This is a genomic window from Singulisphaera sp. GP187 (assembly GCF_900129635.1).
GTDB lineage: Bacteria > Planctomycetota > Planctomycetia > Isosphaerales > Isosphaeraceae > Singulisphaera.
This window is the reverse complement of the sequence record NZ_FSRB01000001.1, coordinates 1,058,484-1,289,169: the sequence shown is the minus strand read 5'-3', so window position 1 is coordinate 1,289,169 and position 230,686 is coordinate 1,058,484. Positions and strand designations below refer to the sequence as shown.

Here is a 230,686-nt window from a genome sequence, read left to right as displayed (position 1 = left end):
GCGGCTCTTATTACCGATCTCAAGCGTCGTGGGCTACTCGATGACACCATCGTCGTCTGGGGCGGCGAATTCGGCCGGACCGTTTACGGTCAGGGTGGGCAAGTGGACGACTACGGCCGAGACCATCACGGGCGCTGCTTTTCGATGTGGATGGCGGGCGGCGGCATCAAGCCGGGCATCGTCCATGGCGAGACGGATGATTACGGCTACAACATTGTTTCCGACCCAGTCCACATCCATGACCTGCACGCCACACTCCTCCACTGCCTGGGCATCGACCATGAACGATTGACCTACCGCTACCAAGGTCGCGACTTCCGACTCACTGACGTACATGGCACCGTCATTAAGGCCTTGGTCTCATGATCAAGGAACAGCATCTTGAATTGCAGCCAGGTGTTGCTTGACGGTGAGACTGATCGGTTGGTGGTCATCGCTTCGATGGAGGCGGCGACGTGGACCAGCTCGAGGGCGGGCAGGGCGAGGCAGTGGAATTGGCACAAGGTGAAGAAATCGCGGACGGCCGGCCTAGGCTTGGCGGGTGTTGGCGTTGCGGATGGTGGCGGTGAACAGTTCGACGAAGCGGCGGGCGGCCTGGTCGCCGGCATCGGCGACGATCGCCGGGACGATCAGGCTGCCGCTGTGGCGGGCGATGGCGTGAGACGGCGTGCTCACCAGACCCATGGAGAAATTTGGCTTCGACCCTTCAATTGTGGCGGGCGATGGCGTGAGACGGCGTGCTCACCAGATCGGTGCTCATGAGTTGCTTTCCGCGTCGAGCGGCTGCGGCCGATCCGCCAAGGCGTCTTCGTAAGCCTCGCGGGCGACGGACGCATCGAATTCATCCTCGATATCGGCAAGCCTAATGTTCAGTTCGGCCCGGATAGCCTCGTGGCTGACACCGGCGGCGACTTGCTTGCGGGCCGCATCGTAGTAGATGGGATACATGGCCTGTCGCATCAATCGCCGGTCCAGCTCCCGGCCCAGAGCCTCGACCGCTTCCCGGTCCCGCACCGCGTTTAGTCGCTCGTCCTCGGAGAGTAAGTGGTCAGTGGTGGTGGGGGGTACAACCTGGTCACTGGTGGTGCGTTGGATGCCGCGGTTCACTGGTAGCATGGATGGGATCGCTCCTTTGGATTGGCGTTGCAAACGAAGAGGATTGTATCCAAAGTGCAGCCAACAGGGCTTCGACGTCATGACGAGCCGTCGCGGCACTTTGGATACAATCCTCTTCGTTAGGGATCAAATCACCCGGGGTGAAACCATGATTGCAAGTAATCGCGTGAGTACGCGAAGCAAAAAACGCGGACCCGCAGATACCCCCAACAACATCCGCACTACCTGCAATATCATAAGACGCCTTGATGATTACACACGTCATGACCGTGGCTCCGATAACCTGTGATCCAGCCGTGGATTATCGCCAGTTGACCAGCGTGAGTCGATAGCCGAGCTGGTGAAGACGCTGGTAATGGGCTGTATTGCCTGTGACCAGCTCCAGGCCGTGCGTGATGGCGACGGCCGCGATCATGGGGTCACAGCGGCCGATCGGCCGCCCGATGCGATCCAGATCACCGGCGATCTGGCCAGCAAGATCGGCGGCATCCTGATCGAACAGCAGGATCTCCTCTGGGGCAATGGCGTTTCGGAAGGTTTGAATGCGATTCGAGCCGCCAACCCTTTGCAAGCCCTGGATCACCTCCATGACGGTGATGACCGAAAACGTCAGGTGTCCGTGGGCCTTCCGGTAGGCGGCGGCCTTCCTGGCGACATTCTGGTCTACGGCTTTCAGCACTTCGGAGTAGATGTCGGTGTCAAGCAGGGCCTTATTCACCAGGCGACAGCCTCCAAGGCCGCTCTTCCCTTACTTTCATGGCATGGGCAACGGCCGCGTCGAGCAAGTCGGCGTCGTCACGCATCGCCCCAATCGAGCCGAGATCGTCACAGGCAGGCTGTTTTTGCTCCACCGTGGCCAGCTTGCCGTCTAATTCGCGACGAAGCTGACGCATTTGCTCCGGCGATAAGCCGCCGAGGCTTTCGACGATATGGTTGAAATCGGTTTGTGTCATGGTTCCCTCCTCGCTGGCTACGTTTGCCGTAACCGGCTTTTCCCAAGCTGGTTATGACGATTAGTCTAGACTATTCTAGAGGAATTGGCAACCTCAGACAACTGCGGGAAGGTAAGCAGGATGCTGGAACTGAGCGAGTACAAGGGTTCTCCCGCACTGTTGATGATCACGGCCCTGCTCCGGCCCGGAACAACTTGGCGAACCCCTGTAAAACAAGGAATATCGTTCCAGTTGGTTGCGTTCGATCTTCAAGAGTGCGGGAGACCCCGTTTGACACGTTCCGTTCCAATCCCGTGGGTGGTGCCAAAACCGAGGTTCAGGCCAACCGTTACGCTCCTCGAAGTGGGATTGTTCGACGCACATATCGATATTGGTTCGGTTGCAAGACTGACTGACCCTGCTTCCGCCGCCAGCCCTGTCACCCATCCGCGGGAAAGGTGTGCGCCGATGATTACCGCAAAGGTGAAGAATGACTCCTTCGCCGATCGGAAATTTCAGTCCGTCCCCTGGGAGAAGATAAGGAAGCTGTACGGCGCAATCGAGAACTCGCCGAAGTTCGGGTATCCGTCCTGGTCGCCTGCGTGTGCGTTGATATCGAAGCTCTGAAAGTCTTGAAAATCGGGCGAATAGCCTTTCCAGTCGCTGTTCATCCGCAACGACCAGAGGCCGGGATGGGGCAATCCGATCCGGTAATGATGGTGGGGTTGCGCGGAGAAATTCGCGACGACGATCACCTCATCGCCCGGCCCGCCCTTTTCCCAACGGTGGAAGGCGATTAGCTTGTCTTGGTCGTTGATGTGGTGAACGTTGACGTAATGGCCGCAGAGGCCGGCGGTCGTCCCGGACTTGTTGAGGCAGAGGCTGATGAGGTCGCGGTAAAGGTCGACGACGCCTTCGTGCTTGCGTGTCAGTTTCCAATCCAGCGGGACGGTATCCCGGAACCAGCCGGATTCGAGGAATTCCTGACCCTGGAAGAGCATGGGAATGCCTGGTGCCGTGAAGACCAAGGCCGCCGCCAACGTCGACCGCTTCTTGGCGAACCAGTTTTCGGCCGAGTTGACGTCAACTTCCGAGGTCACGCGTGCCTTGCCGTTGGCAACCTCATCGTGCGACTCGCTGTAGATGACCCGCTGGAAAGCATCGCCGTTGTAGCCGTGAGTAATCGCGTTGCGGACCGCCCCCATGTTGCGATGCGAGTCGTCGGGCGTGGTGACCGCGGCTCGAACCGGATGGACAAAGGCCGCGTCCTACTGCGAACCGAACCCGGCACCGCCGGCCCCGACGTCCTTGGTGATCCAGCTTTTGTTCTGCAAGTCCTCGGCGATGGTGATCTTGCCGGGAAATTGGCTGGCAATCTCGCCGTTGATCCATTGGCCCAGACCCCAGCCGTCGGGAAGGTCGCACCCCGGATCGCCATCGGCACGCACCTGGCGGATGTAGAGCGTCATGTCATAGCGAAGGCTATCGACATAGAAATACTCGATCCACATCATGGCCTTGTCGCGGATGTACTGGCGGACTTCTCCGCGTCCGTAATCCGGCCGGCGATTCCCCCAGGGCGTCTCACAGCGCCAATCGTTATAGAAGTCGATGCCGCCCAGGCCGTTCTCGCTCCAACTGTCGAACTGCCAGAGGTGGAGGTCGCCGGGACCGAAATGGTTGTAGACGACGTCGAAGATCACCGCGATCCCAAGCTTGTGGGCCTGCTTGACAAACTTCTTGAACGCTCGTGGGCCGTCGTAAGAACTCTCGACGGCGAACATGTGGGCCGGGTTGTAGCCCCAGGAAAAATCGCCCGCAAATTCAGATGCCGGCATGATTTCGATAGCGTTCACGCCGATCGATTGCAAGTGCTCGAGCTTCTTCTCGGCGTCGGCAAACGTCCCCGGTGCTCCCCCCGGCTTGTCGTTGAATGTGCCGATGGGAAGCTCGTAAATCACCAACTGATTCCAGCCAGGCATGACGAAGTGATCATCATCCCACGCGAAATCGGGGTCGTAGATGACCGTATTGCCGACCGAATTCGTGACCTCGCGCGCGTAGGGATCGATTCGAGAAAGCTTCGTCGTGCCATTGTGATTGTGAATGAGGTAGCGGTACTCGTCGCCGATTTTGGCTTGGGCGAGGTCCGCGTACCAGCAACCGCCGTCCTCAGCGACCATCGGGGCGGCGGACTCCGACCATTTGTTGAATGAGCCGGTAAGAAACACCTTGTCGGCGTGAGGTGCCCAGACACGGAAGGCCGTTCAACCCTCGTGGAAAATCGCACCCATTCCGGCATGAACCTGCGGGCTGGGCTTCGATGCCGAACTCTTCGGGTGGCTCGTGAGGGCTTTGGCCATTGGACCTCCAGGATGGAACCGACACCGGATCACGTTCGAGGGTGGGTGGGGCTCGGGAAGTCACAACCGAGCAATCCGTGTGCCAGGCCGGAAGTGTCCCATGGATCGCCATCAGCGGTGGATAAAACGCCACGACGACCCAGGGATCTCGGGCATGATGATTTCCGACATAAACATGCCCGAATTTTCAAAGAAATTTTTCATTTTCCAGCGTCTTGGCCAAAGATTCGCATCTGTGGAACGAGGATACGATCACGTTGCAAAGTCACACGCGGTTTCGGAAGGCAGACGCCGACCGGCCTTAGGTGTGGCCGAGCGGCAAGAAATGACTTACACCGGGGAGTCGATGAAATGGCGAGCGAGATCAGTACCCCCAGGGCCAGCGACCTTCTGGCGGTGAAGAGCCGTGTGAGTTGGGGAGCCATTGCCGCGGGTGCGATGGTGGCACTGTCGATCTACCTCATGCTCACGATGCTGGGCATTGCCCTGGGAATCGAGGTGGCGGTGCGACACGCCGACGCAACTCCCGGAACCGGGGCCGCGATCTATGCGATCGTCACCTTGCTGTTGACGATGTTCTTCGGGGGCTGGGCGACCAGTCGGCTTGCGGTCGGCGAGAGCAAGCTTGAGGCCGTCCTTTATGGGATGATCCTTTGGGGCGTCCTCTTCATGGGCATGGCCTGGCTGCTGAGCGTCGGAATCCGGGCCGGATTTGGTGCGATGGTTGGGGCCTCCTCGGGGGCGTATACCATCACCCGCGATGCCGCGGAGCATGGACCACCCGCGGCCGGTTTGATGGACGCACTTCGTCAACGTTACGACGCCGAACTTGGGGGCGATCAGTTCATTGAGGATCTGAAGAAAGCCGGAGTCAGCGAGGATCAAGCCAAGAAGGCCCAGGCGGAATTCAAGGAACGGGTGAACCGGCTGCGTAACGATCCGACCTCGATCAAGGACCAGGCACGAGAACTCGCCGACAGGCCCGAGATTCGCGAGGCCGCCAGACGCGCAGCGGATAGCACCCGGCGGGCAACGTGGTGGACCTTGCTCGGTATGGTCGTGTCGATGGCCACCGTAATTGCCGGCTCTTTGATCGGTGCGGGGGAGCTCCTCCAACCCGTCCCGATTCTGGGGGTACGCCGCGTTTCAACCCTGCGCAACTGATCGCACCCCATACCGCCACGGACGTTGAACGGCCGAGCCATTCCCGGCACCTCCGCGAAATTCGCGAAACCAACGACTCCGGCTGTCCTGCAACCGTTTCCCTATACAGGATGAATCATGACAATCCAATCCGCGAAGACATTTGCCTTGGCTCTCGCCCTCGTCCCTGCCCTCATCATCGGGACCGGATGCGAGTCCAAGGGCCCCGCCGAGCGTGCCGGCGAGAATCTCGATCAGGGGGTCCAAAACGTGAAGGACGCCGTGAATCCGGCCGGTCCGGGCGAGAAGGCGGGGCAGGCCGTCGACAAGGCACTGGACCGGTGAATTCGACCCATCTCAAGTCGGTAAGGACGCCAGGTTGATCCAGGAGGCCATCCCAACCGGATGGCCTTTTTAACTCTGAAGGGAGCGGCCCGGGCGCCGTCGTCAAACGGGTAGGCGACCAGCCAGCCGAGGGGGCGGTCAGCAACGGCCGCAGGTTGTCTCCAAGAACGAGACACCTCGACCATGCTCTGCCCCCTTTTCCCCATCGCCAGATCGCCCAAATCAACCGAAAGGAGGAAGGATGGGCGACTAAAATAGAGTAAGCCCGTTTGGTCGAGCCAAACGGGCTTACGCCGGATAACGTTTTGTTCCAAAACCCTGCGATTAACGCTTGGAGAACTGGAAGCTCTTACGGGCCTTCTTATGGCCATACTTCTTACGCTCGACCATACGGGCGTCGCGCGTCAGGAAGCCGTGGTCGCGGAGGACGGGTTCGAGGTCGCTGCGGTGCTCTTTGAGAGCACGGGCCAGCCCCAGAACCACCGCGCCTGCCTGGCCATGCTTGCCGCTGCCCTTGACGTTGACGAAAACGTCGATCCGGTCCGACATCTCGGTGCGGACGAGGGGAGCGCGGACGTCGTTCCGCTGGACTTCCAGAACGAAGTAGGCGTCGACCTCGAGGTCGTTCACCAGGAACTTGCCGGTCCCTTCACGGATCCGGACGCGGGCCACCGCCGTCTTGCGTCGGCCGGTGCCCCAGATGAAGGGTTGTGCCGCAGTGGCCATCGCTGTTTCGGTCCTCTCAATAGCGTCTGGAACCTCTCGCTCAGTCCGTCGAGAGGCGCCACGAGCCGATCGTTAATTCAACCAATGTTCAGGAGTCGCGTTGACGTCTCGGTTCACTCAGCCGCCGGAGTCGCGTCCGGGGTCGTCGTGGAAACCTGCTCGGCGGCTGCCGTTGCCGGCGTGTCCTCAACCTTCGGGGCCTCGACTTTGACTCGAGGGGCCTGAGGGATCGCCTTGGGGACGAACAGACCACCCGCGGGCGCCGGACGGCCGAAGATGCCATCCAGGGGTAGCGGAGCCTGCGCCTGATGCGGGTGCTGGGAGCCGGCGTAAAGCTTGAGCTTCCCGAGCATGTGGCGGCCGATTTTGTTCTTGGGCATCATCCGCTGAACGGCGAGCTGCAGAATTCGCTCGGGTCGACGCTGGAACAGCTTCCACGCGACCTCGTCCTTCTGACCGCCGGGATGTCCCGAGTAGCGTTGATAGGACTTCTGCTGCCACTTCTTGCCGGTGAACACCACCTTGTCAACGTTAGTCACGATGACAAAGTCGCCGGTGTCGATGTGGGGCGTGTACGTGGGGCGGTGCTTGCCCATCAAGATCGGCGCAATTTGCGCGGCGAGTCGGCCCACGACCAGATCGGTCGCGTCGATCACGTACCAGCTCTTTGTAAGCTCACCCGCCTTCGCCTGATAACAATTCATGAACGTGGGCTACCTAACAGACGTCGAGCTCGAAAAGCGCCCTAACTTGGTGCGAAACGACTATCTTATCGGCGCTTTTGCGCACGTCAAGGCCGAATCGTAGGGTCGCCCAATCGATCGTGGATGTCAAGCGGCTCGCCCACGCTGGTCCTGTGCGACGGGTGTTCCCAACGGGGGAATCGTTAAACCCACCCCGCAAGAACCGCAGAGATCGCATTTGTCGACAGGATCGTCGTTGGCGAGCGAACAGGGGTTTAAGTTACTCGACTCCGGGTCCGCAGTAAATACCCCTCCACCCCGATGAACCGGACTGGCCGGTTTCTCGACTAGAGAATGGTGACCAGGCCAAGGGGGAAACCGGCAGTGCCCACGACCCGACAAGCTCATGAACTCGAGTTCCTCGTCCTGCGCTGCCAACGTGGGGAGCCCGCGGCTTTCGAGGAATTGGTTCGCGACTGGGAACGCAAGCTCTTCTTCTATGTCCGACGGCTGGTGGCGAACGAAGAGGACGTCTGGCAGATCCTCCAGGAGGTCTGGCTCCAAGTCCTGCGGGGAATCCGCTCATTGCGCGACCCGCGCCGACTGCCGGTCTGGCTCTATGCCGTCACCCGCAACACGGTGATGAGCCACCACCGTGAGGAGTATGCCCGCGACCGCATCCTCGACGCCGCCGAGCGCGTCGAGTCGACCCAAGAGCCTGAGTGCGATTCCGTCGATGACGCCGAGCTGGTCTATCACGGGCTCGCCCAGCTCCCGCGCGTCGACCGAGAGGTCCTCACCCTGTTCTTCCTCCGGGACCTGAGCATCGACGAGGTGGCGGAAGTGCTCGGCATTCCACCAGGCACGGTCAAGTCCCGGCTCTTCAAGGCCAAGAAATCCCTCCGTGAAATTCTCGAACGACAAGGAGAACGGTCATGACCGACCCGAACGACGCACTGGGCGAGCGCTTGCTTGGTCTCGACTCGCCCGACCCGGCCATCCAACAGCGCCATGAGGCCGAGCTCCATTCGCAGTGGGAGACTCAACTGTCCGGGTCACGACTGGTCCCGTTCGTGGCCGTGGGCGTCGCCGGCCTCATCGCCTGCCTGGTCTGTGGGTCACTCGCCTTCACCGAGCCGGCGACAACGCCCGTCGCCGTCAGACGGCTGCTCGCCCTCTTCGCGTGCTTCGGCCTCAGTTGGACGTTATTGGCCACCTGGATTCTCACCCGAGGGAGAGGAAGCTTTATTTCTCAGCGGACCTTGGCCGCGCGCATGGCGTTTGGATTTACCCTCACCACGGTGATGGCCTTGTCCCTGGTCTCCTTGAGCCTCGGGCGGGAGGCGGCCGGGATGCCAATCTTGGCCACGGGCCTCGCCTTGCTGATCCTCGCCGCGGTCCTCTTGACCGACGTCCGGATCGAGCGTGCCGAGTTGACGATCCGGGAGCAGATCCTCCGCGTCGAGTCCCGGCTGATCGAACGGATCGAGGCGAGCCAGCGACCAGCCGGAAAAAAAGAGCCGTGAGTGGTCAATCGCTTCGTGCGGAACCGATCCCCAACGCATGCCATTTGGCACGGCCCCGCAGCCTGACGTCGTGAGGCTGCGGGGCCAAGTTCAGTCTCCATCCAACCCAAAGAGGCTGCAACGACCTCCTATGGGTTGGAGCACGTTCCCGCTGGAGTGGGCTTGGCGGTGTCCGGAACCGGGCGGAGCTCGACCGAACGGAGGTCGAACAAGGCCCCTTTGACAGGCCCCGCGGAGTGAAGTTCGAGCCGATGGACGCCTGGGGCGAGCGTCAACTCGCCGATGTTGGCCGACTGATAGGTGTCCCAGTCGCCAGTCCCCTCGACGGGCTGCTCGATCCGTTGCGTGCCGAGTTCGAGCAAGAGCTTGTTGCCTGCCGAGCCATTCTCGCACGCCCAGTCGATCCAGACGCGGTAGCGGCCAGGTCGCTCGGTCACGAACTGCCAGGCCGCGCGATCGCTAGGACGTCCCCAATAACCGAGGTTCTTGTGCTTGGCCTCGAACGTGAGGGTGTCGCCATAAAGCTCGGCCGACTCGGCCCGGAGGGCGATCGTTCCGTCGGGTCCAGGCGCCACCCGTTCCGGCCGGTTGCCTTCGACTTGCTTCGGCGGGGGACCGGTCGTCCCCAGGAACGCGAGCAAGTCGGCAACATCCTGCGGCTTGAGGTCCTTCTCCAAGCCTTCGGGCATCAGCGATTGTCCGGAGGCCGCGATCTCCTCGATCTCCGCACGCAGCAGGATATCCTCCTTGCCTTCCTGGCGTCGGAGCGTCACGGCCGTCGCGGTCTCGCTGGCGATCAGACCGGTCAAGACGCGGCCGTCGGTCGTCTGGACCGTGAAGTTGGCGTACTTCGCTTCCAAAGCCCGGTTGGGGTCAAGGATCGCCACCAGGAGAGCTCCGGGCGATTTGTCGGTCAAGGCCGCGAGGTCAGGGCCAACCTCGGCTCCCTCCTGGCCGAGCCGATGGCAGGTCACGCAGACTTTCTTGAACAAGGCGGCACCGGAAGCCACGTTGCCTGGCAAGGTCGTGGCCGTCTGGTATGCGGCAATAACCTCCTGCCGGGTACTCGTCTCACGCGAGAAAAGGGCCTCTGCGCGGGCCTTGATCGCGGGATCACGATGGCTCAGGAGCCTGCGACGGTGCGTGGGTCCGATCTCGGCGGGGGGCAAGCAGCTGTCCTCGAGCGAGAAGAGCAGGGTTTTGGTCCAAGGGTCACGGCTCAGGAGCGTGTCGAGGATCGCGGTTCGAAGTTGCGGTGAATGTCCTTTCCAGCCGTCGATCAGGATCGTGGGCACTTTCGGGTCGTCGCCTCGGCTGAGGGCGGCCACGGCAGCCTGCTGAAGTCCTCCGGAGACTTGCGGACGAAGCAGGCCGACCAGGCAGGCGCGATCGAGGGCTTCTGACTCCTTGTCACGGCCGAGCAACCGAACCGCCGCCAGTCGATCCTCTTCACCGGCCTTGTCATCGCCGGCGCGACCGCGAGCCGCCTCCCGGATCGGCCCGAATCGCTTCAGGTCGGCCTCGGCAATGGGCTTTCGGGCACGGGCCGAGGCATCGAGCAAGCTTGCCAGGGCCGAGAACTGCCAGGAGGCGAACTCGCCCCCCTGCCCCGCGGGCGTGCTCAAGGTCTCCACCAGGGGCGCGAGACCTTCGCGGTCCTTTGCGGTCGCGGCCAGGGCGAAGAGCGGGTCGAGGATCGCCGTGGGGGGAGCCTCGGCCTTCGCGTTCTCAAAGAGTGCGGTGATGATCGAACCGACATGAGGCGCAGCCGAACTGAGCACGGCCGCGCGGAGCCAGCGATCGCCGGGGTCGCGCTGGATCAAGGTGGCGAGGGCCCGCCCCGCGCGCGGGTCAGGCCAATCACCCAGGCTCAAGGCAAGCTGGAACCGGACCTGGGGATCAGGATCGCCGGTCAGGCGAAGCATCGCCTCTCCGAGTTCGGGAGCGGTTTTCAGCAGCCCCGCGCCCGCCTTGATCGCATTGCGGCGCACCTGGGGATGAGGGTCGGACAGGGCACCGATCACGGTCGAGGCGGTCAGTTCCTCGAGCGTTTGCAAGGTCCAGAGCGCTTGCAAGCGGGTTTTCGGCCGGGTGCTCTTGGCCGCGAGCGTGCGCAACGGCTCGGCCGCCGCTCGGTCGCGTTTGTGGAGCAGGAGTCGCTGCGCGGTGTCGCGCTGCCAGCCGCTCGGGCTGTCGAGTGCGGCGACCAGCCCCGCGGTATCGAGCCGATCGAGCCGGGCGATCGGTCGAGGCTTCTGATCCACCGGGTGAACACGATAGATTCGCCCCTGCTCGCTGCCGGCGCGGAGGTCGAGCTTGGCTTCCCAATCATCGGGAATCCATTCGGGATGCTCGATCACCGCGCGGTACATATCGGCGATCCAGAGCGCTCCGTCCGGCCCAGTCTTGAGCATCGTCGGCCGGGTCCAGTTGTCGGTCGAGGCGAGAAATTCGCGTTCGGCCTCGTCGGGTCCGCGTTTCCCGACGAACGTCGCCCCATCCGGTTCGAGGATCATCCGGTGAACGAGGTTGTGAACCGGATCGCTGGCAAAGAGACTGCTCTCGAAATGGCGGCCGAACAGGTCGTCGCGATACGGGGTGGGGCTGTTGGCCGAAGTCACCCGGTTGGCCGAATGCGGCTCGTTGAACCGGGCCAAGGTCCGGCTCACGGGGTAAAGTTTATTATCCGCCTCGAGCATCTGCTTCGGGTCAGGCGCGGCGAACTGAGGGTTGCGGCGCAGGTCGGAGTCGGCGAGGACGAAGTGCCAGGCCCAGTTCGGGTTGTTGTTGCCGAACCAGTTTCCCCAGTCATCGCGATGCCGGCCGTACTGGGTCGGGCCGCTCTCGGCCTCGAACCGGCCGTCGTCGGGCTGGAACCGGAAGTCACGGCCGTTGATGTTGACCGTGGCCCCCGTCTTGATCGAGCGGACCTCGCCACCGCTATCCCCGTTGGCCCCGTAGACCCAGCCGTCGAGGCCAAGCTCGAACCCGTTGAGCCGGTGCTGCGGATTCCCCTCCCGAAAGCCGGTGAAGAGAACCTCGCGGTGATCGGCCTTGCCGTCACCGTCACGGTCTTCGACATAGAAGATGTCCGGAGCGGCGGCGACCAAAACCCCGTTGCGCCAGGGAAGTAGACCGCTCGGATAGGCGAGATCATCCAGAAAGAGGGTCGCCTTGTCGTACCGGCCGTCGCCGTTGGTGTCCTCGAGCGTGCGGATCACTCCGCCGGCTTTTCCCTTGCCGTCGCGGCCTAGGGGATAGTCGCCCATCTCGAGAACCCAGAGCCGGCCGTCGGCCCCCCAATCGAACGCGATCGGGTCTTCCACCAACGGTTCGCTGGCGACGAGCTCGACGGCAAATCCGGGATTGACCCGGATCGAGCGCCGCGAGGCCTCGGGGGATTTCGCCTTCGACTCCACCCCTTGGAGAAGGTCGTTGAACGCGCGACGATCGACGAGGTTGGGAAGCTTGGCGGTCGCCTCGTTCTGCCACCAGAGGTGGCGCGAGTGGACCCAGGCCCCGAGATTTTTCCCCCCGGACACAATCTTGGGCATGGCGCCGGCCGCCTGGGCTGGGCCGTTCATGACGTTACGGATCCAGCCCGAATTCTTCCAGTTGGAGCCAAAAAAGGCGCCAACCTCCGGTTGGTCCCGGTAGAGTTGAATCGTGAACCCATCGTCATTCGAGGCAATCACATCCACATCACCATCTTCATCAATATCAACAAATCGGAGCCCCGCGTCGCGTCCCGAACCATCGACGATCCGTGCGAAATCAGGCAACGCAAAGGGAAGGCGTTCCCACTGCATCCCGGCGAAATCCCAGGAAAGAACCACATTCTCTGTTGGGTTCGAGACGATCACCTCCGTCGTCCCATCATGGTTCAGATCCCGAAGCCTCACTCCGCGATCGACACCGGCCCGGCTTGTGAAGACGGGACGATTCTCCACGGCCAGGCGACTCAGGTCGGGGAGCGTCCCCCCCTTCTTGGTTTCGGTCCATTGCCCGTCGTGAAACAGGCTGACCGTTTCTTCCGTCGCTCTCGGACCCACGATCGACAGCAAGGTTCGGCGTACGGCTTGGAAGACAACACTGAGGGGCTGGGGTTCCGCTCTCGCCACCATGAACGTCAGGGCGTGGGGGCCAAAGGTGCCAAATCTCACGCCGGCGTCATGATGAGACAGCACAAATTGCACATACTTTAATTGAACGAGGCCCCAATTCACGAAGAACTTGTTAAAAACCCCAAAATGGCTCGTGGTGTTGGCCACTGACATGGGGAAACGGCCAACCTTCCAGCGCTGCTCACTCGGGATCCAGAGCCTGGTTTCCCGTGTTTTATGGTTGCCGATCACGACATCAAGGAACCCGTCATTATCGAGGTCGAGCACGCGCACGCCATTGTCTTGCCCATTGGGTGCGCGGAGCGACTCGCCCCCGAGCAAGTTCTTGTCGAGCCGCTCCTGGGCCTCGCGGAAATTGAGGAACTTGACCTTCTTGCCGTGCTTGGCCACCACGTAGTCGATCAACTCGACGACCTGCTCCGACTTGATCCAGCCGTGGGGATGAAAGACCAGGTTGAAGACCCCTTGCTTCAAAACTACGGCATCAAGGGCCGCCTTCATATCCTCAACCGTCTTGGGGTTGTTCGGTTTTTGAAGATTTTGAGCTTCCCAGTCGCTCGGAACGCTGCACGGGAACTCCCAGCAGAGTTTGTCGATCACGTAGGGATAAGGATAGTTTTCGACGTAGTTCGTGAACGAAGGGAACGGGATGTACTTGCGGAACCGCTCCCGGCCGTCGGGATCCTGCACCAGTTCGCGCGGCAGCGAGGGGTCATCGGGCGTGAAGAGTTGAAAGACCGACGAGTCGATCGTCAGGAAGTGCCGGCCCGGACTCGTCTTATTGAAGATCTCGGCATAGAACCGAGGGCTCGGGGTATTCTGCGAGTCGCAGCAAGGCATCCGAAACGCCACGGGCTTGTTGCCGCGAATTCCGTTCAAGAGGTCGACGCCGCCATGGACTGTGTCCTGGGCTGCGGCGAAGTCGTCCTTCTGGAGCAACGGGCAAGGGTGGGTCAGGGTGTGGACGTCGAGGTTGACCCCTTCCGCGAGCCAGGCCTGGACCCTCGGGTCTGCGCCGTCGGCCTTGCAGGTCATGATGCTCAGGCCGGCGCGGCCGTCGATCTGCTTGAGTCGGTCGAGGATCGGCCGGAGATAGGCTTCGTAGACCGGCACGTTATCCTTGAGGTCGTCGATCGCCAGGACCACGACCGCCTCAACTCCGGCTTCGCCCACCCATTGCGGAGTGATGAGCTTGGGGAACTTGAGACCGACGTAATAGGGGTTGCGCTCCTCGAGGTAGGTCAAGCGATTCCCATCGCCCGAGTCGCCATGGGACGATGAGGCGATCAGGACGAAAAGGAAGCAACAGAGGCAGGATCGAAGGCACATCGCGAATCTCCTCAGCCGGCGAACACGAACTGACTTCAGAAAGTCGTCTCTTTCTCGCTTGTTGGCAAGGGTCCACCGGCGATACGATCGCCAACCCCCAACCGTAGGTCCTCCGAGTCGCCGCGCATGCCCACAACCGTTCCCTTGATCCTGGCCAGTGCGTCACCCCGGCGAAAGCAACTTCTCACGGAAGCCGGCTTTGCCATCGAGGTCGACCCGTCCGACTTCGACGAACCCGATCCCGCGCCCGGCACCCTTGCGGTCGACTACGTGGCGATGCTCGCCTGGCGGAAAGCAGCGGCGGTGGCGCGACGGCGAGGTCAGGGGCTCGTACTGGCGGCCGATACCGCCTGCGCGGTCGAGGGCGAGATACTCAACAAGCCGCTGGACCGGGCCGACGCCGAGCGGATGATCCGGCTCCAGGAAGGGCGCGATACCGAAGTCCTCACCGGGGTCTGCCTCTACCGCGCCGAGCGCCATGAGTGGGTGGGCGCGGTCGAGGTCAGCGTGGTCCGGTTCCGGGTACTCGACGATGCCGAGCGCCGCGCGTTCCTCGACTCGAACCGATGGGCGGGCAAGGCGGGAGCGTACGGCGTTCAGGACCGCGACCCATTCGTCTCGGTTGCCCGGGGAAGCTTCACGAACGTGGTCGGCTTGCCGATGGAGCGGCTCGCCGCCCTGCTCCGCGAGTTTCCGAGCCTGACACGCTAAGACCGCCCCCGTATGATGGGGGCAGCCACCCGTTTCCTTTCCAGGAGTCGAGCCGATGCGGCGCCCCCCTCAGTTCCTTCGATGGCTTCCCATGCCGATCCTTACCGCACCCCTTGCGATCCTGGTTCTGATCGGGCTGGTTTTCGCCGTGGCCTTGCCGTTTTCGCAACGGATCCGCCCGACCTCAGCCGAAGCCGCGCCGACGCCGGTCCCCGCGCCGATCGACGGCGACCGGGCGTACCAATACCTCACCCAAATCTGCGCGATCGGCCCGCGTCCGGCGGGCTCGGCCGCGAACACCAAGCAGCGGGCCCTGGTCTCAGCCCACTTCCAGAAGATGGGTGCCAAGGTCGTCGAGCAGCCGTTCACCGGCGTCGATCCGAAGAGCGGAAAGCGAGTCGCCATGGCCAACCTGGTGGGCTCGTGGCATCCCGAGCGGAAAGAGCGGGTGGTCATCGGGGTCCATTACGATACCCGCCCCTTCCCCGACGAGGAGCCGAACCCGGCCTTGCGGTCGGTTCCGTTCATCGGCGCCAACGACGGCGCCTCGGGAGTCGCACTCCTGATGGAGATCGCCCACCATTTGAAGACCTTGCCCACGTCCTGGGGGATCGACCTCGTCCTCTTCGACGGTGAGGAGCTGGTCTACGGCCGGGACGGCGAATACTTCCTCGGTTCCAAGGAGTTCGCGCGGGTCTATGTCGAAGGCGTGGAGGGCCGTCATCCCGACTTCGAGTACGAAGCCGGACTCGTGCTCGACATGGTCGGCGGCAAGAACTTGAAGATCCAGCAGGAGCCGCACAGCCTCAACCTCGCCCCGAAGCTCGTCAAGGAGGTCTGGGCCGTGGCGCGGCAGTTGAAGGCCACCGCGTTCCGCAATCGGGTCGGCCGCGCGGTGATGGACGATCACCTGCCGCTCAACAACGGTGGAATCCCCACGATCGACGTGATCGACTTCGACTATCCGTACTGGCACACCGCGCAAGACCTCCCGGAAAATTGCTCGGGGGCCAGCATGGTGGAAGTGGGCCGGGTTGTCACCGCCTGGCTCGCGTTGCCCCGCACCCGCGGGCGCTAATGTCGAGTACGGTTCCACCGCGGTTCCGTGGATCGGCGACCGCGGGCAACCTGTCTGCATTCTTGGGGGGACTGAGGAGTCCCAACGCTCGGCCGTCCCTGGCCGCGTCGAATGGAGTTGACGTGAGGGTTCAGTTCCGATCGCCGAGCAATTCGCGAAGCGCTTCGCGTTCGCGGCGGGTGGCGTCGAGATCGAACAGGGCCATGTCGAGGTCGAGCCTCAGACGCTCCAGGGCGTCACGGGCGACCGAAAGGATCCGGCCGCGAAACAGGGCGTGTTCCAGGACATCGTCCAGGAGCGGCTCCAACTCAGCGCGGACGCCTGCCGGCTGGGTTTGAACCAGATCCCGCAACTGCAAAAGTTCACTCGGCAGAAGGTCGCTCGACGGCTGAGCGGACCTCGTCGATAGGTCGATCATCGATGTTCCTCATCAAAGGTGCTACCCTTAACTTACCACGTCGTTTTGGCTAAAGCGTACCGATCGTCGGAATTTGGCAATTTAAGCGAGGTTTAACAATTACGAAGACCTGGGCAGCGGAATGACGGGTTAACGCATTGATCTTCCCGGCTTTGGACGATCCCGCTAGGATCAGGCGTCCAACTCTAGGATAGGTTTTGGCGTCCAAGTCTAGGAACGGACTGGTTTGCGCCGGTTGGAAGCTGAGACATGGAGGTCACGGCGATGAGTTTCCGTCGAACGAGGGTCGTCCTGCTGGTATCGACCGCCTTGATCTCGGTCTCGGCGGCCTGGCTTCGGGGCGCGGATGAGCCGGGCGAGATCCTCCGGGACGGATTCGAGACGCCGAGGCCGGTCTGGCGTCAGGAGCAGACCGACGCCACGATCAATCTCCAGGAGCACGAGCGCTCGAGTCGCGCGGCGCACACCGGCCAGACCTCGGAGCGGTTCCACTTCACCGCCGGGGTCGGTAGCTCCTTCTACTATAGCTATCCCCTCCCCAAGGTCGTCGTCAGCGAGAATCTGAAGGTCGAACTGTTCGTCCGCTCCAACCGGGTCGGCGTCCGAATCTACGGCCGGGTGGTCCTGCCCAAGGACATCGACCCGAACACGGGTCAACCGTCCTTCGTGATGATCTCCGGGACCGGTTACGAGAATAGCGATCGCTGGCAGCGGATCGAGTTGACGAACCTGCGCCCGTCGATCGAGCGCCAGGCGCGGGTGCTCCGGGCGTCCACCAGTCGTTTGGTGGACATCGAGGGGGCCTATCTCGAACGGGTGGCGGTGAACCTCTTCGGGGGCGCCGGGGAAACCGAGGTCTTCCTCGACGATCTGGCGATCTCCCCCGTCCCCCCGGACACGGTGGCCGCGCACAACAAACCAGCGCCCCCGAGCCCGACCTTGCCCGAGTCGGAATCGAATCCCGAAACTCCAAAGTCCGAGGCACCGAGCGCAGCGCGCGTCAAACTCGATAACATGAACAAGCTCCTGCGTCGCGGGAGTGACAATCGGGATTACGACTGGCTCATCACGGCCATCGACGCGCCTGAAGCCGACGTCGCTCAACTCAGCCATCATGGATTCGACGTGCTCGCCGTGAAGGTCGACACCGATCCGGTGCGGATCAAAGAGGCGGTGAAGTGGGGCTTCCTGCTGATGCCCGGCCTCGACGCCACGCTCGAAGGGAAACCGATCGAATCCGAGCGAATGGTCGCCGCCGCCAAGGATTTTCCGTTCCGCGACAGCGTCGCGTTCTGGAACCTGGGGAGCCACCTGGGCAGCGCCATCGATCTCGAGGCGCGTAAGCTGGAACTCGAGCGGATCCGGGCCACGGTGGCCGGCATCCGGAAGCTTCCCCAGAACATCTCTCATCTGACAACCGCCGAGGTCGACGGTGAGCATCGGCTGTTTGCCAGAGATCATAAGCGGCTCTCGATCATGGCGATCAGCCCCAATGCCTGGGGCTCCGCGCAGGAGCCGACGGACACCTACAACTTCTTAAAGCAACGGCGCGACCTCACGGCCCTGGATAATCAGGAAGGGCTCTACTTCGCGTGGCTTCCGGCCACCGCCCCGCTTTCGGTCCAGACCTCGATCTGGGGCCAAGACCAACCGCCGTCCTGGGGCAGGCCACGCGTTCAGCCGGAACAACTCCGACTCAACACGTACCTCGCCTTGGCCGCCGGTTACCGAGGCATCGGTTATCGGGGAGATGCGGGGCTAACAACCGACGAAGGACGAGCGCTCCTGATCGAAATGGCCTTTCTCAACGAAGAGATCGACCTCTGCGAGTCGATCCTGGCCAACGGCAAGGGTGTGATTCCGCTCTACAACACCTACGATCCCGATCCCCCCGTGCTCCCTCCCTTGGGAAGCTCGCCCACCTTGCAGGTCGCCAAAACCAAAGAGATGAGGCCACACCCGAGTATCAAGGCGGCCGGGATCGGTACGCTCGACCACAAGGCGATGCTGCTCCTGGTCACCGACTTCGCCGGTGGGGCGCAGTTTCAACCCTCCCAGATGGCCAAGCACAACCTCAATATCACCATCCAGGCCCCCGAATCGGCCCAGGCGTTCGAGATCAGCCCGGGGGACGTCAAGGCGATCGAACAGCGTGTGCGCGTGCCGGGCGGGATCCGAATCACCCTGCCCGATTTCAGCTGCACCAGCCTGATCCTGGTGACGACCGACCACGGCATGGCCGATCGACTCCTCGACGCGATCAGTGGCGTCCGCCCTCGCGCCTGCCAACTCGCGATCGAGCAAGCCCGAATTCAACTGAAAATGGTCGAGGAGACCACCAACCGCCTGGTTGCCGATGGCCACTCCCTCTACGACCCGAACGACCCGAAAATTCCCCGACTGGCGGTGGGAGCCCGCCCCCCCAACGAAGAAGAAAAGCTTCTGAAGCTGGCTGACTCGATGATCAAAACGGCCCAGGAAAACTTCGAGCGGATGGAATACCCCCTGGCCTGGTCCGAAGCCAGACGGGCGGGCCGAACGCTTCGCCACCTGATGTTTGCGCAGTGGTCGAAGGGCTATGCCGATATGGCCAAGTTGGTCAATCCCGAACCGCCCAAGCCCGCTCCGACCCGCCGCGGGCGGATGAGTGTTGATGAGCTCAAGGCGGAACAAGAGGTCGCCAGGAATCGGACGCCCATGTACCTGATGCCCTTGGCCAGCCCGCCGCTGGTGAGCTATTACACCCTGCCCCAACACTATATCTGGCTCGACTGGATGGCCCGATCGTTCGGCGCCAACCTCGTGAAGGGGGGGTCGTTCGACAACCACTCCGCGCTTGAGTCGTCGGGCTGGATCAACCAGAGCTACCAGCTCGACGGGATCACCTCACACGTCTCGACGGTCCCCAGCGACGACGATCCGGACCAGCGGTTCCTGAAGATGACGGTCAAACCGGCCGAGAATCGGTCGATCGACTCATTCGCGCCGTTCTTCGATTTCCCGGCCGCGGCCATCCGAACCCCACCGATCCGAGTCACGGCCGGACAGTTCCTGCGGATCTCAGTGCTCGTCCAGAAGTCGAACCCCTCGACCCCGGGCCAGGGCGGGATCATCATCACCGACTCGATCGGTGGCGAAACCTTGCAATTCCGCAATCATGGCTCGATCCCCAAGTTCTCCAAGGTGGTCCTCTTCCGCCGGGTACCGGCCGATGGCGTGATGACCGTGACCCTGGGCCTGGCCGGATTCGGCGATGCCTATTTCGACGACCTCAAGATCGAGACGGTCGAGGGATCGGCCCCCGGTCGACCCGACCAGTACGCCGATCATCCGGTCAAACGGACCGTCCCCGGCTCGAAGCCGGCTGCGCCCGCGGGCGGCCGAGCCCCCGCTCCCGCCACGGCCACCGGCAAGCGCAGCCGCGCACGACGATAAGCGTTCCCCCCCTTCCCGATTTGCGTGGCCGGTTCTCACGAACGGCTCGGGCGGATTGGCGAGAAATCGCACGCCCGGGCTGAACCGACGGCCGAATGGGCGCGAACCGCGCCGCGCGCCCCATCGTATGTTAAACTACAGCGATCCGAGCGGAAGAAGCGAACCGGTCAAGGTTCCGGCCCCCGGTCAATTTCCAAGCCTCGGGAACTATCCGCCACGGTGGGCGTCCAATTTCCATGGAGCCGCCACCTGACGGATGCCCCGCCGATCCCGGTCGACCTTCAGACCTTACGCCGTTCCATGAACCGGAGCGGCGGGTTTTTTGCATTGCGTTGACGCTGGGTTCGCCCCTGTGCTAGCGTGAGGCATTTTTCTGAAGGAAGCGGGCTCGACGTACATGGCACAGCCGCTCCCGGCCTTTTCTGGTCGGGATTCTGAGTTTGCACCACAACCGATCAAAACAACTTGCGATAGGGCCCCCCGGGGGCGCGACAGGAGACTGACCGCATGGCGAAGATCCAGGCCGTCTGGGCGCTCGACGTTGGCCAGGCCGCACTGAAAGCGCTAAAGCTGGTGCCGGGCGAAACGCCCGATCATGTGGTGGCCGAAGCCTTCGATTACGTGGAATATCCCAAGATCCTCAGCCAACCGGACGCGGATCCCGATCAACTGGTTCGCGAGGCCCTTGAGACCTTCCTCGAACGCAACGATCTGAAAGGTTGCAAGGTCGCCATCTCCGTGCCGGGTCAGGCCGGATTGGTCAAATTCATCAAACTTCCGCCGGTCGAGAAGAAGCGGATCCCCGACATCGTCAAGTTCGAGGCGCGGCAGCAGATTCCGTTCGCGCTGGAGGAGGTCGTCTGGGCCTACCAGCAGATCGGCGACGAGGACGCGGATGCCGACGAAGACTTCACGATGGCCGAGGTCGGTCTCTTCGCCATGAAGCGCGACCAGATCAATCGGGCGATTCTGCCGTTCCGCGTCTGCGGAATCGAGGTGGACATCGTCCAGATGGGTCCGATCGCGCTGTACAACTACATCACGTTCGACCAGATCAAGGAGGGGCCTCCCCCCGCCTTCCCGGGGGCGGAACCGGCGGCCGAGGGCGCCGAGGGCGAAGCGGGCGAGGCCAAGCCGCCGGCCAAGTCGGGGGGTGAGAAGGGGTCGATCGTCCTGATCGACATTGGCGCGGATAACACCGACCTGATCATCACCGACGGCATCCGAATCTGGCAGCGGAACGTGCCGATCGGCGGCAACCACTTCACCCGCGCTCTGACCAAGGAATTGAAGCTCACCTTCGCCAAGGCCGAGCACCTGAAGCGGAACGCCACCAAGGCCCCCGACCCGCGGTCGATCTTCACCGCGATGCGTGGCGTGTTCAACGACTTCGCCAGCGAGATCAACCGCTCGATCGGCTTCTACGGCAGCGTCAACCGAAACGCCAAGATCGCCAAGGTGGTCGGCCTGGGCAACGGGTTCAAGCTCCCCGGGCTTCAGAAGTTCCTGCAGCAGAACCTGAGCCATGAGGTTGAGAAGCTGGAGTCGTTCATCCGCCTGGCCGGCGACGACGTCAAGACTTCCCCTCAGTTCCAGGAAAACCTCCCGTCGTTCGGCGTCGTCTACGGCCTGGCACTCCAGGGGTTGAGCAAGAGCCCACTCCGCACGAACCTGCTCCCCCCGAGATCGAGCAGATCCGGATCATCCGGGCCAAGAAGCCGTGGGCGCTGGCGGCGTCGGCGCTGCTGATGCTTGGCTTCTCGGCCTTGTTCCTGGGCGACTACCGGGTCCTGGCCAAGGTCAACACTCAGCCGTTCACTGACGCGGTCGCTCAAGCCAAGAGCACGACTACCAAGGGAGCCGGCTTCGCTTCCGAGTTCGACGCGGCCAAGGCCGAGTGGAAGGCCAAGTTCGACGAGGGTGACAAGTTGGTCGCCGGCACGACCGATCGCGCCAAGTGGCCCGACTTTCTCAAGATCGTCAACGACCACCTGCCCGACCCGGTTCGGGACTATAAGCTCGATCCCAACAAGCCGTCCGACGAGAGCCGGCTCGATCGGCTCCGCGTCCATATCGACGCCATCAAGCCGGCCTGGCGTGAAGACCTCGATACCGAGTGGTTCAACGCTCCGGCTCCGACGGGGCTGACCAAAGTCGGCAAGGACATGATGCACCAGCTCGATCGCGCCAAGCCCCCCACCGGCCCGGGCTGGGTGATCCAGGTCATCGGCCACCACTACAATCCCTACCCTGACGCCAAAGAACTGAAGATCCCTGAAAACAGCCTGCTCCGCACCGACCACGGTCCGGTCCTGTTCATCATCAAGAAGATCCTTCCCAAGCTGAACGCTGCCGACCTGCGGCTCTATGGGATCCATCACCCGACCGTCGCCTGGGCCCTTCCCGACCCGGAATGGACCAACGAAAAGGCGAGCATGACCAACGGTCTGGCGAGCACGACCATCCCGATTCTCGACCGTGCGAAGCCGGCCGTCACCGCCACCGCGGGGGGCGAAGGCGGCATGATGCCCGGAATGGGCGGGATGCCCGGCATGATGCCCGGTATGGAAGGGGGAATGAGCAGTGGCCGCGGCATGATGGGCGGCGAAGGGATGATGCCCGGGATGATGCCCGGGATGATGCCTGGGATGATGCCCGGGATGGGAAGCGGTTATGGCGGGATGGCGGGGCAAGAGGCCAAGAAGCTGGTCAAGCACACGCGAACCGACTTCCTGCTCCAGTTCGTCTGGCAAGAACCGAAACCCGAGGATAAGCCGAAAACCCCGGAAGAGCGGGTGACCAAGCTTCAAGAGATCAACAAGTCGCTCCTTGAAGCCGAGACGAACAAAACGATGATCACCGCCGATCGGGAAAAGGAGATCGCGAAGGAGTCACTCAAGCAGTCCCAGGAAGTCCAGAAGGCGATGATCCAGGGAGCGGCGGCCACGCCTGCCACGCCGGCCACGGCAGCCCCAACGGCTCCCGCGGCCGCGCCGGCGACACCCAAGTGACCTGACCCGTCCGATCGCGGCGGTCTTTCCCCGCCGCCTTCCGATCGACTTCAACGTCTCGAGCCGGCACGTCGCGGGTGATCGATCGCCCGCGGGCCGAGACGTCTCCGATCCAATCAACCCCGAAGGTCGCCGCAACCATGGACCAGATCAAAGAAATCTTGCGACAAGCGATCAAGTATCGCTTTTGGATCGCCGTGGGCATCTCGGCCCTGCTGCCGATGATCGCGTATGCCGTCGGCTCCGACCCGATCAAGAAGAAAGCGGCCGAACAGACCGAGCTCATCAAAGGCGCCGAGTCGGGGGTCAAGAAGTACTCCAGCGGCGTGATCCCGAACGACCAGTACAAACCGATCGTCAATGAACAGACGTCCGTGCTCAGTAAGGACGTCAACGTCTCCTGGGCCAAACTCTACGAACGGCAGGCTCCGCTCCTGAGCTGGCCGGCGACCGTGGAGAAGGAATTCCGCGAGTGGGGCAACAAGTGGCCCGAGAATGTTGATGCCAGCACCGTCCAGGTCGCCATCATCAACTACTCCACCGCCTACCCCAAGTACGTCACCGAAGTCTACAACACCTTCCGGCCGTTCAACGTCATGGAGGGGACCGGGGTCGTCTCCGCCCCCCTTGAAGCGGTCTTGCTCAAGCCGGCCCCGTTCGAGGTCAAGGGATCGTCAGTTCCCACCCTGGGCAATGTTTGGGCCGCCCAAGAACGACTCTGGATCCAGCGGTCGCTGCTCGAGGTCGTCAACGAGGTCAACAAATCCGCCAAGGACTGGGACACGGCGAAGATCAAGCAGATCAACATCCTCGACGTGGGCACGACCAGCTCACAAGACCAGATCTCGATGGCCAAAGGGGTCCAGCTTGTCGAAGCGCCTCCCCTCGACCCGCCCGGTACCGATTCCACGGCCGCGGCGGCACCGTCGGGTGAGGCGGGCGCCGAGGCCGGGATGATGCCCGGCATGATGGGCGGGGGTGGTCCCCAGCAAAATCGCGACGCGGTCTTCTACATCCAGACCGAGAGCGTCCAATACAAGATCATGCCGTTCCAAATCTCGGTTCTCCTCGACCAGAACTACATCCAGGACTTTCTCGTCGCCCTCGAAAACTCGCCGATGGCGATCCAGGTCTCCGAGTTCTCGATCGCCAAGCCGGCCACGCGTGTCGTCAAGCCGGTGAAGGGGGCCAACATGATGTGGGGCGGTGACGCCATGTACGGCTCAATGATGCCCGGAATGTCGTCTGGAATGGGCGGCATGACCGGATTCGGAGGCATGCCGGGAATGATGCCCGGGATGATGCCCGGGATGTCGTCTGGAATGGGCGGCATGGGATACGGCATGGGGGGAATGGGCGGCGCCGCCAAGAAGGGGACCGACGTACGCACCGTCGACCGCCAGAAGACCCGGAAGGAAGAGTTGGATAAGGCCAAAAAGACCGCGGCGGTGACGATCCACGACCCCTACTACAACATCATCGAGGTCACCGTCTACGGCCAGGCTCGGTTCTACACGGCCCCGCCGCCTCCGGAACCGGTCGCCGAACCCAGCCAGTCGACTGATGCCGCGGCCATGCCAACCGATCCGAATGCCCCCCCCAGCGGTGAGGCCCCCAAGGCCGACGACGACGCCAAGAAGGATGAAGCTCCCAAGGCTGACGACGCCGCCAAGAAGGATGAAGCCCCCAAGGCCGACGACGCCGCCAAGAAGGATGAAGCCCCCAAGGCTGACGACGCCGCCAAGAAGGACGAAGCCCCCAAGGCTGACGACGCCGCCAAGAAGGACGAAGCTCCCAAGGCCGACGCCGCCAAGAAGGACGAAGCCGAAGCCTCCAAGGCTGGCGAGACGCCCAAAACGCAATGACGGGACAACGATCGAGTGGAAGCACCGCCGGTCGGGATCGGCCCGCATCCGACCGGTTTTGCCGATAGGTTCCGAGAGGAGTTGCCACCATGGCTAACGCGTCGGTTGAAAAAATCAAAGCCTTGGGGTTACGTCATGGCGAGAAGGCCGTGATGGGCGTCACGGCCGCCATCTGCCTCATGTTCCTGTACATGGCGGCAACCCGACCCACAATCGAGACGACCCCCGAGCAAGTCAGAAAAGCCGCCAGCGATGCGGAATCCAACATCAGCCGCAGGCAGAGCAACGAGGATATTCTCAATCTTCTTGAAAACGAGAATATCAAGAACCCCAACTTCGAGAAAATGGTCGACGAGCAGTCGAGCAACAAGATCGATGCCATCGCCTTCCGCGTCTCCAGCCCTTGGGCTTCGCCCGAGCCCGGTGCCGGCCTGATTCGAGACACGCCCGAATTGATCGCGCCGACGGAGCTCGTCGCGTACCCGGGACGGGGTGGGGTCTTGATTTACGAGACCAAGGATGGGGAGCGGATTCCTCTGCCCCCCGATGATCCCAATGCGCCCCAGAATGGGCTTCCCCAGGCTCGCCTCAACCGACGTGCGGGCATGGCGAGCAGTGGTCCGGGAATGGCGGGGGGGATGACCAAGAAGCAGCAGGAAGAGGCGAACAAGAAGTTCGAACTGGAAAAGCAGCGCGTCAAGCGGATTCTTGCGGGCTCGGACAAGTCGAAGACCAAGGAAGTCGAGAAGAAGGTCGATGTGGCCGCCGGCCCGTTCAAGGAAATCACCAAGGGACTTCGCTGGGTCTCGATCACGGGCGTGCTCGACTACAAAACGTTGCGCGAGAACTATCTCACCGCGCTCAAACGTAAAGAAGTGGCTTACCCCCACTTCAAGCAGGTCGACATCGAGCGCCAGATCCTCCAGGAAGACGGCACCTGGTCGGAATGGGAGCAGGTCGACGCGGACAAGAATCACGAGATTCTCGACAACCTTCCCGAGCACGACGAGGAATGGGCGCCGGACCCGGTCCGCCTCGAACACCTGGTGGACCCCCTGCCGTTCCTGAAGGCGGGTTACTGGGAGAAGGTCCATGTCGCAAGCCTCGTCCCCAAGGAGAAAAAGGAAGTCGCCAAGCCTCAGATGGGTGGGGGAATGATGCCCGGCATGATGGAAGGGGGCATGATGGGCCCGGGCATGATGCCGCAGGAAGGCATGATGAACTCACGGATGGGGATGATGGAAGGCGGGATGATGCCCGGCATGATGGACGGGATGATGGGCGGGATGGGAGGAACGGCTTCCGATGACATGAGCTTCGTTCACAACGAGGAAGAGACGCTCATGGTCCGGTCGCTCGACTTCACCGTCGAACCCGACACGTCCTATCGTTTTCGGCTGCGGATCGTGGTCTTCAACCCGAATCTGAAGCGTGAGGACGTCGCGGCGGGGGTCGATAAGAACGCGATCGAGCTGTTCGGTCCGTGGAGTGAACCGACCGAACTGGTGTCGGTTCCGGCCGACGTGGCGACCTATGCGCTTCAGAAAGTGGCCAGCGTCGGTACCACCGATCAGGTTCAGTTCGAGGTGACCAAGTGGGATCCCGGCAACGGCGTCATGGTCACGCGCAAATTCGACGCCGGGCCCGGAGACATCATCGGCAGCCTCTTCAGCGTGCAGATCCCAACCTCCGATGGAACGGGGTCAAAGTCGGAGAAGATCGACTTCAACAGTCGCCAGGTCGTGCTCGACGCGATGGGAGGGGCCAAGCCCGTTCCCAAGGAGATCGACAACTTTCGATTCGAGGTTCCCGCGCTTTCACTGGTGGTTCGACCCGACGGGTCGGTCGCAATGAAGAACCAGTCGTTCGACGAGCCCAACGAAGTGCGGAAAAACGTGGTGGAGACCTATAAACGCGAGGTGGCGAACTCCAATAAGGTACGTGAGAGTTCGTCGTTCTTCGGCGAGATGCCCGGGATGGGCGGCCCCTGAAACGGGCCAGTCGCACGACGCGGACACGCTTGAACCAAGGCCCCCGACGGTGATCCGTCGGGGGCCTCTTTTGTTTCGAGTCACCGTGCGGTGAGGTCGATTTCTTGCCCGGGGGACCGCCGAGAATCGCGCGGGAAATCGTAAAAATCCAAAAAGGCAGCTTGACCCCTATTCTCGTTCAGGGTAAGACACCGCCTCGTCTTCTCCCCGTTCTGGGTCGCATCGTCTTGATCTCGCACCTCTGACTCTCAGAAGCCCCACGACAGCCGGGTGAAGAGCCGCCGTCCTTCGGGGTGGTGGCGCTAGCGAAGACAGCGGATTCACGTCTCCCACAACGGAGTCAAGTCAGAGACCGTCGCCAGGGAAGTCGGCGGTCGTCTCCGCGTGTGGCGAAAGGAGGTCGCGTTGGGAAGGCTTAGAACGCTCGCAATCCTCTTGACCCTCGGCGCGTGGGGTGGGGCCACGGATGGCGCTCCCCCTGAGGACGCGGCCCACCCGGTATCCTCGCCGCGGCCCACAGCGCCCGTGCCCCCTGTAAGGTATCTCGAGGCTGGGGCTCGATTGTTTAACAGTGGCCAGTATGCTCTGGCCTCCCAGTATCTCACGGCCGCTCAATCCTATCGCGACCAGCTCTCGGTAAGCGAAAAAACCGTCCTCGATGCGTACTTGAAAGAGCTCTCACGCGTGCCGGCAGACGCTGCGGTCGCTCCTGCCGGTGCAACGGCGGCCCGACCCGGTGCCAGCCCGGCCACGGAGGCCACGGCCTCGGCCAGCCAGCCGGCCTCAGCGCCTGGAGCTAACCCCTCCGACGCCAAGCAGGGGGCACGCTGGAAACTCCAGTCGGCCCGCGAACAGATTCGCCTTGGAGACTACGACGCGGCCAGCCGGCTCGTCACCGAAGTCCAGGCTATGAACGTTCGCTGGGGCCTGTTCGACGACACCCCGGCCAAGGTGGCTGACGCCATCGACAAGGCCCGGCCCAAGGTGGCGGCGGGCACGGCGACCAACCAACCCCGAAGCCTCGATCTGGCCCGCGCCAAGGTGAAGCAGGCTCGCGCCCTGCTGGCCAGCAACCAGTTCGAGCAGGCGGAAGCCCTGGCCCTCGACGTCAAGGCCTGGAAAATGTCGTTCGGCGTCTTCGAGGACAATCCCGACAAGGTCGCCTCGGCGGCTCGCGCTCTGCGCCGTCGTGACCAACTCCGCACCGGTCCGCTCAAAGAGCAGCCCAGCCTGGGTGTCTATGACGTCCTGGTGCAGGAAGCTCGGCACCTAATGTCGACCGGCCAGTTGGACCAGGCCGCCGAGAAGGCGCAGCAGGCCCAACGCATGAACGTGGTCCCGCCGCTGACCTCCGACCGTGCCGAGACCGTGCTCCACGACGTCGAAATGGCGCGTGCACGGCAGACGCCTGGCGGAGCTCCCTCCGCGGTTGCCACCGCCACGAAGCCCGCGGCCGAGGCCCCCAGCTCGATCGTCGAGCATGAGGCGAACGACCTGCTGGTCCGCGGTGACAATGCGGCGGCCTCGGCCAAGTTCTCCGAAGCCGAACGCCTGCGAACGCGAGAAAGTGGTGCCTTGCCCGCAGTCGATGCCGCGGTCAAGAAGGTGGAAGCCGTCGTTGAGGAAACCCTGCCCGGGCTTCCCGATCCGGCCGAGTCGAACGTGGCTCAGCCCACCTCGCCCGTCCCGCCGACGGCCGAACCCGCCCCGCTCGGTCGGGGAGATCAGCTGCTTTCCGAAGCTCGAGCCCTCTACGGCCAGGGCAACTATGCCGCGGCCCGACAGATCGCTGAAGACGCCAAGACGGGCAAGCACGGAGTCGACCCCCAGGCCGACGACCTGATCGCCCAGATTGCCCTGGCCGAACAGGGCGGTGCCCTCAGTCTTTACGAGTCGGCCCTCGACGCCCTCCGCAAGGGAGAACAGGGACGCGCCCGGGCCCTCTTGTCCGAAGTCGCAGCCTCAGGTGGCGCCCTCGACAGCGGCCTGATGCAGAAGGTGCAGGACCTGCTCGCCAAGCTCCCCGGCGACGACGCGGGGAAGGCCACGGCCTCCGACCTGCCCCAGCCCGCTCATGACGCCGAAGCGTTGGCCGCCCAGAAGCTCAACGCCGAAGTCGGCACCAAATCCGCCGAGGCACGACGGTACCAGGAGACCGATCCCGACAAGGCGATCGCGATCTACGAGTCGACCCTCAAGGCGGTCAAAGCCAAATCCTCGGAACTCCCCGAAGCCGTCACCCGGACGATGGTCCGACGTCTCGAGGTCGCGATCGAACTTGCCAAGAAGGACAAGGCGGTCTTCGACGTCAAGATGCTCGACAAGAACGCCAAAGCCGAGATCGAAGCCAAACGGCTCCGGATCTTTGAGGCCGACAAAGCCAAGAAGACCCGCATGGAAGAGCTGATGAACAAGGCGACGACGGCCATGGCCGAGGGTCGCTACCAGGAAGCCAACAAGTTCGCCACGATGGCCCAGGAAATCGATCCCAACGAGGTGTCCGCAACCATCCTCGCCTGGAAAGCCAACGTTCAGCGCCACTACAAGAAAGACCTTGAGAACAAGGCCGCCAAGGAAGATGCCGCCCTCGACACCTTCCAGATGGTCGACACCGCCGCCATCGCCGACCCCGTGGTTCAGTTGAACGGCATCAAGTATGCCGAGAACTTCAAGGACCTGACGGCCGATCGTCTGCGGATGAACGCCCGGCTCGAGATCAAGAAGGACGCGAAGACCGTCGCCATCGAGTCCAAGCTCAAGGAACGTGTTTCCTTGAACATGGAAGCTCAACCTCTCGCCGAGGCCGTGGCCTTCCTCGCGAACTACACGGGCCTGAACATCGTTCTCGATCAAAAGGCGCTTGCGGACGTGGACATCACCACGGCGACTCCCATCTCCCTGGTGGTCTCCGACGTCCAGCTCAAGAACGCCCTGAAATTGATGCTCAGCCCGCTGGGCCTGAACTACAAAGTCGAGAACGAGGTGCTCATGATTACGAGCCCTCAAACCTCGATGTCTTCGACCTATCCGAAGACCTACTACGTGGGTGACCTGGTCATCTCCCCCACCCGGGGACCGACCAACCCCCTGAACCCGATGGGCCTGCTCGATAACCCGACGGCCCCAGGAGCCAACGGGGCGGGAGGACAGCAAGTTTCCTTGCCCAACGGGGCGAGCACCGCGACGAACAGCGGACCGAATTACACCCAGGGCGATCGTCCCAAGGCCGACTTCGCTCCGTTGATCCAGCTCATTACCGGCACGATCGCGCCGAACACCTGGAAGATCAACGACTCCCAGGGGGCCGAGTCCCCTTCCGGCTACGGCATGGGCGGCGGTTTCGGCGCCGGGGACGGGGGCGGACTGGATACGGCCACGCCGATCGGCTCGATCACGCCGTTCTTCCTGAGCATCAGCCTGATTATCCGCCACACCGCCGAGATCCACGACCAGGTTGCCGACCTGCTCAAGCAGCTTCGCCGGCTCCAGGATCTCCAGGTCTCGATCGAGGTGCGGTTCATCACGCTGAGCGACAGCTTCTTCGAGCAGATCGGTGTCGACTTCGACTTCGATATTCACTCGAAGACGGTGGGTAAGAAGAGCACCTTCGCGATCCCGAACCCCGCGTCCTCCATCTTCCCGACGAACGGCAGCACCGGCACCATCGCGGGTGGCGGCACCACGATCGGTGGTGGCGGCGGCGGAACGGTCGGCGGCGGAGGAACGGTCGGTGGCGGTGCTGGTGGCGGCGGTGCCGGCGGAATTGCCGGTGCTGGCGGCTCACTCGGCGGTGGTGGCAGTGCCGGCGGCCTCGGCGGCCAGAACGGTGGCGGCCTCGGCGGCGGTGGCGGTGCCACAATCGGCGGTGGCGGTGGCGGTGGCGGTACCACGACACCGGGTGCTTACATCGTGAACCCGTTCCGCGACTATTCGCTCGGCAATAAGACGCCACTGACAGTCGGCCTCGGAAGCGGCGGCATCGGTAATTTCTCGTCCGACCTGGCGATTCCGTTCCAGCAGGGTAGTGCTTCCCAGAGTGCTCCGACGATCGGTGGCGCCTCGTCGACGGCGGGTGCGACCTTCGGGATCTCGTTCCTGAGCGACCTGGAAGTCTACCTCTTCCTGACGGCCGCCCAGGGCGACACCCGATCGAACATCCTCCAGGCTCCGAAGATCACGACCTTCAACGGTGCCCCGGCGTTCATCAACAACACCCAGACGATCTACTACATCTCGTCGCTGACCCCGATCGTCGGTCCTGGCTCGGTGGCGTTCTTGCCCACCCCGACTCCGTTCCCCAACGGCGTCACGCTGACGGTGACCCCGGTGGTCTCCGCCGACCGACGCTATGTGCGAATGACCCTGTCCCCGGTCTTCACCGTCATCGAAGGTTTCGACACCATCGCGGTCCCCGCGGCGGTCGGTGGCAGCGGCCTGGGTGGTGGCTCGGCGGCGATCAACGCCCAGATCCAGCTCCCTCGGTTCAACCTCACCACCGTGAATACGACCGTCACGGTGCCCGACGGCGGAACCGTCCTCCTCGGCGGTGTGAAGCGGCTCAATGAGGAGCGAAAAGAGTTCGGCGTTCCCGTTCTCTCCAAGACCCCCATGCTCAACCGTCTCTTCCGCAACATCGGCATCGGCCGAACCACCTCCAGCCTCATGCTGATGGTGACACCGCGGATCATCATCCTCGAGGAGGAAGAGGAGCGGCTCGGTATCCCGGCGATTACGAACTGATTTCCTGTCGGTTACTTCCCAATGCGACCGGCCTCCGGGGGAATTCCCTTCCCCCGGAGGCCTTTTTCGGTTTTGCTGGAAAGGAGAATCGCGCTTCGCCAACCGAACCGCCTCACCTTGAATGGGGACGAGGCCCTCCAGGTCAAGCTCGGCCGCCGACTCGACCCTCCCCTCCAGGAGATGATTCCCTTGTCATCCACCGTCCTGGCGCTCGCCACGGCCTTGCTCGTCCTCGGCGCACCGCCTTCGGAATCGCCCCAGCCGACGACCACCGACTCGTTTCGTCCCGACCCGACCTGGAAGCCGATCGGCCGCAGCCTCTGGTTCGATCCCGGCGCAAAACAGCTGGTCCTCCGCGCTCGGGTCGCGCTCCGCGAAGGCCCCCTGGAGCACCTGCTCTGCCTCAAAGGCACGAAGGAACACGAGGCGGTCCTCGCGACCGACGCCGTGCCTCGAATGATCCACGCCGGTCTCATCCTCACCGGCGCCAAACAGGGGCACCCGGTCCGCTTCCTGCCGAAATTCGAACCGCCCACCGGTTCGGCGATCGAAATCCAGATTCAATGGCAGGAAGACAACAAGCTGCGCACCGCCGACGCCCGAAGCTGGGTCAGAGAGGACCAAAGCAAGCGCCCTCTGACCAAGGATTGGGTCTTCGCCGGCAGCGAAATCTTCGAGGACCCCGATACCAAAAAGCCGATCTACGCCGCCGACGACGGCGACCTCTTCACCGTGGCGAACTTCGCTAACGCGATCCTCGACCTTCCCTTCGCCAGCACCGCCAACGACGCCGAGCGCTCGTTCGTCGCCAACACCGAGAAGATCCCCCCGCGCGGCACGCTGGTCACCCTGTTCCTCCGTCCTCGCCCCGCGCCCGACGCCGCCAAGCGCTAACCGAAGTCGAACGGCCCCACCCCCGGCGCGGCCCTTGTGAACGCGGACGGAGCGCGCCCGTTTTCCGCTTTCCTCGCTCCCAAGCGATGGCCTCGTGGGCGGTGCGTGCCGACGGATCTCCTTTGTCATCAGTGAGTTGATGCTCGCCTGGTGGCAAGATTCGCGACGAACGGAGCACGGTAACGTCCCGATCCCGCTCAATCATCCTCGACTTCGATCGCGGCGGGGCGTGGAATGTTGACTTTGATTACTAGGTACTGTAAGATTCGATTTAGAACAGGCTTGATGGGAGGCGAAAGAGCTGTATGCCCGCCGAAACGCTGACACGTGCCGATTGGACAGAAACGAATCGAAGGCTGAAAGAGGCCCAACCCGACGAGATTCTTCGTTGGGCCGTCGAGACGTTTTACCCCAAGTTGACGATGGCCACCGCGTTCGGTCCTGAAGGGTGTATTATCCTGCACATGTTGGCCGAGATCGAGCCAAAGGTGCGGGTCTTCAACCTCGATACCGGCTATCAATTCGCCGAGACGCTGGAGTTGAGGACGCGGATTGCCGAACGTTACGGTATCGAGGTCGAGTTAGTCCGAGCAGACACGACGGTGGCCGAGTATGAAGCCCTTCACTCGGGACCGCTCTACGTCGAACGGCCTGACCAGTGCTGCTTCGACCGCAAGATCGTGCCGCTTCGCCGCGCCGTGAATGGTTATGACGCCTGGATCTCGTCGATCAGAGCCGATCAGTCCGCCCATCGGGCCAAGGCCGACGTGGTGGGCTGGGACGCCAAGTTCGGGCTGGTCAAAATCAATCCGTTGCTGAATTGGACCTATCGCGACGTCTGGGCCTACGTCGTTGCGAATCAGGTGCCCTACAACCCCTTGCACGATCAGGGCTATCCGTCGATCGGATGCTGGCCCTGCACCCGAGCGGTCGCGCCCGGGGAGTCGGATGAGCGTGCGGGGCGGTGGGTGGGCCAGGCCAAGACCGAGTGCGGTCTGCACTCGCTCGACAGCAGCCAACTGTAGAGAGAGAGTGAGAGAAAGGAGCCGGCTCGCCACCGCCGGGCGAGCCGTTGCCGGTTTCTTTGAAAAAAATGCCGGGGTCTGTTGTCGGCGAGGAGTTTGGCCGAGGGCCGGACTGTCGGGCCGTGGACCGGGGCGAGTGCTGTCATGAAGATTTCCGCCAAGGCGGAGTATGCCTGTTTGGCGATCCTGGCTCTCGCGCGTCGGCGCCCCGTTGACCCACCGATCCGGATCCGCGAAATCTCCGAAGGCCATGGGATTCCTGAACGCTACCTTGTTCAGATCTTGCTCCAATTGAAGGGAGCCGGTCTGGTGGCAAGCACGCGAGGGGCCTCCGGTGGCTACCGCCTGGCCCGTTCGCCGGCCTCGATCTCGCTGGGCGAGGTCCTGACCGCGATCGACGGGCCGGATTCTCCCCCCCGCGAGTCGTCCCGACCCGCGAACCAGGTGCTCGCCTCGGTCTGGGAGGATGTCCGCATTGCCGAGCGTGCGGTTCTCGATAAAACCACCATTGCCCAACTCGCCGAGCGCACGTTACCGCACGAATGGGTGATCTGACTCGCTGGGATTGATCGTTGGGTTGTGGCAGGATTTGCCCAACTTCAATTGAAACCAGGGCCATCCCGCGCCTACTTCCCGGCCACGAAAGGGGTCCCACGATTTCCGCAACGACTCATCCCGCCCAGAATGGTTTGATCTCCCCCTACGGTGGTGCCCTCGTTGACTTGATGGTGGACGACGCCCGCGCCGCCGAGATGAAGGCGACCGCCAAGGATTACGCCAGCCAGACCCTCGACGAACGAGCGCTCTGCGACCTTGAGCTCCTGGCCGTCGGCGGCTTCTCTCCGCTCCGTGGGTTTCTGGGCAAAGCGGACTACGAACGCGTCGTCAGCGAAATGCGCCTGGCCGACGGCACCCTTTGGCCCTTGGCGGTCACCTTGCCCGTGACCCCGGGCAACGGTGTCGAAGTGGGTAAGCCGCTGGCACTTCGAGACGTCTACGGCAACCTGCTCGCCTTCCTACACGTCGACGAAATCTACGCCTACGACAAAGCGGCGGAAGCCCGAGGCGCCTACGGCTCGACCGACGCGAAACACCCCTCGGTCGCCTATCTCAATCGCCAGCCGGGGCATTATGCCGCAGGCCGGCTCGAAGTGATCCGGACGCCACCGCACCACGACTTCGTTGACCTCAGGCGCACCCCCAGCGAACTTCGCGCGCACTTCAAGACGCTCGGCTGGAGCAAGGTCGTCGCCTTCCAGACGCGAAACCCGATCCACCGCGCTCACGAAGAACTGACCAAGCACGCCGCCGAGCAAATCGGTGGCGGCCTGCTGATCCACCCGGTGGTCGGTATGACCAAGCCGGGCGACGTCGACCACTTCACCCGGGTCCGTTGCTATCGTGCCCTGGTCGATAACTACTACGACAAAGGCTCGGTCGTCCTCAGCCTGCTGCCCCTCGCGATGCGGATGGCCGGTCCGCGCGAGGTCCTGCTGCACGCGATCATCCGCCGCAACCACGGCTGCACCCACTTCATCGTCGGCCGCGACCACGCCGGACCGGGCAACGATAGCACCGGCACGCCGTTCTACGCGCCGTACGCTGCCCAAGAATCGATGGCCACTCACAAAGCCGAAATCGGCATCGAGATGGTCGATTTCAAGCCGATGGTCTACTTGCCCGAAGAGTCGCGTTACTCCCCGGTCGACGAAGTCCCCGCGGGCGTCAAGACGGCCGACATCTCGGAGACGCAGGTCCGCGACAACTACCTGGCCAAGGGGCTCCAACTGCCCGATTGGTTCAGCCGGCCCGCCGTCGCGGAGATCCTCAACGAGACGAATCCTCCGAAGTTCCGCCAGGGACTGACGATTTGGTTCACCGGTCTCTCAGGCTCGGGCAAGAGCACCGTGGCGCACGCCCTGGTCGAGCGCCTGGCCGAGTTCGGCCGGAACGTTTCGATGCTCGATGGCGACGAGATCCGCACCCACCTCTCGAAGGGGCTCGGGTTCAGCAAGGAAGACCGCGACGCCAACATCAATCGTGTGGGTTACGTCGCCGGCCTGGTCGCCCAGCATGGCGGGACCACGCTCTGTGCGGTGATCAGCCCTTACCGCGCGACCCGCGACAACGCCCGGAAGTACTCCAAGGGCAACTTCGTCGAGGTCTTCTGCGATACCCCCATCGGGGTCTGCGAACAGCGCGACGTCAAGGGGCTCTACGCCAAGGCCCGCGCCGGCGAAATCCAAGGCTTCACCGGGGTCGATGATCCCTACGAGGCTCCCTTGAACCCCGAGATCACCCTCGATACGAGCAAGCTCGGAGCCCAGGAGTGTGCCAATGCGATCATCGAGAAGCTGACCGAACTGGGCTATATCCTGCCCCACGGGCACGTCGTCGAATAAGCCCTCACCCACTCGTTCATCGGTGCTGAAAATGAGACGGCCCGAGCCACCTCCTGGGTGGCTCGGGCGGCTTGATTATCGCGGCCTGAAATCGGGACTCACGACCGGATCCGTTGAATGCATGGTTCGAGATATTAGGCTGACTCGACTTCCGAATCAAAGATCCGCACCTTGGCCCAGTTCTCGCGGTTCTCCGCGATGAAGGTCAGGTGGAGCGGAGCCTCCTGGTAGAGGTCATGGGACGCCTTCGAGTCGAACACGACGTGCAGCGCCACGTCGAAATCACGGTCGTTGACCGGACGGTCGAGCTCCTCCTGAAGCGTCCCGCAGGCGAAGAAGACGACGCCCGGATGCGTGACCAGGTACTTCTTGCAGGCTGCGACCAGATTGCTCCGGCTCGACGCGGAATTGTCCTTCAAAGTGAAGTAGACGTTATGGGCCAGCATGATGGCGACTCGATCAGGGATTGAGGCTGGTGAACTGCAAACTCGATGTCATCATACAAGCTGTAAGTGATTCTTGCGCTCGGGTGGCGCGGGGAATCATCCCATCAGCGACCCACGATCCATTCCGCTCTCGCTCGCCTTGTACGAATGCCGTGGAGTCGTTCTCGGGGCTTTATTGCGGGCTAGGTCGGGGGGGCAGAGGTACGCCAAGCGTCTTCCGGATCGTCTTGGCATCGACGGGCCGGACGATTCCCCGCTCGGTGATGATCGCGTCAATCAACTGGGCGGGCGTGACGTCGAAGGCCGGGTTGTAAACCGCGACGCCCTCGGGGGCCGTCTGCCGCCCAAAGCTCTGGGTGATCTCACGAGGATCGCGCTGCTCGATCGGGATCGATGAGCCATCCGCAAGCGAGAGGTCGAAGGTACTGGAAGGAGCGGCGACGTAGAACGGGATGCCGTGCGCCTTGGCCAAGAGGGCGACCCCGTAGGTGCCGATCTTGTTGGCGGTGTCGCCATTGGCGGCAATTCGATCGGCGCCGACGACCACCAACTGGACCTTGCCTTCTTTCATGACCTGGGCGGCCATGTTGTCGCAGATCAGGGTCACGGGGACCCCGCGTCTTTGGAGTTCCCAGGCGGTCAGCCGGGCCCCTTGGAGGAGGGGGCGCGTCTCATCGGCGAAAACGTGAACCGATTTCCCCGCGCTGTGGGCGGTGAAGATCACGGCCAGGGCGGTCCCATAGTCGGCCGTGGCCAGGCCACCGGCATTGCAATGGGTGAGGATCCCCTGCCCCGTCTCGACGAGTTCCGCGCCGTGGCGGCCAATCGCGCGGCACATCTGCTGATCTTCGTCGGCGATCGCCCGCGCCTCGGTGAGGATCCGCTCCAGGAGCGTCGGCCCGTCGAGTCCGCGATTTTCTTCGATCGTCCGCTCGATTCGATCGAGCGCCCAGAACAGGTTGACGGCCGTCGGCCGGCTGGTCCGCAGATAGGCACTGGCGTCCAGAAGGCCGCGGCGGAGCGATTCGAGATCGCCCGTCCCGGCCTTCTGTCCTCCCAGCACCGCGCCGAACGCCGCGGCGATGCCGATCGCGGGAGCCCCACGGACTCGGAGCGATCGAATCGCCTCCCAAACAGTCGAGACGTCACGGCAGTCGATTCGCAAGAATTCGGTGGGCAGCCGGGTCTGATCGATCAGCCGGACATGCCCATCGGATGCGTTGCCAACCCAGCCGATGGTCTCGAGCGTCGGTTCCGCGGTGTCAAGGCTCACAGATCGTCTTCCTCGTCATCTTCTTCGTCGTCCGACTCTTCCGGGTCGATCCAGACGTAAAGTTCGGAATAGACGTCCCAGATGCTCTTCATGGCCGACTTGAGGTCGCCCGGCTTGAGCGGCGCATGCGCTCCGGTGTAGCCGGCCACTTCGGCCGCGATCTTCAACAGGTCGACGTTCTGCCGTCGCATCTCGAGGAAGATCTGGGTCTGGGTATCGAGTTCAAGCGCTTCTTCAAGCGCTTCTTCGACCTCGTGCTCGTGACCTTCGTGCTCTTCGTCGTGTCCGTTCTCGAATTCATTCTCGCTCATCGTCGTCGTTCTCCGTGGGAAATATGGGGTGTCGGGATGGGATGCTGACGGGGCGTCAGCCGTTGAGTGAGGCCCACCCTACAACGTGCTCGAAGAATCGGCCAGGGCATTCCAGGGGGAATAGGGAATCCCAAATGTTTCGGCCACGGCCAGGTTGGTGACCCGCCCTTGATCGATATTAATCCCCTCGGCGACCCCGGCGTTCGCGGCGGCGACTTGCCGCCAGCCCTTGTTGGCCAGTTGCAGGAGGTACGGCAAGGTCACATTGCAGAGGGCGTAGGTGCTGGTGCGTCCGACCGCCCCCGGCATGTTGGTCACGCAGTAGTGGACCACGTCGTCGATGACGTAGGTTGGTTCGCGGTGCGTCGTCGGCCGGCTCGTCTCGATGCAGCCCCCTTGGTCGATCGCGACGTCGACGATGACGGCCCCTTGCTTCATGCGGGCCAAGTCCGCGCGACGGACGAGCCGAGGAGCGCGGGCCCCGGTGACCAGGACAGCGCCGATGACCAGGTCGGCCCGCGTAATGGAATCCAGAATCATGTGGCGGTCGGAGTAAAGCGTCGTCACGTTCGGCGGCATGATGTCGTCGAGGTAGCGGAGTCGGTCGACATTGACGTCAAGAATCTTGACATTAGCCCCGAGTCCCGCGGCCACCTTGGCGGCGTTCGAGCCCACCACTCCCCCACCCAAGATCGCCACCTCGGCAGGTGCCACGCCGGGGACGCCCGCCAACAAGATGCCACGCCCCTCCTGGGGGCGTTCGAGGTACTTAGCCCCTTCCTGAATGCTCATCCGGCCGGCGACTTCACTCATCGGGGTCAAAAGGGGGAGGTTGTTTCGGCTATCGCGCAACGTTTCGTAGGCAATGGCGGTGATCCCGCTCTGCATGATCGCGCGGGTCAACGCCTCGTCGGCGGCAAAATGGAAGTAGGTGAAAACCGTCTGTCCCCTGCGGAGATGGGGCCACTCCGCAAGCTGGGGTTCCTTGACCTTCACGATCAGGTCCGCCCGCGCCCAGACCTCGGCCGCAGTCCCGACAATTGTCGCGCCCGCGGCCAGATACTCGGCGTCGGCGATCCCGCTCCCCTGCCCTGCGCCCGCCTCGATGAGCACCGTGTGTCCGGCCGCCGTCAGTTCCTCGGCCCCGACGGGCAAAAGAGCGACCCGGTACTCGTCGGACTTAATCTCTTTGGGCAACCCGACATTCATTCGATCGTTCCCTTTACAGTGGTCCGGCGAACCCGCGTCCAACGAACGGACCCCGGTCTCACTTTGAGCCGGGGTCGTCGAGATTTACCGAGAGAACGGTCGACGGATTCGCGAGGGCCGCCTGGTCAGGCCTTGGGCAATCGCGGGGGCTTGGCACGGGTGCCTTTCCAATCCTCAAGCACCGCCTTGATTTCTTCGAGGGTCACATTGCCATGGTCGGGACCCGAGTTCCAACGCTCCATGATCGCCTTGAAGCGCTCGCGCAAGATGCCTTTGGGCAGGAACTTGCCGTGAAACTTCTTCAGAAGCCTGGCCCTGAGGTCGGCCGGCACTCTGACTTCGGCCGCTTCCTTGACTTCCGCCGGCGCCTCGGGGGTGGTGGCCGTTGCCGCGTTCTTCGCCATCGAAATCTCCCTGACCTTCCTCGAGAAGCGCGTGCGAAAAAAATGAAAAACCAGCGAGGGGCGGTCCCTCCGACTCATCGCCAAGGGAAACGCCGCGCACCTCGTGAGATGCGGCCAGTTTAATCGATCATACGCCGGGATGACAAGCAGAGGAAGTCAAGCCGACGGACAAATGCGAGCTCGCTTGTCAGATCGAGGGTAGTCTAGTCAAGTTGGGCAGGTTTCCTCAAGCCAAAAGTTTTTCGATCACCTGGCCTTCTACGTCGGTCAACCGGAAGTCTCGGCCCTGGAATCGGTAGGTCAGGTTGGTGTGCTTCAGGCCGAGCAGGTGCAAGACCGTCGCCTGGATATCGTGGATGTGGACGCGGTCCTCCACCGGCGCGAACCCGAAATCATCGGTCCGCCCGAGGCTGAGCCCAGGCCTGGTCCCCCCGCCGGCCATCCACATCGTCGCCGCGTCGATATGATGGTTGCGGCCCACGAATTCGCGGACCTCCCCCATCGGGGTTCTTCCGAACTCGCCCCCCCACATGACCAGCGTGTCGTCGAGCAGGCCGCGCCGCTTCAGGTCGGAGACCAAGGCCGCGCAAGGGCGATCGACCTCGCGGCAAACGGTGTCGAGCTCCTTGCCCAAGGTCTGGCCGGGGGCGCCGTGATGGTCCCAATCGGTGTGGTAGAGCTGAACGAATCGGACCCCGCGCTCGACCAAGCGGCGTGCCAGCAAACAATTGTTCGCGAACGACGCCTTACCCGGTTCGGCCCCATAAAGGGCGAGGGTTTCGGCCGACTCTCCCGAGGTGTCGATCAACTCCGGGGCACTCGACTGCATCCGATAGGCCATCTCGTACGACGCGATCCGGGTTGCGATCTCCGAGTCGCCCGTCTCCTCCAACCGCACCTGGTTGAGGTCCCGGATCGCGGAAATCGTCCGCCGCTGGCTCCGTTCGGAAACGGTCCCGGGCCGAGCCAGGTCGAGGATCGGATCCCCTCCCGACCGTAAGGGCACCCCTTGATGGATCGTCGGCAAGAACCCGCTTCCCCAGTTGACCGCTCCGCCTCGTGGCCCCCTCGGCCCCGACTGAAGGACCACGAAGCCGGGCAAGTCGCGGGACTCGCTGCCGACCCCGTAGGTCACCCACGACCCCATGCTCGGGCGGCCGAACTGCGTTGTCCCCGTGTTCGCGAACAACTTCGCCGGGGCGTGATTGAACACGTCGGTCGCCACCGAGCGAATGATCGTGAGGTCATCGACCACCCCGGCCAGATGCGGCAAGCACTCCGAGACCCACTCCCCCGACGCTCCATGGCGGGCAAACTGGCGCGTAGTGCCAAGCAGCTTGGGAGGGTTCTTGGTGAACGTGTCCATGAACGCGAACCGCCGCCCCTTGATGAACGACTCGGGGATCGGCTGGTTGGAATACTCTTGCAGCTTCGGCTTGGGCTCAAAGAGCTCGAACTGGCTCGGCCCCCCCGCCATGAACAGGTAGATGACGCTCTTGGCACGCGCGGGGAAATGACCAGGACGAGCCACGGCAGGATCAGCCAAGGACGAATCGGCCGCGGCCGCCGATCGCCCCTCGCCGATCAGCGAAGCGAGGGCCATCGTGCCCAGGCCGAGTCCGCACTGGCCGAAAAAGTGTCTGCGCGTCCGCTGGAGCAGCGCCTGACGATCATCCATGGGCGGTCATTCCCTCGTGATGAATTCATCCAGATTCAACAGGACTCGGGAAAGCGTCGTCCAGGCCGACAACTCGGTGCCCGACATCCGCTCATCGCGCTCGTCCGCCAGCAGGGATTGGAGCCGCTGTTGCTCGCCGGCCGTCGGCTGACGACTCAGGCAGAGCCGGAACGCCAGTCCGATCCGCTCGGCGTCGTTCAAGGGTGCGTCACGGAGCAGACGTGCCGCCAATGCCTGGGCAAACTCGAAGGAGGCCTGGTCGTTGAGTAACATCAAAGCCTGGAGCGGCGTATTCGACCGAATCCGGCGGGTACACGCCTGGACGGCGTTGGGAGCGTCGAAAACAATCAGCGAAGGGTGCGGCGTCGCCCTCCAGAAGTAAATATAGAGGCCGCGACGATAGCGATCCGGACCGTTGCTCGGCGTCCAGGTACGGTTCATCTGCCCCTGAGTCATCACCCCGTCGGGCTGGGGCGGAAAGACGCTCGGGCCGCCGACTCGCCGCGTGAGCAGACCGGTCGCCGCGAGTGCGGCATCGCGAATGACCTCGGCGTCGAGCCGAAGCCGCGTCTGCCGGGCGATCAGCCGGTGCCCCGGGTCGACCGCATCGACGTCGGCCCGCGCTTTCGACGACTGGCGGTAGGCCATCGACGTGACGATCCGGCGATGCATCGCCTTGAGGCTCCAGCCGCCGTCGACGAACTCGATCGCCAGCCAGTCGAGTAGTTCCGGATGGGTGGGCGCGGTCCCTTGGGTCCCGAAATCGTTCTCGGTCTCAACCAGGCCGACGCCGAAATAAGCCTGCCAGAGCCGATTCATCGTGACCCGCGCCGTCAGCGGGTTCGCCGGGTCGACCAGCCAGCGCGCCAGATCCATCCGGTTCCGAGACGCTGAGCTCGGGAGTGCGGGGAGCACCTTCGGCACGTCGGCCGCGACCCGATCTCCCTTCCGAGTGAAGTCACCCGCCAGATGGATGTACGTTTCACGAGGCTGAGCACGCTCACGGACGACCAGGGTGGTCTCGAATTTCGGCTCCGATCCACGGAGTGCGGCAAGCTCACCGTAAAGGGCTTTCGACGACGCGTCCTGGGCGAGGAAAAGTTCCGTGATCGCTCGTTTCTGGGTCTCGGTCCGCTTCGCAAACGGTTTGTCGAAGGCCGCCTTGATCTCATCAGGCTGTGCCGTCTTGAACGCCTGATCCAAGGTCAGTTCCCAGGCGTTGACCTTGGGAGGAAGCTCGGGATGCGACCCGACGAGCTTCTTGTGGAACGCGGCGATCCGGGAGCGAACCGACTTGCGTTTGGCCACCTGCTGGGGCGTGGCAAACTCCAACTGCGGTTCATCGACGTTATTGAAGAAGGCAAAGAATTGATAATATTCGCGTTGACTGATCGGATCGAACTTATGGTCGTGACACTGGGCGCAGCCCATTGTCAGCCCGAGGAAGGCGGTCGCCGTGGTGGCGACTCGATCGACGACCGACTCGATGCGGAACTGCTCGAGGTCGATTCCCCCCTCCTGGTTGATCGGAGTATTGCGGTGGAACCCGGTGGCGACTTGCTGCTCGAGCGTAGCCTCCGGATGCAAGTCGCCGGCAATCTGATCGATCGTGAACTGATCGAAGGGCAGGTCCCGATTGAGGGCATTGATGACCCAATCGCGATACTTCCAGATCGTCCGCGGAGCATCGATGCTGTAGCCATTGGAATCGGCGTACCGCGCCAGGTCGAGCCAAGGGCGTGCCCAGCGCTCGCCGAAATGCGGCGAAGCGAGCAGCCGGTCGACCAGCCGCTCATAGGCATCGGGGCGGACGTCGGCGACGAACGAATCGACCTCCTCGGGCGTGGGGAGTAGGCCGGTGAGGTCGAGACTGACCCGGCGAATCAAGGTGATCCGATCGGCTTCCGGCGAAGGGAGCAGCCGCTCCCGCTCGAGCCTCGAGAGAATCAGGCGATCGATCGGGCTCTGCCCCCAGTCGCTCCGCGAAACCAGGGGAAGCTGAGGCCTCACGGAAGCCGCGAACGCCCAATGCTTGGCGGCGGCCGGATCGGGCCGTTCTCCCTCGGGAGCGTGTGCCCCTTGGTCGATCCAGGCTTTCAGCGTGGCAATCTGCGGGTCGGTCAGCGGCGGTCGCTTGAGCGGCATCCGTTCGAGCTCGCCCCCGCCGACGACCGCCAAAATGAGCGGGCTCTCCGCCCCTTGTCCCGGAACGACCGATGGCCCACCGTCGCCCCCCCGGATCGCGGCCGCCGCGGTATCGAGCCGAAGATTCGCCCGCGGCTTGGTTGCGCCGTGGCACGACACGCAATGCTTGGTCAGGATCGGCTTGACATCCTGAACGTAATCCACCGGCTCGGAGGCGAACATGAGTCGCGAGCAGACGATCAGGCCCACGAGGCTCGCGAGCGTCGGTTTCATGGGGCGGGCTCGCTCTCTGGCACGGGCCCCGCGACATCCTGCGGAAACCGTTGGCAGGTCTTCAAAGCGGCAAGATCCGATAGAATCTTGGAGGTTTTAGGTTACTCTGAGCGGCCCCTCTTACGCTAGTCATTTTTCCGGTTGCCAAGATCCCAACCCAGGTGTCATCGGTTCCCCGTCGGTCGACTCCACCCGCAATCTCGAGGATCGAGCTCGGACGGCCACGAGTCCTCGTGGGTCACCGCACAGAATCGCAGTGAGGTGAGAAGCTGATCGCAATTTCGGCTCCTCACACTTTTTTTGCGCATGACTCAACCATTCAAAGAAAATATCTATTCAGTTCAAATCGCAACACATCCAAAAGCACACGGGCTTCCCCTCGGCAATCTCTGCCAGCAATTCGCGTCGGATCAAGGGTATTGGAACTCTCAAAGGCATGGCAACATTCCCCTGACAACCGGGCGATTTGTCATGACAACTCACGAGACAATTGCCTCAATATTGTCCACACAGCCCATGAGCGTCTGTCTATAATTCGAGCGGAAGCGGCCGGTTCGTCGCTTCGGGGCTGCAATGAACCCGCGAACCAGTGAGGACCTCACACGCATTCCTTTTCTGACCCCCAATCAACGCATGAGGAACTTGGAGTTCCTCCGCGAATCTCCACCCATCGCGTCAGAGAGGAACCTGCCTCTGACATTCCTTTGCATCGCTGATCTCTGCCTTTGAGGAGGAACCAAGATGAAAGCTGCCCTCGTATTCGCGTTACTCGGGGCCGCGGGAACCGCAGTGGCGCAGGAGCCCCCGTCGCCCTTGCTGCTCGTTGTGAACAAGTTCGACTCCAATTTGGCGATCGTCGACCCGGCGAGCCACCGTATCCTGGGCAAGGTCGCCGTCGGCCACATCCCGCACGAGGTTGCGGCCTCGGCCGACGGGAAGTTCGCCTACGTCACCAATTACGGCACCGACGAAAACCCCAGCCATTCGCTCTCCGTCATTGACGTGACCGCGAAGAAGGAGATCCACCGCGTCGAGCTGAGCCCGCTCTTCCGCCCTCACGGCATCGCGGTCGCGAGTGGGAAAGTCTACTTCACGGCCGAGTCGAACAAGGTCATCGGCCGCTACGACCCGGCGAGCAATCGGGTCGACTGGGTCCAGGGCACCGGCCAGGACCAGACGCACATGGTCGCCCTGAGTCGGGACGACAAGACGCTCTTTACCACGAATATCCTGTCCGACACCATCAGCATCTGGCAACGCTCGGAGTCGCGAGGTGGCTGGAAGCAAGATGTGATTCATGTCGGCGCGGGGCCGGAGGGATTCGACCTCAGCCCGGATGGCAAGCAACTCTGGGCGGCCAACTCGCGGGACGGTCATGTCGCAATCGTCGACCTCGCGACCAAGAAGCTCGAGCAGACATTCGACGTAGGGACCAAGCGCTCGAACCGCTTGAAGTTCACGCCCGACGGCAAAACTGCCCTGGTCTCCGACATGGGGACCGGCGAGCTGATCGTCGTGGACGTTTCCTCTCGCACCGTGACGAAGCGGCTCCCCTTGGGCCAGGCCGCCGAGGGCATCCTACTTCCCCCCGACGGCCGGCACGCCTACGTGGCATTGACCGACGACAACGCGATCGCCATCGTCGACCTCAAGTCTTACTCCGTCGTCGGACGCATCGAGACCGGCAAAGGACCTGATGGCATGGCCTGGCTCGAAGGGAATTGATTCCGATCACCCGACCGGGTGACTTGCAACCCCAGGTGGCCAGGATCCATCAACCCCATGTCCTCGCTCCCGTGTCGAAACAAATCCCGGAGGCAGCCGGGAGACTCGGAATCACCCGGCGGCTCCCGAATCAACGACCGCGCCTCCCACCAACTCCCGTGCGGTTGCTCGTTGGGAGGAGCGATTCATCTGTCGACGGCGGAACCCCGGCCACCACATGATCAGCCCCGTCACCCACAACAAGACCAGGATCAGACAGGCGACCAAGTAGAGGATACGGGTCGGCCACCCGAAGATGTCCCCGGTGTGAAGCGACCGCTTCAGGTTGTTGAGTCGGGTGCCGAACCCGGCCTTGTGAGTATCCTCCACCAAGAGGACTTTGCCGTCGTACGGATTGAGGAAAACCCGGCTGCGGCCAGTCGGTGTGCGATCCTCGGGATACTTCATCTGGGCCACCATCGGCCGCGCTCCATCGGGGATCGTGAGCAACGCTAGCACGGCTCCAGGGAGTGTCTTCCGGGCAATCCGCAAGGCTTCGTCGAGGCTGATCGGGCGGCCGTTCGGCATTGAGGCGACTCGGGTGGGACGCGCCGGGGGCGGTTCCGCATTCAGGCGAGCGATCCACGGACCGACAAAATCGCCATACGCGATGATCACGCCCGTGATGGCCATCACCAGCACGATCGGCGCGGTGTAAAAGCCGAGTGCGTAATGGGCATCGGAGTTCCATCGCTTCCAGGACCCGCGCCGTCGGATCGTGAGAATGCAGGCGGGCCACCACAAGATCAGGCCTGTCACGACCAGGAACGCCGTCAAGAGACTGATCAGGCCGACGACCCATTCGCCGGTCTGGCCCGCCATCAGTCGGGTGTGGAGCAAATGGAGGCGGCGGGACAGCCCGACTTCCCATTCGGCCATGCTCCGAGTCCCGAGGATCCGACCCGTGGAGGGGTCGACGTAGACCGTGACTCGCTTGCTGAGCTGGAACTGATCCGACAGCCCCGCCTGCTCCGCAACGCGAACCGAGGTCACGCGATCTTTGGGATAGGTGGCGCGGACCTGTTCCAGGAGTCCTTGCAAAGGTAGTCGCTCGCCCTGGGGCCGGACATGGAAAAGGTTCGAATTGAGCGCGCGGTCAATCTGATTTTCGAAGACCAAAGTTGCGCCATTCAGGCTCACGAGAACGATAAAGAGGCCGACCGCCAGGGCGACCCAGCGATGCACGACCAGGAGGATTTTGCGAATGACCGTGATCTCCCAGAAAACAACAACGCACGACTAATCAATTAATCTTTATATTTCAATTCGTATTCATCCTTGGAATGGCGGCGGAATTGCGATTTCACGACAGGTCTCCGAGCGCCTCAGCGCTTGCGATTCATCCGAAGCACAAACGGTGGGAGTTCGACGGCCTTGTCCTCGACAAGTGCGACGAAGCCAGATTCCTCCGGTTCGGCGAAGGCATTGGCCAGTCGGTCTCTGCCCCCCACCGCGGCTGGCCAGAGGAAGGTCGCAACGTACTGGCCGGCCGGAGCGCCCGGCTCACCCGCCTCCGTCTTCAGTTGAAATCGTCCCGAGGAATCCGTCCTGGCGGACGGCGGAGGCACATCGGGATCGCGGTATTGGTTAAGCAAGTGGAACCGGACCACAACCCCCTGTGCGGGCTTTCCATCCACGACGACCTGCCCCGAGACCGGATACACTGCCGCATCGCGGGGAGCACCATTCCCGCACGAGCAAGTGAACAGTGGTAACAAGAGCGCTCCGGCAAAGGCAGGGTATCGTCTCATCTTGATCCTCGAAGTCATGCGACCGGCCCCGCGTCCCTCATGGGCCGTCCGTCCACGCCGATCCATTGACATCAAAGTTGCTCAGCGGAGATCACCTCTCCTCCATTGCGCGTGGCGATGGCCCGCCAGGTTCCGAGATTGATCGAATCCTTGGCAAACTGGACATGACCGTCGGCGAACAGGAGGTTGACCCCACCCGAATGGAAACTTCGGGCGGCGAAGCGTCCGATGACGGCCCCCGAGGTGCAGTCGTTCTTTTTGCTGTTCGGGGTCAGAAAGTGGTTGAAGGTCGCGAAGCAGAAGCTACCGCGGGCCCACTCGCGCACCCGCTGGCCGCTCCAGACCGTCACGGCCTCGCAGAAACCATCCGTCAACGGCGTATTCGCCGCGCCTTGGGCGTACTGCCGAAGCCGATCGGCCGGCTTGGCTCCCGACGTGTCGGTCCCAGTTCCCCGGATCGTCTCGCTGTAGGCGGCGGTCGAGCTCAGGCCATCGCTGATCTCGGCAAATCGGACGCACGACCGGTCAAAGAACAGGCCGTCCACCATCTCCGGGCCATCCTGCGGTCGGAAACTCCCCCCATTGGCCAGGCCGGTGCCGGCGTTGGCAACGTAACTGTTGGGTCCGAAATCCGCATGAATCCGATCCAAGGAATCACTGGGACAAAGAAACGTCGAGATTGTGGTTCGTACCCCCGTCAGATTGCTCGCATCCAAGGGAGACGTGGAGAAATTCATCGCATTGAAGACACTGTTCCCCTCGAGAAACGGCTGGAACATCGCGAGTGACGACCAGACGAGCGGCGAACTCGCACGGCCCGCGGGGAGCATGTTGTGCGTGCTCTCGTAATTGTGCATGGCGAGGCCGAGCTGCTTGAAGTTGTTGCTACACTGCGCTCGCCTCGCGGCCTCTCGCGCGGCTTGAACGGCCGGCAGCAGCAGGGCGATCAGCACGGCAATGATCGCGATCACCACCAGCAATTCGATCAACGTGAACGCGAGACGTCGATCCCGGGAGTCGTGGGGTTTCATGTGAATAATCATCCGGCCAAGGATTCCCCACCAAGCCGAACCAATGAGCTCGATCGGTCGTGAAACCTTGCGTTCTTCGAGATTCAACCTGTCGCCACCAGAGAGCCAGTCGCGGCAACTTGCAGGGGAGGAAACGAGACTGAGACCCAATCTCATTTGAGTGACTTTATGCCGTCATGGTATCAGAGTCAAGAGGCTGCCAGAGGACGGGAGTACAAATTGCAACGTTCTTGATTGCTGATTGCTTCCGCGCCAATCACATTAACATACACAAATGCACATGTGGCTGAGACTGTCGCGTAGTGGGGAAAGTAGCGAAGCGTCCTTGCGACCAGCACACGACAAGTCGGCCGCGATTTCGTCTTCCCGACAACCACTGCGCCCTCCATTGCTGCCTTCGCCGAGCGGGACGGTAAAACAGTCATCGCAGGAAAAATCCTGAAAGTCCGCGGTGGCTGACGTCGACCTTGACTATGGGCGACGGCCGGTCGATTTCGAGAATCGGTCGTGCCGCAAATGCGCGGCGAGGTTTCGGTGCCCATCCTATTCGTTGGGGTCCGGATGGGTTCGCCTGATCGTCGGTTGAGACTTCTGACAACAGCCGTCCTCCTGGGGGGGATGTTCCTCAGTGGGTCCACGTTCGGCCAAGAGGTTGAGCCCGATGCAGTCGTGGCGCCTTCTCTCCTCGATCGACCGGCCGGATCCGGCGTTTCCTCGAACTTCGACGTCGGCCAGGAAACGCCCAGGCCGCCGATCACTCCCCCGCCGGTCCCTGATCCCTATCCCGATGGCCCGCGATCAAGCCGGTTCCTGCTGGGAGACGCGTTTGGCCTCCGTTCCTCCTGGGAGGAGCGCGGGGTTTCCTTCTATGTGTCATCCACCCAGTTCGAGCAGGGTGTGACGACCGGCGGGTTTCGGCAAGCGTTCCGTTGGGGCAGCAAGTTCGACATGCTGGCGCATCTCGACAGCGGCAAGCTCGGACTCTGGGAAGGGGGAGCGTTCGACCTGTTCGTCGAGTCGCGGCTCGGGCAGTCGGTCGACGGCTTCGCCGGGGCCTTCTCTCCGACGAACCTGGCGATGTTCTTCCCCGTATCCGACGCCCAGATCACGGCGATCACGGGGCTCAAGTTCACCCAGGCGATCACCGAACGGTCCGGCATCTTCTTCGGTAAGCTCAACGCCCTGAACGGCGACCGGGAGAAGTTCCTGAGTTACCCGCTGACCTCGCGGTTCTGGAACGCCGCGTTCAACTTCAATCTGACACTCGATCGCTATCCTTACTCTGCGCCGGGCGCGGGCTTTTACGTGGTTCCGGAGCGGGGCCCCGCGCTGGCGTTTCTGGCCCTGGATTCGTACGACTCGCCCCGGACCAGCGGCTTCGAGAACCTGGGCCGCAACGGCCTGTTCCTTTACGCCGAGGCGACGCAATCGACCGCGTTCTTCGGCCTGCCGGGCCGGCAGATCCTCGCGGGCCTGTACGGCACGGGATCGTTCGCCGACCTGGCCCCGGCGTCCTTCATCGAGCTGCCCCACGGAGCAGCCAGTGCACCGGAGAAGGCCGGAACCTGGACACTGCTCTGGAATATCGAGCAGCGGCTCTGGGTCAACCCCGACGCCCCGGACCGAGGCCTCGGCCTGTACGTCCAGACGGGCCTGGGCGACGGGAACCCGAACCCAATCCGATGGTTCCTGAGCGTTGCCCTCTGCGGCAACAGCCCACTGCCGGGTCGCGAGGGCGATCTCTTTGGCGTTGGGTTCTACGACCTCGGGCTCAGCGAGCAGGCGAAACGGCAGATGCCGGGGCTCCGAGACGAGCCGGGGGTCGAGCTCTTCTACAACATGCGGCTTGCCCCCGGATGCCACCTCACACCCGACCTCCAAGTGATCCAACCGGGCCTCGCCCCTGTCGACCCCGCGCTGCTGCTCGGCGTCCGCTTGAAGCTCGATTTTTGACGTCAGCAAGTGAGACAGCAACGCCCCGATCCGTGAAAATTGCAGCGTCTCGTCCCCGTGTTGACGGCACTGCGCCAAGGCCCGATTGGATGTCATTCGACATTCGTAGAGGCCCTTCCTAAAAAAGCGTTCTGATCTCGGCTTTTTTGCTTGACTGACTCCCCCGCCTAAGCGATTCTTACCCATGTACCTCCTCGAATCACACAAATATCAAACACACAGGAGTTGCAGAGAATTTGCGCATGCAGTCGTGCTGACTCGCTGATCCCAGGCGTTCGATGGGGCCTGCAAGCCTTACTGTTCGCTCAGCCACTCATGCTCCTCTGTCGCTTTGCCCGTGAACTGGGTCACTCCTCACACCCCAAAACCACGATCAAATCCATGGGGATCTGATTGTCGGGTTCGTGCTTTGCGCTAAACTGCCGGTCACGGTTCTTCTTGATGATCTGATGGGTGGTCGTAACCCCCGTTCCAGGCAAGACCGGGTTCTCCTGCTGAGTTCGCGGATGGCCGATTGGCAAGCAAACGGCGCACGATACGTCACAGTGAGAGATCGAGATACTGGGATCGGTTTGACCGCTTGAAAGATGGAAGGAGGCGACGTGCAAGAAGCACGCTCAGGCCCCGCGTGTTGAGCGCCGGGGCTTGTCGTTGAAGGGACAACAATCCGACGGCACCTGATTTTCCATCAATCAATCCCAATCACCGCAAAGACTCGCGACGCAATCCTTCGTGCGCCAAAAAGGAGCAGCGGAATTCGGCGGAGGGGTGTCAATCCCTCGGCGAATTTCCCTGGCTTCACATCGGGCAAGTCACTGCAAAAGTGCCAGGTTCGAGAACGAGCCGACCGGAATTGCCCAGGAGGACGAACCGTTCGCTGCAGAGCCGACTGCCCCCGGTAGAGAGTCACCGCTCGCGGAGGGAAATCTCTCAGTCAAAAGGTCATTCCACACCCCCCTGCGAACCCACGCAACACGATGCACCTTGCCGACTGTTCCGAGACATACGATCGGAGAGAAACCTCATGTCCACGCGACGTCAAGCCTTCACGCTCATCGAGCTCCTTGTCGTCATTGCGATTATCGCGGTGCTGATCGCCTTGCTCCTGCCGGCCGTCCAGGCGGCGCGGGAGGCAGCGCGGCGGGCCCAATGCGGCAACAACATGAAACAGATGGCCCTCGGCGCCATGAATTACGAGTCGACCAACGGCAGCCTCATGGCGGCCAGTAGCGGCTACATGCTCGGCCAACAACTTTATGGGGTCGAGCCCGGCTCCGGCGTCGACTGGAAAGATCCGGGGGCGACCGGCGCGGGGGCGTGCTGCCCGTGGGGACATCGTGGCTGGCCGCTCGCCATCCTCCCCTTTATGGAGCAGGCGCCCCTCTACAATGCCTTCAACATGGTCTTCCCCGCCTATGCGTTTTCCATCCTCGAGAGCTCGAATCAGAACGCGACGCAGGGGCAATACATCCAGCGCGGTTCCGAGGTCAAGTACCCGCAGAACTCGACCGTTTCGTTGGCGACTCCGAATTCGTTCCTCTGCCCGTCCGCTCCCCGGTCAGCACTCTCCACGAAACCGATCGAACAGAAGGACTACGCCATGAACGGCGGCAGCGGCAAGGAATGCTGCGTCGAGCGTGCCAACGACCCTGGAACCACCGGTGGGAAGAACGACGGCCTTGGCTCCGTGAACTACTATCCGCAACTCCGGGACATCACCGACGGAACCAGCAACACGTTCCTGTTCCTGGAAAAAGCCAATCACACCGGCCAAAGTTGGCTGTTCAAGAACACCGGCTCAAACCACTTCATCTTCGTCCATCACCCGGCGCAGGGATACGTCATCGCCTGGCTTTCCTCCACCGGCGTGCCGACCCCGCCGAACACCACGTATTGGAACACGCGTGCGGCGGGCAGTTCCCACCCCGGAGGGGTCAACGTGACAATGACCGACGGCAGCATGAAGTTCATCAAGAATAGCATTAACTTTAGCGTCTACACCGCACTCTTCACTCGGGCGAAAGGCGAAGTGATCTCGAGCGACGCCTACTGAGCCGGAAACCCCACCGCGGAGACAAAGCAGCCCAAAGGCCAAGCGTCGAGAATCGAACGCGAAGGTCCGGTGGAATCCTCCGTCCGCGACACCGCGACTTGCCGGACCTTCGATCGTGCCCGCCCCCCCATCGACTTGCGCCCGGTCGATCTCCCAAGGAATTACCAGGTCATAACATGCCCATCATAACAAAGCCAAGCTCGATCCCGCTTGCGACGCTCCTCGCGGGAATCGCCCTTGCGGGCTGCCAAGACAGCGGACCAGCCATTGCGCCGGTCTCCGGAACCGTAACGCATCATGGAAAGGCGGTCCCCAACCTGACCATCAACTTCATCCCCAACAACGGCCGGCCGAGTTGGGGGATGACCGATTCCAGCGGCTACTACTGGCTCCACTGGGACGAGGACCATGACGGCGCAGAGGTCGGCACCCACCAGGTGAGCGTCGCATTCGTCCCCGGCTCTCAGGGGGCCGAGAGCGGCCGAACCAAGACCCCGCCGGCCACTCCTGCGGAGCAGACCGCAATCAGCAGCAAATACGGGATCGAGAAGTCGCCGCTGATCCTCGAGGTCAAGCCCGGCAGCCAAACGATCGACCTGAAGCTCGACTGAGACTCCTGGGAGATTGCAGCGGTTTACCGTCGAGTGGCGCCGAGCCTGTCATGTGCTCATGCCGCCTGGGTCGGCTCTCGCACGGCTGACCACGGCGGCATGTCCTCGCAGGTGAACTTTCCCGCACGCGGGTTGGCGACGCAATCCTGAAGCGGTCGCGTGCGCAGCCGATTGGAGAAACGGCTACGCCATTGCGGCTGCGGAAGCTATTTCTTGAGGACCAGCGTGCCGCCGTAGATGACCTTGTCTCTGGTCGTTGAATTCCAGGAATAATTGAGCGTCGTGTTTTTCTTTCCGGAACTCCCCAATCGGCCCCAGTAGGCCGTCGGGTATTTGCCATTGGCGAGGGGGCCAGGAACGACGACGACGACATGCCCGTTCGGTTCGGCCTCCAAGCCCGCGACGACAAGGTAGCCGGCTTCCGCCCAACTTTGCGCCTCGGCCCCCGAAGCGATCGGCCACCAGTTCGCCACGATCGACTTGACGATGTCGTTCGCTTGACCTGAGAGGCCCACGCCGAGCTCCGCGGCAACGGCCTTAACGAAACCACTACAATTGCCTTTATGCTCCTCCCAGTGGAGTTCGCAGGCTTTAACGATGATCTCGGCGTCCACGCTGCACCCGGCCGGAATCGGTCGCTTCGCAAGTGCCATTTTCCTCTTCTCCTTATTATTGATTCTGAATCACCAATCGCAAGTCCAGAGCCCACGGAGCGAATCCGCTTTGTTAAGCCGGCTCGATCGTCCCTCGGTTCGCACGAATTTGAAGGCTACGGCTCTTCGGCTCTGTAGGCCCGAAACTGCTCGAGCGTCTTATCCAAGGTCACGCCCGCTTGTTGCTGGCTCCCACCGGGGAGCGAGGACCATCGCTTGTTCAGCTTCTTGAGGGCGTCTTCGACCTTCCCCTCGCGGATCAGGTCATACGCTTTCACCTGCTTGATGATCGCGATCGCCACCCGATCCTGTGAGTCCGCGCTAAAATCGGTCAGGCCGAGTTTTTTCTGATATTCCACCCAGGTTTCCTTGGTGATCATGTAGGCGCCTGACGCGGACGATTTCTTTCCCCACCGTTCGGTCTGGTCCATCGGGTGATCCTTCAAATCCTTGAGCTCACTCCCCCCGTACCTCCGCCGGTAGTCGCTCCCCAAGTTGCCGTGCGGATAGAACTCCGCCCAACGGATCACCTTGAGGAATGCCCGCACGTTTTTTTCTCCCTCGGCAAACGTAGCCATCTCTGCGACCCGGTCGGGCATCATCGGTCGGGGTTCCTTGTTGCGAGGCAAGAAAAGTCAAAAAAAAGGGGCGGACGGGGGCCGAAACAGGACGCCGTCCGCTCACGCCGCGACCCAGCGTAATCCTCATCTGCCGGGGAATAAAAGGCTCGAAAATCCCCGGGCTTCCGCACCCAATCAGGGGAGCCAGACAACCCGCGTCGGTTCGCCACCTGAAGCTTCCCAGAGCAAATTCATCTATTATTGCAAATTTACAATCATAATCATTTTGCAATACATTTTAGTCACGATCCAATCCTTCTCACCGAGACGAAATGAAACCAATTCGTGTCCTGTCGCGCGTGGCTCCGGCCTCCGCGACTCGGGTCTGACGACCTGTTTCAAGCCGACGCCCTGGTCACTCGACTCTCATTCGTAAAGCGAGCGACACCGACGCCAGCGTCGAGCGGAAATCGCGTTCTGATCCGCCGCGACCGTTCGTTGGGCTTGGAGATGTGACTCCGTGAGACAGCCGGCCCGCGGAACCTGGCAGCGAGCCTCAGCGGGCGAGGACGGCCGCGACGCCAGGTAAACGTCGACTCCCTCGATTTGTGACACTCCATCGTACCCAAGTCGCGGTATTATGGATCAATCTCGCTTGAGCTTTCAGAAACGAAGGAATCCCGCAATGCCAAAGTTGGGTCCAATGGGGAGACATGGGCCTGTCCTCGGTCGTTCGTTCATAAAAAAGTCGGTTCAATTCTCCAGGCAACGACCACCGAGGCTGTCCCCAAAAATGCACGAGTCGAGCTAAGTTCGTCTCTTCCCTCCGAACGCAACGACGGGCAAGGGATCCTCGCGAACTTCGGGAGGCCTTCAATATCAAGACCCCTCGCGACGAATAATGACTGCCGTGTCGATCTCACCGAACATGCCCCGTAGGCGGTCGGTTCGCCCTCACCAAGTGGCTTGTCGTGGTCGGTCGATGATTCCCTGGCCCGCAAACGAGGATCAACTCCGATGTCCCATGTTCCTGGCAACCATTCCATGAGTCCCGAGCGGTTCAACGAAGCCGCCGAGCCGCCGAAGGCGGGGCATGGCTGTTTCTTCTACGGCTGCATCACCGCAATCGTACTGGCCGTCCTGCTGATGGCGGGCATCGCGATCAGCGGCTATTTCGGATATCAGGCCTACCTCAAGATCGTGAAGCAATACACCTCCCCGACACCAACACCGTTGCCCAAAGTGGAGATGTCGAAGGAGAATCGCGAAGCCCTACGCGGGCGGATCGACGCGTTCAAGCATGCCTTGGAACAAGGCGAAGACACGGAGCCGCTCGTCCTCAGCGGAGACGAGTTGAACGTCATGCTCGCCGATAAACCCGACTTGGCAGACCGAGTCTACTTCGTCCTCGAGGGAGACAAGCTGAAGGGGCAAGTCAGCCTTCCGCTCGGCGAGCTCGCTCTCCCCGGCCTCAAGGGCCGCTACCTGAATGGCAAGGCTGAATTCGTCGCTTCGCTGCAAAACGGGCAACTCAACGTCAGGGCCGACTCCATCGAGGTCAATGGTCAGCCCCTCTCCCAGCAAATCATGACCGGCCTCGGGAACACGAACCTGGCCGAGGATGTCGCCAAAAAGCCCGAGAATGCAACGCTCCTGAACCGGCTGGAGAGCCTCCAGATCAAGGATGGGAAGCTCACGATCAAAGCCAAGCCGGCGAAGGAGCGGAGCCTCGAGACCAAGAAGCAGGAAGAACCGGGCGACGTGCCAACCACGAAGCCGGACGACATGCCAGCCACGAAGCCGGGCGACGTGCCACAGCCGCTCGATACGACGCGAGACAACAAGCCAATCGGCGAGAATCCTGTGGAGAAGCCATCGCCCGAACCCGTCGAGAAACTCGAGAAACCCGCGGCGAAGACCGTGAACCCATAGCCGACGAACGCCCGTGTAATCCCGGGGCGAGCCCCTCATCGAGAGAGGGGCTCGCAAGACAAATGGCTCGCGTGGTGACGCCCGGACGAGGACTCAAACCCCCATTATCATCAAACAATTTCCACACATAAAAACAACAAGTTGTGTCAATCAGAAATTTATACTCAGTGAGACCACGACTCGCTTCAAGGCCGAAACGCTGGCTATCCCTCCAGCGCCGACCGAATCGCGGCCATCGTGATTTCCCGGTCGCAGAGTTCACGAAACTCGCTCCGATCGAGCAATCGTTTGGTGCGACAGGTCATCGTCACGGGTCGAGCCAACGGGTAGATGGCGTCCGACCATTGGATCTCGAGTTCGACCATACGTCCCTGACCGTCGCGCACGGTCACGTCGGGGCGTTCGACGAAGCCGACCTTGAGGTTTCGTTGCTCGTAGCCGACCACGGCGAGAACGTGGAACTCCTCCCGCTCAATATCTTTGAAGAGCGGCACCATCATCCTGACGTCTTCGCGAAGGTCGGGATCGTCGCGGTGCGATGCGATCCAAGAGCGGGCCTTCGCCTTGGCGGCGGTGAGCCATCTGCGGTCGCCGGTCTCGGTTGCGGGCTCCGGGTCGATGCCGAGTTCGTCCTGCACGATGGCCGCGGCCCCGGCAAATAATTGCTCCATCAAATGGATCTCGTCGAGCAACGGAACACCGGTCTCTCCGCCCGGTGTCGCCCGGTTCCAGGAGAGCAGCGCGTTTTCTCCGAGCAGGGCCACCAACCGCTCACGCACAAAACGGTAGGACTCCGCGCGGCGGCGGTAGTGATCCGCCAGGGGTTCCAAGGTCAGGTGGGGTGAAATCACAAACGGGCATGCCCCGGCGGCGGCCATCTCCCACTGTTTGACGTGGCTTTCTCGGGCCGTCCCCAGAAGCGATCGGAACAACTGCTGAAGGTCAATTCGATAGTCTTCGGCAAGCTCGAGCCTGCTCGCCTCGGGAACATGGTCGGGAACGAGCAGAGGCTCGAGGGCGTTGAGAATGTAGTCGTACCAGCCGCTCTCCTCCGTGACCGCGAGGCTGAGACGACCGTCTGTCACGCGGGCGATGAGTTCGCCGATCAGATCAAAGTCAGGCGGCACCGGTTGGTCGCCTACAAGCAGTTTCACCAACTGCCCTTCACGTGACTTCGAGGCGGGAAAGAAGGCAGGGGCGGGTTGCGATTCGTCCGGGGATCGGGACCAGGAAAGGAGATCTGGCCTGACCAGCGGGTTCGTCAGTGCCAGGAGGGCGAGGTGGATCTCATAGGCAGCACGCACGGAGTCGTCCGCTTCCAAAGCATGCTTCAAGAGGCCGGCAACGTCGTTCGAAAGCGGCTCCTGGAGCGACTTGCTTTGTCGGTAAAGGCCGGCAAGCCGTTGGCTCCACGAGTACACGCCGAGCGGGACATCCACCTCCTCCATCCTCCGGAAGTCCCGGAGATATTGGTTCCTCCGGAGCCGCAAGGGGGTGGGCCAGGTGGTCGAATCGGCGGGATCGTTATCCCCCGCGAGCGAACGAACCGCCGAGAGGAGCCCGAGGGTCTCAGCCAACCGGGAGTCGTCGGGCGACCGATCCCACTCGCCCTGGAGTTGGTTTTGCAAGCCGGCGAGCAGGGCGGATCGCCCTCGGACCGTCATCGTTCCTTCGTCGAGCAGGAACTCCAAGGTCGCCACGATGCCGTCATCGACCGCTTTCGCTTTCTGGGCGAGCACGGCGGCGGAGACGAACGGAAGGTCGTCAGGGAGGTTGGCAATGCTTGGGTAGAGCGGAGCCTCGAATCGCTCCTCGACGTCAAGCCCGATGACTTCGACCTCGCTCTCACCCTCGCTCTCGCCCTTGCGACGTCGCCCCCCTCCCGCTCCGCTCCGGATTTCATGCCAAGATGCCCGCGACTCCATCTCCAGTCGCAAGACTTGCCGGCTGCGTTCGACGCCGACTTGCAGACCCTTCCAGCAGAAGAATCGGGTGGACATGTCTCACCTCGACAGAATGGTGGATTCCGAAGCTTCAGCTTCACCCCATCGTCTGGTCAGCGTCAGCCCCCTCCCCTCCCTTTCTCATCGAGAACGACGTCACTTCTTGGCTTCGCCCTCGCCCTCGTCCTTGAGACCTCGCGAGCTTTCGACCCGCTTGAGGTCGCGGCTCAGGTCGCGGCCAATATCGGTGGCGTTGAACTCCTTGGATTCCGTCAGCTTGAGCAGCCAGTCTCCGCAGATGTCATAGCGGACTTGCCCGTCACGGACCCGACAATCGAGGAGGTGTCCACCGATCTTGTGATCTTCGCTGAGAAAATGCCAGTGGTAGCCCGGGACGTTGAGCCCATCGACCCAGGTCGGGCTGCGAATACCCACGAGCGTCCCGCTCTGGTTCTCGTGGGTCCAAACCGACTGGCTCTTCGCCACCTCGGCCAACGGTTTGTAAGGAGGTTCCTGACGGTGAACGCTCCGTAGCGTGAGTGCGGCGAAACGGGCCTCGACCCGGACCGCCACGAAGTTGTTCTTCTGGGGGAGCGCCTTGTTCAGGTGGGCTTCCAACTCGGTGAGGCTGCCGACTGGCGGACACGGGAACGCGCCGTCCTGGTCGAACGAGGTCACGACCACGAACGGAGTCGAGCGGTCAGAGCCGACCTTGAGAACCTTGCCGTCGCCACGGACCTGATAGGCCGTTCCATCCAAGACGATCAACTCGCCGTCGAGATGGTCGAGTGTGCCGACGCCGAAGTTGCCGTAACGGAGCATCTCGGGGATCCCCATCTGGCCATCGTACTGGCCGAGCATGAGGGCGTTGATCACGGAAACTTGCGTGATCTGATCGGTGTCGAGCGTCGCAGTGGACGGAGTGGCAGAGGAGGTTGGAACCGCAGGGGCGGCCGGCGCGGCGGGACCGCAGCCCGACACCCAGAGAAGGGGGAGTGAGCCGAGAACCCAAAGGTGAAATTTCATTGGAAACGAATCTCTCGACGGCCAGAATGGTGCTTGATTGGGAGCGATTTTCGGAGGCCTGGACACAACAGCGTCTCCGAAGAAACCCGAATGCGGGCAGGACGCCCGCAATGCCAGGGGCGGCAAACTGAGAAGGCAGAAACACTATGGGGAGTGAGGCACGCGCAATTGACCGGCCTCGACAACCGACCGGAACTGGGCTTGGTCGAAGAGGGCCAGGAGGCGAATTCCGACACGAGCGGGGGCGACTTCAAAGAGCGCGGGGGAATCGGCAAGGCGCGCGAACAAGTCGGGGTCACCTGACTGGCGTGGTTGAAAGAGTCCCTGCCTCATCTGAAAGATGATGTAACAAGGAGCCGACCCGTACATCAGGGCCAATCGCTCGTTGAAGTCGGGAGCATCGAGATTGAGGACAGTCAGGTCGTTTCGCAGGCGTCCCCAACGCTGCTCCCAGTCGAAGGTATGGATGTTCGGCGGCGGAAAGATGAGGACTGTGGCCTTCGGTGGCAAATGAACGTTCATCCAGGCCAGGACATCGTCGGTCGCGGCATCCCAAAAATAAGTGGACTCCATCCCGGCGGCCTTCGCCCCCTTCGGCCCGCCAATGAACGCATTGTAGTACGACAGCTCATAGGGGTGGATCAACAAAGTCGACCAGACCGAGGTCGCGATGCAAACAAACAATCCGGCCTGGATGAGGTGGCGACGGATCCCGACCGCGGATCGAAGCAGAATCCAAGCGCCGTAAGCGGCCAGGATCGGGAAGAAGAAGAACGCGGGGACGAGTTGCCTGAGACCGTCGTGTGCCGGCATGAAATGGAGGATCCGCATCCCCATCATCGTCAGGAAGTTGATCGCCGCCCAGGCGGCGACCGTCGAATCGGGCAAGACGTGCGGGGGGCGACTCGCGTCCGGAGCGTCCGAACGCGTACGGCCCCTCCGGATGGTTTCCCATCCGGCCGCGACGAGCCCAAACCCAGCCAGGACGAGCAGGCCGATGGGGACCATCACCGCGGTGAGCACCAGCGTGTTGTGCCAGGGGAGAAACGTCCTGACCGAGTCATAAACCTGACCCAGGTAATAGACGGGGACTTTCTGAGGGTAGGCCAAGAACGCGCGAACCCAACGCGTCATGCCGAACAAGGGCCCCGGCCACCACGCCGGATTGACCGCGATCATGGTCGCCGGCAAGACGGGCACCGCCCAGACGATCGGCCGCCACCATCCTTTGGGTCGAAAGAGAATCACCCAGAAGAGCATCGCGGGAAGCACGAGAACCCCGGTGGCCTTGCACATGATCGCCAGACCAGCAAAAAGACCGGACAGCCAGGGCAAGCGACCGGTCTCGCAGGACCGCAAGAAAGTCACGGCGGCCAGAAACCAGAAAGCGCCGAGGTCTACGTCGGCGGTAATTTGCTGGGAGTCGGCGAAGAGCCGCGGATTGAAGATCAAGGTACCAAGCGCCACGAGAGCCGGTGCCAGACCCCAGCGGCCCCGCACCAACCGAAAGAGGACTCCGGCCGCGATCCCCGTCACGATCACGGTCGAGAGCCGATAGGCCCGGAGCGGCCCCAGAAGCCATTCGAATGCCAGGCCGGTCCCCAAACTCAGCAGCGGAGGAACCGGCGGATGCTGATCGGGGACTTCGCGACAGACGCGCCAGCTTCGTTCCAGCCCCGGAGCGCTGAACGCCTGGGCGCGTTGAGCGGGTGAGCCCGCCACCTGGGCAAACCAGCGTCGCATATCATGCTGACGTTCGAAGAAGTAGGGCTCGTCCCAGGTCATCCCCAACTCGCCGCGCGCGAGCCAGAGCAGAAGCATGAACCCGATGAAACCGAGCGCCACCGCGAGAACCTCGCGCCAAGCTCGAGTCCCGGGGCCCTGGTTGAGTTCACCCCGATCGGTTGGTTGCGATTCTCTGACGTCGGTCAACATCGTGGCCGAAACTTCCGATGCGTGTCGAGACAATCGAGCCCCTCTGCGTCGTGGGGTCACATCCCCTAGACGACCCGTCGAGCGGTTGGATCCGCGCAAACGAGCCAGGTCGAAGGGTGAGGTTTCTCCCCACTTCCCACGACTCTAACCCCGAGAGGGAACCCTTTTCCAGCCCCGAGCGACTTCGAGGTCCTCCCTACGAGGCGCTCACTCCTGGGATTCGGAGTCGGACTGAGCCCGGACAACCACCAGGTCACGGTTCGGATTTCCATGGCTGGCCACTTTGTGCCATGAGTGCCAGGCGCGATCGAGTTCGCGAACGTCGGTCAGTCCGTAATGGGTGCGGGTCGCCAGGTCCCATCCCGAAGTCAGGCCATCCTTGACGAACTTGAGAAACCGGGGGCGGCCCCCCATCTCGATCAGGAACCGCGAGATCGAATAGCCCTGGCCGTAGAAGCCCATGAGGTCGGAGGGGTATTCTTCCATCCGGAAGAGGCGTGCCAGGGGAAAATCGCCGCGACGATTGAGCAGGTCGATCGCGATCTGGTCGTGCCGCTGCCGCTCGCGAAGGTCTTCGCTCAAGAGCGAGGCCCCCTCGTCGGCCCAGCGCGGCATCGGCCCGCCGAAGTAGGCGGCGAAGATCGTGTGGGTCACCTCATGAGGCAACGCCGAGGCAAGGATGCGATCGAGCCGCCCTTCGACCGCCATGTCCTGGTCGGACACTTTCCCCCGACTGAAGCCGAAGGAGGTCACTCCCCCAGCCTCCCCCCCGGTGAGTTTGACCTTGATCGGGCAAGGGGTGGCCCAGGCAGGCAGATCGTGGCCGAGCCATTGCCGCGCGATGGTCGAGCGGCAGATTTCCGCGTGCTCGGCGACCTTTTTGGCAACATCCAGTGTGGGTGCCTCGACCACGAAGTTCGCCGTGCGATGATGCGAAGCCCCGGTGAGAACGGGTATCACGGCCAACGCAATTCCAGCCAGCCCCCATCGCCTCAGCGCGTCGCGAACGCAGCGAGCATCCATGCTCAAAGACCCTCTCTGCAAGTCGTTTCAGAGGTCCGCCCTCCGGGCGAACTTCGGGATCCGCTCTCGACTTCCCAACGCCCAAGACGCCATCGTCGGCAGGCATGGAGGCGAACTTTAGCAAATCGGGGACAATCCGTCGCCCCCGATTCTTCGGCGAAATCGGAAAGGTCAAACTAGCGGATTGATCGCGACCTCGGGAAGGACGCCGATCCGCTCCATCACCTCGATCACCCGGTTCGCCGTCGTTTCATCGGTCGACCGCAGGGGAGCCGGGAGCATCCGGTTAAGCAGGCCACGATGGCGGCACATCACTTCGAGACAGGCGAGCATCGGACCGAACGCCGTCGCCTGGGCGAGCCGACAGAACTGGGCCTGGAGCCGGAACGCTCGCGCGGCATCGTCGCCCCGAGCGGCGTCCCAGATCGCGACCGCCAATTCGGGAAGCGCATTGGAGAGGCTGGTCACAAAGCCGTCAGATCCGAGCTCGGTCGAGAACGCGAGCTGGTCGGTGCCGTGAAGATAGCTGAACCCCTGCTGCCTGCGCTCGGCGGCCGTCCAGTCGAGGGTACGTGTCAGGCCAGGACAGACGTCCTTGGAGCCCACAATTCTCGGGTGTTCGGCCAGGGTCCGAAGCTGGGCGAAATTGAGCTGGTTGCAGACCCAAGGGGCATTGTAGATGACGAGCGGTCGTGAGAGCCGGTCGGCGAGCCCGCGGAAGTAGTCAACCACCTCGGTGCCGCTCATCGGCTGATACCAAGGCGGCAGGGCCGCGTAATAGTCGTAGGCGAGGTCGTCGAACATCCGGGCGCGTTCCAGGGTGCGCTCGGTGCCCTGGTCGGAGACGTTCAAGACCATGGGAACCCGGCCGGCCGCGGTTTCGATGGCCGACTCGGCGACGATCCGCTGGCGAGAGTCCGGGATCATGTCGAAGCGGGCCGTCGTGCCGAGGATCCAGAGACCATGGACCCCCGCCTCGATCTGAAACTCGATGAGGCGAACGAGCGAGTCGAGGTCGATCGACTCATCGTCCTTGAGCGGGGTCGGCAAGGGGGGAACGATGCCGTGCAGATGCGGAAGATCCATCGAGTGCTGGCTCCAAAATGGGCAGCGGGAACGGGAGCGGCTCTTCCTTGGCGATCTCGTCCTCTGCCCATGGGGTGAATGACGGCTGACGAACGAAGTCCGGGGGGTTAAGCACCGCCGAAACGAAACCGAACGCAGGGCGCCGGTAACTGAAGCGAAAAGGGCGGCGATCGTTCCTGTTTGAGTGCCTTCACAGTATGACGGAGCGGAAACCGGACGCCAACTCGCACGCGAGTTTTTCTCCGGCTTCGGAGCCGTTCTGGGCGGGGCGCACCCCACTACACGGACTGACCTTAATAATCGGCGAGGTTAGGTTGATGAAACGCTTGGTCCCGACCGATTCCTATCCCTGGAGACTGAAGTCAGGCCGGCTGAGTCCGGAAACCAAGGATGGATTCCGGCCGAAACTTCACTCGCCCAGGGGCCGTAGCGCGCCCTCAAGCAGTGGTGAGCGAGCCCGGCCTGGGCCGATCCGAATCACGGAGGAGGAAATCCGAATGGCGACCGCACGACTTCGCGTGTTCCCCTACACCGATGACGAGACCCACGACGAGCCGCACGCCCCCTCGATGCCCGTTCGGCTGGCCGACCTCTATCCTCTGCTCGCTCAAGCCTATCGTGACAACTACGTCTGGCTCCGCGACTTCGAGGATGACCAGATCCTCGTGAACCGCGACCTCTACGAGGTCGTTCGCGCCTTCTCGAACTGCCGCCCGTCCGCCTGAACCGAGTGCCATCGCCAACGCGGCGTTTCGAGGTCAGATTCGCCGTCTCCAGCCATTCCCACGAGATTGATCTTGTGGACGGCGTGGCGAGGTTCTAAGTTACACGGGTTCGCTATCGCCGCGCTCCATCGCGTGGCGAAGCACCCTCTCGGGCCGGCATTGATGAACAAGCCGAATAGCCAGGACGCGTTCACAATTGAACGCCACGGTGATCTCACTCTGATCTCGGCCACCCCGGCACTCGAGTCACTCGAGTTCGGGCTCGAGGAACAGGCGGCGGGGATGATCATCGAGCAATTTCGCCATCAGGAGAACCCCCTCGTGGTGTTCGACCTGAGTCTGGTCGATTATTTCGGCTCGATGTTCTTGGCCATGCTCCTCCGATGCTGGAAGCTGGTCCAAGCCCGCGGGGGCATGATGGCTTTGGCCGGGGTCTCGACGCGGGCCAAGGAGCTACTCAGGCTCACCTCGCTCGATATGGTGTGGCCGATCTACGCCAGCCGACAGGAGGCGATGGAGGCGCTCCTGGCCGACTGATTCACCGAATTGAATCGGCCTCGCCTCTCATTCTCGCGTTCCCAGGCGTAAAATCTCCGTTGCCCCCACTTCACTCCCTCTCAAAGTCTCGCCGCGACCCGTTGACAGGTATGATAAGTCGTCCGATGATGAAAGAATCAGGTGGTCGAGGGCGCGGCCGCCGCCGGCTCGCTAAGGGCGATGTTCGCCGGAGCGATCATGGGTATCTATGACCGCGAATATTATCGAGGCGAAACGCACGGATCGGGCTGGCTCACCGGGCTAGCGCCGGCGACCAAGGCGATCATCGTCATCAACGTCGTCGTCTTCTTCCTCGAGCCGATGCTCCAGCAGCGCAACCTCTGGACTTATTTCATCGCCAGCAGCGATGGGATCTTCCGCCATGGGTACGTCTGGCAACTGCTGACGGCCACGTTCCTGCACGAGGGGGTCTACCACCTCCTCTGGAACATGGTTTTCCTCTGGATCGTCGGCCGCGAGATGGAGTCGTTCTACGGAACACGCGACTTTGTGGCGCTCTATTTATGCGCCGCGGTCCTCAGTACCCTCGGCTGGGCGGCGATGGATACCTTCCTCGGGCACCACGGCGCCAGCATGCTGGGGGCCTCAGGGGCGATCATGGCGGTGGTGGTGGTCTACGCGATGTATTATCCCCATCGCGAGATCCTCTTGTTCTTCGTGCTGCCGGTCCAGATGTGGCTGCTCGTGGTGATCTACCTCGCCCACGACGCCTACCAACTGCTGGCCCAGCCCTCGAGCGGGATCGCGGTGGCCTCGCACCTCTCAGGGGCGGCGTTCGGCTATCTCTTCAAACACTTCGACCTGCGCTGGTCGCGGTTTTCCTGGCGACGGGTCACTCGTCCTCGGCTTCGTCTGATCACTCCCGAACCGCGTGAGAAGCCAACGACTCGGTCTACAGGGCCCACCTGGTCACCGAATCCCGCAGCCACGCTGAAACCGTCGACCACGGCCGTGCTCCCCGAAGAGCAGCTCGACGCCAGGCTCGACGAGGTGCTCGCCAAGATCGCACGCGAGGGACGGGGCGGACTGACCGAGGAAGAGAACCGGGTCCTGCAAGAAGCCAGCCGACGGGCACGGAATCGACGGAGCGACCGGATCTAATGTCAGTGAATGCACCTTCCCTGCTCATTCGCGCGGGGGTTCCCGCCGATCGCGACACGATCGTCGATTTCAACCAGCGACTCGCGGGCGAGACCGAGGGGAAAGCGCTCGACCTTACCGTGCTAAGCGCGGGAATCCGCTCCGCCCTCGCCGACCCGGAGCGGCTCCGCTACTGGGTCGCGCAACCGAGCGCGGCGGCACCGCTCGTCGGCCAGGCGGCGATCACGCGCGAGTGGAGCGACTGGCGAAACGGCTGGATCTGGTGGTTCCAGAGCGTCTACGTCATCCCCGAGGCCCGTGGCCAGGGGGTCTTCCGCGCCTTGTACCAACAGATCCGTGCCGAGGCGTTGGCCTTACCCGATGTAATCGGCCTGCGACTTTACGTCGAACAGGAAAACCATCGGGCAAAGCAAACGTATCTCGCCATGGGCATGGAGGCGAGCGGCTATCACGTGTTCGAAGAGATCTGGACCGACCGCTTCGCCGCGTCATCCTTAACGCCCGGTTGATTGACCTCGGTCCATCGGCCGTCGACACAGGTCCGGATCAGCTTGAAGGCTGGCTCCACGCCACGGGCATCATGCTCGAAAACGACGAGGTTCGCGGCCTGTCCCGCGGTCAGTGTCGGCAATGGCCGCCCCAAGAGCCGGGCGGGCTGGGTCGTGGCGGTTGCGATCGCCTCGGCCAGGGAAAGGCCCGCAGTCTCCATCAACTGGTTGAGGCCGACCTCGATCCCCTGGTTCGACCCGGCGAGGTACGGGGTGCCGGCGACGACAATTTTCCCGGACGGGTCAACGGCCCATTCTCCGTACCGCCCCGGCGGGAGTGCGGCCAACGGGCTGGCGTCGCTGACCAGAATCACGCGCCCCGCCGTTTTGGCACGGACCAAAACCCGAAGTGTGGCCGGGTCGAGGTGGTGACCGTCCGCGATCAACGAGGCGTCGAGCGAGTCGATCGCCGCCTGCTCCCAGATCGGGTTGGGGTGACGGGCCAGCGGTGACGCGATCCCGTTGCCCAGGTGCGTGCTCAATCGGGCGCCTGCCGCGGCCGCCGCGCGGAGCGTCGGCCCGTCGGCCGCGGTATGCCCGAGCGCGATGACGACCCCCGAGGCCACCGCCTTCCGAATGAACTCGAGGGCTCCCGGCCGCTCGGGGGCCAGAGTCATCAGAACGATCCGCCCCCCGGACGCCTCCTGAAGTTCTTGAAACAGATCCCAGTCGGGGTCGCGGACCGCCGAAAGCGGGTGAGCGCCACGGTATCCGTCGAGTTCCGAGATGAACGGACCTTCCAGGTGAATTCCGACGACGCCGGAGGCCACCCTCGGGTCGGACTCGCAGGCCGCCGCAATCGTTTGCACGCCATGCCGAAAATTCTCGGCCGACGCGGTAATGAAGGTCGGGCAGATCCGTGCCGCCCCCCATTCCGCCTGCGCCAGAACGATCTCGACAACTTGGTCCACAGTCAGCGCCGGGTCGGAGAACGAGATCCCCCAGCGGCCGTTGGTCTGAATGTCCCAGAACGCGGGGGCGACCCATGGGTCCGAGCCGCTGACGGGCTCGGGTCCCTCGGCGGGATCGACCGATTCGATCGTCCCGCCCCGGATCGTCAGTCGCGTCCAGCGGCCCGTCTCAAAGTGCCGCGTCGTGATCGCGCTCACCACCTCGGTCTCCGATTTCATCCGCGGGATTCCTGGTCGCCTCGGCCCGCTTCGCGACGCGCCAGAGCCGCCGCGACGAAATCGCGGAATAACGGATGCGCCTTGGTGGGCTTCGACTTGAACTCAGGATGGAACTGAACGGCCAGGAACCAAGGATGATTGGCCCACTCGATGATCTCGACGAGCGACCCGTCGGGGCTCATTCCGGTCATGACCAGCCCCTTCTCCTTCAGCGCCTCGCGATAGTCGTTGTTGAATTCGTAGCGATGCCGGTGTCGTTCTTGGACGACGTCGAGACCGTACGCCTTCCGGGCGAGGCTGTCCTCACCCAAGGTGCAGGGCCATGCGCCCAACCGCATCGTGCCGCCGCGCTGGCGGACGTACGACTGATCGTCCATCAGGGAGATCACCGGGTGCTGGGTGGCCTTGTCGAACTCGGTGCTGTTGGCATCTTCCAGGCCAAGCACGTTGCGGGCGAGCTCAACCACCGCGCATTGCATCCCCAGGCAGATTCCAAAGAAGGGAATACCCTTGGTTCGCGCGTAGCGAATCGCCTCGATCTTGCCCTCGACCCCGCGCATCCCGAATCCGCCCGGCACGAGGATACCGTCGACACCCGCCAGGACCGCGTCGGCCCCGCCTCCGCTGACGTCCTCGGCCTCGACCCGGAGCACGATCACCCGGCTTCGGTTGGCGATCCCCGCGTGGTCGAGTGACTCGTACACCGACTTATAAGCATCGCGATGCTTCATGTACTTGCCCACGACCGCGATCCGGACCTCATGGTCGGGTTGCAGCACGCGGTCGACCAGCTCACGCCAGTCGCTGATATCGAGCGGGTTCGCCTTCAGGCCGAGCCGCTTGACCAGGATCTCGTCGAGGCCGTTGTTGACCAGGCTCAGCGGGACTTCATAGATCGTGTATTCCTTGTCGCGCTCCTCGATCACGGCCTTGCGATCGATGTTGCAGAAGAGGGCGATCTTGTCCTTGTCCTCAGAGCTGATCGAGTGCTCGGTCCGGCAAATCAGGACGTCGGGCTGAATGCCGATCTGCCGCAAGGCGCCGACCGAATGCTGGGTTGGCTTGGTCTTCAGCTCCGCGGCCGCCTTGAGGTAAGGGACCAAGGTCAAGTGAATATAGAGGCAGTTCTCACGACCGACGTCGAGCGCGAACTGGCGGATCGCCTCCAGAAACGGCAGGCTTTCGATGTCGCCAACCGTGCCGCCGATCTCGGTGATGACCAGGTCGACGTCGTCGCCGGCCAGGCGAAGAATCGCCGCCTTGATCTCGTCCGTCACGTGGGGAATGACCTGAACGGTCTTTCCCTCGTAATGCTTCCCTTCACGCTCTTTCTGAATCACCGACTGGTAGATTTTCCCGGTCGTGTAGTTGCAGTCCCGAGTCAAAGGCGCATTGGTGAACCGCTCGTAGTGCCCAAGATCGAGGTCGGTCTCCGAGCCATCATCAAGGACGTAAACCTCGCCGTGCTGGTACGGACTCATCGTGCCCGGATCGACGTTGAGGTACGGGTCGAACTTCTGAAGCCGAACCCGCAAGCCGCGGTGCTCGAGCAACATGCCAATCGACGCCGACGTCAACCCCTTTCCGAGCGAACTGACGACCCCCCCTGTCACAAAAATATGCTTCGACATCGTGAGTCCCAACCGCCTTCTGTTCATCCGTACGCCATGCGCTCCGATCGATTCAGTATAACATGGAGGGGAAGGATCGACCGAATCCCAGGTTCCATAAGTTCATTCGGAAGCAAGCACTCGAGGCGGGCTCGGTTGGCCTCATGGGACCCAAACTCGATCCGGAAGCGAGCCCGACAAAAGTCGGATTCGCCTCGGGCGGCCCCTGAATCCCACGCGATTTCCACTTGTGACACAACCGGCTCCGCTTGCTCCTGTCACGCGAAAGGGCTTAGAATGGGGCGAAGGTCACGCGGATCCGTTTGCCTTTTTCCTTTTGAGCTTTGTGGGAGCCGGTGCCGATGCCCCCGATCCGTTTGAACCGTCGGCGCTTTCTCGGTTGCTCGGCCGCCGCGGGCCTCGCCCTGTCCCAGGGCCGGGTCTCCGAAGGGGGCGTTGAGTCCGCGCCGGTCCGCCTGGGGTTGATCGGGCTCGGGACGCGCGGGACCACGCTGCTCCGGACCTTGCTGGAGCTGCCCGCCACCCAGGTCGTGGCCGTTTGCGACCAGGAGCCGAGACACAGGCTCCGCGGCCTCGGGATTGTCGAGAAAGCCAAAGGGGTCCGGCCCGAAGGATACGAACGGGCGGCCCAGTTGCTCGAGCGCACCGACATCGACGCGGTCGCCGTTGCCCTCCCCTGCGACCTCCACGCCGCGATCAACCTGGAAGTGATGAAGGCCGGCAAGCATCTCTACGCCGAAAAGCCACTCGCACTCACGCTCGCCGAGTGTGACTCGCTGCTTGCCGAATCCACAAAGTCGCCGGATCTGGTCGTCCACGTCGGCTACCAGCGCCGCTCAAACCCACGCTATCGCGCGGGCGTGGATTTGATCCACCAAGGCGAGATCGGCAACCCGCTCACCGGCCATTCGGTCTGGCTCAGCAGTAACGGCCCGATGAACGGTCATGATGACTGGCTCGCGAGTCGCGCTCGATCTGGCGACTGGATGGTCGAACAGGCCGTCCATGTCTGGGATGTCTTCAACTGGCTCGCGTCCGGCCCTCCGGTCCGCGCCTCGGGCCGAGGCCGCCGCGACCTGTTTCGCGCGGACCAGCCACGGCGCGACGTCACGGACCACTACGCGGCCGAGTTGGAGTGGGCCGACGGCTTCCACGTCTCCTTCATGCACACCTGGGTTGCTCCCCCGGATGATCGCTTCACCGGCGTGACGCTCCAAGTCATGGGCGACGCCGGCGGAATCGACTTCAGCTCCGGCGCCGTGACTTTCCGCGACCGGAGCCGCCCGCGCCAGACGATTCACCCGGGCAACCAACCCGATACCAGGCTCGCCCTTCAGGCGTTCCTCGATGCGGTGCAAGCCGAGAGCCCCTCGGCCCCTCCCCTCTCGCTGGCCGAGGCCCGAGACGCCACGTTGACGGGCCTGCTCGTCCGTCAGGCCGTGGATGAGCGGCGGAGCGTCACGATGGCAGAGATCCGGGGCGAGCTTGGCTCCGCGCAGGCGATCGTCTAAGAGACTGTCCCATAAGGGGAACAAACGAGCACTGAGCGACGTAGAAGTGGTATGCGAACCCACCATTACCCCAGCGACGTCACCGACGAGCAGTGGGCCTTGATCGAGCCGCATCTCCCGCCTGCGCCTCTCGGCGGACGGCCTCGTAAGACCGACCTGCGGGACGTCGTCGATGCCCATCTTCTCCATCCTCCGCACCGGTTGCCAGTGGCGATACCTCCCTGTGGACTTCCCGCCCAAGACCACCGTCTGGCGGGATTTCAATGAGTGGCGGCACGAGGGAACTTTCGACAAAATCCACGACCTACTTCGTCGTAAAGTCCTCACGGGAGAGAAGCCTTACCACCCCCGCACCTCGGCGAGTGTCGACAGCCAGTCGTCGACACCACCTCCGGTGGCGAGGAGCGGGGCCGCGACAACGCCAAGAACGTTCGATGGTCGGAAACGCCACATTGTGGTGGACAGCCTGGGTTCGCTGCTGGCCGTTCTGGTGACGGCCGCCGATGTCGACGACGCCAAGGGGGCGACCGAACTGTTCACTCGGCTGGACGGCCAACCGATGAGCAAAGTCGTACGGATGTACGCCGACTCGAAGTATCATAACTTCGATCTCTACGCTTGGGTCCAGGAGCACGAGCAATGGGAACTGACCATCGTGCGACGCCCCAAGGACGCCAAGGGCTGGGTGCTCCTGCCGATTCGCTGGACGGTCGAGCGGACGTTCGCGTGGCTGGGCCGATGTCGACGCTTGAGCAAGGACCGGGAAAAGAGCGTCCTGTCGTCGGAGTCGTTTGTCAAATTGGCCATGATCCAATTGATGCTCAATCGACTCAAGCCCTCGAAAGCGGACGCCGAGTTCCACTACCGAAAATCGGCCTAACCCTGCTTATGGGACAGTCTCTAACGCGATCGCTTCGTAGCGAGACTCGAATCCCTCTCGGGGGTGGGGACAGCCCACCATCCCGATCTTCTTGCCAAAAAAAGCGGTCACGCGACGCCCAAAAATCGCGGAATTTAACCACGAATGACGTGAATCATTAAAAACTCAAACCATGATTCAAGCCTCCATGATTTGTTTTCATTCGTGTGATTCGTGGTTAAATTCTTAAATGGTGGGCCGTGCCCACTCCCCGATGCCGCCAAGGCCGATCATGCCGAACTCGTGGCCCCAAAGTCACAACGAAAGCGTTCGGTGGCTTCGGGGCGAGTTGCCCGGCGAATGACAACGAAGCGGAAACCGCTCGAACGATGAGCCTGGGATCGAACCAATTTGGCTTGACCCACGTTCGTTGGATGAGGATGATCCGGATTGCTCCCGATGAGGGCCGGTCTTGAGAGTGAGCGCGCCCGCGATTGGCCGCGCCGGTCCGCGAAAAAACGGACCCAACCCTCGGTGTTCAAGGAGGATTCCGATGACGTTTGATGAGTGCCATTCGACGCTCCCGGTGATTCGCCAGAAGCAAGGGACTCGTAACCCGCTGGTACGAGTCGACTACGCTGGCCAGGTCATCCGCGGCCGAGTGGCCCGCGCGGACAGCGACCCCGAGCATGGGTCCGAACACGAGCAGTCCTCCCCCTATGGGGTGATCGTGCTCGAGAACCTCGGCTTGTGTCAGGCTCCGGAAACGATCCTGCAGATCGCCAATATTCCCGCAGGCGCCCTCAAGGAACTGAACGCCCCCTGATCGCGTCACGATTCCGAGTCGGAGGCGGGCTCCCGAGTCACCGAAGTTCGGTCATCCCGGAGTTCCCGCCTCGCCTCCTCTGGAATTCAGACTTCGCCCAGGTTGGGGGGCAACATCGGTAAGTCGTAGACGACGACGCTCCGGGGCTCCCCTTCTCCCTCGCTCTGGCAGAGGAGTTCGGTTCCCGCCTCGGCATGAGCCGCCCTGACGAAGCCAAGGGCGATCGGCCGGCCCCATCCCGGCGAGAACACCTTCGAGGTGACTTTCCCGATCGGCTTGCCCTCGCGCGTCAGCACGGCATTCTCCGCCGTAACGCCCTCGGGAGTCAGGAACTTGAGGCCTTTCAACAGCTTGTTGACGTGCCCCAGCGCATCGATCCGGGCCACGGTCTCCTGCCCGAGATAGCACCCTTTGACGAAGCTGATGGCGCGGTTGTCGCGGCCAATCTCCTGGGGCAAATTCTCCTCGGTGACCTCGCGCCCGAACACCGGCGTGCCCGCCTCGATGCGCAAAAGGTCGAACATCGCGGGATCGATCTCGACCAACCCCAGCCCCGCTCCCAACGCACGAATCTGGGCGGCGACCCGCGGTGCGTCGGCCAGACTCCCGACTAGCGTCAGGCCGGGCTGACCGGTCGGCGCCTCGCGGATCACCTGGACGGCGCACCCATCAATCGCAGTGGAACCGTGATTCAAGTCGCCCTCGGGAGGCAACTCGGCTCCGGCCGAGCGGAGCAAGTCGGCGGCGGTCGACCCGGTCAGGTGGTATTCGAAGGTCTGGGCGCTCAGGTCGTCGATCGAAACTTCGTCAAACACCCCATATTTCCGAAGATGGGGCAGCAGCAGGCCGGCTCCCCCCGGATCGGTCCGGAGCAGGATCCGATCCTCGGACGCCACCAGCGTGATGTAGCCAAGGGTCTTTCCTTGCAGGCTCGTCACGAACGCCTCGTGCCCACGGCCCACGGCCAGGCGCTTCACGTCGTTAGTCGTCAGGTTATGCAAAAACTTGGCGCGGTCAGTCCCGCCGACCTCGACGCGCACGCGATCGCTACGGTCGATGAATCCAGGCTGGGTCTTGAGCGCACGGTAGAGGTCATTCGGTTCGACCATCGGTCCTCGAATCCCCTCGCTGTTGGTCGGAATCATGCTTCGGTCGAATCGTTCAATTCGTCGAGGACTTCCGTGGAGGTCAACTCCGCCTGGCTCAGGAACAGGCAAGAACGGCTGGCGGAAACCAGTCGGCGAGCCTCCTCAGCCCGTTCCAGTGGAACCATCGCGAGGTCCTCGACGTCGTCAGGCTTCAATCCGCTGAGCAAGTAGACGTCGGCCCAGGCGAGAGCGCTGGCCAGGGAGCGCGCGGCCGAGTAATCGAGATCGGCCTCGTGGCCTCGCAGTGCCTTCAGCGCCACCCGCGGATTGTCGACGCCCACCAGCTTCTGGAACGCAGGCCCGAGTCCCCCCGCGGCCCGGGAGAGGATCACGATTTTTCCACCGCGCTCCACCAACCGCGCGGCGGTGCTCAAGCCGTCGGCGAGTTCCTCCAAGGTCGTCGGAATCCCGGGCCGGCCGATCCCCGCCACAACGAGTTCCGCCCGCGTCTCGACGCGGAACTTCCAGAACCGATCAATGGCCTCGGCGCCTTGCTCACGGACGGCCGAGTCCAGCCCCGCGACCACCTCGGCCGGGCCGACGATACCGGGCACGATGCCGAGATGGAACTGGCTGCCGAGCAGCCAGCTCGCTTCCGTGACTTCGGTGAGCGCCTTCGAGGGGGCATCGCGATTGAGTTGGGCCTCGCTCGCCCACCCTCGGAACGCCTGCAAGGTCTCGAGATCGCTCAAGCAAGGATAGAGCGTGCGCCAAGGGCCGCGATAGCCCAGAACGTCGTCGGGACCGAGCCGGCCGATCGGTAAAACAAAGTCCGCGTCGGTGACCAGCTTGTTCAGATAGACGCGACGGCCGCTCTGCGTGCTCGCCAAATACGCCAGTTCTGACCGGTCCGCCGGGTCGTGGACGACCAGTGACACTTGCTCCGGCAACTCGAGCGGGGCGATCCCGGGAGCCGGCCCGAGGGTGGAAAGGACGGTCATCGAGGCGGGGTCGACCCCGGCATTCCGGAGCGTTTCGCAGACCCCCCTGAGAACGGCGGAGGCGTGGGGCTCGAGGGCATCGAGCGCAATCACGACATGATCGCCTGGGACAACGGCCTGGCGCAGCGGCGGATATTGCCGCGGTTGCTCCAGCGCATCAATGACGAGACGCTCGACGTCCTGAAGCCCGACACCGGCCGGCCCATGCCATTCGCCGACCAGCCGGTCCTCGGGAACGTCCAACTCCAGCCGCTCATCCTGAAAAGTGACACCGACCTGCATAACCCTCCCCAACACAAATGACGGGCCCGAATCCCCCGCGCCCCAACCGTTTCAGTCTTCCAACTCATGATAGGGTCTCTGTTTCGGGGCGACAAGTTGACCGAACGATTCGAGTGGCTCCGGGCGAGTGGTTGACCCCAGCCAAGGATTGGCCGATAATCAGGATAATTGTCACTTCAGATACAGAAAAAGGCGATGGCTTTCCGTCCCGCCGATCAGCCCCTTGCGACTCGAATTCCCAGGTCACGGCGAAGGGTGAGGACCGTTGAACCTCCTCGAACGTACGCGGCGGCTGCTGCGAGGATTAACGCCGGCCTCGCCTGCCAAGGTCCAGTACTACAGCGTCGCCTGTCCCGAAGGACATCGGCTCCGCGGCGAACGGACCGAAGGATACCAGGCGCTCCGCTGCCCCACCTGCGGCGAGGGGATATTCGTCCTCCCGCGGAGCCCCTTGCCCGAACCGGTCGCGGCCGAATCCGCACGCGAGGCTCAAGCGGCACGCTCCGCGGTCGATCCTGAACGCGAAGACGAACCGGTCCGCCTCTCCGACCCGATCCAGGCGCCGCGGCCGCCCGAGGCGACGGACGTCGACGGAGAGATCGAGTGGGTGGATTCCGATTCCACCCCGACCGAAGAAGGATCAGAATCCGGCAAGGACTCCGATTTTTTTGACAGTTTGTCCGTGTCTGAGCAGGAAGCCCAGCGTCAGGCCGGCGCCGAGCGGCGGACCACGGGATCGCAAAAGACACCGGGAAGCCTCAAAGACCGACACCCCGCGGGGGCACCCCGCACTCCTCAACAGAATCGCGAAGGCCCGCGCATCGCGGTGGCTCCGCGCCAATCGGTGGGCGATTGGGCGCGTCGACGGCGCAACCCGTTGCTTTTTTTGGCTGTGGCCCTGATTGTCACGGCGACCGTGGGGTTCCGCGTCTGGCGCTCGAAGTTCCAGGACCTGCCCCGGGTCGTCGAGATCGCTCGTGAACAAGGGCTCGCCGCGCTCGACGCCGGCGACTTCGACACGGCTCATCAACTCCTGTCCGAAGGCAAGCGCGCCGTCGACGCGCTCGGGGGGGCGGTCGAGGGAGCGGCGGAAGTGCGCCACGGGGCCGAGGAAGCGGCCATCTTCACGACGCTCGCGCCGGAACCCTTGGAACAGATCCTCGTCGAAGCCTCGGCCGACGCTAACGCGACGGAATGGTCGTCGCGGTTTTCGACGTTCTACAAAGGGCGGTCCTTCTTCCTGGATTCCACCGTGCGGGCCGTCCCCGACGCGACCGGCACCGGCTCGTACGACCTCGACTATCGGATCGTTCCGAACGGCGAAGGCAGCTACCCGAATCTCCGCGTCGGGCGGATTGACTTGACCGGGTTTCAACTCTTCGAACTGACCCACCCCAAAGTAGGCGACCGCGTTCAGTTCGGCGCCCGCCTGGCGTCGCTCACCCGTGTCAATAAGGAATGGCTGGTGGGCCTCGAGCCGGAGAGCGGCGTGTTCCTGACCCATCCCCGGGCGCTCGAAGCGATCGGCCGACCCGCCCCCGAGGAGGCCTCGGGAGAGGCATTGCCATGACCAGGCGCCTGGTTCTCGTGGCCCTGTTGCTCGGCCTGGCCCCATTCACAACGCGCGCCCGGGCCGCGGCGACCACGGTCGACCCCGCGGAACTGACCAAGCGTCCCGAGTTGATCGGACGTGAAGTCAGTGTCGACGACCGAGTGGCGCTCTTCCTGTTCCATCAGGGACGCGACTTCGATGAAATCACCCTGAAACGGACCCCGGTCCTGTTTCGCCTCCCTCCGCGGCTCCGTTACCGCCAGTCTCCAGGGGTCCCCGCGGTCCGCCTGACCGGAATTCTCAAACGGGAGGGCGACCAATGGGTCTGCGACGTCACCACGATCGAACTCTTTCCCAAAGACCTAGTGCGGTTGAACCGAGGCGTATCGATCCTCCCGCCCGGTGAATTCGAGAAACGAGCCGCCTGGGCGGCCTGGGCCGATCGACGAGCCAGAGAGTTTCAGGACGATGCCCTGTTGCAACGGGCGCGGGAGATCGAGCTCGAGGCGATCCGGTTCGAGGCCGAGAGCCGGACGACCGATCCGGCCAAGCTCTGGCTCAAGCTCGCTGAACGCGCCCGCGCTCACGGCCTTCCCGAGCCGGAGCCCTCGGCGCTGGCCCATCGCAGCTTCCGCGCCCGACTGGAGAGCGCGAAGGAGCCCGAGGCGTTGGCCCGCCTGCTCGCCGACCTGACGGCCTTCTTCGCCGATTCAGCTGCGCCCGTGACCACCGAGGCAACCGAACTGGCCACCTGGGAAGGCCCTTACGCGAAAGATCCCGCCGACGCGTACCGAACGGCTCCCGTAACGGTCCGCAAAGCACTCGACCACCGCCTCTGGGCCGATGCCACGCAACGCCTGCTGGAACGAACCGCGGAGTTAGCGCCCCAAGAGTCGCTGACACTGGCCGAACGGGCCACCCGCCAACTCCCGGACCGGCCGAAAGTGGCCGAACGACTGTACGAGCAAGGCTTGAAAACCAAAACGGGCCAGCTGGCAACCCTGCGGCTGAGCGAGGTAAAATCCCTTGCCAAGCTCTACAGTGAACAACTGCACCAGGCCGATCGGGCCCGCGACCTATTGCGTGGTTGGCTCGACGAACAACGCAACCACCAGATGAGCCCGACCGATGCCGAAGGTCGACTCGGTCTGGCCACACTGTACGAAAACCTGATCGAGGATCAAGCGACCGCGATCGAGCTACTCCAGAGCGCCTGGAAGATCGACCCCCAATCCAAGGAGGTGGCCGACGCCTTCCGACGACGAGGATTCCGCAAGGTCAACGACGAGTGGGTCGAGTCGACAAAGTCGAATTCAAGCACCGGGGTCACCGCCACCGCCAAACTCGAGACCGTTCCCGCCCCCCAAAATCGAAAGCTGACGAACCTGACCCCGACCCAGGTCCGGTCGCTCCTGGGGGGGAAACCGAATCGGGTCATCTTCTCGGGCACGCAAAGCCAGCTCATGGAGCAATGGATCTACTTCGGGACCAAGCAGGACCAATATATTAATTTCTTGAGAACGCCGGGGTCCGACGCTCCTCGCGTCGTGGCCTACTACTCACTCCCCCGCGCCGCCAACTCCTCCCACCCCTGAACCCACCATTACCCCTAACCTTCCCAATCCCAACAAGTCGATCATCCCTTCAGGCCAGGCGGAACGACACGGCCATTCGGCGAGCATTTTCGGAGCCGGAATTGAAGGAGATTGTCCAAATTGCCTCGGAGAAGCGGTCACAGGGAACTCATAAAGGCGTAGAACGTCAAAGAGTTCAGATCGAAATCCAGGGGGGCGTGGACGCCCCAACCGCCGAACATTTCCGAAGAATTTGTAACGAAGAAGTGACGTCCGCTAGGCAAGTTCTCGATATGAGGGAGGTGAGCGACGATGCACGACGTGTCGGGAGCCCCAAAGCCAGGGCAGAATGTCCGCCCGAGCCCGGTTTGAATTCCTCGGATTCGTTGAACGTGGAAAAAAAACAACGCGTGATGTCGGCCGGAACTGACGTCTGACTAAGGTATTGTCGCATGCGAAACGCTGACCGAACCTGCTTCCGCAAAAAAAGTCGAATTATGGCAAACCATTGTGTCTGAGCGACGTATTAGTTCTGAGACTCGACAAAAAAGGTCCCCGTCTCTTGCCTATGGCGCATAATGTGCTCGGCTGATACGACGCGAGACCTTCTCCTTGAGGGTCGTTCCGCCCAGATCGGTGCGATCGGGTTCTAGACTGTTGGACACAACCCGGTCCGACTTTTTTTGATCTCGGATCCGTCGGATGGTTTTTTTCGTGACCGGGTTTTTTGGTTCGAGTGAATAGCGCGGGTCCGTCGGTCCGATCTCGGCAACCGTTGATCCGCTTCGACGTACACCAGGAGGTGTAACATGGCCCGCAAAGATGCCTTGCTTCGACTTCACTCACGGTTGGTCGCGCGACGTGACGCCTTGCGGAAAGCGTTGAACGGTGACTTGGAGAGCTTCCGTCAATTCGCCGCTCTCAACGTTGTGGGGGATAACGTCGACGCCGCGGTGGACACCGCCAACGATGAGATTTGCTCGCAGTTGGTGGAAATTGAAAGTCGTGAACTCGGCCAGATCGAGCATGCCCTGCAACGGATCGTTGATGGCGCGTACGGTCGTTGCGAGTTCTGCAATGCCAAGATCGCCGAAGCCCGGCTGAACGCACTGCCGTACACGAATACCTGCATTGACTGCCAGCGCGAGAACGAGCGGCAGGGTCAGGCCTTCGGTGCGGGCGCGGATGACCCGCGTTGGGCGAAAATCTACGACAAGCCGAGCGACGACAACGACGGCGACTCCGATATCCGACTCAGCGATTTCGAGATGGATATGAGCGAAACAGGCCGCTAACATCCGGCGGATGGTTCGATCGAATTCAGGCTTCGACCGTGAGATGGCCGCCGGGAGCTCCGGCGGCCTCCTTTTTTTTTATCCAAACCACTTCGGACTCGAGTCGGGCCTTGAGGACGCCAACGGGCGAAATCGAGGAACCTGGTCGACGCCGGGTCCTGGCGATTGACACGATTCTTTTTTTGGCGGAATGAGCGGCTTCCCGACTCCCCCTCGGTCCTCGTCCCCGTCGCGCCGACCGGCTCTTTGACTTGCACCTAGACACAGGGATATATTAGTGGTGGAAAGCCTGCTCGCCGGCCTGGTTGGTAGGTTGGAGATGTCGTTCCCTAACATCCTCTGCTCCGCCCTCCTGTCGGCCCTGGCGTGGAGATCGGTCAATCATGGCTCGCCCCTCTTCCCCGTATCTGCTCCTGGCGACCTTGGCCAGCGGCGTCATCCTCGGTGTGGCCTTCAGTCGAGGGGGGCCATTGGTCTCAGCGCAGGCGACCGGGCTGGCTCGGTCTGAGTCCGCGTCCGGGTCCGCCTCGACACGCCCCGTGAACGCGAATGCGAAGTCCGAGGCCGATCTCTACGAAAAGCTCGCGCGCCAGTATGAACTCTTTGCGCACGTCAACCGCACGTTCGAGCTCGTGGCCGAGGCCGTCTCGCCGGCCGTGGTCCATATCGTGGCCCAAAAGACGAGCCGGGGGGACGACTCCGCGCACGTCCGCCGGTTCGAGGAGACCGGCTCGGGCGTGATCGTCCGGGCCGATCGTGGGAAAGAACTTTATGTTCTGACCAACAACCACGTTGTGGAGGGTGCCCGGCCCGAGAAGATCAACATCTTCCTCAAGGATGGCACTGCGATTCACCCGAACCGAACTTGGCTCGATGCCAAGGCCGATATCGCCGTGCTCGGCCTGGGCCGCGAAGACCTGCCGGCGGCTCGCCTCGGCGATAGCGACGCCACCCCCGTCGGAACCTGGGTCCTCGCCCTGGGGAGCCCCTTTGGCCTCACGCATTCGGTCAGCCAGGGGATCATCAGCGCCCGAGGGCGGCACATGGACGAGCTCGAGGATGTCGAGAACCAGGACTTCCTCCAGACCGACGCGGCCATCAATCCCGGAAACTCGGGAGGTCCGCTGGTCAACATGAAGGGCGAGGTGATCGGGATCAATAACTCGATCGCCTCCAACGGCGGCGGCAACGAAGGAGTCGGGTTCAGCATTCCGATGAACCTGGCCCACTGGATCATGAACCAGTTGATCGCCAACGGCCGGGTCACTCGCGGAGCGCTCGGGATCGACCTTCATCGCGAGACCGAGTACCGAACCGAGGATGCCCTGTCCCACGGTCTCGACCGCACCAAGGGGGCCTGGGTCTCGGTCGTCCACCAATTCTCGCCCGCCGCCGATGCGGGACTCAGGGACGATGATATCATCCTTCGCTTCCGCGGGGTCGAGGTCCAAGACCTCAACCACCTGATCAACATGGTCTCGATGGCCCCCATCGGCCAGCCCGCCGAACTGGTCGTGCTCCGGGAACACAAACAAATTCGTTTGACCGTCAAGGTGGGTGAACGCGATCGCACCGTGATTCAGTCCGGTCCCGTGCCGGAACGGTCGCTCCCCCGCGGTCCGCTCCGACGCCCCGGCCGTCCCGAGCCGACCTCGAACTACGCGTTGGGCCTAGAACTCTCCACCCTCGATGAAGTGACGGCTCGTCGGCTCGGCCTGCCGGGAACCCCCCAAGGCGCCGTGGTGGCCAAGGTCGCGCCCGATAGTCCGCTGGCCAGCGTGTTCAAGACCAACGACATCATCTCGAAGGTGGATGGCGAGGCGATCGCGACCGCCGACCAGGCGGTCAAAGCGCTCAACCGATCGACCGAACAAAAGGCCCTCGAATTGGAGATCGACCGCTTGGTGGAAGGTACGATTGAACGCCACTCGGTCAGCCTCCCATGACATTCGGGCTGAGCGAATCGCTCAAAGTCCTTGGCCTGGGACGCGACCTCTCCGCGCAGGAGACCTCGGCCGCAGTCGCCGAGATCATGGCCGGCGAAGCCCCCGAGGCCCTCATCAGCGCCTTTCTGACGGCCCTGCACGTCAAGGGAGAATCGACCGACGAGCTGACGGGAGCCGTCCAGGCCATCCGTGACCGAATGTCGGGCTGGGACCTGACGGGGCTCCCCAGCCCGCTCATGGACACCTGTGGGACTGGCGGCGACGGTGCCAACACGGTCAACATCTCAACCGCGGCCGCGATCGTCGTGGCCGCGTGCGGAGTGCCGATCGCCAAGCACGGCAATCGGTCTGCGTCGGGCAATTCGGGGAGCGCCGAGGTGCTCGCCGAGCTTGGGGTCGACGTTGATGCCGAGGAGACGGTCGTCCGCCGTTGCCTCATCGATGCGGGCATTACCTTTCTCTTTGCCCCCAAGTATCACCCGGCCTTGAGGTTTGCCGGCCCGGTGCGCCGCCAACTGCCGTTTCGCACCTTGTTCAACCTGATCGGCCCCCTGGCCAACCCGGCGCGCCCCGACTTTCAGCTCGTCGGCGTTCCTGGAGAACGGCAAGCCGAATTGGTCGCCTCGGCCCTGGCCCGACTGGGTTCCCGCCGGGCGGCGGTTGTGACCGGTACCGACGGCCTTGATGAGGTGACCCTGGGAGGCCTGACGCGGGTCCGCTGGGTCGAGTCGGGCGTCGTGACCTTCAAGACCTGGCAAGCCGACGACTTTGGACTTGCGGCCACCGACGCCGGCGCCCTCCGCGTCTCGGGTCCTCCCGAAAGCGCGGCGTTGATCACCCGGTTCCTTGCCGGCGAGCCGGGCCCGGTTCGCGCCATGGTTCTGGCCAATAGCGCCGCGGCTCTGTTGGTGGCCGGGGTGGCCGACACCGTTCGCAACGGCGTCGAGCGTGCCTCCAAGATCGTCGACAGTGGCGCGGCGGCCCAGTTGCTCGAGCGCTGGCGGAGGATCAGCCGGTCCGCCCCCTGACGCCGTTGATCGGTCGGTCGCACAGGGGCAGTCCCCATCGTTGGGCCTCCGCTTCCTAACCCGCGTACGCAATGGAGCGGAGTCAACGGCCACTTTTTAAACAACGCCCCGCCATCGAGCGAGGAATCCTCCTCGTTTCCACGGTCCTCCGTGGGAATGCCGTCCCCGATGCTCCGCGTCGTCTGGCCCTCGCAAGCCGAGGACACAGGACGTCCCAGACTTCATTCCCACGGGGACCGTGGAAACGAGTCGCGAGAGGCTTCCTCGCCCTGGATCGGGTCGTTGTTTTTAGACCGAGCCGCGGACGCAGCGCAGTCGTGGAGTAAGAGTCTGTCCCGGAAGGCGAATCCCACCGAAGCTTTTGGATCTTCTCCGGGTGCCATGCGGTTCCGTACTCGGAACCCATGCGGGAATGCCTTGGCCTGGGGGGCACGGGTTCCGAGTACGGAACCGCGTGGCACCCAAACATCCCTGATTTCCCGGTTCAGACGGACCTTCCGACACAGACTCTCAGCGATCTGGCTGCGCTCGGCATCTCGGAACGTCAATCGGTGACCGCTTACTCCGCTGCGCTGCGTCCGCGGCTCGGTTCAAGCGAGGATCAATGCCGAAGTCAACCTAAGCGGCCGGACGGAATCTTTTTGGAGTTTTTGATGGAAGGTGCTCGCCGTAGTTGGAGAACCCAGTCTCCACGGCGTTCCGCAATTCACAGCGTGTCGGAAAGCTCCGTTGAGGGATCTCCTGATGCTTCACCTGTCGGAACACCGACTCGATCAGGTTCAACTCCGGACTATACGGCGGCAGGTAGTAGAGATAGATTCCCGATGCCGCCAACTCCTGACGGGCCTGTCGGATCACCGCGCTCGTGTGGAAGCTGGCATTGTCCAGTACCACGACACGCGGGCGACTCGACCATGGCAACGCCTTCAAGAATCCCAGCAGGTCATACGAATCCCAGGTCCGCTCGGCCGTGAACACCTCCAGCCGTGGCGTGCGGCCATAGGGCCGATAGGCGGCCATCGCGTTGACCCGGCGCCGTTGCGAAGCCTCGTAGCGGATGAACTTGCGCTGCTTGGGCAACGACCAGCTATAGCCGACCGGCAGCGTGGGAGCGAAGCCGCACTCGTCGAGGAAGTAGAGCGTCAAATCCCCGTTGTCCGCCTTCGCCTTGAGGTTGTCCAGGATGTGGCCGGCTCGCTCCACTTTGACCGGATCCTGCTTATGCTTCAGGGTCCAGGCCGTGCGGTGGTAACTGGCCTGGATTCGCTTGAGGTGGCGGCGGACCTGCTTGGAACCCAGGACGATCCCCTGCTCGGCGAGAGCTTGACTGAGTTGCCGACTGGTCCAGGTTCGCTCCTCGGCAAGCAACCGCCTCAACTCGTCGGCCACACGGTCGCGATTGGCGAGGTTGGGGGCGGGTCCCGAGCGGAAGGGATACAGCGCCTCGAGGCCGCGGGCGAGGAACGCCCGGAGGACGTCGCGAACGGTCTGGCCACAGACCCCCAGGTGGATGGCAATGCGAGGGGCCGACCAGCCCGCGTCGGAGAGGAGGATCATTTCGACACGATCACGGACCCGCGGCGGAATCGGGTTCCGGCGCAAGGCTTGGAGTTCATCACGGGTTGCGTCGTCAATTGGTGTGCGAATCATACTGAATTATAGGGGGACCGAGTCCACCCGCTTAGACCCATCATGCAACCAGTATGCACATTGTAGATTAAAAATAAAATATATTACCCGTGATCACCTCAATGACTTATTTAGAAATCATATCATGATTCCTAACGCGACCAGCTAAGACTGTGGCGGGCCGTGGCGACCCGAGCTGGCGGAAAAGTTGAGGCGCTCGCTCGCGGCAACGATTTAAAGGGCGAACGCGTTATCGACCGCCCTGGTCCGTGGGGGCGCCAGGTTCTCGGGTCGTGGCGATTCCCCCCCCCAAGAATGCGAACGGCCGCTCCCGGAACGGATGTTCCGGGAACGGCCGTGAGTCAGTCGCAAGCGGTCGGAATCACGCCTTGGCGGCGGGATCCTGGCCGTCGATCCAATCCCCTTCGAGCTTCTGGTACTCGGGGGGTGCAGCAGCGAGCCTTCGTCGCCGGCCTTCCAGCCGATGACGTGGTTCGGCTTGCCGCGGAGCTTGCTCCGCTCTTCCCAGCGAGCGGCCCAAGAGCGGTCCGCCTCGGTGACAGCGCCGGTCCCCTTGTCGAGGAAGAGCGCCTTGCCTTCGCGGTACGACTGAACGCCCATGTTGACCGTCGCGATCGCGGCATAGCCGAGGTCGGCCGGGCAGTGGGTCTCGGGGTTCCGCGAGCGGATGCACTCGATGAAGTGATCCCAGAGCGCCCGGGTGTCTTTGTCTCCGCCGGCGTCGAACTTGGAGTTGTGGTGCGTGCCGCCGCCCTTGTTGGCGTTGCGGGTCGGCGGTGCGGGGGCCCCACTGGGCGACTGCGGAACCACGTCGAAGCCGTCGGCCGTGAACACGATCGAGCCGGTGTGGCCGCGGATGACCTCTTCGATGGTCGTGTTGTTGGTCATCGTCGCGGTGATGAGGACCTGGCAGCCCTCGTCGTAGTCGGCCACCACGGTCGCCACGTCAGGCACGTCGCGGCCGTCGTACTCGAGGTAGAGACCACCGCCGCCGACCACTCGGCTCGGGAGCCGAACACCCATGGCCGTGATCAGGTGGGTGAGCTGATGGACGAAGAGGTCGGTGTACATCCCACCGCCGAAGTCCCAATAACAGCGCCACTGGGCGTAGCGGGCGCGGTTGAAGGGCTGCTCGGGGGCCAGGCCGAATTCGGTGCCGAGGAACATCTTCCAGTCAACCGTCTTCGGGTTCATGTCCTCGGTCAGCTTGTAGTACCGCCACTGCCCGACGTCGCTATTGCGGTAGTACTGAGTCTGCCCCTGGACGATCTTGCCGATCTTGCCCTGGGTGACCAGCTCGTTGGCCTGCTTCCACTGGGGATGCGCAGTCGACTGCACGCCGACGGTGAAGATCTGCCGGGTCCGCTTGACCGTCTCGGCCACCTTGCGGGCCTCGTCGATCGTGTGGGTCATCGGCTTTTCGCAATAGACGTCCTTGCCGGCGTCCATGGCGTCGATCGACATCTTGGCGTGCCAGTGGTCGGGCGTGCCGATGACGACCGCGTCGATGTCCTTGGATTCGAGCAGCTTGCGGTAATCCTTGGTGACATGATCCTTGTCATTCGGATTCAGGCCGCACCGCTCGGCCGAGGGATAAAGACCGCGTCCGACGGCCTTGTTGCCATCCCACACGTCGCAGACCGCGACGATGTCGACCGGTTTTTCTTCCTTCTTCATCGCCAGCAAGTGGCCGATGTGCGCCTGGGCGCGTCCACCGGGACCAAGGATCGCGAAGTTGAGCCGGTCGTTGGCCCCCTTCACATTCTTGCCGATGGCAGGGTGGGCGAAAGTGCCGGCGGCCACCACGGCCCCCGTCGCCACACCAGCCGTCTCCATGAAGCTTCGACGGGTTAGCTCTGGTTTCTCAGTCATCGCGTACGCTCCGGGGATGGGAGTCTGCGGGGATTGGGCGGCGCAACCCGGCAGTCACGTTCCGCCACAATCGGTGACCCGTCCTCAACGTGTCTGGCTGACCAACGTCGAGGAGGTTCCAGGCATGATCTCTCGAGATCGCGGCCGCGGCCGAAATCGAAAATCTAGCCGTCACGATAACTCCCCTCCGGGTTTCGGTCAAGGACGTGCGACCCGTCGATTCGCAAGTCCCAAACCTTTGCCCGCGATTCCTCGTACAATCTCCAAGAACGACGACGAATGACCGGGCCAACACTACATCCACCCACTCACGCAATTGGAGGCATTATTGACAAACGTCATGGAATGCCTCACACTGATCTAAGGAAACGGTGAGTGTGCCGTATTCAAGGTAACGATGGGTTTTCGAGATGAGTGACCGCGACCCCCAGTGACCGAGGCCCGTTCCCTTTCTGGCGTGAGGTGAGGATGCGTTTCGTCAAAGAATCGCACATCGCTGCGTCCCCCTCGACGGTCTTCGCGTTTCATGAGAGCCGCGGCGCCCTGGAACGTTTATCACCCCCGTGGGAGCACCTCGAACGGCTCGAGGGAGGCAATTCACTTCGCCCGGGGAGCCGTGTGGTCTTGAGAGTGAGGCTTGGACCGATCCCGATCCGGTGGATCGCCGAGCATACCGAATACGAACCGGGCCGACTCTTCGCCGATCGCCAAGTCAGCGGCCCATTTGCAAGCTGGTATCATCGTCACCTCTTTCTCGATGACGAGGCAGGAGGAACGATCTTGAGAGACGAAGTGGAATACACCCCCCGTTGGGCTGGCTCGGGCAACGGTTGGGGAGAAAATTCGTTGAAGCACGGTTAAAGCGAATGTTCGACTACCGTCATGACGTCACCCGCCGAAGCCTTGAGGAGGGGGACTACTCCCAGTCATCCCCCGCTTAAACGCGATCGACGCAACGTCTGGTGTCATCTAGGTTCAAGCGTGGGACCGCAATCGCCGGATTGTCTGCTTGAGTGGAGTCCATGAGCTAGAATTCGCCGGGCTTTTGACGAAAAGACGACGAATGCTCGAAACTCGATAACTGTTTCGGGGTATAACTTTGAGTACGCTTGGTCACTCAGGCCCTCAAAGTTTCGACAATATTCCGGCGTCGCCATCGAACACTCGCTTACTCAATACTTGTAGACAGCGCTGGGACTACGGATAAATAAATATGCCTCGCACCATTCAATGCAATCAATGTGGGATCATCCTCAACCTCCCCGAAAGTTCGGGCGGGAAGCGGCTGAAATGCCCCAAGTGCGGGACCAAGTTCGTGGTCGGTCCCGACTCGTCGCAGTATCCGGCGACGGAGCGGAGCGATGTCGATGCCCGGGCCGCCTCCTCCTCGGTTCTCGAGTCGGGCGGGCATGGCGACTTTTCGTTGCCGACGTCCTCAGGAGACTTGCGCGACACATTCGACTTACCGTCAATGACCGAGGCGGCCTCGGGGCCGGCCAGCGCGGCCAAACCCGCCGACACCGCCGCCGATGCGTTGATGCTCTTCGATGAGCGAAAAACCGCGCCCCGACGGAAGTTGGCCGCGGAGGCAAGGTCAACGGCAAGGCGCTGTCCCACCTGCGGTGGCGTCGTTCCGATCGGGATGTCGATCTGCTCGTCGTGCGGCCTGGACCTCGAGTCCGGCGCCCGCGTTCAACTCGACGATGACCTGCTCCCCTCGGCGCCGCTGAGAGCCTCGGGCCCCCCCCTGCCGGTCACCATTATTGCGCTCGTGTCGCTCCTCGGCAGCTTGATCCTAGCGCTTTACTCCACGGTGCAGTGGCTCAAAGGGGTCGATGGCTGCCAGTACTTCATTCCGATCTGCCTCTTCGGTTGCTTCGCGGCCGTGCATCTGCTCCGCGGTCGGACGGCGAAGCTGCTCATGGTCGCACTCGCGCTGGGGGCAATGATCGACGTCGCCGCCCTGATCGCGATGCCCGTCTTTGAGGCAAACCAGGCCACTCGGTCCGTGGAGATCAAGCCCAACGCCGATGACCCGGATGCCGCCAACGTGGCGATCGAACCGATCACCGACCACCTCGACTCCCAGAAGCTGGGACTCGGGATCGCGATTCTCCTGGTCTACGCGGCGGTCTCCGCCTACCTGGCATCGCCGTCGGTCAAAAACCACTACGCCCGCAATTGAGACAAGTGCGGCGGATCCCACTTCCTCATCCCTCGGGCTCGTTGAACCGAACGAGCGGCCCAGTCGGCCGCTCTTCGTTTATTTTTTGGGTTTGACCTGCGCGACCCCAAAGTCATCAAGCGTCAGGGAGCGAACCGCTCCCCGCTCGCCTGAAATGGAAAGACAACCTCAGGGACCGGCCGGTCGCGAGTCCCCTACGCGGTGGCGCTATCCAGAGGGCTCCGCCAGATCGGCCGGACCGGGAAGAGGACCCGCGCGGCGTCAAGAGCCGTGCCCGTGGACGACTCGAATCCTTCCTCGGTGGCCGCGCCATCGATCCCGCAATGCCCCATCAAGAGCCGGACCAACGTCGAGGGCGAGAGCGTCAAGTGCCGTCGGCTGAGCTTGTCCGGTTCGACTCGGGACTTCTTCCCTTCGATGTGAATCAACCAGCGCCGGTCGCCCACGGTCATGCCCAGTTCCAGGGGCACCGCGGCGCCCGCGTGCTCGGCGCGACGCCCAAGCTCGGGGAGGATCAACTCGAGGAACAGATCGATGTTGGGGATGTGGTACATCGAACACGTCCCTTCATAATCCTCCTGGTCGATCACCTTGCCGGAGGCGGCGCGGAAGGCTTCAAGCACCGGATGATCGACCGGCGCGTGGACGATCACCTCGGGGTAGGCACGCTCCAACGCCTCGGCGCGCACCCGTCCGAGCAAGGCCTTGAGCGCTTGCGGATGCGCCGGGTGCGACGCGATCTCGAGGATCTTGTGATCCTTGACGAACGCGTAGCCACGGACCGTCTCGCCCTGGCAGGCAACCCAAATCACATGGGCGTATTTACGTCCAATAATCCATCGCCAGTAATCCTCGGACCGGACGACGGCTCCCGTGGTATCGGCGTACTGGAGTTCGTACAGCGACATCAGGTCGTTCAGTTCCACCTGGCGCCACGGTCGAACGTTCCAGAAGCCGCTCCGGCCCTCGATCAGGCCATCACTGACCTGGGGAAGGTTACGGCTCAAGGTCTGGCCGAAGGTCTGGCGGCCGCAGACCCCCCATCCCAGGGGGCGATAGAACTGCGGCATTCCGGTCGTGAGGGCCTGGACCGCCGCGCCCGTTTCTCGAGCGCGGTCGTCGGCCAACCGCATGAGGTTTTGCGCAAACCCCATGCCCCGATACTCGGGCAGCGTTCCAACCCACATCACGCCGTTCAGCGGCAGCTCGACCGAGCCGAAGCGAACCCGCCGTTCGGTCAGATGGATGTGGCTCACCAGCCGATTATCCACCTTGACGAGCAGGCGTTGCTCCGGGCGGTAGGTCGGGTCGCTCAGAGCCCCTAAGTACGCCTCACGATCGGGACCGTGAAAGACGTGCAGCAGCGACTGATAGACAGCTTCGTGGTCCGCCTCGGTGCCGAGGCAGAATTCGACGGAGCCGCGACGAATCGGGAGCCGGATAACCGGCGAGGGAACTTTCATCGGGACGACCACCTTGGAGACGCGCCGCCTGGAACTCGAAGCGGGGCGGAGGATCGAACCGCTCGACCGGAGCCGTTGCCTCATTGATGCCCTCTCATCAATTATTCTAAGGCCAAACTGAGGGGTTCGCCGCAATCAAGGGCGGAGTTTTTGCCGTTTTTTTCGACAGAACTCATTCACCCGACGCAGGCAGGGCCATCGATCCAACCATCACTTCGTGCAATCGACGCTCGGAATGCAGCACAAACGCATATTCTCGGTTCCGCGCCACCTGATTTCGACCGACAACTGCCACCATGCGTGCTTGCTCTGCTTGTAACTGATCGCGGACCGAATTCACCCCGATCTGGAGCGATTCATTCAGCCGACGGATCTCTTGGAATCGTCTGAGACGCTCGTGGTGCGACCCGATCGGCAAGGCGATCGCGGCCTGTTTCGCGGCCACCAACGCCTGCAGCGCGGGCGTCCGGTCCGCAAGGTGGCGATCGGGGTTGTAGGTCAGGTCGCGGAGGCCGCGATTGAGCGCCGCTAGCCGTTCCGCACCGGCCGGGTCGAGACCCAGGCCAAGCCAGAGGGTCATCGAGAGCGTCAGATAGTCGGGGGGCTCGATGGCGAAGAACCCGCGGATGATCTCGTCGCCGAGCTCATCGTACTTCGCGCCGCCGATGCCGTGGACGAACAGGTCACCGAGCAAGAGCCGCGCGAACATCGTGGTCGTGAGCGCCCGCGTTCTCAGGCGAATTCGTTGTGCCGGCAAGTTCAACAATTGTTCCACCGCACAGCAGGCGTCCCGATCGGGTCCGAGCGGCAGTTCGAGGAACGGTCGATCCTCTCCCCCCGCGCGAAGTTCCATGGTTCGGGGGAGTTGCCGGACGAAGAGCGAGCGACGTCGCGGTTCCGACCCGCGCCAGACCCAAAACGGGGCCTCACGCCACTCATCCTGACGACCGAGCGCGGGAACCGGGTGATGCCGGCTCCGAATTTGATAGCGAGCGCGATAACGAGCCAGGGCCTCGTTATGCACGGTCTGGAACCGGGGCAGATCCGCCAGGATGTGCGAGGCGAACCAAAGAAACCCTTCGGTCTCACAAACGGCACTCAGCGGGATCTCGGCGTTGTGGACCCCCCACGAACCTTCGAGCTCGCGGCGGGCCGCGGCGAACCGCAAGCCGAGGCGCCTGGTCTGTTCCCTCCGTTTGAGCACCAAGGGCCAGAACGTATCGATCAAGGGGTCGGCCACCGAGTCGGTCAAAACCTCGCGAACTCGAGTCCCGAACGACTCGAACAAACCTTCATCTTTCACATTCAGGTCTTCGAACGGGAGATCTCCCGTCCATTGGTCGTACTCGACCCGCTGGACGTGCAGACCACCGTCGCCACTCTTCTGGGGCACGCGAATCGTCGACGACTTGTGCAGGTCGTTGTCGACGATGAAATTCAGGCCGGTCCCGCGCTGATGTTTGGCGAGCGCGGCGACCGCGAAATTCTTGACCCAGACCCCCGGATGATAAAGCTCGGGTTGGTGCCCGGTCACAACCAACGGGGCAGAGGGGTCGGTCGGACTCGGAAGATCGAGACCGAGCCGAGCGAGGTAGTCGCGGGCCCCTTTGAGGACCTGCGAGCGGACTTGGCCACGGAGCCGGCTGGAGCGTCTTCCTTGGAAGTCGTAGTCCCAGCGTCCCAATCGTTCAACATTGTCCGCGGTGACCGGGGCCGCCTCGCCCAAGGGGGGAACCGCGAGCAAGGCTCCGTCGTCTGAAGGGGCCCGCAGGCGGTGCGTGCTCATCAACGACATCCCCCGGAAACTTCAAGGCCCGCGCGGTGCATCGCGTCGTGAAAGACCGAGCGATAATGATTCAAACGATAGTCGGCCTGATCGAGGGCCCCCCCGAAGGCTCGGGACTCGTCGAGATAGATCAAGGGAACGGGCACCTCAAGGATGGACAATCGATGCGCCACCGCCTGGACCCAGACCTGAAGCGGCATGGCGTAACCGAGGTCCGTGATCTCGAACGCCGGGAGCGCCGAGGCCCGGTAGGCCTTGAAGCCGCAGAACGCGTCGGTCACGTTCAGTCCGAGGCACTCATTGAGCCAGCGCGTCACTTCGACGTTGATCCGCCGCCGCTCTTCGGGCGGGATCTGACTCGGGTCGAAGATTTGCAGATATCGACTCCCCGATACGATGTCCGCCTGATCCAGGTGCGCGGCGATTTCAGGGATCCGACAGGGCTCATGCTGGCCATCACAGTCGAGTGTGACCAACCCGTCGTACTTCCCTTCGAGCGTACGCTCGAAGGCGCTGCGGAGCCCCGCGCCGTACCCGAGGTTCTTGGGGTGCCGAATCACCTGAATGGACGCGAAGTTCCGGAGCAGTTCGGGAGTTCGGTCGGTGGAACCATCGTCCACGACGAGAACGTCCTCACTGAAGCGAAGCACCTCGGTCAGAACGGACTCAAGGTGAGCCTCTTCATTGTGAACAGGAATGGCAGTGAGTATTCTCATTCGCGAACTCGCGGCCCACGGACATTAAATTCCCGCACTCATCCACAGCTTAACTCAATCTTCTCGCAATTCTTGGACCCTCGCATTCTAGATTAGGCGAATCGGAAGTCAACGGACCGACGAACGAGACCTTGATGGGAATCATCCATCCCCCTTGACCGCGCCTGTGAAGGGCTTCTAGCATAGTGACCTCGCTTCGACTCTTACGGCGTGCGCGCCATCTTTCGTCACTCATCCCCAGCCGCGACTGATCTGATGACCCAACCCGAAACGCCTGTATCCCGCTCCGAGTCCGGAAAATCGGCCTCCTCCGTCGATGCAGCGGCGGTCGCCGAGTCGCCCCCCCCCGCGCCTGAACCTTGGACTGGGGAGCGGGTGCGCGAGTGGAACGCCTACTACGACCTCTATGTCGTTCTCGGTGTCGTCCTGCTGGTCTTCGTCGCCTCGGCCAACAAGATCTCCCACTCCTCGATCTGGTCGCAGCTCAAGGCCGGGCAGGTCATCGCGGCCAAGGGGGTTCCGGTCCCGCTCGTCACGGACCCCTTTTCGTATACGATGCAAGGCAAACGTTGGATCAACATCCCCTGGCTCTTCCAATGGAGCCATGCCCTGCTCTACGACGGCGCGTTCCGCCTGGTTCCTCCCGACAATAATGACGTGATCTCGCCCACGCGTCGCTCCGAACAGGTGGGCGCGGGGGCGTTGGTCGGCTTGACAGCCCTGGCTCGGGTAGCGACGTTGCTCGTCCTCCTCGGGATTCGCCGCTCGGGTCCGGGCTTGTGGTGGTCGGCCGTTTGCGCCACCCTCGCGCTAGGGGCGGTCTACAGCCCGTTGGGCGTGATGCTCGGTGGGATCGCGGGGCCGGCGTCGGTCTCGCCGGATACCTGGGGGCAACTCTTCCTGGCGATTGAGTTGCTGCTCTTGCACCGTGCGATCAACCTCGGTCGTCCGCGGGCGACCTATGGGTTGGTCCCCCTCTTTCTGCTCTGGGCCAATGTCAGCGACTCGTTCCTGATCGGCCTATTGGTGCTCGCGGCGACGGTCATCGGCCGCCGATTCCGAGCGACGAGCCCCAAGTCGGAAGCGGATCCCCTCCCCTTCAGTCGCGGACTGAGCGTGTTGGGAATCTGCGCGGCGGTCTGCTTGATCAACCCGTCCTGGCACCTGGCCTATCTCGCCGCGGCGGAACCGTTCCTGCAGCTCTTCCAGCCCGCGGGGGGCATCGTCTCGAGCGAGCAGCTTTCGTACTTCGGCAAAGGGATTCGCGGGCGTGATCCCGCGCGAGGGGGTTCGATCTGGATGGTGCTGATCGCCTTCTACTTCGCGATCGTCCTCATCGGCCTCGCCTCGTTCGCGCTCAATCGCAAGCGGTTCTCGGTCAGTCGATTCCTGACCTTCGCGGTCATGGCGTTCCTTTGGGCCCTCTACATTCGGTTCGGCAGCTTGTTCGCGATCGTCTTCGCGGCCACGCTGATGTTGAACGGCCAGGAGTGGTATCAGGACCGGTTTGGGGTCGAAGGCCGATTGGGACGGAGTTGGTCGATCTGGTCGACCGGCGGCCGATTCGTGACGATCCTTCTGGTCTTTCTCCTGGTGGCCAAAGGCCTGACCGGCTACGGCCGGGCGGTGGGGGACAACGTTTTTGGGTTCGGCTTCAACCCTGACGACTTTGCCTTCGAGGCGGCCGACTATCTTCGGTCCGCGAAAATCCAAGGCCATATCCTCAACACGACTCGGCTGCAGGGCGATTCGCTGATCTGGCGGGCTTCCCCCCAACAGCGACCGTTCATCGACGGTCGCACCCACCTCTACCCGCAAGCGCTTCAGGAGGAGTTGCAGCAGATCCGCCTGGCACTGGCGGACGATGCGGTCAAGACCTGGAAACCGCTCCTCGACCGGTTCTCGATCAGCGCCGTGATGATTGAGCCGACGACCGCGCCGAAGACCTATCGGGGCCTGATGCAGAGCCCGAACTGGATCCCGTTCTACGATGATGGCAGCGTGGTCATGTTCGGCCGCGCGGATGCGCCGGCGGGAGACCTCGCCTTTTTCGAATCGTCCCGGCTCAATCCCGAAACCCTTGCCTATCAGTCGGCGAAGGCCCTCCCCCCGTTTGACCGCCCGCCCACCCCGGTGGGCCGGATGGACGAGATCTTTCAGAATCGCTTCGGTGCCTATCCGCAACCCCACACCGAGGCGGCGGAGCGTTGGTTGCAGGGCCAACCGAGCGACTCGGAAACCCTACCGCTCCCGGATCCGGCCCACTGTCTCCTGGCGATCCGTGAAGCGAGGATCGCGCTCAGCCGAAAGCCGGACGACACCCAGGCGTATCGGATCTTGAGCCGAGCCTATCGCGACCTGATGGTTCAAGAATCCGCGTTGCTGGTCGGCGTCAAGCTGACTCCGGAGAATCGCGAGGCCGTGAGTCGGGTGCCGCTCCAGCCTCGATTGCTCATGAATCGATTACGCCAGCGGCTCACCTCGCTCAATTTCGCGATCCAGACAACCCCTCCTCCCAAGCTGCGCGAGGAGCGGCTGGCGCTGTTCCGCCTCAATCTCGAGCTCTTCGAACTCTACATGTCCATCAACTTCTTTGACCTGGCCCGCGACCGCCTCCAGGCGGCCATCGCGCATGCGGATCAGGAAACTCAGGAGTTCCAGAGCCGATTGACCCAGCAATACAACCTGCTCAATAACCAGATCAAGCAGATTCAAGACGGGCTGGCGGAAATGCTCGCCGAGCAACAGGCGAGCCCCATGAATCGCGCGGACTTCGCCATGAACCAGGGAGCCCCCGGGCTGGCGATCCAGGAACTGGAAGAGGCGCTTCAGGTCAATGTCGCGGTCAACACCGTGAAACCGCTCCTGATCGACCTTTATTGCGACACCGGCCAACCCGAGAAGGCCCTCGACATCCTGGCGCCGAGCACCACCATTGACGATCCCACCCTCGGGTCGGAGCCAGGAACCCCGGCCTACCGCCAGGGACGCGTCTACTTCTTGCTCGGCAATTACGGCTATGCGGGTTCCCTCTGGAGAAACTACGCCATCAGGCAGATTCGCCTCGAGCGAAGTTTCGCCGCCCTCGGGGCGGGCACGTCGCTGCTTCACGGCGATGCGAAGCCGGCCAGCACGCTCTTCATGAGCCTGCCTGGAAAATTGACGAACCAGGCAAACTGGACGAACGAGCTTGCACTCTGCGAGCTCGAATCCGGCGAGTCCACCCAGTCGGCCGAGGAATTTATCGCGGCCCTGACCTTGTTGCCTAACCTGCCGACTCGCCCCGTCATCGCCTACTACCTGGAAAAGATGGGCAAGTCGGTCCCTCCCCTGGCCAAGGCCTCCGACGAGACCGAGGGCACAACTCCCAAGGCCAACACCGAGGACGAGAAAGCCACGTCCAAACCGGAGTCCGATAAACTGGCCCCGGCCGAACCCAAGGTCAATCCGCCGACGGACCCGCCAACCCCGGAAAAGCCCAAGGAAGAGGGTGCGGCCAAGCCCTCGGCTTGAGCCGGGATCGTCACAACTCGAGAGGCTCCATCCCCGGCCGTTGCAGCGGGGATGGAGCCTTTCACGATTTCCGCGGACGAAGCGGTTCGCTTCGTGTGCAGAACCAAATCAACATATTTTGCCAACAAAAACTATTGACAGAGTGTTCCGAGCTGTCCACGTCGTACAACCCGGGGTAAGCCGCGATCTATTTCTCGGTGCTCGAAGCCGATCCCTCGGCCACCAAGTCGACATTCTCGACCACGCAGACGATGTCCTGAAAGTCGTCGTTGGTCGAATACTCCCAGCCGATCAAATAGCTGTGCGGAACCAGCTTGCCCGTCTTCAAGTCGCGATTCGGGTAGATCATCATCTTGTAAGGCTGAGGAGCGAGCCGCGGGTTGTTCGCTGCGACGAGACGCGGCTGGGTGAAAACCAGGCTATCTTTCAGCCCGTCGTTCGAGACCCAGAGACCAAACGGCTTCTCTCCCGGCTCAAACGACGTGGTCGAGCCGGCCGCCAAGGGAGGCGGAAGCCGCTTGCCCGTTTCCACGTCCTCGGTCGTATTCTTCCAAGTATATGACCACAGCTCGTGTTTCTCGGGAGCGTGGTCGTCCTTGGTCGGCGCATACCAGCCACCCCGATTCAAGGTGACCAGCCCAAGGGCGATCGCCGGTCGATACACCACCGGCCCCGCCCCCGCCTTCTTGAACAGGCCGGGAGTCGCTTCGACGGTCGTTTTCACCGGGTTGAGCAAGTCCGCAAACATCGACAACCCGTACTTTTGCTTCAGAACGACATCCCAATCGGGTTCACTGGGACCGGGGGCGACCTTGGGTTGTTTGGGCGTCTGGCCCCAGGTCGGAGTCGTCAGGACCGCGAGTCCAAGGAGAACCAAGGCGGGCATTCGTCTCATCATCGACCTCAAAGGATTGAAGGAAGTTGCGGTGGCCTCGGTGAAAGAAATCCATCAAGACCACCGGCGACGGCAGACTTCTTGAGTCTCACGAGGCAAGCGCCTCGGGCATCACGAGCCGCCTGGAAATGGGTCGGCGGAGGAAGACGACGCCCAGAATCGCCAGGAGGGCGAGCCCCGCCAGGGAGACTCGGCTCCCCGTTCGGAACGAATCGGGCTCATAAGTATAAACCAGGTGATGCGGGCCCGCGGGCACGGCCGCGCCACGCATCAAGCGGTTGGCTCGATAAATCGGTGCCGGCTTGCCGTCGATGGTGAGCCGCCAACCGGGATAAAACACGTCGGCCAGAATGACCAGCCCGGGACGTTCGAGAACGGCGTCGAGTTCAACCCGTTGTTCGCCGTACTTGGTAATCGTCACCGTTTCGCCGGCCCCCGGAGCGCCCTGGCCGAGGTAGGGCTGGAGCTCATCCAGCCTGTCGCTATCCACCCAGGCCATCCGACTCGGGTCGTAGACCCGGAGGTTCGGGTCATACCAGAAATGATCGTTCTCGAAGAGGATCTCGAGCATCGGCCCCTCGCGGTCAGTCCGGTCCATCCCCGTGACCGGCTTGATCGGTTTCCCCTCGTGGACGAGCCAGGCACGCGGAAAACACTTGCGATTCCGATAGAGCTGATAGTCCTCTTTCGTGACCCAATCCTTCTGACGCTGCTCGCCCCCCGGCCCCTTGAACAGGTCTGGGGGAGGATAGATCAGCTCGGAATCGTCGAGAAAGGCCGCGAACCCACGGTGCTCGTCATTCCAACCGTTGGGCAGAGAGGGAAGCACGAAGTAACGCGTATTCCAGAGGTCGAAAGCGCGGCGCGGGTAGACGACAACCTGCTGGCCTGGTGGCGTTTGCAATCGCTTCGCCACCTCGGTGTCGAGCGTCTGCCGGAATCCGCCGAAGTACCATTCATAGTCGTAGAGCTCGGCGACTCCCATGGTCAGCGTGTATTGGATTCCATACGGCACGCCGTACTTCGGCTGGATCGTTTTCCGTTCCCAGGTCACGAAGTCGGCCACGCGATCGGAAGCGGCTTCCTCACGCCAGATGTACGGATCCCAGATTGGCATCCGATGCACGCGAAACGGTGTCGGCGAGGGTTGCGGGCGATCCCGCTCGGCTTGTTCGATCAATTCGACAAGCTTGGGGGTGGCGTCCATCAACGATTGAGGAACGGTGAAGATATACCGCGAATTGGCCAGTGCCAGGTCGGCGGTGACGAGCACGAGCGCGAGTGCGCCCGCCAGTTTCGGTGCACGGTGGCCTTTCAGGACCAGGACCAGCGAAAGCGCAAACGTGACCGTCCCGGCGATCAAGGACCAGAGCAACTCATCGTACGCGCCTTGCGGGTTGAATGGCCCGAAGATGGATTTCTGCGTGGCGGCCCCCGCGGTCAAGGCCTGAATGATTTGATAGCGGCGGATCAGGACGATGGCCAGCGCCGCCGTGCTCGGCACGAGGAGTATCGTGGCCACCGTCGCCGTTCTGCGTCTCAGCCGAACGAGCACCGAATCCCAACCGAGCCCGGCCAGTCCCGCGACCGCCAGCGCGGTGAAGCTCAGAAGCTTGCTCGGGTAGCGGAACTGGCGGAAGCCGGGGAGTAAGGTCGACAGTAACCAGTAGATCCCCCCATCCCCATCGCGAAGCATTCCGTCCACACGCAGGGCCGCAACATCTTGGGGGTCGAGAGGACCGAGCTTCTCAGCAAAGGCCGGGACCTGACGCGCCCACCAAATGGGGCTGGTGTATTCCCCCATACTCGCCAGGAGACTGAGCAACGCAATCGCCGACAGCCAGCCCCGCCAGGGAGGGCCGTTCCGAAAGCCAAACACGCCGAGCGCCAGGATCAGAGTCAACCCGCCCATGTACAGCGAAGGCACCCAGATGTTGGCGTGTTGGCTCAGGTAGGGAATCAGGGCCATCCAGTGGTGGTTCCCAGAGAAATTCGACCCGTAGACATTCGGCCAGATCAGTTCGAAAAGGCGGAGCGGCTCCAAGCTGAACGGGTAGATATCATGCGGGCCTCCGCCGGCCGCTCGGCCGCTCCGACGGGTGAATTCCAGGACCGGTAAGAGCTGCGCTGCGGCGAGCAGACCGGCCAGAATCCCCGCGCTCCCCAACCCGGTGAGCATCGGCACCAGGAGTGATTCTCGCCTCCCGCGGAGCGAGCGAACGACGAGGACCGCGCCGATCAGCCCCCAGACGACGAGCACCACCAAAGGCGCCCATGGCATCCAGAACAGCGGCAGGGGCGGGATGTGTCGTTCTCGAAACGTCGGCAAGAGAATCGCCAGGCCGAGGACGATCGCCACATAGCCGATCGCGAGCACGACGGCCAGGGCGACGACCTGTCCGGTCCGAATCTTCCAAGGCGTCGTGCGGCCTCTGAGCCAGGTCAAGGCGAAGGCGTAACCCACAGCGCAGACGCCCGTGATGTAGGTGGACTGCGGATCCCCCCCGAGTGTCTGCAGGCAGAGGACTACGGCCAGTTCGAGCAGCCCCATCCGTTCTCCGCGCCTCAGCCAGCGATCGGACGCGCGGAAGCCGAGCGGCGTCCAGGCCGCCCCCACCAAGAAGATGATGTTGCAGTACTGGAACAGGATCGGCGCCGCGAACGCGTAAGACAAGGCGCTCACGGTCGAACCGGTCCAGCTTGTGCCCCAGGACCGCATCAGGGCGAGCATCGCCACGAAGGCGAGCACGGTGTGCGCCACCACATAGAGCCGCGCTCCCCAGGCATAGGGGAACACCGCATAGAGGATTTTGCCCGGATAGAGCACGGCCGCGGTCGGGTTGCCCAGCAACGGCATCCCCCCGTTCTCTTCCGTCTCCCAGAGTGGCCAGTGCCCTGCCTCCCACTCCTTCTGAACCTTCTGATAGAGCGGATAGTAATAGTGAGCCGCATCGCGATAAGAGAATTGCTGGTCGCGAAAGAGCACGTTGCTGAAACAGGAGAGGAGCAGGCTCATCAGGCAGCCCAGGATGAGCAGCGGCGTGAAGAATCGACGCAAGGGATGAGACCTCCAACCCGTCGAGAACGATATGAACGCGATGAAAGCATCGCACCTCGCGAGGAGCCGCCTCATCGTAGCACAAGCCCAAGGCCGCTCCAAAGCCCGACGACCCGCACTTCGCGCTTGGCATGGTTCTTCAACCACATGCTTGTCATCCGTACTCGCTGACCTTTATGAGTTCGAGGATGCTCCGTTGATCGAGGGAAGCCGGGCGTGAGCCTCCCGTCCCTCGTTCCCAAGCCGCTTCCCTCGTGGGCCGGGCCCGCCGACGAAACGGCAAGTTTTGATCCGAAAGTCTGCAAACGACAATCGCCCGGCGGGACGGAAGGTCCCACCGGGCGATCTCGTGCTGCATGGGTTCGCGAATGCGAACGGATCGGCGAAAACTCAGCGTTGGACGCCCGGATGGAACACATTCGCGGCGGCCTTGAGCGGCGGCGGAGTGAGCGCGGCTTGGGGGTTGGGCGACTTGCCGTCGGCTCCAGGCGGCAGGGTCGGCAGCGCCACCTTCACTTCCTCGCCGGTCAGCGCCTTCAAGAAGGCAACGACATCGGCCTTCTCCGCGTCGGTCAGATTCAGCTTCTTGATGTCCTTATCGAGCGCGGGGTTCGGGTTACCCCCCTTGTTGTAGTGCTCGACCACTTCTTCCAGTGTCTTCATGCTGCCGTCGTGCATGTAAGGACCGGTCTTCTCGATTTCACGAACCGTCGGGGTCTTGAACGCGCCGAGCTCGGCGTTGTTCTTCGATCCGATCGGCGAGATCACGAACCGGCCGTAGTCCGCGAAGTCGTTCTTCTCGGCGTTCCAGCCCACCCCGATGTTGTGGAATTGCTCGTTGGTGAAGTTCGACCCCGAGTGGCACGAGGTGCAGTCCGCCTTCTTGAGAGTCACGTTGGGCTTGAACTCATCGTCACCGCGGAGCCGGAGGCCGAAGAGGACCATGCCCCGCTTCTCGCTCTCGGACAAGGCGGTCAGTTCGCCCCCCACGTTGTACTTGTCAAACTTCGAGTTGCCCGAGAGGGCGGCCACGCGCTCGTAGGTGGCGATCGCCTTGGCCATCCCGTCCAGCGTCACGTCGGTGCCGAAGACCTTCTCGAACTGATCCTTGTAGCCGGGGACCGCCCGCAGTCGCTTCACGATATCTTCGTAGGACTGCTTGCCCATCTCGATCGGATTCTGGATCGGCCCTTGCGCCTGTCCTTCGAGCGAAGGCGCACGTCCGTCCCAGAACATCGTCTTCCCATAGGCCGTATTGACGACCGTCGGCGCGCTTCGTCCGCCGGTGTGGCCGTCGATGCCGATCGAGACACCCATCTGATCGGTCCACCCCTTATCGGGATTGTGGCAGGTGGCGCAACTGATCGTGCCGTCGAGCGAGACCCGCGGGTCGAAGTAGAGTTGCTTGCCGAGTTCAAACTTGCCTTTGGTCAGGGGTTGGAGGCGGGCACGTTGACGTTGAGCGTCAACGCGCTCAAGCCCCTGGGAACCGTGACCGTGAGCGGCTCATCCTTGATCTTCGTCGTGTCGGACGGGAGCCAGAGGATGCTCTCGGGGCTGGGAGACGCATTCTCTCCCCCCTTCACTTCTTGTTCCACAACATCGACGAGCTTCTTGGGATCGACCGCGCGATCGGGAGTGATGAGCTTGGCCGGCAGATCGGCCGAGTTCGTGTCGGAGGCCTTCGCCGCCGCCGCGTCGAGCGCTCCGCTGGGTGGAGTGACCGAAGAGGACGGAGACGAGGCAGCCTCCTCCTTCTCGTTGCCCGTTCCCCCACAACCTGCGAACGCGAGCAAGGCCGCAGCCAGGGCCAACCGCGTGACCGATCCAAATCTTGCCAACATTCCTAGAGACCTCCCGTCAAGATCGAGGTGCGACGCCATGAAAAGCCAGTTCTCTCAAAGCGCAACGAGAACGGGCCGGCGTTATCGGGTCACGCCGGCTCGAATCCCGAGCAAGGCTCGAGCTCAGTTGCGAACCTGTCGCACCGAGCTTATTTCTTTTTCTTCGCGAGCAGCCCCTCGGCGTTCCGCTGGGCCGCATCGACCAGGTCATCCCAATGTTTCTCGACGTATTCGGGCGGCCCGCCTTTGAGGGCGACGTGCTGCGCCGCGTCGAGGGTATCGACCATGTCGATCGCGTCCCAAGGACAGACCTGGGCACAGTGCTTGCAACCGATGCATCGATCGAGATCGATGTCGCACCAGGTCTGCAAGCTGGAGTGTTCCTCGCCGGGCACCTTATAAATACATTCGACTGGGCAAACTTCCACACAGGCTTCGCAACCCGTGCATCCGTCGGCGTGGATCACCGCCAGAATCTTTGGGATGACTTTTCGGGGTTTGCCGGCTAAAGACGCAGCAGCCATAAGATCGCGTCCAGGTGGGATTAACTGAGGCCGCCAAGGCGACCGAGTCGATGGACCAAGAGGGGCGAACCCCAGCATAGCGTATTCCGTCAGTCCCGGAAACGCGATCGAATTCTAAATTCGCCCGGCGATGACAGCCCAGATCAATAATGATTATCGTTATCGGCAGGGCGAGGGTCAAGTCTGGGGCGGAAGATTCGCCGATTGGCCAGAGGAGGCGAGGTTCACAACCTCGATGTCGGAAATGAAGTCGATCCCTCGTACGGGCATGTCCGCAGAGGAACATTTGGTCGTCGACGAAGGAAACCGAATCCGGTTTGCCGACGAGCGAATGCCCGCGATCCTGGCCACCCCTTGGCTGGTGGCGCACCTGGAGTACGCCGCCCGCGCGGCGATTGCGCCCTGTCTCGAGGACCATGAGCGCAGCGTCGGAACCTTCGTGGAAGTCGAACACCTCGCCCCCAGCCCTGAGGGTTCAGCGGTCGTCTGTCGAGCCCGTGTGATTCACGTCGACGGACCGATCGTGACCTTCCAGGTCGAGGCTCACGACGACGTCGAATTGATCGCACGCGGTTTACACCGCCGCCGCGTCATCGACGTCGATCGCTTCGCGCGCCGAGTCGCCCGCAAGCAGGCCAAGCAATAACCAGCAATTTGTCCGGAGTAGCACCAGGGAAGACGCCACTCCTCTGGGACGGCGGGGTAGCCACCGTCCTCGAGGGAACGCAATCGAAAGGTCAACGGACTGGCTTTAGTGACCGTGGTTGTTCGAGTGTCCGGCAGCCGCCGTACCCGACTCAGCCTCGGCAACGACATGCCCGGTTCCGTTTTCCGGCTCGGATCTGGGCTTATTGAATCCAAGGAACCACTTGAGGGCCGACTGCACGAGGCTCCCCTCATGACGCGTGGCCGCGAATTGGTTCGCAAGCGTTTGCGCCATGCCCGCGTAAGTCGGATAGGTGTGGGTGGTCGCGGCAAGATCGCCCAGGTTGAGGCCGTTCTCCATGGCCACCACGAATTCCTGGAGAATCAGGCTCGCCTGCTCCCCAACGATGGTGGCGCCGAGGATCTTGCCAGACGGGGTCACCATGACCTTGGCGAACCCCTCGGTGCGGCCGTCGATCCGAGCACGATCGAGTTCGTCAAAGCGGGCGTGGAAGACTCGGGCGTCCGGATGTTGCTCGAGCGCAACGGCTTCCGTGAGGCCGACGGTCGCCACTTCGGGATCCACAAAGACGGCCCAGGGCAACGCGGTGTAATCGATCTTCTTGGAGAGGCGAAGGACCGCGTTCTGATAGACCACCGCGGCCTCGCGCTCGGCGGCGTGCGTGAACTCGTGCTTGAGCAGCACGTCGCCAATCGCATAAATCCGCGACGACCGAGTGAGCAAGGATTCGTCGACCTCGATCCCGTGCTCGGGGTCGGCGTGAACCCCCACGGCGTCCAGGTTCAGCCCCTCGACATTCGCCAACCGACCGGTCGCAACCAACAGGTGGCTGCCCGAGACTTCGCCGGTCGCCCCCCCTACCCTTTTTCGCCAGGAGCAGACGGTCCGGCCATCGTTCTTGGCGGCCTTGGTGACCTCGACCCCGGTGTGGAACTCGATCCCGTCGGCGGCAAGCCGGGCCTGAACCTGGTCGGAGACCTCGCGGTCCTCACGCGGGAGGATTTGATCGGTGTCGGCCAGGACCGTAACCTTGCTTCCGAGTCGGGCGAACGCCTGGGCGAACTCGATTCCACTGGGCTCCGCGCCGATCACGATCAGCGTCTCGGGGAGCGCCGTCAGGTTCCAGAGCGAAACGGGATCAAGGTGGCCGACTTCGGCCAGGCCCGGAATCTTCGGCACCGCGGCGCGCGAGCCGGTGGCAATCACAAATCGCTGGCCGTTGATCCGAGTTTTGCCGTCGATGAGGACGGTGTCATACGCCTCGAACGCGGGCGAGCCGCGAAAGAGGTCGATCCCCTGGGCTTTGAGCGAGTCACCGCTGCCCGCGAACTCAGCGACCAGAGCGCGGACGCGAGCCATGACAGCCGGGAAGTCCACCTCGGGGGCGGCCACGCGAATTCCGAATCGGTCCGCGGTCCGGATCGCATGGACGAGGCGGGCCGCTTCGATCAAGGCCTTGCTCGGAACGCAGGCGGAGTGGGTGCATTCGCCCCCCAGCTCGTTCTTCTCGATCAGGGCAACCTTGGCGCCAAATCGAGCCGCCATCGTGGCCACGCTCAGGCCGCCCGAGCCTCCGCCCAAAACCACGAGGTCATACATCGGTTGGTCTCGAAATCGAGGGTGATCTCTGGCTAGTGGCCAGTAGTCATTGAAGACCCAGCACTATACACTCTGGTCATTTGACTGACCACTCCCGACCCCTCCAACCACGGTGAAACGCGGTGATGTCCAAGAAAGTCGCGGTGTTCTGGCCGGGTGACTATCGCGCGAAACCGAACGAATGGGCGTTGCCGCAGTCGCGGGAAACGACCGAGCAACTGGTCGCGGCCCTGAAAAAGGTCGGACGGACCCCCTACCTGGTCGAGGGCTACCTGACCCGGCCCGACCAGTCGATTGCCAAGCTCGGGCCGATCGACGACCCGATGGTCGGCGTCTTTGTCCACTGGACCTATGCCCCGCATACGGTCGACGGCGTGGTCGGCAAGGACAACCCCCTGCTGCTCGCCTCCAACTTCTCGGGGACCTGGCCAGGGCTCGTCGCCCTCCTGAATACCGGGGCCTCGCTCGAATCCGTCGGCCGAGCCTCGTCCCGGGTCTGGACCGACGCCCCCGACTGGACCGCCGACGCCGGCTTCATGGAACGGCTCGACGAGTGGTGCTCCACCGGCCGGATCGCCTATGATTCCAGCGAACTCCACGACGGCCCCGTCGTGGCCGCCGACGCGACCGCGATCGCCGAGCAAGTCCTCGCCGAGATCCGCCGCAAACGCATTCTCGCGCTGATGCTCGGCGATACCTCGATGGGGATGATCAACGGCTATTTCGGCCCGAGGCTGCTCTACCCGATCGGGTTCAGCGAGCACAAGGTTGACCAGGCCTGGTTGATCGAGCGCACCCAAAAGGTCAGCCAGCAGCGGGTCGACGACGCCTTCCAGTTCGTCCAGGATCGCGGCGTCACGTTCCACTGGGGAGAGTCGGACGCCGTCGACTTCACCGCTGAATCGACACGTGAGCAACTCCGCGGCTACCTCGCCGTGCTCGACCTCCTGGACGAGTTCCAGGCCGACTGCCTGGGCTGGCAGTACCAACTGGGTCTCCTGAACCTCCTGCCCCCCAGTGACTTCGCCGAAGGCCTGCTGAATTCGCACGCACGTCCCGAGGGGAACGGCCACGTCGTCATCACGAGCACCGAGGCCGACCAGGGAAACCTCGTGCCGATGGAGTTGATGAAGCGCGTCCTCGAAGCGAAAGGACTCGCGGGCTCCGTCCTGTTCCACGACGTCCGCTGGGGGGCCGAGCACGACGGGCGCTGGCTCTGGGTACTCCTCAACTCCGGCAGTTGCGGCGCCTATGCCTTCAACCAGGATATCGCGAGCCTGAAGGGTGTCCACAGCTATCGTCAGCCGGCCGGCTACTTCCCGGTCGCCGGCGGTACGTTCGCGGGCGAAAGTCTTCCCGGCCCGATCACCTGGGCACGCACCTGGATCGATCGCCAGGGGGAACTGGTCATGGATCTCGGTCGCGGCGAGTCGGTCTCACTTCCCGACAACGTTCGCGAAGCGTGGTGGGGCGGAACGACCCGTCAGTGGCCGTTCATGGCGGCCGACCTCGGTTGCTCGAAAGAGACGATCATGGCCCACTATATGAGCAACCACATTGCCGTGGCTTATGGAGACATTTTCAACGAAATGGTTGCGCTCAGCCGATCGCTCGGGTTCAAGCTCCGCGTCCTGTCCACGGGCCAACCGGCCTGAGTCGGCTGGTATCAGCGGAAAGGCCCATCGGTCCGAATTCGACCCGGCATCGGGGGGCGGCCACCACGGCCGCCCCCATGCCGGCGGGCTCCTCCGTAACGCCCATCGTGTTGGCGATTCCAGGGACCACGGCCCCAATCGTGCGAACTCGGGAAACGAAAGAACCCGTTGACCGCTTCCTTCGTACCATCAGGGGTGTTAAACTCGACTTGCCCCTTGAGCCAGACACCTTTTCATTGATCGAGAGCCGCACACGGGGGGGAAATTCCGACGATGGGACCCGTGGTCGTGACATGTGATGGGTGCGGCGTTCGAATACGCATCCCGAAGCCTGAGGCCGCACTCGATCGGCAATGCCCTCGTTGCTCGACACCGCTGGTCTCCGCTCTCACAAAAATTCTGGAAGCCGAGACGCCTCGCGACCCGATTCTCGAGATTGAACTCGACGGTTCGCCCGAACCGCCTCGGCTCGCGAACACCCCAACCAAGGCTTCGGGCGTCGGCCTGCTCGTCGCCTGCAGCTTGGTCTTCGTGGGGTCGGCCCTGATGCTCGGGCTCTGGCTCGCCTGGCAAGGCGAGCTGACCCTCGTCTCCACTCCGGAACCGACCCGCCCCCCGGCACTCACGGTGAGCGTTCGGAATCCCTCGGAACCAGGGCGGGTTTGCCCCGCCGAGAACGCGGTTCCACCGGCCGTGGCTCGGACCTTGGTCGCTACGACCACACCAGCAGCGACAGCGCCCGAGGCGAAGCTTGCGGAGGGCGAGGTGACTCCGCCGGCGCCAAATCCGCTGCTCGTCGCTTCCACGTCAACCGAGCCCCTGACGGAACGAGAGCCAACACCGGCGACCGTCCTGACTCCCGAACCGATCGAGCCAAAACTCCAGCCGACCGCCGAGCCACCCTCCCCGCCTCCTGCTCCTGCGCCTGCTCCCGCCGAACGGCGAGAGAAACGGGTCAGGATCCGCACGAAATCCGGCGAGACCGTTGTGGCCCGCGTGCATGGCCAAGCCGACGGCAAGACCTGCGTGCTGCTTCCTAATGGCGAGCTCGGATTCACCACCGGGTTGGCCGAAACCGACGAGCCGTTCCACCCCGCGACCCGCGCGCAAATCCAGCAGGAGTTGACCCAGGCCGGCCCCTTCGCCGAATTCGAGGTGCTTCAGTCCGAGCACTACCTGGTCCTCTACCAGTCGTCGACCCCGTTCGCCGAGGCGAGCATCAAGCTCCTCGAGAACCTTTATGAGAACCTGTCGGACGCCTTTCGGAAGCGAGAACTCCCGATCCACGAGGCTGAGTTCCCCCTGGTGGCGATCATCTTCCAGACCGAGAAGCAGTTCCGCGCCCATCAGCCGGTCGACGCCGACGTCCAGGCCTATTATGAGATCCTCTCGAACCGGATCTACCTCTACGAGAAGTCAGAACGTGACCAGCAGTCTCCCGAAGTCGCCGCGCTCCGCAAGCCCCAGACGGTTGCCCACGAAGGCACCCACCAGATCCTTCAAAACATCGGCATCCATCCTCGCTTAGCCGCCTGGCCGCTCTGGCTCGTCGAAGGCTTCGCCGAGTACTGCTCCCCCCCCACGATGACCCGCCGAGGCGCCGCCTGGGGAGGGCTCGGCCAGGTCAACCCGATGCACATGGCGACGATTCACGACCTGGACGATCCCGCCTCGCTCTTCGTCAAAGGAGCCGAGCGCCAGCGCCTCGGTCGCGATCGCCGCAAGCCGTTGGTCGAATACCTCATCACCCGCGCCTCGCTGACCCCCACCGACTACGCCCTCTCCTGGGCCTTGACCCACTACCTGGCCATGAAGAAAGGCACCGAATTCCTCGCCTTCATCCGCACAATGAGCGCGCTTCCCCCGCTTGAAGAGCGAACCCCCGACCAACACCTGGCCTCGTTCCGCGACGCGTTCGGAACCGACCTGGCGAAGTTGGACAAGACCGTCGCCGGCTATCTCTCCAAACTCAAGTTCGACCCCCTCCCCTACTACGCCGTCGTGTTCGAGCAGCCGATCGCGGGCAACCAGATCCGTCGCGCCACCATCGTCAGCCAGTCGCCGTCGATGATCCGCCAGTGGCTCAGCCAGATCAACGACTCCAACGGCGGCCAGTACTCCTGGGATGTCTTCCCGCATCCAACCCGCGCCCGCGCCCAACTGGCCGCCGAGCAGTGGATCAGCAACCACTAACACAAGCTGATATCGAGCCCTTACAACCGTCAACCAAAAGTGTTCGCCGAAGGTCCCCAGGACCTCTAGCCAACATCACGGTCGATGTGTAAGATAGGGGCGACTGAGAGAAACGGCCACACGATCGCGACCCTCGTACCCGCAAGGACGCGATGGCCCACCTGTGGTCCACCACGGGGACGTAGCTCAATTGGGAGAGCGCCTGGTTTGCAACCAGGAGGTTGAGGGTTCGATCCCCTTCGTCTCCATTCGACGTAAGTCAAAGACTGAACAGAATTTGCCCTCCTGCCATCCCGCAGTCAAAAGATCCCCTAAATCTTTGAAGCCGTAGTACCAGATACTCGCTTTGAGGAAGAACGGGATCTTTATATCCATTCCAATTCGCAGTCCGTCGTACCGCCAATTCAAGCCGAAAAATCTAGATGTCTTCCGAATCGCAGGACGTGGCATTTTCCTTGGCAGGTGCATGCTTCAGGTGGCGTTTTCATTTCCGCTTCGGGACATCTACCTGAATTTCCCACCCGATTCTCTCCGGGTCCGATCGCTCGACGATTTCGGCGGCTCGCTCCCGCGGCCTACGCGGTCTTCCGCTCGCTCTTCACGTGGGCTTGGACCCGGTCAGACCTCTTCAGGACAACGCAATCCCGGTGCCTCAGGCCCCCGCGCCCAGGCGGAGGCGCACCCCGATCCTCACCCCTCAGCCGGGAGGGGCTTCCCCGCCGCATTTGGCTGCGTCTTGTCGGTTCAGCACCTCTGGATCAAATCACTACCTACTTGATCGGCGATCGCGTCACCGGCGGCATCTCCCCGCGTAGATCTGGACCGCTGGGCGATGAACCCACCCGGCGGATTATCTCGACGGGAATGACGCATGGCCAGGCGAAGGGGCGTGGAGAAACGAACGCCAGGCGAGATGCCATCGGTCGGGGACGCCAACGCCACGGCAACTCCGCCCCGCTCTTTCTTCAAGGAGTTGCTTCAGCGCCTCCTGATCGCCGTGTTCTGCATCGGCGTCGGCTACGCGCTCTGGGCCATGGGCCGGCATATCCTCAGGACGGGTGAGTACAACTACACGCTGGAGACCTCCAACGGTGAGCAGGGCGCGCACCGCCGAGTGTCCCGCGAGACGGTCCACGCCACCGGGAGCTGGGCGCGGGAGCAGGCTGCCGGCTTCCAGGCGGCGGGCGTGACGCTGGCCTACTGGGGCGTGCTCATGCTCCTGAGCTCGGCCGGGCCGTTCACCAACCCCCTGGTCTGGACCCCTCCGCGCCTCGCGATGCTGGCCGTCTCGCTGGCTGGATGCCTGGCAACGGTCATTGCTTTCTTCCCGCCCTGGCGCATCGGCCGGTCGATGAGCAGCAATGCCTTCTACATCGTCGTCGCGTGCTGCCTCTACCTGGGGACGATCCGGGACCGGTCGCGGCTCAAGGCGCACAGCCTGAAGGTCTTCCCGGCACTGATCTTTTCGGCCGTGGTGGTCGGCGAGTTCTCGTCCGGATATGCGGTTGGGATCATCCTCGGGATCTTCGCCGCGCTGGTGCTCGCCTTCCACATCCTGATGCTGATCCCCGCCGCCCGCGCCGAGCTGATGAAGCCGGAGTCGTGACCGGATGGGGAATCCCGCTTGCGCAGCCAGGCCTGCCGGGCGAGCATGGCGGCGTGGCGTCCTCCTTGTTGGTTGCATCCTAATTCATGGGCGGAGACAACCGGCGAAGGGTCTCATGCCCCCTACGAACGAAGGAGGAATACGAACAACATGAGGCTGCCCACCCCCAAGAATGAAACTCCGATCAAGACCGCTGTCAGTGCCCCATGAGTCATCCCGACGGTCGTCCGGTAGGGATCGTAACTGTCGCCGAAGTCGCCCTGGATCAACTTCGTCGAGGCGGGACGCTTCAGGCGGATGCGGTAGTCGTCGAATTTCTCGACCAGCACCCAACCGCCGCGCCGCTCCTCATCGAGCACGGCCCGGAATTTCGCGGGATTGCGGAACCTGGCGGTATTGGCCCGGAGGATCTTAAATTCCCATCCCTCCGCTAACTCGCCCGGATTGTAGGGGGTCATCTCTTCTTCCTCTCGCCTCATCATCTCCGCCGCGATCGCGATCGCGGCCGCGGCGGCTGCACCAGATCCGGCACTCATCGTCTTGCCCTCAGCGTGACGATCGATCATGTTCCCCGTGCATTCGCTCGCCTCGTCCTTTTATCGCAGCCTTTCGGCGATTGTCGTGTTGACGGAGCGTGGCCGGGGTGTGCCGTCTGATGATCGCAACCGACTTGTTACACCCGCTATCCAAAACACCTAGCGCGTCTGGCGAAGATTTGGCGAAGACTGTGGCGATGCGAGTCCCGGCTGACCGCAATCAATTATTGAACCACGCAGCTCGCTGCGCTGGTATCGGAGGAAGGATTTATCACTTCAGGTTGGGATAGGGATTATCCGCGGTTGCCTTTTGGAATGGGCTGCCCCAATACCGTGCCCAGGCCACTCCTATGTCGAAGCCGTCCATACGGTCCAGCAGGAGCTTCGCCGCGTTGAACGGCCCGCAGGGATCGTCCGAGACCGAGCCAGCCGAAGATTCGGCCAACATGGACGCAACGACGGCGGCCAGCCATTCGGCCGACGACTCAACCTTCAGAACTAACGGGTGTTCGCCAACCGGGCTCACGTCGAACACTTCATCGGGGCGTGATCGCTTCTGGGCATACAGCTCGGTCCATTCGCGATCGGCCGGATGTTGCGAGTCGCCTTCGGTATCACAATTCGCGTCATCTCCCCAGACGAAGGCCAGTACCAGGCGGTAATCCGGCCGGGGACCACCCGGTAGGACGTAAAGTTCTGTCATGACAAATGCTCCGCCGCCGCAGGAGTGCTGAGTCAACGTCGCCAATCCGCAACAATCCACGTTCATCTCTACATTTGCTTGACATTCTGGTTGCCGTCTGAAGTCAAACAATACCCAATTCACGATTCACGATGGAAGTCACGGCTTCATCGAACCTCCGCACGCCGAATTCACCTTTTTCTTGATCGCGGATACCAACGGTCCGTCATTGGCCAATCCCGGCATCCCGGTCCGTGACCTCAAGACGAGAGCAGACGGATAGCGCCGCCTCGTCAACATGAGACCGCCTGCTCCTTTGGAGAATCCGTGGGAAAACCTTCTTTTCCGCCGCTCAGCGCATCACCCGAACAAAGCGAGACGGGGATTCCGCGAATGCCCCGCGAAGCTGCCTGATCGTGGCGGCCGCGATCACGAGCAACGCGAAAGCCAAGGTGTTTGGCTCAGGGATCGTGGTGGGAGTCAAAAGATACATCTCTCTGCCGAATGGTCCAGCTTGGCCGTACGACACGATTCGTCCCTGGCCATCGATCCCCACCGCCCGATCCAACACGATGCCGGTCGCTTTTGGGATAAGATCGTTCAGGTCCTGGAAAACCCCCTTGTCGTAGAGGAAGGCATGATCTCTCCCGTCCAACGACTGGACCGCCCCCACGACCTGCGTGGCGTTGTTCAAAGCCAACGCGATCCCTTGCCGTCCAAGCGGATCGAGGACGACCGGAGAAATCCCCTGGCCAGTTCTCCAGATGACAGGCTGTTCGCCAGTAACGGGGGGATATTGCCACGTCTGCCAAGAGCCAGCTACAATCCCTTGATTGTTGATCGCCATGGCATGCGACCCGACTGCGGTATCCAGGAATCGGGCCGACCCTGACCCCGGCAACTCATTGTCGGGAACGTAGACGTAGGCCCCCCCGGGCCAGGAGTGATATCCAGTCCCCACGGAGACACCCAAGTCATTGCTTGAGGTCGCGGTTCCGAGGCTCCACCAGTCACGGGATGATCCGGGAACGGGGATACTCACGTTCACTGAGCCGAGATCGCGATTTCCTTCAACGGACGGATGAGCCCATTCATCGAACGACCCTGACTGAAAAGCCGCTGTGTCACCGGGGGATAGGTAGCCGAGATAACTGGGGCCGCTGCCAAAGTTCACCGAGCCAAGCAACGTGACTGAATAGGTGATCGGTTCGGCCTTTACCCAGCCTCCCAATATCGAAGAGAGAACGGCCACCTGAAAGAGACGATAAGGAAAGCGCGAGCATAAACTCATTGCCGTGTCCTCCTTGACTTGGGTGTTCCGGCACAATTGATCCGTGGGTGCACATCGCCATCCGTGCTTGCGGCGAGGAATCAGCATACTGAAAACTTACTCCGTTAACAAGAGGGGCACACCCGCCAAATCCTTAGATGAACAGGCATAGACAATCCTCACTCAACATCCCATGAGTCGGTCACCCAAAGACCTCAAGACCACGGGACTGAATCCCAGAGTGGCAGGGAGCGTCGGCCCGAACCTCTACCCCTGCGTGCTCGCTGAGGTGCGGGCCGACATAAGGTCCCCACTCGGTGTCTTCCACCTCACCAAAGGAGGTCAACAAGCGGATCCAGGTCCCCGTGCCTCGGACAGTTCCTACGAGCCCGTTCCCGAGCCCGCGACCGTGACGGTCTTCCTGGCCTTAGTGGTGGGCCTCGGATTCCGTACCTTTCGCGTCCCCAAAGCCCCGAATCGCGGTGCGGTACGGGGCAAGTGGCCCCGAACCATTCCGAAGCCTGAGCCCCTCCGCAACAAAGCCGCCCCGCATGCGAGAGTTAGCGAAATCTCCGTCGCACATGAAGCGGCTCATCCGACCTGGAGCCTATCCCAAGAGCGATCGCTTCACTCGTTCGGCAAAAGAGAACCGACGCCCTCCACCGATGATCGATGCCTGCCGGTTGCCACGCGGAGCCATGCTCGAAACCCGTGTGCGAACGCCTTGGTCTGGGCGCACGGGTTCCGAGTGTCACCCCCACACTTCGCGCACGGGCCGATTCTCATTCGCCGGCTGAGATCGGTTCTGATTCCGCGGGCAGTGCTCCAGGAATGCGGGTATCCTCGTCAGGAGTGGGAGGATCACTCGGGTCGTCCACCGGGAACGTCGCCTCGTTGTCGAGCGTCGATTTCCAGGGACCACTCGAGTTCCCACCGACGATGAAACGCCAATGCAATAGGGGAGCGCACCCGGTGACCAAGGATCAGATCAAATCCACCCTGGCTCTGACGCTGGAAGATCATCAGCTTTCTCGGTCAGAGCGCGAAGCGTTGTTTCAGGTGTTTGAACCGCTCCGCGATGCGGTGGAGCCGCTCGAGCTGCGCCGGCTCGCGTTCGAAGTTGCTCGCGATGCGCTCCGGGATTCGAGCGACGGCGGGATTCTCGCGTGGCTCGAAGCGCTGTGCAAAGTGCTCGATCGCTTGGAGCCGAAGACTGAGGTGCGGGTGGCGGAGGCTTATTTCAGCCCCCAGGATGAGTGTTGGCGACGGATTGTTCACTTGCTCGACGGAGCACGTCAGCACGTCGATATCTGCGTGTTCACGATCACCGACGACCGGTTGTCCGAGGCCATTGTGGCGGCCCATCGCCGGGGCGTGGCCGTGCGCGTGTTGACTGATAACGAGAAAGCGGAGGACGAAGGGTCGGACATCGATCGATTGCACCAGGCGGGGGTCCCGTTGCGGACCGATCGGAGCCTGCATCACATGCACCATAAGTTTGCCCTCTTTGACAACCGGTTGCTCCTGAATGGCAGTTATAACTGGACTCGAGGTGCCGCGCTTTACAATGAGGAGAACTTCGCCGTCACGGACGAGCGCCGGCTGATCTCGGCCTACATCAAAGCATTTGAGCAACTTTGGAACCGATTGAGCTGATCCTGGTCACTTGGCTTGCTCCTTACCTGAACATCAACACAGGATAGCGACACTCGAAGCGAGCCGTGGGCTTCGTTCGGGCAGGCTCGCCGTCGGGCGTCCGGGCGCCCTGGGCAACTCGGCGATGTTTTCGAGAAAATTTCGAGATGGTGCGATCGCGCGCCCCCTCTTTAGGGTCGGACGGGATGAGTGACGTCTGAGGGAGGCCAGCGCATGGCGAGAGCGGCATTGGGAACGGCCTTCGAGCATCTCCGGTACATCTTCGGGGCCGGCTCGGTCGCGGGGCTGGGTGACAGAGAGCTGCTCGTCCGCTACTCCGGCTCGAACGACGAGGTGGCGTTCGAGGCCTTGGTGAATCGGCATGGACCGATGGTCCTGGCGACTTGCCGGGCCGTCCTCCGGAACGAGCACGACGTCGAGGACGCCTTCCAGGCCACCTTCCTGGTGCTCGCCAAGAAGGCAGGCTCGATCCGCGGGGGCGACGCCCTCGGGGGCTGGCTGCACCGGGTGGCCTACCGGGCCAGCGTGCAGGCCAGCGTCGACACGGTGCGAAGGCGCAGGAAAGAGGCGGAACTCTCGGCGCTGGCCCCCGCGAACGGATCCCGTCCCGGACCCGAGACCGACCACGAATGGAAGCCGATCCTGCACGAGGAGATCGGCCGCCTGCCCGAAGGCCAGCGCCTTCCGGTCGTGCTCTGCGACCTGGAAGGCCTGACCTACGAGCAAGCGGCCGAACAACTCGGCTGGACGGTGCCCACGCTCCGCTGCCGGCTGGCCAAGGCCCGCCAGCGTCTGGGGGGCCGGCTGACCCGCCGGGGCGTCACGGCCCTGGCGGTCGGAACCCTCCTGGCCCCGCGCGGGGCTTCGGCTGCAACCGCCCCGGCGACCGTCTCGGCCGCGCTGGTGCGGGCGACGGTCGGCGCGGTGATGAGTGGGTCGGCTTCGGGCAGCGCGTTGCTCCTCGCCCACACCCTTCTGAGAGGGATGCTCATGACCAAGATCAAGCTGGTTTCGACGGCCGCCCTCTTGGCGGTCCTCGCCCTCACCGCGGTGAACGTGATCGCCGTCGGCGGCGGGCCTCCACAACCCTCCTCCGAGCCTAACCCGAAACCGAAACCACCGGCCCAGACCGCCAAGGAAGAGCCGACGGGCCGGAAACCAGCCGAGACAGTCGAGGTCCGGGGCATCATCGTCGCCCCCGACGGCCACCCTGTGGCAGGAGCTGCCGTGCGGGGGGCCTTCTTCGATCGCAAGGCCGCGACGCCCCAGGCGACCAGTGGACCCGACGGTCAATTCACGATTCGCCTACCGAAGCCGGACTGGCGGTGGGCCGGGTACATGGCCAGTTACCCATGGATCTTCGCCTCGGCCCCCGGCTTCGGAATCGGCTGGACCAAGGGTGTCCTCCGGGCCGATCGCCCCGCCGAGCAGGTGGTAAAACTCATTCCGGAAGGGCCGCCGATCGAGGGGCGGGTCATCGACCTTGAGGGCCGGCCCGTGGCCGCGGCCCGAATCAAGCTCAGCCGGATCTTGTTCGACGAGAAGGGCGACCTGACCGGCTGGATCGCCCGGGCCCGCAACGGCGCGGAGGGTAATCTCTGGCAGGGGCTCAGCGACCTCACGCTCGACAAGCTCCTGGCCATCGAGACCGTCACCGGACCCGACGGCCGGTTTAAGCTGACCGGAGTCGGCCGCGACCGGATCGCCGACCTGCTCATCACCGGACCGGGCATCGCCACGACCCCGGTCCATGTCCTGAGCCGGGCCGAACCGGAGCTCCGCATGGCCGATCGGATGGGGATGACGCCTGTCCCACTCATCGTCCATGCCCCGAGGTTCCAGGTCGCCCTATCACCAACCAGACGGGTCGAGGGAATCGCCCGCGACAAGGACTCCGACTCGCCCATCGCCGGTTTGGAGATCCGTGCGGCCGTATTCGATAAACATAGCCTGATCCAAGCTGAAGGGATTGAAGCCACCACCAACGCCGAAGGGCGCTATCAGCTTGAAGGCCTGCCCAAGGCGGCGGCCTATCGCCTGATCATCAAGCCGAGCAAGGGCCTCCCCTACCTCATCACCACATTGAAGGCCCCGGCCGACTCGCCCGCCTTCGAACCCGTTGCCTTCGATTTTCGACTCAAGCGGGGCATCTTCGTGCGGGGAAAGGTCACCGATAAGGTTTCCGGGCGGCCAGTGGCCGGTTACGCAAACTACTATCCCTTCGCCGACAATCCGCACCTCCGCGACTACGCCGGCGTGTCCCCCAGCCACGAGCAAGTCGCCTACTTCGACTCCGAGGGTCGGTATGAGCTCGTAGCCCTGCCGGGCCGCGGGCTCATCGCCGTCCGGGACGAGGAAAATCGGTATTTGCCGGCCACGGGGTACGAGGGAATCAAGGGGTATGACCCGCAATCCCAAGCGTTCCGGGCCACCCGGTTTCTCCCGGCTCGCAGCTACACCGTCATCGCCGAGCTTGACCTGGCTCCCAATGCCGGGGACACGACCCGCGACCTCCAGGCCGACCCGGGCCGGTCGGTGGCCGTCGAGGTGGTCGGGCCCGACGGCCAGCCGGTCGGCGGGACGCAGGTCAAAGGAATGACCGAGATGTTCGCGACAGCCCCCTATCCCCAGGACTCGGCCCGCTTCGAGGTTCACGCCCTGGACGGGAAGCGACTGAGGCGGATGGTGGTCGCCCACGAAAGCCGCAAGCTGATCGGCTCGGTGCTTCTCAAAGGGGACGAATCCGGCTCGATCGTTATCAAGCTCCAGCCCTGGGGAATCCTCACCGGCCGGATCGTCGACGACGAGGGGCGTCCCCGCAAAGCGATGTTCATCACGAGCCCCAACGGCTCCGAGAACCCGCACCCCGAGACCGACGATATCCTCCCCGGCAGCGACTGGAACTCGGGCATCCGGGTCGGCGACGACGGCCGGTTTCTGGTCGAAGGCCTGGTTCCCGGCGTTCAATACAGCGCGGTGAGTCGGACCGGGTTCGAAGCCTTCGGCGACCTCTTCAAGAACATCATCGTCGCTCCCGGCGAGGCCATGGACCTTGGCGACCTCAAGGTCCAGCCCCCCAAAAAACAGGAGGACTGAGACCTCGGAACCTCGATTCCGCCCATCGGCCCCGGGACGGAATCGAGGTGGTTCGCCCACAAGCGATCATCGGGCTCGAGAGTTCGGGTCCGGGGGCATGTCGACGATGGCCCGAGGCATCCAGGTCGATACGGAAAGCGGCTGGGCGACAACATCGGGTTTGCTGGGCTTGCCATGGGACGCCTGGGCGGGAGCCGGCTGACCGAACCTTCGTTCAAAGAGGATCTCTTCGGCCGCTCGCTCTCTTGAGGTGACTCCCGGCTGGGGGTAGAGTCCGCCGGCCAAGATCAGGAGGGAGAGGGTCAGGACCGCGATCCGTTCTCTCAGGCCGATCCCCAACGAAACTGTCGACATATGTCGCGTTCCGGTGAAGAGCAAGAAATAGGCCCGCATCACGGCGATCCCATTCAGCGCGGCGGTGGTGATCACGGCAATGCCGACGTAGGAACTAGCCTCGACGGCTCCATCCACGAGCAGCTCGGTCGAGATGAAGCCGATCGTGCAAGGGAAGCCGACGCTGGCCAGGCCGGTCAAGAGGAAGCAGACGGCCAGCGTGGGAGAATGTTCATAGAGGCCGTGGTAGTGGTTGAGCGAGAGCCGGCCGAACCGGGCTTCCAGAGCGCGAAGGGTCAGGCCAAACCCGCCGAGGGAGAGAATCACTGAGAACCAGAGGCAGAGCGAACCGGTCAGCGAGATATCGGTGTTCAACTCGAGGCCGATCAAGACGAGCGACGCGTGGCTCAAGAAGAGGTGCGCGAAGAAGCGTCGGGCTTCCGTCTGGATGGTCGCCATTCCCGCGGCATACACGGCCGACACCAACGCGAACAGCCCGACCAGGGTCAGGATCGAGTCCGGCGCGATCGGCATCAGGAGTCGGACGGCGGCGTAGACTCCCGTGAGCGGCGCGACATAGAGCAAGGCGATCCCGAGCGAGGCGTGCTCGAACCAGTCGGTCAGCCAGCAGTGGGCGGGCACCGTGCCGCAACGAATCAGGATCGCGGCCAAGAGCGGCAGCGTCGCCCACCACGCCGCGGGCGCCTTGGACGGGATCGCACCACCAACCAGGCTCCAGCCTAGGACGAGCAAGCCGACAAACAAGGCCATGTGGATCACGTAGAGCCGGGTCGGGCGGCCGCGATGGAGCAGCTCCACATACGGAAAGACCGTCGATACGGCCAGCAGGCCGATCAGCGTCCAGGGCTCCTTGCAACTGAACGTCGCCAGTCGAATGGCCTCGGCCGCCAGCGACCAAGAGAACGAAAACCGGCGCATGTGGTTTCGGGACGTGGCCATGGCGGCCAGCAAGTGGAGCAGTGCAATCGAGGGGATGAGCGGTGCGCTTAACTCATCCATCCCCAGGACCTGGCGACCGAAGAGCGACGGCTGGAAACTCCAACGCCGGAGCATCTCGGGGGTGACCCCCATGGAAAAGGCCAGCCACGCCAGGGACGCACAAGCAAACGAGAGGCCCATAAAAACCAGGCCCCATTGATATGCCTGATTGGGATTTCTCAACCGGCTGATGAACGGAGAGCCGATCAACGCGATCGCGATCGCCAGTTCAAGCCAGGGGAGATGAAGAATATTCATAATTGTTCTTCGATGGTTCCAAAGTGAGGCTTCACCTGATCGGACTCACGCGACGCCACGCCGGAGAGAAAGTCGGTCCAGCGCCGCTCGAGCGCATCGCACCAGCGGAACGCATGCACGAACGGAGAGACCACGTAAGTCGATAAAATCGAGTCGAGCTCGCCTCGATCGATCGCGAACCGGTAGAGCCAGTCGTGCTTGGGGCTGGTTCGCGACAGACCCCAGACCATCCCGGTCTGCGGCAAGCGGTCGCCGATCGCGTTTTCAAGCGTCCGGTAATCCTGCAGCAACGTGGGGGCCCGTACGAACTGGAGCGTCCGCAAGCTGGCGTGGCCAATCAGGTGGATCAGGGCGAGGTAACGGAACCCGAAGCCGATCTCGGCGACGATGATCCCGACCTGCGAGAGCGAGGCGAACGACAAGGCCGACTTGATGTCGGTCTGCACGCTGCCCACCAGGTAAGCAAACAGGGCGGTCCCGAGCCCCAGGATCACGACTACCGTGGATAAGACGATCGAGAGGTCGAGGAGCGGGCTGACCCGGAGCAACAAGAACGCCCCCAGGTGAACCGAGAGCGCTCCGTAAAACACGGCGCTCGACGGAGTGGGCCCCTCCATGGCTCTCGGCAACCAGCCGGAGAATGGGATCAAGGCCGACTTTCCGGCGGCAGCGATCAGCAGCAGCAGGCCGACCAATAACGCCTGGCTGGCAGCGACCGACGAATGCTCATAGGGCCACAGCCCGGTTCCCAAGAGCTTATCGAAATCACCTTCGCCACGCAGGTGGTGCATCACCACGGCCGCCAGCAACAGTGCGGCATCGGACACTCGATAAATCGTCCAGACCCAGAGGCCGTTCCGTGAAGGCGAAGGCCGTTCATGAAAGAACGCGACCAGCAAGGCGGAGGAGAGCCCGACCAGCTCCCAGCCAGCGAACAACGTCTCGATCGTGCCGGCCAGCGCGGTCACGACCATGCCGAGCACGAAAATCGCGTAGAGTACGAAGAAGCGGTTGAAGCCCCGTTCGCGGTGCATGTACTTGGTCGCGAATGACCCGATGGTTCCCGAGAGAACGAACGAGAGGATGGCGAACGGCACCGAGAGCCGGTCGAAAACGAACTTCACGGAGAAGTGGTAGTGACGAGGGATCGCCACCCAATCCCCGAGCGGGATCGCGACGTCACGCGTTCCCAACGCCAGCATCAACGCCAGGACGGCGATCGCCGCCAGTAGGCCGGACACGATCGCAATGTGCACCAGCTTGGAGGTCGTCTCTTCGGCCAACGTCCAGTTCAAGAGGGACGAGACCCCGAGAATGATCGTCAACAAGAGGGGTGCGGCGACGACGACCAGACCCAAAAACATCAGCAATTGCTGGTAGTCCAACATGGGTTCCCACCTCGATTCGAAGGTTCAAACTTCAGGCCGAAGGCTGGATGACGGCGAACTCGAGATGGTCGCGCCAGCCGCGGTACCAGTCGACGGAGGAGGGAGCCGTGGGCAAGGCCAACGACTGAGGTTGGTAGAGGTGGAACTCATCGTTCTCAAAGACGTAGATCTGACGCGACTCGGGGTCGATCACCGTGAGCTGGATCCAGCCATTCCGGCAGAACCGGCCGATCCCTTCGTTGCGTTCGATGATCTTGAGCATCGATTCGGGCGTGGTCTCGAGGATGAACAGCGAGCGAACCGGCTCGTGGATCTCGACCATCTGCCAGGGCAAGCCGGTCCGGAGATCGCTCGATGGGCCATCCATGACCCCCAGGAGGGCCGCCAGATTGTGCGGCAGCTTGCTCCCGGCCCCGTAGCCCTTGTTGTCGACGTGCGAGAAATAGTACTCGAGGTTGATCCCACCGCAGACGGGGAAGACCGCCTGGAGCACGCGCGTCAGGATCGTGCACTCCGCGTCGTCCTCGGTGGGGTCGTACGACGTGAGGAAGGCCCGCCGGTCGAGAAAGAGACCGCGTGACCATTCGCGACGGCCCACGATGGTGATCGCGTTCGTCGCGTGCCCGAGCTCGGGCCGGGTTTGCGCCAGATCCTCGGAGCGTTCCTCAACGTGCTCACGGGCGGCCGTGTACGAGAGCGAGAGCGGCGCCGACATGAACCGCCGACAGCGCTCGTGAGCGTTACGGTTACAAACTTCTTCAATAATCTTATGCACCGCCGCGAATTCTTGCTGATGCGATTCGGGGAGGCGGTCGAGGTCGTAAAAGGTGACCGACTCATTGCAGGTATTGTGATATCCGCCGACGACCACCGTCTCCTCGGGCAGCGAAAGGCCCCGTTTGGCCATCCCCTCGCGGACCCGCGGATCATTCAAGATTTGCGCCATGGCCCGGGCGTTCGGGCCACCGGCCGCGCCCCCGCAAGCGCCACAGTTGTAGGCCGAGTTGTGGGGATTGTTCAGGCTATCCGACCCATGCCCGAGCAGGATCACCAGTCGAGCGAACCCGGTGGTCAAGCCGATGTCCTGGAGTTGACGTTCGCCTACCTGGATCATTTCTTCAAGCGTATAACCGACCTGGCCGTTCTCGGCCCCGGCCGCCGGTTCGACGCGTTCGATTTGCAGCCGGGTAATCGGTGGCGTCCGGACGATCCGTCCCACCATGTGGCGGATCTTGGCGGTGAGTCGCGGGAAGAGGATCCGCGCCACCAGCGGGAACGTGGCGAGCACGCCGACGGCTCCCGAGAGTAACGCTCCCAAGGCGAAGCTGCGACTCCCGACATGGAACTGGTGCGAAGCCGTCCCCAAAGCGCGTCGGGTCCGGGCGCGGCGGCGATGCGACTTTCCGAGCTTGTCCCCCACCTCTTCGGTGACCCAATGCTGGGGCCGGATCACGACCGGGCAGAGCGGAACGAAGTGCGCGTCCGCCGCGCCACGATAATACATCGCCACGCCGTAGAAACCGGCCGCGCCAAACGTCTCGACCGAGGGGGCCAACTCTTCGAGGTGACGGCGGAACGATTCCTCGCGTTCGTCCAGGCAGCACGCCACCTGAAACGACGGTGCGACCGGGCGGCCGAACGATTGCCCCGCGTGCACGGTCACGGCGTCGAGAGTCTGGGTCCGGAATCGCTGTTCATAGGCCAGATGAAAGATCCGCCGCCGCTCCAAACTGGAAAACGTCTCGATCTCCTTGAGCAAGATCGTCCATTCCGCTTGCGGCATTCGATTGAGGACGTCGGGCGAGAGGCCGAAGACCTGCGCCAGTTGGAAGACGAGGAAGGCCCGCTGCTCCACACTCGGAGGCCAGTGCACCTTGATCTGGCTTCGGGCATAGTCGCGAAGTGCGTTCAACGGCCCGCGGAAGCCGAGCGCGTCCTTCGCGGTGTCCGCCAACGCAAAGCGGTCGAGGATCAGCCGCACGGCCAGGAATTCGACGAGGCTTCCCGCGGGAATCGGGTGAACGGCTCGATCCCCGCGCTGTTCGAGTTGGAGCACCATCCCGCCCCAACCTCGGAGCGCGAGCAGGGTTTCTGACAGGAACGGTTCCCACTCCTCGTCGGTCACGCCGAGAATTTCGAGCGATTCCTCGATGGATTCCAGAGGTCCGACGCCACGATCCGCAAGCTGTCCTAGCTCCTGGGCGAGGCCGCGGAGCCAGCGGTCGGGGGGTCCCTTCGGCTGTCGATAGAGGTTGCAGAAGGCACGATAGAACCCCTCGTCGCGCCGGGGCAAGGGCCAGTGCGCCAGACCTTGATCGAGGAACGCCGCGCAGTAGCGGATCAGGAGGTCGTGGACCAGCGAGTCGGCATCCGCGCCCGAGGCCTCGAGCAGGAGGTCGCGATGGCGAACCGGTGGAATCGGCGGCGGCGTAAACGGCGGCAAGTCTCTCACGCCGTCGCAGCAGACTCTCCAGAGTGCTTGAAGTGTGAACCCTTCCCAGTCATCGTCACTCCAGTTCTCGATCGTCGACTCACCGAAGCGGTCGAGGAGTTCCTTGAGACTGGCGGACATCCGGCCAGGCGGGGTGCCGGTCGCGGTTCCGCTCCGACTCGGGTCGCTCCCGGTCCGCAGGTCGCGCACCACCCAGCGCCTCGTTTCCGCGATCAGGCGATCGCGAACCGCCGAGGAGGCCTCTTGCCGGACGCGTCGGAGCGCATTCGCCTCGGCGACGTACCAGACGAGTTCCTCGGTCGGGCCGGTCCGAAGCGGGTACTGGAGCATCGCCAGGTGCAAGTCGAGGAGCGTACCAAAGCAGGGAATCGGCGCTCCTGCCCGGGCTCCCAGGTCACGTTCGAGCACCTCGCGTAAGTCGGAGAACCGAATCCGGCCCCGACTCAGCTCCTGGCGATAGCGTTCTTTGGAGAGATAGGGGTGACATCCGAAAATATGAGCCGCTTTCTTGACGGCTTCATGGAACGGCAGTTCCTCGAATGCGTGCAGCGTATTATGGTGAATAAAAACCGTGATCGGTCCCTGAGCCGGAAGCAGGTGCGAGGCATGTTCGATGGCCTCGTTCAGTTGAGTCAGGCGCGGGCTCCGATCCTGGCTTTCCTGCGACGTCTCGCTATGAGCAATTGAGGCATGCATAGCCACCAGCGCACTCACTTGTTCCTGAGATCAGAAAGAACGGGGGAATGACCTGCCGGCAGGGGGGAGAACAGGCGGATTGATCCACCGAAATTACTGCGCATCGACGAACGTAGGAGTCGTCCACGGCAGACCATCCGAGCGTGGGGGGGAGGGAGAGGAATACCCTTCGGTATCCCGTGGGCCTCTCGACCGATTTACGCCGTCCTCCGGAAGATCCGTCTCGCTCGCGAATCGAAGGCGAACACCCGAGACGCGTCTGTCTCACGCCTGTCCCAGACGCTGTCGGCCATGAGAAGGCCTTGCCAACAGTCAACCAGGAGGGGGGGAAACATGGTTGAGCCTGGCGAACTGTCAAATGGATGATAAGGAACTTTGCTCAACCTGGCAAGTCAGGGTGACGAGATCAAATGGCTTTTGCCCAAGTCGCTCAGCCTCGGTACTTTATGGGAACCTGTGATGGGGCCGCTCGGAGATCGTCTCCGAACCCTCTTTTTTTGACCACCCGGTTGATCACCGTTCGCTAGAGTTCCTCGATGTGGCGGCCGGAAGCCGAGTTGACGGACCTGGCTCCCGGAAACTCCGATCGCCGATACAAGGAAATGAGTGAATCATGAATCTCCAACTCGAAGACAGGCTTGCCCTGGTCACGGCCTCTTCCGGAGGGATCGGGTTTGAAATCGCTCGTGCCCTGGCGGCCGAAGGCGCCACGGTCATCGTCAACGGCCGATCCGCGGCCACGGTGGAGCAAGCGATCGACCGGATCCAGAACGAGTTCCCGGGAGCCCAACTCCGCCCCTTGGTCTCTGACAATGGGACCGCGGCAGGGTGTGAGGCGACACTCAAGGCGGTTCCCGAGCTTGACATCCTGGTCAATAACCTGGGGATCTACGAGGCTGTCGGCTTCTTCGATGAGACGGACGAAGCCTGGCTCCGGCTCTTTGAGATCAACGTCTTGAGCGGTGTTCGCCTCTCTCGGAGCTACCTCAAGACGATGCTTCAGAAAGGGGCGGGGCGGATTCTCTTCATCGCCAGCGAAGCCGCACTCAGCCCGTCTCCCGAGATGGCACACTACAGCGCCACGAAAACGATGCAGCTCTCCGTCGCTCGCAGCCTGGCCGAATTGACCAAGGGAACGCAGGTCACCGTCAACGCCGTCCTGCCCGGTTCGACGAAGACGGAGGGGGTCACCAAGTTCATCCAGGATCTGTTTCCCAAGTTGTCGGCCGCCGACGCCGAACGGCAATTCATGCGAGAGAACCGCCCGACCTCATTGATCGAGCGACTGATCGATCCCACCGAGGTCGCGGACTTCGTGACCTTTCTCTGCAGCCCCAGAGCCGCCGCCATCAACGGCGCGGCGTTGCGCGTTGATGGGGGTCTCGTCAGAAGCGTCTTCTGAGCGACGCATCGCCGCATGACGGGTCGGCGTGATCGCCGTTGGATCATAGGGTTCGCCGCGACCGCGCTACGAACTCACCAACGAAGCCATCGCTTGGAACCGTTCAACTCCTCCCGGCTCGAGTTGTCATATCGAGGCTCAAGTAACCATCGACCAATCCCTCGGGCCGCGAACCGATCCGGCGATCCAAATGGCCGCATGGATGCTCCACTTCATCGCAGGGATGTTGGATTCACTCGGACTAAGCTCGACTCACGCGTTTTCAAAGAAAAGCATTTGTGATCACCATTGGACGACTGCCGGTTTTCGAACTAAGCTCGATTGTTCGTCCCTTCTCTCCCGTTTGAACGTCAAATCCGTGTCTCCAGACGACCGAATCATCCAAATATCGATCAATCCGCCCCTCCCAATGAACTTCTAGGGATCAGCTCCTGAGCGAACCAGGGATAAATTGATGCTTTGGGAATACTACCGTCTTTCCGTTGATGGACCGAACGTCGAGAATGCCTTGCATGGTCTCGGCCAAAAAGGATGGGAACTCGTCGCGGTCATCCCGGAGACGAGAATCTTCTACGGCTTTCAGTGTTTCCTCAAACGCCCACTCGCCGATAGCCAGTCCCAAGCTCCTGAGCGAACCAGCTACGTCTCGGCGCGGTCGAGTTCCCTGGGGCAGAGTGGTCGGGAGGAGGATGCGCCCGAAAACTTGGAGCCGATGAACTGGACACGTTGAGCCCGGCTCGATTCTCGCGGTGAGACGCCCAGAACGCTGGTCATCCCCAAAAACCGTTCGGTCCCGCCCCGGCCTTTGGCTGGCAAAGCGGGACGACCGTCATCGTACCTGCCACGCGCAATTCACCCCCGACTGGCTAGGATCGTTCAACCCTCCGAGTCCGTGGCCGCTTCCGCATCATCAACGGTGATCGATCTCACCAACGCGGATTCCCCCGTGGCCGGCACATGCTTCATCGTATTCGGCTCCTGAACGCCGAAGCGGAAACGACGAGATTGAGTGGGGAGAGAACGCCGGACTATCACTTCGACGAAGGACGACCTTACAATGAATTCGAGGACGACCGAACTGGGGGTGAGTCAATTTCTCTTGGCCGCCTTCGCGGCCACAGTCCCAGGTTGCGGCCCGTGAGAGAGGATCATCCGTGTCGAAGAAGCAACCTCAGTCGAGCCCCGAGCCGGTCAAGAACGAGGTGTCAGGTCGAACCTCAAGGTTCTGGGCGCGGACCGGCATGGCGATCGGGCTGGTCCTTGTCCTGATAGCGTCGTTCACAGCCGCCTCAAGGCGCGGGGGTTCGCCAGCGGACCGCGGAAAAGCAGGCGGCCCGAGCCTCGCCAAGCCTCCTGGAGTGGCGCCGGAGGGGATGGTGTGGGTCCCCGGTGGTGAATTCGCCATGGGTTCGGATGATGAGTCGATGTCCGACGCCCGGCCGGTCCACCGCGTCGCCCTCGACGGTTTCTGGATGGACCGCACCGAGGTGACCAACCGGCAATTCGAGCAGTTCGTGCGCGAGACCGGTTATAAGACGGTGGCCGAGCAAGCGCCCGACCCCAAAGCCTTTCCCGGAGCCCCCAAGGAACTGCTGGTCCCAGGGTCGCTCGTATTCTCGCCTCCGGTCGGCCGTGTCTCCCTGGACGATCACCTGGCCTGGTGGCGGTACGTCCCGGGTGCGGACTGGAAGCACCCGACCGGTCCCGACAGCAGTCTTCGTGGGCTCGAAGATCACCCGGTGGTCCAGGTCTGCTTTGACGACGCCGTCGCCTTCGCGAAATGGGCCGGCAAGCGGTTGCCCACGGAAGCCGAGTGGGAGTACGCCGCGCGGGGTGGTCTCGACGGCAAGCGCTACTGCTGGGGCGACGACCTGCTCAAGGGGGGCAAGTGGCAGGTCAACAACTGGCAAGGACTCTTCCCTAGTGAGAACATGAAGGAAGATGGATTCGACGGCACCGCCCCGACCGGTTCGTTCGCCGCGAACGGCTACGGCCTGAGCGACATGGCCGGAAACGTCTGGGAGTGGTGCGCGGACTGGTATCAGCCCAACTACGACCCCTCTCAGAAGCGAAATCCGCAGGGGCCCGACTCCAGTCATGACCCGGCCGAGCCTGGGATTCCCAAACGCGTCCAGCGTGGTGGCTCGTTCCTGTGTAGCGACCTCTATTGCGTCCGCTACCTTCCGGGAGCGCGTGGAAAAGGGGCCACGGACAGCGGGGCGTCCCACGTCGGCTTCCGCTGCGTACTCGCTCCCAAGTCGACGCCTTGATCGATCTCGATCCTTGGAAATCGCCTGGTCGCGGCCATTCGGCTCAGGAACCGTACCCGATCTGGTCGCTCTGGCCGGGTGCGCTTCCCCAGGCTCGGTCCCCCGCCACATTCCCCAGTCCGTCCCCGCCGGGAGTCCGCGGCCGTTGTCTCATTTTCACGAGTCGAACCTGTTCTGGGTTTCCTCACAGCTTTTAACGACCCTGGGCTTCGTTCTCGGCATCATCCTGGTCGGTCACTTGCTCAAGTCGCGGCGATCGACCTCGAGCACGATCGCCTGGTTGTTGATCGTCGTCCTGGTCCCCTACATGGGGGTCCCCTTGTACCTGATGATCGGCGGCCGGAAGATGCGACGGCGGGCGGAGAGCAAAGAACAAGTCTACCATTGTCGACGTAAGCCCCCCTCGGAGACGTCGGGCGGACCCGCCGAACGGATTCTTCAGTCCTTCGGGATTCCGCCGGCCACTTCGGGAAACCAGGTCGAACCGGTCACCAGCGGCGAGGAAGCCTACCGGCTCCTGCTCGAGTTGATCGATCAGGCCGAGCAATCGATTTACATTACCACATATATTCTGGGTCGAGGGCCGGTCGGCACGGCGATCATCGAGCGGTTGGCAAAGCGCGCGGCCGACGGAGTGAGCGTGCGTCTCTTGCTCGACGACGTCGGGTCTTGGCGGGTTGGCCGACGGTTTGTCTCCCCCTTGACCGCGGCCGGAGCCAAGGTCGCCTTTTTCATGCCGATGCTCCACTTGCCGTTTCGGGGACGGACCAACCTGCGGAACCACCGCAAGATCGTGGTGGTGGATGGCCGACACGCCTTGACCGGGGGCATGAATCTGGCGGAAGAATACATGGGTCCGACCCCTGACCCGACCCGCTGGCGCGACTTCTCGCTCGTCAGCTCAGGCCCGGCGGTTGCGGATCTCGCCGCCTTGTTCCGGTCCGACTGGAAATTCGCGACCGGCGAGACCATCGCCCAGGACGAAGCGAGCCCCGTCCCGATCGCGCCCAACGGCTCGATCGCTCAGGTCGTCGCCAGCGGCCCTGATGTTTCAGGAGACCCACTCTACGAAACGCTCGTTTCCGTGGCGTTCGCCGCGCAGCGACGGATCTGGGTCGTCACCCCCTACTTCATCCCCGACGAAACGCTCGCCCGGGCGCTCGAGCTCGCCGCCCGACGCGGGGTCGACGTCCGCGTGATTGTCCCGGCACAGTCAAACCATGGGATGGCCGACCTGGCCCGGGTCAGCTACCTGCGTCAGATCCAGCAGGCGGGAGGACTGGTCCTGCTCTACCAGCCGGGGATGGTTCACGGCAAGGTGGTCTTGATCGACCACGACCTGGCGATCGTCGGATCGGCCAACATGGATATGCGTAGTCTTTTCTTGAACTACGAGGTGGCCGTCTTTCTCTACTCGCAGCCCCAGGTCGACGCCACGGCAACCTGGATCGAGACGCTCATGTCCCAAAGCCAGCGCGGGCTCTCAGAGCGTGGCCAGTTGACCCAGGTCGCCGAGGATGTCGTACGACTGCTCTCCCCCCTGCTCTAGTCTCAACCGATCGCCGCCCGCCTCGAATCAGCGAGCGAGCGTCGCGGTCCTTCCCGATCAAAACAGAAAGGCGAGCGGGAAAGGTCCCACTCGCCTTTGGATTCCACGCTTGTCGCGAATCAAGACAGCTCGAACCAACGATCGATCGAGGGATCAGCGGTTGAGCGATCGCGCGAGGATCAGGTTCACGGGAACCCGCCACGTGATGACGGGGTCCCAACGCGACAAACGGGGATCAATAGCGGCGTCCGCCACCACCGCCACCGCCATAGCCGCCACCACCGCCGCCGTAGCCACCACCACCACCGCCGTAGCCACCGCCGCCGCCGCCTCGCCCACCACGGCTGCCGCCGCCGCCACCGTAGCCGCCACCACCGCCGCCTCGGTCCTCACGCGGCTTGGCTTCGTTCACGGTCAGGCGCCGTCCGCCATGCTCCTGGTCATGGAGACCGTCGATGGCGGCCTGGGCCTCGGCGTCGCTGTCCATTTCGACAAAGCCGAATCCCTTGCTACGGCCGGTATCGCGGTCCTGGATGACCTGGGCGCTCTGCACCGTCCCGAATTCACCAAACATCTGTTCGAGGTCGGTGTTGCTGACGGTATAGGCCAGGTTTCCGACGTAAAGCTTCTTGCCCACCATCCATCTCCTTGATAAGGAGGTCATGACCCGCCAGACACTTTCCGGGTCAACGAGAAAGGGGCCAACCTGGCGGCCCAACAGGTGGGAAGGACGAGAGAGGATGGCGAATGCCGATTCTGCGAGAATCAACGTCGCGTGCTCGATCGGCGAACCTACCGATCAGGAGTATAATCCTGAGGATCGCTGAAATACACACCTTTTCCACGAATTTGTGAGAGGATCATCGCGGGCCCGTCAAGACCAGGATGACCCTCAGGATCAAATTCATCGATTTTCACCGATCGAACAGCGGCCGGACACTCATTGAGGGAGGTGGATTCCAACATGCTTGAGCAGTGAGCGAATCTGGTTGCCGGCGTTCTGAGATTCCTCGTACTGTCGGACGACTTCTTCGATCCGCCGATGCGCCTCGGCCAGTTCCGCCTCCACGGCGGTGCGTGCGTCGACGCTGGATTGCAACTCGGCCGCGAGCTGATCGGCCCGTTCGGTCGTGGTCTTCAGGGTCGCGTCCCTCTCGGCGAGACGTTGCTCGGCCTCTCCGGCGGCACGTTCGAGCCGGGCGGCCGCGTCGTTGCGAACCGACTCCAGCTCTTGGCGAAGCGTGGTCATGGCCTGAACCAACGTCTGCCGTTTGCCGTCGAACTCGCTCTCGCGCCGTTCGAGCTCCGCGCGAAGTTCGCGGACTTCGCCGGCCAACGCGTCACCGCGCTCGGCCGCGGCGTCGGTTCGCTGGCGGCTCTCCTCGAGTTGCGTGTTGAGCTGGGCCAACTGATCGCGATGAGTCTCCTCCGCTTCGCGATGCGCCGACTCGACCTCATCGAGTCGCGACGCCAGGCGAATCCGCTCCTCGCCCAACCGCTCGTGGCGGCGACGGATCTCGTCGGCCTCTCCGGTCAGACGGGCCACGGCTTCCTGATGAGCCTGGTCCGCGTCCTGGTGCGCGACCTGAAGCTCGCCGAATTCACCGGCCAGATGGTCGCGTTCCTGGGTCAGTTCCGCATGGGTCGTATGAGCGCTCTCGAGCTCGAGGTGCAATTCGTCGAGCTGAACCTCGAGCCGCTGGCGTTCCGCCGTCGCCTCCGTGCCCGCCTGGTCGAATCGGCGTTGCAGCGCCTCGAGTTGCTCTTGAGCGAGTTGCCGCTCGGTCGCGGCCCGCTGTCGCTCCTCGAGAAGCCGTTGCTCAGCCTCCTCGGTGAGTGTCTCACGCTCCGTATTCCAGAGGACGCGGGCCTCGTCGAACTGCCGCTTTCCGGTTTCGAGCGCCTCCTCACCCTGGGCCTTCGCCTCGCTCAGCGTTCGCAACTCCGCCGCCGATTGGTCGCGCTCGACCCGAACCGTCGCGAGTTCCTCACGAAGCAGCTCGATCACCTCCGACTCCCGGGACGCCTGCGCGGAACGGACCGCTTCCAGCTCCTCACGGAGCTGATCCCGGCCCGTCCGGACCTCTTCCAGTTCCTGAGCGTGCGTCTCCCGAACCGCGTTCAGCTCGAACGCCGCCTCCGACTCCCGGGACGCCTGCGCGGAACGGACCGCTTCCAGTTCCTCGTGGAGCCGATCCCGCTCCGTCCGAGCCGCGTTCAGCTCGGACGCCGCCTCCGACTCCCGGGACGCCTGCGCGGAACGGACCGCTTCCAGTTCCTCGTGGAGCCGATCCCGCTCCGTCCGAGCCGCATCCAGTTCCTGGGCCAGCGTCTCTTGAGCGGCACCCAACTCGGGCGCCGGCTCCAAATCCCGGGACGCACTCGTGGACCGGACCTGATCGAGCTCCTCGCGGAGCCGATCCCGCTCCGTGCGGACCGCTTCCAGTTCCTGGGTCAGCGCCTCCTGAGCCGCGTTCCATTCGACCGCCGGCTCCGGCTCCGACTCCCTGGCAAGCCCCGCCGCGCGAACGGCTTCGAGCTCCTCACGCAGTCGGTCCCGCTCGGAACGAACCGCTTCAAGCTCCTGGGCCCGACCGTCCTGCGCCCCCACCAACTCGTCGCGGACCCGCTCCAACTCGCCCTTGAGCTGGTCGCGCTCTTGCGTGACACGTTCCAACTCTTCGCGGAACGGTGCCCCGGCCACCGACTCGTCCCCCGCCTCGGCTAAGACGGAAGCGTCGCCCTCCGGAGCTTGAATGACAAACGCATGCTCGCAACGCTTACAACTGACCTTCTTCCCGATGTACTCGACTCGGGCTCTCAGGCTCTCTTGGCATTGTGGGCAACGAATCTGAATATGAGTCGACATGTCGGAGGCAACTCCGCGTGGTTCGCAGACCGGGCCGACCAGGCCGACGCCGTCTACCCATATTACCAAATCCGAGAGAAACCTCAAATCCGTGGGAAAAGAAAAACACAAAGCGGTGGTGGACGCCTGAGATTTTGGGCTCAGGCGTAGAGTCGCTGGCCGTTTTCGCGAACGTCGGCCCCGTTTTCATAGAGAAATTCGAGGCAGCGGCGCGGTAGTCGGCATTGGAGCAAGACGCGATCCTCCTCATCGTAGACCCGATTGAGGATCTGCGCGTGCTGAGCGAGGTAGGCCAGGACCCGGCCGTTTTCCACACCCGTTTCGATTTCCGCGTCGAGGGACCGTTCGTGCAACGACTCGCGAACCGCCAGTTCGAGGCGGTCGATGCCATCGCCCTGAGCGGCGCTGATGGTGATCGGGTCGTGATGATGAGCCTTGAGCACGTCGAGGAACGAGCGATCGGGGACGCGATCCGCCTTGTTCAGCACGAGAATCGTGGGTTGATCGGCGAGTCCGAGCTCCTCGAGGACGTTTTTGACCGCGCGGATCTGCATTTCCGCTTCCGGGCTCGAAGCGTCGACCACATGCAACAGCAGGTCGGCCTGACGGGCCTCTTCCAGGGTGGCTTTGAACGAGGCCACCAGGGAGTGGGGCAGGTTCCGAATGAAACCGACCGTGTCGGAGAGAAGCACCTGCCCGCCCCCACCGAGCCGCCAGCGCCGGGTGCGAGTATCGAGGGTGGCGAACAGTTTGTCCTCGACGAAGACTCCGGCGTCGGTCAGGGCATTCATCAGCGTGCTCTTGCCGGCATTCGTGTAGCCGACGAGTGAGACGCTCGGCGTGTCACTTCGCCCTGCGACTTCGCGTTCCTTGCGGGCCTGGACTTTCCCCAGCTTCGCTTTCAAGTCCTGGATGCGGTGGACGACCAGTCGTCGGTCTTCCTCGAGTTGCTTTTCACCAGGACCACGAACCCCGATCCCGCCTTTGTAGCGCGACAGGTGGGTCCACATCCGCTTGAGCCTCGGCATCGCGTATTCAAGTTGAGCGAGCTCAACTTGGAGGTGGGACTCGTGGGTCCGGGCACGGGTGGCGAAGATATCGAGGATGACCTCGGTCCGGTCGATCACCTTGACCCCGAGGATCCGCTCTAGGTTGCGGGTCTGGGCGGGGCCGAGGTCATTGTCGAAAACAACGAGATCCGCCTCGTGTGCCTCGACGAGTTCCTTGAGTTCGGCCACCTTGCCCGAGCCGATGTACGTGGCGATATCCACATGCTGCCGCTTCTGGAGCATGCTCCCAACCACGACCAGCCCGGCCGTCTTGGCCAACCCCCGGATTTCATCCAGCGGGTCCTCGTGGGAATATTCGCCGTCGGAGAGCAGGACTCCGACGAGTATCGTTTTCTCACGGCGATCGAGACGCTCGGTGCTTTTGAGTTCGCCCAAGGTGGAGATTGACCTCTCGAATGAGTGGGGAAGTGAGCCAGGGTCAACGACGCCAAATTTTAGATCCAGGCCATCACCGCGTCAACGACGACGGCGACGGCCCCATCGGCGGACACGCCCAGCGTATTATAGGTTCGTCGTCCGCGGCCATCCGGTTCAATCGAATCATTCGGATTCCCGTTTCCGAGGTCAAGGCGTCGCGAGCACCCGCCGGGGTACGATGGAGCCGGACTCGGGGATTGCCTCGGCGATGGCGGCCAGGTCACCGTCCGGCCCAACCAACGCGATTTCTCCCGCCAAAATCGGCGGCCCGGAAAAAGCCGTTAGGCTGAGGGCCCGTCCCTGGATCAGCTCGGCGACTTGAGCGCCCGTGACCGCCAGGTTTGGCAACGCCGCAACGGCCTCGGAGGCGGACCGGAGTGAACCCGCGAGTGTCTCCGCCGTGAGCGTCAACGGGTCCAGCGCCTCCTCGATGCAAAACGAGCCGATCCGGGTCCGAACCAGGACTTCGACGAGACCGCCACAACCGAGTGCCTCACCCACGTCGCGCGCGATCGACCGGACATACGTCCCGCTGCCGCAGGCGATCTCGAGATCGAGGCGGGGCCACTCATACTTCAGGAGGTCGATCCGGTCAATCCGGACCAGGCGCGGTTCGAGCGTCACCACCTGCCCGGCACGGGCGAGGTCGTAGGCACGCTTGCCCCCCACTTTCAGGGCCGACACCTCGGGGGGCCTCTGGAGGACCGTACCGATCAAGGGACCGAGCGCGGCCTGAATCTCAGGCAGGCTCGGTTGGCGCGGCGCCTCAACCTCAACCACCGTTCCGTCGGCGTCGAGCGTGTTGCTTACCGCCCCGAGCCGGACGGTCGTTCGATAAGTCTTGGGCATCCTCTGCACGTATTCGATCAGCCGGGTCGCCTTCCCCAGGCAGACCACCAAAACTCCCGAGGCCAGTGGGTCGAGGGTACCGGCGTGACCGACCTTCATCCCCCGACGCTGGCGGGAGATGATGTTGACCACATCGCGCGAGGTCATGCCCCCTGGTTTATTGAGATTGAGCAGACCAGACTCCGCGCACTTCAATTCATCCTTCGCCACGACCCTGTAACCTCCCCGAACTCTGTAAGACCCAGTGAATTCTTCGTCCCACCCAACGTTGTCTGGGCCTCGACCGACTTTTCCGCTCCGGCCGAATCGTGGCATGCGATCCGGCCCCCTACCTCATCCAGTGGATTCTGCCCCGACTCGGCGGTGGTCGACCGATCGACGTTGACCACAGCCAGCCCTCGCTCGATGATAACAGGGAAACGTGACCCGACGAGACTCGGCTTGGTTCGCCGTCATTCTCAGTGCTCGAGAAAAGCGAGACTTAGGCTCTCAAGGAAGCGAGGAACCATGCCCATTCTCCCTGCCGAACCCGATCACTTTCCCGCAAACCTCTGGCAAGACGATTCCACCAGCTTTTGGCAAGGCCGCCACTGGTGGTGTCTCCACACCAAGCCGCGCCAAGAAAAGGCCACGGCACGCGACTTGAGATCGAAGCAGATCGCCTACTACCTCCCCCAGGTCGTCCACGAAGACCGAACACCGCAAGGCCGCAAGACGCGTTCCATCGTCCCCCTGTTCACCAGCTATCTCTTCCTCCTCGGCGACGAAAACGAGCGAATCGAGGCCCTCCGCGGAAATCGCCTCGCCAACGTGCTCGACGTCTCCGACCAGGAAAACCTGGCCCACGACCTCCGCCAGATCCACCAAATGCTCTCGTCGGGACTGACCGTCGTCCCCGAACCGGTGATGCCCGTGGGCGCCCAGGTTCGGATCAAAACCGGCCCCCTCGCCGGTATCGAAGGCAAGGTCATCAAACGCGGGAAGCGCGACCAGTTCATCGCCATCGTCCAGTTCCTCGGCCGAGGAGCCGCCGTCGATCTCGAAGACTGGCAAGTCGACCAAATCGAAAATTGAACCGGGAAACGACCAAGCCGCGCTCCCTTCAAACCGATTCTGATCCTCGGGTCGACCGCTGGCCCCTCGGGCTGACCACGTTGAACAGGGCGGGAGTGGACTCCGACCGTGTCGTTTACAAAAAAATAAAATCACGCCCCGCCAGCCCTTGCCGAAGCGGGCCCACGACCTAGAATTCATGCATGCAATCGCGACGTCAAAACGATTCGAACTCCGGCCGATCGGACGCACAAGTGGCGGCGCAACTCGGAATCCGTTCTGAGTGGCCAAGGCCTGCCGGCAGAGAACAACCGGCGCGGTCATCAGTAACCGCAAACTCTTGAGATGTCTTCCGGAATCATCGAGTCATTGAGAAGAGGGGTCTTCTCGGATATAAGAGTGTATGGGTCTGATCGATCAATGCGGATCGATCGTGCGTATTCGATATTGCGAGTATCGAGTCGCACCGAGCGACGGTGCCTCGCCGACCTGGACAAACCTGATGACAGAAATGCTTACCTTCAAACGATTGGAGCGTACGGTCAACTTGATCGCGCGCCACCCGTTCTACCCGGGAAAGCCCGAGGCCGTCCACGACTGTTTGGACGACCTCGAGGATCGCTATCGCGATGGATCGCTAACCCACGAACAAAAATCCATTCTGGTCTCGCTCTTAACCACCGAGGACGCAAACTCGATCGAACCGACCGAAAGCGATTGTTACCCCAGGCACCATCGCTCGTCCTGACCGCGAACGACCGATGGGCCCTACCGTCCCCCCTCGTCCTCGCAAGCGGGTTCCCGCCGGCTTCAGGGAACCGAAAGCTGCTGGAAGAGGAAGGTCCATTTATCGGCGTCCTCTTCGATCCGTTTGGTCAGGGGCTTGCCCGCGCCATGGCCCGCCTTGGACTCGACCCGGAGGTAGATCGGGCGGTCGGATGCCGTGCCGGCCTGGAGCCGTGCGGCCATCTTGTAGGCGTGCATCGGCTCGACCCGGGTGTCGCTCTCGCCGGTCAGGAGCAGAACGGCAGGGAAGCGCTCCCCTTGCTTGACGTTGTGATAGGGGGAATAGGCCCTCAGCCAGGCGAACGCCTCGGGATCATCGGCCGAGCCATATTCCGGAATCCAGTTCCGCGCGATCGAGAACCGATGGTAGCGGAGCATGTCGCAGAGCGGCACCGCACAAATCACCGCGCGGAACAGGTCGGGACGCTGGGTCAGACAGGCCGAGACGAGAAGACCGCCATTGGATCCGCCCTCGATGGCAAGCTTCGCCGGGTTGGTGTACCCCGACTTGATCAGGTATTCCCCGGCGGCGATGAAGTCATCGAAGACGTTCTGCTTCTTGCCGAGCCGGCCGGCGGCGTGCCACTCGCGTCCAAGCTCACCGCCGCCGCGAAGGTTGGCGATGGCATAGACACCCCCTTTGTCGAGCCAGACTCGGAGGTCGGCGTCATACGCCGGGGTCAGGCTGATGTCGAAGCCACCGTAGCCATAGAGCAAGGTGGGAGCCTTCGATTGCGGCTCGAGTCCCTTCTTGCTCAGCACGAACATCGGCACCTTCGTCCCATCCTTCGAGGGGTAGGTCACCTGCTTGACCTCGTAGTCCCCGGGATCAACCTGCGCGGTGGAGCGGTCGATGACGACCGGTTCTCCACCGTCGAGATTGAGTTGGAAGACGGTCGCGGGATAAAGAAACGACTGAAACGAGTAAAAAAGTTCTTTCCCGTCCCATTCTCCGTTGAGACCGCTGACCGTACCGAGCGACGGCAGGGGAATCTCACGAAGTTTCCGCCCGTCGAGGTCGTGAACCGCGAGCGATGAGACGGCCCGCCGGCTGGTGAGCACGGCGATCTTCCGGTCGACGACCCAGATCGCTTCGATCACGCCGCCGTCCGGCTCGGGAATGATCTCCTTCCAATCCGCGGGTGCCAGATGCTCCACGTCCGTGGCCAGGACCTGAAACCGGGGCGTCTTCGCGTTGGTGCGGATGATGACTTTTCCGTCGAAGATCGCGACGTCGACCTGGCCTTCGAGCCCGACCGCCAGGGGCACGATGGGGGTGTCGTCCCCGAGCCGCTTCAGGTAGAGGTCATTCTTGATCCAGTCGGTGGACGAGGAGATCACGACGAAGCGGCCGTCTTCGCTCTCCGAGACGCCGAGCCAGTCGATCTTGGAGCGGCCCTGGCCGAACACCATCGGGTCGTTCTCTGGGTTGGTTCCCAGAACGTGGCGAAAGATCTTGCGGTTGTACATCTCATCGCCGGCGGGGACGGTCCCCTTCTCGGGATACCGGACATACCAGAAGGCTTGCCCCGAGGGTTCCCAGGCCACCGTGCAGGCCCTGGTTCGCGAGATCGTGTCGGTCAGGTGTTCGCCGTTGGCGACGTTGAGAACCTTGAGCGTGCTCATCTCCGACCCGTTCGGGCTCGATCCGTAAGCCAGGAGTGAGCCGTCGGGCGAGGGGAACATCCAGTCGAGCGCGACGGTACCGTCCTGGCTGAACCCGTTGGGGTCGAGCACGACGCGCGGCTCGGCTTGAGCACTCCCCTCGCGCACGTAGACGATCGGCTGGTTCTTGAGCCCTTCGCGGCGCGTGAAGAAGTAGCGCTTGCCACGGACGATCGGAGCGCTCGTGGTCTGATAGTCGTAGAGCGTCCGAAGCCGCTCGACCAGGGCCGGGCGCTGGGCATCCGCGTCGAACGCCGCCCGCGTCACTTTCGTCTGCGCGGCCGCCCAGGCGCGAACCTCGGGGTCCGTCACGTCCTCGAGCCAGCGAAAGGGATCGACGATCTCAACGCCGTGATAAAGGTCGCTCGCGGGCCGCGCGGGGGTCTCCGGATAGGCCGGCCGCTTCGCTTCATCCCCTCGCGCCATCATCAACGCTCCCCCGATTGCCATCAAACCCGCGCCCAGTCCAATCTTTCGCGATGAGATCATCTCGAGCCCTCACGCTGTAAGTTCAGATCCACTCGGACGATGTCTGGTCTCGAACTTCTCACCGCCTCAACGGGCTCCGCCTAACGGGACCCGGACCGCCAGCGAGGCGGGCGCCAGGCAGGAGTTGTCATTGCAGGCCTGGTAGCGGATCTCGAACGTCAGGGCGTCCGGCACCGACTTCGCCTCGGCCTCAAGCCGCACGCGAACCTTCAAGGTGACCGTCCCCTCGTACAGGGGAACCGGTGCGCTACCGGGTTCGAGCACCCTGGCCTCACCGGCCGGATATTCGACCTTCCCGAGCGTCGCCGGCTGGTTGCGAGCCAGGGTGACGGTCGTCGGAATCAGGTTTTCCGAACCCGCCGGGTTGGCGTTGAGGTGCCAGCCTTCCTTGACCTTGACGGTCAAGTTGACGGCGATTTCCGCGCCGGACGCGAGGGTGGCCCCTGCCGCGACGGCGCCCTTTGCGACGATCATGGCATCGGGGTCGGCCGGCGCTTCGGGCGTCGGAGCCGCGACGACCGCCGCGGGTCGGGCATCGAGATATTCACCGAGTGCGACGACCAGCAACGGAAGTGCGCCGGGATTCTGGGCGAGGGTCGAGCTGAAGGCGTCGAGCGCCTTATTCGCCTGGTCGAGATAGCGCGGTTCGCCGGTCGCCGCGGCGAGCGCGACGAGGTTGCGGATCGCCACGCTATTCCCGCTGGGCAGGGCGCCGTCATAGGGATCCTTGGGGCGGGCGAGGAGCGACTCGTGGCCGTCGGCCGTGTAGAAGAAGCCCCCCTCCTCAGTGTCGCTGAAGTCGGCGATCATCCGATCGGTCAGCTCGCGCGCCTGGGTCAGTCGTTTCGGGTCGCCGGTGGCGGCATGAAGGCGGAGCAGGCCATGGACGAGAAACGCATAGTCCTCGAGGTAGCCGGCCAGTTTCGCCTGGCCCGAGCGATAGGTCCGGAGCAGCCGACCATCGTGCGCGCGCAGCTTGGCCAGGATAAAGTCAGCGGCCTTGTCGGCGGCCTGGCGATACTTCGGGTCGTGCAAGATCCGGAACCCGTCGGCGTAAGCGGCGATCGTGAGGCCGTTCCAGGAGGTCAAGACCTTATCGTCGAGCAGCGGCGCCGGGCGGCGTTCGCGGACGGCCAGCAACTTCGCTCGGCCCGGGGCCAGGGTCACCTCAAGGGCGGCGGGGGTTGTCTTGAGGGTCGCGGCCTGGTCAGCGCGCGACCTCGGCTCGAGGAGAACGTATCGTTCTTTCTCGAAGTTGGGCTCGCGTTTGAGGCCGTAGACCTGGGCAAACGCCTCGAAGCCCGGCCCCGCGCCCAGGGTCTTCTCGACCTCATCGCGGGTCCAGACGTAATACTGACCTTCGTCACCGTCAGTCTCGGCGTCGATGGCCGAGTAAAATCCGCCCTCCGGCGAGGTCATCGACCGCGCGATGAACGCGAACGTCGCCTCCGCCTCGAGCCGCCAGCGCGGGTCGGCCGTGAGCTCGAAGGCGAGCAGATGCGTCGATGCGAGCTGGGCGTTATCATAGAGCATCTTTTCGAAGTGCGGGACGATCCAGTACCGGCTGGTCGCATAGCGATGATAACCACCGGCCAACTGGTCGCGGATCCCGCCTCGCGCCATCTGGTCGAGCGTCTTGACGACCATCGCCAGCGGGCCGGGCTTGGCGTCCTTTTCGTCTTTCTTGGCCGCCCCGGATGCGACTTCACGGCGGTGCTCGTCGAGCAAAAAGACGAGGTTCACCGGTTCCGGGAATTTGGGCCGGCGGGCATTCTCGGGATTGAAGCCAAAGCCGCCGTACTCCGGGTCAAACTGCTCGGCTAACTGCTCGCGCCCGAGTGCGGCGAGGGCGCGTGTCAGCGGCGCATGGCGGTTGCCATTCGACTTCGCGAGCGAGCGTCGGACCAGATCGGTCAGGCGGTCGGCCGACTCCTCAATCTGAGCCTTTTCGTCCCGCCAGGCATCAGCCACCCCGGCGAGCACCGTCGGAAACCCGCGAATCCCGTTGCGATCCTTGGGGGGGAAGTAGGTGCCGCCGTAAAAGGGACGCCCATCGGGGGTCAGGAACATCGACATCGGCCAGCCGCCGTTGCCGAACGCCTGGAGCGCAGCCATGTAGATCTGATCGATGTCGGGCCGCTCTTCGCGGTCGACCTTGATGCAGACGAACTTCTGGTTCATCAGCTTGGCGATCTTCGGGTCCTTGAAGCACTCGCGTTCCATCACGTGGCACCAGTAGCACGAGCTGTAACCGATCGACAGGAAGATCGGTTTCTTCTCGGCCTTGGCCTTGGCGAACGCTTCGGGCCCCCAGGGATACCAGTCGACCGGGTTGTGCGCGTGGAGGAGGAGGTAGGGACTCGTTTCCTTGGCCAACCGATTGGCGGGAGCTTTGGGTTCCGGGTCGGCCCGCGCCTCGGGTCCGCTCGCAAGCGTCGCGAGGGCCGTTCCGATCAGGAGCAGAAGGCTGGCGGGAGGGGAGAGCATGGCGCTACGGTGCATCGCGGTGTCCTTCGCCAGGGTGGGCCACCCCATTGCAAACGGGCGTGGCTGATCGGCGGCCGTCGCGAAAACGGGCCGGACGGAACGGGCCTTCCGTGAGCCACCGATTCTACGCGACAAGGCCGTGGGAACCAACCGCCCGAAATCGGAGCGCAGCCTGGGCCGAAGGCCGGCCAGTCCCTTGGGAGACTCCGCCAACGGGCCGGATTCCACCGGTCGGACCGGGTCGCTTACTTGCCGACGGCCTGGGTCACCCTGACTTTTTCCATGTCTTCCACCGGTTGTTCGATATCGTCATGCGTCACGTAGATGCGACAGGTCGCCAAACCGGTCTTGATCGCCTGGACCTGGATCCCCAGAACGATTTCCTGGCCAATGTCGAGTCGTTCGATCATCGGGAAGAGGAATTCGCCGTTGACCGGCTTACCCGCGGCGTCCTGCTTGTAGCGAGCAGGCTCTTCGGTCCCCGCCGTCTTCGTGACGGTCACTTCCGGTGAATGCCGACCGCTGATGAGAATCTTCGTCGCCGCCTTCGAGCCCTTGTTCTTGACCGAAATGGTGAAGGTCGTGGTCTGATTGACGTCGATCACGCGTCGGTCTTCCGAGATCTCAAGGGCGATGTCCGCCAGGGGAATCACATCCGTGGTCGTGATTTCCTTGGCGTTCAAACCTTGATCGCCCACCGCTTGGACGGTGAGCTCGTAGAGCCGTGGGCCTCCCATGCGCACCTCAAACCCGAGATTCACCTTACCCAGAGGCTCGACCGGGAAGGCATCCCAGGTGAGCCGACGCGACTGGATGTCAAACTTCGAGCCCGCGGGGGGCTTGACGAGTTGGGCATTCACCGGCACGGTCACCTGCACCCGGACGTTGTTCGCCTTGGCGGTTCCCGGGTTCTCGACCGCAATCGCGTAGCTGGCGATCGTGTCGGTATAGCGTTCCTTGGGACCGACCATTCTGACCGCCAGCTTCGGCTCGATCACCGTCACGACCTTGGTGCTCCGCGCCTCCTCGGCTCCGGGTGCAACATCGGGGCTGGTCACGTCGACCTTGCAAAATTGTTCGCCCCCAAGGTAGGCATCGGCGACCAGCGGGTCGAGCGCGACGTGCTGATTGGGAAGCAGGTCACCCAGCGACAACTCAAACAGGTTTTGATCGCTCGAGCCGCTGGCGTCCGCCCGCAGGCCGGGGCTCAGCTTGGCCCGAACGATCACGTCCCGGGCTGGGCCGTCGCCCGTGTTGGTCACGGAGATCCGGTACTCGACCGTCTGACCCTTGAGGACCTTGGCCGAGGTGACGCTCTGCTCGACTCTCAGTTTCGGCTGATAGACCGTGGTGCGCGACTTCGCCCCCGATCTCATGGTGACCGTCACCGCATGGTCGAACGGCCCCGTCTTGGTCGGCTTGACCTTGAGGAGAATCTCCTGCTTGCTTCCCGCGCGGACGGTCCCCAGGTGCCAGACCAAGAGCGTGTCGGGTCCGCGTTGTTCTTGGGGCTGGCTCGAGACGAATTCGAGCTCGGGGGGAAGCGCATCGCGAACGACGACGCCAATGGCATCGGCCGTGCCGGGATTGCTGACGATGATTTTGTAGGTTGCGGGCGTGTTCAAATTGAGCGTGGCCGGTCCCTTGACCTCGACCGACAACCCCGCAGATTGCACGCCGGTGCGCAGTCGTTCCGGCGACAGCACCAGCTCATCGGCCTCGTTGGGCGCCAGGCTCGCCGACGACTGGCCCGCGGGTTCTTTCGCGGCCGGCAAGGGGTTGTTCTCCGCGCCGGAAGGACCTGTCGCCGGCACGCCCGTGGGGCTTGCCGCCAGCGGGGCCTGGGAACGCTCGACGTCCGCGTCCCGCGTGGGAGCCGGTGTTTCGCTCGGTGAGGGAGCGCCCGGCGCGGGGAACGGATTCTTCGAGCCGAGATCAAGCACTTCCTGAGGCGGCGCGGGATCGGCCGGAGGCGGGGCGGACGGCATCGTACCATCGCCGACCGCCAACTCCTTGGTGACGGACGGATCGAAGCTCTCAGTCGGAGCCGCACCAGCACGAGCACCGGCTCCCGGAGCCGGCTGAGCTTGAACGCTCTTCGGCTTCAAGCCCGGGGCTTTCTTGGCCGAGGAACCAGGCGCACCACCGGTAGGGGTGGCCCGCGACGGCAATTCGGTGGCGGGCGTGGGCGACGATGGGGACGGCATCTCGGCCGGGGCCGGGAGCGCCTCGACCGGTGGCAGAGAAGCGGGAGCTTCGCCCTGCGCCAGCGTCATCCGCACGCCGAAACCGACGGTGAGCGCCAAAACTACAAGAAAGATGAATCGCCGGCCCATGGGAATCGGTCCCCTCCTTGGGAACGCCCCGGTCGTCGCCGCTGACGGCCATGTTTTCCTTTTCCAACCCAAATCACCAGCGCAATCCGGTGACGGAATCAGAGAGGCAAGGTTAGATAACAGATCCGGAAAATTCGAGGAAGATCAGTTTCCCGCCTCGATCAGGAGCGCCAGTCGATCGGCGGTCACCTCAGCGGCCTCCCCCGCCGGGACGGGCCAGCTCCGGACCTCGACCAGCCCGCGGAACCAGGTCGACTGCCGCTTGGCGAATTGCCGGGTCCGCGCCTTGATGCAGTCAACCGCCCGTCCGAGGGGCAGCCGGCCTTCCAGGTGGTCGATGATCTCACGATACCCCACCCCTTGCGCCGGGACCGGACCGAGCGGCTGAGGACCCGATTGGAGCCGCCGAACTTCGTCGACCAACCCGTCCTCGATCATTCGCTCGACCCGCAGGTTGATCCGCGCATGGATTTCGGGCCTCGGCCGGTCGATGGCGAAGACCGGAACGGTCGCGGGTGCGGGATGCTCGTGTTCTGTCTGGAGCGAACTCAAGGGCTGGCCCATGGTCGCGCTCACCTCCAACGCCCGGACGACCCGCAGCATGTCATTGGGATGGAGCCGCCGCGCGGTCACCGGATCGATCGCCTCCAGCCGCGCATGGAGCGCCACCCCGCCGACCTGGCGGTACTCTTGTTCGAGCGACTCCCGGAGCACCCGATTCGTCGCGGTCGCCTCGAACAGGCCGCGCAGCAGCGCTTTCAAGTAGAGGGCCGTCCCACCGACGAACAATGCACGTTTGCCGCGGCTTTCGATATCGGCGACCGCCGCGAGCGCCCAGCCGCGGTAGTCGGCCACACTGGCCGCCTGCCAGGGGTCGAGCACGTCGATCAGGTGGTGGGGCACTCCCCCCTGCTCCTCGGGCGTCGGCTTGGCGGTCCCGATATCCATGCCGCGGTACAGCGTCATTGAGTCCATGGCGATGACCTCGGCATCGAGCCGCCGGGCCAGGGCCACGCCGATACCGGTTTTCCCCGACGCTGTGGGACCGGTCAGGTAGATCGCACGATGCAAGGGAGTGGGCAGGTTGGACGAATCAGTGGTTATGGGCATCGGACCGGTCAACCTGTCTCATCAAAAAAGCGGGATAATGGGAGGAAAGTCGATCACCCTCGTTGAAGAAAAGCTCCCCGTTATGTTCTAATTCTTCTTCTGAGCACGGTCGACGTCGTTTCCGATTGTCACCGGGCTCGGCGCCGTCGGCAAGGAGAGGTTCGCCAGCAAAAACGCCTGCCCGCTTCATTCCCACTGAAGTTCCCGCCTGAAATGCCGATAATAAGGGTGAGCTTCTCAAGGTTGACGATCCCGTCCGAGCTTGTGAGCAAACACAGTTCAGGTGATCGTGCCCTTATGCCCACCGCCTCCAGCACTCAACTGGGGGTCGAGATGACCTTGCCCAAGGATCTCACGTTATCGTCGCTTCCGGTCCGGCAGTTGCTTGACACTTCTCTTGATCGTCTTCCCCGTCGGAACGCTAGCCTCTGAATCACGCCACGGGACATGGTGTCCCGAGGCACTTTCCCGTTCGTTGCGGATCATCTGATTCTCCCTATGCAAACCAATTCCGTCCCCGAAATCGAACAATCCGACCTGAAAGCCGCCCGCGATTTCTTGACGTCCCTCCGCACAGAGGAGCGACCCGTCCACCCCACGCACACCCACGCCCCCGCCCACAACAACAACAATCAGAACACCACTCGTGGGACTGTGACCGTGCGGAACGGCATTACTCGGGCTCGGACCCGCTCGGCCGCCAAGACGTCGGCCTGACCTGATCCAGACCGAGACGGCGACAACGCCGTTCTGGTGAAGAACCACGCTGTCCGGACACGGATCCGGACGGCGTACCTTTGCGCGCCTCGCCCACCCAAAACGGTGGTGGGCGAACCCGGCCCGACTCGAGAAATCGGTTAACTGCTTGCCACCGACGTGGGGTTCTGGTGGAGTAAAAGTTGTCGGGCATGCACGGTGTCGGGTCTCACTTGCGGGTTCCGCGAGGGTCGTCACGAACGCTGGAATGCGTGTTGCGGAACCGCTCTCTGCCGTGGTGCTCGCTCTTTTTGAGGCACACCATGTCATCCACAACCTCGGTGGTCGAGACATTCCCCGTCCGTGACGGGGCCACGACCTCTCCCGCTTCGGTGAACGACCTGGCGATTCGCGTCGGAACCGTCAACGGTTCGGGCAGCCAGTCGGCCAATCTCGTTCTCCTTCGCGCTCTCTATGGGATGGGCATCCCGTGCAGCGGCAAGAACGTCTTCCCTTCGAACATCGAAGGCTTGCCCACCTGGTTCCACATTCGGGCCTCCGCCAAAGGGTATGTCGGTCATCGGCTCGACACGCCGATCCTGGTCTGCATGAACGCCCATACGGCGGCTGACGACGTCCGTCAACTTCAGCCCGGCTCGATCGTCATCTACCGCGACGACTTCGACCTCGACGCCGTTCGCGACGACGTGCAGTACTTCCCCGTGCCGTTTCAGAAACTGGTCGAGGAAGCCTACCCGGCCGACAGCAAGGACAAGGGGTATCGCGACAAGCTCCGTAAAGTCATCAACATGGTTTACGTGGGGGTCGTCGCCTACGTTGCTGGAATTGAGATGGGCGAGGTCGAGGCCGCGATCCGCCGCGAGTTTCCAGGACGCAAGGCGAAGGCCGCCGACATCAACATCAACGCCGCGCGCACCGGCTTCGCCTGGGCCGAAACCCACCTGCCCACCGATCTGCCGTTCCGGGTCGAGCGGATCGACGGCCTGAGCAACAAGGTCCTGATCGAGGGCAACAAGGCCGCCGCCTTGGGCGCGGTCTTCGGCGGCACCAGCGTGCTGACCTGGTATCCGATCACACCCTCGAGCAGTCTGGCCGAATACACCGAGGAGTTCCTCAAGAAATACCGCACCGACGGCGACGGCAAACGGACGTTCGCAGTCGTTCAGGCCGAGGATGAACTGGCCGCCATCGGCATGGCCATCGGCGCGGGGTGGGCGGGCGCCCGCTCCCTGACGGCCACCTCGGGCCCTGGCATCTCCTTGATGACCGAGTTCGTCGGCCTCGCCTACTTCGCCGAGATCCCGGTCGTCATCGTCGACGTCCAGCGGATGGGCCCAAGCACCGGCCTACCCACCCGGACCAGCCAGGGAGACATCCTCAAGCTCCATCTACTCGGCCATGGTGATTGCCGACATGTTGTTTTGATCCCCGGTTCGGTCGGCGAATGTTTCAGCTTCGCGGTCGAAGCGCTCGACCTCGCCCAGCAATTCCAGACGCCCATCTTCATGGCGACCGACCTCGACATGGGAATGAACCTCTGGCTGTCCGACCCGTTCGCCTATCCAGAGAAACCGATCCATCGCGGGAAGCTGCTCGACGCGGCCGACCTCGAACGACTCGGCCAGTTCGAGCGCTACCGTGACGTGGACGGCGACGGGATCTGCTACCGCACGATCCCGGGGACCGAGAACCCGCTGGCGGCCTACTTCACGCGCGGAACGGGCCACAACGAGAAGTCGGGCTACAGCGAGCGGCCGGAAGATTGGAAGAAGAACCTCGACCGCCTGGCGCTCAAGCTCGAGACGGCGCGACGCAAGCTCCCTCCTCCCGTCATCGAGGGAGACGCAGGCGCTCGGGTAGGCTTGATCGCCTACGGGTCAAGCCACTGGGCGATGGTCGAGGCCCGCGACCTGCTTTCCGAGCAGGGGATCGCGACGGAATACTGCCGGATCCGCGCTTTGCCCGTCTCCGACGCCGTGACTCATTTCATCAGCCGACATGAACGTGTCTACGTGATCGAACAGAACCGAGACGGCCAAGTCGCCGCCCTGCTCCGTTCGTCGCTCTCCGGCACCCTGGCCGATCGCCTGGTGTCGGTCCCGCACTACAACGGCACCCCGCTGGCCGCGGTGAACGTCATCCGACCGATTCTTGGCTGGGAGAAAAACCCGTCAGGGCCGGGCTGGCCCACAGGAAACGTCGAAGCCGACAATCCACGCGTCCCGCACGCGCCCGAACTCTCCCCCGAATGAGTGCACTCGAACCGGCGAATGGCCGGAACGAGAGAAAGAAAAGGACGGTCCTGCCGCCCCTCCTTGACGTTCCGCTGCCCAGACCCGGACTCATCCCGACATCCCCCTCGTGCTTGGCGAGGCCCGCACCGGATACCGACTTCGTGCCAATGACTGACACACTCTCTGGCTCTCCCCCCAAGAGGCGATCGACTCATGGCCACCGATTCAATGATCCTCATCGAGAGTGAGGGACGTCGAATGTCCCTCCCGACCCTGGCGTTTCAGGGTCTCCCCTCCACACTCTGCAAGGGTTGTGGGCACAACAGCATCACCAGTTACCTCGTCGAGGCATGCAAAGCCGTCGGGGTCAACCCCTATAAGACCGTCAAGTTCAGCGGCATCGGCTGCTCGAGCAAGACCCCGGCCTACTTCCTCCAGTACAGCCACGGCTTCAACGCCTTGCACGGCCGAATGCCGTCAGTCGCCACCGGGGCCGCGGTCGCCAATCGGAGCCTTCGAAACATCGGGATCAGCGGCGATGGCGATACGGCAAATATCGGCATGGGACAATTCAAGCATGCCTGCCGACGCAACCTGCCCTTGGTCTACGTCGTCGAAGACAACGGCTGCTACGGTCTGACCAAAGGCCAGTTCTCGGCCACCGCCGACTTGCATGCGCACCTGCGCCGGGAGACCGGCGAAGAAAACACGATCCCGCCGTTCGACCTCTGCATGGAGGCCGTCACCGCCGGCGCCACGTTTGTCGCCCGCTCCTTCGCGGGCGACAAGAAACAGCTCGTCCCCCTTTTGAAGGCCGCCCTGAACCATCAAGGGCTCGCGGTCCTCGACATCATCAGCCCCTGCGTCACCTTTAACGACTTCGCGAGTTCGACCAAGAGTTGGGAGTGGGCCCGAGAGCACGAGGAACCGCTCCACGACGTCGGTTTCGTCCCCCGGCTCGCCGAGATCGAAGTCGAGCAAAAAGCCGGCGAAACCACCCGCGTCCAGCTTCACGACGGCTCCTGGATCGTGCTCCGCGCCCTGCGCCACGACGAGCACAAGGTGACCGACCGGCCCTCGGCCCTCCGGCTCTTGATCGAGAGCCAGGAACGCCACGAGTTCCTCACCGGCCTGCTCTACCTCGCCCCCGACCGCCCCGACTTCGTCACCATGCAGGGGATGACCGAAACGCCCCTGGCCCTCTTGCCCGACGAGTCACTCCGGCCCTCGCGGGAAACGCTCGAGGCGATCATGACGACGATCTGACCGTGGAGTCACCGTTCCGCGCAACCCACAAGTGCGCGTGAGTGGGTCTCCCCCACCCACGCGGGCGAAACCTGGTGGGCCATGCCCTCTTGTAAAGGTTGGCATGGCTGACCACACCTTTTGGCCGGCGGGTTCGCGTAAATGGGTGCCCCACCCCCGCGCAAGCGAAATCTGGTGGACCGTGCCCACCCCTCTATAGGAATACAAATCATCTACACGTTTCCATTACACAACATTACAACTCAACGATCGTGGTCCCGATTCAGCACCCGATCATTAATTACGTTTGTCGTGATCTGCGCATCGGTCTTCGGCGGGTTGCGATGGAAAATTGACTCTTAGGAACGGGACGCAAATCACTTCCCGAGTCTAACCCCACGAAGGTAGGCTGGGGCGAGACCTACAGCGGTTTACCGTCGAGTGGCGCACGCTCTCGCCGGTTTCAGCCCCAAGGGGCGGCCCAAGGTAGCCCGGGGCAACGCCCCGGGAAATCGACACGTTTAAATCGCATAGCCTGTAAGGGCGGCCTAGTTCGAGCGGCGGACTTGCGATGTAGATCGTTCTGGTACAACCTTTTAAGTCGCCCTTTCAGGGCTGCTAATCATCGTGGTTGAACCCCCAGGGCGTTGCCCTGGGCTTCCTTGGGCAGCCCCGTTGGGGTTGAATTTAAACCAAATAGTCCGAGGCGTATTCAAGATATAAGGTTGTTTTTCAGTTTTAGATTCACATAAAGTATTAACGGCATTGCGGGGCATGTCCGTGAATCGTTCTGAAATCGGGAAGTTATTTGCGTCCCGTTCCTAATCGTTCGCAATGGTATCAGGTTTCAATGACCCTCGGGAGCTAACGGAGAGTGAGGTTTGGCCATGACCACAATCACGATCGAAGAGGCCCAGGACAAGCTCTCGCAACTGATCGACCAACTCGCCCCCGGAGAGAAGTTGGTGATCACTCGGAACGCACAACCGATTGCTCAACTGATTGGTCTACCCGCCGAGATACACCATCCTGTCCCAGGCCGAGGGCGGGGGAAACTGGTCGTTTTATCTGAGGATGAAGACCACTTGAAGGGTTTCGAGGGCGACATGTCGTGAGGCTACTCCTCAACACTCCCGCATCCCGCCTCTGGTAATCCATCACCACCTGACATTAAGGCGGAAGTTTGCGACACGACCACGAACCCGCCAAGTCACGACATAAACACACGTACAATAAATTCCGATCAGGCTACAGCCCCCAGACTCGCCGGCCGCCGAGGTACATCGTCAGATAGCCGTCCTCGCTGACCTTGATGACAGGGCCGTGATAGGACGCGGCGATGGCGGCCAAGGTTCTCGCCCCCTCAACGGCACGGGCGATCTTGAGCGCTTCGGGATCGATTTTGAGGATGGCGCCGAAGGTGAGCAGACGGCCGTCGAGGTCCGTCACCACGGCGCCGTCAATCCCGGCCAGGGCTTCGAGGACGGTGGCATCGAGTTCAGCGAGGGTCTGGTCGCGGGCGACATGGTGGAGCGATTGCTTGGCCATGCGGGGCGAGAGGTTCTCGGGGTCGTGGGGATCATCGGTGGCCACTTCTTCGACGATCCGGTCGGCGGGCGCGATCAGTTGCGGGATGGATGATCCGGGGTCGCGGAGCACGACGAACAAGGCGCCTTTCCGGTCTTCCGCCAGGTTCAAGGCGGCCTGGAAGATCCGCAACGCCAGGTCGCTCGGGCATGACTTGCCGATCGCCTTGCACCAAGCCGCGAACTTGGTCGGGATGTCGAGGAGCCGCCAGCGCGCGTCGCTGAAGGCGAAGGTCAGCACCCCCTCGGCGAACACCTTGATCTCTTGCGAAGGGGTCAACACCAGGCAGAGGTGCCCTCCCGACCGGGTCGCCTTGGCATGATTCACGTAGGCGCGGGGACAGGGTGTTTCGAGCGGCGCCGAGCCCTGCACCTTCTCGGCCCAGCGCCCGATGTCCACGGTCCGGGTCAACTCTCCCTGCTGATCGACGATGAATAACGTCTGCACACCGTCACAGAGGCGATGAAACCCTTTGATCGCCGTCAGGCGGGTGTTGAACCGGGGCGCCCCTTCAGGGTTGACCCACTCGGGGGCGGCCGGGTCGTAGGGCGTCCCGAGCAGAAGGGTGCCCAAAGAAACACGACGATTTTCGTACGTGGAGAGCGCCGCGACCCGGAGCGCTTCGAGGGCGGCCGGGATCCGGAAGTGGTCGTCACCACCGAGGTAGTCGGAAAGGATCAGGTCTTCACTGGCGTAGTGGAACCGCTCGATGCGGTTGGCCACCTCCAGGTCGAACAGGCCCCGAAACCGGAGGTCGAGCGCTTCGAGGATCACCTCGATCAGATGCCGCTCCGCGGGCAAGAACGGGGCCGGACTGCCGGGCAGATAGAGGTAGCGCGACCGAAACCATTCGATCTCGACACCGAGGCCGTCGGGGTCATCGCCCACGCGATAATGTTCTTCAAGCGACGCACCGTCCCATTCGATGAAGCTGCGGTCCCCCGCCGCCTCCAAAATCCCGTCCGGGAAAAAGTGCTCGAGGCTCCGCCTCAGGAGCGTCTGATAAAGGCCGACGACTTTCGAGATCGGTCCCGTCGATCGTTCGCGTAGGACGACCGGCTCATTATTCATTCGCCCCTACTCCCGTCCCGCCCCGCCCACTGGCCCGATTTCACGTAGTTCGAGGACATCGGACCCACTCGGAATCGATCCCTCGCACGATTCTACCGTCATCCCAATGGGATTCTACAGGCCGCGACAAAGCCGGCGCGGGCCCGATCGATGGAGCCGTCAGCGCAAAACGGCCGGCTTCGTCTCACCCGCACTCTCCTCAGTCGGACTCTGCGCGATCGTCCGAACCGACGAGGGAGGTCGTGGTTGATCGAACGGAAACGGGACGATCTGACGGACGCAGTGAAACAGGCGGATCTTGCGGATCGGGGTTCCGGAGCGTTTCACTTCGAATTCTCCGAGCAGCTCGATCCGTGAAAAGAAGCGGTCAAAGCAGTGCGGCTCGACCGATCGCCCGTTCATCGAGATGAGGATCCCGTCCTGGCCCATCCAGTCGCTCGGCTTGCTCCAAAAGGCAAAGCTCCGCGCATCCCCCGCGCTGTAGCAGGCGACCGGAGTGGCGTGGTTCCGGGTCGCAAACGCAACGTGGCCGCTGTAATACCAGTTACTCGTAAAGAGAAAGGTGTTGGGCCGATCGAGCAGCCCACGACGTTCCAGTTCGCGACTCACCTCGTCCCAACCATAGAGGTCGAGCGTCGGGTCACGCGAGACCTTGATTAGCCCGAGTGTTCCCTCCCCCCCTTGCTGGAGAACGCCGGTCCTGGTCTGGACCAGAACCACCGTCGCAGCGAACAGCAGGAGCGTTGCAAACACGACGATCCGGCGGTGGAGCCGTGCCGGCTCCTCCTCCCATTTCCGGCCAAGCAACGGGAAAATCGAAAGAAACCCCACCAAGGTCCAGTGCGGCAAGACCGACCGGGTGCAGGCCACCGCCATGAAGATCGAGAGCGGAACGATGGCCTGGCAGAGGAGGAACCGATCGGCTGGCGCGGTCTCAGACGGGGAGAAAAATCGGCGCCCGTTGCGGATCAGAATCGACACCAGGGCCAACCAGACCCAAGGGAACAGGTAGAGCGCCTGTCCCAGCACGGCCGCGCCCAACGTGTCGGGCCGGAACCTCAACCCGCCGAGGGCCCGCGCGCCCTGGAAGGCGAACGAGGCCCATCCATGGGTGGCATTCCACCAGATCACGGGGGAAAAGAGGGCGAGCCCGATCGCCGTGGCCACGTACGGCCCGGCACGCCGGAGCCAATGCCGGGCGGTCGGCTCGAGGAGGAAATAGAGAAAGGTCCCGACCGGGAGAAAGACCGCGTGATACTTGCTGAGCATCGCCGCGCCCCAGGCGACTCCCACCCCAAGCCAGGGTCCGAGTCTCCCTCCCGAATCAATGGCCACCGCGAGCCGATCCAGCGTCAGGAGCCAGAAGAACAGGAGTGGACCGTCGGGCAGCACAAACGCCCCCGCCGCCACACTGTGATAAGCGGTCAGGTTCAGGGCGAGCGCGGCGAGGAATCCCGCTCGAGGACCGTAAAACCGCTCGGTCAGCCGCGCCATCAACCAGGTTGAACCCGCGAACAGCAAAATGAAACCGAGTCGCAAGCGAAAGGGAGAGACAACGCCTCCGGAGAGCACAATCCCCAACCGTTCCACCAATGCAAGCATGGGCGGATGATCAAAATAGCTCCAGTCGTGATGGGTCGCGAAGAGGTAGTGGTAGGCTTCGTCGTTGCCCAGGCCGAGCGACGCGGACCAGGCGAGGCGCAGCGAGGTGGAGATCACGATCAGGAACCAGAGCGAACGTCGCGACGTCATCCTTGACCTCGGCTTCAGGGGCATTCTCTCGAGGAACGCGGGAGCCTGATCTTAAACCGATCGCGGGGCGGAGGCGATGCCAAACTCAGGCGCCCGGGTGTTGCCCTTGGAGAATCGGATTGAGGCTGCCGATAAGGTTCGAATGGGGGTAGGTTCCGTTGGATCTGACTTCTCTTGCCGGTCAATCGGGTGTCTGCTACGATCCCCGACCCCGCCTGGAACGGAATCCTTGCCTCGTACCGGAGTGTTCTCCTCATGGTCAGCCGACGCAAATGGATTCGCCGCGGTTTGGTGGGCGCTCTGGGATGTCTAACAGCCCAGCAGGTCTGGAGGCACGGTCACGACTACGTCTTCGCCGACCAGTTCGCGGTGGTCGAGCCGGGCAAGCTTTATCGAGGCGCCTGGCAACAGCCCTGGCCGATGCGACGGGTTGTCACAAACTATAAGGTCAAGACAGTCTTGGCGTTGGCTCATCCGCCCACTCACCCCTTGGCGATCCGCGAGAAGCAGATGGCGGAGGAGTTGGGCTATCGCTGGGTCCATATCCCGATCGTCGACCAGCGCGGGCTGGGGGACTGGCGCGTGATCTCCGACCTCCTCGAGGAGGCGGCCGCCGTGCTGGCGGACCCCAAGAATCAGCCGGTCTACTTCCATTGCCATCATGGCATCAATCGCACTTCGATGGTCCAGATCGCCTATCGCACCAAGTATTGCGGCTGGACCCTGGAGCAGGCGACCGAAGAGATCGCCCAGTCGTTCGGGCTCGTGGAAGTCGCGCACGGACCCGACTATCGGCACATGGAATCGTTCTACCGCGAGCGCGTGCTCCCCTTCCGCCAGGCCGAGACCAGCCAGGCCAAAGCCGCGAGTCCGCGTCCCGAGCCCACCCGCACGTTCTGATGATTTTGGGGTGTCGGCCGACACGGTATTGATTCCAAAAACCAACGACTTACAATATTCCGTTCGCCCGCGAGCGCCCGATACGTCCGGGGGCTTGTCGGGTCAAGGCAAGAACGCCCGGGGTCAAAGCCGGGGTTTGGGGGGATTCCTCGATTGAACATTCGTCCCGCGCGAGTTGGCGACGTGCCCGCCATTCAGGAACTGATTCGCACGTTCGCCGATCGAAAACTGATGATCCGCCGGTCGTTGGGAGAACTCTATGAATCGATCCGAGAGTTTCTCGTGGCCACTGACGACAACGGTCAAATCGTCGGTTGTGTTGCCCTGCATGTGTTCTGGGAAGACCTTGCCGAACTGAAATGCCTGGCGGTCTCTGAACATGCCCACGGGCGTGGCGTGGGGCGAGCGCTCCTTGATTCTTGTTGGGAGGCCGCCCGCCTTCTCGAGATCAAGACGGTGTTTACGCTCACCTATGTCGCCGATTTCTTTGAGAAATGCGGCTACCATCGCATTGAGAAGGCCGACCTGCCGCACAAAATCTGGAATGAGTGCGTGCGGTGTCCGCTCTTCCCCAACTGCAATGAGATCGCGCTGATTCGTTCTGTCGCCACGGAGTGGCAAAGCGTTAACGGCGAGTTGGCGACGGTCTCTGTGTAAGCGTCGACGACCTCCGCAATCATTCTTGCGGCAACCCAAAAGAGGGGCCCTCCGTGGCCCCTCGTGTCGTTTCTTCGAGGTCGCCTGTGAGCGGACCGCATCTCGACCCACCCCGCCGCGGGACGTTCCGGGCCTTGGGATTGGCGGTGGCCGCGTCGACACTCGTGCTGATGATCGCGACCGAATCGCGGCTCTCGATCGTCTGGGACGAGGGCTACACGCTCGGCCGCGAAGCGCGGATCCGCGCCTGGTTTGCCGCGCTCCGCGATCCCGCACGGTTCGCGGCAACCTGGCAGCCGCCGGACCTGGAATTGGTCCAGCAGGATCAATACCCCGCCCCCCGTCCCGACCAGATGCGCACCCGCGGCCAACTCTTCGACAAGAACGTGCTCGCCTGGTTCTGGCCCTTCGCCCGTGAGGAGCCCCACGGCCATCCGCCGTTCTATGCGATCGTCGGCCTGGCCGGGGACCTTCTGACTCCCAGTTGGTGGAGCGAGCTCGCGCGGGCACGGTTTGGCCCGATGCTTCTGTTCAGCCTGACGGCCGGAGCACTCTGGACGTTCGTGGCCCAGCGCTGGGGACGATGGGCGGCTTCATTGGCCGCGGGAGCCTGGATCTTCCAGCCGAACCTGTTCGCCAACGGCCACTATGCGACGGTCGATGCCATCCTCGCCAGTCTCTGGGTCCTGGCCTTGATCGCGTTCGCCGAGGCGGTCCTCCCCCGAACCGCCACGGCTGTCGAGGTCCGGTCGCCAAGGTGGGGTTGGGTCATTCTCTTCGGCCTACTCGCCGGTTGGGCGGCCGACTGCAAGCTGACCGGGTGGTTCCTCCCGCTTCCGTTCCTGGTCTGGACCGTCGTCGAACGGAGTCGCCGGGGCTTCCTGACCTTGCTCGTCGGCGGTCTGATCGCCGTCTTGACGCTCTACGCGTTCAACCCGAGCTGGTGGAACGCTCCAATCGACGGGGTGCGGCGCTTCCTCGAATCGAACCTGACGCGCTCGAGGACGATCCCAATCCCGGTGCTCTTTCTCGGGCAGATCTACGTCACCCCCAAACAGTCGCTCCCCTGGTACAACACCCTGGCGTGGACCCTGTTTGTCACCCCGGTCGGGTTCCTCGCCCTGGCAATCGTGGGTGCTGGTCAGGCAATCCGCCGGTTCCGGAGCCGGCCGTTCGAGGTTCTGGCGATCGTTCATTGGAGCTTCCTTCTGGCGCTCCGCGCGCTGCCTCACACCCCCGGGCACGACGGCGTCCGCCAGTTCTTGCCCGCGTTCGGGATGTTGGCGATCATCGCCGGCCTCGGAGCCGCGGCACTGATCGAACGATTCAAGCGCTGGGGCAAGGCGATCGTGGCCGCCGCCTTGGTCGAGGGCGCACTCAGCATCGCCCTGATGATGCCGGTCCCGCTCTCCTACTTCAGCCCGATCGTCGGCGGCCTTCCCGGCGCGGTCAAGCTCGGGATGGAACCCACCTACTTCTGGGACGGGCTGACGGAAGAGGCGCTCGACTGGCTGAACGACCAGACGCCGCCGAACCAAAGAATCGAGTTTGCGACCTTCCCCACATCCTGGCTCTATCTTCACCAGTCGGGCCGGCTGAAGCCGGACGTGATCCCCGATCCGCGACGGTCGGCCGCCTGGTTCGTGCTCCAGAACCGGCCCGGCGCGTTACAGCCTTGGGACCGCGCTCTGATCGCGAACGGTCAGCCCGCCTACGTCGTCTCGAAGTGGGGAGTTCCCCTCGTCTGGATTTACCCCTACCACGAACGCGAGTCGATACTCCCCACGCGGGGCAATGGGACTCAATAGCGTCGGGTCTGTTCGGACTTGCTCGTCGAGGCGAGAAAGCGATCGAGCCGCCCCAGGGTCACGGGGGTCGCTCCTTGATCCTGCCAGACGATCCGCCCTTGGCGATCGACGAGGATCAAGGTGGGATACGCTTGAACCTTCAACGCTTCCTGGAGCGGGCAAGGTCCATCCATGCCGCTGAGCAGCACGGGGTAGTTAATCCCCAACCGGCGAACTTCCAGGCTTACCGTCTTGGCACGCTCGGCGAGCGGACCCTGCTCACAGGCGATGCCGACCACTTTGAGCTTGCCCGTTCCCATCCGATTCTGGAGTTCAACCAGGTGGGGAATCGACCGCAGGCAGGGCTGACACCAGGTCCCCCAAAAGTCGATCAGGACGAGGTCGGCATCGAGCTCCTGGAAACGAACCGGCCTGCCCTCAAGGTCGGGCAGGCGGAAATCATTGATCTTTCGGTGCTTGGCGTCGTAGTCGCAAAAGGCTTTGCCAACATCGGCTTGAGCTTGCGACGGCGCCGCGCGCGTGCTCGTTGGCAACGCGGGGGGTTGTTCCATCAAAAAGGCATGCGCCGCAGGTTTCATCGGCCCTAAAACCGCGGGCCCAACTCCCTTCCGACTCTCAACTTGCGCGAGGGGTGGCTTGGGGGCGAGTGAGGCCAGGTCTTTCCAGGTCGGCCGCTTTCGGGTGTCGGGGGGAGGAGCGGGTGCTTCGTTCGTTGCCGGTGCGTCCGAACCGGTCTCGAAAACCGACTGACCCGTCGCCGCGGCCATCGCAGGCGCAAATGACGAAGCCGGCTCGAAGCTGGGGGTGTCGAACGGCGAGGGTTCGGCCACTTCATTTCGCCCCGGAGCCGCCGCAACTGCGGGAGGAAGGCCTGGCGCCGGCTGCCCTTCCGCCGAAGCCGCCTCGACCGGGCCCGGCAAATCATTCAGAAACGGAGGTTTCGTCTCGCTCAACGCGGCGAGGTCGGCGCTAGTCGCCGGGGCCGCTTCAACCGGTGCGGCCGGCGAATCATCGCTCAAGAACCGAGGTGTCGTCTCGCTCAACGCGAGGAGGTTGGCACCGGCCGCCGGGGCTTCCCCAATCGGACCTGGAACCTCGGCGGGTTTCTCGGCCTGGCCAGCCTCAACCGCGGGCGGTAGGAAGGCTATATCCGCCGACGAAGACGCGCTCGTTTTTTTTTCCGGCCCCAGTTCCGGTTCCGACTCCGGGTCCAGTCCCGGTGCGGGAAGCAGGCTCGGATCGGCGAGGGACAGATCCCCTTCCCGACCCGGCTCGCGCGCTGGGGGAAGCGGATTGACTTCCGAGGACGCGGGTTCGGAATCGGATTCGGGTTCGACCTCATGCGTCTGAACCGACCGCCGTGGCTTTGTCGTTCTGGCCGGAGCCGTGACGGACATCTGCCCTGGCTCGCGTTCCCTCGCGAGAGCATCGTCGTCGTCACCTGAAATCGCGGCGGAGCGAGGCACGGACCGTGGCTTGCGCGCTCGAGGAAGCGGAACGAGGTCCCGATCCCGAGGCGCCTGCCCCGGCTCGAGCGCCGGGGGAAGCGGGTTCGGCCCCTCGTCTTCGTCAGCCGGACTCGATGCGATCGCGCTCGCTTCGTGTGTCTCGGAATCCTGGAGCGCGGATATCTTGCCATGACCGGGCTCGGTCGCCGCTTTCGAGTCCTGCCGCGTGACTCCATCCGCTCCCACCCCTCGCCAGCGGACCCGACCCGTCGCCGAGCCCTGACGCGCGGGGGCGGGAGTTCGCACGCCCCCAGCCGCGGGATAAGACTCGGCCTCAGGCGGCGGCAGATCCTCAACATTCACGCGTGGCTTCCGGGACGATACTCGGGGGACATCGATCAGCGTTTCGTCGTCGTCATCCGGGTCCGGAAGTGACGCCTTTTCCGACACGGGGCTGATTCGATTCGGCCGGATCGGGGCGCTGGCGGTCTTGGACTCGGTGCCGGACGGAGCCAGGGTGATCCGAACGTTCGTGTCGGGTGCATCCACGACGCTCCGGCCGGTCAGATACTCCTGACCGTCCTCCCACTCGGCGATGACGGTATGCGAGGAGCCAGCGCGAACCCCATTGAGCGTGAACGCTCCGGTACGGTCGGTCGTGGCGCTAATGACCTGTCCGCCGGGTGTGTTCCCCACGGCAAGTCGCACGCGAACGTCCGGAAGCGGTTCTCCCGTGTCGTCGACCACTCGGCCCGAGATCCGTCCCTTGGCACGCACCGACGGCTCGGCGGGCGCGGCGTCAGCCACCACCGACGCTCCCGGCTCGCCCGTGACCACGGGATACTTCTTGTCCCCTACCGATGCGACCGTCTGCATCTTGGAGGAAACGCCCGACGTGCTGGCGCAGCCGGCCAGGCACAATAAAAGAGGAAGGAGTAACAGACTCGTTGAAGTTCTCAAGGTGTGCATAGCGGGGATTCCTCCTCCTGACGAGCGAACCGGGTCAGCGAGGTCATGACCTGAAGGTCGCGCCGGGAATGAGGAGCTCCGCCCTTCATCCCGCAGGGTCCGTTTTCCGGACAATCCTCACTGAGACCGACAGCACGACGACCCGCCCGGAGTCGCCGTACTCTCGTCTTCGGCACTTGAGAAAAAGAACTTGATTCTTTCTCGAAAGATTTTCGAGAAAACGACCGAGGAGGCCGGCCAATCAGTTCCAGGTCGCGACCTCGCGCCTGGCGGCGCGAAGCAACGCGCGAACCACTTCGGCATCCTCATCCGGTGGTTTCGATTCGAGATAGGACTGCAACGGGGAGATCGCGTCGGCCGGGCGATCGAGCTGCAAACAGAGCATCCCCAGGTCGCGCTGTTCGTCGCCATCATTCGGATTCAAGGCCGCCAACCGCCTCTGCACGGACAAGGCGGTCTGAAAGTCATGATTCCGAAAGTAGATCGCCTTGAGGTTGCGAAGCATGCGTGCAACCACCTGATCATGACCACAGGGGGCAAGTTGCAAGTCGGTCAGTTCGACGGGCTTCCCCAAGATCCCGGAGACCGTGCGACAGCACCCTTCGCGATCGAGCAAAACCCCGCCATGGAACGGGTCGACAAAGATCGTGGAATCGGCCCGGCCGACTCGGAGCATGAAATGCCAAGGGAGGTTGACGCCCGCCATCGCCAGCCCGAGCCGTTCGGCAAGCGTCCAGTAGAGGACGGAGAGGCTGATCGGGATCCCGGTCTTGCGGTCGACCACCTCGTTGACATAACTATTCCGGGGGTCGTAATAGTCGTCGACGTTCCCCTGATACCCCTCTTCGACGAAGAGGACCCAGTTGATCTGGCCGAGCACCTGCCTTGGTTTCGCCCCCGCCGGACAGCGGTCGCGGATCCGGAGCGCGAGCGATTCCACCTTTTCGAGGTAGCGCTCCGCCTCGAGTTCCGGGTACGCGTCCCGCGCGATCTCGAGCGCGATCCGGATCAAGTCGGACGGGGGCTCGCGACGCAACAGACGCTGAAATTCCGGGCTTTCGGCAAACGGAGACACCACGCGAAAACCTCCGAGTCGCGTTCCCAACATCCGACCCTTTAGAAAGATACGCAACTCCCGAGTTCGCGGCAACCGCACCCGGTCCTCGACCGTGCTCAAGGTCGTGGCAACACCGACGTTCAAAGACGTACAGAAGAACATGAACCCCCTGGGCGGCGGCCGATTCTCCCGAGTGGGAGTGGCTTCAGGACCAAGGGGAATTCACCTGTGGCGTGTAAACGGAGGGCACGGAGGACATCCGCAAACGATGGGTCCATGGGGAATTCGCGGAGAAATCGAACAATCGGCTTCCCTCGTTACACTACATTTCGGAATTCGAGTCAGAACGGGGAACCCGACCGATGGCCGATGCTCAGCACACCGTGAGTCGTCACCTGCGAACACTTTTCGAGATCGGCGCGGTTGCTGGCCTCAGCGACGGGCAACTGCTCGACCTGTTCGTGACCCGTGGCAATGAAACGGCCTTCGCCGCGCTGATCGAGCGACACGGACCGATGGTGCAGCGGGTCTGCCATGAGGTTCTGGGTGACCACCACGACACCCAAGATGCCTTCCAGGCGACGTTTCTGGTCCTGGCGCAGCAAGCCCGCTCCATCCGGCGACGCGATTCGCTCGCGAGTTGGCTTTACGGCGTGGCTTTGCGGATCGGAGCATGCGCCCGATCCGCCTCGGCCCGACGAAAGCGACACGAACGGAACTGGGCCGCACTGCGAGTGACAGAGACCGGCGGTAAAGACGAGAAGAACCGAGAGGGAGTTGAACCGGTTTTGCACGTGGAACTCGGCCGGCTGCCCGAGCGATTTCGCGCCCCCCTGGTCCTCTGCTGCCTGGAAGGCCGCACTTACGAGGAGGCCGCTCAGATCCTGCTCTGCCCGGTGGGGACCATCAAGAGCCGGTTGGCAACCGCTCGCGAGCGGCTGCGGCGCCGCATGGAACGGATGGCACTCGTTCCCCTGGCGGGGCAGTCCGGAATCGCGTTCCACCTGACGGCGGCCACCCCGGTCGCGGTCCCGGCCCAGCTTGTCAACATGACGATTCAGGAAGTCGTTCGCAATCGCGTGGCGGGGGTCGCGACCACGGCCGTTGCCAAACTCGCCCAAGGAGTCCTCAAGAGCATGCTTCTGAACCGACTGAGCGCAATCCTGGGGATTCTGGTGGTCTCCGCGATCCTGGCGACCGGAGCCATCAGCCTGGCCCGATCCGCCGGGGAGGCTGAGGCGGTGGCTGATGCGAACGTCACTGCCCCACCCAACGCAGGTGAGCCGCCCCGAGCCGCTTCCGAGCATCATACTCCGAAATCTCAAGCCGTACCTCGAACGACGGACCCGATCGTTTTGACGGGGCGAGTCGTTGACGAGCGGGGTCGGCCGGTTTCCAAAGCCAGGGTTCGCGTTCGGCGATTCCGAGGCAGTCTGCGTCCGTTGCGGACTGCCGCGAAGGTGGTCGATGTCTGGGAAGTTCGGACCGACCCCGAAGGACGCTATCGGATCGATGGCGTCAACGGGATCCAGGGCGACGATTCTCAGCACCTGGCGCTGGACGTCAACGCTCCGGAATATGTCGAGTTTTTCCAGCCTCATTTCTCGGATCTTCTCGGGTTGGCGGTAAGGCAGGGAAATCTTGCCGACATCCGGCTCAAGCGCGGGGTCGCCGTCATCGGGCGCTGCGTCGGTCCCGATGGCAAGCCCGTGGCCGGGGCGAAGATCCATTCGGCCTATGCCGATGAACCGATGAGTGGTCTGGGCCGGACGCAAACGACCGATGCCACCGGGCATTTCCGACTCACCCTCCCCGACGGCCGGAATGCCGAGTTGATCGTGTATCCCCAATCACTGGCGCCACGGAGAGTCCGCGTCCCGGTAGGTGGTGGTGATTTGGGCGACATCTCGCTCGAAACCGGTATCGAGATCGACGGATCCTTGGAGGACGCGCGGGGCATTGTCTTCGTCGGGACAGGTTCCGCGGAGGGACTGACCGCAGAGGCTTTCGTCCCAGGCAGCCCTCCTCTGCCAGACAAGCTCATCGCCTTCGAGAGCACCGATCGAGGTGAGTTTGGCTGGTTCCCGATCGTCCTCGCGGCCAAGACCGACCGCGATGGACGTTTTCAGATACCGAGCGTGAAGGGCGCATTCAAGATCTGGGCCGCCCAGGCCCACGAAGCAGGACGGGACGACAGCGGCCCCGTCAGTTGCGACGGCCCGGTTCCAGCCGTCTTGCCCCGAATCATGCACTTCGATCCCCAGTCCGGCAGAGTGCGTCAGGAATTAGTTCTCGGAACCCGAACCGAAGTCACGATTCGCGGGACGATCACAGGCCCGGACGGGAAACCGGCCAATAGTGTTGGTTTATATTTACTCGTCGCGATAGAAGACGGGAACCGCTTAACACCGCTCCGGTGGACCGCAACGGATGCCAACGGCCGCTACGCCTTGACCGGCATCCCACGCGGCCTCACGCAGGCCCAACTCAGCGTGTTCGCCGAGCCGCCGGACCAACACTCCTTCGGTGGAATCGTCGCCTCGGGACGTTTTCAGAGGGAAGCCAGCGCCGCGAGTGTGCGTTTCGAACGGTTGGAGCAGGATCAAGATCCGCTCGACTTCCGCTTGCAATTCGAGCCCCTGCCGCCGCCGGGCCCGCCCAAAGATGGTCCGGCCGACGGTAAGGAGTAAACTTTGCGATGGTCACGGGAGTGTGCTCCCGAAACGGACTGGGGGTCGGACGGAAAATAGCGTCTACGGACGAGGAGATGGCCGCGACCGACTTGCCCAGTGCATCCGAGGCGACCGAACTGAGCATGATGTTGGCGTCTTCAGGAACAGCAAGGATGTCAGATTGTCGGATTACCGGCCCACCAGATCCGTGAGCAATTCGACGCGATCCACGCGGACAATTGACGGTATGAAAGAGATCAATCTCGATCGGTTCCCCGATCCCCAGGATGATCGCCACCGGCCCTGTCGCTCAGCATAAGTTGCATCAGCACGTCCGTCTGATCATCATTGCCTAGGCGAAACATCTCGGTCCCTACCGACACAAACCTCCACCGCTCGTAGAAAGCTTTGGCACGGTGGTTGTGCTCCCAAACCCCCAACCACAGACACTTGTGACCCGAGTTCTTGGCCCACTCGATACTGGACCGCATCAACGCCGCCCCAACGCCCGAACCGATTGCGTCGGCGGATACGTACAACTTGACCAACCGCACCGGGGACGGCCCAGTGATGCAGGCGGGTGGGTCAGCGGGTGCGACCCTCGCAAAGCCGATTGCCCTCGGGGGGGCCTCGGCTACAAGGTAGACTGCCCCCGGCTCGCCAATCTCAGCGGTGAGCCGCCCGACGGTGAACGCCTCTTTCATGTAGGCATCCATATTTTCCGAGCTGTTCTGGGCGGCGAACGTTTCGTGAAACGTCTGTCGAGCCAAATCTGCCAGCACGCCAGCGTCACCGATGTCGGCAGTACGAATGGATACCATGCTCTTCTCCCGCATAGAGCCTCGCAGTCAATGCTCGCGTTGTGCGTTCGCAAGCGGCCGAGTTTCCTCATCTCAGTCCGCATGCTCCTGGCCGACTCGTTTCAAGGCTTCGACGTAGAGCGTCAGACATCGAATCAGTTCTTGGCGGTCGGCCGAGGCCAGCTTGCGTAAAGCCCTCGAGACCTGGTCTGTGACGACTCGGTCGATGTTGCCGCGAAGGGACCGGCCCGAATCCGTCAAGTGCAGGTGAAAGGATCGGGCGTCGTCGCTCGCCGACTCACGCCTGACCAAGCCGGCCGCCTCGAGCTTGGTGACCTGCCGACTTGTGTTCGACTTGTCGAGACGCAGCAGGTCGGCCAGGTCGCGGGCCTGGATGCCAGGCGTGCGGCCGATTTCGAGGACCGCGTGGACCGCCGAAGCCCCTAAACCGGTGTCGCCCAGCGTGGGTCGCATGAATCCGAGCTCGCGGACGAGCTTGCGAGAAACGTCCCTCAACTCCTCGACCGGGAGTTCCTCGGGCGCTGGTGGTCCCTGTTGCATGACGGCTCCCGCATTAGTTGTGCTTCGCAACCATATTAGTTGCGTCGTGCAACCATGTCAAGGGGTCGGCAGCAACGTTCTACGAGCGGGAATTCCTTCCCGTTGCCTTGGATTCTAAGTATGGCCTCGCAGGACTGAAGCTGAAGAGGCTGAGGCTTCGCGTCCCGCCCCCTGATCTACCCCCCCCGGGGGAAGTCCATCGCTAGGGACGCGCGGACCCTAGTCGACCTTGGGCTTTGCTCGCAATTTGCCATAATTCGACCCCCCTTTTTTTCGAGCCGCCGTCATGAACGGCATCCCGTTCGGTGGACTGCGGGAAGAGATCTGGCTCCATTCGATTGCCGCAAGAGCACTGGCGGCCGACGGGCAGGCCTGGCACGCCACAAACGGCAGCCACGACCATGGCAAGGCGATTGAAGAGGGGCTCTGGGGACATTTCGGCAAGTACGCAAGTCCCGAGATCAAGGCGTTTTTGAGAAGATTGGTCGAAGGCGTGCCGCGGATGGATCCGCCTACGCGACCTTCAGCCTGGAGAAGCTCCGGTTCTTCCAAAAAAAGGGCTGGTCGACCTTCGCGAGCAGGTGGCGTATCGGGTCGGATGGAAGTAGGGGGCCATGGACGAGGTGATGGCCGCGATCGACTTCGCCACTGAGTTTTGCCAGTGGATCAATCAATTAGTCGAGGCTGAGAAAGACCTTTGGTTTTCATTCGACTGAGAATCTGTCGAATTGTCGTATCCCCCTCCCCCGCCGATCGCCTCTGCGTTTTCACGCTTCTCCGAACTTATTAAACGACATCATCAATTCACGATCTCTTTGCGGCCTGGGTTAAATCCCACCCTACAGGAATCGTCGGTTCGACGATCTGACGCCAAGGCCGATCGCGACGAAACCAGAGAAGCGGTCCTCGCCGCGCAATGGACCAGGAAAAAATCAGGCTCACGCTTGCGTTCCTCCGATGTTAAACTTATTGTACACAGACACTGGGGAGGCGACCGATGATTCCGAAGAATGAGTGAGGTCTCCCCAACATTGATTCGATGGCCCTCCGTCTGCCTGACCCTCTTTTCCCGCCGGGTTGGTGTTCCTACCCAAACGACATCAAAAACCAGGGAGCCCGCGATGTCGGTCTCTCGCCGGATCGTCCGATCGCGTGTACTCGGCCTCGGGACGCTCCCCAGAGGCTCTGTCCCGGGCACCATGCCAAGCTGAGAGTGGATCGGGGCTGACGGCGTTGCCAGGCGGATGGGGCGTGCGGAAAGCCTTGCCGGCTCTCTACCTGAGAAAGAGCGGTCCGATGCGACAGAATCGCCAGATGACCAGGTGGGTGCCGCTCGCCTTCGTGGCCGCCCTCTCGTGGTGCGCGACACCCGGTTTCGCGACCGAGCCGGCACGCCCGCTTAGCTTCGTCAACGACGTGATGCCGATCCTGACCAAGGCCTCGTGTAATTCGGGCGGCTGCCACGCGAAGGCGGGAAACGGGCAGAACGGCTTTCGACTGTCATTGCTCGGGTTCGAACCCCAGGAGGACTACGAACACATCGTGAAGGAAGGGCACGGTCGGCGGGTGTTCCCGGCGGCTCCCGAGCAGAGCTTACTGCTCTTGAAGGCGTCGAACGTCGTCCCGCACGGCGGTGGTAAGCGACTCGACCCGAGCTCGGAGGGCTACACGCAGTTGGCCCGTTGGATCAGCGAAGGCATGGCCTACGGCAAAGAGACCGACCCCAAGCTCGTGTCGATCGAGGTGCAACCGAAGCGGAACGTGATGAAGCTCCAGGGGGAACAGCAGCTCAAGGTGCTGGCCCACTATTCGGACGACCACACTGCGGACGTGACCCGGATGGCGCTCTACGAACCCAACGACAAGGGGATGGCGGAGGCCGACGAAAACGGCCTCGTCAAGCTCCTCGACGTCCCCGGCAACGTGGCCGTGATGGTGCGTTATCAAGGGATGGTGTCGGTTTACATCGCCTCGATTCCGCTGGGTGCGCCGGTCGTGCAGATGCCCGCCGAGAAGAACTTCATCGACACCCTCATCTTCGCCAACCTGAAGCAGGTGGGCGTCCCCCCCTCCCCTGTCTGCGATGACGCCACGTTTCTCCGTCGCGTCGCGCTGGATATCGCAGGGCGCGTGCCCACTCTGGAGGAAGCACGTGAGTTCCTGTCGAGCCATGACGCGGACAAACGCGATCGCCTGATCGAGTCCTCGCTGAGCAGTCCCGACTACGCGGACTACTTCGCCAACAAGTGGACCGCGATTTTGCGGAATCGGCGCGATGATACCAGCGACATCACGGCGAACTTCGCGTTCCACTCCTGGGTGCGCGACGGCCTCCTGGCGAACAAGCCCTACGACCAGATGGTGCGCGAGCTCCTGGCGGCGACCGGGACGATCGCGGATAACCCGGCCGTGGCCTGGTACAAGCGGGTGCTGGAGCCGCAGCAGCAGCTCGAAGACGTGGCGCAGCTCTTCCTCGGCGTGCGCATGCAATGCGCTCAGTGCCACCACCATCCATTCGAACGCTGGAGCCAGAACGACTACTTCAGCCTCGGCGCGTTCTTCAGCCGAGTGGGACGCAAACCAACGTCGACCCGGGGCGAAAGCCTGATCTTTCACCAGCGCGGCACGGCCCAGTTGGAGAACAAGAAGACGAAGATCCCGGTGATGCCCGCGACCCTGGGAGGCCCCACCCTGGCGATTCCCCAGGATGAAGACCCGCGTCTGAAGCTGGCTGACTGGATGAGCGACAAGGCGAACCCTTACTTCGCCAAGTCGCTGGTGAATCGTTACTGGAAGCACTTCTTCAAACGGGGTCTCATCGAACCCGAGGACGATATCCGCGAGACGAACCCGGCGACGAATCCCGAGCTCCTGGATGCCCTGGCCAATCAGTTCGTCGCCAGCGGCTATGACCTGAAGGCCGTGGTCCGCGTGATCACCCAGTCGCACACCTACCAATTGAGCGCCCTACCCAACGCATACAACGGCGTCGATCGCCAGAACTTCTCGCACTACTACCCCAAACGGATGCAAGCCGAGGTCTTACTGGATGCGCTCGACCAGCTCACCGGCGCAAAAACGGACTTCGCCAACCTCCCCCCCGGCACCCGTGCGATCTCGCTTCCCGACAACAGCTACAACCGAAGTTCCCCCTTCTTGAAGGTCTTCGGCAGGCCCGAGGGGGCGAGCGTTTGCGAGTGCGAGCGAGTCCAGTCGCCGAGTCTCGCGCAGAGCCTACACCTGATGAACGCGGCGGACGTGAAGGCGAAACTGAGCACGCCGAATGGACGCGCAGACCTCTTGGCGAAATCGAACCAGGCCGAGTCCGAGAAGGTCCGCGAGCTCTACCTGGCCGCCTACTCGCGCGAGCCGAGCGTCGCGGAGTTGAAGGTGACCGAGGCGTATGTCGCCAGGCCGCGGGTCGACGCGCAAGGCAAGCCGCTCGATCCCGCACGGGCCAAGCGCGAAGCCTACGAAGACCTGCTCTGGGCGATCATCAACACCAAAGAGTACCTTTACAATCACTAATATCATGCGCAAAAAAACCATCGTCTGTTCCATCGCCGGCATGATGGGATTTTGGCTCGGCGCCATGGCGCTCGCCCAGGAGGTTGGCCTCCCCGCGCCGCGGTTGCTCACGATGTTGCCGATGGGGGGGCAAGTCGGGACCAGCGTCGAGGTCACGATCACGGGCGAGAACCTTGACGGGCCGAACGAGCTGCTCTTCTCCCATCCCGGGATCACCGCAAAACCGAAGGTCTCCGATCCGGGGAAGGCCGAGGCGAACACGTTCGTCGTCACCATCGCCGCCGACGCGCCCCAGGGTGTGCACGACGCCCGGGTGTTGTCACGGTTGGGGGTCTCCTCAGCGCGGGCCTTCTCGGTGGGCGGATTGCCTGAGGTGACCCGGGGCAAGCCAAATCCGTCGCTCGAGACGGCTTGGGAGCTCAAGCCGAATTCGATCTGCAACGCGGTAATGACTCCGAGAGGCGTCGACTTCTATGCGTTTCAGGCCGTGAAAGGAAAGCGGGTCGCGGTGGAGTGCGTCGCGCGGGGCATCGACTCGAAGCTGAACCCGGTGTTGATCATCGCCGATGCCAAGGGGCGCGACCTGCTGGTCGATCGCCGCGGCGGCCTCCTCGATTTCAAGGCCCCTGCCGATGGCCATTATTTCGTCAAGGTCCACGACCTGACGTTTCAAGGCGGCCCCGCGCACTTCTATCGGCTCGAATTGCTCGAAGAACCTGACACCAGCCCCACGCCGAGTCCGCTCTCGTCGACAACGACCGTGAGCTCGTTTTCGTGGGTCCCGGATCTGGCAGCCATGCTCCCCAAGGTCACGGAGACGGAGCCGAACAACCTGCACGCCCAGGCGCAGAGGATCACACTCCCTTGCGCGATCGAGGGCCGGTTCTATCCGGCCGCGGATGTCGACACGTTCGAGTTCACGGCGAAGAAGGGCGACGTGTGGTGGGTGGAAGTCGCGTCGGAGCGGCTCGGTTTGCCGACCGATCCCTTCGTCCTCGTCCAGCGCGTGATTCGAGAAGGCTCGGAAGAGAAGCTCGAGGACGTTGCGGAGCTCAATGATATTCCCAGCCCGATCAAGCCGTCGAGCAACGGCTACTCGTACGACGGCCCCGTCTACGACGCCGGGTCGGCGGATGTGCTCGGCAAGCTCGAGATCAAGGAAGACGGGGTCTATCGCCTTCAGTTACGCGACCTGTTCGGCGGGACGCGCAGCGAGGCACGCCACGTTTACCGGCTCTTGATCCGCAAGCCGACTCCCGATTTCGCCCTGGCCGCGTGGGCCCTTCATATGAACTTGAGGAACGGCGATCGCAACGCGCTTTCCAAGCCGATCGCGCTCCGCGCCGGGACAACGATGGCGTTCGAGGTCGTGGTCGTGCGGCGCGATGGGTTCGACGGCGCGATCGAGCTGGGGATGTCCGACTTGCCCGAGGGCGTGTCGGCCTGCGGCTTGAAGATTCCGGCCGGTAAGTCGGTGGGAACGTTGCTGATCAGCGCCCAGGAAAATGCCCCCCGTTCGCTCCGCGGCGCGAAGATTTTCGGCCGCGCTCAGATCGACGGAAAAACGGTGACGCGGCCCGGCCGGCTCGCTTCGATGGTCTGGCCGGTGAAAGACGCGAGTCAGGAGATCCCGATTCCGCGTTTGGTGGCCGACGTACCGGTGTCAGTCTGCCAGTCCGAGGGCGCGCCCGTCACGATTGCGCCGGCCGAGGATAAGGTCTGGGAGGTCAAGACCGGGGACAAGCTCACGATCCCGCTCAAGGTCACATGGCGGAGCGAATTCACGGGCGCCTCGATCAAGCTGAGCCCGATGGGAGCCGACTTCAAAAGCGTCAAGGCAATCGACATTCCGCTCAAGGCGGCCGGTTCGGAAGTCGTGCTCGACCTGGCGGCCTTGAAGACGCCGCCCGGGGAGTATGCGCTCGTCTTGTACGGCAGCGCCGTGGCCAAGTACCGCTACAATCCCGAGGCCGTCAAACTCGCCGAGGAAGAGCAGAAGAAGACCGAGCAAGAAGCGATCGCCATCGCGGAGGCCGCCAAGAAGCTCGCCGACGAGGCGAAGGCCGCTCCCGCCGACAAGAAGTCGGAAGCCGAGAATATCGCCAAAGCCGCGATCGGCAAGCAGAAGTCGGCCGAGGCCGCCAAGGCGGACGTCGCCAGGCGGATGAAGGCCGCGACCGATCTGGCAGCGCCCAAGGACATCGTCGATATCGTGGTGGCGGAACCCATTCGTATTCTTGTCACGCCCAAGGATCAGAAATGAGTGTGCCCCTTCGCCGACGCGCATGCCGCCGGTCGTCCGTCGCCGCGATCGTCGGCGTCTGGTCGTGCCTGGTCGCTCCCTTGGCCACCGGCGTGGAAATCGACTTTTATCGTGATGTCTATCCGATCCTGAAGTCGAAATGCGTGGCCTGTCATAACAAGACGACCACCAAGGCGGCCCTGAACGTCGAGACACCGGAGGCGATGCGCAAAGGGGGCGACTCCGGCGAGGGGGTGGTCCCCGGCAACGGTGCGGAAAGCCTGATTTATCAGGCGGCGGCCCACATCGGCGACGTCCAGATGCCTCCCAAGGGCAACAAGAGTGGCGCCTTGAATCTCACGGCCAACGAGCTCGCGTTGCTCAAGACATGGATCGACCAGGGGGCCAAGAGCTCGGTCCCGCAGGCACGGCAGGTGGTCTGGCAACCCTTGCCGCCGGGCCTCAACCCAATCTACAGCGTGGCCCTGACCCGGGACGGGCGGCTCGCCGCCTGCGGCCGGGCGAACCAGGTCTTCGTTTATGACGTCGCGACACGACAACTCGTCACCCGACTCGCGGATGAGTCGCTCAACCCGCCGGGGTCGCCGCAAACGACGGGCGCCGCCCATCGGGCGATCGTGCAATCGCTGGCGTTCAGTCCCGACGGCATGAGCCTCGCCTCGGGAAGCTACCGCGAGCTGAAAATCTGGCGGCGGCAGAACGTGCCGGCCACAACCCGAAAAGGCGCCCCGGCGCTCGGCACGGTCGCCTCGGCGCTTACGGCGGACGGCAGTCAGGTCGTCGCTGCCGACAAGCAGGGAACACTGCATCGGCTCGATGCCACGGACGGGAAGGCGATCAAGACGATCGCGACGGGTTCTCAAGGCAGCCTGACCCTGCTGAGCGTTTCACCCGACGCAACCAAGGCCGCCGGTTACGGAGCCGACGGAACGCTCAGCCTCTGGAGCCTCGCGGAAGGGGAGCGGATCGCCAGCAAGGAGGGCCTCGTCGGGCTCCGCACCCTGGCCTGGACGCGCGATGGCAACGCGATCGTGACCGGGGGAGAGGACAAGGTCGTCCGCGTCTGGCCACTGCCTACCGGGGAGAAACCGGAGCTCGTCGCCTCCAACGAACTGAAGGGCGCAACCGGAGCCATTACGGCGCTCGAAACCGGGACCGATCTTCTGCTCGCGGCGAGCGCCAATGGCAAAGTGCGGGTGTGGAAGTTGCCCGAGGCCAATCCAGGCCGTGAGTTCACGATCCCCGGGGTCGTGGCGCTCGGGCTGTCGAGTGACAGCAAGTTGTTCGCCACGGGCCGTGCCGACGGTGTCGTGCAGGTCTGGGACCTGGCGGCCGGAAAGGCGATCATCGACCTGAGTGGCGATGCGGAGACCAACGCGCACCTCGCCGCCCTGGACTGGGTCGTCGCGGCCGAAGGACTCGAGCTGACGTTTCAGAAACAGGAAGTGGCACGCATCGAGGCCCAGACCAAGGCGCTGGACGGGCTGCTCACGAAGGCGAACGAGACCATCGCGACTGTCCGCAAGGACCTGGTCGAAAAAGCGAACGCGCTGAAGCAGGCGACCGACGCGAAGGAGACTGCGCAGAAAACCGTCACCACGGTGGCGGACGAGGTGGCCAAGGCCCCTGACAGCAAGCCCGATGCCACGCTCGAAAAGTCGTTGAAGGAAGCCCAGGACAAGCTCACGGCCGCGGCCCTGGCGGAGAGTACGGCGCTGGAGGCACTGAAAGCCCGGGAAATTCACTTCAAGGATGCCGAGGTCGAAGCCCAGAATTACACGGCCGCCCAATCCCGGAACAAGGACGCCGTGGCCGAGGCCAACGCCGCCACGGCAAAAGCAAAGGAGACGCAAGACAAGGCGACGGCGGATGCAGCCACGACCCGGAAAGCCGCGGCGGCTCGTAAGCTTCAACCGCTCGCCGTGCGCTTCTCTGCGGATACCCAGACCGTTGCCGCCGCGTGGAGTGACGGATCAGTGCGGGTCTGGGCCGTCGCTTCCGGCTTGCCCATCCAGCACGTACCAGGCATTGGTGAGACGACGGCGGCTTCCCTCGTGAGTTGCACCGATGGTGGCTTCGCCGCCACCACCGCGGATGGTTCGACAGCCCGCGTCAGCAACGGTTCGCAATGGGTCCTGGAGCGGACGCTCGGCGGCGCGACGGCGGCCTCGCCGTTTGTCGATCGCGTGAACGCCTTGCGGTTCAGCCCTGACGGCAAGACGCTCGCGGCGGGTGGGGGCGAACCGACCCGTTCGGGCGACATCAGCCTCTGGGACGTCGCGAGCGGTAAGTTGCTCAACGAGTGGAAGGAACGACATACCGACGCGGTGCTCAGTCTCGACTTTTCACCGGACGGCAAACGGCTCGCCTCCGGCGGCGCGGACAAGATCGCGCGAGTCACGGAGATCGCGAGCGGAAAGCTTGTCAATGTGTTTGAAGGGCACACCCATCATGTCCTGGGGGTCTCGTTCCGCGCGGACGGGCGCGTGCTGGCCACCGCGGGCGCGGACAACGCCGTGGTCGTCTGGGACCTGATTTCGGGTGAGCGGAAGAAAAAAATCGAAGGCTGGAATAAAGAAGTGACGTCGCTTCAGTTCATCGGAGCGACCAACCAGATCGTCACGTCGGCCGGGGACAACCTGGTCCGCATCGTGGACGATCAGGGAGGACAGGTCCGAGCCATGGCCAAGCTGCCAGAGTTCATGCAGTCGGCGGCCAGCGCGACCACCGCCAGCGTGATCATCGGCGGTGGCGAGGACAGCTTGCTCCGCGTCTGGAACGGGACGAATGGGCAGGAACTGGCCGCCTTTGGGGCCGACTCAAACGCAAAAATGCCGTGATCGCCGTCGAACACCGGAGTTCGTTGATTCCCACATCTCCTCACCGGCGCATACCCATGTCATCATCATCATCATCTTCTTCTTCTTCTTCTTCCCGGTCTCGGCCCCTCGTTCCTTGTCCCGGTCCCGGCCCCTTCAGCCGGCGCGGCTTCATGCGTCTCGGGCTGACAGGCTTCGCAAGCCTGAGCTGGCCGAACCTGATGCAACTGCGGGCGGCGAGTCCCCTCCCGTCCAGCCAGGAAAAGACGGCGGTGATCATGGTCTGGCTGCCGGGCGGCTGCTCGCACCTTGACAGTTACGACCCCAAGCCCGAGATCGGCAGCGAGTACCGCGGCCCGTTCAAGACCATCGACACCAAGGTTCCCGGCTTGCAGTTCACCGAGCTCTTGCCGCTGCACGCCCAGCTCGCGGACAAGTTCACGATCCTCCGCTCGATGAGCCACCGCGGCCCCGGCCACCCGGCCGGATCCATGCAAATGCTCTCGGGCGACACCGATGAGCGTGATAAAGCCAAGCCAAAACTGCCGGACTGGATGTCGGTGGTCAACTATCTACGGTCACAAGGACCGCAAGGCACGAACCCACTGCCGAGGTACGTGGGGGTGAACCCCCCACTGGAATACAACGGGCCCGCCTACCTGGGCGATGCGTACTCACCGTTCTCGGTGCAGGACGACCCCAACCGACCGAACTTCGAGGTGCCCAACATCGGCCTCGCCAACCCCGCCGAGGCGATCCGGTTGAGCGATCGCGTGGCGCTTCGCCAGAGCATCGACAACCTGGAGCGGAGCTTTGACCGTGAGGGCGAGCTCGGTGCCCTCGATCAGTTTGAAACCCAGGCGATGACCCTCCTGACCAATCCGCAGACGCGGAAGGCCTTCGATCTGAGCCAGGAGGATCCGCGCGTCCGCGACCGTTACGGCCGGAATCGCTGGGGCCAGCAACTCCTGCTCGCCCGTCGATTGGCCGAAGCCGGCGCCGAGATCATCACGAGCAGCCTGAACGGGCCGCTCTGCGGCCGGGTCAGCAACTGGGACGATCACGCGGTGAACCATCACGTCTTCGATGCCTTGCGGTTCCGAGCCGCGGCTTACGACCAGGCGGTGACGGCCCTCATTGAGGACGTCTATGCCCGCGGCCTGGACAAGCGCGTGCTGGTGGTGGTCACCGGTGAGTTCGGTCGCACCCCCAAGATCGAATACGACCGGAGCACCGGCGCCGGCAACGCAAGCGCCGCGGCAGGCACCGTCCAGCCCGGCCGCGACCACTGGCCACGCGCTTTCTCCAACCTCTGGGCCGGCGGCGGCATCACCACCGGCCGCGTCATCGGCGCCACCGACAAGCGCGGCGAAGACGTGATCGAGCGCGTCTGCAGCCCCGGCGACTTCCTGGCGACCATCTATCACCACCTGGGTATCGACGGCTCGAAAGTCCTGATCAACGACTTCAACGGACGCCCCACACCCATCGTGGATCAGGGGAAACCGATTGCCGAGCTGATTGCATAAAACCACCAGGCATCAACATCATTTTTTGCAAGCTTTCTTTTGAGGAACTCCGCGGCATTCATGGTTAAATTCTCCCGATGAAGTTGTCGTTTGACCTGGCGTCATCCGGAGACACCCATGAGCCGCACCACTGCCTCGATCCCTGTTCTGGCCTTGGCGCTCGTTGGAGTCGGGACGTTCGTCGCCGTTCGGGCGCAGGCGCCTGAACGGGCCCCTGGGCCGCTCAAAGACCTGGCCGCGAAGGCGATCGACCTGACGTATGCCTTTGATAAGGACACGATCTACTGGCCGACCGACAAGTCGTTCCAGTGGGACCGCACGACCTGGGGCCCTTCCAAAGGGGGCTACTGGTATGCCTCGGCCACGTTTGCGGCCAGCGAGCACGGTGGCACGCACCTGGATAGCCCGATCCATTTTGGCGAGGGGCAGGCGACGGCCGACCAGATCCCGCTCACGAAGCTGATCGGGCCGGCTGTGGTGGTGGACGTGCAAAAGGCCTGTGCCCGCGACCGCGATTATCAGCTCCGCACCGATGACCTCGAAGCCTGGGAGCGGGCCCACGGACGGATTCCCGACGGGGCGATCGTCGTGATGCGCTCGGGCTGGGGGCGGTTCTGGCCCGATCCCAAGGCCTACCTGGGCAGCGATGCGCCGGGGGACACGGCCCACTTGCACTTCCCCGGCGTGTCCCGCGCGGCGGCGGAGTGGCTGGTCGCCCATCGCAGGGTCGCGGGGGTCGGGGTCGACACGGCGAGTCTCGACCCCGGCCCGTCTCGCGACTTCATGGCCCACCGCGTCCTCAACGGGGCCGGGATCTATGGCCTCGAGAACGTGGCGAACCTCAATCAAGTCCCCGAGTCGGGGGCCACCTTGATCGCCCTCCCCATGAAAATCCGAGGGGGCAGCGGTGGCCCGACCCGGATCATCGCGATCCTTCCTTGACCGTCCCCCCTTCGTTGCCGGGCTGCTGTGATGCCGTTTCCTTCTGTTGCAGCAGGTAGGCGAGCAGGTCGTAGAACTCCGGCTCGCTGATCTGGTCGGAAAGGTTGGCGGGCATCGGGGAAAGCTGCGAAGTCGTCCGCTCCTCGACCGACTCCTTGGGGACGCGGACCTCTTTGCCTTGGGCGTCGGCGAAGACGAGGATCTCCCCCTCTTCCTTGAGGAGGAGACCGGAGACGAGTTGACCATCGCGCTGGGCCACGTTGGTCACGCGAAACGCCTGGTCGACGTTGCGGTTCGGGTCAAGGACGTCTTCGAGGAGTCGGTCGATTCCACGAGTGCCGATCCCGTCGAGCTGCGGACCGATCCGCTGCCCTTTGCCGGCGATCTGGTGGCAGGCGACGCAATTCTTCTCGAAGACGGCGGCTCCACGAGCCGCGTCCCGCGAGGACTTACCGAATCCGGCGTGGCGCTGTTTCACGAGATCCCGAAGCCGAGCGTCGGCCGGGGGCAAATCCTTCAAGAGGGTGGCGACGCGTTCCTTGATCCCCTCGACGTCCTGGCTGCCGAGCAGGACGGCCACGCGCGGTTCTTGGAGCAGCCGAGCGGACGCCTTTCCTTCGGCGATCGTCTTCAAGAGCACCTCAGTACCCGGCTTCCGGGCGGCCAGGCCCGTGGCGATGGTCGCCTGCAACCGCTCGGGCGCCGTGGGCAAGACTTTGAGAAGTGCCTCGGTCGACCCCGCCTGATTGATCTGGGCCAGCGCACCTGCCGCCTTATCCCGGAGCGCGAACGGCTCTGAGGAATCAGCCAGGACCTGCCCCAGCAGGGTGACGGACTTCTCCGGGGCCATCGCCACGACGGCCGTCAGCGCCTCGATCCGCAGCGGGACTTCGGATTTCGCGTTCCGCACTCGACTCTCGAGTGTCTCGCGTAATTCCGTGAGTTTGAACGACTTGACCAGATCGATCCCGAGCAGGAGCTCGCCCTTCTTGGGGGAGTCGACGAGCCGCCTGGTCAGCTTCAAGGCCATCTCCTGCCCTTCCCCCGAGAGGGTGGCACCCCGTTCCTGGGTCCCTTGCAAGACCGCTTTCAGAAAGGAGGCGAGCTGCGCCGCGCTGGGCTCGGGGCGATTCCGGAGGTAGGCCATCATGGTCCGGACCGAGTCCTCGCTTCCGTACCGAGCGATGTGGTGCAGGTAACGGACCAAGGTGCCGTCCGGCTCTGCATAGCGTTCGACGTGGTTGATCAGGTATTTCGCCGACTCGGCCGTGGGAACGCCGGGAGCGATATCCGCGAGGTCACGGGCATCACGCTCGCTCAGCGATGCCGAAGCGAGGGCGTTCCAGGGCGATGCGGTGAGGAACTGGTCGCGAAGCGCCATTCGTGTCACGTGAATCAGATGCGTGTCTTCCGATGGAGCCGACTGCCGCAACCCCAGGAGCGGCCGCACATTGGCGAAGTCGGGGTGACGGCCCAGCGCTTCGGCGGCCGACCGTTTGACCATCGCGTCCTGGTCGGTGAGTGCCTCGCGGACTCGTTTCGCGAGCGAGCCGGCCAGGCTGGGTCGCTCGGCGATCACGCGCATCGCGTGAATCCTGAGCTCACGGGCGGGGTCGACGGCGGCACGATCCAAGGTCGCATCGTCGAGGTGACCGCGTCTCTGGAGGACCCAGAGGGCATGCACTTTACGCCAGAGGTCGGTCTCCGAAGCGATCAGGGCAGTAAGCTGGGAGTCAAGCTCGTCGCTCTTGCGTGTGGTCAGTTGATTGGCGGCCTTGGTGCGAACGACGAGGTTGGGATGCCCGAGGTCCGCGACCAGTTCGTCGTTCGTCGCCTTGGTCCAATCGGACCGGGTGCTGGCGCTCACGGCCCCCTTTTCTTTTTCGTTCTTTGGGCCGCGGTAGACGATCCGCCAGATGCGACCGTGGTCATGGTCGCGTCCCGGGTGGGTCAACGGCACCTCGTAGTGGCCGATGATCCGGTTGTAGAAATCGGCGACGTAGAGCGCTCCGTCGGGGCCGAGCTCGATGTCGACGGGGCGGAACCAGTTGTCCTCGCTCCAGAGGAAGTCGGGCTGCTCGATTGCCTTGGGAGACGAACCGCGAAACTCGAGCCGGTCGTGGTTGATCCGGTTCGTCATCACGTTGCCCGTAAACACCGTATCGCGATACGCGGCGGGAAACTGGTTGGCGGCGTAGTAGGTCGCACCGTCGATGGCGGTCGAGCCATGATCGTGCGTCATCATCTCCGGCCCGAAGCCGAGGCCGTCGTCGGGCTTGCCGAAGCTGGGATAGTACGCCCCCCGCAAGAGCTGGTAGATCGGCCGCGAATGGCAGTCGGAGGAGTAGAGATTGCCCAGCGGGTCGAACGTCAGGCCGAACGGATTGACCTGCCCGTGGGTGATGTACTCGGCGTGCGAGCCATCCAGCTTCATGCGATACACGTTCCCCGAGGACATCTGGATCGCCTTGTCGTCGGTCCCCTTCACCATCGAGCTGTTCGAGAACCCATGGCAGGCATAGATCCAGCCGTCGAAGCCCCAGCTGAATGAGCCGGTCATCCCGTGGGTGTCGCGGTGGCCGTATTCGCGGTAGAGCGTGGCGCGACGGTCGGCTCGCCCGTCGCCATCGCTGTCCGTGTGGCGGTCGATCGTCGGGATCGAGTACACAAGCGCCCCGTTGCTCTCGGGCAGGGGCATCAGCCCGATCGGGATGTTCAAGCCGTCGGCGAAGGTCGTGATCTTGCCGGCGCGGCCGTCCGGCTGGAAGTCTTCAAGGATCTTGACCGTATCCCGCGGCTTGGTCCCGTCCTTGGCCGGGTAGGGATATTCGACGGTGCCCGTGACCCAGAGCCTCCCTTTATCGTCGAAGGCGATGTTCATCGGCTTCTGGATCGCCGGTTCGGCGGCAACAAGTTGAATCTCGAACCCTTCGGGAACGTGGAGCGCTTTTCGCTCCTCGAACGCCGAGCGAGGAGGGAACGATGAGACGCTCTCCACCGGCGCGGGCGCCTGAGCCAGGACCGAAAGGCAAAGTGTAAGCACGAGTGGCATCAAATCCTCCGGAGATCGGCAGTCGAGGCGCCAGGGTAAGTACCGGGCTTCGGCATGAAGTCGTTCTAGGCTTTCGAGGAGTGTTCGCCTCGGACTCAGGCCCGGAACACCAGGAAGGCAGGCAACCCGTTACGTTGACGAGTCTGACGAGTCGAGTCAAGAGACGAGCGTGTTCGCGGGACCGTGGCGGTCGATCCGATCCGCCCCCAACTCGGTCCGCCTGAGCATCGGTACAATGCTCAGGCGCACCTCGGGCGGCAAGCGGCAACCTCGCTATGCGATCGCATTGCGCCTCGAGACCACGGACCACCACGTCGCGGAGGCGGGCCGGGCCGAGCCGGTTGAACGAGGTGGCCCGCGTCAGCGACCGTCACAGCTTGGTGAGTGCGACGTCATGCGTATTGTCTCCACTCTTCACATCAAAGCTATCCACGTTAAACATTCCCTTCTTGGTCTCGGGCGATTCGACACGAATCAGATTTTCACCGATCAAGGTTTTGACCGAGTAGGTGCCGTCCTTGCCGATTTCTGCGGAAGCCGCGCTGACCGATTTCCGGTGAATATTCGAGGGGTCGAAGAGGATCTTTCCTCCCGAAGCCAACTTGCCGTTGACGGTGACCGTTCCGTGGACCGTCCCCTCCTCGGTCGATGAGGAGACCGAAGGGGCCCCCCCACTTTGATCGCACCCGGAAAGTGCGACCATCCAGGCCGCCAAGACCGCGGGAATCAACCCGATGGACCACGACTTCGCGATGAGTCTCATATCCTGTCCTCGCTGGGAACGGTGTGAGCCGGAACGGGGAGGCGACCCAATGGCGAATGGCAGGCATTCGCCTTGATCTCCTCGTGACCGGCGACGGACTCGTTGGCCTTTGCAAATCGAAGGCGGCCCGGCGATCGAGATCCCCCCAGGCCGCCCGGTTGCGCGTTTTCAATAGCTATCGGAAGAGACGACCTCGCCGCCGGCACGCGTCCCCAGCGCCCACCAGGTCTGCGGGCTCACGCTGTTCTTGATGAATCGGACCGACCCGTCGGCGACCAAGCTGTTGACGCCGCCCGAGTGGCGACTACTCGCGGTGAATGCCCCGCCGCCACTGTAATTGCCATAACCACAGCTTTTCGCGTTGGGAGGCATCACATGGTTATAGCGTGAGAATGTCCAGTAGCCGGAGAACCAGAGCGAGCCCGCTGAGTCAGGCGATACCGCCTGCAGTCCAGGCCATAACGAGGATAGGGCGGTGACGTCCGAGAGCGCAAGACACGCGGCATAGTACGGTTGTGACGTGTTGGTTACCGTTGTGGCCGCGAGGTTCCAGACCGAAGACGAAGGGCTGGTTTGAATGTCGATCTGCTTGCTGTTCAGGGTCCCAATTCCCTTGACCCGCTCGCTGAACGCGACGGTCTGGCTCAACCCGTCGGTGATGTCCCGGAACCCGATGGCTTTCTGAGCGGCAACGTACTGGAAGAGACCGTCGAACTGGGTGGAACGATAGAGGGAGTCGGGCGTGGAGCCGGCATTGCCATAGTAGCTGTTGTGGCCCTCGGCGTTGGTCAGTCGGTCCTGATCCGACGGGCACTGGAAGACGTTGATGGCCGTTCGGAAAATCGTGGTATTCTGAGCGGCGCCGGCGTTGGTCGCATTCCCCGTGTTGGCGAAATTGATCGCATTGAACAAGGGAGCTTGCTCGAGGTAGCTCAGAAGCAACGGATGGGCCCCCCAGTCATTCCAACCACCGGGGCCGAGTCCCCAAGGGAGCGAACTGACCGTGGATTCGTAGTTGTGGAGGGCAACCCCAAACTGCTTGAGGTTATTGATGCAATGGGAACGACGGGCCGCCTCCCGCGCCGCCTGCACGGCGGGCAACAGCAGCGCGATCAAAACCGCGATGATCGCGATCACGACCAAGAGCTCGATCAACGTAAAACCGCGAGCGGACGATCGATAGAATGACCTCGTCATCACCGATACCCTCTCATTTCTGGGAATACCGACACTCTTGTATACAACCACCGATGCAAGTGCACTTCCGAGGATTGGCTCGGACCGCCCGGAACTCGACGCAACGGACCTGAAAAGAGAACCAAAGAGCCAGGTCCCTACAAACACGGGGCTCATCTCTCGGTACGCAGAACGTACTGAGCGAACCGCGATCGACTGACGCCAAAGAGCTTGGCTAGAAACAAAATGATGACATGCCTCGCCGGGGAAGGCCTCCTTGACGCGGTACCATGAAACGAATCAATCACCTCTCAGCCCCTTGATGGTCTCGACGCACCGGCTGCATCCGTGGCTTCTCCTGAGGCGCAGCCCGGACCGAGCGCCTGGGAAAAAGGCCATGCGCATGGAGCCCCGCATCGATTTAACGGTTTTGAGATAGCACGAGGTGACTCGCAGTTTCAATTCCACATTGTCTGGTTTTAAGTCGCGCCCCGTCTTTGAAGATTTCCGACTTTTTTCTTCTACAATTTTCCTGAAAAGCAACCCCAACAAACCACCAAGCTTCGCGCAATCCACCAATGTCCCTCGGATCAACGGGACCGATCGGCGACGTAAATTCGGCCGCCCCTTCGCCTGCCACGATTTCGTCCACCAATCTTTTTGTGTCATCACCAATTCCCGAGCCGTTGTGCAAACGAATCTCGCTATTTAGTCTGTTCTTGTCATAACATCTGCATCCCAGATCGCTCAAACCAGGATCGTGGAGGGTGGGCCGCCCCACTGTCCCAGCTTCATTGCACACCCTGAAACGCGACGTGCCGAAAAGATGGCGTGGGGAAGTCGCGGCTCATCGAAACGTGAAGAACAGGATTAATGTGCTCATGGCTGATCTGTCCCACTTCTGTTGCTGGAATTCCCAATGTCCCGATTACAGTAAGACGGGCGTGGGGAACCTGAGCATCACCAGTCGCTACGGTCCCGATCAAGAACGGCGGATGCTCCGCTGTCGGACCTGCAAAACGCGATTCTCCGAGCGCAAGGGAACCCCGCTCTTCGGCGCCCATCTCGACTCCCCAACAGCGGAATCGGTCTTGGGACATCTCGTCGAAGGCCGGGGGATCCGAGAAGCAGGACGACTCTCGGGAGTCCACCGGGACACCGTCGCCCGTTACCGGCGGTTAATCGAGGATCAAGTGGGATCGATCCCGCGTTTGAAAATGAAACGAAAAGTCCTTAACGTCGCCCTCTTTCTCGAGACGTCGCATTCGTATGCGCGAGAAACGCTCCACGGCATCCGGAGCTATGTGCGCGAACATGGCCCCTGGAAGTTCCGATTCAGCGAACAAGGAAGGGGCGTCGAGCCTCCCCCGTGGCTGGCGCGCTGGAAAGGGGACGGAATCCTCGCCAGGATGGAGAACGATCGGCTCGCACGGGCGATCGACGAAACGGGCTTGCCGGTCGTCGACGTCAGTTGTTACAGGCTCTTGCGGACAATGCCGAGCGTCGAGCCCGATCCCGTGGAGATCGCCCGGCTCGCCGTCGATCACCTGCTCGAGCGCGGGCTCAAGCACTTTGGATTCTGCGGCGTCCCCGGGGTTCCCTGGTCCGACCTGCGTGGCTCCTCCTTCGCTCGGTCGTTGGCGGAGGCAGGCCACGACTGCCATCTTTTTCGGCGAACCGTGGTTCAACCGATCTCCAGCTCCTGGAACATCGACAAGACGGCCATCGCCCGCTGGATCCGGTCGTTGCCCAAGCCCGTGGGCATCCTGGGCGCGTGGGACGGCTGCGCCCTGCAAGTCCTCGAAGTCTGCCGCAACCTCAACGTCGCCGTCCCCGACGAGGTCGCCGTCCTCGGCGTCGATAACGACGACCTCCTCTGCGACCTGGCCGACCCGTCCTTGTCCAGCATCAAATGCTCAGCCCATCAGATCGGCTATCATGCCGCGTCCCTCCTCGGCCAGATGATGGCGGGCGCAGACGTCCCTCCCGACATCGCGATGGTCCGGCCAGCCGGCGTCGTGGCGCGACAGTCGACCGACCTGTTCGCGATCGACGATCACCTGGTCTCCGACGCCCTCCGATTCATCCGCGACCACGCCTGCGAGGGGATCCAGGTGTGCGACGTGCTCAAGATCGTGCCTCTCTCCCGGCGCGTTCTGGAAACCCGGTTCAAATCGGCCGTCGGCTATACCCCCCACGAGGCGATCGTCCGGCTTCAGCTCAGATCGATCAAGGAACTCTTGACCGAAACCAACCTGTCCCTGGCCACCATCGCCACCAAATCCGGCTTCAATCACTTAAACTACATGTGCAAACTGTTCAAACAAAAAACAGGCTTCACTCCGGGAGAGTACCGAGCCAGGAACCGCTCCAAAGGCTGATCCCACGATCCGCCAAGCCGAACATCACCGAAACTCACCGCCTTGCGCGAATCGAGGCTCGCGACTTCTTGAGAATGCATCCGCGCGAAACGCGGCTGTCCCCCTCGGCCTCAGGTTGTCCGATCCTCAAAATTGACTCGCGGCCGAGCCCCAATCCCGCCTCACGGGGGGCAAAAGTCACCAGGCACTTCAGTGGAGAGGTCTGGGATATTCAGTAAAGATAGACGCCTGATCGCCGACTTCGAGGGATCACCCAAGCTCCCCGCCTTACTCACTTTTGGTGCCTGGCCACCAACCCTCGCCCTCGTCGGACGCATCTCGTGACGCAGTGATACCAACGTGTGACGTTGCGGTCGACGAGATGGGCGCGAGCAATCGTCATGGTTGGGTCTCCTGGGTGAATCCAAGAAATCTAACAGCTTCTGATGCCAGGATCCCGAGTGCAATGCATGTCCTTGCTCCTCTTCTTTAGATTTTTCAAGCACGTGCTCGGCTGTCGCCACCTGCTGAGTACGCATCCCAAGGGGATCGAGATCCAGGCGTACTGTGCGATCATTGCGTGCCTCCTGATCAGCCTGTGGACGGGCCGCAAGCCGACGCTCCGGTCTTACGAGATGATCTGCCTGTATTTCGCGGGCTGGGCGAGCCTTGAGGAGCTTCTTAACCATATTAGCAAATTAAAGCCTGCGGACGTGTAACACCCGCGGTTCGCCTCCCGAACCCGCGGCGTTCGCTGCCGCGCGGTGGTTTGCAATTCTCTGGAGTCGGCGGCTCGTCCCAGGCCACTGAGAGCGAGTTCCTCACGCCGCCGACGCGTCCTCGCTCGGGCCGAACCCACTGAGCAAACGGGGTGCCGAACACTATTGCTATGTCCCCCTGGTATGTAGCAAATCAGAGAGAATAACTCTTAACTCTCTGGCTCATAAAGACTTCCATAGTAGGAGTGGGATTTCTTCCCGGTCCTTTCTTGGAGGTCCATTCGCATGGCAACTCGCACTGCTTCCAGGCGGCATCGTCGCTCCCACGAGATTCAGAAGCCTACGGGAACCTTGCATCCCCGAGTGCAAGCCGTGGGCCCAGAACGGTTTGGGATCGTCTGCATCGATTGCGCCAAGGCTCGATCCAAGTTCCTGCTGGCCGATTTCTATGGGACGGTCCTGCTCCCTCCCACGGTCATCAACCACGATCGCGGGGGGTTCGAGGCAGCGATTCAGGCGGTCCACGCGGCGGCTCAGCGGCTTCGGCTCGGGGTGGTGATCGTCGTGGTCGAACGCACGGGGCGGTTTCACCTGCCGGTCCAGGCCGCGTTCCAGGCGGCTGGCTTTGAGGTCCGGATCGTCCATCCCTTCGCCACCAAGCAATTTCGCCAGCCCGCCGATCCCGGCAATAAAACCGATGACACCGACCTCTCCGCCATCCATCGCGCGGCGGTCAACGGTTTCGGACTCCTCGAGCACGAACCCGACCCCCTCTACGCTGACCTCCAACTCCTGGCTCGTCATCGCCGCGATCTTGTCACCAAGAACGTCACACTTCGAAACCAAATTCACGACCATTTTCAATTGATCATGCCAGGGTTTAGTGCGGTCATTGATCCGTTTGACAGCCCACTGCCGCTCTGGATCGTCAAGAACTTGCAATCGGCCGACGCGATTCTCGAGGTCGGTGTCCTCGGGCTCCTCAGGCGGCTTCGTGAGGCGGGATTCCATCCGCATCTGAAGACCGTCGAGAAGATCGTCGCCTGGTCCAAGGCGGCTCCCGCACAACATTCGCAATCGCCAAGTCATCTGCGGTTGCTCATGTCACTTGATGGAGATCGGATGACCAAGCTTGAGGCCATCCGGACCGTCGAAGGGGATCTCGCCGGGTTCCTGGCTCGCACCCCCTACGTGCTGTTGCTGGGAATTCCGGGGATCAACGTGGCGACCGCCGCCGAGTTCGCTGGCGAGATGGGGCCGATCGGCCGTTATCCCAAAGCCCGTTCGATCACCGGCCGCGCCGGGCTGTTTCCCTCGCGGTATCAAAGCGACACCGTCGACCGGAGCAACGGGGCGTTGGTGCGCCGCGGCAATCACTCGCTCCGCGAAGTGATCCTCCGGATCGCCGACAATTTGATCACATGTAATGATTATTTCAGGATCCAAGCCGCCAAGTGGCGATTGAGTGGCAAGGATCCGCGCGACATCCATGTCAAGGTCGGCGGCCGATTCTGCCGGATCGCCTACCAGATGGTGGCGGGGCAATCGGTCTACCGCCACCCGAGCTGTCAGCATCGGCATTATGTTCTTGAAAAACTGATCAAATTTTTGAACGAACACAATGTTGATTGTGCACGTACTATGTTGATCTTGGATTCGGCGGTGTGCCAGCTTCCCCGATCGGAGCATCGGTCGGAGGCGGTCCCGCTGACCGAGGAACTGTCGCGGCCCCGGTCGAAGCGGGGAACCGGTCCGCAACTTTTGGGCGAAATTCTCCCCGCGGTCTTGGCGAAGCTGGGGGTGAATTTGCTACCATCGAGCGTGTCAGGGGAGCCTGATCCCACAGAGTGACGACCCGGCCGAGGGACCGAATAACGTCGAATGTCCCCGTGGCGCAAAGCCGTGGTTAAAGCGTGGCGCTCTGTCCGATCACCAACGTCGGATCCGGCTGTGTGGGGTCACTCCCCTGATATGACCAGTGTGGCGAGCGTGATCTGCAGCGACAGAGATGGTCCATCGGCCCGCGGTTCGTCCCCGGAATCTGAACAAACCGCCAGTATTCCTGGCCGGGAGGGGCCACTTCGTCCCCAGGCTGCCCGCCCTCGTTTTGACCGATTCCTACATGGCTGTCTTTATTTCCCGAGCAGGAAGGCGCGTCGGACGCATCGCGTGACACAGTGATACCAACGTGTGACGTCGGGGTCGACGAGATGGGCGCGAGTGATCGTCATTGTTGAGTCTTCTTGGTGAATCTGCGACATCTACAAAATTCTGATGCCAGGATCCAGAGTGCAATGCATGTCCTTGCTCCTCCTCCTTGCTCCTCCTCCTTGCTCCTCCTCCTTGCTCCTCCTCCTTGCTCCTCCTCCTTGCTCCTCCTCCTTGCTCCTCCTCCTTGCTCCTCCTCCTTGCTCCTCCTCCTTGCTCCTCCTCCTTGCTCCTCCTCCTTGCTCCTCCTCCTTGCTCCTCCTCCTTGCTCCTCCTCCTTGCTCCTCCTCCTTGCTCCTCCTCCTTGCTCCTCCTCCTTGCTCCTCCTCCTTGCTCCTCCTCCTTGCTCCTCCTCCTTGCTCCTCCTCCTTGCTCCTCCTCCTTGCTCCTCCTCCTTGCTCCTCCTCCTTGCTCCTCCTCCTTGCTCCTCCTCCTTGCTCCTCCTCCTTGCTCCTCCTCCTTGCTCCTCCTCCTTGCTCCTCCTCCTTGCTCCTCCTCCTTGCTCCTCCTCCTTGCTCCTCCTCCTTGCTCCTCCTCCTTGCTCCTCCTCCTTGCTCCTCCGCGCCCGCAAGAACCCCTTCTACGCGCTCAGTTCCATCACTCCTTCGCTTTCGCCATCAACTCACCGACCGCCTCGTCTATGCCTTCTCCTCGAACGTCCCGGTGGCGGATGATGCCTTTGGCATCGAGGATGAAGACGCCCGGATAATTCCTGATGGCCCAATGCGTGGCGATCGGGCCGCCGGGGCCGCCATCCCACCAGCAGCGCCAGGTCACCCGGCCCGCCTCGATCGACGCCCGGAGCTTGTCCGGGCGTTGGTCCGTGTTCACGTCCACCACCGCGAACGGCTGACCTGCATAGCGTGCCAGGAGCGCACGCTGCACCGCGTACATCTCCGTGCACTCGGGATACCACTCGCCCGAGTAGACCAGCAGCACCACCTTCCCGCGGAAGTCGCTCAGCTTGAACCGCTTCCCCTCGATGTCGGCCCCTTCGATGTCAGGGGCGACCTGGCCGATGTGGAGGTGGCGCAGGGCGTTCAGTTCGCCCGCGGCGATCTCGCCGAAGGATCGCGGGGGTTGCGTCGCGCGCAGGCCGCCGAACTCGTTCACGACCCGTTCGAACACCGCCTCGGCCTCCTTCTCGATCGCGTCGGGGGCCGTCTCCCGGAGGAAGCGTGCCATCGCCTCGGCCCCGTGGTCTTCCCCGTAGGATTTGATCTGTTCGGGGTACTTGCGGAGGTGTCGCGCCATGTGGGCTTTGATCTGCAGCATCTCAGCGAGCGCGAGACAAGCCCCGGCTCGGTCCTTGCGGTCCGGGTGCTTCGCGAGGACCGCGCGGATAAACGTTTCCACGGACGCCGCATGATAAGTCAGCGATAGAAACTGGCAATACGACCCGATGCCCGGGTGGCGGACGTGGTCCCGTGCGAGAAGGTCGACCGCCCGATTCAGCACGCCTATCGACCCGACGAGGTCGGCCGTGATCACAAACTGGATCGCCTGCACGGCAGCCGGATCATCCGGGAACCTCTCGGCACGGTCCAAGAGATCGCCGAGGTCCCGGCGCCTCTCCTCTTCATAACACGCCCTGGCTGCGGCACGGACCGCAGCCGGGCGCTCTTGACGGTATCGCTCGACGGCCCGCTGGTGGCGCTCCTGGGCGGCAGCGATTTGCGCTGGCAAGGAGGATATTTCCTGCCCGCGCGAGTGCCCCACCGCCGGGGTAATTGACAGAACAGCGACCGCGACCATCGCCCGCTTCACCGCAAGCCGCGCGCGGGACAGCCTCATCGCTGACCTCGATAGGTTTGGTAAAGTTTGGAAATTATCATTCGTCCCCAATCGATTACCTGCGGCGGCTGCCCGGCTCGAGTGCGTGAGACACGCCATCTTTACTGACAATGGTGTGCAAAACAAGACCGAGGGCCAAGGGCCCAAAAATCCGGGGAGAATGGCTCTTGGCCCTCGGTCCTGATGGCAAGGAGTCTGTCGTCAATCGGTGGTACATTGCACGCACCCGGCAAGGCCGCCACGCTCCAACGGAAACCGGTCTAAGGCCCCGGGTCTTCGCCCCCGTTCTTCGGCCCTCCCGGCGGGACAGCCATCTTCTTGAACAACGGCTCCCGCGATGGCGACGGATGGTCGAATAGCCCGGGGTCCTTTTCGTAAGAGTCGGTCAAGGAGATTCCCCCGGGAACGGTCTCGTTCGTCGGGTAGCTCGCGTTGACGACAAGATGGCCCTTCTCCTTCTTGTACCATTGCATTGCGTTCTCGACGAAAACCGCGTCATCTTTGCCGCGGATTCCGAGGCCGGCGAAGCCGCGGCGGACGGAGGCGACCAGGGCATGGCGCGCCTCCGGCACGCGGCACTTCGCGTAAGCCTCACCGAGGACAAGTATCGGGTCCTTGAGCCTCTCCCCGTGGAAGGCGAGATAAAACTCGACGGTCTCGGACCCGTGGATGCGGCCTGGGCAACGCTTAGCGAGAAGATCCACCAGACACCGTCGACCTCCCGACTGCACCAACTCCTTCACCATGAAGGTGAGCATGGCGTAGGCGAAGGTGTTCTGGTCCTCGGGGACGGGTGGGAGCTTCGGTGAGACGGCGAGCTCGCAGAGGTTCTGGTCGGAAAGTCGCGTCCGGAAGAGCCGGTCAACCGACTGGAGGTGCTCCTCGTACTGGACTTTCGGGAGGTCAGGATTCCTTTCGTCGCCCTTGTCATACGCGTCCTCCAGCGACCGCCATACCCTCTCGATCTCGCGCATCCGGGGTGAGTCCCAGTCGACCGCCGGACCACGTTGACATGCGGCGCAGCCGGTCAGCATCGTAACCGCGAGGGTGGCGAGAGCGGGCCAGGAGAGGCGCCGCCGCGAAACGCGGGGGCTAGTAAATTGGTACATGGACAAACTCCGAAAGTGTTACTGGCCGGTCCTCAGCCCGAAGATGGCCTGACCCAGCTTCGGGATGTCCACGGACCAGGCCTGTCCCTGGTAGCCGGGAACCTTATAGAGGCTGGTATGGTTGATCCATTGCAGCCCCCGCGGGTAGGTAGCATCGACGGCCCTGTCGTAAATCGTGAGCAAGCTTTGTCTAATGCCGAGTTCGGTCTTCTCGCCGAGGTCCCAGCCGAAAAAGGAGTCCCTCCCGAGCACGATCGCGTTCTCGTTGGTCCACCCCGGGTTCGGACAGCCGGGCGCGTTGTTGAAATTTGCCCAATCTCCGCGTTGGAGCATACCGATGGGCGTGCCGGAGATATCCTTCTTGTAAGTCTTGTAGAGATCATCCGGGGTCTTGATGAGCTTGTCAAATTCGCCTGGCTTAAGCGACGTCTGGACACCTCGCGCCCAGAACGTCTGGGCCATCCACAGGCAATTCAACGCGATCTTGGGTCCGGTCCAACCGTCGTGAAAGAGGCTGTCGAGCTGGGCCTCGCCCATCTGGGTGACGGCATAGCCACGCCTGGGGGCCCAGCCGAATTTGGCGCTTTTCCAGATATTCGGGCTCAGCGCTGCGTCGGCGATGCTGTTCCGTACCCTCTGCTCGAGGACCACGAGCAGCGGCGTCACGTCGATCAGGTCGCCCCTCTTGATCGGACCCATGTCGAGATACACACCAGCGTCATCGGCATCGCCGGTGATGTCCAGAGCCAATTGCCTCAGGGAAGCGCCGTCGGCGTTCGCCTTCACGAACGATGCGACACCAGCCGTCCAGGTCCCCTGCACCGTCCAGGGCGTGACGACGGAGACGTCGACCACCCGCTTGTCCTCGCCGTTGTCGCACGCCCCATTGTCGTTGTCGTCCGACCATGCTGTGACGACGAAGTCCCTGGCGGTGGCGCTGATGGGCAGCGCCACGTCCCCCTTCGTGGCTCCGTTCCCGAAATCGGTATCCTCAACGACGAAGCCATCGGCCCGCTTGATGGTGAGGTGGATCTTCTTGCCGACCTTGTTTGTGTTCGCGTCGAACAACGCACTGAGGTCGATGTCCCCGCTCTGGGTAGAGCGGTCCTCCGTGATGTACAGATCTTTGATCGCCTGGTCCGTGATGGCCGTCACCTTGTTGGTCGTGGGCAGGGCATGGTCGGCGACGGTGAGTTCCAGGAGGGGCTCTCTCAGGATGCCCATCTGCCCGAGAGACCCACTCCCGTAGAAGTCCAGCAACACGGCCCCGGAGGCGATGTTGAATTTGTAGACGTAGCAGCTATAGTCGCAGGCCCAGAAGGAGATGCCGTCCGGGTCGAGGACCATCCCGGTCCAGGGGGGGGCGTGGCCGGTGATGTAGTTCTGGATGACAGTTCCGGCGGCGTTCCTGCGCACGAGGAGCGGCTGAGTGGCGTCCAGGTAGGAACCGTCGGGCAGGGTGATGTTCGCCGCGTTGCGGAAGGTGAGTTTCGCCGGGAACGGGCCGGTGAAGGGCAGCGTCGTCTTGAGCGCGCCGCTATCGTCGAACACCTTGACCTTGCTCACGTCGGTGGCCTGCACGTACGCGCCGCTCTGGTTCTTGAGCGCGAGGTTGGCCGTGCCGGACTTCCCACCGGCGGACGCGATGACGGTGAACGTGGCGCCCCCGACGGTCGACGGGGCGGTGTAGAGGCCGCTCGTGTCGAAGAAGCCCGCCCCGCCTGCTCCGAGCGACCACGCGAACGACGGCTGGTCTTGCATGTCGTCGCCGAACTGGTCGACCGCCTTGGCGGAGAACTGCCGGGTCTGCCCCGCGACGATGGCCGCGTCGCCTGGGGTGATCACGATGCCAGTCAGCGTCTGGTTGACCGTCACCGCGAACTGGCTCCGGCCGATCTGCCCGTTGCCATCGGTCACCCTCACATAGAATGCGTAGGTGCCTGCCTTATAGAACGTGACGGTCGTGTTCGCCGCGGCGTTGGAGTTGTTGTTGCTGAAGACGACGTCGCCGCCCGTGTTGCCGACCGTCCAATAGTAGGTGAGCTGGCCCGCGGGTCCGTCGTCGGTTGCGATCGCGCTCAGGGTCGTGGTCGTGCCGAGCACTGGAGCGAAGCCCGTGCCCGAGGTGATCGTGGCCGTCGGCGGCGCGTTCTGCGTCGGGGGGTCGAAGTACGCGACGGCGGAGTCGGCGCTGCTGTTCGTCGGTGCCACGGCGAACGCGTAATACGTGCCACCCGCAGCCAACCCGGTCGCGGCGTAGGTGGTCTGGGTCGCGGGCACCATGCCGATGACTTCCCAGGTGTCGGTCCACTCGGGCATGATCCATATGATGTAGCCGGTCGCGTAGGCCGAGGCGTCCCAGGACAGGTCCATCTGCGTACCCGAGACGACCGTCACTTGGAGGTTCATGGGGGCCGTGGGTAGCGTGGCGGCGGCGGCGATCGCGTAGCCGGAACCCCCTGTGTCATTCACGGCCCGCACGCGGTAGGCGTACTCGGTCCCATCGGCGAGCCCCGTGTCGCTGTAGGCCTGCGTGCCGGCCGGCAGAGCGGACGACAGCACGACCCACGTCACGCCGTCGGTCGACCGGTCGATCTCGTAGGACGTTTCGGTCGATGCGTTGTCGGTCCAGGTCAGGTCGATCCGCGTGTTCGAGACGGCGATGGTGGTGAGGCCGTTCGGGGTCGCCGGCCACGCGGGTGCCGTGACCGTCGCCGGATTCGACGGCGCGGAATACGCCTCGAGGAGATTCGTGGCTGTATACGCCATGACCCGGATGGTGTACAGCGTGCCCGGCTCGTAGGTGCCGGCCACGGTCATGGCCTGCGCACCGGCACCGGTCTGCGCCACGGCCTGCCAATCGCCGTCGATCCACTCCTGGACGATGTAAGCCGTCTCGATGGTCGATCGGTCGACCCAGGTGAGATCTACCCGGCCGCCATCGACGATCGTCGCCGAGAGGTTCGTGGGAGTGGCGGGCAGCGTGGTGTCCTCGGCGAAATCGCTGTAGGCGGACTCGCCCGCGCCGCTCTTGAATGCCCGGACGCGGTACAGGTACGTCGCGGCCTCCCCGCCGGTGAGGCCGCCATCGGCGTACTGGAGCGTTCCCCCTGATCCCGCCGGCGTCGTGGCGATCTGCGTCCAGGTGGTGCCGTCGACGCTCCGCTCGACGTCGTAGCCCGTCTCGTCGCTCGCGTTATCGCTCCAGGTCAGGTCGATCTCGGAGTCCGAGACGGCGGCCGCGGTCAGGTTGCTCGGCGCCGCGGGCCACGTGCCGGTCGTGAATTGTGCCTCGTCGGAAGCCAGCGAGCGTTGCACGCCGGAGAAGGGTGCCGTCGCGAACGCGCCGACCCTGAACCGGTAGGTCGTCGACGGTCCGAACGCCCCGGCGATCGTCGCGTCCGTGACGCCGGGCCCGACGGTCAGGACGTCCTGGTAGGCGCCGTCGATCCACTGTTCAATCACATAGCCGGCCTCGATCTGGGAATTATCTTGCCACTGGAGCCGAACCTGGCCGCCGTTGACTGCCGTCGCCATGAGCCCGGTCGGGCGTGCCGGCAGCGTCGTCGCCTGGCTTAACCTGCTGGCGCTCGATACGGCGGCGAAGGCGGTCATCGTCGACCGCACCCGGTAGTATTGGGATGTCCCTTCGGTCAACCCGGTGTCGTTAAACGTGGTCTGGTTTGCGCCGAGCGTGCCGATCTGCGTCCAACCGCTCAGTCCGTTGGGGCTGCGCTCGACTCGGTAGCTGTCCTCGTCCGTCCCGTCGGTCCAAGTGACGATAACCGACGTGTCCGAGGTCGGCACGGCCGTCATGCCGGTCGGGGCGAGCGGGATCGCCGGCGTGGTCACGACGGCCGTAGAGGAGTACGAGGAGTGGCCGACACTGTCGTAGGCACGGACGCGGAAATAATAGGTCGTCGAAGGACTGAAGGAGCCTGGGACCGCGAAGCTCGTTGCACCCACGCCGAGCGTGCCGACAGGGGTCCAGCCGGTCGACCCGTCGAGCGATTGCTCCACGGCATAGCCGGATTCCGCGGCCGAGCGGTCAATCCACTGTACGTCGATCCGGCTTCCGGTGACAAAGGTGACCGTGACTCCTTGGGGGACGGCCAGCGTGAACACAGTCACCACGGGGCTTGGTGCAGAGTCGCCGACGGCGTTGGTTGCGAACAGGCGGTAGGTATAGGTCTTCGCCTGCAGCAATCCGGTATCGGTCAAGCTCAGGACGCCGGCGGCGACGGTTCCCGCGGTGGTCCATGTGCTGCCGGCATTGTCGCTCCGCTCGACGCGGAATCCGTCCTCGTTGGCGACGTCGGCCCAAGTTAGGAGCACCGACGTATCCGACTGGGCCACGGCCGTGCCGATCGCCGGGACGTTGGGAAAGGCCGGGGTGGTGACACTGGCGGTGGCCGAGAAGAGGGAGTAGCCGCCGGTGGGTGAATAGACGCGGACTCGGAAGTAGTAGGTGGTGGCGCCGTTGTAGGAATTGGCGACTGACAAGGTCGTCACATTCGCGGCGGTCGTCCCCGCCGACTGCCAAGCCGTGGCCCCGTCCAGCGACCGTTCGAGGTAGAAGTTCGACTCGGAGGAGGACAGGTCGGTCCACGCGAGGTCGATGCGCGTGGGAGAGACGAAGGTTGCGGAGAGTCCGGCGGGGGCTGCGGGGAGAGTGGCCACGGCGCGGTTGGCGCTGGGAGCAGAGTCGCCGACGGCGTTGATGGCGAACAAGCGGTAGGTGTACGCCTTTGCCTCCAGCAAGCCAGTGTCGGTGAACGTCGTGACGCCTGCGCCGACGGTGCCCGCAGTGGTCCATGTGCTGCCGCCGTTGGTGCTCCGCTCGACGCGATAGCCATCCTCGTTGGCAAGATCGGTCCAGGTGAGGCCGACGGCCGTATCCGACTGCGCCACCACCGTGTTCAGCGTCGGCACGTTGGGGAACGCCGGAGTGGTGACGCTGGCGGTCGCCGAGAAGAGGGAGTAACCCCCAGTGGCCGAATAGACGCGGACTCGGAAGTAGTAGGTGGTGGCGCCGTTGTAGGAATTGGCGACTGACAAGGTCGTCACGTTCGCGGCGGTCGTCCCCGCCGGCTGCCAAGCCGTGGCCCCATCCAGCGACCGTTCGAGGTAGAAGTTCGACTCAGCCGACGACAGGTCGGTCCACGCCAGGTCGATGCGCGTGGGAGAAACGAAGGTTGCGGAGAGTCCGGCGGGGGCTGCGGGCAGTGTGGTCACGGCGCGGTTGGCGCTGGGAGCAGAGTCGCCGACGGCGTTGGTGGCGAACAGGCGGTAGGTGTACGCCTTTGCCTCCAGCAAGCCAGTGTCGGTGAACGTCGTGACGCCTGCGCCGACGGTGCCCGCAATGGTCCATGTGCTGCCGCCGTTGGTGCTCCGCTCGACGCGATAGCCATCCTCGTTGGCGAGATCGGTCCACGTCACCGTGATTTCACTGTCCGACGAGCCGACCGCGGTCACACCCGTCGGTGTGAGCGGGAATGCCGGGGTCGTGACAACGACCGACGCGGTGTAGCCACTCGAAGCGAAAATGTTCCCATTGAAAGCCCGAACGCGGAAGTAGTATGCCGTGGTTGGGCTGAACGGCCCTGGCGCCGAAAAGCTTGTCACGTTGGCATCTGTCGTCCACACCTGCTGCCAGCCGGTGGTGCCGTTGGGCGACTGCTCGATCGTGTAACTTGTCTCGAGCGAGGAGCGGTCGGCCCACGTCACGTCGATCCGGCTTCCCGAAACGAAGGCGGCTGCGACGCTCCCAGGCGTGGCCAATGGCGTGAACTGGTTCACCGTGGCGCTGGGGACGGAGTCGCCCGCAGTGTTGGACGCGACCACCCGGTAGTAGTAGCGACTGTTTTCCGCGACGCCCGAGTCGGCATAGCTCGTGACGTCTGCTCCGACGGTGCTGACCGGCGTCCAGCCATTGGAACCGTTCAGACTCCGCTCAACACGGTAGCCGGCTTCCCCAGACACGTCCAACCACGATACGCTGATCCCGCCGTCTGCCGATATCGTGGCGGTCACGCCCGCCGGCGCCAGCGGGAATGCCGGTGTCGTCACGATCGCGGTCGCGGAATACCCCGAGTAGCCGTACAGCGTACCGTAGGCTCGGATGCGGAAGTAGTAGGTCGTGGATGGATTGAACGGACCGGTCACGGAGCTGATGGCCGTGTTGGCACCGACAGAGCCGATTGGCATCCATCCGGTGACGCCGTCGGGTGACTGCTCGATCGAGTAGCTCGACTCGAGCGCGGATCGATCGACCCACGCAACATCAATTCGATTGATATTGGCAAACGAAGCCGAAGCGTTGGTGGGGGCCGCCAAGGGAGTGGTGGCGAAGCTGTTACTATAGGGGGAGTTCCCGGCGGCATTGTACGCCAAGATCCGGTACGCGTAGTAAGTCCCTTCCGTGAGGCTGCTGTCAGTAAAAGTGACCACGTCGGCCCCGACGCTGCCGACCTGCGTCCAGCCGGTGGAACCGTTGGGCGAGCGCTCGATCTTGTAGCCGGCTTCATTCCCGAGGTCCTGCCACGAGAGCTGGACCAAGCTGTGCGAAACCACCGTCGCCGTCAATCCGCTCGGGGCAACCGGGTAGGCGGCCGTGGTCGCGCTGACGGTAGTCGAGGCTTCCGAGTTACCCGCTCCGTTATAGGTGCGGATCCGGAAAAAGTAGGTCGTGGCCGGAGCAAGCCCTGTCACACTCGTGTAGGGAGTGCCGACCGTGGCAACCTGGGTGAAGGTGATCCCGTCGGTCGAGCGCTCGACCTTGTACCCCTGCTCATTGTCCGAGTTGTCCTGCCAGGACAGGTTGATCTGAACGTTGGAGGCGATCGTCGCCGTCAAACCGCTCGGGGCGGCGGGGACGATCGTCGTCGTCGCCGCGCTGGCGGTGTTGGAGTAGGCCGAGTCGTCGCCATTGTACGCCCGGACCCGGAAAGAATACGTGGTGCCGGGCGTCAGCCCTGTCGCCGCGTACGTGGTGCCGCCGGCCGCCACCGTCCCGACTTGCGAAAAGGCCACGCCGTCGGCTGACATCTCGACTTTGAAATATTGCTCATTGATCGACTCGTCAGTCCACGTCAGGTTGATTCGCTCGTTGCCACTGGCCGTGGCCGTCAGATGGCTGGGCGCGGTTGGGACCGTACTCGTCCGGCTCCGCCAAATATTCGAGTAGGTCGAGTTCCCCTGGGCGTTGTACCCCTGGACTCGGAAGAAGTAAACCGTCCCGGCCGAGAGGCCGGTCGCTTGATAGCTCACTCGGGAACCGTTGCTGGAAAAGCCGGGCGGAGTGGTCCCGACCTCGGTGAAGTTCACACCGTCGGTGGAACGTTCGACTCGGAAGCCGGTCTCGTTATTGGAATTATCGCTCCAGTACAGGTTGAGCTTGCTGCTCGAGACGACGTCCGCTGCCAGCGAAGTGGGGGCAATCAAGAAAAGGGTCGTTCCGCTCGCCGTGCCGCTGTACCCCGAGTCGCCGGCCGAGTTGTACGCCCGGACCCGGTAGAAATAAGTCGTTCCGGGGGTGAGCCCGGGATCTCCGTACCAGGTCTGTCCCGCGGAGGTCGTGGCGACGGGGGTGAAGTTCACCCCGTCGCTGGAACGCTCGACCTTGAAGCCTTGCTCGTTGTCCGAGGTACCCGTCCATGTGAGGGAGAGCGAACCACTGGAGGCGGACGTGAACGCCAGGTTGATGGGGACGCTCGGGACCGTTGGGATCGCACTGGCGAGGGTCGTGGCGCTGGCGATGGTGGAGTAGGCCGAGTCGTCGCCATTGGACGCCCGCACCCGGAAGTAGTACGTCGTCCCTGGCGTCAGTCCCGTCGCCGGGTACGTGGTTTCGCCGGCTCCCGGGGTTCCGATCTGCGTGAAGCTCACTCCGTCGGTCGAGCGTTCAACCTTGAACCCTTGCTCGTTCGTCGATGTGTCCGTCCAGGCCAGGTTGATCCGGACGCTGGAGGCGGGCGTGGCCGTCAGGTTCGCGGGGGTTGTCGGGACCGTGCTTGACCGCAACATCAAGACATTCGAGTAGGTCGAGTCGCCCTGGGCATTGTACGCCCGGACCCGGAAGTAATAGATCGTCCCGGCCGAGAGTCCCGTCGCCGAATAGCCGATTCCGGCACCATAGTTACCTGCCCCCGCCGGAGCGGTCCCCACCTGATTGAAGCTCACGCCGTCGGTCGAGCGTTCGACTTTGAACCCATCCTCGTTATTCGAATAGTCCCCCCAGATCAGGTCGATTCGGCTGCCCGATTTGACCACCCCCGACAACAGACTCGGGGGTACGGCGGCCGGCGTTGTCACGGTCGCGGTGTTCGAGTAAGCCGAGTCACTTGTCGAGGTGTAAGTCCGGACGCGATAGAAGTAAATCGCCCCGGCCGCCAGGTTGTTGTCCGAGTAGCTGGTGGCGCCCTGGTTCGTGATCGTGGCGACCTGGGTGAACACGACACCGTCGGTCGAGCGTTCGATCTTGTACCCGAGCTCGCCGGAGGTGTTGTGCGACCACTTCAGGGTGACTTGAGTGGGAGACGTCGCATTGGCGGTCAAGCTGGTCGGTGCGTTGACCGAGAGGGTCGTGACGCGGACCGTTGCGGTGTACCCGGAGTAGTTACTGCCCCCATCCCACGCCCGCACCCGGAAGTCGTATATCGTCCCCGCCGCCAGGTTCCCGACCCGGAACGTGGTTTGATTGGCCCCGGCCAAGTAGCCTTCGCTGAAGGCTCCCCCGTTGGTCGCACGCTCGACCCAGTAATACTGCTCGTTGTCGGCGTTGTCCGTCCAGGTCAGGTCGACCTCGCGGTTGGAGATGGCTGTGGCCGTCAGACCATTGGGATCAGCCGGGACGGTGGCCGTGGTCGTCGCCGACACGCTCACGGAGGAGCTTGAAAGATTGGCCGCGTTCAAAGCGCGGATCCGGAACGTATACGTCGTGAGGGCCGTCAGGCCAACGAACTGATAACTCGTGGCGAGCCCGGAGATCGTGGCAACCTCGGTGAACGTCACACCATCGCTGGACCGTTCAACTTTATAGGCATTCACATCGCTGGAATCATTAACCCAAGATACGCCAACCTGGCTGCTCGAGACTGGGACGGCCTTAAAGGCGAAGGGGGCGGGAGGAAGGAGGGTCGTCGTCTGCGCGTTGGTGGTGTTGGAGTAGGCCGAGTCGTCGCCGTTGTAGGCCCGCACCTGGAAGTAGTAGGTCGTCCCAGGAGTCAGTCCTGTCGCCGCGTATGTGGTTTGCCCGGCCGTCACCGTCCCCACTTGCGTGAAGCTCACCCCGTCGGTCGAGCGCTCGATCTTGAACCCTTGTTCGTTCGTCGATGTACTGGTCCAGGCCAGGTTGATCCGGTCGTTGCCACCGGCCGTGGCAGTCAGGTTTGTTGGTGCCGTCGGGATGGTGCTGGTCCGCGCCGAGGCAACGTTGGAATAGGACGAGTCTCCTTGGCTATTGGTCGCCCGGACGCGGAAGACGTAGGTCGTTCCGGCCGAGAGCCCCGTGACCGGGTAGGTGACCGGGTAGCCTGAGTTAATCACCCCTGCCGGGGCGGTCCCGAACTCAGTGAAGCTCAGACCGTCGGTCGAGAACTCGACTTTGAACCCGGTCTCATTATTAGAGTAGTCTCGCCAGGTGAGGTCGATCCGACTGCTCGAGATCACGGTTAGGGAGAGGCTGGCCGGTGCGTTGAGCAGGAGAGTGACCGCGCTGGTGATTGCGGAGTAAGCGGAATCGCCCGCGTTATTGTAGGCACGGACGCGATAGAAGTAGGTCACTCCAGGCGTGAGCCCTGTGTCTGAAAAACCTGGGGTGGGGACGGTGTTCACCTGAGTGAAATTCACTCCATCGGCCGAGCGCTCGATCTTGAACCCTTGCGGATTATCCGACGTGCTGAGCCATGACAGATCGAGCCGGCCGCTCACGGACGGAGTGACCACGAGATCGGCGGGGGCATTCGGAACCATCGTGGTGGTCGAAGCACTGACGACATTCGAATAAGCCGACGTTTCGCCGGTCTTATAGGCCCGGATTCGGAACTGGTAGTTGGTCCCGCTCGTCAGCCCCGTGGCGGCGTAGGAGGTTTCATTGGCGGCTACGGTTCCGATCTGGGTGAAGGCGACGCCATCCGTCGAGCGTTCCACCCTGAACCCCAGTTCGTTCGTCGAGGTGTCGGTCCAAGCGAGGTTGATCCGGTCGTTGGCGGCGGGGGTGGCCGTCAGGTTGATCGGCGTCGGGTTGGTCGTGGCCACTCTCATGGGGACGCTAGCCGCCGAGTCACCAACCGCATTGGTGGCGGTGACGCGATACGAGTAGAGCGGGGCTTCGTGCGACCCCGTGTCGGTGAAGGTCGTCACCCCTGCGCCCACCGTGCCGGCGATGGTCCAGGTGCCGCTGTCGTTCGCCGATCGCTCCACACGATACCCGGTCTCGTCCGCCACGTCGGTCCATGACAGAGTGACCGACTTGTCCCACTGCACGGTGGCTGAAGTGAGGGTGGGCCGGCTCGGAAACGCGGGGGTGGTGACCGTCGTCGCCGTGGGGTCGGAGAAGACACCGGCCGCGGCCGCGCGGACTCGGAAATCGTACGACGTCGCGCCGGAGAACGGCCCGGACGCCGTGAATGTCGTTGTCGAACCGGTGATCGTCCCGATCTGCGTCCAGTTCGACGACCCGTTCGGTGATTGCTCGACGGAGTAGCTCGTTGCGCCCGAGGAGTGGTTCGTCCACGACAGGTCGATCCGGCCCCCGGAGATGACCTGGGCCGACAGGCCGGTCGGGGCCGCGGGCGACGTGGTGACGCTCCCGCCCACGCTGAGCATACCACCGGCGATCGCGTCGACTTGAACGGAGACCGTGTGCGTGCCGATCACAGTGTACGTATGGGTTCCGGAAACATTGAACCCGCCGCTTATACCAGGCTCGATGTGACCCGTCGTCACAACCCCATCGCCCCAATCGATCGTGGCCGTGAAGTCGGTCGGTTGGACGAACGGGTTGGCGTCGTGGAACGTGGCGACCGTAACCGTTTGCGATTGCCCCTCGACGCCCGTAGACGACCCGCCCTCGATCGTGGTGAGTGTCCGGCCCGGGGTGGCCCCGGGGAGCGGGACAAGGAGCATGGCATCAGCAATGACATAACCATCGGCCAAGTCCGTCAGCCGGACCGAGAGGCTGTTGCTGGTGACCGTGTAGATCCCCAACCCACGCCACGACGCTCCGGAATCGCTGAAGTCACCGGGGGCCAACCGCTGGTTGACCGTCGCGGTCCCCACGGTCGTCGCCCCATCCAGGATGGTATAAGGGGCATTGGTCGCGCGATTGCTGAGGGGTTCCCAGGTGGCCGCGACCAGGTATTGCCCCGGAGTCAGGTTCTCGAAGGTCCAGGTTGCGGTGGACGAGCCGTTGGTGCCGGCGGAGGCGCCGTAGCCGAAGTCGTCGCGAAAGCTATAGTTCGAGGCGACGAACACCCAATTCCCGCTCGCGACGAAGCCCGACTCCCCATCGTCGATGCCCCTGCCACCCTTCGATGTCGCCCCTGTGACATTGAAGCTGTAGCGACCCTGAACGGCGTCGTCGGTGTCGAAGGCGATCTCACCCGATGCCATGGCAGTGGCCGCACCGTAGCGGATTGCGAAGGTGGTCGAGGCGCCGGGGGCCAGCGTCGTGGCGCCGAAGTTCGCCTCGAGGCTGAACCCCGTCGGTAACGCAATCGGCCCTGTCAGATGCAGATCGGCGGTGCCCGAGTTACGGACGGTGAAGGTCTTGACCAGCGATTGGCCGATCGCAGTCACGCCGAAGTTGGACTTGCCCATCCCATCGGCGACACGGGTCGGGCCGTCGAACACTTCGGCCCGCGCCCCTTCGACCCGCTCAAGGAACATGGCGTCGGCGATGACATAACCATCGGCCAGGTCCGTCAGCCGGACCGAGAGGCTGTTGCCGGTGACCGTGTAGATCCCCAACCCACGCCACGACGCTCCGGAATCGCTGAAGTCACCGGGGGCCAACCGCTGGTTGACCGTCGCGGTCCCCACGGCCGTCGCCCCATCCAGGATGGTATAAGGGGCGTTGGTCGCGCGATTGCTGAGGGTTTCCCAGGTGGCCGCGACCAGGTATTGCCCCGGGGTCAGGTTCTCGAAGGTCCAGGTTGCGGTGGACGAGCCGTTGGTGCCGGCGGAGGCGCCGTAGTGGAAGTCATCGTTAAAGCTATAGCCTGCGGAGGCGATGGGCACCCAATTCCCACTGGCGACGAAGCCGGAGTCCCCATCGTCGATGATCGAGGATGCGAGCAATTGTCGCTGTTCGAGGGATTGGACCGAGGGCAAGTACTTACGCTGGGATCGAATACGGCGAGCCTGGCGGCGTTCGGCGGCGGATCGACGGCGCAGCATTTGGGGGGGACTCTCGGTGTAGTGAGGGGTCCGCCTCCGGCCCGGGCGGCGCGAGGAATGACACCGGACGAGGCCTGACACGCCCTCATCGATAATTTATTCGATTATCTCTAATACTAAATTCAGTGATCCGTGCCAGAGCATCGTCACTCGACCGTATGGCCACTGAGAATTTCGATAGGATGACATGCCATGGCCTCTTCACCGCGGCAAGGCATCACAGATGAGGGGCGATCAAGTTCATCGATCGCCCGTGCTGAAGTCAAATCGAGCGGCCAATCAAACCATGGCGGCGGCAAGATTGCAATTGTCCATTGAGGAGAATGATGCAAATCATGGGAGAAAAGACCTTGAAATTCATCGTCAGCACATCCCGTCTGCATCATCGACCTTTCTGGACAATCGACATAAAATATTGATCTTTGGGATATTGCGCGATTCTGTTTTCAAAATTCAACGTGTGCGCAACATGGTGGTATCGCGAGCCGATTGAACGGCCGGGAAGTTCAGCCATTCGTTCGGCGGCCAGACGGGATCAGACAGGCTTGCCGTCCTCGCCACGGATCCGAAACGTTCGGATATCTCGGCTGAACTGATTGCCGCTCTAGGTGAACGTGTCGGCACCGGCGAAGCCGAAAACGGAGGTGTAGTTGAAGGATCGATTGCCGCTGAAGGTGAGCGGGAGTTTAAGAGTAGCCAGGCACTTCAGTGGGGGAAGCTTGGGGAATTCAGTGAAGATGGGACCTGGTCGCTGGCCTCGATAAATTTTCCAGGCCCCCCTCCTTAATCCTCTTCAGGTGCATGGCCACCGACCGCCCTATAATCGCTCCGCCCGGGCCTTAACCTCCGGACGGGGCGTCGAGAATCAGGGACGAATCCCCGGTTCAGAATGTGGCGAGGTTAAGGCACGTGATTAATTGAGCGTTCCGCGGAGGTCGGGGCCGGGCAAGCGGCGTGGGCGGGGTCGCCGAGAACCGAGCCGGCCGCCCCCATCCGTCGAAGGCGTCGCCGGAGTCAAGCCCCCAGAGCATCTCTCACTCGAGGGCCTGGAGGACTTTATTTTGGCCGGACTTGTTGGCCTTGGTCACGATCGCTTCTCTCCAAAAATCTCGATCTCCTGCTCCACGCCCCCGGGGAACCGGGCCCGGATCGAGAGCTCTCCGCCCATCGCCTCGACCATCTTCGCCAGCGTGCTGACCAGGACATCGCCCCGGCTTTCGATCCGCGAGACGTTCGCTTGCTTCATCCCCGCCCGTTCCGCAAGCTCGATCTGAGAGAGCCCCTGGCGTTGGCGAAGTTCCGCCAAGCGTACCGCGTCAGGGGGCACCGATCGGCCTCCTGTCTCGATCAGCTCGACGGCCCGATCCGTCGCCTCTCGCGCGTTGGAGTAGACCTCGTCCGGACCCATGCCAAACTCATCGTCACCCGGCGTGGAGACGCCGAAACCCCGATCCGGTCTCCACTCGATCGCGAGATGAGGCAACCCCTCACCCCGTTGCGCGAACAGGAACCACGGCCCCTTCTCGTTGGCCGGCTCGTCCAGGTTGATCGGCAGATTGGGGAATCGTTTGGCCAACTCATCGTGGATTCGTTCGATCTGGTTCATGGCCTAATCTCCTGGCCGTCAGCCCCGGCTTTGGCGAAGATCGCCTTGCCGAACTGAAGCTGGATCGCGATCGCGCCGTTGTCACCGATCAGGATGCTGTGCCCCTTGCTGACGAACCGCTTGACGTCGTCTCGACCGCTCTTGAACAGCAAGGACATGCATTGTGCCACTGGCCTGAGTAATGTTAGATCGTCGAAACGAACGTTTCGTCTCGAGATTTCAACCCGTTCTCACGCACGGACTGGGCTGCCCCGGCGACTCGATCCCGCCTTTGGCCGGATTCGCACTCCGGCTACCCGGCTGCCGGTCGTAGGGAACTACTGCGGAAAAGCGGGGCCATCTGGCGCTCGCGCAGTAGTCGACACCACGGAAGGACCATGGTTGAACTGATTGACCCCACCCGGGGGTCGCCAGGGGCATGACGGCTGTGGACTCCTCCGGCAAACCATCACAGTCTTACGTGCGGGCCGGACACCCACCCAGATTCGCCAGGTGGTGCAGCCCCAGGCGGTCGGCCACCTCACGCAATCGCTGCCGACTCGAGGCGAAGTACCGCCCCAGCAACCGGCCACGACTCAACTTCAACAGCCGCGCCGACCACGACTCGCCATCGCTCCCCAATCGAGCGAACACCCCGGCCAGCTCGCCCGAGATCGACGCCTTGCCTTCCCGGAACAGCCGGCCCGTGTATTCGACGAGTAACAGATAGTTCCCCAGTGTGAAGCCCTCGACCATCCCCTCACGCGTCGAGTCCAAGCCGCGGCGATCCTCGATCGGACAAAGCCAGAGTGACTCCTCCAGGCCGGAAGATACCGCCTGAGCGGCCACGCTCCCCGATTCGGCGGCCTTGAGCGTCTCGACACACCCCTGTTCCTCGACGTGCTCGACCCGCTGCTTGATCGAGGTGTGCTCACCCGCCTCCGGCGCCGCCACGATGCCCGTAGCGACCGGGTTCAGGTCGATGTACGCGCAGGTCGCCAGCAGCGCCTCTTCATCGAGGATCGCCACGCTCTTATACCGCCCCTCGAAGAATGCTCCCCGCGCCCCTTCCTCGCGATTGACCAGGCGTGCCAGCGGTTCCTTGAGGCACTTCATGAACCAACTCAAGCTCTGCAAACGCTGGCGTGCGGTGGCCACCCAGCCTTCATCCTTGAGCCGTCCCTCGACCCAGTTCTGGGAGACTTCAAGTGGCAGTCGCATTTGATCGCGTGGGGGAAAGAGCCGCCCCCAGCGACGGACGACCTCTTCGTCGGACCAGGTACCGGCGCGTTGCGGGTCGAGTCGGACCAGGACGTGGAGGTGGTTGTCGAGCACGGCGAACCCGCCGACGGCGATGGAGAAAAGGCCGGTCAACTCCTGGAGCCGGCTTTCGATCCACTGCTTGCGGTCCGAGCCGCCTTCACCGAGCAAGAAGGCGCGTCGGACGCATCGCGTGACGCAGTGATACCAACGTGTGACGTCGGGGTCGACGAGATGGGCGCGAGCGATCGTCATGGTTGAGTCTCCTAGGTGAATCGGAGAAATCTACCAGATTCTGATGCCAGGATCCCGAGTGCAATGCATGTCCTTGCTCCCCGAAGCTGGGTGCCCACTCGCTCGGCTTGACGGATTGCCCAGGCTCCCCGTCTTATCCTCTTTAGGTGCCTGGCTACTTGTCCACTTCCCTTTTCTTCCCCTGGAGGGTAGACGGGGTTGGTGGTTTTGTCCGTGTAAGGAAACCGGCTATTCTTGCCCCGGAATTTCCGCTTCCGGCAACGATGTCGACGAAAGTAGCCAGGCCAACGCTTCGGCTGACGCTTGACGGAATGCAACGCCTTCGGAAGCATTGGCGAATAGCTTTCTACTTTCGACAATAGCCTCACGAATCAGAAGCAGTTCCGTACGACACTTTCCCCTCCACACAAGGCAGGCTTCCCTCCCTTCAGGCGAAATTGCACCGCAATCATCCTGCTCTACATACGATCTAAGGCCATTCCGATTTGCCTCTTCAAGGAAATCAATCTTGACCTTCACTTCTTGAGTTTGGCGATCTAAAGGTGGCAATGGAAACGGCCACCAAATTTTAACTTCTTCATTTTTCATGATTAACCACCAATCAATTCGGCAACGACATCAAACACTCCTTGTTGGCCAGCACGTGGGACCAACCTGACATTCCACTTCCCGCCGAGAGCTTTGCCAAGCATTTCTCCAGCGTTGCCGAGATCGAAAGTTCCTGCCCGGACTGAGGCTTCAAATTCGGCTGAGGCAAGGCCGGTTATTCGAGTGAAGGAACCAGGACCACCAGCGAGTTGTTGAACTTCACGGAGGCGAACGGCTGTGCGAGGAATATTGTCAGTCCATCCGATGCTCAAAGTCTTATCACCATCGAGCAGGCGAGCTTCGAAGCGAGGGAGTCCATCCTCGGCATTGCGAACGAAGTCTCGTCCAACTTTTCCAACTCCAATGCGTTCGACAGGCTCGATTGTTAGGCCGGACGAAACGTTGTTTGGAGCATGAACGCCTCTCCCGCTTTCTGTTGCGGCCGCAATCTCTTCGGCCAGCTTCCCCTTTTGAATCTCTCTGATTTGGGCGACCAGCTTTTGGTAGAAGACGTCACCCTGGCCTGCGATTCCGGAGCTGGCGTAGACGGAGCCGCCTCTCTGCAATTCCTTGGCTGTTTCTGAGAACGCTTTGCCAACGACAGTGGCGCCCGTGTTCGCCCCTGTCAAAGCCTTACTCATAGCCACAGGAGCGTACTTGCCCGTTACCGCATCGAAGATCATACCACCAGCGAAACTCACGACCAAGTCATTCTGTTGGATCGCACTGAGTTTGCTAAAGTCCTCATATTTCATGTAGACCGCTTCGCCAACCCCGGCCGGGTCGGTGAGGATCACATAAACCCCGTTCGTCACGCCTTGGAGCGCGGTGATGGGATGGAGCAAGGAGTTGATCGTGGCCGTCGCCGAGTCGTAGACGCCTTGAACCGCGGGCTTGACCAGACGGTTGATCACGATGTTCACCGGGTTGCGCCGACGCTCTGCATCGACCCGGTCCTGCCAGGTCTTGGCCTGCTCCTTGTCGGCCATGGCATCCTTGAAGACCAGATCGTTGACCCACGTCTTGACGTCAATCCAGAGTCCTCCCAGGAAGCCGGGATTCGGAGCCGCCTTCATCGACGGTCCGTCCTCCGGTTCCAAGCTCTGCGTACCGCTAGACTCGCCCGAGGGATTCCCCATTGCAGAGGACGTCGAGAGGCTGTATGAGCCTTCCGAACTGCCGTTTACGAACGAAGATGGGGGGGCCCACCTGTGATCCCCAGAGCCCCGAAAACGGCCTGCATGCCGTTTTGAAGCGGAGCCGCTTGGAACGCCACGGCGAGACCGGGTGTCAGCGTCCCGGATTGCGTTGTCATGGGGCCGCCGCTGAACGTCGCGCTGTCGGATCCATCCGCCGGATCGCTCACGACCGTCGTCAGCGAGGAATCATCGGCCGTGGTCACCTCGAAGTTCGACCCGGAGTCGCTCCCTGAGAGGGTTCCGGTATCCGACATCAGGACGGTCGTGCTGACATGCTCCTGGAAGTCGTCCGTAGTGCCGGCCATCGAATCCATCTCGTGGCTCGTGAGCGTGCCTGAATCCTGAGTATTGAGACAGACCTGGTCGGTGCCAGCGCCGTCCGTCTCGAGTTCAACAGTGTCCTGGCGGCTGTTGGTCCAGTTCTCGTTTTTGTCCAAAGTCGAGACGTCGGTACCGCTGAGCACTCCCGTGGAATCGATGGTCATGCTTGAGAGGTCGTGGAGGGCGAAACTGCTCGTCGTACCGCCGCTCTGGACGAAGCTGCCCGATCCAGCATGGTTGTTTTCACCTGCGCTGATTCCGGCAAATGTGTAAGAGCCCTGAATCGACTGATTGAATGTATCGGAACCGGTTTGGTCGAGGCTCGTGGTCATGCTTCCCGTGACCACCCCGTCGTCGTCGTTGCTCTCGTATTGCGATGTTTCGATCCAGGTGCCATTCGAGATTTCATTGATGGTGAATACCCCAGAAACGTTCTCCGTGCCGTTATCCGTAGGGGATGAGAATTCGAAACTGCCGTTCTCAGTCGCACTTGAAGATTCGATCTTCGACACGGAGTGACTCTCGGTGCTCGCGCTGCTCGTCATGCCGTCCTGGTCACTATCGACCTGCTGGCTCTGATCGTCGTATTGATCGCTTGAACTGCTGTCCCAGGCTGTGTTCAGCGTGAGTGCGAACGTGGGAGTGGCCACGATGCCTGTCGTCTGCTCATGGTGGCTCGTGTCGCTCAAGCCACTGTCGCTGCTACTGATGCTGCGGCTCGCCGAGACCATCTCTCCATGGGCCAAGACGGTCTCGGTCGCGGATTGGTTATCGGATTGACCGCTCGATGTCTTCTCCTCAGTGAACGTGCGAGTGGAGGAATTCAGGCTTGAGCCGTCCGACGACGAGGCCGAAGACGATTTGGTCCCCTGCTCGGACGAGGAGGAGGAGTTTGATCCACTGTCGGAGTGCCTTGTGGTCGTGGTCGCGGAGACGATCTCACCGTCCGAAATCACTTCGTCGTTAGATGAATTGTTGTCGTGTTGATTCGTAAATAAATCGAGGCGATTGTAGAAATCGGAAATAGTTTCTGTTGCCAGGCCGTACTTCGAAACCGTAGACAACTGGCTGGTCCACTGGTCGTGAAACGACGAAGAATCCGAGCCGCTGTCGGAGTGACTGGCGCTTCTCGTGACGGAGACGACTTCGGCATTATGTTTCGTCACAGTTTCCGACGTTTCGTCGCTGAATTCGTTGTTGGAGGTTTCCTTGTGGTCGGAATTGCCCGAGTCGACGTTTGTTTCCTGGCCGTTCCCCAACATGAATAACGTTAAATTTGCATATTGATTGCATGAATTGGTCGTATTCGAGCCGCTGTCCGTGTGCGAGGAACTGACTGAGCTGTCAGTCTCATAGTTGCTGTCTGTACTCGTGGCCGCCGAGCTCTCGTTGGTAAAACTCTCCGTGGAGCGATCGTTCTCGGTGAAATTCCTCGTGGCTCTATCGCTGCTGAAATCCCCCGTCAAGGGGTCGGTCAACATCGTGCTCGTCGTCTCGGTTCCCCTGGAGACGTACGACGCTTTGCCTTCACCCTCGTCGGTGTGCGTCGACGACGAACTCGACCCTTCCTCGGTGGCGTTGCTCGTCCGCCGGTTTGTGTAGCTGTCGCGGTAGCTCACGCGGAGGTTGGAGGTGCCCGAACCGCCCAGGTTGCTGATGTCCCCGGTCATCGGGTTCTCTGATGTTGAGCCATAGCGATGGCTAATCTGATCGCCCCGCGACTGGCTGTCCGAGCCGCCGCTGGTCTGCGAGGAATCGTTGGAATAGCTCCCCGAGCCGTTGGTTGACGACGAGTCGGTCGAATTCTTGTTGGCGAAGGTCGCGGCGATGGCTTGATCCTGGACGTAATTCTCAATCCCGATATCCCAGATCGTGTCCCCGGTATTGGGGTCGGTCGCCGTCATCGAGAATGTCAGCTTTCCTTGGACGTTCGCGGACCAGCCCTCCTCGCCCTGGTCGGTGTGCTCGTTATGGGATTGGCTCGTCGACCCGCCTTGACCGTCGTTGGTCGAGCTGCTCGAGCTCTTGTTGTTGTATCGGTCCGAGTATTCTTTGTGGACATGATACTTTTCCGAGCCGTCGTACTGCGAATTCCGCCCCGTCCATTCGTCGACGGTCGTCGCGCCGAACAGGTCGGTCCCCCTGATGTCGGTGATCGAGACGTCGTCGCCGTAGTCGGAGTGGGTCGTACCCGACGAGCTGGTGGTTACGTTGGAGGAGGTCTGCGAGCCGCTGCTGGAGCGATCCGTGTAGTGGTAGGACCAGCCGCTGCTCTGCGTGACATCTTCCGTACCGTCGACGTATTGAGCGTTCTGGCCCCAGTCGTAGGAGGAGCCGAAGGGCACCCCTTTCCGCGTGCTGGACGAGGCTCCGCCGCGTTCGCCGCCAGACTTGGCGGTGGCCGCGGTGGTGCGGTTGGTGATGCCGTCGCTCGTCGAGCCGTTGTCGGAGTTCGAACGACTGTATTGGTCGTTGGACCACTGGTTGGTCGCGTAGGTCTCGGTCCCCCCGGCGGAGAGGGACCGCTCCCCGCTGTTGTCGTCGCTGTAGACTGACGAACCGGTGGACGACGAGGTCGAGTCCCAGGTGTCGTTCCAGTGGCCCTGGTTGTCGGACCCGCCGCTGCCGGAACTGTTGCTGTCGTCGGTGCGCGAGGTCTGGCCGGTGCGGGTGTAACTGCCCGAACCCTGTTGGGTCGACTGCGTGTGGGTCTGGATGTAGGAGGCGAACGATTCGTAGTGGCTGTCGCTGGATCCGCTGTGGGAGCTGGTGCCGTCCTCGTAGTTGTAGCTGGCCTGGGACTGGTAGTGCGACGACCAGGAGGAGGTCGAGTGCTGCTCGAAGTCGTCGGAGCCGATCGCGGAGGAGGAACTGGTGTGGCTGTCGACGCTGAAGGACCCCTCGGACTGGGCGTCGTAACTGGAACTCGAGCCGTCGCTGGACCAGTTCCAGGAGCTCGAGGAGTGGCCTTCGACGGTGTCGGTCGAGACGGTGTTGGTCAGGCTTTCGCTTCCCGACCAGCCGCCACTGCCCCAGGAGTAACTCCAGGTCCAGGTCGTGGAATTGCCGTTGCCATCGTCGTAGGAGTAGGAGCCGGACGGGTTGCCCCACCACCCCCAACCGCCCCAGCCCCAGCCGTAATCGTAGCCGTAGCCGTAGCCGTACCCGCCCCAGCCGCCGAAGCCATAGCCGAGGCCGTAGCCGAAGCCGTAGTAGCCGCCCCAGCCGTAGCCCCAGCCGAAGCCTCCCCAACTGGAGTAGCCCCCCAGGCCGTAGGAGCCGCCTCGGAACGAGGCTTGCGTCGGTACGACGTTGTTCGATCCGAAGTAAGAGGCGGCCTGGGAACCGGTGCCGTGGAACTCCGCGGCGTACTGGCCCGGCCCCTCGAGTCCCGGCCCGGAGAAGGTCGGCGCGAAGTTGTCGGAGATCCCACCATCGGGGTCGCCGTTGTTCTCCTCTTCACTGTCCCACGGGTTGCCGGTGCTGGTGACCGCGCCATAACCGACCGAGGCGGTTTGCCCCGTGCCGTGGAACCCGACGCCGCCGGCGAGCAGGCCCCCCGGCGCGTGCGGGGTGACGGTGATCGTCACCGTGGTGGTCTGGCTGGCGTCCGTCCCGTTCCCGGCCTGATAGGTGAAGTGGTCGTCGCCGACGTAGGTCGGGTCGGGCGAGTATGAGAACAATCCATCGGCATGGAGGACCAGCGTGCCGTGCTGGGTGGTCTGCACCAGCGTCGCGGTCAGCGTCAGGCCGCCCGGATCGCTGTCGTTGCCCAAGACTCCCTGGCCGATCGGAGTGAGCAGGGTCTGTCCCGGGGCGATCTCGTAACCGTCACTTCCGGCCTGTGGCTTCGTGTCGGCCGGTTCGGTTCCGCCTCCTCCGCCACTGTCGCCTCCCCAAGCGTCCTCGGAGACGTTGATCCAGGTGGAGGTGGGGTCGCTGGTGTTCAGGCCGTCGCTGACCGTGTAGGAGAAGCTGTCGTTGCCGGTGAACCCGGCGGCGGGTGTATAAGTGAACGAGCCGTCGGGGTTGAGCGTCAGCGTCCCATGGGCCGGATTCGTGACGAGCGTCGCCGTCATCTCGTATCCGTAGGGATCGCTGGCGAAGGAGAGCACGCCGTTGGCGGCCGTCGTGGTCAGGGTCTCGCCGGGCTTGACCGCGAAGCCGTCGCCCCCATAGCCGGCGTACGGCGGCTCGTCGACGACGTAGAAGGAAACCGTTGCTGGGGCGCTGGCGTTCAGGCTATCGCTGACCGTGTAGGTGAAGGTGTCGGAGCCGGTGAACCCGGCGGCGGGCGTATAGGTGAACGAGCCGTCGGCGTTGAGCGTCAGCGTCCCGTGGGACGGTGACGAGACCAAGGCCGCCGTGAGCTGATATCCATATGGGTCGGTGGCGCGGGCGAGGAGGCCCTTGTCGGCGGTCAGGCCGAGGGGCCGGTCGGGCGGAATCGTATACGAGAGGTTCTGGACCGTGGGGGGCAAGTCGGTGACGGTGATCGTGACGGTGGTGGCGGCGGTGGCCTGAAGGCCATCGCTGACGGTGTAGCTGAACGTGTCAGTACCGGCGTAGCCAGAAGCGGGGGTGTAGGTGAAGGAGCCGTTGGCGCTGAAGGCGAGCGTGCCGTGCTGCGTCGTGGCGACGAGCGTGGCGGTGAGCGTGTCGCCATCGGCGTCGGTATCGTTGAGCAGGACGCCGCGGTATGTGGCGTCGAGGGTGTGGTCGCGTGGCAGGGAATAGCGATCGGAGCGTGCAACAGGCGCCTGCTCGGTCACGACGATCGTCACCGCGGTCACATCGCCGACAAGGAGGCCGTCGCTGGGCCGGTAGGTAAATGTGTCGGTCCCGACGTAGCCGGTGGCCGGCGTATAAGTGAACGTGCCACTGGCGTCGAGGGTGAGGGTGCCGTGCTGGGTCGAGGTCACGAGCACGGCCGAAAGCCCGTCACCGTCGGCGTCGGTGTCGTTCCCCAAGACGCCGCCGCTGTCGGCGGGAAGGGCGAGCGTGCGGTCGTGGCCGACCGTGTAGCCGTCGATGACGGGCGTCGGGACCTGCTCGATGACCTGGATCGTCACGATTGCCGGGACACTGGTCGCCGTTCCGTTCGTGACCTTGTAGGTGAACGCGTCGGTGCCGACATAGTTGGCGGCCGGTATGTAGGTGAACGAGCCGTCGGCCCCGAGGGTGAGGGTGCCGTGCTGGGTCGAGGTCACGAGCACGGCCGTCAGGGGGTGATTGTCGGGGTCGGTGTCGTTGAACAAGACGCCGCTCAGGCCACCCCGACCGTGAGCGTGTGGTCGTGGGAAATCGTGTAGAGATCGTCTCGGGCGATGGGTGCCAACACCGTCACGGCGATGGAGACGGTCGTGATGGCACCGTCCAGGGTGCCGTCATTGGCCTTGTAGGTGAAGCTGTCGGGTCCCCAATAGCCGGCCTCCGGCGTGTAGGTGAACGAGCCGTTGGAGTTGAGGCTGAGCGTGCCGTGCTGCACGGTTGCCACCAGGATGGCCGTCAATGGATCGCGCTCGGCGTCGTTGTCGTTGGCGAGCACGCCGGTTCCGTTCACTACTAAGGCATGGTCATGCGCGATGGTGTAACTGTCGCTCCGCGAGACCGGGGCATGCTCCATCACGTGGATCGTCGCGGTGGCCACCGCGCTATCGTTGAGTCCGTCGTTGGCCTTGTAGGTGAAGCTGTCGTCGCCGACGAAGGTGGCCGTCGGCGTGTAGGTGAAGGAACCGTCGGCGTTGAAGCTCAGTGACCCATGGTACGGGCCGGCGATCAGCGTACCAGTCAAGAGATCGTGGAAGGCCTGGTCGTCGTTGGCGAGCACGCCGGCCCCCGCCGACACGGTCAGGACGCGGTCGTGTCCCACGTTGTACTCATCATCGACGGAGGTCGGCGCCTGGTCGCTCACGGTGAGGGTGACGGTCGCGACACCGCTGGCCTGAAGGCCGTCGCTGGCCTGATACGTGAATGTGTCGGTGCCCGTATAGCCGGCGTTGGGCGTGTACGTGAACGTCCCGTTGGCGTTCAAGGCGAGCGTGCCGTGCTGCACGGTCGCCACTAGCACCGCGGTCAGCAAGTCGCCGTCGGCGTCCGAATCGTTCAGAAGCACACCGCTGGGGATGGGAGGGCCGTAGTCGCCGGTGTCGACAGCCGTGATCGTCAGCGTGTCGTCGTGACGTAGCGAGTAGCGATCGCCGACCGCGACCGGGGCGTTCTCGGTGACGGAGATCGTGGCGGTGGCCACCTCGCTGTCGGCGAGGCCGTCGTTGGCGCGGTAGGTGAATGAGTCGACGCCGATGTAGCCGGCGTTGGGCGTGTAGGTGAAGGTCCCATCACCGTTGAATCCGAGGGTGCCATGTCCCGGCCCGGAAACCAGCGTGGCGGTTAATTCGCGTCCTGCTGGAGTCGAGTCGTTGTCGAGGACACCCCGCCTGCTACCGGTGAAACCGCCGAATTGGGAGGCGAGAGGTGACGTATCGAGCGAGTGGTCGTGGCCAATGGTGTACGAGTCGTTGGCAGCGATTGGAACGTTCCCGACACGCTCGAGGAGCATGGCGTCGGCAATGACATAACCATCGGCCAAGTCCGTCAGCCGGACCGAGAGGCTGTTGCCGGTGACCGTGTAGATCCCCAACCCACGCCACGACGCTCCGGAATCGCTGAAGTCACCGGGGGCCAACCGCTGATTGACCGTCGCGGTCCCCACGGCCGTCGCCCCATCCAGGATGGTATAAGGGGCATTGGTCGCGCGATTGATGAGGGGTTCCCAGGTGGCCGCGACCAGGTATTGCCCCGGAGTCAGGTTCTCGAAGGTCCAGGTTGCGGTGGACGAGCCGTTGGTGCCGGCGGAGGCGCCGTAGCCGAAGTCGTCGCGAAAGCTATAGTTCGAGGCGACGAACACCCAATTCCCGGTCGCGACGAAGCCCGACTCCCCATCGTCGATGACCTTGCCACCCTTCGATGTCGCCCCGGTGACATTGAAGCTGTAGCGACCCTGAACGGCGTCGTCGGTGTCGAAGGCGATCTCACCCGATGCCATGGCAGTGGCCGCACCGTAGCGGATTGCGAAGGTGGTCGAGGCGCCGGGGGCCAGCGTCGTGGCGCCGAAGTTCGCCTCGAGGCTGAACCCCGTCGGTAACGCAATCGGCCCTGTCAGATGCAGATCGGCGGTGCCCGAGTTACGGACGGTGAAGGTCTTGACCAGCGATTGGCCGATCGCAGTCACGCCGAAGTTGGACTTGCCCATCCCATCGGCGACACGGGTCGGGCCGTCGAACACTTCGGCCCGCGCCCCTTCGACCCGCTCAAGGAGCATGGCATCGGCAATGACATAACCATCGGCCAGGTCCGTCAGCCGGACCGAGAGGCTGTCGCCGGTGACCGTGTAGATCCCCAACCCACGCCACGACGCTCCGGAATCGCTGAAGTCGCCGGGGGCCAACCGCTGGTTGACCGTCGCGGTCCCCACGGTCGTCGCCCCATCCAGGATGGTATAAGGCGTCCGGCAGGAATTACTTTACCTGTATATCTGCTGTTTTTGGCTTGATGATAATGTCGTACTTGGGCAGTGCCGTTGAGCGTTGCAGGCGAGCCTCGTACGCTTTCATTTGTTTGGCGGGAACTCGAATACCGTTTGGATAATGGCCATCAAGGCAATAGTGTTCGGCACGAAATTTGCGCCATCTCCACCCAGGCCAATCTTGCCCTCAAGGGCCGAAAACGGGGATTTCGCAAGGACTTTCGGCACAGAATTTGCGCCTTCTCCACTCAAGTGCATCTTGCCGTCATTTTGGCAGGGCCTTGGGAATGGCAAAACGCTCAGCAAAACCTCTGAAACCCCGAGATTTCCAGGGGTTGAAGTACGTCGAGCGGTTACTGCCGCTGCTCGACCAACTCCACGATGTCGGCTGCCAACGCGACAGGTCCGGTAATCGCAGCCTGCATTACGATCAGTATTGCATGCTCGTCTTACTCTTCCTCTTCAACCCAGTCCTCCGTTCCTTGCGATCCTTGCAACAGGCGAGCACACTCAACAACGTGCAGCGCAAGCTCGGCTGCGCCCGGGCCTCGTTGGGGTCGCTCTCCGAGGCCGTCGAGGTCTTCGAACCCGAGCGGCTGCGCGGCATCATCGAGTCCCTCGCCGCCGAAGTGAAGCCCGTCCGCGACGTGCGCGGCGGCCACCTCGCCCATGCCCTGACGGCCGTCGATGGCAGCGTGGTCAAGACGCTCAAGACCATCGCCGAGGCCGCCTTCATGAACGACAAGAACGGCGGCTCTCACAGCGGCTGGCGACTCCACACCCACTTCGCCATCGACCGCCACGTCCCCACCCGGATCGAGGTCAGCGCCGCTGCCAACAGTGGCCATAACGACGAGAAGAACCGACTCCGCGCCGCCTTGCAGTCCGACCACTGCTACGTCCTGGACCGTTGGTATGCCCAGTTCACCCTCTGGAACGACATCGTGGCCGCGGGGAGCAGCTATGTTTGCCGCATCCGCGACAACAGCAACCTCAATGCGGTCATCGAAGAGCGCCCGGTCTCGGCGACAGCCGCGGCTGCCGACGTCCTCCGCGACTTCATCGTGGACCTCGGCGCCGCCAAGAAGCCCGACGAGCGGCCGGCCCATCGGGTGCGGGTGATTCTGGTGAAAACGACGCCCCACACCAAGCGTGGGGGCCGCAAAGGGGGCACGGCCGGTCCTCCCAGCGACGGCGTGCTGCGGATCGCCACGAACCTCCTGGATGTTCCCGCCGAGGTGATCGCTGACATCTACCGACACAGGTGGACAATTGAACTCTTCTTTAGATTTTTCAAGCACGTGCTCGGCTGTCGCCACCTGCTGAGTACGCATCCCAAGGGGATCGAGATCCAGGCGTACTGCGCGATCATCGCGTGTCTGCTGATCAGCCTGTGGACGGGCCGCAAGCCGACGCTCCGGTCTTACGAGATGATCTGTCTGTACTTCGCAGGCTGGGCGAGCCTTGAGGAACTCTTGGACCATATTAGTAAATTAAAATCTGAAGAGACGTAGTGCCCGCGGCTCGACTCCCAAGTCCGCGGTGTTCGCTGCTGCGCGGTGGTTTGTAGTTCACCCGAGTCGTCGGCTCGCCCCAGGTCACCGAGAACGTCCCGCACGCCTCTGCGGGGCGGCCGTGTCGGCCAGGCTTCCTCGCTTCAGGAAGACAGGGAGCTCACGCTCCCCGCTCGCCTGGGAGGCGAGCATGCGCTGGCCTGGTGGCTGGTTTCGCTTGTGCGAAAGGCAAGTGGGGAGCGTGAGCTCCCTGTCCCTCCCCCAGCAAAGCCGAAAGCTCGTGCCCACTGGGGCCGCAGGTCCCCCGCCCGCCCCACAGGGTCGTGTGAAACGCTCTGAGGGGGAGTTCCCCGGGTTGCCGGCTTGCCGTTGCTCGGATCGCCCCCCCCACAGCAAACGGAGTGCCGAACACTATTGCCATCAAGGCATTTCACTGTCGGGTGCCGCCCTCTCCAGGTCATCCGCCTGGCGCATTGGAGAACGACCTCCAAGCTGTTCAGCAAGACTCCGTTCCACTTCTTCTCCAGCGCCGACCAACAACGTTCGATCGGATTGTATTTGCTGTGGTAGGGAGGATAGTACACCAAACGCACCTCCAACCCTGACCAGTCGGCGAACTGCACCATCCGTTTCAAGAATTGGGTCCGCCGCCCGGAGTTCTTCGGCCCGTTGTCCAGGTAGATCACCAGGCGTTTGATCGATCGGTGGGCCCGCTTGACCTGACGCCACCACATCTGCAAGGCATCCACCCAGGCATCGCTGGTCTCGTGCCATCCGAAGATGAGCATCAATGCTCCGGTCGCAACGCTCAGGATGCCGACGGGGACCAATTTCTCCTTCGCCGGGGGGTCATGATCCCAGCCCTTGGCCACCACGCCCTGCGCGTCGGTCCGGGTTTTTCCCCCCACGGACGTAATCGCCCAGGCTCACCTTCGCTTTGGTATCCATGGAGATCTCCAGCACTTCGGGATCGCCACGGACCTCGTCATGCACCTCCTGCACGTGGGCGAAGATCGCGTCGGTCTCCTCGGTCTTCTTTAGTGGCTTGCCCTTCTGGATCCGCTTGAGGCGGTAGTTCATGCGATTGAGGATGTCACGCATCGTGCGCTCGCTGGGCAACTCCGCCTTGGGGTAACCCTGATCGATCAAAGCCTGGCGCACCTCGGCGGCCGACAAATTCGTGTACCGACGTGACGACTGGAGTCCTGGGTCGGCGTAGGTGTGGGGTTCCACGACGGCGCGGATCAGGGCCGCCAGGCGCGGATCCTTCTCCTCGCTTCGCCTTCGACCGCGTGCGGCGAAGTTCTCCAGGCAGCGAACGCCCTGCTGGGACTCGTGCAGTCCCTTCTCGATCGTATCGCGTCCCCAGCCGAAACGTCGTTCGGCCAGTCGGGCACTGCCATGGCAAAGTTTGGTAGTCACCTCGGCCTGGAAGAGCCGGCGCTGATGTCCGGTGAGTCGTCGGGCCCCCGAGCGAAGCAGTGCATCAATGTGGTCGGCGGAGCCTTCCATGTTGAAGAACCTCCGTGCTGGAGAGTTGACAGTCCTGGATGTGTTCCCCTACCGTGCTTTTGCAAGCATAACTCCGAACACGGGTAGATTTCCAGATACCGGTCGCCTAAGGGGCGTTGGTCGCGCGATTGATGAGGGGTTCCCAGGTGGCCGCGACCAGGTATTGCCCCGGAGTCAGGTTATCGAAGGTCCAGGTTGCGGTGGACGAGCCGTTGGTGCCGGCGGAGGCCCCGTAGCGGAAGTCATCGTTAAAGCTATAGCCTGGGGAGGCGATGGGCACCCAATTCCCACTGGCGACAAAGCCGGAGTCCCCATCGTCGATGATCGAGGATGCGAGCAATTGTCGCTGTTCGAGGGATTGGACCGAGGGCAAGTACTTACGCTGGGATCGAATACGGCGAGCCTGGCGGCGTTCGGCGGCGGATCGACGGCGCAGCATTTGGGGGGGGACTCTCGGTGTAGTGAGGGGTCCGCCTCCGGCCCGGGCGGCGCGAGGAATGACACCGGACGAGGCCTGACACGCCCTCATCGATAATTTATTCGATCATATCTAATAATCAATTCAGTGATCCGTGCCAGAGCATCGTCGCTCGACCGTATGGCCACTGAGAATTTCAATAGGATGACATGCCATGGCCTCTTCACCGCGGCAAGGTATCACAGATGAGGGGTGATCAAGTTCATCGATCGCCCGTGCTGAAGTCAAATCGAGCGGCCAATCAAACCATGGCGGCAGCAAGATTGCAATTACCCACTGAGGAAAATGATGCAAATTATGGGAAAAAAGACCTTGAAATTCATCGTTGGCACATCCCATCTGCATCATCGACCTATCTGGTCAATCGATATAAAATATTAATCTTTGGGATATTGCGCGATTCTGTTTTCAAAATCCAACGTGTGCGCAACATGGTAGTATCGCGAGCCGATTGAACGGCCGGAATGTTCAGCCATTCGTTCGGCGGCCAGATGGGATCAGACAGGCTTGCCGTCCTCGCCACGGATCCGAAACGTTCGGATATCTCGGCTGAACTGATCGCCGCTCTAGGTGAACGTGTCGGCACCGGCGAAGCCGGAAGCGGAGGTGTAGTTGAAGGAACGGTTGCCGCTGAAGGTGAGCGGGAGTTTAAGAGTAGCCAGGCACTTCAAGTGGGGGAAGCTTGGGGAATTCAGTGAAGATGGGACCTGGTCGCTGGCCTCGATAAATTTTCCAGGCCCCCCTCCTAACGAGCATCAGTAGCCATGCATTTCAATTGGGAAAATCGGGAAATTTAGCAAAACTGCGAACCCGCCCGCGAGGCTTGGCAGCCCACCTAAGCCTCCGGGCTTGCCCTCTTTAGGTGCATGGCCACCGACTCACCTTAGGTGCGTGGCCACCGACTCACTCTCCCTCACCAGCGGATCGTCCGGTCACCCTTCTTCATCTCGCCATCGCACTCAGAAGCCTCACGGCTCGACCGGCGCGATCCGATCAACCTCGCACTCACGCTTGGGCTGAGTTCGGTGGATCGAGCCACGAGAAGAGCGTGATCGGAGTCCGTTCGCAATCGGTGAGGCTCACACTCCGATATGACTCGGCGGGATGATCCCGCGCGGGGCTGACCTCGCTGCCTCGCGTGATGAGACGATCGCGCTCCGCGTCGGCGTCCCGCACCCGGAAGACCAGGCGAACAGTCGGAGTCTCCCCAACCCCGCCCCCCCCTGCTTTGAGTGCGAGTCGGCTCCCCCCTGCCTCCAGCAACGCGAATTGGTTGGCGACGTCCTCCAGGACCAGGCGCAGCCCCAGGACCTCGACGTACCAGCGGACGGCACGCGGCCAGTCGGCGACCTGGAGTTCGGGAAATGCAAGCTCGATGGGACCACTCTCGTCGTTCATCCAGGGCATTCTCGCACGGGGTGCATCGGGATGCGAGCGAGGCCTCCGCTCGTTTGGCGTTGACCAAAGTTGGGGGTTGAATACAATTTGGCTCAAGTTTGCCTCATTATTCTCTCTGAAGAAATGCAAGGTTTGCTGATGTCGGACGACGCGCCCGAGGGACTTGAAGCGGTCAGGCTCGAGAAACTGCGGAAGATCGAGGCGCTGGGGCTCGACCCCTGGGGCACGCGGTTCGACGGCCAGCAAGCGATCGCCGACGTACGCCAACTGCCGGTGCCGGAAGGGCCTCACCAGAGTGAGAACCCCGGGCCCGCGGTACGCGTGGCCGGTCGGATCATGCTCCGCCGCGACGGCGGCCGGGTCAACTTCCTCGAGATCCGCGACTGGACCGAGCGGATCCAGATCTTCCTGGGCAAGAAGCAGGTCGGCGACCTGGGATGGAGCCTGGCCGAATTGCTCGACCTGGGCGACTTGCTGGGAGTCGACGGCACCCTCGGCTACACCAAGACCGGCGAGCTGACCGTGTTCGCGACCGGGCTCACGTTCCTGGGCAAGAGCCTTTCCCCTCCTCCCGAAAAATGGCACGGCCTGACCGACCTCGAGCAGCGCCACCGGCAACGGTACGTCGACCTGTTCAGCAATCCTGAATCGCTGGCCACGTTCCTGGGCCGATCGAAGATCGTCGCCGCCTTTCGCACCGTCATGGCCGGGCGCGGGTTCATCGAAGTCGAAACCCCCACCATGCAGTCGATCGCCGGCGGCGCGGCTGCTCGCCCGTTCATCACGCACCACAACACGCTCGACCTCGACCTCTTCTTGCGGATCGCCCCCGAGCTCTATTTGAAGCGGCTCCTGGTCGGCGGCCTGGAACGTGTCTTCGAGATCGGTCGGGTGTACCGGAACGAGGGGATCAGCCCGAAGCACAACCCCGAGTTCACGATGATGGAGGCCTATCAGGCCTACGGCGACTATCACTCGATGATGGATCTGACCGAAGCGTTGATCTGCGGGGCGATCGAATCGCTCGGCGGCGGGCTGCAACGCCCCTGGGGCGAAGCCACGATCGACTTCACGCCTCCTTGGCCGCGACGGACCTACGCCGACCTGATCCTCGAGCACGCCGGGATCGACGCGACCGACCTCGAGGCCGTCTTCGCCAAGGCCACCGCGCTCGGGATCAGCACGGCGGGCAAAGACCCCGACGTCGTCACCAATCAGATCTTCGAGGAGTTGGTGGAAGACCAGCTCGAGGGGCCGATCTTCGTGATCGACTACCCGGCGGCGATCTGCCCCCTGACCAAGCGAAAGGCGAGCAACCCGGCGGTCGCGGAGCGGTTCGAGCTCTTCGTCAAAGGGATGGAGCTGGCCAACGCGTACACTGAGTTGAACGACCCAATCCTGCAGGAATCACTCTTCCGGACCCAACTGGCCGGGCAGAAGGAAGAGGATTCCATGGCGAAGATGGACGACGACTTCATCCGCGCCTTGAAGCACGGGATGCCGCCGGCCGGTGGCCTCGGAATCGGGATCGACAGGCTCTGCATGCTCCTCATGAATTGCTCAAGCATCCGCGAGGTGATCTTGTTCCCGTTGATGAGGCCGCAGTCGTCTTGATCAAATGACGGGCGCCCGCGAAGCGCCGACCCGACAACCGGCGTGCGGAGCACGCCCCATCGAGTCGATCACGTCGAATCCGAAGGCGAACGGAGGCGCCTGACATGTACAAATATCTGCTGTGCTGGCGATATCTGCGCACCCGGTACATCGCGCTGGCGAGCGTCATCAGCGTGATGCTGGGCGTCGCCACGATGATCGTGGTGAACTCGGTCATGGCCGGCTTCTCCGAGAAGATGCGCGATCGGCTCCATGGAGTCCTCGCCGACATCGTCGTCGAGTCGGAATACGACATGAACGGGTTCTATGACTCGGCGGAGGTGATGGCACGGATCAAGTCGGTCACCGGCGACCAGGTCGAGGCGATGGCGCCCGCCATGGAAACCTATGGCTTCATGCAGTTCCACTATGGCGGCCAGAAGTTTACCCGGCAGGTGCAAGTCTTCGGCGTCAGGCCGATGGAACGAGCGCGCACCGGTGACTTTGCCGAGTACCTGGTCGACGAGAAAGGGGAACGGATCAAACCGTCGTTCGACGTGCCGGATTCGCTGCGATTGGCGGCCTCCCCCGCCGGCCAGGTCATCGAAGGGGACCCCAACAGCGCGATCAACCAGGCGCTGCTCGCGGACTCGCGCGAGCAAGTCAGCGACGACGGCGCGATCCTCGGCTGGGCGATGGGGACGGTTCATCGCAACGGCAAGGATGACTTCATCCTTAAACGTGGTGATCAGATCAGGCTGGTCTATCCCAAGGCAAGCCAACGACCCGAGCCCGGGTACGACTCGTTCACCGTGGTCGGCTATTTCAAAAGTGGCATGAGCGAGAACGACTCCACCCACATCTACGTCCCCCTCGAGCGGTTCCAGAAGGTCCGGCTCCTGGTCGACGAACGCGGCCGAGGCGCGGTCAACCAGATTCAGATCAAGGTCAAGCCCGGAGTCGATCTCGACGTCTTGAAAACGACGATCCAGACGGCGCTTGAGAACTTGCGACCGATGTATTTCCGGGTCTCGACCTGGGAGCAGAAGCAGGGGCCGCTCCTCTCGGCCGTCGCCGTGGAGCAGAGCATTTTGAACATGCTGCTCTTCTTCATCATCGCGGTGGCCGGCTTCGGCATCCTGGCGATCTTCTCGATGATCGTCGTGGAGAAGACCCGCGACATCGGCGTGATGAAGGCATTGGGGGCGTCGACCTCGGGAGTCCGCGGGATCTTCCTGGGCTATGGCTTGCTCCTGGGGGCCGTGGGGAGCGGGGTCGGCATGGCCGGCGGCCTCTTGTTCGTCCACAACATCAACACGGTCGAAAAATGGCTCAGCAAGGTGACCGGGCACAAGGTCTTTGACGACTCGATCTACTACTTCAACGAAATCCCGACCCTGGTCGAGCCCTGGACCGTCTTCTGGATCGTGGGCGGAGCGCTCTTCATCGCGGCGGCCGCGAGCGTCTGGCCGGCCCAGCGGGCATCCAAACTGCATCCCGTGCGTGCCCTTCGTTTCGAGTGATAACCAGCCGACTCACTTATTCCAGGGGAATCAATAGGATGGCGACTCATCTCTCGGCCGTCGGGATCGAAAAGAGCTATCGCAAGGGGAAGAATCAGGTTCCCGTGCTCCATGGCGTCGATATGGACGTCGAGCACGGCGAGCTGGTCGCGATCGTCGGCGCCAGCGGTTCGGGGAAGAGCACGCTCATGCACGTCATGGGCCTGCTCGATTCGCCCGACGCGGGTTCGGTCACGCTGGACGGCCAGCGCATCGACAACCAGTCGGATCGGCGCCGTGATGAGCTGCGGAACCGGACCTTCGGGTTCATCTTCCAGTTCTACCACCTGCTCCCCGAGCTCTCGGCGCTCGAAAACGTGATGATGCCCCAGTTGATCCGCCACGGCCTCTGGTCGTACCTGGGGCAACGGGTCCGGATTCGCCGCGAGGCGACCGCCCTCCTGGAACGGGTGGGTCTGGGGCACCGCCTCAACCACTTACCCACCGAACTTTCCGGGGGCGAGATGCAGCGGACCGCGATCGCACGGGCGCTGGCCGGTGGGCCCGAGGTGCTCTTGGCCGACGAGCCGACGGGCAACCTTGACGCAGCGACCGGGCAAGGCGTGCTCGAGTTGCTCCGCGACTTGAACCGCGAGCGCGGACTCACTATGATCATGGTCACCCACGACCCTCAGATTGCCCTCCAAGCCGATCGGGTCGTTCGGCTCGCCGAGGGGCGGATCGAGGAATGGGCCCCCGCGATCGCCTGAGACCAAGGCGCGGGGGCCCCCTTTTTTTATGATGATTCCAAGGGGTCGGTCCCTGAGACGTGCCTTGGCGGGAGTGCCATCCGGATGAGCCTCAAAATTTATATCAGCGGCAAGCTCTACGACAAGGCCGACGCCAAGATCAGCGTCTACGATCACGGCTTACTGTACGGCGACGGCGTCTTTGAGGGGATCCGCGCCTACTCGGGACGCGTCTTCCGCCTGACCAAGCACGTCGAGCGCCTCTATGAGTCGGCGCGGTCGATCCACCTCGAGATCCCGATCTCGCAGGAAGCGATGGCCAAAGCCATCGTCGACACCGTGGCGGTCAACGGATTGGACGACGCCTACGTCCGCGCTGTCGTCACACGCGGCTCGGGCAGCCTCGGGCTCGACCCGCGGAAGACGACCGATCCGCAGATCATCATCATCGCCGACGCCATCAGCCTCTACCCGGCCGAACTCTACGAGCACGGCCTGAAAATCATCACCGCGGGCACCCAGCGCAACCACCCGAGCGCGCTCAATCCCCGGATCAAGTCGCTCAACTATCTCAATAACATCATGGCCAAGATCGAAGGCACGAACGCCGGCTGCCTCGAGGCCCTGATGCTCAACCACAAGGGCGAAGTGGCCGAGTGCACCGGCGATAACATTTTCATCGTCCGCCGAGGGGAGCTGTTGACCCCTGGGATCGACGCCGGGATTCTCGAAGGGATCACCCGCGACGCGGTGATCGAGCTGGCACGAGCCGCCGGGATCACCGTGGTCGAACGCTCGATGGATCGCCACGATATCTACACGGCCGATGAATGCTTCCTGACCGGGACTGCCGCCGAGGTCATTCCCGTGGTCGAATGCGACGGCCGTTCGATCGGCCTGGGCAAGCCCGGACCGGTCACGCTCGACCTGCTGCGCCGGTTCCACTCCCTGGTTCGCGAAGAACCGTAAAAACAAAGGATCCAAGCCTGTGATTGAGATCCGATCGATCCTGGCTCCGACGGATTTTAGCAAGCATGCCGCGAAGGCGGTCCGGTATGCTTGCCTCCTGGCCGAACGGCTCGGGGCGGAGCTCCACCTGCTGCACGTCCTGTCCGACATCGTGCCCATCGGGCCCGACCCGATGCTGACGCCCGTGCTCCCTCCCGAGTATTACACGGAGGCCAAGGACCAATCGCTCGCAGCGCTCGAGACGACGCTCGAACCCGACTGGGGACGCCCCTCGGCCGTCAAGACCTCGGTCACGTGGGGCGAACCGGTCGAGGAGATCGTGGCTTACGCGCGCGAGGGAGCGATCGACCTCATCGTGGTCGCCACCCACGGCCGCACCGGCCTGAGCCACGTCCTACTCGGTTCGGTGGCCGAACGAATCGTCCGTGAGGCCCCCTGCCCCGTCCTGACGATCCGCGACCGGGAAGGGCGCTGACTTCTTCCAGAGATTTCGTTGCAGCCCCGAAGGGGCGACCGTTCCTGGCCAGGGGCGCAAGCCCCTGGAAATAAGACGAGATCAAATCTAAGATTTGCTTTTGCAGCCCCGAAGGGGCGGCCGTCAAACGGGTGTGCCGGCTTTGACGGTCGCCCCTACGGGGCTGCATGCCATTAATATATCAAATGTTTCCCAGGGGCTTGCGTCCCTGGCTAGGAACGGTCGCCCCTTCGGGGCTACAAGCTGAAACCAAAACGACAAGCTTCCATCGCCCGGCCAATCAAAGGTCAAGAGACATGTCCAACCCACTGCCCTCAGAGCGCAGGGTGATCTACCACGGTCGCAAGATCGACCTGGCGCTCCAGCAAGTCCAACTCGCCGACGGCTCAAAGGCCGAGCGAGAAGTGGTCGTCCACCGGGGGGCGGTCGCGCTCGTGCCGATGGTTGATGCCGAGCATGTTTGCCTCGTCAAGAACGATCGCTACGCGGTCGAGACGACGTTGCTCGAGGTTCCCGCGGGCACGATCGATCCTGGGGAATCGCCCGATCAAACCGCGCCTCGGGAATTGAGCGAGGAGACCGGCTACCGCGCGGGCAAGATCACCCGGATCGCCGAATGGTTCGTCTCGCCAGGCGTCATGACCGAGCGGATGTACCTCTACCTCTGCGAGGATCTCGAGCCAGGCCCCACGCAACACCAGCCGGATGAACGTCTGGAACCGGTGATCGTTGCGTGGGCTGAGGCCCTCAAAATGGTCCGTGACGGGCGGATCGTGGATGCCAAGACGATGCTGGCCATCCTGTTTTGCACCCGGTTCAACCGAACCTGATCGGCGAGCCGTCATCCTGATCCACCCCGCCCCGCCTCTCTTCCCGCTCACCGATCGGTGTAAGGGAAGAGGCTGGGAATGAGGGCCGCGTCGTCGGCGTCCACGCCGGGTCCGGGGCGTTGATCGTCGTTCAGGAAGATGTCGAGGTCGAGCGGGCTGACCTGCCGCGTCGTGTGCCAAGTGATATGGCCGTCGGAGAAGAGGACGTTCTGGCCACGGCCACCGTGGTTCGGGCTGTTGCCCTCCAGAATCACTCCCCCCTCGTGAGCGGGTTGATCGGCCAGAAGCGGAACATGGGCGGAGTGGCTGGCGAGGACGGGTCCAGGGCGACCTGACCGGTTGCGATAGCCGACGTGGTAGGCATAGTCGTTGTCGAGCATCCGGCGATACGACTCAGGCGAATGGGGCTTGGGGGCGGCCTGTTCACAGCGCCCGTTGCACGGACAGTCGAGCGTCGTGAGGTCCTGCAACAGGCCAGAGTGTTGCAAGGTCACCGCATACGTCCCGGCGACCGCGTTCGGCTGGTCGGTGGGACCATACGGGTACTGGTGATGAAGCCCGGCATACTGAGCCAGGCTGATTCCGAGTTGTCGAAGATTGAATCCGCAACCCGCCTGGGCCATCCGGTCCTTGGAACGCTGCATCGCGGGGACAAGCGTAAGCAGACCGGCCAGGAAGATGCTGGCCGCGACCGCAATGTCCGCCCAGCGAAACGGGACGGTGGTGGGTACGAAGTCGAGAATCGTTCGACGCCGCCGGCGTTCGTCAACGAAGGCGCGGGTACGCACCAGCAGGTGATCTGGAACCTTGATCGTTTCCCCGTCGTCAAGCAGTTGGTGGACCGCCCGGCCAAGGCGGTCGAGCACCTCCGCCAACCTTGGGTCGGCGGCCACCTCGGCGTCGGCCTGCTCGCGGGTGGGTCCCTCGAGTTGGCCGAGCACGTAATCAAGTTGGTCTGAAGCGTTCATAGGTTTAGCTACTTCCGTCTCGATTCGCCGCCTTCGCCATCTGTTGAAGCTTGGCGAGGGCGGCGTGCAGTCTGGACTTGACGGTGCCAACCGGGATATCGAGGATTTCCGCGATCTCGCGATACTTCAGATCTTGGTGGTAGGCCAGGGTCAGCGTTTCCCGCAGCGTGTCGGGCAGACGGGCGACGCTCTGGCGGACCCATTCCGCCCGTTCCTGCCCCTGGAGTTCCGCCAACGGTCCGGAGTCTTCGCCCACCAGCAGATCGACCAGGCTCCCTGCTTCGTTCTCGCTCGACGCAACGCGTTGGTCCAGGCTGACCGTCGGGTGACGGCCCACCTTTCGCAACGCATCAACGGCTTGGTGAGTGGCGATTGCATAGAGCCAAGGACGGACGGGGCGTCCATCTTCGTAAAGCGATTTCTTTAGGTGAACCTGCAGAAACGTGTTCTGGAACACGTCCTCGGCCAAGGCCGAATCTCCCAGATAGCGTACCAGGTAACGGTAGAGTTCGTTCTGATAACGGTGAACGAGCGCGTCGAAGTCCCCGGCCTGCCCCGTCTCGCGGTATCGGCTGAGAAGCTCCTCGTCCGTAGTGGGGGCGAGGTCTTCCACGGTCTCAGTACCAGGTGCCTTCATCATCGTTACGGTCCGCCGCGCCGAAAGGTTCGGACTCGCGGTTCAAAAAACATTCGGGCGGTTCCAGAACCAACTTCGTCCGGAGCTTTCTCGCGCAAGACGTTGTCGCATCTAGTCTAAACGCCACTCTGATCGTGTCAACCCGTTCATCACTTCGCGAGAGCGGACCGGAGCGAAAAATCGTCGCGACAGGGCGGATTCGCAAATTACCATACCCTCAAATTTCGTCGTCGTCGCAGGCGTCGCGTTCGCTTTCTCGAAGTCCGCCCCTCTCATCGCAATTTCCGTTCCCCCTCAAACCCCCGGCTGCATGGCACGTTCCAAGGCGCGGGCAAGCTCTTCGGGGAGCTGGCTCCCGATCAACAACTTGGTCCCATCCACGAGATCGATTCGAACGCCAAGGTTGCCCCGCGCATTGAGGACGCGAACGCCATCACGACCAAGCCGGATCCCCCACCCCCCGTAGTCGGCCAGGGGGCGGTAGGTCACGACCTCGATTTTTTGGATCGAGCCGATCGGGACGATCCGGCGATAGGTCGGGATCCAGCCAAACCAGACACGAAGGTCGGTCGGACACACTTCGGTGGTCATCCGAAGCAGGCCGACCACCAGGGTGACGGGCAAGACCAGACCGACGAGGAAACCCACGGCAAGCTGAGGTGACGCATTGTTGTCGCGCACGGCCGGATTGAGACCGGTCACGTATGAGCAAAAGAGGGCGAACCAGAGCAGTCCCTCGGCGACGGCAATGAAGGCGTACACTCGCCAGTCGAAGTTCTGTTCCTCGCGATAGACGACGACCGGGGGTGGAAATGCCGCCAAGGCCACGCTCAGGACCCTCCCCGCGAGGAATCTTCCTGGCCCAAACTCCCCAGCACCCGCGTGAGTGCCTGGAATCCTGCGTCGGCGACCCGATCGGCCGGAACCTGCCAGAGTTGGGGGTTGAGCACTTCCAGCGAGACGTAACCGGTATAACCGATCCGCCCCAGGTGCTCGAGGATCGGCCCGATCTGGAAGTCCCCTTCGCCGGGGAGGATCCGATCGCCGTCGCCGGCGAGCTCGCGCGGGGTTCCGCTCAGGTCGGAGACCTGCACCCAGCCCAGGTTCTCGAGGGTCAGGTACGCCAGATCCTCGAACTTACTGGGGCCGGTGTAATAGTGGAAGAGATCGAGGCAAACCCCCAGGCCTTCGGAACCGCACTGCGCGATCAGGGCGAGCGTCGTGTCCAGACTGGCGCAGAAGGACGCTCCTTTTTGGAACTCGAGCGCCAGTCGGACCCCAAAGCCACGCGCCAGCTCGTTCGCCTCGATCAGCGACTCGATCGCCCGGGTGTAATCCTCGGCGACCATCTCGCGAACGAAGTCGGGCACGACGATCAGGACGGGAACGCGAAGCTCCTGGAGGAGGGCCAGCCGGCGCCGGAAGTGGTCCCAGTGGACTTCACGTTCCGGGCCGCGGGCCAGCAACAGCCCCCCTTGCGAAGCCGCGGCCACGGGCTCGAGCTGCTCCTTGTCAAGTAGCGCACGGGCCTCGGCGACCGAGTGGTTCAGCAAGTAGTTCTCCAGCTTCGTCAACCAGAGTTCCACGGCCGTCCATCCGGAGCGCCCGTACGCCTTCAGGTCGGCCTCGAAGGACGTGCTCAAGGTGGTCGCTTGGCTAATGCAGGGTTTCATGTCGCGTCGCTCTCCTCAGCAGCAGCAGCGGCAGCGGGGCGATCGGCCGAGGGGACCGGTCCCCCTTCCAGCAAGTCGCGAACGGCCTGAACGACCCCCGCCAGGGGCACGCGCCACTGCCGGCAACTGTCGCGGTCGCGGAAGGTGACCGTGTCGTCGGTGAGCGTCTGCCCGTCCACCGTGATGCCGAACGGAGTTCCCGCTTCATCCTGCCTACGGTAGCGCCGGCCGATCGCCCCCTTCTCGTCAAAGAAGACGGGGAAGTGCCGCTGCAAGTCGCGGTAGATGGCCTCAGCCTTCTCGGGCATGCCGTCCTTCTTGACCAACGGGAAAACGGCCGCCTTGATCGGGGCGAACCGGGGGTGGAACTTCAAGACGTTGCGAACTTCCCCTCCCACTTCATCCTCATTGTACGCTTCGCAGAGGAAGGCCAAGGTGGCTCGATCCGCTCCCGCCGACGGTTCGATCACGTGAGGGATGTACTGGTAGGGATAGCCCGGCTTCTCCTCCCCCTCGCGCTTCTTCACATATTCCTTGAACGAAGTCAGGCCGAGGCCGGCCTTGTCGCGTTCCCAACGCTCCTCATCGAAGTAGCTCAGGTCCTTGCCGCTGAACTTCTGATGCTGCGTCAGGTCGTAAGACCCTCGATTGGCGATTCCCTCGAGTTCGCTGACGCCGAACGGGAAGCTGTACTCGATGTCCGCGGTCCCGGTGGAGTAGAACGCCAACTCGTTCGCGTCGTGCTCGCGGAGCCGAAGCCGGTCGCTACGGAGCCCGTGTCGGACGTACCACTGGAACCGCTGATCGCGCCAGTACTGATACCATTTCGCCGACTCTTCGGGATGGCAGAAGAATTCAATCTCCATCTGCTCAAATTCCCGAGACCGGAAGATGAAGTTGCGGGGATTGATTTCGTTCCGAAAGCTCTTGCCAATCTGCCCGATGCCGAACGGCGTCTTGACGCGTCCGGTGTCGACCACATTTTTGAAGTTGGCAAAAATCCCCTGGGCCGTTTCGGGTCGCAGGTAGGCTTTGCTCGACGCGTCTTCGAGCGCCCCGATGTTGGTCTCGAACATCAGGTTGAAGGAGCGGGGTCGCGTCAGGGTGCCGCGCGCCTTGCAGGACGGACAGGGAACGAGCGCATAGAGCTCGTCGGTAATCGCCAGGTTGTCGAGCCGGATGACGTCGGGGCCGCTCGACTCCGCCTGAGCCGCATTCGACTTTTTGAACTTTTCGATCGCTTTGGTGTTCTCGCGCTCGACGTCCTCGCGTTCGCCGATGGCGCTGAAGACGAGCGGACGCGGGTTGGTCGCGCCTTGGGGCCCGGAGCGATCGGTGAACACCAGGGCCGTCATCTGATCGGCGCGGAACCGTCCCTTGCACTCGCGGCAGTCGACCATCGGGTCGCTGAAGCCGCCGACGTGTCCCGAGGCCTCCCAGACCTTGGGATGCATGATGATCGAACAGTCGAGGCCGACCATGTCGTCACGCATCTGGACGTTGTCGCGCCACCAGGCTTCCTTGATGTTCCGCTTCAGCTCAACGCCCAGGGGTCCATAGTCCCAGAAGCCATTGATCCCGCCGTAGATCTCGCTCGAGGGAAAGATAAATCCCCGGCGTTTACAGAGCGAAACCAGCTTGTCCATGTCCATCGCGTCGTCGTCCTCAATGTCGCGGCGGAAACCCGATGCGGGTCCACCGATCAATCTTTCATTCCGTCGGTTGGGAAATCGGGTGCCAGCCGGCCCCTTCCTGGTCACCGTCCGTGAGGCCCGGCCCGATCCGTTCGTGCTCGTCAAGGGCCTTGATGGGCCGCCACAATCCGGAGCGGGTCGCGGAGCAGCTCGGCGGTCACCTGGTGCCCGGAGCGATTCAGATGGGCTGCATCGTCGATGTCGGCCGCCAGGCCAAGCTCCAGGACGCGGCGCCCGCCTCGGCCTCGCCTCAGGTAACGAACCAGCGGGTTACTCTCCGCGTCGGAGTCACCGCTCTTGAACCAGAGCGAGTTGTGGATTTTCGACCAGGCCCCCGCGGCGATCTCGGCCTCGTCATTCCGGAGGATCGCCCCCATATCCTTGAGATGTTGCGCGAAGGCGCCGGCGAGCAGGCTGTCCTCGAAGCTGATGCACCCATCGGTCCCCGAGCAGACCACATGGACGTCGCGCGTCTCCAGGTGCAACGCCTGAACGGTCGCGGCGAAGTTCGGGAACGAGCCGATCAAGACTCGCTCGGCCTCCAGGCTCGCGAGGATCGCGCGGGTGCCATTGGTCGTGGTCATCACCAGCGTCTTGCCCCGACAGATCGCGGGGGTGAACGCGCTCGGAGAGTTGCCGAGGTCGAAACCGTCGATCGGCAGCCCTTCCCGCTCCCCCGCGAGCAGCGCGGTGCCGGCCGGGAACCCGGCGGCGACGCGGCGGGCCTCGTCGATCTCACCGCAGGGGATCACCGCCGCGCAGCCGGCCGCCAGGGCATGAACCATGGCGGTGGTCGCCCGGAGCACGTCCACCACCACCGCCACCCCTCCCTTCAAGGCACCGGGCGAGATCAGGCTCGGTAAAAAATGGACGAAGACTTCGGGCTGCTCGGTCTCGGGCATGGACGAAGATCCTCTTTAGCGAGTCCCTTTTGAATTCGCGCGTTCGGAAACCCGCTACGATTATGGCATGCCACCCGCCTCGTTGTGGAGACCTCCTTACTGTAGCGTGAGGGCGTGGACAGGACAGCCTCGAGCCGGTTCGATTCCGTGGCGCACAATCGCTAACGTTCGCCTTCCCAAGGACGACCCTTTTCGGTAGTCTTCGGCCCTCTAGGCGACTCGATTTCCCATCACGGGTCGCGCAAGGGATCGAGGCAGCCGATTCAGCCTGGGCGAGGTGCATGGATGCACGAGCCGAAGGGAAGGATTCTCCCACTTAGCGGGCCCAGACGATTTATTATCGATCTGGTGCATTTCGCGCGTCAGGTTCCATCGACACCCGTTAGTCGAGTTGTCAACGTTTCGGCGTTGATGGAGCCACGCGAGCACCACCCGTCGCGACCTTCGTGGGCACTCTTGTTCATGAAAGCGTACGCGTTGGTCGGGGTGCAGCACCCGCCGTTGCGGCGGGCGTTGCTGGAATTTCCATGGCCACGAATTTACGAACATCCCTGGATGAACTGCGCGCTCGCCATCGAGCGCTCGTTCCAAGGGGACGACGGCGTCTTCGTGGGACTGTTCCGGGCCCCTGAGCAGCAGTCGATCTGCCAGCTTCAGGAAGCCCTGCGGTTCTACAAGAATCAGCCACTCGAACGAGTCGGTGTCTATCGCCGAGCCCTCGCGTTCAGCCGAGTGCCCCGGCCGATTCGACGCCTCTTCTGGTGGAGCACCCTGAATGTTTCAGGGTTCAAGCGGGCCAAACGGTTTGGCACCTTCGGCCTCACGAGCTACGGCGCTCTGGGGGCGGAATCGCTCCATCCCATTTCGCCGCTGACGACCACGCTGACGTTCGGGCCGATTTCGGCAACCGGCGACGTCGTGGTAAAGCTGATCTACGATCACCGCGTGCTCGACGGCGCCTATGTCGCTCGTCGCCTCCGCGATATCGATGAGACCCTGCAAGGCGCGATCCTCGACGAATTGCGTGACGGGCCCTTTCCTGAACGGGTCCAACCGCCTTCGTCGTCCGCCATTCCCGCGCCGATCTCCTTGAAACTGCATCGGCCAGGGGAGATCGACACCCCGGCCGAAATCCGACCGCGCGAGGATTGCTCGCCTCCCGGCCACGCGATTTAGCGCGAGTTCCACCACTCTCAAATCCGGATCGCATTGACCCGGCTCCCTTGCGGGAGCCGGGTTTTTTCATTCCCGACCCGATCCGACCATCCGACCTCAAGCCGGATGGCCGCCGTTGCACCGCACTCGATTCCGCTCAGGGCTGGGCCACTTCCTGGTCGGTCGTGACGCGCACCTCGAGCCGGCTCATCATCCGCTTGAGCCCTTCCTCTTTCGCGTTGATGAAGAGCACGTTTTCCATCACGATCGCTTTGCGTTCCTCGGTCACGTGCAGGACGAGCTTGCCCGCCCCCAAGAAGAGAAACTCGAAGATGTCGGGAATCTCTTTGTCGAACTTAAGGTTCAACGTCGGATAGCGCTCCAGGTCGCTGAGCGGACCGTGGTGATGCAGGATTTCGTTGGGCAAGATTTCCCAGTAGTCCAGGTAGCGCGTCACGTAGATGATCGCGAAGTTGATCGCGAGGATCGCGGCGACCATGAAATAGAAGCCGGAGTTCGCGACCACGTAGATTCCGCCCACCAGGACCCGAGCCGGTTTGAGCAGGTCGGCATCAAAGTAGGCGGCGATCCAGAGTAAGAAGAAGAGCCCGAGTAGGACCAAGAGCACGATCGCAACGACCGTGAATCGCGGGAAGTCGATCGCCATGATCACCAGGTTGAAGGCGAAGACCCCCAGGAAGAGAACCCCCAGCAAGTTCTGCGAGGTCATGAACCGTTCGTGCTTCAACGTCACGGGGGCCGGAACCGCCACCGACTCTCCCGCGGCCTCTTTGGCCGCCACTTCCGCTTTCTCGACCTTGATCGGGTCGGTGGTCTGGTCCCCGACCAACTTCATCCCGATCGCGCAGATCAAGGCCACGATCATGGTCGGGAAGATGAAAATAAGTTTCGGGTAAGTGAAAATTCGTATCCCCTGGTCACGATGCTTGACCACCGTGTTGGGGGGCGTGGATGCCGCTTTCGGGTCCGAGGCCATGTGGGAAGATCTCCAGAACCGGACGTCGCGAACGAACAAAGCTCCCTACGGTCACTCGCCGCGTGGTTCGCCCCAACGTCAATGCGTTCGGCTGAGGGCATCGTAACGCCCGGACAGCCCACGGTAAAGTCCCCAACCCCAAGGGGATCGGTATCGAGACTCGACCGAAACCCGTTTCGATTCCAGAAGAGTGATTCGTTCGGCCCGGCATTTCCTTCTGCGCAATCCTGAGCGATCGCTCACCATCACGCC

Annotated in this window: 163 protein-coding genes, 1 tRNA gene and 3 pseudogenes (1 of these 167 running past the window's edge); 79 read left to right on the top strand and 88 right to left on the bottom strand. The window is 62.9% G+C overall.

Going from position 1 to position 230,686, the window contains the following annotated elements; translation table 11 throughout:
• Window positions 1-366 carry the end of a DUF1501 domain-containing protein gene (locus BUS42_RS05005; protein WP_074305773.1) on the top strand. 1,080 nt of this gene lie to the left of the window's left edge, so the window shows 366 of its 1,446 coding nt (coding positions 1,081-1,446); its start codon lies beyond the left edge, outside the window; the stop codon is at window positions 364-366.
• Window positions 367-528: 162 nt separating this feature from the next.
• Here the strand turns inward: BUS42_RS05005 and BUS42_RS43490 are convergent, their stop codons facing one another.
• From BUS42_RS43490 to BUS42_RS45970, 7 genes and pseudogenes are all read right to left on the bottom strand, one after another.
• Entirely contained in the window at window positions 529-675 is a 147-nt protein-coding gene (locus BUS42_RS43490) for a hypothetical protein (RefSeq protein WP_159452167.1), read from the bottom strand.
• Window positions 676-756: 81 nt separating this feature from the next.
• Complete coding sequence (locus BUS42_RS05000) at window positions 757-1,116, bottom strand: hypothetical protein (RefSeq protein WP_074305772.1); 360 nt, start codon at window positions 1,114-1,116, stop codon at window positions 757-759.
• A gap of 301 nt (window positions 1,117-1,417) precedes the next feature.
• Window positions 1,418-1,834, bottom strand: coding sequence for a PIN domain-containing protein (locus tag BUS42_RS04995; RefSeq protein ID WP_074305771.1), 417 nt, complete (start codon window positions 1,832-1,834; stop codon window positions 1,418-1,420).
• Window positions 1,827-2,069 (bottom strand): hypothetical protein, encoded by a 243-nt coding sequence (locus BUS42_RS04990; RefSeq protein WP_074305769.1) that lies wholly within the window; start codon window positions 2,067-2,069, stop codon window positions 1,827-1,829. The genes BUS42_RS04995 and BUS42_RS04990 overlap by 8 nt, the downstream gene beginning before the upstream one ends.
• Window positions 2,070-2,563: 494 nt before the next feature.
• A complete protein-coding gene (locus BUS42_RS44260; RefSeq protein WP_216821007.1) occupies window positions 2,564-3,253 on the bottom strand; it encodes an alpha amylase C-terminal domain-containing protein in 690 nt (229 codons plus the stop codon).
• 63 nt (window positions 3,254-3,316) lie between these two features.
• Window positions 3,317-4,120: an alpha-amylase family glycosyl hydrolase gene (locus BUS42_RS44255; protein ID WP_410001694.1), complete on the bottom strand. Its 804-nt coding sequence runs from the start codon at window positions 4,118-4,120 to the stop codon at window positions 3,317-3,319.
• Window positions 4,118-4,303, bottom strand: a pseudogene (locus BUS42_RS45970) (1,4-alpha-glucan branching protein); the annotation flags it as partial. The gene BUS42_RS44255 and the pseudogene BUS42_RS45970, both read right to left, overlap by 3 nt.
• A gap of 459 nt (window positions 4,304-4,762) precedes the next feature.
• Between BUS42_RS45970 and BUS42_RS04980 the strand changes: the two are divergent.
• A complete protein-coding gene (locus tag BUS42_RS04980; protein WP_074305766.1) occupies window positions 4,763-5,575 on the top strand; it encodes a hypothetical protein in 813 nt (270 codons plus the stop codon).
• A gap of 117 nt (window positions 5,576-5,692) precedes the next feature.
• Window positions 5,693-5,899 (top strand): hypothetical protein, encoded by a 207-nt coding sequence (locus BUS42_RS04975; RefSeq protein WP_074305764.1) that lies wholly within the window; start codon window positions 5,693-5,695, stop codon window positions 5,897-5,899.
• A gap of 324 nt (window positions 5,900-6,223) precedes the next feature.
• Here the strand turns inward: BUS42_RS04975 and rpsI are convergent, their stop codons facing one another.
• Together rpsI and rplM are read right to left on the bottom strand one after the other, a co-directional pair.
• Complete coding sequence (gene rpsI, locus BUS42_RS04970) at window positions 6,224-6,625, bottom strand: 30S ribosomal protein S9 (RefSeq protein ID WP_074305762.1); 402 nt, start codon at window positions 6,623-6,625, stop codon at window positions 6,224-6,226.
• Between the two features lie 281 nt (window positions 6,626-6,906).
• Window positions 6,907-7,329: pseudogene (rplM, locus tag BUS42_RS04965) on the bottom strand (50S ribosomal protein L13); the annotation flags it as partial.
• A gap of 363 nt (window positions 7,330-7,692) precedes the next feature.
• Between rplM and BUS42_RS04960 the strand changes: the two are divergent.
• Together BUS42_RS04960 and BUS42_RS04955 are read left to right on the top strand one after the other, a co-directional pair.
• On the top strand, window positions 7,693-8,247 hold the full coding sequence (locus tag BUS42_RS04960; RefSeq protein ID WP_074305758.1) for an RNA polymerase sigma factor: 555 nt from the start codon (window positions 7,693-7,695) through the stop codon (window positions 8,245-8,247).
• On the top strand, window positions 8,244-8,834 hold the full coding sequence (locus BUS42_RS04955; RefSeq protein WP_074305756.1) for a hypothetical protein: 591 nt from the start codon (window positions 8,244-8,246) through the stop codon (window positions 8,832-8,834). The genes BUS42_RS04960 and BUS42_RS04955 overlap by 4 nt, the downstream gene beginning before the upstream one ends.
• Before the next feature lie 128 nt (window positions 8,835-8,962).
• Here BUS42_RS04955 and BUS42_RS04950 read toward each other — a convergent pair whose 3' ends face one another.
• The gene (locus BUS42_RS04950) at window positions 8,963-14,287 is read right to left on the bottom strand and encodes a PVC-type heme-binding CxxCH protein (protein ID WP_254053315.1); all 5,325 of its coding nucleotides are present in this window, start codon (window positions 14,285-14,287) and stop codon (window positions 8,963-8,965) included.
• Between the two features lie 126 nt (window positions 14,288-14,413).
• Here BUS42_RS04950 and BUS42_RS04945 point away from each other — a divergent pair, with 126 nt between their 5' ends.
• A complete protein-coding gene (locus BUS42_RS04945; protein WP_074305753.1) occupies window positions 14,414-14,998 on the top strand; it encodes a Maf family protein in 585 nt (194 codons plus the stop codon).
• 55 nt (window positions 14,999-15,053) lie between these two features.
• On the top strand, window positions 15,054-16,076 hold the full coding sequence (locus tag BUS42_RS04940; protein WP_074305751.1) for a M28 family peptidase: 1,023 nt from the start codon (window positions 15,054-15,056) through the stop codon (window positions 16,074-16,076).
• 130 nt (window positions 16,077-16,206) lie between these two features.
• Here the strand turns inward: BUS42_RS04940 and BUS42_RS04935 are convergent, their stop codons facing one another.
• A complete protein-coding gene (locus tag BUS42_RS04935) occupies window positions 16,207-16,494 on the bottom strand; it encodes a hypothetical protein (protein ID WP_074305749.1) in 288 nt (95 codons plus the stop codon).
• Between the two features lie 264 nt (window positions 16,495-16,758).
• Between BUS42_RS04935 and BUS42_RS04930 the strand changes: the two genes are divergently transcribed.
• The 10 genes from BUS42_RS04930 (at window position 16,759) to BUS42_RS04890 (ending at window position 35,857) form a co-directional block, all read left to right on the top strand.
• Complete coding sequence (locus tag BUS42_RS04930) at window positions 16,759-19,929, top strand: hypothetical protein (RefSeq protein WP_254053314.1); 3,171 nt, start codon at window positions 16,759-16,761, stop codon at window positions 19,927-19,929.
• 507 nt (window positions 19,930-20,436) lie between these two features.
• Complete coding sequence (gene pilM, locus BUS42_RS44745; RefSeq protein ID WP_254053313.1) at window positions 20,437-21,678, top strand: type IV pilus assembly protein PilM; 1,242 nt, start codon at window positions 20,437-20,439, stop codon at window positions 21,676-21,678.
• Window positions 21,678-22,940, top strand: a complete 1,263-nt coding sequence (locus BUS42_RS44740) for a hypothetical protein (protein ID WP_254053312.1) — start codon at window positions 21,678-21,680, stop codon at window positions 22,938-22,940. Before pilM ends, BUS42_RS44740 begins: the two co-directional genes overlap by 1 nt.
• Window positions 22,941-23,080: 140 nt before the next feature.
• On the top strand, window positions 23,081-24,805 hold the full coding sequence (locus BUS42_RS04920) for a hypothetical protein (protein ID WP_074310711.1): 1,725 nt from the start codon (window positions 23,081-23,083) through the stop codon (window positions 24,803-24,805).
• 89 nt (window positions 24,806-24,894) lie between these two features.
• Window positions 24,895-26,796 carry a hypothetical protein gene (locus tag BUS42_RS04915; RefSeq protein WP_074305745.1) on the top strand — a complete coding sequence of 634 codons (1,902 nt, stop codon included), beginning with the start codon at window positions 24,895-24,897 and terminating at the stop codon, window positions 26,794-26,796.
• 405 nt (window positions 26,797-27,201) lie between these two features.
• On the top strand, window positions 27,202-31,536 hold the full coding sequence (locus BUS42_RS04910) for a type II secretory pathway, component PulD (protein WP_074305743.1): 4,335 nt from the start codon (window positions 27,202-27,204) through the stop codon (window positions 31,534-31,536).
• A gap of 117 nt (window positions 31,537-31,653) precedes the next feature.
• Entirely contained in the window at window positions 31,654-32,430 is a 777-nt protein-coding gene (locus BUS42_RS04905; protein ID WP_254053311.1) for a YdjY domain-containing protein, read from the top strand.
• Between the two features lie 305 nt (window positions 32,431-32,735).
• Complete coding sequence (locus tag BUS42_RS04900) at window positions 32,736-33,455, top strand: phosphoadenylyl-sulfate reductase (RefSeq protein WP_074305741.1); 720 nt, start codon at window positions 32,736-32,738, stop codon at window positions 33,453-33,455.
• 144 nt (window positions 33,456-33,599) lie between these two features.
• Window positions 33,600-34,010: an RrF2 family transcriptional regulator gene (locus BUS42_RS04895; protein WP_074305739.1), complete on the top strand. Its 411-nt coding sequence runs from the start codon at window positions 33,600-33,602 to the stop codon at window positions 34,008-34,010.
• A 134-nt stretch (window positions 34,011-34,144) separates the two neighbouring features.
• Window positions 34,145-35,857, top strand: a complete 1,713-nt coding sequence (locus BUS42_RS04890; protein ID WP_074305737.1) for a bifunctional sulfate adenylyltransferase/adenylylsulfate kinase — start codon at window positions 34,145-34,147, stop codon at window positions 35,855-35,857.
• A gap of 134 nt (window positions 35,858-35,991) precedes the next feature.
• Here the strand turns inward: BUS42_RS04890 and BUS42_RS04885 are convergent, their stop codons facing one another.
• From BUS42_RS04885 to BUS42_RS04855, 7 genes are all read right to left on the bottom strand, one after another.
• A complete protein-coding gene (locus tag BUS42_RS04885; protein ID WP_074305735.1) occupies window positions 35,992-36,303 on the bottom strand; it encodes a Dabb family protein in 312 nt (103 codons plus the stop codon).
• Between the two features lie 172 nt (window positions 36,304-36,475).
• The gene (mtnA, locus tag BUS42_RS04880; RefSeq protein ID WP_074305734.1) at window positions 36,476-37,576 is read right to left on the bottom strand and encodes an S-methyl-5-thioribose-1-phosphate isomerase; all 1,101 of its coding nucleotides are present in this window, start codon (window positions 37,574-37,576) and stop codon (window positions 36,476-36,478) included.
• Window positions 37,573-37,887, bottom strand: coding sequence for a hypothetical protein (locus tag BUS42_RS04875; RefSeq protein ID WP_074305732.1), 315 nt, complete (start codon window positions 37,885-37,887; stop codon window positions 37,573-37,575). The genes mtnA and BUS42_RS04875 overlap by 4 nt, the downstream gene beginning before the upstream one ends.
• Window positions 37,888-37,965: 78 nt before the next feature.
• Window positions 37,966-39,096: an alanine dehydrogenase gene (ald, locus tag BUS42_RS04870; protein ID WP_074305730.1), complete on the bottom strand. Its 1,131-nt coding sequence runs from the start codon at window positions 39,094-39,096 to the stop codon at window positions 37,966-37,968.
• A 125-nt stretch (window positions 39,097-39,221) separates the two neighbouring features.
• Complete coding sequence (locus tag BUS42_RS04865) at window positions 39,222-39,500, bottom strand: hypothetical protein (protein ID WP_074310707.1); 279 nt, start codon at window positions 39,498-39,500, stop codon at window positions 39,222-39,224.
• A 226-nt stretch (window positions 39,501-39,726) separates the two neighbouring features.
• Window positions 39,727-41,178 carry a DUF1501 domain-containing protein gene (locus BUS42_RS04860; protein WP_074305728.1) on the bottom strand — a complete coding sequence of 484 codons (1,452 nt, stop codon included), beginning with the start codon at window positions 41,176-41,178 and terminating at the stop codon, window positions 39,727-39,729.
• 6 nt (window positions 41,179-41,184) lie between these two features.
• Window positions 41,185-43,596, bottom strand: coding sequence for a PSD1 and planctomycete cytochrome C domain-containing protein (locus BUS42_RS04855; RefSeq protein WP_074305726.1), 2,412 nt, complete (start codon window positions 43,594-43,596; stop codon window positions 41,185-41,187).
• A 741-nt stretch (window positions 43,597-44,337) separates the two neighbouring features.
• Between BUS42_RS04855 and BUS42_RS04850 the strand changes: the two genes are divergently transcribed.
• Entirely contained in the window at window positions 44,338-45,321 is a 984-nt protein-coding gene (locus BUS42_RS04850; protein ID WP_074305724.1) for a YncE family protein, read from the top strand.
• Window positions 45,322-45,432: 111 nt separating this feature from the next.
• Here the strand turns inward: BUS42_RS04850 and BUS42_RS04845 are convergent, their stop codons facing one another.
• Window positions 45,433-46,500, bottom strand: a complete 1,068-nt coding sequence (locus BUS42_RS04845; protein ID WP_254053721.1) for a PepSY-associated TM helix domain-containing protein — start codon at window positions 46,498-46,500, stop codon at window positions 45,433-45,435.
• Here BUS42_RS04845 and BUS42_RS44735 point away from each other — a divergent pair.
• A complete protein-coding gene (locus BUS42_RS44735) occupies window positions 46,429-46,611 on the top strand; it encodes a hypothetical protein (protein ID WP_254053768.1) in 183 nt (60 codons plus the stop codon). The two genes, BUS42_RS04845 and BUS42_RS44735, sit on opposite strands and share 72 nt — an antisense overlap.
• Before the next feature lie 74 nt (window positions 46,612-46,685).
• Here the strand turns inward: BUS42_RS44735 and BUS42_RS04840 are convergent, their stop codons facing one another.
• Together BUS42_RS04840 and BUS42_RS04835 are read right to left on the bottom strand one after the other, a co-directional pair.
• Window positions 46,686-47,111: a transthyretin-like family protein gene (locus BUS42_RS04840; RefSeq protein ID WP_074310705.1), complete on the bottom strand. Its 426-nt coding sequence runs from the start codon at window positions 47,109-47,111 to the stop codon at window positions 46,686-46,688.
• A gap of 71 nt (window positions 47,112-47,182) precedes the next feature.
• Window positions 47,183-48,142 (bottom strand): DUF1559 domain-containing protein, encoded by a 960-nt coding sequence (locus BUS42_RS04835; RefSeq protein ID WP_410001674.1) that lies wholly within the window; start codon window positions 48,140-48,142, stop codon window positions 47,183-47,185.
• Window positions 48,143-48,724: 582 nt separating this feature from the next.
• Here BUS42_RS04835 and BUS42_RS04830 point away from each other — a divergent pair.
• The 3 genes from BUS42_RS04830 to BUS42_RS04820 all read left to right on the top strand — a co-directional run bounded on the left by BUS42_RS04830 (window position 48,725) and on the right by BUS42_RS04820 (window position 52,759).
• Window positions 48,725-50,095: a carbohydrate porin gene (locus BUS42_RS04830; RefSeq protein WP_254053310.1), complete on the top strand. Its 1,371-nt coding sequence runs from the start codon at window positions 48,725-48,727 to the stop codon at window positions 50,093-50,095.
• A gap of 1,024 nt (window positions 50,096-51,119) precedes the next feature.
• Complete coding sequence (locus tag BUS42_RS04825; protein ID WP_074305720.1) at window positions 51,120-52,148, top strand: DUF1559 family PulG-like putative transporter; 1,029 nt, start codon at window positions 51,120-51,122, stop codon at window positions 52,146-52,148.
• Window positions 52,149-52,324: 176 nt separating this feature from the next.
• The gene (locus tag BUS42_RS04820) at window positions 52,325-52,759 is read left to right on the top strand and encodes a hypothetical protein (RefSeq protein WP_074305718.1); all 435 of its coding nucleotides are present in this window, start codon (window positions 52,325-52,327) and stop codon (window positions 52,757-52,759) included.
• A 206-nt stretch (window positions 52,760-52,965) separates the two neighbouring features.
• Here the strand turns inward: BUS42_RS04820 and BUS42_RS04815 are convergent, their stop codons facing one another.
• The gene (locus BUS42_RS04815; RefSeq protein WP_083670061.1) at window positions 52,966-53,412 is read right to left on the bottom strand and encodes a hypothetical protein; all 447 of its coding nucleotides are present in this window, start codon (window positions 53,410-53,412) and stop codon (window positions 52,966-52,968) included.
• 116 nt (window positions 53,413-53,528) lie between these two features.
• The gene (locus BUS42_RS04810) at window positions 53,529-54,014 is read right to left on the bottom strand and encodes a glycoside hydrolase family 24 protein (protein WP_074305716.1); all 486 of its coding nucleotides are present in this window, start codon (window positions 54,012-54,014) and stop codon (window positions 53,529-53,531) included.
• Between the two features lie 975 nt (window positions 54,015-54,989).
• Between BUS42_RS04810 and BUS42_RS04805 the strand changes: the two genes are divergently transcribed.
• Complete coding sequence (locus BUS42_RS04805; protein ID WP_216821005.1) at window positions 54,990-55,904, top strand: hypothetical protein; 915 nt, start codon at window positions 54,990-54,992, stop codon at window positions 55,902-55,904.
• A 203-nt stretch (window positions 55,905-56,107) separates the two neighbouring features.
• Here BUS42_RS04805 and BUS42_RS04800 read toward each other — a convergent pair whose 3' ends face one another.
• The 5 genes from BUS42_RS04800 to BUS42_RS04780 form a co-directional block, all read right to left on the bottom strand.
• Window positions 56,108-57,904, bottom strand: coding sequence for a hypothetical protein (locus tag BUS42_RS04800; RefSeq protein ID WP_074305714.1), 1,797 nt, complete (start codon window positions 57,902-57,904; stop codon window positions 56,108-56,110).
• A 99-nt stretch (window positions 57,905-58,003) separates the two neighbouring features.
• Window positions 58,004-58,873: an acetolactate decarboxylase gene (gene budA, locus BUS42_RS04795; protein WP_074305712.1), complete on the bottom strand. Its 870-nt coding sequence runs from the start codon at window positions 58,871-58,873 to the stop codon at window positions 58,004-58,006.
• Window positions 58,874-59,017: 144 nt separating this feature from the next.
• Entirely contained in the window at window positions 59,018-60,718 is a 1,701-nt protein-coding gene (locus BUS42_RS04790; protein ID WP_254053309.1) for a glycosyltransferase family 39 protein, read from the bottom strand.
• Window positions 60,719-61,015: 297 nt separating this feature from the next.
• Window positions 61,016-61,831: a hypothetical protein gene (locus BUS42_RS04785; RefSeq protein ID WP_074305708.1), complete on the bottom strand. Its 816-nt coding sequence runs from the start codon at window positions 61,829-61,831 to the stop codon at window positions 61,016-61,018.
• Window positions 61,832-62,002: 171 nt separating this feature from the next.
• Window positions 62,003-62,917 carry a dihydrodipicolinate synthase family protein gene (locus BUS42_RS04780; RefSeq protein ID WP_074305706.1) on the bottom strand — a complete coding sequence of 305 codons (915 nt, stop codon included), beginning with the start codon at window positions 62,915-62,917 and terminating at the stop codon, window positions 62,003-62,005.
• 497 nt (window positions 62,918-63,414) lie between these two features.
• Here BUS42_RS04780 and BUS42_RS04775 point away from each other — a divergent pair, with 497 nt between their 5' ends.
• From BUS42_RS04775 to BUS42_RS04760, 4 genes are all read left to right on the top strand, one after another.
• Window positions 63,415-63,642 carry a hypothetical protein gene (locus BUS42_RS04775; RefSeq protein ID WP_015248354.1) on the top strand — a complete coding sequence of 76 codons (228 nt, stop codon included), beginning with the start codon at window positions 63,415-63,417 and terminating at the stop codon, window positions 63,640-63,642.
• A gap of 162 nt (window positions 63,643-63,804) precedes the next feature.
• Window positions 63,805-64,179 carry an STAS domain-containing protein gene (locus tag BUS42_RS04770; RefSeq protein ID WP_254053308.1) on the top strand — a complete coding sequence of 125 codons (375 nt, stop codon included), beginning with the start codon at window positions 63,805-63,807 and terminating at the stop codon, window positions 64,177-64,179.
• A gap of 198 nt (window positions 64,180-64,377) precedes the next feature.
• On the top strand, window positions 64,378-65,301 hold the full coding sequence (locus BUS42_RS04765; protein ID WP_074310697.1) for a rhomboid family intramembrane serine protease: 924 nt from the start codon (window positions 64,378-64,380) through the stop codon (window positions 65,299-65,301).
• Window positions 65,301-65,810: a GNAT family N-acetyltransferase gene (locus tag BUS42_RS04760; RefSeq protein WP_074305701.1), complete on the top strand. Its 510-nt coding sequence runs from the start codon at window positions 65,301-65,303 to the stop codon at window positions 65,808-65,810. The genes BUS42_RS04765 and BUS42_RS04760 overlap by 1 nt, the downstream gene beginning before the upstream one ends.
• Here BUS42_RS04760 and BUS42_RS04755 read toward each other — a convergent pair.
• On the bottom strand, window positions 65,750-66,979 hold the full coding sequence (locus BUS42_RS04755; RefSeq protein ID WP_074305699.1) for an N-acetylglucosamine-6-phosphate deacetylase: 1,230 nt from the start codon (window positions 66,977-66,979) through the stop codon (window positions 65,750-65,752). The two genes, BUS42_RS04760 and BUS42_RS04755, sit on opposite strands and share 61 nt — an antisense overlap.
• Entirely contained in the window at window positions 66,976-68,610 is a 1,635-nt protein-coding gene (locus BUS42_RS04750; protein WP_074310695.1) for a CTP synthase, read from the bottom strand. Before BUS42_RS04750 ends, BUS42_RS04755 begins: the two co-directional genes overlap by 4 nt.
• Window positions 68,611-68,951: 341 nt before the next feature.
• Between BUS42_RS04750 and BUS42_RS04745 the strand changes: the two genes are divergently transcribed.
• The 4 genes from BUS42_RS04745 to BUS42_RS04735 all read left to right on the top strand — a co-directional run bounded on the left by BUS42_RS04745 (window position 68,952) and on the right by BUS42_RS04735 (window position 71,806).
• Window positions 68,952-70,121, top strand: coding sequence for a Gfo/Idh/MocA family protein (locus BUS42_RS04745; protein ID WP_074305697.1), 1,170 nt, complete (start codon window positions 68,952-68,954; stop codon window positions 70,119-70,121).
• A gap of 51 nt (window positions 70,122-70,172) precedes the next feature.
• Complete coding sequence (locus tag BUS42_RS46295; RefSeq protein ID WP_410001673.1) at window positions 70,173-70,388, top strand: transposase; 216 nt, start codon at window positions 70,173-70,175, stop codon at window positions 70,386-70,388.
• The gene (locus tag BUS42_RS04740; protein ID WP_216821004.1) at window positions 70,294-71,001 is read left to right on the top strand and encodes an IS5 family transposase; all 708 of its coding nucleotides are present in this window, start codon (window positions 70,294-70,296) and stop codon (window positions 70,999-71,001) included. The genes BUS42_RS46295 and BUS42_RS04740 overlap by 95 nt, the downstream gene beginning before the upstream one ends.
• A 532-nt stretch (window positions 71,002-71,533) precedes the next feature.
• Window positions 71,534-71,806 carry a hypothetical protein gene (locus tag BUS42_RS04735; RefSeq protein ID WP_074305695.1) on the top strand — a complete coding sequence of 91 codons (273 nt, stop codon included), beginning with the start codon at window positions 71,534-71,536 and terminating at the stop codon, window positions 71,804-71,806.
• Window positions 71,807-71,892: 86 nt separating this feature from the next.
• Here BUS42_RS04735 and BUS42_RS04730 read toward each other — a convergent pair whose 3' ends face one another.
• A complete protein-coding gene (locus BUS42_RS04730) occupies window positions 71,893-72,915 on the bottom strand; it encodes a CAF17-like 4Fe-4S cluster assembly/insertion protein YgfZ (RefSeq protein ID WP_254053307.1) in 1,023 nt (340 codons plus the stop codon).
• A gap of 32 nt (window positions 72,916-72,947) precedes the next feature.
• Complete coding sequence (locus tag BUS42_RS04725; protein WP_074305691.1) at window positions 72,948-74,177, bottom strand: lactate racemase domain-containing protein; 1,230 nt, start codon at window positions 74,175-74,177, stop codon at window positions 72,948-72,950.
• Between the two features lie 265 nt (window positions 74,178-74,442).
• On the opposite strand from BUS42_RS04725, the gene BUS42_RS04720 reads away from it, so the two are divergent.
• The 5 genes from BUS42_RS04720 (at window position 74,443) to trpD (ending at window position 81,572) form a co-directional block, all read left to right on the top strand.
• Window positions 74,443-75,747, top strand: coding sequence for a TFIIB-type zinc ribbon-containing protein (locus BUS42_RS04720; protein ID WP_074305689.1), 1,305 nt, complete (start codon window positions 74,443-74,445; stop codon window positions 75,745-75,747).
• Window positions 75,744-77,324, top strand: a complete 1,581-nt coding sequence (locus BUS42_RS04715; protein WP_074305687.1) for a tetratricopeptide repeat protein — start codon at window positions 75,744-75,746, stop codon at window positions 77,322-77,324. Before BUS42_RS04720 ends, BUS42_RS04715 begins: the two co-directional genes overlap by 4 nt.
• A 788-nt stretch (window positions 77,325-78,112) precedes the next feature.
• A complete protein-coding gene (locus BUS42_RS04710; RefSeq protein WP_074305686.1) occupies window positions 78,113-78,598 on the top strand; it encodes a TraR/DksA family transcriptional regulator in 486 nt (161 codons plus the stop codon).
• 383 nt (window positions 78,599-78,981) lie between these two features.
• Complete coding sequence (locus tag BUS42_RS04705) at window positions 78,982-80,544, top strand: trypsin-like peptidase domain-containing protein (RefSeq protein ID WP_074305684.1); 1,563 nt, start codon at window positions 78,982-78,984, stop codon at window positions 80,542-80,544.
• Window positions 80,541-81,572, top strand: coding sequence for an anthranilate phosphoribosyltransferase (gene trpD, locus BUS42_RS04700; RefSeq protein ID WP_074305683.1), 1,032 nt, complete (start codon window positions 80,541-80,543; stop codon window positions 81,570-81,572). The genes BUS42_RS04705 and trpD overlap by 4 nt, the downstream gene beginning before the upstream one ends.
• Window positions 81,573-82,190: 618 nt before the next feature.
• Here trpD and BUS42_RS42530 read toward each other — a convergent pair.
• Together BUS42_RS42530 and BUS42_RS04680 are read right to left on the bottom strand one after the other, a co-directional pair.
• Window positions 82,191-83,129 (bottom strand): IS630 family transposase, encoded by a 939-nt coding sequence (locus tag BUS42_RS42530; protein ID WP_159452156.1) that lies wholly within the window; start codon window positions 83,127-83,129, stop codon window positions 82,191-82,193.
• Between the two features lie 306 nt (window positions 83,130-83,435).
• Window positions 83,436-85,094, bottom strand: a complete 1,659-nt coding sequence (locus tag BUS42_RS04680) for a Gfo/Idh/MocA family protein (RefSeq protein ID WP_254053306.1) — start codon at window positions 85,092-85,094, stop codon at window positions 83,436-83,438.
• A 468-nt stretch (window positions 85,095-85,562) separates the two neighbouring features.
• On the opposite strand from BUS42_RS04680, the gene BUS42_RS04675 reads away from it, so the two are divergent.
• Both BUS42_RS04675 and BUS42_RS04670 read left to right on the top strand, forming a co-directional pair.
• Window positions 85,563-85,955, top strand: coding sequence for an SRPBCC family protein (locus tag BUS42_RS04675; RefSeq protein ID WP_254053305.1), 393 nt, complete (start codon window positions 85,563-85,565; stop codon window positions 85,953-85,955).
• Window positions 85,956-86,307: 352 nt separating this feature from the next.
• Window positions 86,308-87,279, top strand: a complete 972-nt coding sequence (locus tag BUS42_RS04670) for a zinc ribbon domain-containing protein (RefSeq protein ID WP_074305681.1) — start codon at window positions 86,308-86,310, stop codon at window positions 87,277-87,279.
• A 194-nt stretch (window positions 87,280-87,473) separates the two neighbouring features.
• Here the strand turns inward: BUS42_RS04670 and eis are convergent, their stop codons facing one another.
• The 3 genes from eis to BUS42_RS04655 form a co-directional block, all read right to left on the bottom strand.
• On the bottom strand, window positions 87,474-88,826 hold the full coding sequence (gene eis, locus BUS42_RS04665) for a GNAT family N-acetyltransferase (protein ID WP_074305679.1): 1,353 nt from the start codon (window positions 88,824-88,826) through the stop codon (window positions 87,474-87,476).
• A gap of 88 nt (window positions 88,827-88,914) precedes the next feature.
• Window positions 88,915-90,528, bottom strand: coding sequence for a hypothetical protein (locus tag BUS42_RS04660; protein ID WP_254053304.1), 1,614 nt, complete (start codon window positions 90,526-90,528; stop codon window positions 88,915-88,917).
• The gene (locus BUS42_RS04655; RefSeq protein ID WP_074305675.1) at window positions 90,528-91,244 is read right to left on the bottom strand and encodes a glycosyltransferase family 2 protein; all 717 of its coding nucleotides are present in this window, start codon (window positions 91,242-91,244) and stop codon (window positions 90,528-90,530) included. Before BUS42_RS04655 ends, BUS42_RS04660 begins: the two co-directional genes overlap by 1 nt.
• 255 nt (window positions 91,245-91,499) lie before the next feature.
• On the opposite strand from BUS42_RS04655, the gene BUS42_RS04650 reads away from it, so the two are divergent.
• Window positions 91,500-94,757 (top strand): hypothetical protein, encoded by a 3,258-nt coding sequence (locus tag BUS42_RS04650; protein ID WP_074305673.1) that lies wholly within the window; start codon window positions 91,500-91,502, stop codon window positions 94,755-94,757.
• A 187-nt stretch (window positions 94,758-94,944) separates the two neighbouring features.
• On the opposite strand, the gene BUS42_RS04645 is transcribed toward BUS42_RS04650, so the two are convergent.
• From BUS42_RS04645 to BUS42_RS04630, 5 genes are all read right to left on the bottom strand, one after another.
• Entirely contained in the window at window positions 94,945-95,643 is a 699-nt protein-coding gene (locus BUS42_RS04645) for a hypothetical protein (RefSeq protein WP_254053303.1), read from the bottom strand.
• 97 nt (window positions 95,644-95,740) lie between these two features.
• Entirely contained in the window at window positions 95,741-98,710 is a 2,970-nt protein-coding gene (locus BUS42_RS04640) for a glycosyltransferase family protein (protein WP_074305671.1), read from the bottom strand.
• 390 nt (window positions 98,711-99,100) lie between these two features.
• Window positions 99,101-100,075 (bottom strand): cytochrome-c peroxidase, encoded by a 975-nt coding sequence (locus BUS42_RS04635; RefSeq protein ID WP_254053720.1) that lies wholly within the window; start codon window positions 100,073-100,075, stop codon window positions 99,101-99,103.
• Between the two features lie 65 nt (window positions 100,076-100,140).
• Window positions 100,141-100,554, bottom strand: a complete 414-nt coding sequence (locus BUS42_RS44730) for a hypothetical protein (protein WP_254053302.1) — start codon at window positions 100,552-100,554, stop codon at window positions 100,141-100,143.
• Window positions 100,555-100,703: 149 nt separating this feature from the next.
• A complete protein-coding gene (locus tag BUS42_RS04630) occupies window positions 100,704-101,021 on the bottom strand; it encodes an indolepyruvate ferredoxin oxidoreductase subunit alpha (protein WP_254053301.1) in 318 nt (105 codons plus the stop codon).
• A 301-nt stretch (window positions 101,022-101,322) separates the two neighbouring features.
• Here BUS42_RS04630 and BUS42_RS04625 point away from each other — a divergent pair, with 301 nt between their 5' ends.
• Complete coding sequence (locus BUS42_RS04625) at window positions 101,323-101,724, top strand: thioesterase family protein (protein ID WP_254053300.1); 402 nt, start codon at window positions 101,323-101,325, stop codon at window positions 101,722-101,724.
• A gap of 105 nt (window positions 101,725-101,829) precedes the next feature.
• Here BUS42_RS04625 and BUS42_RS04620 read toward each other — a convergent pair whose 3' ends face one another.
• Entirely contained in the window at window positions 101,830-103,344 is a 1,515-nt protein-coding gene (locus BUS42_RS04620; RefSeq protein WP_074305668.1) for a dihydrolipoyl dehydrogenase family protein, read from the bottom strand.
• Window positions 103,345-103,469: 125 nt separating this feature from the next.
• Here BUS42_RS04620 and BUS42_RS04615 point away from each other — a divergent pair, with 125 nt between their 5' ends.
• The 4 genes from BUS42_RS04615 to BUS42_RS04595 all read left to right on the top strand — a co-directional run bounded on the left by BUS42_RS04615 (window position 103,470) and on the right by BUS42_RS04595 (window position 108,798).
• On the top strand, window positions 103,470-104,999 hold the full coding sequence (locus tag BUS42_RS04615; RefSeq protein ID WP_074305665.1) for a fucose isomerase: 1,530 nt from the start codon (window positions 103,470-103,472) through the stop codon (window positions 104,997-104,999).
• A gap of 273 nt (window positions 105,000-105,272) precedes the next feature.
• On the top strand, window positions 105,273-107,192 hold the full coding sequence (locus BUS42_RS04610) for a DUF1570 domain-containing protein (RefSeq protein ID WP_074305663.1): 1,920 nt from the start codon (window positions 105,273-105,275) through the stop codon (window positions 107,190-107,192).
• Window positions 107,193-107,367: 175 nt separating this feature from the next.
• Window positions 107,368-107,440 (top strand) — tRNA-Ala (locus BUS42_RS04605).
• Window positions 107,441-108,105: 665 nt separating this feature from the next.
• Window positions 108,106-108,798, top strand: a complete 693-nt coding sequence (locus BUS42_RS04595; protein ID WP_074305661.1) for a hypothetical protein — start codon at window positions 108,106-108,108, stop codon at window positions 108,796-108,798.
• 122 nt (window positions 108,799-108,920) lie between these two features.
• On the opposite strand, the gene BUS42_RS04590 is transcribed toward BUS42_RS04595, so the two are convergent.
• The 3 genes from BUS42_RS04590 to BUS42_RS43485 form a co-directional block, all read right to left on the bottom strand.
• Window positions 108,921-109,334, bottom strand: coding sequence for a hypothetical protein (locus BUS42_RS04590; RefSeq protein WP_074310691.1), 414 nt, complete (start codon window positions 109,332-109,334; stop codon window positions 108,921-108,923).
• A gap of 271 nt (window positions 109,335-109,605) precedes the next feature.
• Window positions 109,606-110,082 (bottom strand): hypothetical protein, encoded by a 477-nt coding sequence (locus tag BUS42_RS04585; RefSeq protein ID WP_143206246.1) that lies wholly within the window; start codon window positions 110,080-110,082, stop codon window positions 109,606-109,608.
• Window positions 110,083-110,368: 286 nt separating this feature from the next.
• A complete protein-coding gene (locus tag BUS42_RS43485; protein WP_159452166.1) occupies window positions 110,369-110,977 on the bottom strand; it encodes a hypothetical protein in 609 nt (202 codons plus the stop codon).
• Between the two features lie 1,281 nt (window positions 110,978-112,258).
• On the opposite strand from BUS42_RS43485, the gene BUS42_RS04575 reads away from it, so the two are divergent.
• Both BUS42_RS04575 and BUS42_RS04570 read left to right on the top strand, forming a co-directional pair.
• Window positions 112,259-112,942, top strand: coding sequence for a phospholipase D-like domain-containing protein (locus BUS42_RS04575; RefSeq protein WP_074310689.1), 684 nt, complete (start codon window positions 112,259-112,261; stop codon window positions 112,940-112,942).
• Between the two features lie 213 nt (window positions 112,943-113,155).
• Window positions 113,156-116,038: a sigma-70 family RNA polymerase sigma factor gene (locus tag BUS42_RS04570; protein WP_074305653.1), complete on the top strand. Its 2,883-nt coding sequence runs from the start codon at window positions 113,156-113,158 to the stop codon at window positions 116,036-116,038.
• A gap of 66 nt (window positions 116,039-116,104) precedes the next feature.
• Here BUS42_RS04570 and BUS42_RS04565 read toward each other — a convergent pair whose 3' ends face one another.
• The 3 genes from BUS42_RS04565 to BUS42_RS04555 are packed head-to-tail and all read right to left on the bottom strand — an operon-like array spanning window position 116,105 to window position 122,164.
• Complete coding sequence (locus BUS42_RS04565) at window positions 116,105-117,628, bottom strand: proton-conducting transporter transmembrane domain-containing protein (RefSeq protein WP_074305651.1); 1,524 nt, start codon at window positions 117,626-117,628, stop codon at window positions 116,105-116,107.
• Window positions 117,625-119,016, bottom strand: a complete 1,392-nt coding sequence (locus BUS42_RS04560) for a proton-conducting transporter transmembrane domain-containing protein (protein WP_074305649.1) — start codon at window positions 119,014-119,016, stop codon at window positions 117,625-117,627. The genes BUS42_RS04565 and BUS42_RS04560 overlap by 4 nt, the downstream gene beginning before the upstream one ends.
• Window positions 119,017-119,047: 31 nt before the next feature.
• Window positions 119,048-122,164, bottom strand: coding sequence for a DUF2309 domain-containing protein (locus tag BUS42_RS04555; protein WP_074305647.1), 3,117 nt, complete (start codon window positions 122,162-122,164; stop codon window positions 119,048-119,050).
• Window positions 122,165-122,777: 613 nt separating this feature from the next.
• Here BUS42_RS04555 and BUS42_RS04550 point away from each other — a divergent pair.
• From BUS42_RS04550 to BUS42_RS04535, 4 genes are all read left to right on the top strand, one after another.
• Complete coding sequence (locus BUS42_RS04550) at window positions 122,778-123,566, top strand: SDR family NAD(P)-dependent oxidoreductase (RefSeq protein ID WP_074305645.1); 789 nt, start codon at window positions 122,778-122,780, stop codon at window positions 123,564-123,566.
• A gap of 454 nt (window positions 123,567-124,020) precedes the next feature.
• Complete coding sequence (locus BUS42_RS04545; protein WP_074305643.1) at window positions 124,021-124,296, top strand: hypothetical protein; 276 nt, start codon at window positions 124,021-124,023, stop codon at window positions 124,294-124,296.
• 424 nt (window positions 124,297-124,720) lie between these two features.
• Window positions 124,721-125,836, top strand: a complete 1,116-nt coding sequence (locus BUS42_RS04540) for a formylglycine-generating enzyme family protein (protein ID WP_254053299.1) — start codon at window positions 124,721-124,723, stop codon at window positions 125,834-125,836.
• Window positions 125,837-125,981: 145 nt separating this feature from the next.
• Window positions 125,982-127,385, top strand: coding sequence for a phospholipase D-like domain-containing protein (locus BUS42_RS04535; RefSeq protein ID WP_074305641.1), 1,404 nt, complete (start codon window positions 125,982-125,984; stop codon window positions 127,383-127,385).
• Window positions 127,386-127,620: 235 nt separating this feature from the next.
• Here BUS42_RS04535 and BUS42_RS04530 read toward each other — a convergent pair whose 3' ends face one another.
• The 4 genes from BUS42_RS04530 to truB all read right to left on the bottom strand — a co-directional run bounded on the left by BUS42_RS04530 (window position 127,621) and on the right by truB (window position 132,800).
• On the bottom strand, window positions 127,621-128,025 hold the full coding sequence (locus tag BUS42_RS04530; RefSeq protein ID WP_074305639.1) for an RNA recognition motif domain-containing protein: 405 nt from the start codon (window positions 128,023-128,025) through the stop codon (window positions 127,621-127,623).
• Window positions 128,026-128,325: 300 nt separating this feature from the next.
• The gene (locus BUS42_RS04525; protein ID WP_074305637.1) at window positions 128,326-130,254 is read right to left on the bottom strand and encodes a coiled-coil domain-containing protein; all 1,929 of its coding nucleotides are present in this window, start codon (window positions 130,252-130,254) and stop codon (window positions 128,326-128,328) included.
• 140 nt (window positions 130,255-130,394) lie between these two features.
• Window positions 130,395-131,699: a GTPase HflX gene (gene hflX, locus BUS42_RS04520; RefSeq protein ID WP_074305635.1), complete on the bottom strand. Its 1,305-nt coding sequence runs from the start codon at window positions 131,697-131,699 to the stop codon at window positions 130,395-130,397.
• A 189-nt stretch (window positions 131,700-131,888) separates the two neighbouring features.
• Window positions 131,889-132,800, bottom strand: a complete 912-nt coding sequence (truB, locus tag BUS42_RS04515) for a tRNA pseudouridine(55) synthase TruB (RefSeq protein ID WP_074305633.1) — start codon at window positions 132,798-132,800, stop codon at window positions 131,889-131,891.
• Between the two features lie 297 nt (window positions 132,801-133,097).
• Between truB and BUS42_RS04510 the strand changes: the two genes are divergently transcribed.
• Window positions 133,098-133,664, top strand: a complete 567-nt coding sequence (locus tag BUS42_RS04510) for a transcription termination/antitermination protein NusG (protein ID WP_074305631.1) — start codon at window positions 133,098-133,100, stop codon at window positions 133,662-133,664.
• A gap of 412 nt (window positions 133,665-134,076) precedes the next feature.
• Window positions 134,077-134,391 carry a hypothetical protein gene (locus BUS42_RS04505; RefSeq protein ID WP_254053298.1) on the top strand — a complete coding sequence of 105 codons (315 nt, stop codon included), beginning with the start codon at window positions 134,077-134,079 and terminating at the stop codon, window positions 134,389-134,391.
• Between the two features lie 62 nt (window positions 134,392-134,453).
• Here BUS42_RS04505 and BUS42_RS04500 read toward each other — a convergent pair whose 3' ends face one another.
• From BUS42_RS04500 to miaA, 4 genes are all read right to left on the bottom strand, one after another.
• Window positions 134,454-136,523, bottom strand: a complete 2,070-nt coding sequence (locus tag BUS42_RS04500) for a prolyl oligopeptidase family serine peptidase (protein ID WP_254053297.1) — start codon at window positions 136,521-136,523, stop codon at window positions 134,454-134,456.
• 126 nt (window positions 136,524-136,649) lie between these two features.
• Complete coding sequence (locus BUS42_RS04495; RefSeq protein WP_083670512.1) at window positions 136,650-139,085, bottom strand: DUF255 domain-containing protein; 2,436 nt, start codon at window positions 139,083-139,085, stop codon at window positions 136,650-136,652.
• Window positions 139,086-139,315: 230 nt separating this feature from the next.
• Window positions 139,316-141,406 carry a DUF11 domain-containing protein gene (locus BUS42_RS04490; RefSeq protein ID WP_074305628.1) on the bottom strand — a complete coding sequence of 697 codons (2,091 nt, stop codon included), beginning with the start codon at window positions 141,404-141,406 and terminating at the stop codon, window positions 139,316-139,318.
• 144 nt (window positions 141,407-141,550) lie between these two features.
• Complete coding sequence (gene miaA / locus BUS42_RS04485) at window positions 141,551-142,516, bottom strand: tRNA (adenosine(37)-N6)-dimethylallyltransferase MiaA (protein ID WP_074305626.1); 966 nt, start codon at window positions 142,514-142,516, stop codon at window positions 141,551-141,553.
• 498 nt (window positions 142,517-143,014) lie between these two features.
• Between miaA and BUS42_RS04480 the strand changes: the two genes are divergently transcribed.
• The 4 genes from BUS42_RS04480 (at window position 143,015) to BUS42_RS04465 (ending at window position 147,827) form a co-directional block, all read left to right on the top strand.
• Entirely contained in the window at window positions 143,015-143,233 is a 219-nt protein-coding gene (locus BUS42_RS04480; protein ID WP_074305624.1) for a hypothetical protein, read from the top strand.
• Window positions 143,234-143,535: 302 nt separating this feature from the next.
• Entirely contained in the window at window positions 143,536-145,485 is a 1,950-nt protein-coding gene (locus BUS42_RS04475) for a 2-oxoacid:acceptor oxidoreductase subunit alpha (RefSeq protein ID WP_074305622.1), read from the top strand.
• A 195-nt stretch (window positions 145,486-145,680) separates the two neighbouring features.
• Window positions 145,681-146,733 carry a 2-oxoacid:ferredoxin oxidoreductase subunit beta gene (locus tag BUS42_RS04470; protein WP_074305620.1) on the top strand — a complete coding sequence of 351 codons (1,053 nt, stop codon included), beginning with the start codon at window positions 145,681-145,683 and terminating at the stop codon, window positions 146,731-146,733.
• Between the two features lie 866 nt (window positions 146,734-147,599).
• The gene (locus BUS42_RS04465; protein ID WP_074305617.1) at window positions 147,600-147,827 is read left to right on the top strand and encodes a type II toxin-antitoxin system Phd/YefM family antitoxin; all 228 of its coding nucleotides are present in this window, start codon (window positions 147,600-147,602) and stop codon (window positions 147,825-147,827) included.
• Window positions 147,828-147,960: 133 nt separating this feature from the next.
• On the opposite strand, the gene BUS42_RS04460 is transcribed toward BUS42_RS04465, so the two are convergent.
• Both BUS42_RS04460 and BUS42_RS04455 read right to left on the bottom strand, forming a co-directional pair.
• Window positions 147,961-149,370: a diadenylate cyclase gene (locus BUS42_RS04460; RefSeq protein WP_074305615.1), complete on the bottom strand. Its 1,410-nt coding sequence runs from the start codon at window positions 149,368-149,370 to the stop codon at window positions 147,961-147,963.
• 159 nt (window positions 149,371-149,529) lie between these two features.
• Window positions 149,530-151,122, bottom strand: a complete 1,593-nt coding sequence (locus BUS42_RS04455) for an ArnT family glycosyltransferase (protein WP_074305613.1) — start codon at window positions 151,120-151,122, stop codon at window positions 149,530-149,532.
• Between the two features lie 255 nt (window positions 151,123-151,377).
• Between BUS42_RS04455 and BUS42_RS04450 the strand changes: the two genes are divergently transcribed.
• From BUS42_RS04450 to BUS42_RS04440, 3 genes are all read left to right on the top strand, one after another.
• Window positions 151,378-152,022 carry a phosphatase domain-containing putative toxin gene (locus BUS42_RS04450; protein WP_074310681.1) on the top strand — a complete coding sequence of 215 codons (645 nt, stop codon included), beginning with the start codon at window positions 151,378-151,380 and terminating at the stop codon, window positions 152,020-152,022.
• A 153-nt stretch (window positions 152,023-152,175) separates the two neighbouring features.
• Entirely contained in the window at window positions 152,176-152,679 is a 504-nt protein-coding gene (locus BUS42_RS04445; protein ID WP_074305612.1) for an N-acetyltransferase, read from the top strand.
• 86 nt (window positions 152,680-152,765) lie between these two features.
• On the top strand, window positions 152,766-154,487 hold the full coding sequence (locus BUS42_RS04440) for an ArnT family glycosyltransferase (protein WP_074305609.1): 1,722 nt from the start codon (window positions 152,766-152,768) through the stop codon (window positions 154,485-154,487).
• On the opposite strand, the gene BUS42_RS04435 is transcribed toward BUS42_RS04440, so the two are convergent.
• Window positions 154,481-156,904: a redoxin family protein gene (locus tag BUS42_RS04435; RefSeq protein WP_074305607.1), complete on the bottom strand. Its 2,424-nt coding sequence runs from the start codon at window positions 156,902-156,904 to the stop codon at window positions 154,481-154,483. The genes BUS42_RS04440 and BUS42_RS04435 overlap by 7 nt on opposite strands.
• Before the next feature lie 241 nt (window positions 156,905-157,145).
• Window positions 157,146-157,982 (bottom strand): SirB1 family protein, encoded by an 837-nt coding sequence (locus BUS42_RS04430; RefSeq protein ID WP_254053295.1) that lies wholly within the window; start codon window positions 157,980-157,982, stop codon window positions 157,146-157,148.
• A 341-nt stretch (window positions 157,983-158,323) separates the two neighbouring features.
• Between BUS42_RS04430 and BUS42_RS04425 the strand changes: the two genes are divergently transcribed.
• Window positions 158,324-160,651, top strand: a complete 2,328-nt coding sequence (locus tag BUS42_RS04425) for a sigma-70 family RNA polymerase sigma factor (protein WP_074305606.1) — start codon at window positions 158,324-158,326, stop codon at window positions 160,649-160,651.
• A 239-nt stretch (window positions 160,652-160,890) separates the two neighbouring features.
• On the opposite strand, the gene BUS42_RS04420 is transcribed toward BUS42_RS04425, so the two are convergent.
• Together BUS42_RS04420 and BUS42_RS04415 are read right to left on the bottom strand one after the other, a co-directional pair.
• Complete coding sequence (locus tag BUS42_RS04420) at window positions 160,891-161,469, bottom strand: GNAT family N-acetyltransferase (RefSeq protein WP_074305605.1); 579 nt, start codon at window positions 161,467-161,469, stop codon at window positions 160,891-160,893.
• A gap of 57 nt (window positions 161,470-161,526) precedes the next feature.
• Entirely contained in the window at window positions 161,527-161,994 is a 468-nt protein-coding gene (locus BUS42_RS04415; protein ID WP_074305604.1) for a MarR family winged helix-turn-helix transcriptional regulator, read from the bottom strand.
• Window positions 161,995-163,290: 1,296 nt separating this feature from the next.
• Here BUS42_RS04415 and BUS42_RS04410 point away from each other — a divergent pair.
• The 5 genes from BUS42_RS04410 to BUS42_RS04390 all read left to right on the top strand — a co-directional run bounded on the left by BUS42_RS04410 (window position 163,291) and on the right by BUS42_RS04390 (window position 173,075).
• The gene (locus BUS42_RS04410; RefSeq protein ID WP_216821003.1) at window positions 163,291-165,522 is read left to right on the top strand and encodes a DUF1549 and DUF1553 domain-containing protein; all 2,232 of its coding nucleotides are present in this window, start codon (window positions 163,291-163,293) and stop codon (window positions 165,520-165,522) included.
• 4 nt (window positions 165,523-165,526) lie between these two features.
• Complete coding sequence (locus BUS42_RS04405) at window positions 165,527-167,785, top strand: serine protease (protein ID WP_074305602.1); 2,259 nt, start codon at window positions 165,527-165,529, stop codon at window positions 167,783-167,785.
• A complete protein-coding gene (locus BUS42_RS04400) occupies window positions 167,782-170,625 on the top strand; it encodes a c-type cytochrome domain-containing protein (protein ID WP_074305600.1) in 2,844 nt (947 codons plus the stop codon). The genes BUS42_RS04405 and BUS42_RS04400 overlap by 4 nt, the downstream gene beginning before the upstream one ends.
• 152 nt (window positions 170,626-170,777) lie before the next feature.
• Complete coding sequence (locus BUS42_RS04395; RefSeq protein WP_074305597.1) at window positions 170,778-172,133, top strand: DUF1501 domain-containing protein; 1,356 nt, start codon at window positions 170,778-170,780, stop codon at window positions 172,131-172,133.
• A 117-nt stretch (window positions 172,134-172,250) separates the two neighbouring features.
• The gene (locus BUS42_RS04390; RefSeq protein WP_074305596.1) at window positions 172,251-173,075 is read left to right on the top strand and encodes a cyclase family protein; all 825 of its coding nucleotides are present in this window, start codon (window positions 172,251-172,253) and stop codon (window positions 173,073-173,075) included.
• Here the strand turns inward: BUS42_RS04390 and BUS42_RS04385 are convergent.
• The 3 genes from BUS42_RS04385 to BUS42_RS04375 form a co-directional block, all read right to left on the bottom strand.
• Window positions 173,056-176,127, bottom strand: coding sequence for a PVC-type heme-binding CxxCH protein (locus BUS42_RS04385; protein ID WP_074305594.1), 3,072 nt, complete (start codon window positions 176,125-176,127; stop codon window positions 173,056-173,058). The two genes, BUS42_RS04390 and BUS42_RS04385, sit on opposite strands and share 20 nt — an antisense overlap.
• Before the next feature lie 370 nt (window positions 176,128-176,497).
• Window positions 176,498-176,890 (bottom strand): hypothetical protein, encoded by a 393-nt coding sequence (locus BUS42_RS04380; RefSeq protein WP_074305592.1) that lies wholly within the window; start codon window positions 176,888-176,890, stop codon window positions 176,498-176,500.
• A 168-nt stretch (window positions 176,891-177,058) separates the two neighbouring features.
• Window positions 177,059-178,087, bottom strand: a complete 1,029-nt coding sequence (locus tag BUS42_RS04375; RefSeq protein ID WP_074305589.1) for a DUF1559 domain-containing protein — start codon at window positions 178,085-178,087, stop codon at window positions 177,059-177,061.
• An 860-nt stretch (window positions 178,088-178,947) separates the two neighbouring features.
• Between BUS42_RS04375 and BUS42_RS04370 the strand changes: the two genes are divergently transcribed.
• The 3 genes and pseudogenes from BUS42_RS04370 (at window position 178,948) to BUS42_RS04360 (ending at window position 182,996) form a co-directional block, all read left to right on the top strand.
• On the top strand, window positions 178,948-180,447 hold the full coding sequence (locus tag BUS42_RS04370) for a XylR family transcriptional regulator (RefSeq protein WP_074305588.1): 1,500 nt from the start codon (window positions 178,948-178,950) through the stop codon (window positions 180,445-180,447).
• Between the two features lie 461 nt (window positions 180,448-180,908).
• Window positions 180,909-181,145: pseudogene (locus BUS42_RS04365) on the top strand (IS4/IS5 family transposase); the annotation flags it as partial.
• Between the two features lie 372 nt (window positions 181,146-181,517).
• Window positions 181,518-182,996, top strand: coding sequence for an IS110 family transposase (locus tag BUS42_RS04360; RefSeq protein ID WP_159452165.1), 1,479 nt, complete (start codon window positions 181,518-181,520; stop codon window positions 182,994-182,996).
• Between the two features lie 376 nt (window positions 182,997-183,372).
• Here BUS42_RS04360 and BUS42_RS42525 read toward each other — a convergent pair whose 3' ends face one another.
• The 4 genes from BUS42_RS42525 to BUS42_RS04340 all read right to left on the bottom strand — a co-directional run bounded on the left by BUS42_RS42525 (window position 183,373) and on the right by BUS42_RS04340 (window position 198,655).
• Complete coding sequence (locus tag BUS42_RS42525; RefSeq protein WP_143206244.1) at window positions 183,373-183,924, bottom strand: hypothetical protein; 552 nt, start codon at window positions 183,922-183,924, stop codon at window positions 183,373-183,375.
• Window positions 183,925-183,950: 26 nt separating this feature from the next.
• Window positions 183,951-185,147 (bottom strand): peroxiredoxin family protein, encoded by a 1,197-nt coding sequence (locus BUS42_RS04355; protein WP_159452164.1) that lies wholly within the window; start codon window positions 185,145-185,147, stop codon window positions 183,951-183,953.
• A 260-nt stretch (window positions 185,148-185,407) separates the two neighbouring features.
• The gene (locus BUS42_RS04345) at window positions 185,408-186,121 is read right to left on the bottom strand and encodes a hypothetical protein (protein ID WP_074305572.1); all 714 of its coding nucleotides are present in this window, start codon (window positions 186,119-186,121) and stop codon (window positions 185,408-185,410) included.
• Window positions 186,122-186,274: 153 nt separating this feature from the next.
• The gene (locus BUS42_RS04340) at window positions 186,275-198,655 is read right to left on the bottom strand and encodes a fibronectin type III domain-containing protein (protein ID WP_074305571.1); all 12,381 of its coding nucleotides are present in this window, start codon (window positions 198,653-198,655) and stop codon (window positions 186,275-186,277) included.
• 187 nt (window positions 198,656-198,842) lie between these two features.
• Between BUS42_RS04340 and BUS42_RS42520 the strand changes: the two genes are divergently transcribed.
• A complete protein-coding gene (locus tag BUS42_RS42520; RefSeq protein ID WP_143206242.1) occupies window positions 198,843-199,148 on the top strand; it encodes a hypothetical protein in 306 nt (101 codons plus the stop codon).
• A gap of 591 nt (window positions 199,149-199,739) precedes the next feature.
• Here BUS42_RS42520 and BUS42_RS43480 read toward each other — a convergent pair.
• The 7 genes from BUS42_RS43480 to BUS42_RS04315 all read right to left on the bottom strand — a co-directional run bounded on the left by BUS42_RS43480 (window position 199,740) and on the right by BUS42_RS04315 (window position 211,337).
• Window positions 199,740-200,261, bottom strand: a complete 522-nt coding sequence (locus BUS42_RS43480; RefSeq protein WP_159452163.1) for a helix-turn-helix domain-containing protein — start codon at window positions 200,259-200,261, stop codon at window positions 199,740-199,742.
• Window positions 200,258-200,419 (bottom strand): hypothetical protein, encoded by a 162-nt coding sequence (locus BUS42_RS43475; protein WP_159452162.1) that lies wholly within the window; start codon window positions 200,417-200,419, stop codon window positions 200,258-200,260. The genes BUS42_RS43480 and BUS42_RS43475 overlap by 4 nt, the downstream gene beginning before the upstream one ends.
• A gap of 298 nt (window positions 200,420-200,717) precedes the next feature.
• Window positions 200,718-201,755 (bottom strand): transposase, encoded by a 1,038-nt coding sequence (locus BUS42_RS44725; RefSeq protein ID WP_074305570.1) that lies wholly within the window; start codon window positions 201,753-201,755, stop codon window positions 200,718-200,720.
• A 228-nt stretch (window positions 201,756-201,983) separates the two neighbouring features.
• The gene (locus BUS42_RS42515) at window positions 201,984-202,343 is read right to left on the bottom strand and encodes a hypothetical protein (RefSeq protein WP_143206241.1); all 360 of its coding nucleotides are present in this window, start codon (window positions 202,341-202,343) and stop codon (window positions 201,984-201,986) included.
• A 2-nt stretch (window positions 202,344-202,345) separates the two neighbouring features.
• The gene (locus tag BUS42_RS04325) at window positions 202,346-203,419 is read right to left on the bottom strand and encodes a hypothetical protein (protein WP_074305565.1); all 1,074 of its coding nucleotides are present in this window, start codon (window positions 203,417-203,419) and stop codon (window positions 202,346-202,348) included.
• Window positions 203,420-203,526: 107 nt separating this feature from the next.
• The gene (locus BUS42_RS04320) at window positions 203,527-209,121 is read right to left on the bottom strand and encodes an Ig-like domain-containing protein (protein ID WP_074305563.1); all 5,595 of its coding nucleotides are present in this window, start codon (window positions 209,119-209,121) and stop codon (window positions 203,527-203,529) included.
• A gap of 8 nt (window positions 209,122-209,129) precedes the next feature.
• The gene (locus BUS42_RS04315) at window positions 209,130-211,337 is read right to left on the bottom strand and encodes an Ig-like domain-containing protein (protein WP_074305561.1); all 2,208 of its coding nucleotides are present in this window, start codon (window positions 211,335-211,337) and stop codon (window positions 209,130-209,132) included.
• Window positions 211,338-211,675: 338 nt separating this feature from the next.
• Here BUS42_RS04315 and BUS42_RS04310 point away from each other — a divergent pair, with 338 nt between their 5' ends.
• Window positions 211,676-212,902 carry an IS4 family transposase gene (locus BUS42_RS04310; protein ID WP_074305559.1) on the top strand — a complete coding sequence of 409 codons (1,227 nt, stop codon included), beginning with the start codon at window positions 211,676-211,678 and terminating at the stop codon, window positions 212,900-212,902.
• A gap of 143 nt (window positions 212,903-213,045) precedes the next feature.
• On the opposite strand, the gene BUS42_RS04305 is transcribed toward BUS42_RS04310, so the two are convergent.
• The 3 genes from BUS42_RS04305 to BUS42_RS04295 form a co-directional block, all read right to left on the bottom strand.
• Complete coding sequence (locus BUS42_RS04305) at window positions 213,046-213,810, bottom strand: ISAzo13-like element transposase-related protein (protein ID WP_159452161.1); 765 nt, start codon at window positions 213,808-213,810, stop codon at window positions 213,046-213,048.
• The gene (locus BUS42_RS04300; protein WP_074305553.1) at window positions 213,752-214,414 is read right to left on the bottom strand and encodes an ISAzo13-like element transposase-related protein; all 663 of its coding nucleotides are present in this window, start codon (window positions 214,412-214,414) and stop codon (window positions 213,752-213,754) included. The genes BUS42_RS04305 and BUS42_RS04300 overlap by 59 nt, the downstream gene beginning before the upstream one ends.
• 106 nt (window positions 214,415-214,520) lie before the next feature.
• Window positions 214,521-214,853: a hypothetical protein gene (locus BUS42_RS04295; protein WP_074305551.1), complete on the bottom strand. Its 333-nt coding sequence runs from the start codon at window positions 214,851-214,853 to the stop codon at window positions 214,521-214,523.
• Between the two features lie 254 nt (window positions 214,854-215,107).
• On the opposite strand from BUS42_RS04295, the gene BUS42_RS42510 reads away from it, so the two are divergent.
• Both BUS42_RS42510 and BUS42_RS04290 read left to right on the top strand, forming a co-directional pair.
• On the top strand, window positions 215,108-215,347 hold the full coding sequence (locus tag BUS42_RS42510) for a hypothetical protein (RefSeq protein WP_143206240.1): 240 nt from the start codon (window positions 215,108-215,110) through the stop codon (window positions 215,345-215,347).
• 9 nt (window positions 215,348-215,356) lie between these two features.
• Window positions 215,357-215,590: a hypothetical protein gene (locus BUS42_RS04290; RefSeq protein WP_074305550.1), complete on the top strand. Its 234-nt coding sequence runs from the start codon at window positions 215,357-215,359 to the stop codon at window positions 215,588-215,590.
• Window positions 215,591-215,897: 307 nt separating this feature from the next.
• Here BUS42_RS04290 and BUS42_RS04285 read toward each other — a convergent pair whose 3' ends face one another.
• Window positions 215,898-216,290 carry a VOC family protein gene (locus BUS42_RS04285; protein WP_074305548.1) on the bottom strand — a complete coding sequence of 131 codons (393 nt, stop codon included), beginning with the start codon at window positions 216,288-216,290 and terminating at the stop codon, window positions 215,898-215,900.
• 138 nt (window positions 216,291-216,428) lie between these two features.
• Here BUS42_RS04285 and lysS point away from each other — a divergent pair, with 138 nt between their 5' ends.
• The 6 genes from lysS (at window position 216,429) to BUS42_RS04255 (ending at window position 222,408) form a co-directional block, all read left to right on the top strand.
• A complete protein-coding gene (gene lysS / locus BUS42_RS04280; RefSeq protein WP_074310673.1) occupies window positions 216,429-217,904 on the top strand; it encodes a lysine--tRNA ligase in 1,476 nt (491 codons plus the stop codon).
• A 104-nt stretch (window positions 217,905-218,008) separates the two neighbouring features.
• Complete coding sequence (locus BUS42_RS04275; RefSeq protein WP_074305547.1) at window positions 218,009-219,406, top strand: ABC transporter permease; 1,398 nt, start codon at window positions 218,009-218,011, stop codon at window positions 219,404-219,406.
• 38 nt (window positions 219,407-219,444) lie between these two features.
• Window positions 219,445-220,155 carry an ABC transporter ATP-binding protein gene (locus BUS42_RS04270; RefSeq protein ID WP_074305546.1) on the top strand — a complete coding sequence of 237 codons (711 nt, stop codon included), beginning with the start codon at window positions 219,445-219,447 and terminating at the stop codon, window positions 220,153-220,155.
• Between the two features lie 84 nt (window positions 220,156-220,239).
• A complete protein-coding gene (gene ilvE / locus BUS42_RS04265; RefSeq protein WP_074305544.1) occupies window positions 220,240-221,103 on the top strand; it encodes a branched-chain-amino-acid transaminase in 864 nt (287 codons plus the stop codon).
• A 19-nt stretch (window positions 221,104-221,122) separates the two neighbouring features.
• Entirely contained in the window at window positions 221,123-221,578 is a 456-nt protein-coding gene (locus tag BUS42_RS04260; protein ID WP_074305542.1) for a universal stress protein, read from the top strand.
• Window positions 221,579-221,874: 296 nt separating this feature from the next.
• Entirely contained in the window at window positions 221,875-222,408 is a 534-nt protein-coding gene (locus tag BUS42_RS04255; protein ID WP_074305540.1) for an NUDIX hydrolase, read from the top strand.
• 47 nt (window positions 222,409-222,455) lie between these two features.
• Here BUS42_RS04255 and BUS42_RS04250 read toward each other — a convergent pair whose 3' ends face one another.
• The 6 genes from BUS42_RS04250 to BUS42_RS04225 form a co-directional block, all read right to left on the bottom strand.
• Window positions 222,456-223,376 (bottom strand): DUF445 domain-containing protein, encoded by a 921-nt coding sequence (locus BUS42_RS04250; RefSeq protein WP_074305537.1) that lies wholly within the window; start codon window positions 223,374-223,376, stop codon window positions 222,456-222,458.
• A gap of 4 nt (window positions 223,377-223,380) precedes the next feature.
• The gene (locus BUS42_RS04245; RefSeq protein WP_074305536.1) at window positions 223,381-224,016 is read right to left on the bottom strand and encodes an RNA polymerase sigma factor; all 636 of its coding nucleotides are present in this window, start codon (window positions 224,014-224,016) and stop codon (window positions 223,381-223,383) included.
• A 291-nt stretch (window positions 224,017-224,307) separates the two neighbouring features.
• Entirely contained in the window at window positions 224,308-224,841 is a 534-nt protein-coding gene (locus tag BUS42_RS04240; protein WP_074305534.1) for a hypothetical protein, read from the bottom strand.
• A gap of 2 nt (window positions 224,842-224,843) precedes the next feature.
• On the bottom strand, window positions 224,844-225,686 hold the full coding sequence (locus tag BUS42_RS04235; protein WP_074305532.1) for a sugar phosphate isomerase/epimerase family protein: 843 nt from the start codon (window positions 225,684-225,686) through the stop codon (window positions 224,844-224,846).
• Complete coding sequence (locus tag BUS42_RS04230; RefSeq protein WP_074310671.1) at window positions 225,683-227,338, bottom strand: glycine--tRNA ligase; 1,656 nt, start codon at window positions 227,336-227,338, stop codon at window positions 225,683-225,685. Before BUS42_RS04230 ends, BUS42_RS04235 begins: the two co-directional genes overlap by 4 nt.
• Before the next feature lie 143 nt (window positions 227,339-227,481).
• Window positions 227,482-228,282 (bottom strand): 2-phosphosulfolactate phosphatase, encoded by an 801-nt coding sequence (locus BUS42_RS04225; protein ID WP_074305531.1) that lies wholly within the window; start codon window positions 228,280-228,282, stop codon window positions 227,482-227,484.
• 555 nt (window positions 228,283-228,837) lie between these two features.
• On the opposite strand from BUS42_RS04225, the gene BUS42_RS04220 reads away from it, so the two are divergent.
• The gene (locus BUS42_RS04220) at window positions 228,838-229,458 is read left to right on the top strand and encodes a 2-oxo acid dehydrogenase subunit E2 (RefSeq protein WP_254053294.1); all 621 of its coding nucleotides are present in this window, start codon (window positions 228,838-228,840) and stop codon (window positions 229,456-229,458) included.
• Window positions 229,459-229,594: 136 nt separating this feature from the next.
• Here the strand turns inward: BUS42_RS04220 and BUS42_RS04215 are convergent, their stop codons facing one another.
• Window positions 229,595-230,434, bottom strand: a complete 840-nt coding sequence (locus BUS42_RS04215) for a hypothetical protein (protein WP_074305528.1) — start codon at window positions 230,432-230,434, stop codon at window positions 229,595-229,597.
• Window positions 230,435-230,686 lie beyond the last annotated feature (252 nt).

Coding starts and splice junctions, on each gene's coding strand:
- BUS42_RS04525 (WP_074305637.1), bottom strand. CDS start 130,254: ATGTCGACTCATATTCAGATTCGTTGCCCACAATGCCAAGAGAGCCTG.
- BUS42_RS43475 (WP_159452162.1), bottom strand. CDS start 200,419: ATGTCCTTGCTGTTCAAGAGCGGTCGAGACGACGTCAAGCGGTTCGTC.
- BUS42_RS04835 (WP_410001674.1), bottom strand. CDS start 48,142: ATGAAACCCCACGACTCCCGGGATCGACGTCTCGCGTTCACGTTGATC.
- BUS42_RS04780 (WP_074305706.1), bottom strand. CDS start 62,917: ATGGATCTTCCGCATCTGCACGGCATCGTTCCCCCCTTGCCGACCCCG.
- BUS42_RS04940 (WP_074305751.1), top strand. CDS start 15,054: ATGCGGCGCCCCCCTCAGTTCCTTCGATGGCTTCCCATGCCGATCCTT.
- BUS42_RS44260 (WP_216821007.1), bottom strand. CDS start 3,253: ATGGGGGCGGTCCGCAACGCGATTACTCACGGCTACAACGGCGATGCT.
- BUS42_RS04230 (WP_074310671.1), bottom strand. CDS start 227,338: ATGGACATGGACAAGCTGGTTTCGCTCTGTAAACGCCGGGGATTTATC.
- ald (WP_074305730.1), bottom strand. CDS start 39,096: ATGAATGTCGGGTTGCCCAAAGAGATTAAGTCCGACGAGTACCGGGTC.
- BUS42_RS04710 (WP_074305686.1), top strand. CDS start 78,113: ATGGCCCGCAAAGATGCCTTGCTTCGACTTCACTCACGGTTGGTCGCG.
- BUS42_RS04470 (WP_074305620.1), top strand. CDS start 145,681: ATGGCCACCGATTCAATGATCCTCATCGAGAGTGAGGGACGTCGAATG.
- BUS42_RS04510 (WP_074305631.1), top strand. CDS start 133,098: ATGCCCATTCTCCCTGCCGAACCCGATCACTTTCCCGCAAACCTCTGG.
- BUS42_RS04760 (WP_074305701.1), top strand. CDS start 65,301: ATGTCAGTGAATGCACCTTCCCTGCTCATTCGCGCGGGGGTTCCCGCC.
- BUS42_RS04840 (WP_074310705.1), bottom strand. CDS start 47,111: ATGAGACGATACCCTGCCTTTGCCGGAGCGCTCTTGTTACCACTGTTC.
- BUS42_RS04610 (WP_074305663.1), top strand. CDS start 105,273: ATGGGACCCGTGGTCGTGACATGTGATGGGTGCGGCGTTCGAATACGC.
- BUS42_RS04850 (WP_074305724.1), top strand. CDS start 44,338: ATGAAAGCTGCCCTCGTATTCGCGTTACTCGGGGCCGCGGGAACCGCA.
- BUS42_RS04340 (WP_074305571.1), bottom strand. CDS start 198,655: ATGCTGCGCCGTCGATCCGCCGCCGAACGCCGCCAGGCTCGCCGTATT.
- BUS42_RS04310 (WP_074305559.1), top strand. CDS start 211,676: ATGGCAAAACGCTCAGCAAAACCTCTGAAACCCCGAGATTTCCAGGGG.
- BUS42_RS04855 (WP_074305726.1), bottom strand. CDS start 43,596: ATGAAACCGACGCTCGCGAGCCTCGTGGGCCTGATCGTCTGCTCGCGA.
- BUS42_RS04490 (WP_074305628.1), bottom strand. CDS start 141,406: ATGGGCCGGCGATTCATCTTTCTTGTAGTTTTGGCGCTCACCGTCGGT.
- BUS42_RS04990 (WP_074305769.1), bottom strand. CDS start 2,069: ATGACACAAACCGATTTCAACCATATCGTCGAAAGCCTCGGCGGCTTA.
- BUS42_RS04415 (WP_074305604.1), bottom strand. CDS start 161,994: ATGCAACAGGGACCACCAGCGCCCGAGGAACTCCCGGTCGAGGAGTTG.
- BUS42_RS04225 (WP_074305531.1), bottom strand. CDS start 228,282: ATGCCCGAGACCGAGCAGCCCGAAGTCTTCGTCCATTTTTTACCGAGC.
- BUS42_RS04495 (WP_083670512.1), bottom strand. CDS start 139,085: ATGCACCGTAGCGCCATGCTCTCCCCTCCCGCCAGCCTTCTGCTCCTG.
- rpsI (WP_074305762.1), bottom strand. CDS start 6,625: ATGGCCACTGCGGCACAACCCTTCATCTGGGGCACCGGCCGACGCAAG.
- BUS42_RS04465 (WP_074305617.1), top strand. CDS start 147,600: ATGACCACAATCACGATCGAAGAGGCCCAGGACAAGCTCTCGCAACTG.
- eis (WP_074305679.1), bottom strand. CDS start 88,826: ATGAGGCAACGGCTCCGGTCGAGCGGTTCGATCCTCCGCCCCGCTTCG.
- BUS42_RS04550 (WP_074305645.1), top strand. CDS start 122,778: ATGAATCTCCAACTCGAAGACAGGCTTGCCCTGGTCACGGCCTCTTCC.
- BUS42_RS04565 (WP_074305651.1), bottom strand. CDS start 117,628: ATGAATATTCTTCATCTCCCCTGGCTTGAACTGGCGATCGCGATCGCG.
- BUS42_RS04590 (WP_074310691.1), bottom strand. CDS start 109,334: ATGAGTGCCGGATCTGGTGCAGCCGCCGCGGCCGCGATCGCGATCGCG.
- BUS42_RS42530 (WP_159452156.1), bottom strand. CDS start 83,129: ATGATCCTCCTCTCCGACGCGGGCTGGTCGGCCCCTCGCATTGCCATC.
- BUS42_RS04875 (WP_074305732.1), bottom strand. CDS start 37,887: ATGAGCGAGAATGAATTCGAGAACGGACACGACGAAGAGCACGAAGGT.
- BUS42_RS04860 (WP_074305728.1), bottom strand. CDS start 41,178: ATGGATGATCGTCAGGCGCTGCTCCAGCGGACGCGCAGACACTTTTTC.
- BUS42_RS04895 (WP_074305739.1), top strand. CDS start 33,600: ATGAAGATTTCCGCCAAGGCGGAGTATGCCTGTTTGGCGATCCTGGCT.
- BUS42_RS04400 (WP_074305600.1), top strand. CDS start 167,782: ATGAGTGTGCCCCTTCGCCGACGCGCATGCCGCCGGTCGTCCGTCGCC.
- BUS42_RS04220 (WP_254053294.1), top strand. CDS start 228,838: ATGAACTGCGCGCTCGCCATCGAGCGCTCGTTCCAAGGGGACGACGGC.
- pilM (WP_254053313.1), top strand. CDS start 20,437: ATGGCGAAGATCCAGGCCGTCTGGGCGCTCGACGTTGGCCAGGCCGCA.
- BUS42_RS04275 (WP_074305547.1), top strand. CDS start 218,009: ATGTACAAATATCTGCTGTGCTGGCGATATCTGCGCACCCGGTACATC.
- BUS42_RS04270 (WP_074305546.1), top strand. CDS start 219,445: ATGGCGACTCATCTCTCGGCCGTCGGGATCGAAAAGAGCTATCGCAAG.
- BUS42_RS04615 (WP_074305665.1), top strand. CDS start 103,470: ATGTCCAAGAAAGTCGCGGTGTTCTGGCCGGGTGACTATCGCGCGAAA.
- BUS42_RS04355 (WP_159452164.1), bottom strand. CDS start 185,147: ATGAGGCTGTCCCGCGCGCGGCTTGCGGTGAAGCGGGCGATGGTCGCG.
- BUS42_RS04765 (WP_074310697.1), top strand. CDS start 64,378: ATGGGTATCTATGACCGCGAATATTATCGAGGCGAAACGCACGGATCG.
- BUS42_RS04255 (WP_074305540.1), top strand. CDS start 221,875: ATGTCCAACCCACTGCCCTCAGAGCGCAGGGTGATCTACCACGGTCGC.
- BUS42_RS04785 (WP_074305708.1), bottom strand. CDS start 61,831: ATGGATGCTCGCTGCGTTCGCGACGCGCTGAGGCGATGGGGGCTGGCT.
- BUS42_RS04975 (WP_074305764.1), top strand. CDS start 5,693: ATGACAATCCAATCCGCGAAGACATTTGCCTTGGCTCTCGCCCTCGTC.
- BUS42_RS04750 (WP_074310695.1), bottom strand. CDS start 68,610: ATGTCGAAGCATATTTTTGTGACAGGGGGGGTCGTCAGTTCGCTCGGA.
- BUS42_RS04595 (WP_074305661.1), top strand. CDS start 108,106: ATGCCATCGGTCGGGGACGCCAACGCCACGGCAACTCCGCCCCGCTCT.
- BUS42_RS04865 (WP_074310707.1), bottom strand. CDS start 39,500: ATGGCGAAGAACGCGGCAACGGCCACCACCCCCGAGGCGCCGGCGGAA.
- BUS42_RS04435 (WP_074305607.1), bottom strand. CDS start 156,904: ATGCACACCTTGAGAACTTCAACGAGTCTGTTACTCCTTCCTCTTTTA.
- BUS42_RS04570 (WP_074305653.1), top strand. CDS start 113,156: ATGGCGAGAGCGGCATTGGGAACGGCCTTCGAGCATCTCCGGTACATC.
- BUS42_RS04820 (WP_074305718.1), top strand. CDS start 52,325: ATGCCCATCATAACAAAGCCAAGCTCGATCCCGCTTGCGACGCTCCTC.
- BUS42_RS04460 (WP_074305615.1), bottom strand. CDS start 149,370: ATGAATAATGAGCCGGTCGTCCTACGCGAACGATCGACGGGACCGATC.
- miaA (WP_074305626.1), bottom strand. CDS start 142,516: ATGCCCATAACCACTGATTCGTCCAACCTGCCCACTCCCTTGCATCGT.
- BUS42_RS04420 (WP_074305605.1), bottom strand. CDS start 161,469: ATGCGGGAGAAGAGCATGGTATCCATTCGTACTGCCGACATCGGTGAC.
- BUS42_RS04680 (WP_254053306.1), bottom strand. CDS start 85,094: ATGACTGAGAAACCAGAGCTAACCCGTCGAAGCTTCATGGAGACGGCT.
- BUS42_RS04675 (WP_254053305.1), top strand. CDS start 85,563: ATGCGTTTCGTCAAAGAATCGCACATCGCTGCGTCCCCCTCGACGGTC.
- BUS42_RS04245 (WP_074305536.1), bottom strand. CDS start 224,016: ATGATGAAGGCACCTGGTACTGAGACCGTGGAAGACCTCGCCCCCACT.
- BUS42_RS04755 (WP_074305699.1), bottom strand. CDS start 66,979: ATGAAATCGGAGACCGAGGTGGTGAGCGCGATCACGACGCGGCACTTT.
- BUS42_RS04385 (WP_074305594.1), bottom strand. CDS start 176,127: ATGCCACTCGTGCTTACACTTTGCCTTTCGGTCCTGGCTCAGGCGCCC.
- BUS42_RS04380 (WP_074305592.1), bottom strand. CDS start 176,890: ATGAGACTCATCGCGAAGTCGTGGTCCATCGGGTTGATTCCCGCGGTC.
- ilvE (WP_074305544.1), top strand. CDS start 220,240: ATGAGCCTCAAAATTTATATCAGCGGCAAGCTCTACGACAAGGCCGAC.
- BUS42_RS04920 (WP_074310711.1), top strand. CDS start 23,081: ATGGACCAGATCAAAGAAATCTTGCGACAAGCGATCAAGTATCGCTTT.
- BUS42_RS44740 (WP_254053312.1), top strand. CDS start 21,678: ATGCTTGGCTTCTCGGCCTTGTTCCTGGGCGACTACCGGGTCCTGGCC.
- BUS42_RS04655 (WP_074305675.1), bottom strand. CDS start 91,244: ATGAGAATACTCACTGCCATTCCTGTTCACAATGAAGAGGCTCACCTT.
- BUS42_RS04345 (WP_074305572.1), bottom strand. CDS start 186,121: ATGCGCGAGATCGAGAGGGTATGGCGGTCGCTGGAGGACGCGTATGAC.
- BUS42_RS04620 (WP_074305668.1), bottom strand. CDS start 103,344: ATGTATGACCTCGTGGTTTTGGGCGGAGGCTCGGGCGGCCTGAGCGTG.
- BUS42_RS04805 (WP_216821005.1), top strand. CDS start 54,990: ATGTCCCATGTTCCTGGCAACCATTCCATGAGTCCCGAGCGGTTCAAC.
- BUS42_RS04530 (WP_074305639.1), bottom strand. CDS start 128,025: ATGGTGGGCAAGAAGCTTTACGTCGGAAACCTGGCCTATACCGTCAGC.
- BUS42_RS04950 (WP_254053315.1), bottom strand. CDS start 14,287: ATGTGCCTTCGATCCTGCCTCTGTTGCTTCCTTTTCGTCCTGATCGCC.
- BUS42_RS04560 (WP_074305649.1), bottom strand. CDS start 119,016: ATGTTGGACTACCAGCAATTGCTGATGTTTTTGGGTCTGGTCGTCGTC.
- BUS42_RS04215 (WP_074305528.1), bottom strand. CDS start 230,434: ATGGCCTCGGACCCGAAAGCGGCATCCACGCCCCCCAACACGGTGGTC.
- BUS42_RS04775 (WP_015248354.1), top strand. CDS start 63,415: ATGGCGACCGCACGACTTCGCGTGTTCCCCTACACCGATGACGAGACC.
- BUS42_RS42520 (WP_143206242.1), top strand. CDS start 198,843: ATGCCATGGCCTCTTCACCGCGGCAAGGCATCACAGATGAGGGGCGAT.
- BUS42_RS04545 (WP_074305643.1), top strand. CDS start 124,021: ATGCTTTGGGAATACTACCGTCTTTCCGTTGATGGACCGAACGTCGAG.
- BUS42_RS04935 (WP_074305749.1), bottom strand. CDS start 16,494: ATGATCGACCTATCGACGAGGTCCGCTCAGCCGTCGAGCGACCTTCTG.
- BUS42_RS04670 (WP_074305681.1), top strand. CDS start 86,308: ATGCCTCGCACCATTCAATGCAATCAATGTGGGATCATCCTCAACCTC.
- BUS42_RS04390 (WP_074305596.1), top strand. CDS start 172,251: ATGAGCCGCACCACTGCCTCGATCCCTGTTCTGGCCTTGGCGCTCGTT.
- BUS42_RS04810 (WP_074305716.1), bottom strand. CDS start 54,014: ATGATGCCCGACCGGGTCGCAGAGATGGCTACGTTTGCCGAGGGAGAA.
- BUS42_RS05000 (WP_074305772.1), bottom strand. CDS start 1,116: ATGCTACCAGTGAACCGCGGCATCCAACGCACCACCAGTGACCAGGTT.
- BUS42_RS43480 (WP_159452163.1), bottom strand. CDS start 200,261: ATGAACCAGATCGAACGAATCCACGATGAGTTGGCCAAACGATTCCCC.
- BUS42_RS04425 (WP_074305606.1), top strand. CDS start 158,324: ATGGCCGATGCTCAGCACACCGTGAGTCGTCACCTGCGAACACTTTTC.
- BUS42_RS04725 (WP_074305691.1), bottom strand. CDS start 74,177: ATGCAGGTCGGTGTCACTTTTCAGGATGAGCGGCTGGAGTTGGACGTT.
- BUS42_RS04885 (WP_074305735.1), bottom strand. CDS start 36,303: ATGCTGGCCCATAACGTCTACTTCACTTTGAAGGACAATTCCGCGTCG.
- budA (WP_074305712.1), bottom strand. CDS start 58,873: ATGAAATTTCACCTTTGGGTTCTCGGCTCACTCCCCCTTCTCTGGGTG.
- BUS42_RS04375 (WP_074305589.1), bottom strand. CDS start 178,087: ATGACGAGGTCATTCTATCGATCGTCCGCTCGCGGTTTTACGTTGATC.
- BUS42_RS04900 (WP_074305741.1), top strand. CDS start 32,736: ATGCCCGCCGAAACGCTGACACGTGCCGATTGGACAGAAACGAATCGA.
- BUS42_RS04325 (WP_074305565.1), bottom strand. CDS start 203,419: ATGAAGGCGGCTCCGAATCCCGGCTTCCTGGGAGGACTCTGGATTGAC.
- BUS42_RS04370 (WP_074305588.1), top strand. CDS start 178,948: ATGGCTGATCTGTCCCACTTCTGTTGCTGGAATTCCCAATGTCCCGAT.
- BUS42_RS04745 (WP_074305697.1), top strand. CDS start 68,952: ATGCCCCCGATCCGTTTGAACCGTCGGCGCTTTCTCGGTTGCTCGGCC.
- BUS42_RS04395 (WP_074305597.1), top strand. CDS start 170,778: ATGCGTCTCGGGCTGACAGGCTTCGCAAGCCTGAGCTGGCCGAACCTG.
- BUS42_RS04715 (WP_074305687.1), top strand. CDS start 75,744: ATGACCAGGCGCCTGGTTCTCGTGGCCCTGTTGCTCGGCCTGGCCCCA.
- BUS42_RS04770 (WP_254053308.1), top strand. CDS start 63,805: ATGAACAAGCCGAATAGCCAGGACGCGTTCACAATTGAACGCCACGGT.
- BUS42_RS04295 (WP_074305551.1), bottom strand. CDS start 214,853: ATGCTGCGCCGTCGATCCGCCGCCGAACGCCGCCAGGCTCGCCGTATT.
- BUS42_RS04930 (WP_254053314.1), top strand. CDS start 16,759: ATGAGTTTCCGTCGAACGAGGGTCGTCCTGCTGGTATCGACCGCCTTG.
- BUS42_RS04410 (WP_216821003.1), top strand. CDS start 163,291: ATGCGACAGAATCGCCAGATGACCAGGTGGGTGCCGCTCGCCTTCGTG.
- BUS42_RS04500 (WP_254053297.1), bottom strand. CDS start 136,523: ATGATGGCGCGAGGGGATGAAGCGAAGCGGCCGGCCTATCCGGAGACC.
- BUS42_RS46295 (WP_410001673.1), top strand. CDS start 70,173: ATGCGAACCCACCATTACCCCAGCGACGTCACCGACGAGCAGTGGGCC.
- BUS42_RS04290 (WP_074305550.1), top strand. CDS start 215,357: ATGTTCAGCCATTCGTTCGGCGGCCAGATGGGATCAGACAGGCTTGCC.
- BUS42_RS04980 (WP_074305766.1), top strand. CDS start 4,763: ATGGCGAGCGAGATCAGTACCCCCAGGGCCAGCGACCTTCTGGCGGTG.
- BUS42_RS04555 (WP_074305647.1), bottom strand. CDS start 122,164: ATGCATGCCTCAATTGCTCATAGCGAGACGTCGCAGGAAAGCCAGGAT.
- BUS42_RS04955 (WP_074305756.1), top strand. CDS start 8,244: ATGACCGACCCGAACGACGCACTGGGCGAGCGCTTGCTTGGTCTCGAC.
- BUS42_RS04825 (WP_074305720.1), top strand. CDS start 51,120: ATGTCCACGCGACGTCAAGCCTTCACGCTCATCGAGCTCCTTGTCGTC.
- trpD (WP_074305683.1), top strand. CDS start 80,541: ATGACATTCGGGCTGAGCGAATCGCTCAAAGTCCTTGGCCTGGGACGC.
- BUS42_RS04450 (WP_074310681.1), top strand. CDS start 151,378: ATGGTCAGCCGACGCAAATGGATTCGCCGCGGTTTGGTGGGCGCTCTG.
- BUS42_RS04740 (WP_216821004.1), top strand. CDS start 70,294: ATGCCCATCTTCTCCATCCTCCGCACCGGTTGCCAGTGGCGATACCTC.
- BUS42_RS04800 (WP_074305714.1), bottom strand. CDS start 57,904: ATGTCCACCCGATTCTTCTGCTGGAAGGGTCTGCAAGTCGGCGTCGAA.
- BUS42_RS04405 (WP_074305602.1), top strand. CDS start 165,527: ATGCGCAAAAAAACCATCGTCTGTTCCATCGCCGGCATGATGGGATTT.
- BUS42_RS04945 (WP_074305753.1), top strand. CDS start 14,414: ATGCCCACAACCGTTCCCTTGATCCTGGCCAGTGCGTCACCCCGGCGA.
- BUS42_RS04660 (WP_254053304.1), bottom strand. CDS start 90,528: ATGAGCACGCACCGCCTGCGGGCCCCTTCAGACGACGGAGCCTTGCTC.
- BUS42_RS04650 (WP_074305673.1), top strand. CDS start 91,500: ATGACCCAACCCGAAACGCCTGTATCCCGCTCCGAGTCCGGAAAATCG.
- BUS42_RS04815 (WP_083670061.1), bottom strand. CDS start 53,412: ATGGCACTTGCGAAGCGACCGATTCCGGCCGGGTGCAGCGTGGACGCC.
- BUS42_RS04235 (WP_074305532.1), bottom strand. CDS start 225,686: ATGAAACCCTGCATTAGCCAAGCGACCACCTTGAGCACGTCCTTCGAG.
- BUS42_RS04735 (WP_074305695.1), top strand. CDS start 71,534: ATGACGTTTGATGAGTGCCATTCGACGCTCCCGGTGATTCGCCAGAAG.
- BUS42_RS04300 (WP_074305553.1), bottom strand. CDS start 214,414: ATGGAAGGCTCCGCCGACCACATTGATGCACTGCTTCGCTCGGGGGCC.
- BUS42_RS04475 (WP_074305622.1), top strand. CDS start 143,536: ATGTCATCCACAACCTCGGTGGTCGAGACATTCCCCGTCCGTGACGGG.
- BUS42_RS04285 (WP_074305548.1), bottom strand. CDS start 216,290: ATGAACGACGAGAGTGGTCCCATCGAGCTTGCATTTCCCGAACTCCAG.
- BUS42_RS04915 (WP_074305745.1), top strand. CDS start 24,895: ATGGCTAACGCGTCGGTTGAAAAAATCAAAGCCTTGGGGTTACGTCAT.
- BUS42_RS04730 (WP_254053307.1), bottom strand. CDS start 72,915: ATGGTCGAACCGAATGACCTCTACCGTGCGCTCAAGACCCAGCCTGGA.
- BUS42_RS44735 (WP_254053768.1), top strand. CDS start 46,429: ATGGAAAAGGTTCGAATTGAGCGCGCGGTCAATCTGATTTTCGAAGAC.
- BUS42_RS44730 (WP_254053302.1), bottom strand. CDS start 100,554: ATGTTGGCAAGATTTGGATCGGTCACGCGGTTGGCCCTGGCTGCGGCC.
- BUS42_RS44725 (WP_074305570.1), bottom strand. CDS start 201,755: ATGACGATCGCTCGCGCCCATCTCGTCGACCCCGACGTCACACGTTGG.
- lysS (WP_074310673.1), top strand. CDS start 216,429: ATGTCGGACGACGCGCCCGAGGGACTTGAAGCGGTCAGGCTCGAGAAA.
- BUS42_RS04455 (WP_074305613.1), bottom strand. CDS start 151,122: ATGACGTCGCGACGTTCGCTCTGGTTCCTGATCGTGATCTCCACCTCG.
- BUS42_RS04645 (WP_254053303.1), bottom strand. CDS start 95,643: ATGCCCGCCTTGGTTCTCCTTGGACTCGCGGTCCTGACGACTCCGACC.
- BUS42_RS04705 (WP_074305684.1), top strand. CDS start 78,982: ATGGCTCGCCCCTCTTCCCCGTATCTGCTCCTGGCGACCTTGGCCAGC.
- BUS42_RS42515 (WP_143206241.1), bottom strand. CDS start 202,343: ATGAAAAATGAAGAAGTTAAAATTTGGTGGCCGTTTCCATTGCCACCT.
- BUS42_RS04250 (WP_074305537.1), bottom strand. CDS start 223,376: ATGAACGCTTCAGACCAACTTGATTACGTGCTCGGCCAACTCGAGGGA.
- BUS42_RS04625 (WP_254053300.1), top strand. CDS start 101,323: ATGAAGTCGATCCCTCGTACGGGCATGTCCGCAGAGGAACATTTGGTC.
- BUS42_RS04480 (WP_074305624.1), top strand. CDS start 143,015: ATGCAAACCAATTCCGTCCCCGAAATCGAACAATCCGACCTGAAAGCC.